Origin of the sequence: uncultured Metabacillus sp. (assembly GCF_947503125.1) — a bacterium.
Classification (GTDB): Bacteria; Bacillota; Bacilli; order Bacillales; family Bacillaceae; genus Metabacillus.
This window is the reverse complement of sequence record NZ_CANNCR010000001.1, coordinates 57,672-288,357: the sequence shown is the minus strand read 5'-3', so window position 1 is coordinate 288,357 and position 230,686 is coordinate 57,672. Positions and strand designations below refer to the sequence as shown.

227 protein-coding genes, 1 pseudogene, 1 riboswitch and 1 other annotated feature (2 of these 230 only partly in view) are annotated in these 230,686 nt (G+C 37.2%); of the genes and pseudogenes, 26 read left to right on the top strand and 202 right to left on the bottom strand.

What is annotated here, in order from left to right; translation table 11 throughout:
• The 62 genes and pseudogenes from Q1B07_RS01415 to Q1B07_RS01110 form a co-directional block, all read right to left on the bottom strand.
• A protein-coding gene (locus tag Q1B07_RS01415; protein WP_299090125.1) for a FliA/WhiG family RNA polymerase sigma factor crosses the window boundary here: on the bottom strand, positions 1–78 show its 5' end (the start). It extends 690 nt beyond the left edge of the window; the window shows 78 of its 768 coding nt (coding positions 1–78); its start codon is at positions 76–78; its stop codon lies beyond the left edge, outside the window.
• Positions 79–120: 42 nt separating this feature from the next.
• Complete coding sequence (locus tag Q1B07_RS01410; protein WP_299831085.1) at positions 121–624, bottom strand: chemotaxis protein CheD; 504 nt, start codon at positions 622–624, stop codon at positions 121–123.
• Positions 611–1,252, bottom strand: a pseudogene (locus tag Q1B07_RS01405) (chemotaxis protein CheC). The gene Q1B07_RS01410 and the pseudogene Q1B07_RS01405 overlap by 14 nt, the downstream one beginning before the upstream one ends.
• Before the next feature lie 9 nt (positions 1,253–1,261).
• Entirely contained in the window at positions 1,262–1,723 is a 462-nt protein-coding gene (locus Q1B07_RS01400; protein WP_299090120.1) for a chemotaxis protein CheW, read from the bottom strand.
• 233 nt (positions 1,724–1,956) lie between these two features.
• On the bottom strand, positions 1,957–3,999 hold the full coding sequence (locus tag Q1B07_RS01395; RefSeq protein ID WP_299090118.1) for a chemotaxis protein CheA: 2,043 nt from the start codon (positions 3,997–3,999) through the stop codon (positions 1,957–1,959).
• Positions 4,000–4,013: 14 nt separating this feature from the next.
• On the bottom strand, positions 4,014–5,108 hold the full coding sequence (locus Q1B07_RS01390) for a chemotaxis response regulator protein-glutamate methylesterase (protein ID WP_299090115.1): 1,095 nt from the start codon (positions 5,106–5,108) through the stop codon (positions 4,014–4,016).
• Between the two features lie 5 nt (positions 5,109–5,113).
• On the bottom strand, positions 5,114–5,980 hold the full coding sequence (locus Q1B07_RS01385; RefSeq protein ID WP_299090113.1) for a MinD/ParA family protein: 867 nt from the start codon (positions 5,978–5,980) through the stop codon (positions 5,114–5,116).
• Between the two features lie 6 nt (positions 5,981–5,986).
• On the bottom strand, positions 5,987–7,126 hold the full coding sequence (flhF, locus tag Q1B07_RS01380; RefSeq protein ID WP_299090112.1) for a flagellar biosynthesis protein FlhF: 1,140 nt from the start codon (positions 7,124–7,126) through the stop codon (positions 5,987–5,989).
• A complete protein-coding gene (flhA, locus tag Q1B07_RS01375) occupies positions 7,123–9,159 on the bottom strand; it encodes a flagellar biosynthesis protein FlhA (protein WP_299090110.1) in 2,037 nt (678 codons plus the stop codon). Before flhA ends, flhF begins: the two co-directional genes overlap by 4 nt.
• A 76-nt stretch (positions 9,160–9,235) precedes the next feature.
• On the bottom strand, positions 9,236–10,324 hold the full coding sequence (flhB, locus tag Q1B07_RS01370; RefSeq protein ID WP_299090108.1) for a flagellar biosynthesis protein FlhB: 1,089 nt from the start codon (positions 10,322–10,324) through the stop codon (positions 9,236–9,238).
• Positions 10,311–11,102 carry a flagellar biosynthetic protein FliR gene (gene fliR, locus Q1B07_RS01365; RefSeq protein WP_299090106.1) on the bottom strand — a complete coding sequence of 264 codons (792 nt, stop codon included), beginning with the start codon at positions 11,100–11,102 and terminating at the stop codon, positions 10,311–10,313. The genes flhB and fliR overlap by 14 nt, the downstream gene beginning before the upstream one ends.
• A 3-nt stretch (positions 11,103–11,105) precedes the next feature.
• Positions 11,106–11,375, bottom strand: a complete 270-nt coding sequence (gene fliQ / locus Q1B07_RS01360; protein ID WP_299090105.1) for a flagellar biosynthesis protein FliQ — start codon at positions 11,373–11,375, stop codon at positions 11,106–11,108.
• A gap of 15 nt (positions 11,376–11,390) precedes the next feature.
• Positions 11,391–12,056, bottom strand: a complete 666-nt coding sequence (gene fliP, locus Q1B07_RS01355; RefSeq protein ID WP_299090103.1) for a flagellar type III secretion system pore protein FliP — start codon at positions 12,054–12,056, stop codon at positions 11,391–11,393.
• The gene (locus Q1B07_RS01350) at positions 12,049–12,723 is read right to left on the bottom strand and encodes a flagellar biosynthetic protein FliO (RefSeq protein ID WP_299090102.1); all 675 of its coding nucleotides are present in this window, start codon (positions 12,721–12,723) and stop codon (positions 12,049–12,051) included. The genes fliP and Q1B07_RS01350 overlap by 8 nt, the downstream gene beginning before the upstream one ends.
• Before the next feature lie 13 nt (positions 12,724–12,736).
• A complete protein-coding gene (locus tag Q1B07_RS01345) occupies positions 12,737–13,099 on the bottom strand; it encodes a response regulator (RefSeq protein WP_299090100.1) in 363 nt (120 codons plus the stop codon).
• Positions 13,100–13,125: 26 nt separating this feature from the next.
• Positions 13,126–14,343: a flagellar motor switch phosphatase FliY gene (gene fliY / locus Q1B07_RS01340; protein ID WP_299090097.1), complete on the bottom strand. Its 1,218-nt coding sequence runs from the start codon at positions 14,341–14,343 to the stop codon at positions 13,126–13,128.
• Positions 14,333–15,334, bottom strand: coding sequence for a flagellar motor switch protein FliM (gene fliM / locus Q1B07_RS01335; protein WP_299090095.1), 1,002 nt, complete (start codon positions 15,332–15,334; stop codon positions 14,333–14,335). The genes fliY and fliM overlap by 11 nt, the downstream gene beginning before the upstream one ends.
• A gap of 31 nt (positions 15,335–15,365) precedes the next feature.
• The gene (gene fliL / locus Q1B07_RS01330; protein WP_299090092.1) at positions 15,366–15,791 is read right to left on the bottom strand and encodes a flagellar basal body-associated protein FliL; all 426 of its coding nucleotides are present in this window, start codon (positions 15,789–15,791) and stop codon (positions 15,366–15,368) included.
• On the bottom strand, positions 15,784–16,005 hold the full coding sequence (locus Q1B07_RS01325) for a flagellar FlbD family protein (RefSeq protein ID WP_299090090.1): 222 nt from the start codon (positions 16,003–16,005) through the stop codon (positions 15,784–15,786). The genes fliL and Q1B07_RS01325 overlap by 8 nt, the downstream gene beginning before the upstream one ends.
• Positions 16,006–16,061: 56 nt before the next feature.
• On the bottom strand, positions 16,062–17,006 hold the full coding sequence (flgG, locus tag Q1B07_RS01320) for a flagellar basal body rod protein FlgG (protein WP_299090088.1): 945 nt from the start codon (positions 17,004–17,006) through the stop codon (positions 16,062–16,064).
• Positions 17,007–17,055: 49 nt separating this feature from the next.
• On the bottom strand, positions 17,056–17,481 hold the full coding sequence (flgD, locus tag Q1B07_RS01315) for a flagellar hook assembly protein FlgD (protein WP_299090085.1): 426 nt from the start codon (positions 17,479–17,481) through the stop codon (positions 17,056–17,058).
• Positions 17,482–17,493: 12 nt separating this feature from the next.
• Positions 17,494–19,695 carry a flagellar hook-length control protein FliK gene (locus tag Q1B07_RS01310; RefSeq protein WP_299090214.1) on the bottom strand — a complete coding sequence of 734 codons (2,202 nt, stop codon included), beginning with the start codon at positions 19,693–19,695 and terminating at the stop codon, positions 17,494–17,496.
• 21 nt (positions 19,696–19,716) lie between these two features.
• A complete protein-coding gene (locus Q1B07_RS01305; protein ID WP_299090082.1) occupies positions 19,717–20,319 on the bottom strand; it encodes a hypothetical protein in 603 nt (200 codons plus the stop codon).
• 10 nt (positions 20,320–20,329) lie between these two features.
• A complete protein-coding gene (fliJ, locus tag Q1B07_RS01300) occupies positions 20,330–20,773 on the bottom strand; it encodes a flagellar export protein FliJ (protein WP_299090080.1) in 444 nt (147 codons plus the stop codon).
• A complete protein-coding gene (gene fliI, locus Q1B07_RS01295; protein WP_299090078.1) occupies positions 20,773–22,095 on the bottom strand; it encodes a flagellar protein export ATPase FliI in 1,323 nt (440 codons plus the stop codon). Before fliI ends, fliJ begins: the two co-directional genes overlap by 1 nt.
• A 4-nt stretch (positions 22,096–22,099) precedes the next feature.
• Positions 22,100–22,858: a flagellar assembly protein FliH gene (gene fliH, locus Q1B07_RS01290; protein ID WP_299090075.1), complete on the bottom strand. Its 759-nt coding sequence runs from the start codon at positions 22,856–22,858 to the stop codon at positions 22,100–22,102.
• Positions 22,851–23,867, bottom strand: coding sequence for a flagellar motor switch protein FliG (gene fliG, locus Q1B07_RS01285; protein ID WP_299090072.1), 1,017 nt, complete (start codon positions 23,865–23,867; stop codon positions 22,851–22,853). Before fliG ends, fliH begins: the two co-directional genes overlap by 8 nt.
• Positions 23,868–23,879: 12 nt before the next feature.
• Positions 23,880–25,484: a flagellar basal-body MS-ring/collar protein FliF gene (gene fliF, locus Q1B07_RS01280; RefSeq protein WP_299090070.1), complete on the bottom strand. Its 1,605-nt coding sequence runs from the start codon at positions 25,482–25,484 to the stop codon at positions 23,880–23,882.
• A 77-nt stretch (positions 25,485–25,561) separates the two neighbouring features.
• Positions 25,562–25,873, bottom strand: a complete 312-nt coding sequence (gene fliE, locus Q1B07_RS01275; RefSeq protein WP_299090068.1) for a flagellar hook-basal body complex protein FliE — start codon at positions 25,871–25,873, stop codon at positions 25,562–25,564.
• A 10-nt stretch (positions 25,874–25,883) separates the two neighbouring features.
• The gene (flgC, locus tag Q1B07_RS01270) at positions 25,884–26,333 is read right to left on the bottom strand and encodes a flagellar basal body rod protein FlgC (RefSeq protein WP_299090066.1); all 450 of its coding nucleotides are present in this window, start codon (positions 26,331–26,333) and stop codon (positions 25,884–25,886) included.
• Positions 26,334–26,335: 2 nt separating this feature from the next.
• Positions 26,336–26,725 carry a flagellar basal body rod protein FlgB gene (gene flgB, locus Q1B07_RS01265; protein ID WP_299090065.1) on the bottom strand — a complete coding sequence of 130 codons (390 nt, stop codon included), beginning with the start codon at positions 26,723–26,725 and terminating at the stop codon, positions 26,336–26,338.
• Positions 26,726–26,944: 219 nt separating this feature from the next.
• A complete protein-coding gene (gene codY, locus Q1B07_RS01260; protein ID WP_299090063.1) occupies positions 26,945–27,724 on the bottom strand; it encodes a GTP-sensing pleiotropic transcriptional regulator CodY in 780 nt (259 codons plus the stop codon).
• Positions 27,725–27,819: 95 nt separating this feature from the next.
• Positions 27,820–29,220 (bottom strand): HslU--HslV peptidase ATPase subunit, encoded by a 1,401-nt coding sequence (gene hslU, locus Q1B07_RS01255; RefSeq protein WP_299090060.1) that lies wholly within the window; start codon positions 29,218–29,220, stop codon positions 27,820–27,822.
• 14 nt (positions 29,221–29,234) lie between these two features.
• The gene (gene hslV, locus Q1B07_RS01250) at positions 29,235–29,780 is read right to left on the bottom strand and encodes an ATP-dependent protease subunit HslV (RefSeq protein WP_299090059.1); all 546 of its coding nucleotides are present in this window, start codon (positions 29,778–29,780) and stop codon (positions 29,235–29,237) included.
• A 27-nt stretch (positions 29,781–29,807) separates the two neighbouring features.
• Complete coding sequence (xerC, locus tag Q1B07_RS01245; protein ID WP_299090058.1) at positions 29,808–30,716, bottom strand: tyrosine recombinase XerC; 909 nt, start codon at positions 30,714–30,716, stop codon at positions 29,808–29,810.
• Between the two features lie 62 nt (positions 30,717–30,778).
• Positions 30,779–32,089: an FADH(2)-oxidizing methylenetetrahydrofolate--tRNA-(uracil(54)-C(5))-methyltransferase TrmFO gene (gene trmFO / locus Q1B07_RS01240; protein WP_299090056.1), complete on the bottom strand. Its 1,311-nt coding sequence runs from the start codon at positions 32,087–32,089 to the stop codon at positions 30,779–30,781.
• Between the two features lie 55 nt (positions 32,090–32,144).
• Positions 32,145–34,220 carry a type I DNA topoisomerase gene (topA, locus tag Q1B07_RS01235; protein WP_299090054.1) on the bottom strand — a complete coding sequence of 692 codons (2,076 nt, stop codon included), beginning with the start codon at positions 34,218–34,220 and terminating at the stop codon, positions 32,145–32,147.
• An 821-nt stretch (positions 34,221–35,041) separates the two neighbouring features.
• Entirely contained in the window at positions 35,042–35,926 is an 885-nt protein-coding gene (dprA, locus tag Q1B07_RS01230; protein ID WP_299087110.1) for a DNA-processing protein DprA, read from the bottom strand.
• A 111-nt stretch (positions 35,927–36,037) separates the two neighbouring features.
• The gene (gene sucD, locus Q1B07_RS01225; RefSeq protein ID WP_299087108.1) at positions 36,038–36,940 is read right to left on the bottom strand and encodes a succinate--CoA ligase subunit alpha; all 903 of its coding nucleotides are present in this window, start codon (positions 36,938–36,940) and stop codon (positions 36,038–36,040) included.
• 18 nt (positions 36,941–36,958) lie between these two features.
• The gene (sucC, locus tag Q1B07_RS01220; RefSeq protein WP_046514704.1) at positions 36,959–38,119 is read right to left on the bottom strand and encodes an ADP-forming succinate--CoA ligase subunit beta; all 1,161 of its coding nucleotides are present in this window, start codon (positions 38,117–38,119) and stop codon (positions 36,959–36,961) included.
• A 329-nt stretch (positions 38,120–38,448) separates the two neighbouring features.
• Positions 38,449–39,213, bottom strand: a complete 765-nt coding sequence (locus Q1B07_RS01215) for a ribonuclease HII (RefSeq protein ID WP_299087105.1) — start codon at positions 39,211–39,213, stop codon at positions 38,449–38,451.
• Positions 39,214–39,564: 351 nt separating this feature from the next.
• Complete coding sequence (ylqF, locus tag Q1B07_RS01210) at positions 39,565–40,431, bottom strand: ribosome biogenesis GTPase YlqF (RefSeq protein WP_299087103.1); 867 nt, start codon at positions 40,429–40,431, stop codon at positions 39,565–39,567.
• A gap of 19 nt (positions 40,432–40,450) precedes the next feature.
• Positions 40,451–40,999 (bottom strand): signal peptidase I, encoded by a 549-nt coding sequence (lepB, locus tag Q1B07_RS01205; RefSeq protein WP_299087101.1) that lies wholly within the window; start codon positions 40,997–40,999, stop codon positions 40,451–40,453.
• A gap of 252 nt (positions 41,000–41,251) precedes the next feature.
• Positions 41,252–41,596: a 50S ribosomal protein L19 gene (rplS, locus tag Q1B07_RS01200; protein ID WP_046514692.1), complete on the bottom strand. Its 345-nt coding sequence runs from the start codon at positions 41,594–41,596 to the stop codon at positions 41,252–41,254.
• 159 nt (positions 41,597–41,755) lie between these two features.
• Positions 41,756–42,490 carry a tRNA (guanosine(37)-N1)-methyltransferase TrmD gene (gene trmD / locus Q1B07_RS01195; RefSeq protein ID WP_299087097.1) on the bottom strand — a complete coding sequence of 245 codons (735 nt, stop codon included), beginning with the start codon at positions 42,488–42,490 and terminating at the stop codon, positions 41,756–41,758.
• Entirely contained in the window at positions 42,490–43,011 is a 522-nt protein-coding gene (gene rimM / locus Q1B07_RS01190) for a ribosome maturation factor RimM (RefSeq protein ID WP_299087095.1), read from the bottom strand. Before rimM ends, trmD begins: the two co-directional genes overlap by 1 nt.
• 5 nt (positions 43,012–43,016) lie before the next feature.
• A complete protein-coding gene (locus Q1B07_RS01185; protein ID WP_299087093.1) occupies positions 43,017–43,397 on the bottom strand; it encodes a YlqD family protein in 381 nt (126 codons plus the stop codon).
• Between the two features lie 110 nt (positions 43,398–43,507).
• Positions 43,508–43,738 carry a KH domain-containing protein gene (locus tag Q1B07_RS01180; RefSeq protein ID WP_046515044.1) on the bottom strand — a complete coding sequence of 77 codons (231 nt, stop codon included), beginning with the start codon at positions 43,736–43,738 and terminating at the stop codon, positions 43,508–43,510.
• Positions 43,739–43,752: 14 nt separating this feature from the next.
• Complete coding sequence (gene rpsP / locus Q1B07_RS01175; RefSeq protein ID WP_299087091.1) at positions 43,753–44,025, bottom strand: 30S ribosomal protein S16; 273 nt, start codon at positions 44,023–44,025, stop codon at positions 43,753–43,755.
• Between the two features lie 250 nt (positions 44,026–44,275).
• Positions 44,276–45,616 (bottom strand): signal recognition particle protein, encoded by a 1,341-nt coding sequence (ffh, locus tag Q1B07_RS01170; RefSeq protein WP_299087089.1) that lies wholly within the window; start codon positions 45,614–45,616, stop codon positions 44,276–44,278.
• 11 nt (positions 45,617–45,627) lie between these two features.
• Positions 45,628–45,960, bottom strand: coding sequence for a putative DNA-binding protein (locus Q1B07_RS01165; protein ID WP_299087087.1), 333 nt, complete (start codon positions 45,958–45,960; stop codon positions 45,628–45,630).
• 317 nt (positions 45,961–46,277) lie between these two features.
• Positions 46,278–47,276 carry a signal recognition particle-docking protein FtsY gene (gene ftsY, locus Q1B07_RS01160; RefSeq protein WP_299087085.1) on the bottom strand — a complete coding sequence of 333 codons (999 nt, stop codon included), beginning with the start codon at positions 47,274–47,276 and terminating at the stop codon, positions 46,278–46,280.
• An 18-nt stretch (positions 47,277–47,294) separates the two neighbouring features.
• Positions 47,295–50,858: a chromosome segregation protein SMC gene (smc, locus tag Q1B07_RS01155; RefSeq protein ID WP_299087083.1), complete on the bottom strand. Its 3,564-nt coding sequence runs from the start codon at positions 50,856–50,858 to the stop codon at positions 47,295–47,297.
• Between the two features lie 260 nt (positions 50,859–51,118).
• A complete protein-coding gene (gene rnc, locus Q1B07_RS01150; RefSeq protein WP_299087081.1) occupies positions 51,119–51,862 on the bottom strand; it encodes a ribonuclease III in 744 nt (247 codons plus the stop codon).
• A 270-nt stretch (positions 51,863–52,132) separates the two neighbouring features.
• Positions 52,133–52,366 carry an acyl carrier protein gene (acpP, locus tag Q1B07_RS01145; protein ID WP_299087079.1) on the bottom strand — a complete coding sequence of 78 codons (234 nt, stop codon included), beginning with the start codon at positions 52,364–52,366 and terminating at the stop codon, positions 52,133–52,135.
• 160 nt (positions 52,367–52,526) lie between these two features.
• Entirely contained in the window at positions 52,527–53,267 is a 741-nt protein-coding gene (gene fabG / locus Q1B07_RS01140) for a 3-oxoacyl-[acyl-carrier-protein] reductase (RefSeq protein WP_299087078.1), read from the bottom strand.
• A 2-nt stretch (positions 53,268–53,269) separates the two neighbouring features.
• Positions 53,270–54,211, bottom strand: a complete 942-nt coding sequence (gene fabD / locus Q1B07_RS01135) for an ACP S-malonyltransferase (RefSeq protein ID WP_299087076.1) — start codon at positions 54,209–54,211, stop codon at positions 53,270–53,272.
• A gap of 89 nt (positions 54,212–54,300) precedes the next feature.
• A complete protein-coding gene (plsX, locus tag Q1B07_RS01130) occupies positions 54,301–55,290 on the bottom strand; it encodes a phosphate acyltransferase PlsX (RefSeq protein WP_299087074.1) in 990 nt (329 codons plus the stop codon).
• A 9-nt stretch (positions 55,291–55,299) separates the two neighbouring features.
• Positions 55,300–55,872 (bottom strand): transcription factor FapR, encoded by a 573-nt coding sequence (gene fapR, locus Q1B07_RS01125; protein WP_299087072.1) that lies wholly within the window; start codon positions 55,870–55,872, stop codon positions 55,300–55,302.
• Positions 55,873–56,066: 194 nt separating this feature from the next.
• Complete coding sequence (gene recG, locus Q1B07_RS01120) at positions 56,067–58,115, bottom strand: ATP-dependent DNA helicase RecG (RefSeq protein WP_299087070.1); 2,049 nt, start codon at positions 58,113–58,115, stop codon at positions 56,067–56,069.
• 226 nt (positions 58,116–58,341) lie between these two features.
• A complete protein-coding gene (locus tag Q1B07_RS01115) occupies positions 58,342–60,009 on the bottom strand; it encodes a DAK2 domain-containing protein (protein ID WP_299087068.1) in 1,668 nt (555 codons plus the stop codon).
• Positions 60,010–60,026: 17 nt separating this feature from the next.
• Positions 60,027–60,389, bottom strand: coding sequence for an Asp23/Gls24 family envelope stress response protein (locus Q1B07_RS01110; RefSeq protein WP_299087066.1), 363 nt, complete (start codon positions 60,387–60,389; stop codon positions 60,027–60,029).
• 286 nt (positions 60,390–60,675) lie between these two features.
• On the opposite strand from Q1B07_RS01110, the gene rpmB reads away from it, so the two are divergent.
• A complete protein-coding gene (gene rpmB / locus Q1B07_RS01105; RefSeq protein WP_299087064.1) occupies positions 60,676–60,864 on the top strand; it encodes a 50S ribosomal protein L28 in 189 nt (62 codons plus the stop codon).
• Between the two features lie 297 nt (positions 60,865–61,161).
• Here the strand turns inward: rpmB and spoVM are convergent, their stop codons facing one another.
• The 17 genes from spoVM to Q1B07_RS01020 all read right to left on the bottom strand — a co-directional run bounded on the left by spoVM (position 61,162) and on the right by Q1B07_RS01020 (position 79,570).
• The gene (gene spoVM / locus Q1B07_RS01100; protein ID WP_003328987.1) at positions 61,162–61,242 is read right to left on the bottom strand and encodes a stage V sporulation protein SpoVM; all 81 of its coding nucleotides are present in this window, start codon (positions 61,240–61,242) and stop codon (positions 61,162–61,164) included.
• Positions 61,243–61,391: 149 nt separating this feature from the next.
• Positions 61,392–62,036 (bottom strand): thiamine diphosphokinase, encoded by a 645-nt coding sequence (locus Q1B07_RS01095; protein WP_299087062.1) that lies wholly within the window; start codon positions 62,034–62,036, stop codon positions 61,392–61,394.
• A gap of 455 nt (positions 62,037–62,491) precedes the next feature.
• Positions 62,492–63,148 (bottom strand): ribulose-phosphate 3-epimerase, encoded by a 657-nt coding sequence (gene rpe, locus Q1B07_RS01090; RefSeq protein ID WP_299087060.1) that lies wholly within the window; start codon positions 63,146–63,148, stop codon positions 62,492–62,494.
• A 2-nt stretch (positions 63,149–63,150) separates the two neighbouring features.
• Positions 63,151–64,035 (bottom strand): ribosome small subunit-dependent GTPase A, encoded by an 885-nt coding sequence (gene rsgA / locus Q1B07_RS01085; protein WP_299087058.1) that lies wholly within the window; start codon positions 64,033–64,035, stop codon positions 63,151–63,153.
• 133 nt (positions 64,036–64,168) lie between these two features.
• Positions 64,169–66,178, bottom strand: a complete 2,010-nt coding sequence (gene pknB / locus Q1B07_RS01080; RefSeq protein ID WP_299087057.1) for a Stk1 family PASTA domain-containing Ser/Thr kinase — start codon at positions 66,176–66,178, stop codon at positions 64,169–64,171.
• Positions 66,172–66,930 (bottom strand): Stp1/IreP family PP2C-type Ser/Thr phosphatase, encoded by a 759-nt coding sequence (locus Q1B07_RS01075; protein ID WP_299087140.1) that lies wholly within the window; start codon positions 66,928–66,930, stop codon positions 66,172–66,174. The genes pknB and Q1B07_RS01075 overlap by 7 nt, the downstream gene beginning before the upstream one ends.
• 5 nt (positions 66,931–66,935) lie before the next feature.
• Positions 66,936–68,057 carry a 23S rRNA (adenine(2503)-C(2))-methyltransferase RlmN gene (gene rlmN / locus Q1B07_RS01070; RefSeq protein WP_299087055.1) on the bottom strand — a complete coding sequence of 374 codons (1,122 nt, stop codon included), beginning with the start codon at positions 68,055–68,057 and terminating at the stop codon, positions 66,936–66,938.
• A complete protein-coding gene (gene rsmB, locus Q1B07_RS01065; RefSeq protein WP_299087053.1) occupies positions 68,036–69,391 on the bottom strand; it encodes a 16S rRNA (cytosine(967)-C(5))-methyltransferase RsmB in 1,356 nt (451 codons plus the stop codon). The genes rlmN and rsmB overlap by 22 nt, the downstream gene beginning before the upstream one ends.
• Positions 69,366–70,319: a methionyl-tRNA formyltransferase gene (gene fmt / locus Q1B07_RS01060; protein WP_299087050.1), complete on the bottom strand. Its 954-nt coding sequence runs from the start codon at positions 70,317–70,319 to the stop codon at positions 69,366–69,368. The genes rsmB and fmt overlap by 26 nt, the downstream gene beginning before the upstream one ends.
• A gap of 5 nt (positions 70,320–70,324) precedes the next feature.
• Entirely contained in the window at positions 70,325–70,807 is a 483-nt protein-coding gene (def, locus tag Q1B07_RS01055) for a peptide deformylase (protein ID WP_299087048.1), read from the bottom strand.
• Between the two features lie 153 nt (positions 70,808–70,960).
• Entirely contained in the window at positions 70,961–73,375 is a 2,415-nt protein-coding gene (gene priA / locus Q1B07_RS01050; RefSeq protein ID WP_299087047.1) for a primosomal protein N', read from the bottom strand.
• Positions 73,372–74,586, bottom strand: a complete 1,215-nt coding sequence (coaBC, locus tag Q1B07_RS01045) for a bifunctional phosphopantothenoylcysteine decarboxylase/phosphopantothenate--cysteine ligase CoaBC (protein ID WP_299087045.1) — start codon at positions 74,584–74,586, stop codon at positions 73,372–73,374. The genes priA and coaBC overlap by 4 nt, the downstream gene beginning before the upstream one ends.
• A 106-nt stretch (positions 74,587–74,692) precedes the next feature.
• Positions 74,693–74,893: a DNA-directed RNA polymerase subunit omega gene (rpoZ, locus tag Q1B07_RS01040; RefSeq protein WP_046514597.1), complete on the bottom strand. Its 201-nt coding sequence runs from the start codon at positions 74,891–74,893 to the stop codon at positions 74,693–74,695.
• A gap of 2 nt (positions 74,894–74,895) precedes the next feature.
• A complete protein-coding gene (gmk, locus tag Q1B07_RS01035) occupies positions 74,896–75,510 on the bottom strand; it encodes a guanylate kinase (RefSeq protein WP_299087138.1) in 615 nt (204 codons plus the stop codon).
• A gap of 14 nt (positions 75,511–75,524) precedes the next feature.
• Positions 75,525–75,788, bottom strand: a complete 264-nt coding sequence (gene remA, locus Q1B07_RS01030) for an extracellular matrix/biofilm regulator RemA (protein WP_072580098.1) — start codon at positions 75,786–75,788, stop codon at positions 75,525–75,527.
• Between the two features lie 75 nt (positions 75,789–75,863).
• Positions 75,864–76,739 (bottom strand): YicC/YloC family endoribonuclease, encoded by an 876-nt coding sequence (locus Q1B07_RS01025; protein WP_299087032.1) that lies wholly within the window; start codon positions 76,737–76,739, stop codon positions 75,864–75,866.
• 152 nt (positions 76,740–76,891) lie between these two features.
• Entirely contained in the window at positions 76,892–79,570 is a 2,679-nt protein-coding gene (locus Q1B07_RS01020; protein ID WP_299087030.1) for a calcium-translocating P-type ATPase, SERCA-type, read from the bottom strand.
• Positions 79,571–79,824: 254 nt separating this feature from the next.
• Between Q1B07_RS01020 and Q1B07_RS01015 the strand changes: the two genes are divergently transcribed.
• Positions 79,825–81,540 carry an NFACT RNA binding domain-containing protein gene (locus tag Q1B07_RS01015; RefSeq protein WP_299087028.1) on the top strand — a complete coding sequence of 572 codons (1,716 nt, stop codon included), beginning with the start codon at positions 79,825–79,827 and terminating at the stop codon, positions 81,538–81,540.
• Positions 81,541–81,620: 80 nt separating this feature from the next.
• Here the strand turns inward: Q1B07_RS01015 and Q1B07_RS01010 are convergent, their stop codons facing one another.
• The 53 genes from Q1B07_RS01010 to Q1B07_RS00750 form a co-directional block, all read right to left on the bottom strand.
• Entirely contained in the window at positions 81,621–84,290 is a 2,670-nt protein-coding gene (locus Q1B07_RS01010) for an SH3 domain-containing protein (RefSeq protein ID WP_299087026.1), read from the bottom strand.
• Positions 84,291–84,567: 277 nt separating this feature from the next.
• The gene (locus Q1B07_RS01005) at positions 84,568–85,068 is read right to left on the bottom strand and encodes an NAD(P)-dependent oxidoreductase (protein ID WP_299831043.1); all 501 of its coding nucleotides are present in this window, start codon (positions 85,066–85,068) and stop codon (positions 84,568–84,570) included.
• Positions 85,065–85,838 (bottom strand): sirohydrochlorin chelatase, encoded by a 774-nt coding sequence (locus tag Q1B07_RS01000; RefSeq protein ID WP_299087022.1) that lies wholly within the window; start codon positions 85,836–85,838, stop codon positions 85,065–85,067. Before Q1B07_RS01000 ends, Q1B07_RS01005 begins: the two co-directional genes overlap by 4 nt.
• The gene (locus Q1B07_RS00995) at positions 85,835–86,068 is read right to left on the bottom strand and encodes a hypothetical protein (protein ID WP_299087020.1); all 234 of its coding nucleotides are present in this window, start codon (positions 86,066–86,068) and stop codon (positions 85,835–85,837) included. Before Q1B07_RS00995 ends, Q1B07_RS01000 begins: the two co-directional genes overlap by 4 nt.
• Positions 86,069–86,150: 82 nt before the next feature.
• Complete coding sequence (gene cysC / locus Q1B07_RS00990) at positions 86,151–86,762, bottom strand: adenylyl-sulfate kinase (RefSeq protein ID WP_299087018.1); 612 nt, start codon at positions 86,760–86,762, stop codon at positions 86,151–86,153.
• Between the two features lie 13 nt (positions 86,763–86,775).
• Complete coding sequence (sat, locus tag Q1B07_RS00985) at positions 86,776–87,915, bottom strand: sulfate adenylyltransferase (RefSeq protein WP_299087016.1); 1,140 nt, start codon at positions 87,913–87,915, stop codon at positions 86,776–86,778.
• A 41-nt stretch (positions 87,916–87,956) separates the two neighbouring features.
• Positions 87,957–89,024 (bottom strand): inorganic phosphate transporter, encoded by a 1,068-nt coding sequence (locus tag Q1B07_RS00980; RefSeq protein ID WP_299087014.1) that lies wholly within the window; start codon positions 89,022–89,024, stop codon positions 87,957–87,959.
• 13 nt (positions 89,025–89,037) lie between these two features.
• Positions 89,038–89,742: a phosphoadenylyl-sulfate reductase gene (locus tag Q1B07_RS00975; RefSeq protein ID WP_299087012.1), complete on the bottom strand. Its 705-nt coding sequence runs from the start codon at positions 89,740–89,742 to the stop codon at positions 89,038–89,040.
• 238 nt (positions 89,743–89,980) lie between these two features.
• Positions 89,981–90,088, bottom strand: a riboswitch (SAM riboswitch).
• Between the two features lie 308 nt (positions 90,089–90,396).
• Complete coding sequence (locus tag Q1B07_RS00970) at positions 90,397–90,972, bottom strand: thioredoxin family protein (RefSeq protein WP_366945105.1); 576 nt, start codon at positions 90,970–90,972, stop codon at positions 90,397–90,399.
• Positions 90,973–91,140: 168 nt separating this feature from the next.
• Positions 91,141–91,773, bottom strand: coding sequence for an orotate phosphoribosyltransferase (gene pyrE, locus Q1B07_RS00965; protein WP_299087010.1), 633 nt, complete (start codon positions 91,771–91,773; stop codon positions 91,141–91,143).
• Between the two features lie 4 nt (positions 91,774–91,777).
• Complete coding sequence (gene pyrF / locus Q1B07_RS00960; RefSeq protein WP_299087008.1) at positions 91,778–92,488, bottom strand: orotidine-5'-phosphate decarboxylase; 711 nt, start codon at positions 92,486–92,488, stop codon at positions 91,778–91,780.
• Positions 92,485–93,393 (bottom strand): dihydroorotate dehydrogenase, encoded by a 909-nt coding sequence (locus tag Q1B07_RS00955; protein ID WP_299087006.1) that lies wholly within the window; start codon positions 93,391–93,393, stop codon positions 92,485–92,487. Before Q1B07_RS00955 ends, pyrF begins: the two co-directional genes overlap by 4 nt.
• Before the next feature lie 2 nt (positions 93,394–93,395).
• Positions 93,396–94,172 (bottom strand): dihydroorotate dehydrogenase electron transfer subunit, encoded by a 777-nt coding sequence (locus tag Q1B07_RS00950; RefSeq protein WP_299087135.1) that lies wholly within the window; start codon positions 94,170–94,172, stop codon positions 93,396–93,398.
• Positions 94,172–97,384, bottom strand: a complete 3,213-nt coding sequence (carB, locus tag Q1B07_RS00945; protein ID WP_299087004.1) for a carbamoyl-phosphate synthase large subunit — start codon at positions 97,382–97,384, stop codon at positions 94,172–94,174. The genes Q1B07_RS00950 and carB overlap by 1 nt, the downstream gene beginning before the upstream one ends.
• On the bottom strand, positions 97,384–98,469 hold the full coding sequence (locus Q1B07_RS00940; RefSeq protein ID WP_299087002.1) for a carbamoyl phosphate synthase small subunit: 1,086 nt from the start codon (positions 98,467–98,469) through the stop codon (positions 97,384–97,386). Before Q1B07_RS00940 ends, carB begins: the two co-directional genes overlap by 1 nt.
• Positions 98,466–99,752, bottom strand: a complete 1,287-nt coding sequence (locus Q1B07_RS00935) for a dihydroorotase (RefSeq protein WP_299087000.1) — start codon at positions 99,750–99,752, stop codon at positions 98,466–98,468. The genes Q1B07_RS00940 and Q1B07_RS00935 overlap by 4 nt, the downstream gene beginning before the upstream one ends.
• The gene (locus tag Q1B07_RS00930) at positions 99,736–100,653 is read right to left on the bottom strand and encodes an aspartate carbamoyltransferase catalytic subunit (protein ID WP_299086998.1); all 918 of its coding nucleotides are present in this window, start codon (positions 100,651–100,653) and stop codon (positions 99,736–99,738) included. Before Q1B07_RS00930 ends, Q1B07_RS00935 begins: the two co-directional genes overlap by 17 nt.
• Positions 100,654–100,804: 151 nt before the next feature.
• Positions 100,805–102,082 (bottom strand): solute carrier family 23 protein, encoded by a 1,278-nt coding sequence (locus Q1B07_RS00925; protein WP_299086996.1) that lies wholly within the window; start codon positions 102,080–102,082, stop codon positions 100,805–100,807.
• Positions 102,083–102,467: 385 nt separating this feature from the next.
• Positions 102,468–103,010: a bifunctional pyr operon transcriptional regulator/uracil phosphoribosyltransferase PyrR gene (pyrR, locus tag Q1B07_RS00920; RefSeq protein WP_299086994.1), complete on the bottom strand. Its 543-nt coding sequence runs from the start codon at positions 103,008–103,010 to the stop codon at positions 102,468–102,470.
• 216 nt (positions 103,011–103,226) lie between these two features.
• Entirely contained in the window at positions 103,227–104,141 is a 915-nt protein-coding gene (locus Q1B07_RS00915) for an RluA family pseudouridine synthase (RefSeq protein WP_299086992.1), read from the bottom strand.
• The gene (lspA, locus tag Q1B07_RS00910) at positions 104,142–104,609 is read right to left on the bottom strand and encodes a signal peptidase II (protein WP_299086991.1); all 468 of its coding nucleotides are present in this window, start codon (positions 104,607–104,609) and stop codon (positions 104,142–104,144) included. It lies immediately after the preceding gene.
• A 202-nt stretch (positions 104,610–104,811) separates the two neighbouring features.
• On the bottom strand, positions 104,812–105,135 hold the full coding sequence (locus Q1B07_RS00905) for a TraR/DksA family transcriptional regulator (protein ID WP_299087133.1): 324 nt from the start codon (positions 105,133–105,135) through the stop codon (positions 104,812–104,814).
• Positions 105,136–105,458: 323 nt separating this feature from the next.
• The gene (gene ileS, locus Q1B07_RS00900; RefSeq protein ID WP_299086989.1) at positions 105,459–108,221 is read right to left on the bottom strand and encodes an isoleucine--tRNA ligase; all 2,763 of its coding nucleotides are present in this window, start codon (positions 108,219–108,221) and stop codon (positions 105,459–105,461) included.
• Positions 108,222–108,283: 62 nt separating this feature from the next.
• Positions 108,284–108,514: a binding site (T-box leader), on the bottom strand.
• Between the two features lie 80 nt (positions 108,515–108,594).
• Positions 108,595–109,101, bottom strand: a complete 507-nt coding sequence (locus tag Q1B07_RS00895) for a DivIVA domain-containing protein (protein WP_299086987.1) — start codon at positions 109,099–109,101, stop codon at positions 108,595–108,597.
• 98 nt (positions 109,102–109,199) lie between these two features.
• Positions 109,200–109,976 (bottom strand): RNA-binding protein, encoded by a 777-nt coding sequence (locus tag Q1B07_RS00890; RefSeq protein ID WP_299086984.1) that lies wholly within the window; start codon positions 109,974–109,976, stop codon positions 109,200–109,202.
• A gap of 77 nt (positions 109,977–110,053) precedes the next feature.
• Positions 110,054–110,317 carry a YggT family protein gene (locus tag Q1B07_RS00885; RefSeq protein WP_299086983.1) on the bottom strand — a complete coding sequence of 88 codons (264 nt, stop codon included), beginning with the start codon at positions 110,315–110,317 and terminating at the stop codon, positions 110,054–110,056.
• A gap of 6 nt (positions 110,318–110,323) precedes the next feature.
• Positions 110,324–110,776, bottom strand: a complete 453-nt coding sequence (locus Q1B07_RS00880; protein WP_299086981.1) for a cell division protein SepF — start codon at positions 110,774–110,776, stop codon at positions 110,324–110,326.
• Position 110,777: 1 nt separating this feature from the next.
• Positions 110,778–111,464, bottom strand: a complete 687-nt coding sequence (locus tag Q1B07_RS00875; protein WP_299086979.1) for a YggS family pyridoxal phosphate-dependent enzyme — start codon at positions 111,462–111,464, stop codon at positions 110,778–110,780.
• An 8-nt stretch (positions 111,465–111,472) separates the two neighbouring features.
• Entirely contained in the window at positions 111,473–112,303 is an 831-nt protein-coding gene (gene pgeF, locus Q1B07_RS00870; RefSeq protein ID WP_299086977.1) for a peptidoglycan editing factor PgeF, read from the bottom strand.
• 92 nt (positions 112,304–112,395) lie between these two features.
• Positions 112,396–112,653 (bottom strand): YlmC/YmxH family sporulation protein, encoded by a 258-nt coding sequence (locus Q1B07_RS00865; protein ID WP_299086976.1) that lies wholly within the window; start codon positions 112,651–112,653, stop codon positions 112,396–112,398.
• 124 nt (positions 112,654–112,777) lie between these two features.
• Positions 112,778–113,635 carry an RNA polymerase sporulation sigma factor SigG gene (sigG, locus tag Q1B07_RS00860; RefSeq protein ID WP_299087132.1) on the bottom strand — a complete coding sequence of 286 codons (858 nt, stop codon included), beginning with the start codon at positions 113,633–113,635 and terminating at the stop codon, positions 112,778–112,780.
• 66 nt (positions 113,636–113,701) lie between these two features.
• Positions 113,702–114,421, bottom strand: coding sequence for an RNA polymerase sporulation sigma factor SigE (gene sigE / locus Q1B07_RS00855; RefSeq protein WP_046511010.1), 720 nt, complete (start codon positions 114,419–114,421; stop codon positions 113,702–113,704).
• A gap of 96 nt (positions 114,422–114,517) precedes the next feature.
• The gene (gene spoIIGA / locus Q1B07_RS00850) at positions 114,518–115,450 is read right to left on the bottom strand and encodes a sigma-E processing peptidase SpoIIGA (RefSeq protein WP_299086973.1); all 933 of its coding nucleotides are present in this window, start codon (positions 115,448–115,450) and stop codon (positions 114,518–114,520) included.
• 636 nt (positions 115,451–116,086) lie between these two features.
• Entirely contained in the window at positions 116,087–117,226 is a 1,140-nt protein-coding gene (gene ftsZ, locus Q1B07_RS00845; RefSeq protein WP_299086972.1) for a cell division protein FtsZ, read from the bottom strand.
• Positions 117,227–117,267: 41 nt separating this feature from the next.
• Positions 117,268–118,557 (bottom strand): cell division protein FtsA, encoded by a 1,290-nt coding sequence (gene ftsA / locus Q1B07_RS00840; RefSeq protein ID WP_299086970.1) that lies wholly within the window; start codon positions 118,555–118,557, stop codon positions 117,268–117,270.
• A 168-nt stretch (positions 118,558–118,725) separates the two neighbouring features.
• Positions 118,726–119,088: a small basic family protein gene (locus Q1B07_RS00835; protein WP_299086968.1), complete on the bottom strand. Its 363-nt coding sequence runs from the start codon at positions 119,086–119,088 to the stop codon at positions 118,726–118,728.
• A 1-nt stretch (position 119,089) separates the two neighbouring features.
• On the bottom strand, positions 119,090–119,770 hold the full coding sequence (locus Q1B07_RS00830; RefSeq protein ID WP_299087130.1) for a DUF881 domain-containing protein: 681 nt from the start codon (positions 119,768–119,770) through the stop codon (positions 119,090–119,092).
• Positions 119,771–119,867: 97 nt separating this feature from the next.
• The gene (locus tag Q1B07_RS00825) at positions 119,868–120,572 is read right to left on the bottom strand and encodes a DUF881 domain-containing protein (RefSeq protein WP_299087128.1); all 705 of its coding nucleotides are present in this window, start codon (positions 120,570–120,572) and stop codon (positions 119,868–119,870) included.
• Positions 120,562–121,353: a cell division protein FtsQ/DivIB gene (locus tag Q1B07_RS00820; RefSeq protein ID WP_299086966.1), complete on the bottom strand. Its 792-nt coding sequence runs from the start codon at positions 121,351–121,353 to the stop codon at positions 120,562–120,564. The genes Q1B07_RS00825 and Q1B07_RS00820 overlap by 11 nt, the downstream gene beginning before the upstream one ends.
• 389 nt (positions 121,354–121,742) lie before the next feature.
• A complete protein-coding gene (gene murB, locus Q1B07_RS00815) occupies positions 121,743–122,651 on the bottom strand; it encodes a UDP-N-acetylmuramate dehydrogenase (RefSeq protein WP_299086964.1) in 909 nt (302 codons plus the stop codon).
• Between the two features lie 22 nt (positions 122,652–122,673).
• Positions 122,674–123,768, bottom strand: coding sequence for an undecaprenyldiphospho-muramoylpentapeptide beta-N-acetylglucosaminyltransferase (gene murG / locus Q1B07_RS00810; protein WP_299086962.1), 1,095 nt, complete (start codon positions 123,766–123,768; stop codon positions 122,674–122,676).
• Between the two features lie 192 nt (positions 123,769–123,960).
• Positions 123,961–125,061, bottom strand: a complete 1,101-nt coding sequence (gene spoVE / locus Q1B07_RS00805) for a stage V sporulation protein E (protein ID WP_299086960.1) — start codon at positions 125,059–125,061, stop codon at positions 123,961–123,963.
• A 97-nt stretch (positions 125,062–125,158) separates the two neighbouring features.
• A complete protein-coding gene (gene murD, locus Q1B07_RS00800; protein ID WP_299086959.1) occupies positions 125,159–126,514 on the bottom strand; it encodes a UDP-N-acetylmuramoyl-L-alanine--D-glutamate ligase in 1,356 nt (451 codons plus the stop codon).
• The gene (mraY, locus tag Q1B07_RS00795; protein ID WP_299086957.1) at positions 126,515–127,489 is read right to left on the bottom strand and encodes a phospho-N-acetylmuramoyl-pentapeptide-transferase; all 975 of its coding nucleotides are present in this window, start codon (positions 127,487–127,489) and stop codon (positions 126,515–126,517) included.
• 294 nt (positions 127,490–127,783) lie between these two features.
• The gene (locus Q1B07_RS00790) at positions 127,784–129,250 is read right to left on the bottom strand and encodes a UDP-N-acetylmuramoyl-L-alanyl-D-glutamate--2,6-diaminopimelate ligase (RefSeq protein ID WP_299086955.1); all 1,467 of its coding nucleotides are present in this window, start codon (positions 129,248–129,250) and stop codon (positions 127,784–127,786) included.
• 267 nt (positions 129,251–129,517) lie between these two features.
• Positions 129,518–131,464 carry a stage V sporulation protein D gene (locus tag Q1B07_RS00785; RefSeq protein WP_299086953.1) on the bottom strand — a complete coding sequence of 649 codons (1,947 nt, stop codon included), beginning with the start codon at positions 131,462–131,464 and terminating at the stop codon, positions 129,518–129,520.
• A 353-nt stretch (positions 131,465–131,817) separates the two neighbouring features.
• Positions 131,818–134,040 carry a penicillin-binding protein gene (locus Q1B07_RS00780; protein WP_299087126.1) on the bottom strand — a complete coding sequence of 741 codons (2,223 nt, stop codon included), beginning with the start codon at positions 134,038–134,040 and terminating at the stop codon, positions 131,818–131,820.
• Between the two features lie 163 nt (positions 134,041–134,203).
• On the bottom strand, positions 134,204–134,566 hold the full coding sequence (ftsL, locus tag Q1B07_RS00775) for a cell division protein FtsL (protein WP_299086951.1): 363 nt from the start codon (positions 134,564–134,566) through the stop codon (positions 134,204–134,206).
• Positions 134,567–134,608: 42 nt separating this feature from the next.
• Complete coding sequence (gene rsmH, locus Q1B07_RS00770) at positions 134,609–135,541, bottom strand: 16S rRNA (cytosine(1402)-N(4))-methyltransferase RsmH (RefSeq protein ID WP_299086949.1); 933 nt, start codon at positions 135,539–135,541, stop codon at positions 134,609–134,611.
• 75 nt (positions 135,542–135,616) lie between these two features.
• The gene (gene mraZ / locus Q1B07_RS00765; RefSeq protein WP_046511050.1) at positions 135,617–136,048 is read right to left on the bottom strand and encodes a division/cell wall cluster transcriptional repressor MraZ; all 432 of its coding nucleotides are present in this window, start codon (positions 136,046–136,048) and stop codon (positions 135,617–135,619) included.
• A gap of 124 nt (positions 136,049–136,172) precedes the next feature.
• A complete protein-coding gene (bshC, locus tag Q1B07_RS00760; protein ID WP_299086946.1) occupies positions 136,173–137,801 on the bottom strand; it encodes a bacillithiol biosynthesis cysteine-adding enzyme BshC in 1,629 nt (542 codons plus the stop codon).
• 176 nt (positions 137,802–137,977) lie between these two features.
• Positions 137,978–138,376 carry a DUF3397 domain-containing protein gene (locus tag Q1B07_RS00755; protein WP_299831015.1) on the bottom strand — a complete coding sequence of 133 codons (399 nt, stop codon included), beginning with the start codon at positions 138,374–138,376 and terminating at the stop codon, positions 137,978–137,980.
• A 1-nt stretch (position 138,377) separates the two neighbouring features.
• Positions 138,378–139,265 carry a 2-dehydropantoate 2-reductase gene (locus Q1B07_RS00750; protein WP_299086943.1) on the bottom strand — a complete coding sequence of 296 codons (888 nt, stop codon included), beginning with the start codon at positions 139,263–139,265 and terminating at the stop codon, positions 138,378–138,380.
• Between the two features lie 293 nt (positions 139,266–139,558).
• On the opposite strand from Q1B07_RS00750, the gene Q1B07_RS00745 reads away from it, so the two are divergent.
• Complete coding sequence (locus Q1B07_RS00745) at positions 139,559–140,029, top strand: N-acetyltransferase (RefSeq protein WP_299086941.1); 471 nt, start codon at positions 139,559–139,561, stop codon at positions 140,027–140,029.
• Between the two features lie 55 nt (positions 140,030–140,084).
• Here the strand turns inward: Q1B07_RS00745 and Q1B07_RS00740 are convergent, their stop codons facing one another.
• From Q1B07_RS00740 to Q1B07_RS00730, 3 genes are all read right to left on the bottom strand, one after another.
• The gene (locus tag Q1B07_RS00740) at positions 140,085–140,699 is read right to left on the bottom strand and encodes an RsfA family transcriptional regulator (protein ID WP_299086939.1); all 615 of its coding nucleotides are present in this window, start codon (positions 140,697–140,699) and stop codon (positions 140,085–140,087) included.
• 346 nt (positions 140,700–141,045) lie between these two features.
• Positions 141,046–141,219, bottom strand: a complete 174-nt coding sequence (gene rpmF / locus Q1B07_RS00735; RefSeq protein WP_046511069.1) for a 50S ribosomal protein L32 — start codon at positions 141,217–141,219, stop codon at positions 141,046–141,048.
• A gap of 76 nt (positions 141,220–141,295) precedes the next feature.
• The gene (locus Q1B07_RS00730) at positions 141,296–141,814 is read right to left on the bottom strand and encodes a YceD family protein (RefSeq protein WP_299087124.1); all 519 of its coding nucleotides are present in this window, start codon (positions 141,812–141,814) and stop codon (positions 141,296–141,298) included.
• A 443-nt stretch (positions 141,815–142,257) separates the two neighbouring features.
• Between Q1B07_RS00730 and Q1B07_RS00725 the strand changes: the two genes are divergently transcribed.
• Positions 142,258–143,466 carry a nucleotidyltransferase gene (locus Q1B07_RS00725; RefSeq protein ID WP_299086935.1) on the top strand — a complete coding sequence of 403 codons (1,209 nt, stop codon included), beginning with the start codon at positions 142,258–142,260 and terminating at the stop codon, positions 143,464–143,466.
• A 30-nt stretch (positions 143,467–143,496) separates the two neighbouring features.
• On the opposite strand, the gene Q1B07_RS00720 is transcribed toward Q1B07_RS00725, so the two are convergent.
• Both Q1B07_RS00720 and Q1B07_RS00715 read right to left on the bottom strand, forming a co-directional pair.
• Positions 143,497–144,522 (bottom strand): SepM family pheromone-processing serine protease, encoded by a 1,026-nt coding sequence (locus Q1B07_RS00720; RefSeq protein ID WP_299086933.1) that lies wholly within the window; start codon positions 144,520–144,522, stop codon positions 143,497–143,499.
• The gene (locus Q1B07_RS00715; protein WP_299087123.1) at positions 144,512–145,318 is read right to left on the bottom strand and encodes a patatin-like phospholipase family protein; all 807 of its coding nucleotides are present in this window, start codon (positions 145,316–145,318) and stop codon (positions 144,512–144,514) included. The genes Q1B07_RS00720 and Q1B07_RS00715 overlap by 11 nt, the downstream gene beginning before the upstream one ends.
• Positions 145,319–145,553: 235 nt before the next feature.
• Between Q1B07_RS00715 and ylbJ the strand changes: the two genes are divergently transcribed.
• Positions 145,554–146,777 carry a sporulation integral membrane protein YlbJ gene (gene ylbJ, locus Q1B07_RS00710; protein WP_299086931.1) on the top strand — a complete coding sequence of 408 codons (1,224 nt, stop codon included), beginning with the start codon at positions 145,554–145,556 and terminating at the stop codon, positions 146,775–146,777.
• A 32-nt stretch (positions 146,778–146,809) separates the two neighbouring features.
• On the opposite strand, the gene coaD is transcribed toward ylbJ, so the two are convergent.
• The gene (gene coaD, locus Q1B07_RS00705; protein ID WP_299086930.1) at positions 146,810–147,292 is read right to left on the bottom strand and encodes a pantetheine-phosphate adenylyltransferase; all 483 of its coding nucleotides are present in this window, start codon (positions 147,290–147,292) and stop codon (positions 146,810–146,812) included.
• Positions 147,293–147,295: 3 nt separating this feature from the next.
• Complete coding sequence (gene rsmD / locus Q1B07_RS00700; protein ID WP_299086929.1) at positions 147,296–147,865, bottom strand: 16S rRNA (guanine(966)-N(2))-methyltransferase RsmD; 570 nt, start codon at positions 147,863–147,865, stop codon at positions 147,296–147,298.
• 451 nt (positions 147,866–148,316) lie between these two features.
• Between rsmD and Q1B07_RS00695 the strand changes: the two genes are divergently transcribed.
• Positions 148,317–148,706: a methylthioribose kinase gene (locus Q1B07_RS00695; RefSeq protein ID WP_299086927.1), complete on the top strand. Its 390-nt coding sequence runs from the start codon at positions 148,317–148,319 to the stop codon at positions 148,704–148,706.
• An 86-nt stretch (positions 148,707–148,792) separates the two neighbouring features.
• Here Q1B07_RS00695 and Q1B07_RS00690 read toward each other — a convergent pair whose 3' ends face one another.
• From Q1B07_RS00690 to Q1B07_RS00670, 5 genes are all read right to left on the bottom strand, one after another.
• Positions 148,793–149,065, bottom strand: coding sequence for a YlbG family protein (locus Q1B07_RS00690; protein WP_299086925.1), 273 nt, complete (start codon positions 149,063–149,065; stop codon positions 148,793–148,795).
• A gap of 296 nt (positions 149,066–149,361) precedes the next feature.
• Positions 149,362–149,811 carry a YlbF family regulator gene (locus Q1B07_RS00685; RefSeq protein WP_299086924.1) on the bottom strand — a complete coding sequence of 150 codons (450 nt, stop codon included), beginning with the start codon at positions 149,809–149,811 and terminating at the stop codon, positions 149,362–149,364.
• A 75-nt stretch (positions 149,812–149,886) separates the two neighbouring features.
• The gene (locus Q1B07_RS00680; RefSeq protein ID WP_299086923.1) at positions 149,887–150,315 is read right to left on the bottom strand and encodes a hypothetical protein; all 429 of its coding nucleotides are present in this window, start codon (positions 150,313–150,315) and stop codon (positions 149,887–149,889) included.
• 88 nt (positions 150,316–150,403) lie between these two features.
• The gene (locus Q1B07_RS00675) at positions 150,404–150,643 is read right to left on the bottom strand and encodes a YlbE-like family protein (protein ID WP_299086921.1); all 240 of its coding nucleotides are present in this window, start codon (positions 150,641–150,643) and stop codon (positions 150,404–150,406) included.
• A gap of 32 nt (positions 150,644–150,675) precedes the next feature.
• Positions 150,676–151,071 carry a YlbD family protein gene (locus tag Q1B07_RS00670; protein WP_299086919.1) on the bottom strand — a complete coding sequence of 132 codons (396 nt, stop codon included), beginning with the start codon at positions 151,069–151,071 and terminating at the stop codon, positions 150,676–150,678.
• A gap of 152 nt (positions 151,072–151,223) precedes the next feature.
• On the opposite strand from Q1B07_RS00670, the gene Q1B07_RS00665 reads away from it, so the two are divergent.
• On the top strand, positions 151,224–151,712 hold the full coding sequence (locus tag Q1B07_RS00665; RefSeq protein WP_299086917.1) for a PaaI family thioesterase: 489 nt from the start codon (positions 151,224–151,226) through the stop codon (positions 151,710–151,712).
• A gap of 143 nt (positions 151,713–151,855) precedes the next feature.
• On the opposite strand, the gene Q1B07_RS00660 is transcribed toward Q1B07_RS00665, so the two are convergent.
• Together Q1B07_RS00660 and safA are read right to left on the bottom strand one after the other, a co-directional pair.
• Positions 151,856–152,914 carry a CAP domain-containing protein gene (locus tag Q1B07_RS00660; RefSeq protein WP_299087121.1) on the bottom strand — a complete coding sequence of 353 codons (1,059 nt, stop codon included), beginning with the start codon at positions 152,912–152,914 and terminating at the stop codon, positions 151,856–151,858.
• 288 nt (positions 152,915–153,202) lie between these two features.
• Positions 153,203–153,784 (bottom strand): SafA/ExsA family spore coat assembly protein, encoded by a 582-nt coding sequence (gene safA / locus Q1B07_RS00655; protein WP_299087119.1) that lies wholly within the window; start codon positions 153,782–153,784, stop codon positions 153,203–153,205.
• Positions 153,785–154,109: 325 nt separating this feature from the next.
• Here safA and Q1B07_RS00650 point away from each other — a divergent pair, with 325 nt between their 5' ends.
• Positions 154,110–154,466 carry a YugN family protein gene (locus Q1B07_RS00650; RefSeq protein ID WP_299086915.1) on the top strand — a complete coding sequence of 119 codons (357 nt, stop codon included), beginning with the start codon at positions 154,110–154,112 and terminating at the stop codon, positions 154,464–154,466.
• Between the two features lie 123 nt (positions 154,467–154,589).
• On the opposite strand, the gene Q1B07_RS00645 is transcribed toward Q1B07_RS00650, so the two are convergent.
• The 10 genes from Q1B07_RS00645 to Q1B07_RS00600 form a co-directional block, all read right to left on the bottom strand.
• Complete coding sequence (locus tag Q1B07_RS00645; protein ID WP_299086914.1) at positions 154,590–155,765, bottom strand: GNAT family N-acetyltransferase; 1,176 nt, start codon at positions 155,763–155,765, stop codon at positions 154,590–154,592.
• A gap of 59 nt (positions 155,766–155,824) precedes the next feature.
• Positions 155,825–156,340: a GNAT family N-acetyltransferase gene (locus Q1B07_RS00640; RefSeq protein ID WP_299086912.1), complete on the bottom strand. Its 516-nt coding sequence runs from the start codon at positions 156,338–156,340 to the stop codon at positions 155,825–155,827.
• A 124-nt stretch (positions 156,341–156,464) separates the two neighbouring features.
• On the bottom strand, positions 156,465–156,932 hold the full coding sequence (locus Q1B07_RS00635) for a DUF420 domain-containing protein (protein WP_299086910.1): 468 nt from the start codon (positions 156,930–156,932) through the stop codon (positions 156,465–156,467).
• Positions 156,933–157,051: 119 nt separating this feature from the next.
• Positions 157,052–157,954, bottom strand: a complete 903-nt coding sequence (gene ctaG, locus Q1B07_RS00630) for a cytochrome c oxidase assembly factor CtaG (RefSeq protein WP_299086908.1) — start codon at positions 157,952–157,954, stop codon at positions 157,052–157,054.
• A gap of 156 nt (positions 157,955–158,110) precedes the next feature.
• Positions 158,111–158,443 carry a cytochrome c oxidase subunit IVB gene (ctaF, locus tag Q1B07_RS00625; protein WP_299086906.1) on the bottom strand — a complete coding sequence of 111 codons (333 nt, stop codon included), beginning with the start codon at positions 158,441–158,443 and terminating at the stop codon, positions 158,111–158,113.
• Positions 158,444–158,447: 4 nt separating this feature from the next.
• Positions 158,448–159,074, bottom strand: a complete 627-nt coding sequence (ctaE, locus tag Q1B07_RS00620) for a cytochrome c oxidase subunit III (RefSeq protein ID WP_299086904.1) — start codon at positions 159,072–159,074, stop codon at positions 158,448–158,450.
• Complete coding sequence (ctaD, locus tag Q1B07_RS00615; protein ID WP_299086902.1) at positions 159,074–160,930, bottom strand: cytochrome c oxidase subunit I; 1,857 nt, start codon at positions 160,928–160,930, stop codon at positions 159,074–159,076. The genes ctaE and ctaD overlap by 1 nt, the downstream gene beginning before the upstream one ends.
• A 22-nt stretch (positions 160,931–160,952) precedes the next feature.
• Complete coding sequence (coxB, locus tag Q1B07_RS00610; protein WP_299086900.1) at positions 160,953–162,032, bottom strand: cytochrome c oxidase subunit II; 1,080 nt, start codon at positions 162,030–162,032, stop codon at positions 160,953–160,955.
• A 100-nt stretch (positions 162,033–162,132) separates the two neighbouring features.
• Positions 162,133–163,062, bottom strand: coding sequence for a heme o synthase (gene cyoE, locus Q1B07_RS00605; protein ID WP_299086898.1), 930 nt, complete (start codon positions 163,060–163,062; stop codon positions 162,133–162,135).
• A gap of 268 nt (positions 163,063–163,330) precedes the next feature.
• Entirely contained in the window at positions 163,331–163,543 is a 213-nt protein-coding gene (locus Q1B07_RS00600; protein ID WP_299086897.1) for a hypothetical protein, read from the bottom strand.
• Positions 163,544–163,815: 272 nt separating this feature from the next.
• Here Q1B07_RS00600 and Q1B07_RS00595 point away from each other — a divergent pair, with 272 nt between their 5' ends.
• A complete protein-coding gene (locus Q1B07_RS00595; protein ID WP_299086895.1) occupies positions 163,816–164,727 on the top strand; it encodes a heme A synthase in 912 nt (303 codons plus the stop codon).
• Between the two features lie 224 nt (positions 164,728–164,951).
• Here the strand turns inward: Q1B07_RS00595 and pyc are convergent, their stop codons facing one another.
• The 3 genes from pyc to Q1B07_RS00580 all read right to left on the bottom strand — a co-directional run bounded on the left by pyc (position 164,952) and on the right by Q1B07_RS00580 (position 170,325).
• Positions 164,952–168,398 carry a pyruvate carboxylase gene (pyc, locus tag Q1B07_RS00590; RefSeq protein WP_299086893.1) on the bottom strand — a complete coding sequence of 1,149 codons (3,447 nt, stop codon included), beginning with the start codon at positions 168,396–168,398 and terminating at the stop codon, positions 164,952–164,954.
• Between the two features lie 94 nt (positions 168,399–168,492).
• Positions 168,493–169,710, bottom strand: coding sequence for an FtsW/RodA/SpoVE family cell cycle protein (locus tag Q1B07_RS00585; protein WP_299086891.1), 1,218 nt, complete (start codon positions 169,708–169,710; stop codon positions 168,493–168,495).
• A 333-nt stretch (positions 169,711–170,043) separates the two neighbouring features.
• A complete protein-coding gene (locus tag Q1B07_RS00580) occupies positions 170,044–170,325 on the bottom strand; it encodes a YlaN family protein (RefSeq protein ID WP_299086889.1) in 282 nt (93 codons plus the stop codon).
• A gap of 193 nt (positions 170,326–170,518) precedes the next feature.
• Here Q1B07_RS00580 and Q1B07_RS00575 point away from each other — a divergent pair, with 193 nt between their 5' ends.
• Positions 170,519–171,016, top strand: a complete 498-nt coding sequence (locus tag Q1B07_RS00575) for a peptidyl-prolyl cis-trans isomerase (protein WP_299086887.1) — start codon at positions 170,519–170,521, stop codon at positions 171,014–171,016.
• A gap of 63 nt (positions 171,017–171,079) precedes the next feature.
• Here the strand turns inward: Q1B07_RS00575 and Q1B07_RS00570 are convergent, their stop codons facing one another.
• Positions 171,080–172,408 carry a PhoH family protein gene (locus tag Q1B07_RS00570; RefSeq protein WP_299086886.1) on the bottom strand — a complete coding sequence of 443 codons (1,329 nt, stop codon included), beginning with the start codon at positions 172,406–172,408 and terminating at the stop codon, positions 171,080–171,082.
• Between the two features lie 210 nt (positions 172,409–172,618).
• Between Q1B07_RS00570 and Q1B07_RS00565 the strand changes: the two genes are divergently transcribed.
• Positions 172,619–173,224 (top strand): YhcN/YlaJ family sporulation lipoprotein, encoded by a 606-nt coding sequence (locus Q1B07_RS00565; RefSeq protein WP_299086885.1) that lies wholly within the window; start codon positions 172,619–172,621, stop codon positions 173,222–173,224.
• A 205-nt stretch (positions 173,225–173,429) separates the two neighbouring features.
• Here the strand turns inward: Q1B07_RS00565 and Q1B07_RS00560 are convergent, their stop codons facing one another.
• Positions 173,430–173,888: a pyridoxamine 5'-phosphate oxidase family protein gene (locus Q1B07_RS00560; protein ID WP_299086883.1), complete on the bottom strand. Its 459-nt coding sequence runs from the start codon at positions 173,886–173,888 to the stop codon at positions 173,430–173,432.
• Positions 173,889–174,081: 193 nt separating this feature from the next.
• Between Q1B07_RS00560 and Q1B07_RS00555 the strand changes: the two genes are divergently transcribed.
• Positions 174,082–174,282, top strand: a complete 201-nt coding sequence (locus tag Q1B07_RS00555) for a YlaI family protein (protein ID WP_299086882.1) — start codon at positions 174,082–174,084, stop codon at positions 174,280–174,282.
• Positions 174,283–174,424: 142 nt separating this feature from the next.
• Here Q1B07_RS00555 and Q1B07_RS00550 read toward each other — a convergent pair whose 3' ends face one another.
• Positions 174,425–174,742, bottom strand: a complete 318-nt coding sequence (locus tag Q1B07_RS00550) for a YlaH-like family protein (protein ID WP_299086880.1) — start codon at positions 174,740–174,742, stop codon at positions 174,425–174,427.
• A 109-nt stretch (positions 174,743–174,851) separates the two neighbouring features.
• Positions 174,852–176,693, bottom strand: a complete 1,842-nt coding sequence (typA, locus tag Q1B07_RS00545) for a translational GTPase TypA (protein WP_299086878.1) — start codon at positions 176,691–176,693, stop codon at positions 174,852–174,854.
• Positions 176,694–176,901: 208 nt separating this feature from the next.
• Here typA and Q1B07_RS00540 point away from each other — a divergent pair, with 208 nt between their 5' ends.
• Positions 176,902–177,087, top strand: a complete 186-nt coding sequence (locus Q1B07_RS00540; protein ID WP_299086876.1) for a YlaF family protein — start codon at positions 176,902–176,904, stop codon at positions 177,085–177,087.
• 109 nt (positions 177,088–177,196) lie between these two features.
• Here the strand turns inward: Q1B07_RS00540 and Q1B07_RS00535 are convergent, their stop codons facing one another.
• The 3 genes from Q1B07_RS00535 to Q1B07_RS00525 all read right to left on the bottom strand — a co-directional run bounded on the left by Q1B07_RS00535 (position 177,197) and on the right by Q1B07_RS00525 (position 178,787).
• Positions 177,197–177,664: a GNAT family N-acetyltransferase gene (locus Q1B07_RS00535; RefSeq protein WP_299086874.1), complete on the bottom strand. Its 468-nt coding sequence runs from the start codon at positions 177,662–177,664 to the stop codon at positions 177,197–177,199.
• Positions 177,661–178,452, bottom strand: a complete 792-nt coding sequence (locus Q1B07_RS00530) for an inositol monophosphatase family protein (RefSeq protein ID WP_299086872.1) — start codon at positions 178,450–178,452, stop codon at positions 177,661–177,663. The genes Q1B07_RS00535 and Q1B07_RS00530 overlap by 4 nt, the downstream gene beginning before the upstream one ends.
• 146 nt (positions 178,453–178,598) lie before the next feature.
• Positions 178,599–178,787: a hypothetical protein gene (locus Q1B07_RS00525; RefSeq protein WP_299086870.1), complete on the bottom strand. Its 189-nt coding sequence runs from the start codon at positions 178,785–178,787 to the stop codon at positions 178,599–178,601.
• Positions 178,788–179,049: 262 nt separating this feature from the next.
• On the opposite strand from Q1B07_RS00525, the gene Q1B07_RS00520 reads away from it, so the two are divergent.
• The gene (locus tag Q1B07_RS00520) at positions 179,050–179,682 is read left to right on the top strand and encodes a YktB family protein (RefSeq protein WP_299086868.1); all 633 of its coding nucleotides are present in this window, start codon (positions 179,050–179,052) and stop codon (positions 179,680–179,682) included.
• Between the two features lie 18 nt (positions 179,683–179,700).
• Here the strand turns inward: Q1B07_RS00520 and Q1B07_RS00515 are convergent, their stop codons facing one another.
• Complete coding sequence (locus Q1B07_RS00515; protein WP_299086866.1) at positions 179,701–179,970, bottom strand: UPF0223 family protein; 270 nt, start codon at positions 179,968–179,970, stop codon at positions 179,701–179,703.
• 44 nt (positions 179,971–180,014) lie between these two features.
• On the bottom strand, positions 180,015–180,971 hold the full coding sequence (locus Q1B07_RS00510) for a nitronate monooxygenase family protein (protein WP_299086864.1): 957 nt from the start codon (positions 180,969–180,971) through the stop codon (positions 180,015–180,017).
• A 409-nt stretch (positions 180,972–181,380) separates the two neighbouring features.
• Between Q1B07_RS00510 and Q1B07_RS00505 the strand changes: the two genes are divergently transcribed.
• Positions 181,381–182,856 (top strand): aminotransferase class I/II-fold pyridoxal phosphate-dependent enzyme, encoded by a 1,476-nt coding sequence (locus Q1B07_RS00505; protein ID WP_299086862.1) that lies wholly within the window; start codon positions 181,381–181,383, stop codon positions 182,854–182,856.
• Positions 182,857–182,987: 131 nt separating this feature from the next.
• Here the strand turns inward: Q1B07_RS00505 and Q1B07_RS00500 are convergent, their stop codons facing one another.
• Positions 182,988–183,119: a GapA-binding peptide SR1P gene (locus Q1B07_RS00500; RefSeq protein ID WP_299086860.1), complete on the bottom strand. Its 132-nt coding sequence runs from the start codon at positions 183,117–183,119 to the stop codon at positions 182,988–182,990.
• A gap of 298 nt (positions 183,120–183,417) precedes the next feature.
• Positions 183,418–183,666: a hypothetical protein gene (locus Q1B07_RS00495; protein ID WP_299086858.1), complete on the bottom strand. Its 249-nt coding sequence runs from the start codon at positions 183,664–183,666 to the stop codon at positions 183,418–183,420.
• Positions 183,667–183,964: 298 nt separating this feature from the next.
• On the opposite strand from Q1B07_RS00495, the gene Q1B07_RS00490 reads away from it, so the two are divergent.
• Entirely contained in the window at positions 183,965–184,345 is a 381-nt protein-coding gene (locus Q1B07_RS00490; protein WP_299086856.1) for a hypothetical protein, read from the top strand.
• Between the two features lie 176 nt (positions 184,346–184,521).
• Here the strand turns inward: Q1B07_RS00490 and lpdA are convergent, their stop codons facing one another.
• The 5 genes from lpdA to Q1B07_RS00465 all read right to left on the bottom strand — a co-directional run bounded on the left by lpdA (position 184,522) and on the right by Q1B07_RS00465 (position 190,764).
• On the bottom strand, positions 184,522–185,931 hold the full coding sequence (gene lpdA, locus Q1B07_RS00485; RefSeq protein WP_299086854.1) for a dihydrolipoyl dehydrogenase: 1,410 nt from the start codon (positions 185,929–185,931) through the stop codon (positions 184,522–184,524).
• A 3-nt stretch (positions 185,932–185,934) separates the two neighbouring features.
• Entirely contained in the window at positions 185,935–187,254 is a 1,320-nt protein-coding gene (locus tag Q1B07_RS00480; RefSeq protein WP_299086852.1) for a dihydrolipoamide acetyltransferase family protein, read from the bottom strand.
• 107 nt (positions 187,255–187,361) lie between these two features.
• On the bottom strand, positions 187,362–188,339 hold the full coding sequence (locus Q1B07_RS00475) for an alpha-ketoacid dehydrogenase subunit beta (RefSeq protein WP_299086850.1): 978 nt from the start codon (positions 188,337–188,339) through the stop codon (positions 187,362–187,364).
• Between the two features lie 3 nt (positions 188,340–188,342).
• Positions 188,343–189,458, bottom strand: coding sequence for a pyruvate dehydrogenase (acetyl-transferring) E1 component subunit alpha (pdhA, locus tag Q1B07_RS00470; RefSeq protein ID WP_299086848.1), 1,116 nt, complete (start codon positions 189,456–189,458; stop codon positions 188,343–188,345).
• Positions 189,459–190,086: 628 nt separating this feature from the next.
• Positions 190,087–190,764: a YkyA family protein gene (locus tag Q1B07_RS00465; RefSeq protein ID WP_299086846.1), complete on the bottom strand. Its 678-nt coding sequence runs from the start codon at positions 190,762–190,764 to the stop codon at positions 190,087–190,089.
• A gap of 371 nt (positions 190,765–191,135) precedes the next feature.
• On the opposite strand from Q1B07_RS00465, the gene def (Q1B07_RS00460) reads away from it, so the two are divergent.
• Positions 191,136–191,690 (top strand): peptide deformylase, encoded by a 555-nt coding sequence (def, locus tag Q1B07_RS00460; protein ID WP_299086844.1) that lies wholly within the window; start codon positions 191,136–191,138, stop codon positions 191,688–191,690.
• Positions 191,691–191,937: 247 nt separating this feature from the next.
• Here def (Q1B07_RS00460) and Q1B07_RS00455 read toward each other — a convergent pair whose 3' ends face one another.
• Positions 191,938–192,714 carry a Cof-type HAD-IIB family hydrolase gene (locus Q1B07_RS00455; protein ID WP_299086842.1) on the bottom strand — a complete coding sequence of 259 codons (777 nt, stop codon included), beginning with the start codon at positions 192,712–192,714 and terminating at the stop codon, positions 191,938–191,940.
• Positions 192,715–193,208: 494 nt separating this feature from the next.
• Between Q1B07_RS00455 and Q1B07_RS00450 the strand changes: the two genes are divergently transcribed.
• Both Q1B07_RS00450 and rnjA read left to right on the top strand, forming a co-directional pair.
• Positions 193,209–193,418: a DNA-directed RNA polymerase subunit epsilon gene (locus tag Q1B07_RS00450; protein WP_299086840.1), complete on the top strand. Its 210-nt coding sequence runs from the start codon at positions 193,209–193,211 to the stop codon at positions 193,416–193,418.
• 5 nt (positions 193,419–193,423) lie between these two features.
• The gene (gene rnjA, locus Q1B07_RS00445) at positions 193,424–195,091 is read left to right on the top strand and encodes a ribonuclease J1 (RefSeq protein WP_299086838.1); all 1,668 of its coding nucleotides are present in this window, start codon (positions 193,424–193,426) and stop codon (positions 195,089–195,091) included.
• 87 nt (positions 195,092–195,178) lie between these two features.
• Here the strand turns inward: rnjA and Q1B07_RS00440 are convergent, their stop codons facing one another.
• Entirely contained in the window at positions 195,179–195,841 is a 663-nt protein-coding gene (locus Q1B07_RS00440) for a TrkA family potassium uptake protein (protein WP_299086837.1), read from the bottom strand.
• A 216-nt stretch (positions 195,842–196,057) separates the two neighbouring features.
• Between Q1B07_RS00440 and Q1B07_RS00435 the strand changes: the two genes are divergently transcribed.
• Entirely contained in the window at positions 196,058–197,137 is a 1,080-nt protein-coding gene (locus tag Q1B07_RS00435; protein ID WP_299086835.1) for an AbrB family transcriptional regulator, read from the top strand.
• Between the two features lie 53 nt (positions 197,138–197,190).
• Here the strand turns inward: Q1B07_RS00435 and recQ are convergent, their stop codons facing one another.
• Positions 197,191–199,326 (bottom strand): DNA helicase RecQ, encoded by a 2,136-nt coding sequence (recQ, locus tag Q1B07_RS00430; RefSeq protein ID WP_299086833.1) that lies wholly within the window; start codon positions 199,324–199,326, stop codon positions 197,191–197,193.
• Positions 199,327–199,567: 241 nt separating this feature from the next.
• On the opposite strand from recQ, the gene mreBH reads away from it, so the two are divergent.
• The 3 genes from mreBH (at position 199,568) to Q1B07_RS00415 (ending at position 201,284) form a co-directional block, all read left to right on the top strand.
• Positions 199,568–200,575 carry a rod-share determining protein MreBH gene (gene mreBH / locus Q1B07_RS00425; protein WP_299086831.1) on the top strand — a complete coding sequence of 336 codons (1,008 nt, stop codon included), beginning with the start codon at positions 199,568–199,570 and terminating at the stop codon, positions 200,573–200,575.
• A 309-nt stretch (positions 200,576–200,884) separates the two neighbouring features.
• A complete protein-coding gene (locus Q1B07_RS00420) occupies positions 200,885–201,022 on the top strand; it encodes a protein YkpC (protein ID WP_299086830.1) in 138 nt (45 codons plus the stop codon).
• A 121-nt stretch (positions 201,023–201,143) separates the two neighbouring features.
• Entirely contained in the window at positions 201,144–201,284 is a 141-nt protein-coding gene (locus Q1B07_RS00415) for a hypothetical protein (RefSeq protein ID WP_299086829.1), read from the top strand.
• Positions 201,285–201,388: 104 nt separating this feature from the next.
• Here Q1B07_RS00415 and Q1B07_RS00410 read toward each other — a convergent pair whose 3' ends face one another.
• On the bottom strand, positions 201,389–202,552 hold the full coding sequence (locus Q1B07_RS00410) for an acyl-CoA dehydrogenase family protein (RefSeq protein WP_299086828.1): 1,164 nt from the start codon (positions 202,550–202,552) through the stop codon (positions 201,389–201,391).
• A 172-nt stretch (positions 202,553–202,724) separates the two neighbouring features.
• On the opposite strand from Q1B07_RS00410, the gene Q1B07_RS00405 reads away from it, so the two are divergent.
• Both Q1B07_RS00405 and Q1B07_RS00400 read left to right on the top strand, forming a co-directional pair.
• Entirely contained in the window at positions 202,725–203,957 is a 1,233-nt protein-coding gene (locus tag Q1B07_RS00405) for an aminopeptidase (protein WP_299086827.1), read from the top strand.
• Positions 203,958–204,242: 285 nt separating this feature from the next.
• Positions 204,243–205,151, top strand: a complete 909-nt coding sequence (locus tag Q1B07_RS00400; RefSeq protein ID WP_299086825.1) for a GTP-binding protein — start codon at positions 204,243–204,245, stop codon at positions 205,149–205,151.
• Here Q1B07_RS00400 and Q1B07_RS00395 read toward each other — a convergent pair.
• The 4 genes from Q1B07_RS00395 to Q1B07_RS00380 all read right to left on the bottom strand — a co-directional run bounded on the left by Q1B07_RS00395 (position 205,146) and on the right by Q1B07_RS00380 (position 209,648).
• A complete protein-coding gene (locus Q1B07_RS00395) occupies positions 205,146–205,745 on the bottom strand; it encodes an OmpA family protein (protein ID WP_299830972.1) in 600 nt (199 codons plus the stop codon). The two genes, Q1B07_RS00400 and Q1B07_RS00395, sit on opposite strands and share 6 nt — an antisense overlap.
• 240 nt (positions 205,746–205,985) lie before the next feature.
• Positions 205,986–207,605 carry an ATP-binding cassette domain-containing protein gene (locus Q1B07_RS00390; RefSeq protein WP_299086822.1) on the bottom strand — a complete coding sequence of 540 codons (1,620 nt, stop codon included), beginning with the start codon at positions 207,603–207,605 and terminating at the stop codon, positions 205,986–205,988.
• A gap of 154 nt (positions 207,606–207,759) precedes the next feature.
• A complete protein-coding gene (locus tag Q1B07_RS00385; protein ID WP_299086820.1) occupies positions 207,760–208,644 on the bottom strand; it encodes a CPBP family intramembrane glutamic endopeptidase in 885 nt (294 codons plus the stop codon).
• A gap of 86 nt (positions 208,645–208,730) precedes the next feature.
• Positions 208,731–209,648, bottom strand: coding sequence for an aminoglycoside phosphotransferase family protein (locus Q1B07_RS00380; RefSeq protein WP_299086818.1), 918 nt, complete (start codon positions 209,646–209,648; stop codon positions 208,731–208,733).
• A 215-nt stretch (positions 209,649–209,863) separates the two neighbouring features.
• Between Q1B07_RS00380 and Q1B07_RS00375 the strand changes: the two genes are divergently transcribed.
• Positions 209,864–210,124, top strand: a complete 261-nt coding sequence (locus Q1B07_RS00375) for a hypothetical protein (protein WP_299086816.1) — start codon at positions 209,864–209,866, stop codon at positions 210,122–210,124.
• On the opposite strand, the gene Q1B07_RS00370 is transcribed toward Q1B07_RS00375, so the two are convergent.
• The 19 genes from Q1B07_RS00370 to Q1B07_RS00280 all read right to left on the bottom strand — a co-directional run.
• Positions 210,121–211,083: a DUF4349 domain-containing protein gene (locus tag Q1B07_RS00370; protein WP_299086814.1), complete on the bottom strand. Its 963-nt coding sequence runs from the start codon at positions 211,081–211,083 to the stop codon at positions 210,121–210,123. The two genes, Q1B07_RS00375 and Q1B07_RS00370, sit on opposite strands and share 4 nt — an antisense overlap.
• Positions 211,084–211,279: 196 nt before the next feature.
• Entirely contained in the window at positions 211,280–211,840 is a 561-nt protein-coding gene (gene lepB, locus Q1B07_RS00365; RefSeq protein WP_299086812.1) for a signal peptidase I, read from the bottom strand.
• 256 nt (positions 211,841–212,096) lie between these two features.
• Complete coding sequence (locus tag Q1B07_RS00360) at positions 212,097–213,956, bottom strand: PTS fructose transporter subunit IIABC (RefSeq protein WP_299086810.1); 1,860 nt, start codon at positions 213,954–213,956, stop codon at positions 212,097–212,099.
• Positions 213,957–213,969: 13 nt separating this feature from the next.
• On the bottom strand, positions 213,970–214,881 hold the full coding sequence (pfkB, locus tag Q1B07_RS00355) for a 1-phosphofructokinase (RefSeq protein ID WP_299086808.1): 912 nt from the start codon (positions 214,879–214,881) through the stop codon (positions 213,970–213,972).
• Entirely contained in the window at positions 214,878–215,633 is a 756-nt protein-coding gene (locus tag Q1B07_RS00350; protein ID WP_299086807.1) for a DeoR/GlpR family DNA-binding transcription regulator, read from the bottom strand. The genes pfkB and Q1B07_RS00350 overlap by 4 nt, the downstream gene beginning before the upstream one ends.
• Before the next feature lie 271 nt (positions 215,634–215,904).
• Complete coding sequence (locus tag Q1B07_RS00345; protein WP_299086805.1) at positions 215,905–217,098, bottom strand: ABC transporter permease; 1,194 nt, start codon at positions 217,096–217,098, stop codon at positions 215,905–215,907.
• A 3-nt stretch (positions 217,099–217,101) separates the two neighbouring features.
• Positions 217,102–217,782 carry an ABC transporter ATP-binding protein gene (locus Q1B07_RS00340; protein ID WP_299086803.1) on the bottom strand — a complete coding sequence of 227 codons (681 nt, stop codon included), beginning with the start codon at positions 217,780–217,782 and terminating at the stop codon, positions 217,102–217,104.
• Entirely contained in the window at positions 217,779–218,897 is a 1,119-nt protein-coding gene (locus Q1B07_RS00335) for an efflux RND transporter periplasmic adaptor subunit (protein ID WP_299086801.1), read from the bottom strand. Before Q1B07_RS00335 ends, Q1B07_RS00340 begins: the two co-directional genes overlap by 4 nt.
• Positions 218,897–219,565, bottom strand: a complete 669-nt coding sequence (locus Q1B07_RS00330; RefSeq protein WP_299086797.1) for a Yip1 family protein — start codon at positions 219,563–219,565, stop codon at positions 218,897–218,899. Before Q1B07_RS00330 ends, Q1B07_RS00335 begins: the two co-directional genes overlap by 1 nt.
• 168 nt (positions 219,566–219,733) lie before the next feature.
• Positions 219,734–221,260: a tripartite tricarboxylate transporter permease gene (locus Q1B07_RS00325; protein WP_299086796.1), complete on the bottom strand. Its 1,527-nt coding sequence runs from the start codon at positions 221,258–221,260 to the stop codon at positions 219,734–219,736.
• Positions 221,261–221,276: 16 nt separating this feature from the next.
• Positions 221,277–221,729, bottom strand: a complete 453-nt coding sequence (locus Q1B07_RS00320; protein ID WP_299086794.1) for a tripartite tricarboxylate transporter TctB family protein — start codon at positions 221,727–221,729, stop codon at positions 221,277–221,279.
• Between the two features lie 59 nt (positions 221,730–221,788).
• Complete coding sequence (locus Q1B07_RS00315; protein ID WP_299086793.1) at positions 221,789–222,802, bottom strand: tripartite tricarboxylate transporter substrate binding protein; 1,014 nt, start codon at positions 222,800–222,802, stop codon at positions 221,789–221,791.
• Positions 222,803–222,987: 185 nt separating this feature from the next.
• Entirely contained in the window at positions 222,988–223,683 is a 696-nt protein-coding gene (locus Q1B07_RS00310; RefSeq protein WP_299086792.1) for a response regulator, read from the bottom strand.
• A complete protein-coding gene (locus Q1B07_RS00305) occupies positions 223,680–225,287 on the bottom strand; it encodes a sensor histidine kinase (RefSeq protein ID WP_299086790.1) in 1,608 nt (535 codons plus the stop codon). Before Q1B07_RS00305 ends, Q1B07_RS00310 begins: the two co-directional genes overlap by 4 nt.
• 302 nt (positions 225,288–225,589) lie before the next feature.
• Positions 225,590–225,745 carry a hypothetical protein gene (locus tag Q1B07_RS00300; protein ID WP_299086788.1) on the bottom strand — a complete coding sequence of 52 codons (156 nt, stop codon included), beginning with the start codon at positions 225,743–225,745 and terminating at the stop codon, positions 225,590–225,592.
• A 172-nt stretch (positions 225,746–225,917) separates the two neighbouring features.
• Positions 225,918–226,883, bottom strand: a complete 966-nt coding sequence (locus Q1B07_RS00295) for a tripartite tricarboxylate transporter substrate-binding protein (RefSeq protein WP_299086786.1) — start codon at positions 226,881–226,883, stop codon at positions 225,918–225,920.
• Between the two features lie 16 nt (positions 226,884–226,899).
• A complete protein-coding gene (locus tag Q1B07_RS00290) occupies positions 226,900–227,592 on the bottom strand; it encodes a response regulator (protein ID WP_299086784.1) in 693 nt (230 codons plus the stop codon).
• Between the two features lie 18 nt (positions 227,593–227,610).
• Complete coding sequence (locus tag Q1B07_RS00285; protein ID WP_299086782.1) at positions 227,611–229,212, bottom strand: sensor histidine kinase; 1,602 nt, start codon at positions 229,210–229,212, stop codon at positions 227,611–227,613.
• Positions 229,213–229,614: 402 nt separating this feature from the next.
• Positions 229,615–230,686, bottom strand: the 3' portion of a protein-coding gene (locus Q1B07_RS00280; protein ID WP_299086781.1) for a beta-L-arabinofuranosidase domain-containing protein. The gene runs 866 nt beyond the window's last position; 1,072 of the gene's 1,938 nt are visible here — the last part of the coding sequence; the start codon falls outside the window, past its right edge; the stop codon is at positions 229,615–229,617.

Below are 230,686 nucleotides of genomic sequence, written 5' to 3'. Positions count from 1 at the left end.
ATCTCCTGCATGTGAGTCACGTACACTTATCCATCTTTGCCATATTGCTTGTTCGTCTGTTATTGTTAATTGTGTCATTTAGATCCCCCTTAGCAAGAGTTTAAGGCCAAACTCTTCTAATCAAATCACTTTTGTACCTTGATTTACTGTTCGTATGGTAAGTTCACATGTTTTTGGATCAAATTCAATGGTTCTTCCACTATTACCACCAACATCCGAACTTATAAGGGTAATATGAAATAAGTTCAACACGTCGATGATGGCCTCTACATTTCTTGGCCCGATCCTCATCATGTCACTGACTGATTGAAAATGAAACATTTGAGCACCGCCCGCCATTTTGGCTTGCAGCGACCTGCTTTTCGCACCAGCTGCTACTAAACGATTAATTAGCTGCGGTATAGCAGTATCAGCATATTTCGCATGATTGAATATCCCTTTATTTGCAAGCGAAGAATCTGGCAGCATAATATGTGCCAATCCTGCAACATCATTTATTTTGTCAAATAAAACCAACCCTACACAAGATCCTAAACCAGATGTTCTGATACGATTAGGAGCCTTTACCACGTTTAGATCAGCAATACCAACTTTTATTATTTCAAAGGAATCAGTCTTCATCATTTACACCTAGTGCCTTAAAAAGCTTGTTAAACGAGCTTGGATCAGGCAAAAGAAAAAAATGACCCTTTACGGTATCAAACTTCTGCTGATCTTCTTCTTTTATAACTGTATCGATAATGATTGCATAATCACCAATATCGGATAATTCCAATAAGCCATGACTGATCACTGCACCAAACATATCGAATGATAAAGCAGGAACAGAAGGATAAAGATGTAAATCTGTGAGGTCAGCCAAGGATGAAAGGTAGGATCCGGTTAAAATATTCCCTAGTTCCTGAAATGCTGATAATCCTATTTCATTATAAAATGGCTCCTTTAATGTAAAAGTGGAATCCCCGATTAATTGACCAATAAAACGTTCAGCTTGTTAAATACTAAGAACAAAAAATAATGACCCCGGTATGTCTCCTTCAATTCGCAAATACACACTTGCAATCACAACCTCCGGACCGCCAAGCCATTCCGTTAATTCTTTGAAAGAGACTACCTTTACATGAGGAACCATCATGTCAATTTTTTTATTTAGCAACTTTGAAAGTGCAGTAGCCGAGTGACCGGCCCCGATATTACCAACCTCTTTTAATACATCTAGATGTTTATTAGAAAGAAGATTTACATATTCCATATTCTGCACCTACATAAGCATGTGGGGTTCTCGTTCCATCTCTAAAATCTCGTCTAAATCAATCATGACGATCAGACGTTTTTCAAGCTTAGCCACACCTTGAATATATTTTTCATGGACGGCACCCACTACTTCAGGTGCAGGTTCGATAAGGTCAGAATCAATATCAATTACATCGTTTGCAGCGTCAACTATAAATCCGACTTCCTTATCATCCTTTGAAACAATAATTATACGGGTGCTTTCATCAGTAGAAAGCTCTTCAAAACCAAAGCGATTACGTAAGTCAATTATTGGTGTCACTACACCTCTTAAGTTAATAACCCCTTTAATATAAGGAGCTGTTCTAGGAACTCTAGTAATTTGTTGAAACTTTTCAATTGATCGAACTTGTTGCACAGGAATACCATATTCCTCATCTTTTAACTGAAACACGATGATTTTTATGTTATCCGATATGAATTCACTCATATGATATACCCCTTCCCGAGCATTTCCTCTATTTTAGCCATCTTAACGGGCAGCAAAATTCCCTCTTCAAGATTCAAGAAAAGCTAAGAAATAAGTTGGGAATAACTGCCCGTAAAGATCCGACGAAGGACAGGATGTCCAAGTCAGGCGAAGCCACATGATGTGGCGGTTTAAGCGTAATAAGTCTCGAGAACCATCAGTGGGGATGAAGAAAACACCCACTGATGGAAGTCTCACTTAATTAAAGCATTACAATCAATAATTAGAGCAACTTGTCCATCTCCTAATATTGTTGCACCAGAGATTGCAAAAACGGAAGTTAAATAGTTTCCAAGTGATTTTAGAACGACTTCTTGTTGACCAATAAAGGAATCAACAACAAGTGCCGCCATTTTTTCCCCTTTTCGTACAATTATTATAGAAACATAGTCTTCATTCACTTTTTCTACCGGTACTTCAAAGATCTCTGTCAAAAATAATAAAGGTACAATTTTGCCACGGTAATCAATAACCATTTGATTATGGGCATGAAGGATATCTTCATTTTTTATAACCGCTGTTTCAATAATTGAGGAAAGCGGAATGGCGTATTTCTCCTTTTGTAATTCAACAAGCATTACTGAGATAATCGATAAAGTGAGTGGTAGTTGAATAGAGAATAACGAGCCTTTTCCTTGTTCTGCATCGATTGAGATTGAGCCTCCGAGTGATTCGATCGTACTTTTTACCACATCAAGTCCTACACCTCGACCGGATATATCAGAAATTTGTTCTGCAGTTGAAAAACCTGATGAGAATATAAGCTCATACACTTGTTTATCAGTTAAGGCTGCAGCTGATTGCTCTGTAACAACTCCTCGCTCAATCGCCTTTTGTAAAACTTGTTCACGATTAATACCACCACCATCATCCTCAATCTCGATGAATACATAATTTCCGCTATGGTATGCTCGTAAACTAACGTTTCCTTCCTCTGGTTTCCCATTTTCCAACCTAACTTGGGGCATTTCTATGCCATGATCAATCGCATTTCGTAATAAATGCACAAGCGGATCGCCAATTTCATCAATGACAGTTCGATCCAATTCTGTATCTGCACCGATAATTTTCAGGTTTATCTTTTTATTTAGATCCTTTGCAAGCTGACGAATCATCCGAGGGAAACGATTAAAAACTGTTTCGACCGGTACCATCCGCATATTCAAAATAATGGTTTGAAGATCTCCGGAAATCCTCGACATCCTTTCAACCGTTTCATCAAGTTCACTATTATTTAAATCCTTTGAAATCTGTTCTAATCTGCCACGGTCAATCACAAGCTCTTCAAAAAGATTCATTAAGATGTCTAAACGCTCAATATTAACGCGAATCGTTTTGCTACTTGTTGCAGCAACCTGTTTTTTCGCCTTTTGCAAATTGGTTTCCTTGTCCTGTTCATCTTTTTCTTCCCTTTTTCTCACATTCTCTCCGCTCTGGACTGTACCAGGAGTTGACTTTGTTTCTAGGGAGCTATTTGCATTGTCGGGGTCTATTATTTGTACAAACACCGCTTCAATTTCAGATACCTTCATAATTTTTTCTTTAATTACATCACTTGGTTCTTTTGAAATAATGGCCACAGTAAATTTGGAATCAAATTTTTCCTCTTCTAAAAGCTCTACAGCTGGAACGGCCTTGATCACTTCACCAATTTGTTCTAAAATTTCAAATACCATAAAAACTCTTGCACCCTTTAATAAACAATCCTCACGAAGAGAAACCGTCAATTCATAGGCGCTAAAGCCTTGTTCTTTTGACTGCTTAATAACTGTATATTCAAACTCATCATATTCATCGATTGCTTGTTTCTTATCTTCATTGCCGGTTTGATCAGGATTGGCCGGATTTTGACTAATTTCACCATGTTCGATTGCTTTTAGCATCTCAACAATAGCAGATACGTTCTTTTTACCATCACCACCTGCTGCAATAGAAAAAACCATTTCCTCAAGGGCATCTAAAGAGGCAAAAACGGGATCAAACAGGGAAGATGTCACAAAAAGCTTTTCGCTTCTAATTGCATCTAATACATTTTCCATTTGATGGGTTAAATTTGCTATATCTTCATACCCCATCGTTGCACTCATTCCTTTTAACGTATGAGCTGAACGAAAAATTTCATTGACAATAGATAGATCATTAGGATTTTTCTCTAAATCTAGTAATTTTTCATTACATGATTGTAAATGCTCTTTACTTTCTTCAATAAAAACTTCTAAGTATTGATTCATATCCATTCGGACAACACCTCTTATTTTCGAATAAACTCCATGATAGAAGCTGCGATATTATCTAAATGTTCTACTTTATCAACTAAGTTCGTTTTTTGCGCTGATTTAGGCATCCCAAAAACGATGGAAGATTGTTCTGATTCTGTAATGGCATTTACAGCACCTGATAATTTAAGCTTTTTTAGTCCTTCCGTCCCATCAGAGCCCATGCCAGTGAGAATAACGGCAATTTTCCGATAATCAGGTAGTTCACTTAATGCTTCAAATAACTCATCAACAGAAGGCCGATGACCGTTCCGTGGATCCGTTTTATCCAGAATCACCTTTAAAGAATTGCCGGATTTTTGGACCTTAAGATGAGAACCTCCTGGGGCGATATAAGCTACTCCTTTTTTTACCTCTTCACCATGCCTGGCTTCTTTTACTATAATCCTCGAAATCGAGTTAAGCCGGTTTGCAAGTGATTCCGTAAAACCAGACGGCATATGCTGGACAATAAAAATCGGCACATCAATGTCAGCTGGTAATTTTGGCAAAACTTGCTGCAAGGCTCTTGGTCCCCCTGTAGAGGTTCCTATACAAACAATTGATTTCAAGGAATTCGATTTCGGAATGTAAAGTTGTCGATTATTAAAATGCGAGTCTATTTTACTATATCTTTTTTCCTTGTTGATACTATTTTTTATATTTGGATTCCTTTGTAATTTCCCAATGTTAGCAGACTTAGCAAGCAGCACTTTTTTGATTAGCTCTTCCTTCACTTTATATAAATCTAATGAAATGGCTCCAGAAGGCTTTGCGATAAAATCAAATGCTCCATCTTGCAATGATAAAATCGCATTTTGGGCACCTTCTTTTGTGGTGCTGGACAACATAATAACAGGCTTCGGAAATTGTTTCATGATCTTCTTTAATGCCTCAAGTCCATTCATTATGGGCATTTCAACATCCATCGTAATAACATCAGGATTTAATAATTCAACTTTCTTTACTGCATCTTGACCATTTCTCGCAGTTCCTATCACTTCAATCTTTTCTTCTTCGGAAAGTAAATCAGGAATTAATTTTCTCATGAAGGCTGAATCATCTACGACAAGGACGCGAATTTTCCCCACTCCCTTTACCTCCCTCTCACGAAGAAACTTTTAAGCTTTGAAATAAAAGGTGCTTGTTCAGCTTCCGTAAAAATGAACGTTTGATTCTTTAAATATTCCTTTGACATTTTACTAATCACCTTACTAGCTTGTGAGCTTGGCTGATAGACAATAAAAGGTTTTTGAGCAATTACGGCTTTCAGGATTGCAGAATCATCTGGAATGATTCCTAATAATGAAGCCTCACGCTTAAGAAACTGTGACATTGTTTGTTGAAGTCTACTAAATGCAGCAGCCCCTGTACTGTGATTTAGAGCACGATTAACAACAATTGAAAAGGCAGTTGAATCATGATTGATACAAACATGTTTTATTGCTGCATATGCATCTGTCAGTGCGGTAGGTTCCGGGGTGGTTATCACAATTATTTCATCTACTGAAAGTAAAAAAAGTAAGCTGTCTTCAGAGATTCCAGCACCCATATCAAAAATAATAAAATCATATTCTTTCATTATTTGCTCTAATTCTCTTAAAAATCGCTGAAATTTCCTGTCATTCATTCGAAATATGGTCCCTAATCCGGTTCCCCCAGAAAGATAATCCAACCCAATTACCGATGTTGAGATGGTTTCTTTTAAAGAAAGATTCTTTTCAAAAAAATCAACGATTGTGAATGTTGAGCTTTCCCCCATAAGAATTTCGATATTCCCCATACCGATATCTAAATCACACAATAAAACTTTTTTATGTACATTTTGTAAAGCTAAGGAAAAATTCAAGGAAAAGTTAGACTTTCCGACTCCTCCTTTCCCGCTCATTACTGCTATTGATTTCGATTTTGTATGAAAAGCGTTCAGGCGCTCTCTTAATTTATCAGCTTGATCGTTTCCCATATTCCTTTACCTCAATATCTGTTCGACTATCCGTTCTCTTGTTGCTTCTTCGATATCATCGGGCACATTTTGACCATGTGTAGTATAGGCTATTCCCAAATTTGTTTTCATGATCACATCAAGCAAAGGGCCTCTTGTTGATGTTTCATCCAACTTTGTAAAGATAAGCTTATCTATTGGAATTACTGAGAATTGCTCATAAACAGCGAGCATATCTACTGGTTTTGCAGTAGCAGCTAAAACGAGAAATGTTTCAATTTCATGATTAAAATCTATGATTTTCTGGAGATCCTTAACATATTGGGACTCTAAAAAGTTTCGACCAGCAGTATCAATAAAAATAAAATCATACTGATCAAGCTTTTTTTTCGCAGCAATAAAATCATCTATGTTATAGCAAACCTCAATCGGTACTTTTAAAATATTTGCATAAGTCTTTAACTGATCTATTGCTGCAATACGGTATGTGTCTGTTGTGATAAAAGCTACACTTTTTTTCTTCTCCAATACACATTCTGCAGCTAATTTTGCTAAGGTTGTTGTTTTCCCAACACCCGTTGGACCGATTACATTTATATATTTCTTTTGAAAAGAGATGCCGCCAAACTCTATTCCCTCAAGTTCATTTTTGAAGAGTTCTGCTTCTTTTTCTCTAAGCTGTTCAAAAGTTACATCTCCATTTTCACTATGCCAATACTCTATTAGCTTTGATATCACCCTCCCTCGTAAAGAAGCGTGAACCTCTTGTTTTGTCATTTCTTTTAGTATCATTCTGAGCGGTTCAGGATAAAATTCACTTTTTTTATCAGTAGAAAAGGACTGAATTAACCCCTTTAACTGTTGGATTTCATCCAATAACTGCTGATTTTGTTCTTTCACAAGCGGTTCATTATCAGTCGCAGCCTCCCTCTTTGGCGTTTCAAAAGCAGCAGCGTTACGAACATGCTTCGTCTTTCCTACAAGTTGTTGTGATATTTCAGGGTCAATAGCCGCTATAACTTCAATGTTTTTTTTTGAAAAAAGCCCTAAAAACCCGCCTGATTGCGTTACTTTTGAATTTAAAATAACAGCGTCATTGCCCATTTCAGAACGAATCTGATTCATTGCTTCCTGCATTGATGAAGCAACATATTTCTTTACCTTCATTCAATATTCACCACCCCAACACTTTGAACTTCTACATTTGATTCCAATTCGTTATAAGATAAAATTGGCACTTGTGAAAAATAGCGGTCTGTAAGCTGTCTTACATACATCCTTACTGCAGGGGAACATAGGACAATAGGTGTTTGCTGCTGCAGTGAAAGTTTTTCAACCTCTTTGGCGATTCCTTCAATAATCGCTTGCGAGACATCAGGGCTTAATGATAAGTAATTGCCATGTTCTGTTTGTTGTACACCATCAGCAATCATTTTCTCAATTCTTCCTGATAATGTGACAACCTTTAGCATTTGATCTTGATCAACATATTGAGCTGTTATTTGTTTAGCTAATGCTTGTCTTACATATTCACCAAGCAACTCTGAATCAGAAGTCATTTTGCCAAAATCAGCCAATGTTTCAAAAATAATTGGGAGATTTCGAATCGAGACCTTTTCTTTCAAAAGCTTAGCAAGCACCTTTTGAATGTCGCCAATCCCAAGTGGTGTTGGTGTGACCTCCTCTACTAAAATAGGATAATTCTCCTTAAGATGATCCACTAATTGTTTTGTCTCCTGTCTGCCCAAAAGCTCATAAGCATGTTGTTTTATCACTTCTGTTATATGTGTTGAGACAACAGAAGGCGGGTCAACAACTGTAAATCCATACATTTCTGCTGAATCCCTTACTTCTTCTGCAATCCATTTTGCAGGCAGTCCGAATGATGGCTCGATCGTATCGATCCCTTCAATGGTTCCATCCTCAATTCCAGGTGCCATTGCTAAATAATGATCGAGAAGAATTTCTCCTCTTGCCGCTTCGTTGCCTTTGATTTTTAATCGGTATTCATTAGGCTGCAGCCGAATGTTATCACGGATACGGACAACTGGTATAACAATTCCTAATTCGATGGCTAATTGCCGTCTTATCATTACGATCCGATCTAGCAGATCCCCCCCTTGATTCGCGTCTGCAAGAGGGATTAATCCATAACCGAACTCAAATTCAATCGGATCGATTGTTAATAAATTGACAACACTTTCCGGGCTCTTCATTTCATCCAACTCATGTTCCTGTTCCAGCACTTCTTCATCTGGCACCTGTTCTATCTTCGATTTTGAAATCATATATCCTCCAAATGCGAGAAGACCTGCTATAGGCAATGTAAGAAATATCCCAATCGGTGTAAAAAGGCCCAATAATAAAATGGTACCTGCAGCAACATAAAGCATTTTTGGAAATGCAAATAATTGTGCTGTTATATCCGTTCCTAAATTCCCTTCAGATGCTGCTCGTGTCACAACAATTCCCGTTGCTGTAGAAATTAAGAGAGCAGGAATTTGGCTCACAATCCCATCGCCAACTGTCAGCATCGTATAATGGGCTGCTGCTTCACTAATTCCCATGCCATTTTGCATCATGCCAATAATAATGCCAAACAGCATATTAATTAACACCATAATAATTCCAGCAATAGCATCACCTTTTACAAACTTACTGGCACCATCCATTGCTCCATAAAAATCTGCTTCTTTTGCAACTTTTTCTCTTCGCTCTCTTGCTTGTTGCTCAGTTATCATTCCAGCATTTAAATCTGCATCGATACTCATTTGCTTTCCGGGCATAGCATCTAATGTAAACCGGGCAGCCACTTCAGAGACACGCTCTGAGCCTTTTGTAATAACAATAAACTGAATAATAATCAGAATGATAAACACGACAAAACCAACTAGTACATTTCCTCCAGTTACAAAGGTTCCAAATGTTTCAACAACCTTTCCTGCATCACCTTCCGATAATATTGCTCTAGTTGTTGAAACATTCAACCCTAGACGGAACAGTGTCAAGAGTAAAATCAGCGATGGAAAAATCGAAAATTGCAACGGTTCATTCATATTCATTGATGTAAGGATCACTAACAATGCAAGAGAAATATTAATGATAATTAAGAAGCTTAATAACCACCCCGGAAACGGAATGATCAGCATGGCAACGATTAAAATAACACTAAGTAATACAGATAAGTCCCTTGCAGACATGTATCTTCTCTCCTTAAATCAATCAATCTTTCATCTATCTTTTATGCATCGAATGTCTATCTATCATTTAATAATACTAATTTCTTTCGATTGCTTTTGCTTGATAGACATAGGCAATTATTTCTGCAACTGCCTGGAAAAACTCCTCAGGTATCGCTTGTCCAATTTCAACTTGTTCATATAAAGCTCTAGCAAGAGGTCTATTTTCAACGAGCATAATATCATTGGACTGAGCAATTTCTTTTATTTTTTGGGCAATAAGATCAACCCCCATCGCTACAACGAAAGGAGCATCCATTTTTGATTCATCATATTTTAATGCAATGGCATAGTGTGTTGGGTTGGTAATGACAACATCTGCAGTTGGGACATCCTGCATCATCCTTCTCATTGCCATTTCACGCTGCCTTTGCTTAATTTTCGATTTTATTAATGGGTCACCTTCAGATTTTTTATATTCATCCTTAATGTCCTGCTTTGACATTCGGAGATTTTTTTCATGATCATAACGTTGATAGAGATAATCTAAAAATGATAAAAACAATAGTGCTGCTGATGCAAACAATCCCATTTTGACGGTTAATGTTGAGATAAACAGAAAAGATTGTTCAATTGCCAATTGCGATAAGCGCAGAATATTATCCATATCAAACCAAATAACTGCAAAGGTGACAAAACCTACAAAAGAAATTTTTAATAATGACTTACATAGTTCAACAATTGCACGAATTGAATAGATCCTTTTAAAACCTTCGATAGGATCCAATTTATTTAACTTCATTTGAAGCACTTCGGTTGAAAACAAAAATCCAACTTGAAGATAATTTCCAAGAATACCAGCTACTAATGCAATAGCCATAATTGGAGCAAGAATTATGACAGCTTGATAGGACATCGTTAATAAAAAATCATGTACATTTTGATCCGTAAGTTCTAAAAGTAGATAGTCCTGGAAGGTCCCCTTCATCATGAGTAAAATGCGATCTCTCATAAAAGCACCGATGAATAAAAACGATAAAAATACAGCTAATAGGGATAGAGCGGTATTAAAATCCGCACTTTTGGCAACTTGCCCTTTTTTACGTGCATCCTGTTTTTTGCGCGGCGTAGCTTTTTCTGTTTTTTCTCCTGCAAAAAACTGCAAATTTAGTTTAAGACGTTTCATTGCCTACTCCTCCAAGCATTTCCATAAGACCGCGCATTGTTAATGCCATCGTCTCAAATAGCTGCTGCATGAATACAAATAATGCACCCATAACCAAAATAAGCATGATAAAGCTTACTCCAATCTTCAAAGGAAGACCTACAACAAAAATATTTAACTGGGGAACGGTTCTGGCCACGATACCCAATGCAAGATCGACTAAAAATAATGAACCGACTACTGGTATTGACATTTGGAAAGCAATCATAAACATCGAATGAAACGCTCGAGCAACGAATTCGATCACATTTTCCTGTCCCAAAGGCAATGATAATTGATCGATCGGAACGAATTGATAGCTATAAAAAACTCCGTCTAATAAAAGATGATGTGCGTTAATGCTGATCATCAATAAAAGAGCAAGCGTATATAAAAATTGACCAATTAATGGACTTTGTACACCAGTTTGCGGATCGATGACGTTTGCAATGATAAACCCCATTTGAAAATCTATAAAGCTACCGGCGATTTGGACTGCTGATAGGAGAAAGTAAGCAGTAAAACCTATCATTAAGCCGAGGAGTGCTTCCTTTATAATAAGCATAAAATACTGACCATCTATATCAATCGTTGGAAAATCCATAGCAAAAAACATGATCCATGCTAAAAAGAAAGAAAATCCAATCTTATGCACCGTAGGGATGTTTCGATAAGAAAATAATGGCAAGGTTATAAAAAAAGCAGTTATTCTCATAAAAACTAATAGAAATCCAGGATAGTTTTCAATTATTGTGATCATCCTTTACCCCACAAACCTATTTAAATTCCCAAAAATATCTTGCGCATAAGAGACCAATGTTGAGAGCATCCATGGTCCGAAAAAAATAAGTCCAACTAACACAGCAACGATTTTCGGAATAAACACAAGTGTTTGCTCCTGAATTTGAGTAGTTGCCTGAAAAATACTTACGACTAGTCCAATCACAAGCGCTAATAATAGTAACGGTCCACTAATAATTAACGTAATATATACTGCTTTTTCTGCTAATGAAATGACAAACTCTGAACTCATTCATTCTCACCCATTCTAAAAGCTTTGCAACAAGGATTTAATAATTAAATACCAACCATCAACTAACACGAATAACAGAATTTTGAAAGGCAGAGAAATCATAACCGGCGGCAGCATCATCATCCCCATCGACATGAGGACACTTGCCACGACCATATCAATGACTAGAAACGGAATAAAAATCATAAATCCAATTTGAAACGCCGTTTTAATTTCACTAATGGCAAATGCCGGAACTAGAGCTGTCAATGGTATATCTTCGATTGATTCTGGTTTTTCAACACCTGCATAATTTAAAAAAAGGGCTAGATCCTTCTGTCTCGTATGTTTGCTCATAAATTCCTTAAATGGAACCGTAGCGCGCTCATATGCTTCTTCCAATTGAATCTCTTCATTAAATAATGGTGTCAATGCTTGTTCATTCACCTCTGAAAAGGTAGGTGCCATAATAAAAAAAGTCAAAAATAAGGCAATGCCGATCAAGATTTGATTTGGAGGCATTTGCTGTGTAGCAAGTGAAGTTCTTACAAAAGAAAGAACAATAATAATCCGTGTAAAACAGGTCATCAGAATTAAAATACTCGGGGAAATCGACAAGACCGTTAATAACAATAATAGCTTTACAGACGTACTAACACTTTCCGCATCACTATTATTAAAAAACTCCATAAATTCATTCATGCTTGTTTATTCCCTTTCTTTTAACATCCTCAAGCTGTTTTGTCCGTTCTTTTTTCACTTTTTCCAGTTGGTCTTTAAACGATGACGAAAAAGCTGCTTTTTGATTGGTTGTCTTATTCAGTTTTCTATTCTGTTTTAGAATCAGCTTTTGAATAAAATCCTTTGGTTCGACCATTTGCTGCTTCTTACGTTCAAATTCTTCTACTAATTCGATCCTCTCTTCTTCATCATCAATTTCTTTGAGTAATGATATGGATTCACCGACACCAACCACTAATAAACGCTTTCCAACCTTTATCATCTGAATGGATTTATTTTGTCCTAAACTAGTTCCTCCAAGGTTCACAATTATTTGACCTTGTTGAAAAAAATTGTTTCGCTTTGTAACAAACTTTAATAAAAAATAAATTAATAAAAGAACAAAAGCTAAAGCCATAAGCATTTTTATAAAATCAAATGCTGAAACGGAAACGGCATTGTCTTGAGCAGCAGGCTCCTTACTTTGAATTTGATCAATTGGAGCAGCTTCCGCATCCTTTGACTGCTCTTGTTCTATCGTTTCATATACACTCTCATTTCCGGTTTCCTCCGCAAGGACAATTGCCGCTTGCGGAGAAAACAGAATTAGAGCGACAACAAACAACAAAAGATAATGTTTATGAAGCAATTTTACTCCACCTTTAGCCCAATGTTTTTCCGATCGCTTCTAATACTCTGTCTGCTTGAAATGGCTTTACAATAAAGTCTTTTGCTCCTGCTTGAATAGCATCAATAACCATTGCTTGCTGACCCATTGCAGAACACATGATCACCTTTGCATTTGGGTTGATTTGTTTAATCTCCTTTAATGCAGCAATACCATCCATTTCAGGCATGGTAATATCCATCGTTACGAGATCTGGCTGGTGTTCTTTATATTTTTCAACAGCTTGAACACCATCAGCTGCTTCAGCAACGATTTCATAACCATTTTTCGTTAATATGTCTTTAATCATCATTCTCATAAATGCTGCATCGTCAACAATCATAATTTTATGTGCCATAAATTCCACTCCTAATCTATTTAACTTTATTTAAGTTTATTTAAGCGTTCCGTCTGGCTAATAATATCTGTTACACGCACGCCAAAATTTTCGTCAATAACGACGACTTCCCCTTTAGCAACAATTTTACTATTCACCAAAATATCAACTGGTTCTCCTGCGAGCTTATCAAGCTCAATGATCGAACCGGACGATAGTTCTAAAATCTCTTTAACAGAACGCTTCGTTCTTCCTAATTCCACTGTTACCTGCAATGGAATATCAAGAAGCATGTCAAGATTCTTTGTATCCTGACGTTGCAATTGTACTGGCTCAAACGAAGTAAAATCAGCAGGTTTTACATTAACTGTTTGCTGCGGAGGATGCCCTGTATACATTTGTTGTTGTGTCCGTTCTATATTTTGCTGGCTTGGTTGTTGCTGTAATTGGTGTGAATACATTTTTTGCTCAAGTTGATTTATTCCGATTCCCTGATTGCTATTACCATGAAGCTTAATGTTTTCTATCAAAGATGACGGCTGCTCAATCACAGCTTCAGCCGTAGCAGCCTCTTGCTTTGGACTGATTAACTCCTCAATTAAGTTTTTCGCAAAATATAAAGGTAATAATTGCATTATATTTGAATCAATAAGGGTTCCGATCTTTAAGTGAAAGGAAACCTGAACTAATAATTCATCATTGACAACCTCGGGTGTATCATCGCTTTGGTTAACATCAAGCAGTTCAACGCTCGGTGGTGAAATATCAACTTTCTTATTAAATATGGTTGACATCGATGTTGCAGCAGAACCCATCATTTGGTTCATCGCTTCCTGAACGGCACTAATTTGGATTTCACCAAGCATCGCATCAGGATTCATTCCATCGCCACCTATCATTAAATCGGCAATGATAGCTGCATCGTTTTGCTTGATGACAAATAAGTTACTGCCAGAAAACCCTTCGGTATAATTCACTTCAATGGCAACATATGGGTGCAGAAACTGTTCACCTAATTTACTTTTACGGACAATAGAGACACTTGGTGTTGTAATTTCAACCTTTTGTTGTAATAAATTAGATAATGCTGTTGCAGAACTTCCGAATGATATATTTCCGATCTCCCCAATAGCGTCCTCTTCCATCGCATTAAAATAATCCTCTGTTTTCAAGATTTCTTCCCCGTTCACTTCTACAGTTGTATCAATGCTTGTTCCATTTAACAAAGCATCAATTTCATCCTGAGATAACATATTATGACTCACCTTCTTCGTCACCCCTTGTTACGTGATCAATAATTTGAACCGCTAATTTCTTGTTCAATTTTCCTGGTTGTCCAATAAACTTTGGCTTTTCTCCTACGTTAACTACTAATGGCTGGTCGATGGAGCAGTCCAATTGGATAACGTCCCCTATTTGAAGGTGCAGAAAATCTTGAATTGACAATTCCGAAGAGCCAAGCTCCGCTGACACTGTTAATTCAGTTAATTGAATTTGTTTCTTTAAAGCTTCAATCTCAATTGGTTTAGGCTCTTTACGATCAGATTGCATCCAATAGTGAGCGGAAAGTCTTGGAATGATTGGCTCTAAAACAACATGCGGTATACAAAGATTTATCATCCCACTTACTTCTCCAACTTGTATATTTAGTGAAATCACAACAACGGTTTCATTTGGAGAAACCATCTGTAAAAATTGTGGATTTACTTCAAATTCAGCCATTACCGGTTCAATATCAATGATCGAGTCCCAAGCTTCCTGATAGTTATCCAGAGACTTTTCAAATATGTTTGAAATGATTTTCGTTTCAATTTCTGTTAAATTATCAATCTTGTTTATGCTTGATCCAAGTCCTCCCATTACTCGATCCATCATGGCGTATGCGATATTCGGGTTTACTTCCATGAGGACTCTTCCCTCAAGCGGCTGAACTTCAAAAACATTTAGTACAGTCATTTTCGGGATCGAGCGAATAAATTCCTCATATGGCAATTGATCTACTGATCCAACAGAAATTTGAATATACGTACGAAGCTGTGCTGAAAAATAAGTGGTTAGTAACCGTGCAAAATTATCATGTATTCTTGTTAAGCTGCGGATTTGATCCTTAGAAAAGCGTAAAGCCCTCTTAAAATCATAAACTTTTACCTTTTTATTGGCCTCTTCCTTCTTTAATTCATCTGCATCCATCTCACCGGCCGAAATGGCAGAGAGCAAGGCATCAATTTCACTTTGTGATAAAATATCACCTGCCAAAGATTTCACCTCCTAATAAATTCTTTTTATCTTATTGAAGGATATAGGAAGTGGTATAAACCTTATTGATCTTGCCTTCTTGCATTAAACCATTTGTTTTTTGCTTAAGTGCTGCTTTCAGCTTGTCCATCCCTTCTTTTCCTTCGAGCTGTTCAGCGGTCATATTGGCTAATTCTGAAATGATAATATCGCGAATTTGAAATTCTCGTTGTTCCAATTCCTCTTTTGCTTTTTTAGAATCGGTTTCGATTTTGAATGATAGGCGTACGATGTTTCCACTAGCTAAATTTGTCGTGATTTCCGGGATATCCACACTTGCCTCAACTACCTCTTCTATTGATGGTTCATTATGCTCCTTATCACCTTGAAATTTCATGACAACAACTAACGCTGTCACACCTATTAAAGTAATCGAAATGATAATGACAAGCATAATGCTTAAAAGCTTTTTATTCATCCTCCAAGACCTCCGAGCCCTTTCTTAACGACAGAACATTAATATCTCTATAAAAAGAGGCAATTCTCATGCAAACCTCTTGTTCTGGCTCTTTTACAACGTATTTATGTCCATTAGTTAACGTGATGGTTGTATCAGGAAATGATTCAATGACTTCAATATATAATGCATTTAGTGAAAATGGTTTTCCATTTAGTCTAGTTAACTGAATCATAGATGCATGGGCTAATAATTATGAAACGGATTTATTATCAGCCCGCTTCCCCTTTCTTAACGTTTTAGCCCCATTAATTCCTGCAGGATTTCATCTGACGTTGTAATAATCTTTGTATTTGATTGGAATCCGCGCTGGGCAACAATCATTTCAGTGAATTCTTCAGCAAGATCTACGTTTGACATTTCTAAGGCGCCGGAGATAATTGTTGAAGTTCCATCTTCACCGGCAATTGATAGATCATTTAAGGCGATACCATTGTTATCTTGATCTACTGTTCCGGAGTTTGCTGATTCTCGATATAAATTCCCGCCTACTTTTTCCAAACCGCCTTCATTTGCGAAGTTCACGACTCTAATTCGGCCACCAACGTTTAATTCACCATTTTCATTAACGAAATTCACAGTACCATCTGGTCCAATACTAAAGCTTTGAGCTGTTAATGGGATCTGGATGAGACCAGGAATTTCAGTTGGAGTAGTTCCAAAGTTATTCGCGTCCACTTTACCTGATTCTCCGATAACATACATACCATCTGCGGTAACGAGATATCCTTTATCATCTAAATAGAAATTACCAGACCTCGTATAATTTAAATTAATAGCATCTTCAATAGGACCAGTAATTCGATTAGTCCCTGAATTATTACCCTCATCAATGTCTACTGCATCAGGATCATTAAGTGTCCCAACAATAAAAAACCCTTCACCATTTAATGCAAGGTCCAATGATCTAGATGTTATTTGCGTCGATCCAGTTGTGTGAATTGTATCGATTGAGCTAATTTGTGATCCTAAACCAACTTCCTTTGCATTTGTTCCGGATTTATTATCTGTTGCACCAGCTGCACCAGATATTTGCTGACTAAATAAATCAGAAAAAGTTGTACGCGATTTTTTAAACCCATACGTATTGACGTTAGCAATGTTGTTACCAATAACATCTAATTTTGTTTGAAAGTTTTTCATTCCGCTGATTCCTGAGTATAATGAACGTAACATGTCAGATCTCTCCCTTTAGTAATCATATTTTTCAGTAAGTATCGTTGAATTACTCGGCGTTGCTTATTTTTTTTATAAAATCACTTGATATTTCTTTCCCATCCTCCAGCACTAGCATAATCCCTGTTTCAGATTGTTTAATTGCTTTAACAATGCCGCCTCCAGTTTGTACTTCAGCATTCATCCATTCGACATGCTTTCCAATCATTTCAGAATATTTTAAGATAGATTCTCCTTGAGTTTGGGTAGTTAAAAATCTCTCCAACATATTTGCCATATTTGTTGTTTGCTCTAATGATGAAAATTGAGCCATTTGCGCGATGAATTCTTTATCCTCCATCGGGTTAAGAGGATCCTGATGTTGCAGCTGTGCCATCAGGATTTTTAAAAATTCATCTTTTCCAAGACTGGAGTTGCCTGTAGTGGTTGTACTTGGTTTACTTGTTAACAGTAAACTCGGATCAATTGAAGTCAATTTATATCCTCCCTACACAGTTGCATTTAAAACTTCTTTTAATGATTCAATAAAGCTCTTCTCATGCTCTTTGTCTTCCTCATCACGTTTTTGCTCAGCATATTCCTTCTCTTGTTTTTGTTCAGAATTATGTTCTTTAGATGGTCTAACATTTTGCTCTGTGAATAGCTCAAACCTTTCAATCTCAATTTGCACTGTCGGAAGTGCCTGCTTTAGCTGATTCAAGGTATGGTCTAGAAGGTCTCTTGCTGATTCGGTTGATGTAATAATTCGTGCTATCATCTCACCGTTTCTTTGAACTAATCTGACTGTCAATGATCCAAGATGCTCCGGATTCAATTTGATCAATAAACGATTTGCACCATTTGGCAGTTGAGCAAATTTACTCGTTTTAAACGCATTAACCAATTGTTTTGTAAACTCCTGGCGTGTTGACCTATCTGTTTCCTTTCCGCTTGGAGAGATGTCTAATTTATCAAGCACCATATCTAGTTGGATCGTAAATGTTTCTGCTTTGAGTTGGCCTGTTTGCTCAGCTTCATTCGCTTGAATTGGCAGCTTTAATGCTGGCAGCAGCTGATCTGCTCGGCCATTTATTGTTTTGCCGATGAAAGGTTCATATTCTTTAACTGCAGAACTTTCATTCTTAACGATTGATTGCTCATGGTCTTTTGTTAGCTTTGTTTTTAAGCTTTCATTAAAAATATGAATATCCTTAGGAATAAAGCCTTTTTGTTCTAACTGCTGATATTCGAACTGGAGAACCTTTATGGCACTTTCTACTTTCTTTACTAAATCATTTAAGTCTCCTTGTGTTGAGGGGATATCCATTTCTTTCATTAACATCTCTACTCGTTTCATGAATGGGTCCATTTTTTGTGTCAACTCATTCGCGTTAAATTCATAGTGAGGTTCCGTTATATTCATAAAGTATGGACTTCTATTCATATCTTTCATGTTTAATAGTGAGAGGATGGATTGTGTTTTTCCTGGAAACCTAATAAATAAATCAGATTGAATGTTTTTTATACTAGCATTGTTATCAATGCCCTGATCATGATTATTACCGATGTATTGATTTATTAAATTGACAACTTCAATTATAAAATTAGAGCTATTTTTGGACACTTCAGGAAGTTGATTAAGTTCTGATTGTAATAAATAGATGGTTTCTTCAATTTTTTTTAATGCTTCTGATTGTTCAGTTTGCTCCTTATTAATTGAATATAGGAATCTCTCTTTTTTTTCGAATTGTATTGGCTTATTAAACAGCGGATCCTGTCGATCATTAGATATGGAATTTCCCAAAAAAATTTCTCCGACAACGGACATACTTTGAGTTTTATTAACGAAACTATCTAATTGGCTGTAAAGAGTGTTTTCTGTAAATAGACTGTTAACCGTATTATGAAATATTGTTTTAATTAATGATAAATCTGCGTTACCTATAATATGTTGAAGACTATTTTTACTCTCTAGATTAGTTGTTGATGACAAAATTTCATGTAATATCTCTTTTTTCATTTCGGCATCTACTATTGGCATTCTTTTCATTTCAGCCAATTTATTATTTATTACAATTAATTTTTCACTTTTATGTAATCTGCCCGTTTCATCACTAGTTACCCAGTTTTTTAGCACTATTTGCCCTTCTATTAAAACTTTATCTTGCAAATCCATCTGTTCGATTGCCTGATTCAGGTTTGAAGATGAAAGAGGCTGTGTATTGATATAACTAGGGTACTCCCTTTCTAACATATTGTTTAGCATCGATTTGTATAGGGTGAAATCTACATTTGCTTCTGTTGCTTCTATTGTTTCAAATGCTTTAACGATCGTTAATACTCCAACAGCCTTTGGAGATATTTTTACTTGATTAAACCATTCATCAAATGAGGCAGCTTCACTAAAATGCCTGCTTGTTTCATTTTCAATAAGTGAAATAAGCGTATTAAAAGAAAGCGATGGTTTTTCTTGCTGGCACTTAGATAAGATAGCTTGTTCTATTTCAGGCAGTCCAGATAAAAGCTGATTTAGTTCATCTATTATCACATCAAAAGACAGGCCATTGATGAATGAATCTTGATTCTTTATGTGAGATTTAGGATTTTCGTTTATGGTTTCAGCTAAACATTGATGAAATGATAATCCGCTAGATTTAGAACTATTTTTAGTTTCATCAGAAGCTAGATTAAACATTTGTAATATCGGCATGATCTTCACTTAATCACCTCCTTACTCACTGTTTTCAGCTAATAGATTGGTAAACTTAACCGCATCATCAACAGTCATTTTCGCCAAGATGTCCGCTATCTGTGTGTCATCTAGTGAAGTTAAAATAAACAACGCTTCATCATTATTTAGTTTTGGGATAATTTCAGCTGCTTTTTTGCTGGACATGTTTTCGTATAGCTTTGCAAGATCGACTGTATTTTCTTTTGTTTCAGCACTATTTAGACTTTCGATTTGCGTTTGCAATGATTTTATTTCTTGATTTAACTTTTGTATTTCCTTTTCCTTTACCGATACATCTTTCTCAAGGGCATCAATCATCGCCGTTTGTTCTTCAAGCGTGTTCTGAAGCTTTTCACTTTCTTCCTTTTGCTGCTCATCCTGCTCTTTACCTGTTTTTTCGTTAACAACTAGGTCTTCTCCCTTCTTATTAAACAGGTTTTCAACAAGAGATGCTTCAGTTAAAACTTCTTTGGTTTTACCTAGGACATCAAAGCCTGCAACAGAAAAGATAATACCTAGTAATACAACTGTGAAGATGAACGGTATAAAGATGACGAAGAAAAACCATTGAAATTTCCCATATTCTTTCTTTTCACTTTCCATTTACTCACACCTAATTTCCACGATACAAATATGACTGAATTGAAAGGTCATCCATATGCTTGTTTTCAAGCTCGTTCATTGCTGCAAAATAATTCTCTTGCTGCTTTTCTTTAAGTTTTTCGTATTTTTTCACTTCAATATTGTGATGCATTAGCTTTACTTGCTTTTCATTCATTCGCTTTCGCGTCAACTGCACAAGCTTTTGATAATGTGAAATAGACTTTTCCAAATTGCTAACAAATTGCTGATAATGTCTAATTTCTTGTACGGACATCCCTTGATTAAGCTTTGAAAGTGTATTTTCTTCAAGCACTTCTTTCTGTTTAAGAGAATCATAAAGTTGATGTGCAACATGCTCAAAGTCATGTACCGATTGATTATACTCAGCAAATGATCTCTCTTTTTCACTTTCTTTAATATCCATGATTTTTTGAAATCGGAATTGGAAAGCCATTAAAAATCACCTTTTTCCATTAACTGTATGAGTGAATGAATACTTTGCTCAATTGTCATTTTGTCTTTAACATTTTGCTTGAAGTATGAAATAATCTTCGGATAAAATCTGATTGCCTCGTCAATTTCCCTTGAGGATCCTTTTTTATAAGCCCCAATATTAATTAAATCTTCAGAATTTAAATATGTAGAAAGGAGTTCTCTTAATTTTGCTGCTGCAATCCTGTGTTTTTCGTCGACAATTTGGCTCATTACACGACTTATGCTTTTTAAAACATTAATTGCAGGAAACTGCCCCTTATTTGCGAGTGCACGGTCTAGTACGATATGTCCATCAAGTATACCGCGAACTGTGTCTGAGATAGGCTCATTTAAGTCATCACCATCAACCAAAACCGTATAAAAGGCGGTGATCGTTCCACTCTCATTTGTTCCAGTTCGTTCTAGCAGCTTTGGCAGAATTGCAAATACTGAGGGCGTATACCCCTTTGTTGTTGGAGGTTCGCCAACAGCTAGGCCAATTTCACGTTGTGCCATTGCTACACGTGTTACTGAATCCATCATAAACATCACATTTAACCCTCTCTCACGAAAATATTCAGCTACTGCAGTTGCTGTATATGCTGCCTTGAGTCTCATTAACGCAGGTTGATCTGATGTCGCAACAATGACGATTGAACGCTTAAGTCCCTCAGGCCCTAAATCACGATCGATAAATTCCCGTACCTCGCGACCGCGCTCTCCTATTAAGGCAATGATATTAATATCAGCATTTGTATTACGTGCAATCATTCCCATTAACGTACTTTTACCAACCCCACTTCCTGCGAAAATCCCGACACGCTGACCTTTTCCCACAGTTAACAGGCTATCAATCACACGTACACCTACTTCGATTTTTTCATGAATCGGCGGTCGTTTCATTGGATTTGGCGGTGATTGTTCTGTCGGTACTTTTGTCAGCCCTTTTGGTAAATGAGAATCATCCAAGGGCTGACCAAATGCATCAATTACTTTCCCGATCAATCCTGTTCCTACCTCTATTTTTAATGGAGCTTCAGTCGCTTCAACTATGCTTCCAGGCGATAGGTCTGTCACATGCAGATATGGCATGAGCAGGACATTTTCGTCCTTAAAACCTACTACTTCCGCAGGAATTTTTATCTTTTTCGTCACATCCGTATAGATATAACAAAGGTCACCAATCGAGCTTTCGGGACCTCTTGATTCAATCATTATACCTACTACTCTTTTGACTTTCCCAAAACGTTTATAGGAATCTAGTAACTCAATTTTATGAATCAAATCTAACGCTCTCAACATAAGGTCACCCTTCATTAAGCAGTTGCAATAATTGCTTCTTTAATTGCTCTAATTGTGTATCAATACTAATATCAATACGGCCAAAAGCAGACTCTATAAAACAGCCATTTACTTTTAATTCTTCATTGGCATAAATACTTACGTCTTGGCTATTAGTAGCTAAAAATGCAAGTTCATCCTTATGAGAGAGTAAAAGCTCATAATTAGCAGGGTGAACATGAATTTTAATATGTTCATGCTCCTTCACTTCATTCAAGCCTTGTTTTACTAACGGCAAAAAGCGTTCAGGTGTTTCACTTAATGAAGAGGCAATAACCTTTTCTGCCAGTTTGATTGAAAGAGCTAATATCTCTTCTTCTGCAGATTGTATTTTTTCAGAGTAATCTTTTCGAGCCAAGTCCACAATTCGCTTAGACTCTTCAATAAAAGCCTGATGCTGTCTTAGAGCTTCTTGTCGCCCCAGCTCCAGTCCTTCTGCATAAGCCTCATGTCTCACCTGTTCAAAAAGCTGTTCTCGTTCTTGCTCCCAAGCCGCTCTTTCCACTTCTATTTGCTGCATAATAGCTGTTTTTTCTTCAAGTGCCGCTTGAATCAAACGTTCTCTCTCTTCTTTAGCAGATTGTATAAGATAGGAAGCTTCCAGCTTTGATTTAGGGTTATCCATTTCTTTAGATGTTTCATGAAGGAGCATCTTGAGACCTCGGACTGCTATCGTCTGTTTTTCATCCTTGTTTGTGTATTGAGATTTTATCAGCCTAGACAATAATATCATCTCCTCCACCACGGGCGATGACGATCTCACCAGCTTCTTCTAATCTCCGGATAACCCCTACAATTCTAGATTGAGCATCTTCCACATCACGAAGGCGGACTGGCCCCATAAATTCCATTTCTTCCTTAAATGTATCGACCATACGCTTTGACATGTTTTTAAAGACAATTTCTCTTACTTCCTCACTTGCAACTTTAAGTGATAGCATTAAATCATCATTCTCCACATCTCTGATTACACGTTGAATTGCACGATTATCAAGCGTAACGATGTCCTCAAAGACAAACATTCTCTTTTTAATTTCCTCCGCCAGCTCAGGATCTTGAACTTCAAGTGCGTCAAGAATTGTTTTTTCGGTTGCGCGATCCACTCCGTTCAGCACTTCAACAACTGCTTCAATCCCGCCGGTTTGTGTGTAATCTTGTGTTACAGTTGAAGATAATTTTCGTTCCAAAATTTGTTCGACTTCATTGATGATTTCTGGAGAAGTTCGATCCATGACCGCAATTCTCCTTGCAACATCCGCTTGTAACTCTTGTGGCAGCTCCGATAGGATTTGACCTGATTGTGCAGGCTCTAAGTAAGATAAAACAAGTGCAATCGTTTGTGGATGCTCATTTTGAATAAAATTCAAGATTTGTCCCGGGTCTGCTTTTCTAGCAAAGTCAAATGGCTTTACTTGTAATGACGATGTTAACCGCTGTATGATGCCTGTTGCCTTTTCTTTTCCTAATGCCTTTTCCAATATTTGCTTCGCATAGGCTATTCCCCCCTGGGAGATATAAATCTGCGCCATCGCAATTTCATGAAATTCTTCAATGATTTCTTCTTTTTTATTCGCTTCAACCGTACGCACTCCAGAGATTTCGAGTGTCAATTTTTCAATTTCATCTTCTGACAAATGCTTGTAAACAGATGCAGAAACTTCAGGTCCCAAAGAGATTAAGAGGATGGCAGCCTTTTGCTTGCCTGTCAGTAGATTTTGTTCCTTTCTAGCCATGTTCTTAACCCCCTATTCCTCTGAAATCCAAGTGCGTAAAAGTTTTGCAAAATCTTCCGGCTTTTCTCTCGCCATTTTTTCTAATTGCCTTTTACGTACTGTTCCCTCTGTTTCAACTACAGTATTAATGTCTTGTACTTTAATTGGCTCTTGTATCGGTAATTCTTCTTCCACTTCTATTTCTATATCATCAAGCTTTTTCTTTCTAATTAATAAGATGACAAGAATGATAATAGCTACCAAAAAAACACCTGCAACAATATAGATCCATATCGGTAAAGCCTGTTGTTGTTCTGTTGTAGCGAATGATTGTTTCCCATCAAATGATTGAACAGATACCACAACCTTTTCAGCTAACTGCTCATCTGTTAATGGAGTGTCTGTCGGTTCTTCATTGATTGACGTCCGAATAATAGTCGAAAGGATTTGTTGAATATCTTCCTCACGTTCAGCAGTAAATGAAAGAGGATCGTCAGGATTAGGCGGTTCAACCATTACTTGGATTCCGATGTCACGGATTTTATAAGGACTTTTAATAATTTCCTTATTAATTCGGTTAACCTCATTATTGATGCGTTCTTCAATTCGTTCATACTCCCCGTCACCAGAGGTTTCTGATGTCGCCTCATAGTTCGGAATATCCGTATTCCCTGTGCCATTGACTCCCCCAGCTGCTACTGCACCATTGCCAGTATAAGCTTCTGTAATTCTTTCAACACTTACTGCAATTCCCTCATCACTATTCTCGGTTACTGGAGAAACAAGATTTTCTTGGCGTTTTTCTTGGGTAAAATCGATATCTGTCGTGACAGAGACAACAACCTTTTCTTGCCCCATCATCGTTCCTAACAGTTTTTGAACGTCACGCTGAATATCTTGTTCAATTTGCGACTTAATTTCTTGCTGGGATGCATAGCTCGTACCTTGCGATGCATTTTGACCACTATTTAAGTCATAATAGTTAAAGTTTTGATCCATAATGACGATATTGTCAGTAGAAAGATTCGGAATGCTCTTTGAAACTAAATGAAAGAGCGCATTTACTTTTTCTTGATCTAAACTGGCACCTGGCACTAGATTTAGAACGACTGAAGCCGATGACCCTTCTGTCTCTTCACCGACAAAAACAGATTCTTGCGGGAGATTGATCATCACATTTGCATCTTTTACACCTTCAATTCCCTTCATTAAATTAGCAAGCTCTGTTTGTGTCGCTTTAAGTTTAATAACATCAAACTCTTTATCTGTCATACCAAAGCCTGAATCCTGACCAAAAAAGGAATAATCAATAACACCTGTGTCTGGTATCCCTTCGACTGCAAGTTCTACCATTAACGTATCAACTTGTTCCTTAGGTACAAGTATCGTTGCTCCATTATTTGTGATTTCTGATTGTACACCCTTTGAATCTAGCGTTTCTTTTATTTGGCCGGTCTCAGCAGGTGACAGGTTTGAATATAGTGGTACTAAATCTGGTTTAGACATAAAGTAAGTTAATAATCCGGTAACAGCAAAAAATATTACTGTTCCACTTATGATTAACGTTTTTTGCAGTTTACTTCTTTTTTGCCATATTCCATTAAGCTTATTATTTATATTTTTTAATTTTTCGTTCATTCCATAAAGTCCCCCGGTTATGATGGCATATGCTATTTGTATTTACCGTTAACCGTCCTTAATCGTAAGAACAATTACTACACTTGGATTCTCATCATTTCTTGATAGGCTTCTATCGCTTTATTTCGCAGCTCAATAGCGAGAGCCATTGAAACACTCGCTTTTTGTGCTGATATCATTACATCGTGAAGTTCAACATTTTTACCGGTAGCAAGGGCCTCCGTCATTTTATCTGACTCGATTTGTGATTGATTGACTTGATCAATTGCTTGCTTTAATGTTTCTGCAAAGCTTGTTTTATTAACTCCTTGATTACTTGAGCTAAGAGCAGGCTTATCCTGTATTTGAGCTGGTTGTGTCAGTAGAAAAGGACTTACTTTATTGATCATTTATATCTACCTACTTCCCAATTTCTAAAGCTTTCATTAACATTCCTTTTGTAGCATTCAACGCTGTCACATTCGCTTCATATGAGCGTGTGCTGCTGATGAGATCAACCATCTCTTTTAACGGATCAACATTAGGCATTGATACATACCCCTCTTCATCAGCATCAGGATGTTCAGGATCATAAATTAATTCAAATGGCGTTTCATCTTCGACAATTCCCGTTACTTTTACACCAGTCGTATTGGGTGATGAGCCAATAGCCTTGTTCAAAAAGGAAGAGAATTGATTGTTTTTTGGTTCTGTTACAACCATTTTCCTACGGTAAGGCTGCCATTCTCCTTCAATAAGCTTTCCTCGAGTTGTATCCATATTAGCCATATTTGATGAGATAACGTCCATTCTTACTCTTTGTGCTGTTAGAGCAGAGGCAGAGGTATTAATTGAATGAAAGATCGACATGCTTAATTTCCACCTTTTATTACTGTTTTTAATGACGAAAATTTACTGCTTAACCGGTCAATTAAGGCATTATACTGAATTTGATTTTTCGCCATTTCCGTCATCTCTTGGTCTATATCAACATTATTCCCATTATGTAAGTAGCTGGCATTTGCCCTTGTCACAACTTGATAATCTGATGCGACAGAACCAAATTCAAAATGCTTTTCGTCCGTTTTGTAGCTTTGCAGCTTTCGCAGCTCATTGTTTAGCGTTTGATGAAAACGAACATCTTGGGCTTTATAGTTTGGGGTGTCGACATTTGCTATATTGTTTGCAATCACTTTTTGTTTTGTCATCGAATGGCTTAATGCTTGTTCTAAATAATTTATGGTATTTGAAAATAATTTCATCTTATCCCCCTAAAAAACATACACACCCACGAATCGTATAGTGTCGAAATATGTTAATTTGTATTTTTATTGTATGAAATAATAGTCTTAAAGTCTATTAAGCCAATGTAAAAAAAGTCGGATTTTGAATTTATTTTAAAATAAGGACTATAGTCCTATGTCACATACAGCAAAAAAACACCTACCAAAATAAGCTTGGTAGGCATTTTTTACTTTTTGTTAATTTGTTTTTAATTTTTCCAATTCAATTAAAAACTTGTCATTTAAAACTTTAATGTAAGTTCCTTTCATCCCTAAAGAGCGTGACTCAATGACACCAGCGCTCTCAAGCTTACGTAGAGCGTTAACGATGACCGAACGTGTAATTCCTACACGATCTGCAATTTTACTTGCAACTAACAGTCCTTCATTTCCGCTTAATTCTTCAAAGATATGCTCGATTGCTTCTAGTTCACTGTAAGATAAAGAACTTATCGCCATTTGTACAACGGCTTTACTGCGAGCCTCTTCTTCAATCTCTTCCGCTTTTTCACGAAGAATTTCCATCCCAACAACAGTAGCACCGTATTCTGCAAGAATTAAATCCTCGTCTTCAAATTGCTCCTGCACTCTTGCTAGGATTAATGTTCCCAGGCGTTCTCCTCCGCCGATTATTGGAACAATCGTCGTTAACCCATTTTTAAATAAATCACGATTTTCTACCGGGAAAGCTGTATATTCACTTTCAACATCAATATTCGAAGATGTCTCGGTAATATTGAAGAGATTGTTTGTATAGCCTTCTGGAAATTGACGATCCTCTAACATTTTTTTCATTCGATCATTTTCGATTTGTTGATTAACTGCAAATCCAAGCAATTTACCTCTGCGGCTGACTACAAAGATATTTGCTTCAATCACTTCACTAAGTGTTTCTGCCATTTCCTTAAAATTAACTGGTTTTCCTGCTGCTCTCTGGAGCATTGCATTAATCTTACGTGTTTTTTGTAATAGAGCCATAATCGGTTCCTCCTGTAACATATTAAATTGTTCAATTTGAAAACAGGCTGCCGCTCTGTTTTCACTTTATTCTCTTAAAAATAAACTTTCTGATCCTATAAAATAAATTGACTTAGATCTTTATTTTTTGAAATTTTACCCAACTTATCTTCTACATACTGTGGTGTAATCACGATTTTTTCTAAATTGATATCTGGGGCTTCGAAGCTTAAATCTTCTAATAAACGTTCAAGAATTGTATGTAATCTTCTTGCTCCGATATTATCAGTATCCTGATTCACTTCATACGCAACTTCAGCTATTTTACGTATAGCATCGTCAGAAAATTCTAATTGTATACCTTCTGTTTCAATTAATGCTTGATATTGTTTTAATAATGCATTATCTGGTTCTACTAAAATTTTTACAAAATCATCGACGCTAAGCTTTGTTAATTCAACACGGATTGGAAAACGACCTTGAAGCTCAGGAATTAAATCAGATGGCTTTGCAATATGAAAAGCACCTGCAGCAATAAACAAGATATGATCTGTTTTAACAGATCCGTACTTGGTTACAACGGTTGATCCCTCAACAATTGGAAGAATATCACGTTGTACACCCTCTCTAGAAACATCTGCAGTTGATCCCCCTTTTGATTTTCCGGCAATTTTATCAATCTCATCAATAAAAATAATTCCTGATTGTTCTGTGCGAATGACAGCATCTTGTGTAACTTCATCCATATCGATTAATTTACTTGCTTCCTCATTCGTCAAAACTCTTCTTGCTTCTCTTACCGTAAGCTTACGTCTTTTCTTTTTCTTCGGCATTAAGCTTCCTAAAGCATCCTGCATATTCATTCCCATTTGCTCCATACCTGAGCCTTGAAGTAAATCAAACATAGATGCCTGCTGTTCTTCAACTTCAACAGTGACATAGTGATCCTCTAATTCACCTAACGCTAACTGATGAGCAATCCGGCGGCGTTTTTCTTGAAGTGATGACTCTTCTGTGTTATCATCCTGCTCATTCACTTGGCTGCCAGCTCCACCAAATAGCATTTCCAGCGGATTTTTAGCGGCGGATTGCTTCTTTTTCCCTGGTACTAACAACTCAACTAAACGCTTATTTGCGTTTTCCTCAGCCAATCCTTTGACACCTAGCATTTTTTCTTCCTTAACTAGACGTACTGCTGTTTCAACTAAATCGCGTACCATTGATTCAACATCTCTGCCTACATATCCAACTTCTGTAAATTTTGTCGCTTCAACCTTAATAAATGGCGCGCGTGCAAGCTTAGCTATTCTTCTGGCAATCTCAGTTTTCCCAACACCTGTGGGACCAATCATTAAAATATTTTTAGGGACAACCTCTTCACGCAGTTTTTCACTCAACAAACTTCTACGATAGCGATTTCTAAGAGCAACAGCAACCGCCTTCTTAGCATCCTTTTGCCCTATAATATATTGATCTAAACGTTCTACAATTTGTTTTGGTGTCAGCTCTTTATTCATCCCTTTTCCCTCCCTTATGAAAGCTCTTCAACAATAATATTTTGATTTGTATACACACAAATTTCACCAGCAATTGTTAAGGCACCCTCAGCGATTTCTCTTGCAGAAAGGTTATCTCCTGAAAAACGCTTCAACGCTCTGCCAGCAGATAAAGCATAATTTCCGCCTGAACCGATTGCTAATATACCATCATCAGGTTCAATGACTTCGCCTGTACCAGATACAAGCAAAAGATGTTCTTCATTCATAACGATCAGCATTGCTTCAAGCCTTCTTAATACTTTGTCACTGCGCCATTCTTTCGCCAGCTCTACAGCTGCTCGCTGTAAATTGCCGTTATACTCTTCAAGTCTGCCTTCAAAAAGCTCGAATAAAGTAAATGCATCAGCTACAGAACCAGCAAATCCAGCAATAACTTTTCCATTAAAGATTTTTCTGACCTTCTTTGCTGTATGCTTCATGACAACTGCATTGCCAAATGTCACTTGACCATCGCCAGCCATTGCGGCCTTACCCTTATGATGGATAGCAAAAATTGTTGTTGCATGAAATTGAGACATGGTTTCTACCTCCTAAGTATCTCTGCATTAAGCTCGGGGATGATGGGACAAATAAATTCTTTTTAGATGTTCTTTCGTAACATGGGTATATAGTTGTGTTGAAGATAAGTGCGCATGCCCTAACAGTTCTTGAACACTTCTCATATCAGCGCCTTCATTTAGCATATGTGTGGCAAAGGTATGCCGAAACATATGAGGATGGATATGAAGAGTAGAGGAAGCTTTCTTTATCATTTCATTTAATATGTGTCTTACACCGCGATCTGTTAGCTTACAGCCGCGATGATTGACAAATAAATAAGAATGCTGATCAGTATCTTTGTGCCGACTAATCAATTGCTTCCTTCCTTCGTTCATAAAACGTTCAATCGCATCCTGGGCATAGCTTCCAAATGGTACATACCTTTGTTTTCCGCCTTTTCCATGTATAAGAACCGTTCCAATAAACAAATCAAGATCTGATAAGCGGATATTGCAACACTCACCAACACGTATCCCCGTTCCATACAGAACCTCAATGAGTGCCTGATTTCTTTGCCCTAATGGGGTGGTACAATCCGAAACAGTAAATAATTTTTCTATTTCTTCTCCAAAAAGAAATTCGGGAATTTTTTGCTCTTTTTTTGGTAAAGAAACCAATGTAAAAGGATTTTCAGTTAATTTTTCCTCACGAACAAGGAACTTAAAGAAACTTCTTAATGAAGATACTTTTCTTGAAATTGTTTTTCTAGAATACTTTCTCTTATGTAACTGGGTTAAATATAATCGTGTGTCATTATATGTAATTTCTTCCAGATGTAGGATCACTTGTTCTTTCATAAAGGAAAAAAAATCCTCAATATCATTGGAATAATTCACAATTGTATATTGTGAATAGTTTTTCTCAATTTGTAAATATTCAATGAAGAAATTTAAATAATTCTTAACATTTTCCATGATAACACCTCACAAGGGCTACTAAATGTTATCATAACTTTAGCAGCCCTTGCAAATGATTTCTATAGATTTTTCGAAATTTTTTGAATTGTTTCCAGAGCCCTATTTGCATGCATTTCATTTCGTTCTTTTTTACTTTTAATCCGCTCAGGTAATTCTGCGAAAATACCGAAGTTTGCATTCATTGGCTGAAAATTATCCGGATTAGCTGTTGTAATATATTTTGCCATGCTGCCGATTGCCGTTTCATTCGGAAATTCAACTAAGTCTTTTCCTAATACAAGATGTGCAGCATTTATTCCAGCAACCAAGCCTGATGCAGCTGATTCTACATATCCTTCAACACCAGTCATTTGACCTGCAAAGAATAAATCCTCACGATCTTTGTATTGGTAAGTTGCCTTTAGCAATCTAGGTGAGTTAATAAAGGTATTACGATGCATAACACCATATCGAACAATTTCGGCATTTTCAAGGCCAGGGATTAATGAAAGAACTTCTTTTTGTGGTCCCCATTTAAGATGTGTTTGGAAGCCTACTATATTATATAAAGTACCTGCTGCATCATCCTGTCGCAATTGCACGACTGCATAAGGTCTTTTCCCTGTTTTTGGATCTTCTAAACCAACAGGCTTTAATGGACCAAACAACATTGTTTTTCTGCCTCGTTGTGCCAATACCTCAATCGGCATACAGCCTTCGAAGAAGATCTCCTTTTCAAACTCCTTTAATGGAACGGTTTCTGCTGAAATTAAAGCTTCATAAAAACGATCAAATTCTTCCTCTGTCATTGGGCAGTTAAGATATGCCGCTTCCCCTTTGTCATAGCGGGATTTTAAATAAACCTTTTCCATATTAATACTATCTTTTTCAATAATTGGTGCTGCAGCATCATAGAAATATAAATATTCTTCACCTGTTAATGTTTTTAATTGCTCTGAAAGACTTTTTGATGTAAGGGGGCCTGTCGCAATGATGGTTGGACCGCTTGGGATTTCTCCAACTTCTTCATTTATAACAGTAACATTCGGATGTCCTTTTACAAGTTCTGTTACCTTTCCGGCAAATTCATGACGGTCGACTGCCAAAGCCCCGCCAGCGGGAACTGCACACTCATCAGCTGCTTTAATAATAACAGAATCAAGGATTCTCATTTCTTCCTTTAAGACTCCTACTGCATTTGTTAATGTATTGGCTCTTAACGAGTTACTGCAAACTAATTCTGCAAATTTCTCCGTATGATGTGCAGGTGTTTGTTTTACTGGTCTCATTTCAAACAGACGAACTTGAATACCTCTTTTTGCCAGCTGCCATGCTGCTTCACTTCCAGCTAAGCCTGCACCTATTACATTTACTACCTGATCTTGATTCATGATTGCAATACCCTCCATCTAATCACATAAAAGAGGTGAGCCTTAAGACGCTCACCTACTTTTGTTGTTCTTCTTTATAATCACATTCCATACATTGTACTTGTACGCCTTTTTTCAGTTTTTTCTCTACAAGCATATTGTTACATTTTGGACAACTTCTTGCAATTGGTTTGTCCCATGAGAGGAATTCACATCCCGGATAATTGCTGCAGCCATAAAAAATTCTGCGTTTTTTTGATTTTCGCTCAACAATCATACCATCTTCGCAACTCGGGCATTTAACCCCAATTTCTTTTACAATAGGTTTCGTATTACGGCAATCAGGAAAATTTGAACAAGCCATAAATTTACCGTATCTGCCCATTTTATAAACCATAGGATGTCCGCATTCTTCACAGTCTACTCCGGCAGGCTCATCCTTGATTTCGATTTTTTCCATTTCATTTTCCGCTTTCTCAAGTCTTATGGAAAAATCTTTGTAAAAATCATCAATGATGTTAATCCATTCAATAGATCCTTCTTCCACTTTATCAAGACTGTTTTCCATATTGGCAGTAAATTCCACGTTAATGATTTCAGGGAAAAATTCCTTAATAAGCTCTAATACAATTTCACCTAGCTCTGTTGGTATAAATCGTTTATTGTCTAATGCCACATAACCTCGTTTTTGTATCGTATCTAGTGTTGGTGCATAGGTAGAAGGGCGGCCAATTCCCAGCTCTTCTAATGTTTTTACTAAGCGTGCCTCTGTATAACGCGGAGGCGGTTGTGTAAAATGCTGAGCCGGTTCAATATCTTTTGAAAAAACTTCATCGCCTTCTTTTAAATCAGGCAGCAATCTATCTTTTTCTTCTGTTTGATCGTCACTGCCTTCAACATACACTTTCATGAAACCTGGAAATTTTATTTTTGAGCCATTTGCTCTAAACAGTACTCCATTATTCGTTAAATCAACACTCATTGTATCCAAAATAGCAGGAGCCATCTGGCTGGCAACAAACCGTTCCCAAATCAGCTTATAAAGTCTAAGTTGGTCCCTGCTCAAGAATTCTTTCATTGATGCTGGCTCTCGTAATGTAGAAGTTGGGCGAATAGCCTCATGTGCATCTTGCGCATTGGTATTTTTCTTAGCAGATTTTGATTGAGTGCCACGGAACTCTTTACCATATTTATCATTAATATATTGAGCAGCTTCTGTTTGGGCAGTTTCGGATATTCTTGTCGAATCTGTTCTCATATATGTGATTAAACCAACAGTTCCTTCCTTACCCAAATCAATCCCTTCGTAAAGCTGCTGAGCAATCATCATTGTTTTCTTAGCGCGAAAGTTTAATTTACGTGCAGCCTCCTGTTGTAAAGTCGAGGTTGTAAATGGGACAGCAGGATTACGTTTTCGTTCTTTTTTTGTTACTTTTTCAACATTAAATTTATTTCCGCTTATTTCTTTTAATATCTCTTTCACATCAGCTTCTGATTTTAACTCTTTTTTCTTTCCATTTACCCCAAAAAACGCTGCTTCAAATTCTTTTTGCCCTTTTAAGAACTGCCCTTCAATAGACCAATATTCCTCTGGAACAAAATCTTTGATTTCATTTTCACGATCAATGATTAAGCGAACGGCTACAGATTGTACCCTCCCGGCACTAAGACCTTTTTTTACTTTTTTCCAGAGAATCGGACTTATTTTATAGCCGACAAGTCTGTCAAGAACACGTCTGGCCTGTTGCGCATCTACGAGATCCATGTTAATGGAACGAGGATGCTTGAATGACTCCTGGATTGCATCCTTGGTAATTTCATTAAATACAACGCGGCAGTCGGAATGTATATCGACATCAAGGCTGTGTGCCAGATGCCATGCAATCGCTTCCCCTTCACGATCAGGGTCGGCTGCAAGGAAAACTTTTTTAGCCTTCTTGGCAGCTGTTTTCAATTCCTTCAAAACAGAACCCTTGCCTCTTATCGTAATGTACTTTGGTTCAAAGTTATGATCAATATCAACTCCAATTTGGCTTTTAGGTAAATCACGAACATGCCCCATTGAGGCTTTCACTTTATACTTTTTCCCTAAATAACGTTCAATTGTTTTCGCCTTTGCAGGTGATTCAACAATGACTAAATAGTCTGACATGCATATTGTCCTCCTTAAGAGGTATTCTCTCTTTAATACTTCTTATTTATTTGATCTTTCATTTTTTGAAAGATTGCATGAATGTAAATGTCTCTTCATTTACCTACGTAAAGTTTGGATGTTTTTTCCATTTTAAAATGATGTGTTTGATTTTAGCTTCATGTATTTCGCTCAGTATAGCAACAAAATCAACAAAAAGCTTAAAATATAGATTTAAATAAGATTTATAGGAACAAATTTAAAATCCTTATTTGATGATTGTTTCACAATATAAATCTCCACTATTATTAAATATTCCCATGCGATTTGTCAAACACAAATAAAGAAATTACCCTTATCATATACTAATTTAATATGAATGAACATGAATATTTTCACTAAAATGACAAATTCTTACGCAATTTTCCCTATCTTTACGGGTAGCAAATCCTCGCTTTTAAAAATTTTAGAACTTAGAGATAACTACCCGTAATGATCCGATAAGTCTCGCTAACCAACAATGAAATTACCCCATTGTTGGAAGTCTCGCTTTATCCCATCTTAACGGGTAGTAAGTCCTTTGCTTTTAAAAATTTTAGAACGTAGAGATAACTACCCGTAATGATCCGATAAGTCTCGTTAACCAACAATGAAATTACCCCATTGTTGGAAGTCTCGCTTTATCCCATCTTAACGGGTAGTAAGTCCTTTGCTTTTAAAAATTTTAGAACGTAGAGATAACTACCCGTAATGATCCGATAAGTCTCGCTAACCAACAATGAAATTACCCCATTGTTGGAAGTCTCGCTTTATTATCTTAATTTTGTACTTTTTTCAAAAATTTAATCAAGCGAAAGTGGAAATTCTTCCATTATATTTGAAGCATTATGAACTAATTTTGCTCCGCTTTGTATTAGTTCATTTGTTCCAGCGCTATTTTCATCAAATATGGATCCAGGGACCGCAAATACTTCGCGATTTTGTTCCAATGCCTGGTAAGCTGTAATTAATGACCCGCTTCGCTTCTTAGCTTGAATGATGATCGTTCCTAAAGACAACCCGCTAATAATTCTGTTTCTCATTGGAAAGTGCCACTTTTGAGGCGGGGTAGCAGGAGGATGTTCAGAGAGGATCAGATGTGATTCCATGAGCTTTTTTGCTAATGGGATGTTTTGTTTAGGGTAGAGATAAAATAAGCCACCTGCAATAACTGCGATCGTTTTTCCACCGTTTTTTATAGCTGTTTCATGCCCTATTGTATCAATTCCTTTTGCCATTCCGCTTACTATTATCCAATTTTCCATAATAAGCGGTTTTAATAGGTACTCTAGCGCTGTTTCACCATAATTTGTTGGATACCTAGTTCCGACTACACTTATCAAATGCGGTTGCTGTGTAAGACGAATATCTCCCTTGTAATATAGGATTGGCGGAGGGTCAGAAATTTCCTTAAGAAGCGGCGGGTAGTTTTTATCATAAAGGGAAACAAAACAAATTTGCTGTTGTTTATATGTTTCCAAAAGGGTGTCAACTTGTAATGAAGCAAACTCTTTTTTGATTGCGAGAGCTTTTTCTTTCGGAATATTAAAATAGCTCGCCCATTCGTTTTCCTTATGGAAGTGAAAATTAGTTAATGTTGGATCAATCGTTAAAAGCTTGTGAAGAAGATGATGACTGATTCCTTTACAATGTGATAATGTAAAGAGTGTTTTTGTAACAGTATCCATATGGCCTCCTATTTTACCTTTATTTACCTACTATTAATATAGCAATTCATTTAAAAGCATGAGGAAAAGGAACAGGTGAACACCTGTCCCTTCCCTTTCAGAAGAATCTGATTAATGTGTTTTGCATTTTTCATATAACCCTTGCTCTTTAAGCACGGAAATAAGTGTTTCTCCCATTACAGAAGGTGTTTCAGCAACCTTAATGCCGCAAGCGTTCATTGTTTTAATTTTTTCTTCAGCCGTACCTTTACCACCTGAAATAATCGCTCCAGCATGTCCCATACGTTTTCCAGGAGGTGCTGTTTGACCGCCGATAAAGCCAACTACCGGTTTCGTCATATTTGCTTTTACCCATTCAGCTGCTTCTTCTTCAGCAGTTCCGCCGATTTCACCGATCATGATCACTGCATACGTATCTTCATCTTCATTGAAGGCTTTAAGCACATCGATAAAGTTTGTTCCATTTACCGGGTCACCGCCAATCCCAACCGCAGTTGATTGACCAATGCCAGCTTGTGATAATTGATGAACAGCTTCATATGTAAGTGTTCCTGAACGGGAAACAACACCTACATGGCCTTTTTTATGAATGTAACCAGGCATAATACCGATCTTACATTCCTCAGGTGTGATAACACCCGGGCAGTTAGGGCCAACTAGACGAGTTTTCTTGCCTTCCATATAACGCTTAACATTAACCATATCCATTACCGGAATATGCTCAGTGATACAAATTACCAAGTCTAATTCAGCGTCTACGCCTTCCATAATTGCATCTGCAGCGAAAGGAGCAGGTACATAAATAACTGAAGCGTTTGCACCTGTAGCTTTAACTGCTTCTTGAACTGTATTGAAAACTGGTACACCCTCTACTTCAGTTCCGCCTTTTCCCGGAGTGACACCACCAACAATCTTTGTACCATATTCAAGCATTTGTTTCGTATGGAAAAGGGCTGTTGACCCAGTGATTCCTTGAACGATTACTTTAGTATCTTTATTAATAAATACACTCATGTTTGTCCCCTGCCTTTCTTACCCTACTAATGAAACGATTTTTTGTGCGCCGTCAGCCATAGACTCTGCAGAAGTAATATTTAAGCCAGACTCATTTAAAATTTTCTTTCCTAAATCAACATTTGTTCCTTCAAGACGCACGACAAGCGGGATCTCTAAACCTACTTGTTTTGTTGCCTCTACAACACCTTCTGCAATAACGTCACATTTCATGATTCCACCGAAGATGTTAACGAAAATTCCTTTAACATTTTGATCGGAAAGAATAATTTTGAACGCTTCTGTTACTTTCTCTGCAGTTGCACCGCCCCCAACATCAAGGAAGTTTGCAGGTTCACCGCCGTAGTATTTAATAATGTCCATTGTAGACATCGCTAGACCAGCACCATTTACCATACAGCCAATGTTACCGTCTAAAGAAATATAACTTAAATCGTACTTAGAAGCCTCAATTTCTTTTGGATCTTCTTCTTCAAGATCGCGATATTCGACAATATCTTTATGGCGATATAATGCATTTGAATCAAAATTCAATTTTGCATCAAGTGCCATAACTTTTCCATCACCTGTTACAACTAATGGATTAATCTCTGCAATTGAACAATCCTTTTCTACAAAAACTTTATACAAGCCCATCATAAATTTAACAGCTTGTCCAACAAGTTCTTTTGGAATATTAATGTTAAATGCAATTCTTCTAGCTTGATAGCCTTGTAATCCTACTGCGGGATCAATGACTTCTTTAAAGATTTTTTCAGGAGTTTTCTCTGCTACTTCTTCAATTTCTGTTCCGCCTTCTTCAGATGCCATTAGAACAACGCGTGATGTAGCACGGTCTAAAACAAGGCCGATGTAATATTCCTTCTTAATATCGCACCCTTCTTCAATAAGCAGGCGCTTAACTTCCTTGCCTTCAGGGCCAGTTTGGTGTGTTACTAATGTCTTACCAAGAATTTCTTCAGCATATGTACGAGCCTCTTCCAGGTTTTTAGCAACTTTTACTCCGCCGGCTTTACCGCGTCCACCTGCATGGATTTGAGCTTTTACCACTACTACATCTGTTCCAAGTTCTTTTGCAGCTTCAACTGCTTCATCTACAGAAAAAGCCACTCGTCCGTTCGGTACAGAAACTCCGTATTTACGTAGGAGTTCTTTCCCTTGGTACTCATGGATATTCATTTGCCATCCTCCTAACCAATTTACAATAATAAAAAATATACTGCGCTTTCATTTTATATAATAGTTTTCAGCTTGTCTACCATTCGACACAAAATAGTATGCTCTCCAAGAAAATTAATTTTTATTTTATTAAAATAGATTGATTTAAGATATTAAAACTTATCTAGTACAGCATAAACTAGTACAGTACAGCTAAAAGCCTCTGTAACAGCTTACAGAGGCTTTTATGAAGCGTTTAGAATAATTGGACTACTATTTTACCTTTAACATAATTTCACTAATGATAAGCATTTTAAAGCTTCTAACAACAACTCTTCTTTTTTAAAAGATTATAATCGATCCTTTACAGGTGCATAGCTTTTACGATGATATTCTGTCACTCCATGTCTTTGCAATGCATCCAAATGGTATCTAGTACCATATCCCATATGCTGGTCAAAACCATATTCGGGGAAACGCTTGGCTAAATCCTGCATGAACCGGTCCCTCGTCACCTTTGCAATAACAGAGCTTGCAGCAATTGATACGCTTTTGGCGTCACCCTTGATGATTGACTCTTGAGAAATCGGTAATTCGAGCTTCATCGCATCAAGTAATAAATAATCAGGCTCTATCTCCAATTTTTTTATCGCTTGCTTCATGGCAAGTTTTGTCGCTTCATAAATATTTATTTCGTCGATGACTTCTGCTTGAACGATGCCAATCCCAATAGCTTTTGCATTTGTTTTAATTAAATCGAAATACTTCTCTCTCATTGCCGCTGTTAATTTCTTTGAATCTGTTAACCCTGGTATGTAACACTCTTCTTTTAAAATGACTGCCGCTGCCACAACAGGTCCTGCCAACGGTCCTCTTCCAACCTCATCAACACCTGCAATTAGGTGAAAACCTTGGGCATGCGCTTTTCTTTCATAGCTAAGCATGCCATAAAACTGCTCTTGCAAAGCTTTTTCCTGTTCATAATGTTTCCACCATTTTTGAACAAGCTGTTGAACACCTTTTCTTGAATCAGCTTTACATTGCTCTAAAAAAGGATCGTCTTCATTAGTAATCCTCGTTATTCTATCTTGTATTTCCTTAATGGTTAAGTTCATTTCTATTAATCTCCTCACACTTACTCCTTTACTATTATATCTCTTTTTTTCGCTACAAAGAAGGAATTATCTACCGCAGTCAGTAGGTTTACGAAAAAGCCAAATAATAAGAAAAGCACAAGCGCCTTGATCAGCCTAGGGCAAATAAGCCACTCATGAATAGAAGGCGTTCTTTGCCTTCTATTCATGAGTGGCTAGACCCTAGAGGCAGTCAAAAACGCGAAGTCCTTATCTCTTGACTGCACTTGCACGTCCTGTGCTTCGGGGCTAGGCGCTGGAGCTAGACACTAAAACTATGTACAAAATTTTCTCCCTTTTAAATAAAGACTCGCAATGCTGCGAGCCGTTGGTCTAGCTATTGATTTCGGTAAATTGTTTCGGCGTTTCGAAGGAGAGTCTTCCTAATTTATCAGCTCGTATTTCTCTTAAAACAAGCTCAGAGGTTTTATCGTAATCAATATAACCACCTGGCATGATGCAACCTCTTTTTTTACCAATGACATCAAAAAGCGGAACAACCTCATCAGGCAGCTCTTCAAGATCAAAACGCTCCTTAAGTCTGTGCGGGTAATGTTCCTTTAAAAAATTTAATGCAAATACCGTAACCTCTTGCAAATTTAGAATGGCATCTTTAATAGCACCAGTTGTTGCTAGTTTTAAACCGACTAGCTGATCTTCAAACTTTGGCCAAAGTATACCTGGCGTGTCCAATAGCTCAAGCTCATTTCCGACCTTAACCCATTGCTGAGCAGTCGTTACACCTGGTCTGTCACCAGTTTTAGTAATATTTTTCTTTGCAAGCCGATTGATTAAGGTTGATTTTCCCACATTTGGAATCCCGATGATCAGCGCACGTATTGCACGAGGCTTGATTCCCTTTGCAGCCATTTTATCAAATTTCTCTTTTAATAATTCTTTTGATAATTGAGTTATTTGTTTTAATCCTGTCCCTGTTTGTGCATCAATGGCAAGAGCAGAAATTCCCTTTTCTTTAAAATATTCAAGCCATTGCCTCGTTACAGATTCATCAGCTTTATCAGCTTTGTTTAATAAAACAATACGGGGCTTTGATGATACAATTTCATCGATCATTGGATTCCGCGAAGACATGGGAATTCTTGCATCAACAAGCTCGAAGACAATATCAATTAATTTAAGCTTTTCTGTTACCTGTCTTCTTGCTTTCGCCATATGTCCAGGAAACCATTGAATTGTCATAAAAAACACCTTCTTTTCATTACTCAAATCTAAAGCTTGAGATTGGCCAATAAACCAAGCTTGCTTTACCCATTACTTCTTCTATTGGAATGGTTCCAATATGCCGGCTATCTTTACTTTGCCTTCTATTGTCACCCATAACAAAAATATGACCCTCCGGCACCGTTTCTTGTCCAATGATGCTTTCAAGATCAAAGGGCTCAGTTAATGGTCCGTCTACTAGTTGATTTTTATATTCTTCAAGATAAGGTTCTTCATACTTTTTGCCATTAATATAAAGTGTATCATTTTTATACTCAACATGATCTCCTGGTAAGCCGATTACTCTCTTAATATAATCTTTATCAACAGTAGCATGAAAAACAACAATATCAAAGCGATCAGGTTCACCAATTTTATATGAGAATTTATTCACAATCATTCTGTCTTGTGTATGTAAGGTAGGCATCATTGAGTGCCCATCAACTATAATTGGAGCAAAAAAGAAATACCTTATGACAGCCGCTAAGATGACGGCAATTGCTAACGCTTTAATCCATTCGAGCAGTTCATTTTTCTTTTTTGTCATACTTTCACCTACTCTAGTAATCATTATGACCACAGTCTACTTATTACTATACCCTATAAAAAGGCATGACAACCTTAGGATTTCTTATAAGAACAATATATAAAGCATTTTTGGACATCTAGTTTCTTTTTAACAGCTGTCCGGATTTAGATGAAAAAGGAGCTTGTTCATGAACAAGCTCCTTATCAACTATACGGACAGCATAAGCAAGCTGCGACCCATATATTGAGACCTAGCAAAAGCTAAGCAATCTTATCGAATTTCTTTGATACGTGCAGCTTTACCACGTAATTGACGTAGGTAGTAAAGTTTAGCACGGCGAACTTTACCGCGACGGATAACTTCTAATTTCGCGATCTTTGGTGTGTGTACAGGGAAAGTACGCTCAACACCTACACCGTAAGAGATCTTACGAACTGTAAATGTTTCACTAATTCCACCACCACGACGCTTAATCACAACACCTTCAAACACCTGGATACGCTCACGAGTACCCTCAACAACTTTAACGTGTACGCGTACTGTATCACCAGGACGGAATGCAGGCAGATCAGTCTTTAATTGTTCTTTTGTGATTTCTTCAATTAGTTTTTGCATCGTATTCAACTCCTTCCAACAGATGCTCTTACCAATCTTCTAATTGCAGCGGAACATCGTTTTAAAAGACTTCTGCAGCGAAAAATTTATATAATAAATTTTTATTTGACAGGAAGCCACGAGATTTATCATACCATATAGACGCATTGCCTGCAATAGCTAGTTCTCGTTTTTCCATTGTTTTATGAACGATTTTTGTTCTTCTGTTAAAGGATATGATTCTAATAGGTCCGGTCTTCGTTCAAAGGTTCTGCGCAGCGACTCCTTCTCACGCCATTCCTTGATAAGCTTATGATTTCCTGATAAGAGGACATCGGGAACCTTCATGCCGCGAAAATCGGCGGGTCTTGTATAGTGTGGATGCTCCAGTAGGCCAGAGCTATATGAATCCAATACAGGAGAGTCCTCATTTCCAAGTACACCTGGCAGCAGGCGAACAACGCTATCTGCAATGACCATTGAGGCTAGCTCTCCGCCTGTTAAGACAAAGTCTCCAATCGAGATCTCATCTGTGACAAGATGCTCTCTTATTCGTTCATCATAGCCTTCATAATGACCACAAATAAACAACAGATGCTCCTCTGTAGCTAATTGTTCAGCTTTTGCCTGTGTAAAACGTTCACCTTGCGGGCACACAAGGATCACTTTAGGTGTAGAGTCTGTCTCCTTTCTGATCGCTTCTACAGCGTCGAAAATAGGCTGAGGCTTCAATACCATTCCTGCTCCACCGCCATATGGATAATCATCCACAGTATGATGTTTATTTGAGGAGTAATCGCGAAAGTTAATGACGCGAAATTGCACAGCGTTTTTTTCTTGTGCTTTTTTTAAAATCGATTCATTTAATACACCATGAAACATCTCTGGAAATAGTGTCATAAAATCAATTTTCATTAGTCTAGTAATCCTTCCATTGGTGTAATGATCACTTTTTTGACTTCTACATCAACGTCCTTAACAATCTCTTCGATGTAGGGAATAAGAAGATCCTTACCTGCCTTTCTTTTTATCACCCAGACATCATTTGCCCCAGTTGCTAAGATCTCACGAATCGTGCCGATTTCTTCTCCTTCATCGGAGTAAACTTTACACCCTATAATTTCATGAAAATAAAATTCACCTTCATCCAGGTCTGTTAATTGCTCTTCATTTATCTTCAATAATGAACCTTTAAAATGTTCAACATCCTGAATAGAATTCATTCCTTCAAAGGTAAGCAAGTCGAAATTTTTATGTACACGATGGCTTTCGACAACTACCTCAATTGGGTCATTAGAGCCTTCCTTGAATATGTATAATTTGTTGCCAGGCTCATATCTTTCCTCAGCAAAATCTGTTTTCGAAATCACGCGAACTTCCCCTCTAATTCCATGCGTGTTAACGATTTTTCCAACATTAAACCATTTTTCGGACATCATTATCACCTCAGGCGTATTTGATCTACAATCCCATCTTTGATGACAATCGTTTTTTCCTTCATTAATTCATTCCAATTATCACCAATATTTACTTCAATGATCGCTTCAACTTCCTTTTCTTTTAGCTCGCTGCCGATTGGCAACGTATTTGCTTGTTGAAGCTGAAATTCAACCAGTTTAATTTTCTCCCGCCTTTTATCAATCTCTTTTAAAAATTGACTTGCAAGCTGCTTACTCGTTCTCTCAACCTTTTTATATTCAAAGTATAATTGATCACATTCTTGTTCTAGTAGTTGTTTCTTGTTGTTAAACTGCTCGATCAATGATTTTTTGCTAGTTTCGGTTAATATTTGTTTCACGATTACGCGGTGGAGTATATTCATTATTCTTCCTCCCCTATTAAAGCTTCTATACAAAAAAAGCGGAAGCGATTATTTCAGAGAAGCCATTCTATTGGTACAAAAAAAGGGGAGGATCCTTCCTCACCCTTTTTTTAGTCATTGATTTCAAGTTGAATTCTTTTAGATGAATTAGATCCCGCTGCATATACAACAGTTCGAATTGCTTTTGCTATACGGCCTTGTTTTCCGATTACCTTGCCAATGTCCTCTTTATGAACAGAAAGGCGATACGTAATTTGGTTCTCTGTTTCCAGTTCTGTTATTTCAACATGTTCTGGTGAGTCAACAAGTGGCTTAACAATTGCTTCGATTAACTCTTTCATCTCATTCACAGACATTACTTGCTGTATTTTGCGTTATGGAATTTTTCCATAATGCCTTGTTTAGAGAACAAGTTACGTACTGTATCAGAAGGTTTCGCACCATTTTGCATCCATTTCAACGCTAATTCTTCGTTGATTTTAACCTCTGCTGGTTGTGCAACTGGATTGTATGTTCCAACTACCTCGATATAACGTCCATCACGTGGTGAACGAGAATCTGCTACTACAATACGATAAAAAGGAGATTTTTTTGCTCCCATACGTTTTAAACGAATTTTTACTGCCATTTTATAAAGCACCTCCGAAAATGTTTCAACAAGATAGTATATTATCAAATAAGTGATGTGATGTAAAGGTTTTTTTCTTGTCAGAAGAAAATTCCTTTAGAAAAAGTGGCTTTTTACTAAGTTTTGGTTGCTAGCTTCAGCGCCTAGCACCTCGAGTCATAAGCCAATTAGGAATTGAAGGTAAAGTACACCTTCTATTCCTAATCGTCTTATGCTTGTCGGTGCTGAGCGAGGCGCTTCCGCTTTAAATTTACATAAACGGGAATTTAAAGCCTTTTTTCTTGCTTTTTGACATGCTGGTCATTTGCTTCATCATTTTTTTCATATCATCAAATTGCTTTAAAAGACGGTTTACTTCCTGAACAGATGTACCACTGCCCTTTGCAATTCGCTTTTTACGTGAAGCATTCATAATTTCAGGATTAATTTTTTCCTGTGCAGTCATTGACTTGATGATCGCTTCAACATGGCTGATTTGCTTTTCATCAACTTGAAGATTTTTAAGTCCCTTCATTTTATTGGCTCCTGGAAGCATGCCAATAAGATCTTCTAGAGGACCCATGTTTCGTACTTGGCCAAGCTGCTCTAAAAAATCATCAAATGTAAAGGACATTGTCCGCATTTTCTGCTCTAGCTCTTTCGCCTTTTCAGCATCAACATTTGTTTGAGCTTTTTCAATTAATGTTAATACATCACCCATACCAAGAATTCTTGATGCCATTCGTTCTGGATGGAATGCTTCTAATGCGTCTAGCTTTTCGCCGAGACCGACAAACTTTATCGGTGTATCTGTAACAGAACGTATCGATAAGGCTGCACCACCGCGAGTGTCACCATCAAGCTTGGTCAGAACAACACCAGTTAATCCGAGTTGTTCATTAAAGCTCTTTGCAACATTTACTGCATCCTGACCTGTCATCGCATCGACTACAAGGAATATTTCATCAGGCTTGGCAATGGTTTTCACCTGCTCTAGCTCTTCCATTAAATTTTCATCAATATGAAGCCGTCCTGCTGTATCAATAATGACATAATCATGATGCTCCTCTTTCGCATGTTCAAGTGCCTTTGTTGCAATTTCAACTGGACTAACTTGATCCCCTAATGAAAAAACAGGCATATCAAGCTGCTTGCCTAATGTCTGCAATTGTTTGATTGCAGCAGGACGATAAATGTCAGCTGCAACAAGCAATGGCTTACGATTGAATTTCTTTCGTAATAGGTTGGCAAGCTTTCCCGTTGTCGTAGTTTTACCAGCACCTTGTAAACCAACCATCATAATGACTGTTGGCGGGCGATTGGAAACAGCAATTTTACTTTGCTCTCCACCCATTAACTCAGTTAGTTCCTCTTTAACAACTTTAATGACCTGTTGGCCTGGGGTTAAACTTTTCATAACCTCTTGACCAACAGCACGTTCACTTACACGCTTAATAAATTCTTTTACGACTTTGAAGTTAACATCGGCTTCCAAAAGTGCAAGGCGAACCTCCCGCATCATTTCTTTTACATCAGCCTCTGATACCTTCCCTTTACCGCGAATTTTTGCCATCGTATTTTGCAGTCGGTCGGCTAATCCTTCAAATGCCATAATGCCGCCTCCTAATCTAATTTCTCAAGTTCACTTAGCAATGACTCGATTTCAGGGTTTTGATTTGTAAAAACCATATACTCTCGAAGCTTGGTCAATAGCTCTTGCCGCTTTTGAAATTTTTGAAATAATAATAGCTTTTCTTCGTATTGCTCCAGCATTGCTTCAGTACGTTTAATGTTATCGTATACTGCTTGTCTGCTAACATTATATTCTTCCGCAATTTCACCAAGGGAGAAATCATCTAAATAGTACAACGACATATAGCTCTTTTGTTTAGGCGTTAGCAATGTTTGATAGAAATCAAACAGGTAATTTAGCCTTGTCGTTTTTTCAAGCATCATGCCGTTTCACCCCTTTGTTAAGTGAATTACCTTTACATGTTATTAGTCTACAGATGTCAGATTTGCTTGTCAAGTTATATTCGTTGCTTAAGGGAAATATTTCATATGTATAATGGATATAGATGAGAGATTTTAAATAACCCTGGGGGACAAAGGAATGAGAAAATGTTCAATTTATCATGCTTGTTCTCATTGCAGTGATTCTTTGGAAACAACTGACAAAAAATAAACAACAAAGAAATCGTCCATTATAAGATAAAATAGATAGAGCAAAAGAGCTAACTTTCCATATCTAATGAAAAGTTAGCTCTTTTTGATTAATTCTCTTCCTCTTGTGCTTCAATAATGCCAGAGAAAAGACCATATACATATTGTTCTGTATTAAATTCCTGAAGGTCGTCCATCTTTTCACCAAGACCAACTAGTTTAACAGGAATGTCCAGTTCGCCTTTAATTGCTAAAACAATTCCGCCTTTTGCAGTGCCATCTAATTTTGTTAATACAATTCCCGATACATCTGTTGCTTGGGAAAATTGCTTCGCTTGTGTCATAGCATTTTGACCAGTTGTAGCATCTAGTACAAGCAAAACCTCATGTGGCGCGCCGGGTATTTCTTTTTCAATGACACGCTTTACTTTTTCAAGCTCCTTCATGAGATTAACCTTGTTTTGAAGTCTTCCTGCTGTATCACATAAAAGTACATCTACTTTTCGTGCCTTTGCAGCCTGTACAGCATCATACATAACAGCTGCCGGATCTGAGCCTTCAGATTGCTTGATTACATCAACACCAACACGTTCTCCCCATACTTCCAGCTGCTCAATCGCTCCTGCTCTAAATGTATCTCCAGCAGCTAACAATACTGAGTTTCCTTCACTTTTAAGCTTGTGTGCTAATTTTCCAATTGTTGTCGTCTTTCCTACTCCGTTGACTCCAACAAATAGCACGACATTTAATCGACCTGGCTCAAGATTAAGTTTGTTGTTTTCTTCAACTTGATCCCCTTGATAAATCTCAACGAGTTTTTCCGAAATAACTGCTTGAACTTCTTTCGTATCATGGATATTGCGTCGTTTTACTTCCATCTTCAACTCATCAATGAGATCCATAACCGTCATTACACCAACATCTGCACTAATTAAAAGCTCTTCAAGCTCCTCAAAAAATTCTTCATCAACTTTACGATACTTTGCAACAAGATCATTCATCTTTCCAGCAAATGAATCTCTTGTTTTCGTTAAGCCTTCTTTAAATTTTTCAGTTACAGAATCTGTTTGCTTTGTAATCTTTTCTTTAAGTTTTTTAAAAAAACTCATGTTTGTTCGTCCTTTCAGCTAGGATTGTACTAATTCTTTGGTTTCTTCAAGTCTTACAGATACAAGCTTAGAAACACCTGATTCCTGCATCGTAACTCCATACAGGACATCAGCTTCCTCCATTGTTCCTTTACGATGTGTGATCACAATAAATTGTGTTTCTTGGCTAAATTTTTTCAAATACTGGGCAAAGCGATGAACATTTGCTTCATCAAGTGCTGCTTCAACTTCATCAAGAACACAAAAAGGCACTGGTCTCACCTTCAGAATTGAAAATAATAGCGCAATCGCTGTGAGTGCTCGTTCCCCTCCTGAAAGGAGACCGAGGTTTTGAAGCTTTTTACCTGGAGGCTGTGCAACAATCTCAACACCAGTGTTTAACAAATCATTAGGGTCTGTTAGTTTTAATTCAGCTCGTCCGCCGCCAAAGAGCGCCTGAAAGACTGATTCAAAATGGGAACGAATGGCATTAAAGGTTTGCTCAAACCTTCTCTTCATTTCTTCATCCATTTCATCGATAACCTGGTAGAGAGTGTCTTTTGCTTCTGTCAAATCATTTCGTTGCTCAGATAGGAAGGTGAAGCGTTCATTTACCCGTTCAAATTCTTCAATCGCCCCTAAGTTTACCGTTCCCAGCTCATCGATTGCAAGCTTGATTAGTTTTACTCGTTTTCTTGCTTCCTCAATTTCGACCTCTAACGTATATTTCTCTTTAGCAGCTTCAAAGGTTAATAAATATTCCTCACGCAGATGGTTGAGACGATTATCTAATTCAACATCTAAACGATTCAACTTGACCTCTTCATCCTTTAAACTGTCCTGAAGTTGCTTATCCTGACGTTTTAGCTCTTTTAATTCCCGCTCCTCATCCTCAAGCTTTTCTTGTAACTGGACACGTTCATCACGTCTTGAAGAAATTAGCTCAATTGTTTTATTTTTATCCTGCAGCTTTTTCTTAGCAGCTTCTTCTAGCTTTTCCTCACCAGATGAGCTTGAATTCATCTCATTTGAAAGGAAGGAATAATCCTCTTTTGCTTCTTCATATTTTTGCAGTGATTCCTCAAGGTCTTGGTTTATGCGTGCAACCTTTTCCTTTTGGTTTTCGTATATCTGCTTCTTACTAGCAAAGATGACCTTTAATTCTGTTAATTCACTTTGGAGCTCATCCTTTGATGTTTGCTGTGATACTTTTTTGGCTGATAGCTCCTCAATTTCTTTCTCCAGCTTTTCCAGCGCTGATCCCATTTTTTCTAAGCTTTGACCAAGCTCTTTTTTCCTTGCTGTAAATCGTTCCTTTTCAGATTCAAACGATTCTCGCTCAGCATCATATAATTTCAAATGATCGTTAACATTCTTTTCATTGATTTCAATCTCTCTTATTTCGCTCCTAATCATTTGCTCTTCAAGACGGAGCTTTTCACCTTTTGCCCGCAACTCTTCAAGAAGAGCTTCATTATTTTGAATGGTTTGCTTTGTCCCCTTAACATCTTGTTCAAGCTGGGCTGTTCTTTCTTCCATTTCCACTAATTTCTCTTGAATCGTTTCTAATTCTCTCCCGCGGCTTAATAAAGAATTATTTTTTTGCTTAACTGCTCCACCTGTCATTGATCCCCCTGGATTCACAACATCTCCTTGAAGGGTAACGAGTCGATAGCGATAATTCATTAGCTTTGCAATTTCATTTGCACCCTTGAGATCAGTGGTTACAATTACTGTTCCAAGCAGATTTCCAATAATTGCTTTAAACTGCGGTTGATAGTTTACTAGATCAGTTGCAATGCCAACGAATGCTTGATGGGTTTCAATCATTCTAAGATCATGCGGTACGATTGAACGTGGTTTTATAACAGATAACGGCAGAAATGTTGCACGACCAAAAGAATGCTCCTTTAAATATTGGATCGCTTTCCTGGCTGCGGCTTCATCCTTAACAACGACATGCTGCATTGAACTGCTTAACGCAATTTCAATCGCCGTTTCGTAGTTTTTATCTGTGGAAATTAACTCAGCAACCGCCCCATAAATGCCTCCAAGCTGTTCCTTTGCTTTTAATATCTCCTTAACACCTTGAAAAAATCCTGCATAGTCCTCCTGCATTGATTCGAGGACTTCCTTTCTTGAACGGGTTTGCTGAAGAATCTGATAAGCTTGATATAAAGCAGATTCTTTCTTTTGATAAGCATTTTTTAAATTTTCTAATTTCGCTTGTGCATCGCGATAACTTTTTATTTGATCAGATAACTGACTCTCAATAAGTGAGTATTTTGCTTCAATTTTTGTCTTTCTTTCAAAAATTTCCTGTCTCTCCGTAATATACCTTTTATTAGAATCTTGCAGTCTCGTATTTTTCCGTTCTTGCTGGCTAAGCTGTTCATCAATATAATGAATTTCATTTCGAGCCGCAGCCTGTTCATTTAGCAGTTCAAAATATTCACTTTTTAAGCTCTCAATTAGCTCCTCGATATTTTGATCATAGGTTGTCATTTGCTGCTGCTTCTCAGTCAATTGATCTTGAATTGCTTGCAGCTCATTTTTATAGGTTAATAAAAACGCTTCTTGCTCTTGTTTTTCTCTATTTAACTGTGATAATCGATCATTTAGCTCTTCGATCAATTTCTCTAACTGCGCCTTATTTTGATGGGCATTTTTCTTCCGTTCTTTAAGAACTTCTTTTCTTCCCTCGAGCTTTTCCAATTCCTCACTCGCTAATAGAAGTACCTGCTGCAAATCATTTATGGACTCATCTAATGCGACAAGATAATCCCTCATCTTCTCCACTTCTGCTTCTTTCTTTTGGATTGTAGCAGAAAGTTTCAATTCGCGATCTTTTCCTTCGGCAACTGATTTTGCCAATGCTTCGTATTTATGATGAAGCTCCTCAATTTCATATACTGTCACGGCTACTTCAATTTGTTCGAGCTCTTCTTTTTTCTGCAAATAATCCTTTGCAATCGATGCTTGAATTTTTAAAGGTTCAACCTGACCTTCGAGCTCGTATAAAATGTCCTGGACACGATTTAGATTTTCTTGCGTTTCCGCTAATTTATATTCAGCCTTCTTTTTTCGCGACTTATATTTTAGCACTCCGGCCGCTTCTTCAAATATACTTCTACGTTCTTCAGCTTTGCTGCTGAGGATTTCTTCAACCTTCCCCTGGCTTATAATGGAAAATGCTTCTTTACCAAGTCCAGAGTCCATAAACAAATCTACAATATCTTTCAAGCGGCAGCTTTGCTTATTAATAAAAAATTCACTTTCTCCCGAGCGAAAAACACGTCTTGTCACACTGACTTCATGATAATCAATTGGGAGAAAATGATCTTCATTATCCAAGGTTAATGTAACTTCAGCAACATTTAACCCTTTTCTAGAATCACTTCCCGCAAAAATGATATCCTCCATTTTTGCTCCACGAAGAGATTTAGCTGACTGTTCTCCTAATACCCATCTAATCCCATCAGTTATATTACTTTTCCCACTACCATTTGGTCCAACTACTGCGGTAACTCCTTTTACAAAATCAACTGTTACCCGTTCAGCAAAGGACTTGAATCCTACAATATCCAACCGTTTGAGGAACATTGTGATTTCCTCCTTACTCTTTTCAATTTGTGATGTGATTCTCTTGTTCAATCACGCTTATGGTGTATCTTTAAGTTTTATAAAGTGAAATAACATCTAAATCATGAAAAATCCTCTCATATTTTATCACATTCTATAAGAAATAAGTCATAGGAAAGGGGCAACTTTAGCCATGTCATGTTCATCACTATAAATCATTTTTCATAATGGAAATGATAGAATAGGAAGTACATGCTTTTCTAAATCTGCCCCTAGGTATGCTAGTTATTAAGCTGTTGAAGCTTTGATAATGCTTCTTGTGCGGCATGCTGCTCTGCTTCTTTCTTCGATCTGCCGCTGCCGGTTCCAAAAACTTCACCATTCAAAGATACTGTCGATACAAATTCCCGATTATGAGCTGGCCCTTTTTCTTGTAAGATTTTGTATTCCAAGACGCCTTTTGTATCCCTTTGAACAAATTCTTGCAATTGACTTTTAAAATCCATCACATGCGAAAAAGCACCTTCATCAATTTTCGGAATCACAAACTTTTCTAAAAATTGCACGACAGCATCTAAGCCCTGATCTAAGTATAAAGCACCGATAAATGCTTCAAATACATCTGCTAATAATGCAGGACGTGCACGCCCTCCAGTCATTTCTTCCCCTTTACCAAGCAATACTAATGTGCCGAAAGAAAGATTGTTAGCAAATGAAACTAGGGAAGGTTCACAAACAATTGCCGCACGCAGCTTTGTCAGTTCTCCTTCACTCATCATCGGATACTTTTTATAAAGAAATTGTGAGACTGTAAGCTCTAGTACTGCATCTCCCAAGAACTCTAGCCTTTCATTATCTTCATAAGGCTTCTTGCGATGCTCATTCACATATGATGAATGAGTGAAAGCTTGATATAAAAGCTTTTCATTCTTAAATGTATGGCCAATACGCTCCTGAAATTTTTTAAATTCCTCTGCCTTCCTTGCAAAGGTTCTTTTCTCTTTATAATTAATATGTCTAGGCATATAATCCTCCAATAAAAGCGGAAGCGCTCTTTTTAGCCTCATTCATATAAGTCGCTTCATAATAAAAGGGGGTTCATACCTTTAATTATGGAGAGGCTTATGAACTAAAAGGCAGTAACAAGTACAATAAATCCAATTGCCTTTATATGCTATCCGGCCAAAAGGCGCTAAAGCAAACTAATTGTTCATCAAATACTATCTTTTCCTATATTAAAAAAACATAATAAAAGGGGTAAAGCCCCGCAATCATACGGGACTTTAACAACAACATTATTGTTGGCTATTTATGTAGTTAACAGCGTCACCCACTGTACTGATTTTTTCTGCATCTTCATCAGAAATTTCCATATCGAACTCATCTTCAAGTTCCATAACAAGCTCAACTACATCTAGGGAATCTGCACCAAGATCATCTTTGAATGAAGACTCTAATTTTACTTCAGACTCATCAACACCTAAACGGTCTACGATAATCTTTGTTACACGATCTAATACTTCTGCCATTTTCCTTCACCTCCCCTCAAGTATTATAAGTTATTTTCCCTTGAAAAACTAGGTTTCCTATTAGCATTTTTTAAATCTTTTCTAAGAGGTGGTATTAAAATAATATCAAGGGTTAGTGCTTTAATAGAATAGCAATATAATGGTTGAGAAACAACCTATTTTACATGACCATTCCGCCATTAACATGCATCGTTTGGCCAGTAATATATTTACTCTTATCAGAAGCAAGAAAACTAACAATATTAGCGATATCGCTAGGCTCTCCTAGTTTTGCTAATGGAATTTGCTTAAGCATTTCTGTCTTCATTTCTTCTGAGAGCTCATCTGTCATATCTGTTGTAATGAAGCCAGGTGCTACAGCGTTAACTGTAATATTTCTGGATGCAAGCTCCTTTGCAGTCGTTTTCGTTAAACCAATGACACCAGCCTTTGCTGCTACGTAATTGGATTGGCCGGGATTCCCGCTGACACCTACTACAGAAGTGATATTAATGATTCGTCCACTACGCTGCTTCATCATTTGGCGAGTAACAGCTTTTGTACATAGGAAAACACCTTTTAAGTTTGTGTTTATGACATCATCCCATTCATTGTCCTTCATTCTCATTAATAAGTTATCACGAGTGATTCCAGCATTATTAACAAGAATATCTAATTGTCCAAACTGGTTAATAACCTCTTTCACCATTTGTGTAACATCTTCACTATTTGACACATCTGCTTTTATCGCAAAGGCATTTCCGCCACCTGCTTTAATTTCATCAACAACCTCATTAGCTTTTGCTTCATTTCCTGCATAATTGACAGCAACACTTGCGCCATTTTTTGCTAAATCCAGCGCAATCGCTCTTCCAATCCCGCGTGATGCCCCTGTAACTAGCGCTACTTTGTTCTCTAGCATATTTACTCCCCCTTTAGCTTTTCAACAGTTGATTTTATTGTTTCCAGGTCTGAAATCGCATGAACGGTTGCAGAACGATCAATTTTCTTCACTAGACCTGACAATACTTTTCCAGGACCAATTTCAATAAACGTGGTTACACCATTTTCAATCATCGTTTTTACAGATTCTTCCCATCTTACTGGAGAGTATAACTGTTTAACAAGTAATTCCTTGATTTCTTCTTGTTTTGTCACTTGATCGGCTGTTACATTCGCAATTACTGGAATGACGGCGTCCTGAAAGCTTAATTCACTTAATACGTTTTGCAGCTGATCAGCTGCAGGCTTCATTAATTCTGAATGAAACGGTCCGCTTACAACTAGAGGAATGGCACGTTTCGCTCCCTTTTCTTTTGCAAATGCGGACGCCCGTTCCACCCCTTCAGCTGTTCCTGAAATGACAATTTGCCCAGGACAATTCAAATTGGCCAATTGAACAGAATGACCTGTATTCGTTACCTCGGAAGTAATAGCCTCAAGATCCTCAGCAGCCATACCTAAAATTGCAGCCATTGCACCTTGTCCAGCTGGTACAGCCTCATCCATAAACTCCCCGCGTTTTTTTACAGCATAAACTGCATCCTCAAAGCTTAAAACACCTGCTGCTACAAGTGCTGTATACTCACCAAGACTATGTCCTGCAACAAAGTCAGCCGTAATTCCATTCTTTTTAAAATGTTCTAAAATCGCAATGCTCGTGGTGAGCAAAGCTGGCTGTGCATTATAGGTTAATGTTAATGTATCCTGCGGACCTTCAAAAATAAGTTCTGAAAGCTTCTCACCTAATCGATTATCAGCTTGTTCAAAAATTTGTTTTGATTCTTCTACTTGATCAAATAGCTCTTTCCCCATTCCTACTGATTGCGACCCTTGTCCAGGAAATATAAATGCTATTTTCGTCATAAAGCTTCCCTCCGTTTTTTTAAAAGACCAGAAAGTATAATTTTTACTTAATTTTGGTGTGTAGCTCCAGGGCCATCGGCTCTAGGGTCTTACTCTGCAATTCCTATTAGTGAGGCATGAATGGTTTTTGTTACATTGTACGACACCATTTCACGAGTTTGACGGATTGCGTTATAAATGGCATTGGCATCTGATGAGCCATGAGCTTTTATTACAGGAGCCTTTAAGCCAAAAAGTGCGGCACCGCCATATTCTGAATAATCCATTTTTTGTTTTATCTGTTTAAATTCAGGCTTTAAAACTCCAGCAGCTAATTTTGACTTAAGATTGCTTGTTAACGCAGATTTCATCATTGAAAAGACGGATAAAGCCGTTCCTTCAATTGATTTTAAGGCAATATTACCTGTAAAACCGTCTGTTACAACAACATCTGCAACAGATTCCATTAAATCTCTAGATTCTACATTGCCAACAAAATTTAACTGTGAATTTTTTAAAAGCTCAAATGTCTGTTTTGTTAATTCATTTCCTTTTTTATCTTCTGTTCCAACATTCAATAACCCTATTCGCGGATTATTAATTCCCCGAACCTTTTCAACATAGATCGAACCCATCAGTGCATACTGAAATAAATGCTCTGGTTTTGCATCTACATTTGCACCGACATCCAAAAATAAAAAACCCTTCCCATCCAAGGTTGGCAAAGTTGGTGACAATGCTGGACGTTCAATCCCTTCGATTCGGCCAACGATAAATAATCCAGCAGTCATTAATGCTCCAGTGTTACCTGCAGATATACACCCGTCAGCCCGGCCTTCCTTTACTTCGTTAGCCATAAGCACCATTGATGCGTTCTTTTTTCTTCTTACTGCCCGTACTGGTTCATCTGTCGCTTCAATAACTTCATCTGTATGTATAACGTTAATTCTCGTTTGATCTGTTAAGTACTGCTTCATTTTATCCTCTTGGCCAATGAGTGTTACCTCTAAATCAGGAAAAGCAGAAATAGCCTTCATAACGCCTTCCACTACTGATTTAGGGGCATGATCCCCACCCATTGCATCAATCGCTAGCTTCATTTATGTAACCTACCTTTGTGCTGGATTTGAGCGATACATGTCAAATTCACCGGAAAATACCAATTCATTCCCAACATAACTGTTAACTTCTACAATTGTACGTCCTTTTTCAGAATCGCCCTTTACAACCTTTGCTTTAGCAATCACACGCTCATTTTCTTTCACTTGCCTTGTAAACCGAATATTTGCTTTAGCAGTTAAGGCTAATTCATCATTGATTACAGCAACAGCTAATGAATTTGCTTGTGCAAACAAGTGATGACCGCGGGCAATTTGATTTCGATTAAAAACATGCTCTTTTTTTATTTCTAAAATCGAAATCGCCGATTCATCTAGCTGAAGGTCGATAATTTCCCCAATAACTTCCTCTATTTGTAACGATTTCACTTCATTATCGAGCTTTTTTTCCGCAACATGTTTAATTCGTTCCCTTAATTCTGGAATGGATAGTTCCAATCGGTCTAATCGAATTGTTTGAATGCTTACTTGAAATTTATCTGCCAATTCCTCATCTGTTATAAATGGTGTTTCACTTATTGTTTCTTGTAATAAACGCTGCCTCTCTTTTTTACTCTTCCTCATATTTTCTAAGACACCATCCGAACTATTAAGACTAGATACTAATAGTAGTATATAGAGAATGAAAACAGATTGCAAGAAAGAAATGAAGGTGTAAATGCTATAATTAAATGCTTAAGACGCCCAATTGATTAGAGCTTTACCTTGCCTCAATGAACGTCTCATAAAGTAATGACTAATAGTTTTCCCTAAACCTATTAATCTAATTTTTCTCCTTGTAAAATACCTGTTTGGTGCAAATACATTCTTAACCTTTCATATTTATCCTCGATCCAAAAGGCATTTGAACGGATTAGTTCAACAGCATCCTGCCTTGCAACCTCCAGCGCCCTATAATCATGAACCATATCAGCCACTTTAAAAATCGGCATACCGCTTTGCTTCTTCCCAAAGAAATCGCCTGGGCCCCTTAACTCTAAATCTCTTTCAGATAAAACGAACCCATCATTCGTCTCCGTCATAATGGTCATTCTTTCTTTTCCAGTTTCCGATTTTGGATCAGCTAATAAAATACAATAGGACTGTTCGCTTCCTCTCCCGACACGTCCGCGCAGCTGATGAAGCTGGGACAAGCCAAAACGCTCCGCATCATAGATCACCATTGTTGTGGCATTCGGAACATTTACCCCAACCTCAACTACCGTTGTTGAGACTAATATATTCACCTCATTTTTGCTAAAACTCCTCATAACCATATCTTTTTCATCTGTGGTAAGTCTGCCATGCATAAGACCTACCTTGAAGCGTCCATGGTAATAATGGGTAAGCATACTATGAACATCAAGGGCATTTTGTACATCCAGCTTATCTGATTCCTCAATTAGCGGGCAAATGACATATGCTTGCCGCCCTTTTGAAACTTCTTTTTCAATAAATGCTAAAATCCGCTCAAGCATAGATGGCTTTACCCAATAGGTTTCAATTGATTTTCTCCCTGCTGGCAGTTCATCAATGACCGAAACATCCATCTCACCAAATGCCGTTATGGCTAACGTGCGGGGAATCGGAGTTGCGGTCATAAATAAAACATCTGTATTCTCACCCTTCTCTCGCAGCATTCTCCTTTGCTCAACACCAAATCTGTGCTGCTCATCAGTAATGACTAAGCCAAGTCTATGAAATTCAATATCGTCCTGGATCAAGGCATGGGTTCCTATTAGTAATTGAATGTTATTATTTTTAACTTTTTCCAGCAGTTCACGGCGTTTTTTGCCTTTCACTGAGCTTGTTAACAATGCGACATTCACATCAAATGGTTCAAATAGGGAGAGCAAGGATTCTGCATGCTGTTCTGCTAAAATCTCGGTTGGAACCATAAGCGCAGCTTGATAGCCTGATAAAATAGCCGCAAAGATGGCTATTGCTGCAACAACAGTTTTCCCAGATCCCACATCCCCCTGAAGCAAACGATTCATTCTATATGGTGACTTCATATCTGTGATGATTTCATTGACCACACGTGTTTGAGCATTTGTAAGCGGGAATGGTAAAGCTTGAATAAATTGTTCATGCTTATTTTCAGAAAAATCATGAGGGATGCCACTTACTTGCTCTCTTTGCACCTTTCGCAATGCTTGCATTTTCAATTGAAAAAGAAGAAATTCTTCATACACAAAGCGCCTTCTTGCTTGCTTTAATTGCTCAGGGCCTTCTGGTAAATGAATTGCTTTTAAAGCTTCCTTTCTTGTTAGCAGCTTATATTTTTGCAATAGCTCAACAGGTATCACTTCGTCTACATCATTCAAATATTCCTTTAAAGCAAGGGAAACAAATTTTCTCATCCCTTTAACTGTCAGCTTTCCTTTAATCGAATACACAGGTTCTATCCCAGTTACTGCTTGCTTTGGTCCAAATGCCAATTCCTGAACAGTAATCGTTTGCCTATGCTTATCCCATTTTCCGGTAACCGTAACAGTGGAATCAATCGCTAATTTATTTTTAAAATAAGGGCGATTAAAACAAACGGCAGAAACTAAGTAACGGCCGACTAATAAACGAAACGTTAGACGGGACCGTTTTTTTCCAAAATACGTAAGCAAAGGCTCGCTATGGACTTTTCCTTCAACTGTTACCCGCTCATCATGCTTTACATCTGCAAGATCTTTTAAACTATTATCATCGTATCTATATGGAAAATATTCTAACAGGTCATGAATTGTATAAATTCCCATATCATTTAAGAGGTCATTTGTTTCATCTCCAACCCCTCTTATTGCTGATACAGGGTCTTTTAATCTATTTTTCACGGTCACATTGCCTCCCATTACATGCAGCTTATGGACTTCTCTCTATGGAAGACAGCTTACCTCCTTGTACGATTTCTTTGTATGATTGCCCATACACAATACTATTAGTTTAACAGATTTTCGTTTAAGCAGTATTAGATTCGTTTTCCTGTAATTTATTAAAATGAAAAAATGGAGAACGATTCAGTATTAAAAAAACTCGGCAAATCGCCGAGTTTTTTAATCATTATTCTACTGAAAAGATAAATGAGTATAAAGGCTGATCACCTTTATGAGTTTCAACCTCAATGTCTTCAAATTGTTCTTCAATAAATTGTACGAGCTGCTCAAGATCTTCTTCGCTCGCATCTTCACCTTGAATGATCGTTAAAATCTCATCCTCATCAGAGACCATCTCTGTTAGAAGCTTTTTCGAAGCTGATAGCTGGGTTTTGTCTGTAATGACGATCTTACCCTCCAATATCCCCATGAAATCACCTTTTGAAATATCAAGACCTTCAATATTTGTATCTCGGACTGCATAGGTGATTTGACCGCTTTTTACACTATTTAATGCCTCATTCATAGCAGCTGATACATCATTTGGTTCTGCTGTTGGATTAAAAGCTAGTAATGCAGCGATGCCTTGTGGCACTGTTTTAGAAGGGATCACAATAACATTTTCCTCAGCAACAGTTGCAGCCTGTTGTGCAGCCATCACGATATTTGAATTATTTGGAAGAATGATGATATTTTCAGCATGAACGTCTTTAATTGCTTGTACGATATCCTCTGTACTAGGATTCATCGTTTGCCCGCCTTCAATGACTTCATTTGCGCCAATACTTCTAAATAAATCGGCAATACCCTTGCCCATTGAAACAGCGACGATGCCATATTTCATTTTTTCCTGCTTCGATTCTGCTTTTGGAGCTGCTTTTGTTTTTTCTCCAACAATATTACTATGCTGTTGCCGCATATTTTCGATCTTCATATTTATAAGGTTTCCATATTTTTGACCATATGAAAGAACTTCACCTGGATATTCTGCATGTATATGTACTTTTGCAAGCTCATCATCGGCGATGACAAGCAGGGAATCACCAAATTGACTTAAGTCAGATCTAAATTTTTCTTCGTCGAATGGTGTTTTACCTTCTTCAAAACGGACCATAAATTCAGTACAATAGCCGAACTCTATGTCTTCAGTATTAATATGGCTTTGGACGCTTTTATGATGTTCAGCATTTACGAGTTCGTCCATTGATGGTGTTGACACTTTTGTAGTGGAAAGCTTATCTCCTTTTAAAGCAGCTAAAAACCCTTCATAAACAAAAACTAAGCCTTGACCTCCACTATCTACTACACCAACTTCTTTTAGAACAGGAAGCAGGTCAGGAGTACGTTTTAATGATGCATCCGCTTCTTTTAACGTTACTTCCATTAGCTTGTCGATGGAAGACTCGGTTTCTGCCGCAAGTACCGCTGCTTTTGCAGCATCCTTTGCAACTGTTAAAATTGTACCCTCTACAGGTTTCATTACGGCTTTATATGCTGTATCTACACCTGCCTGAAGTGCATATGCAAATTCCATACTATTGATTTCTGCTTTCGACTCAATTGATTTTGAGAAACCTCTAAATAATTGTGATAGAATGACACCAGAATTTCCTCGTGCTCCCATCAGCAACCCTTTAGAAAGTGCATGGCCTACCTTCCCGATATGATCTGATTGATTGTTTTCAACTTCTTTTGCCCCTGATGTCATTGATAAATTCATATTTGTTCCAGTGTCACCATCAGGAACTGGGAAAACGTTTAATGCATCGACCAATTTTGCATTCATAGACAGGCGGTTTGCACCTTGCAAGATCATCTCAGCAAAACGCTTACCATCTATAGTTGTAATTGACACAGGTCATTTCCTCCTAACTACGGGTTCGCTACACGAACACCTTGAACAAAAATATTAACGGAATCAACTGCAAGTCCAACCGTCTGATCTAACGTATACTTAACTTTCGTTTGAACGTTATGTGCGACTTCAGAAATTTTTGTACCATAGCTGACGATAATATACATATCAATGTGAATGGAGTCATCCTCTTGGCGGACAATCACGCCTCTGCTAAAGTTTTCTTTTCTAAGAATTTCTGTAAGACCATCTTTTATTTGATTCTTTGATGCCATTCCAACAATACCATAGCAGTCAATTGCTGCACCACCTGCAACTATTGCAATGACTTCGTTTGATATATCAATTTGTCCGTACTTCGTTTTTAATTCAATGGACACGATCGGTTCCCCCTTTGGAATTGTTCGCACTGGCTATCCTCATTTTACTATAAGCATGTTCAAATGAAAAGAAGCAGTGACTTTTACAACTAGCAGTTGTAGTCACTTATTCATTATTATATTCAACCAAGCCTGCATTTACGATGTCAAGGGAAAATTCTTGAAAGCTTTATGCAGAGGTATTGCATTCTTGAAACAGGTGTGATAAATTATTAAAGTATCTCATGACTATGTACATGATTCATGTAAAATTCGTTAGGTTTTTTTGTAGTAAGGAGGGAATAACATGGCACGTAAATGCGTTGTTACTGGTAAAAAGACTCGCTCAGGTAATTCACGTTCACACGCGATGAACGCTAACAAACGTACTTGGGGCGCAAACCTTCAAAAAGTTCGCATCTTAGTTAACGGTAAACCTAAAAAAGTATATGTATCTGCTCGCGCTTTAAGATCAGGTAAAGTTGAGCGAGTTTAATTTTGCTATTAAGCTCTCTCAAAAAGTTACAAAACATGAAATGATAGCTTATCTTAGCTTGCTTTTGTAAGCAGCTATGTTTCATATTCATAAAGCGAGACTTCCAACATTGGGGGTTTTTTTCATCCCCCAATGTTCGTAAGCGAGACTTATCGGATCTTTACGGGCAGTTATTCTCCACTTATCTTCATTGCTTCTTTTGAATCTTGAAGTGTCGGTTTTACTGCCCGTTAAGATGGGATTAAATATAAAACGAATAAGCTAAGAAAAAAGCACCGAAATGACGGTGCTTTTTTCTTAATCTTTTTTAAACGAACCGAGCATCGCTCGAACAATTCCTCCTAAAAACTTCGGCAGCTTAATCGTATAAAATTTCATTGTTTCCCTCCTCAACCAAATCATTAAACATACTTGTATAAGGTGCTACCTGCGCCAAGGTTCAATAAAGAAAATCAGTTCTGTAGCATTATATTCAGTCTGTGGAAAAAAAATGACGCGGAACCAATTTCACTAAGAATCCACAAGGCTTAATCTCGGCTTCTTATCATTAATAATATGCCGTCTTGAAATGAAAAAGTACCTAGATCATGAATGAGTTCATTACTTATACATAATGTTGACCCTATGGTGATATGGCAATTTTTCAATGGATATTTAAATCCTTCAAGTGTTATACCTTTTACTTCATGACTGATCGGAATAAAAGATACATACCTTAAATCCTTGTGCTTCTTTATTGTATATGTTCCAGATGTGAAGAGGGTGATATGATTTTGGCGATCAATTATTTCAATATTTCTCTTATCGTTTATTGCTTTTAAAAGGAGATGGATATTTCCTAGCAAATGGTCAATCCTCCCGCCAGTTGCTCCAAATAGAAGAATTTTTTCATGATGTTGCTGTAACGCCCAATCTAAAGCTAGCTCGGTATCGGTTTTATCCTTTTCAGCAGAATACATAGATAGATTTGATAAATTATTTGTTAATTCCTCTTTTTCACGACTAGATATCGAATCAAAATCTCCAAAAGCATATGATATTGGTAAACCTGATTCCTGTATGTAAAAAACACCTTTGTCCACCCCTACCCAAGTAACTTGGTGGTGATGATGGTCAGTCAATTTTGGGAGGTATTCTTTTGGTCCCCCGGCAACAAGTGCAATTGTTTTCATTGTTTCTCCTTTAATAGATCGTTTTATAAATATGAAAAAAGTAAGGCTGTCTCAATTTTACACATTGAGACAGCCCCATTTTTGTTTTAGGTTAAGTTTACTGCACAGTGAGTTTCGAAAGAATCAGCAAATTACCGATTGCCTTCTGTTCCTTCTGCAAAACATAGCTTTTAAGAATTAATAGAATGAGCTATCGTTATAATCATAGCGGAAGCCATCCTGTTGTGCTCCAGGTGGATTACTTTTAAGTTTTTTTAGGACTGATTCAAATTGATCGATTTCTTCATAATCAGTGCTATTAAGGATGGCTGCTTGTAACGCACGTTCAATAATTGCAACATCATCAATGTAAACGTAAATAATAAACCCCTCCATTCAATAAAGTAAAGTAAACTAGACTTTATTAGGATGGGTAGGTTGTTAGATTTTTATCCCACTTGATAGAAGTATCAATTTTAAGAATGAATGGCTTCTTTTAGACTTTGAATAGCATGATGGCGGTCAGTTTGGTTGTATATGGCTGATCCTGCTACAAGTACGGTAGCACCTGCGTCCACACAGCGTTTTGCTGTCTCTTCATTTATACCGCCGTCAACCTCGATTTCAACCGAAAGTTGTCTATCCTTAATGATAGTTGAAAGCTGTTTAATTTTAGGCAAAACCTGTGGAATAAAAGCTTGCCCTCCAAAACCCGGATTTACCGTCATAAGTAAAACCATATCAATATCCTCCAGCACATGCTGAATAGACTCAATCGGTGTATGCGGGTTTAAAACAACCCCAGCTTTTATCCCCTGTGATTTTATTAATTGAATAGTCCGGTGAAGATGTTTGCATGCTTCCACATGTACTGTTATGATATCAGCGCCTGCACGAACAAAGTCTTCGATATATCTGTCAGGATCCTCAATCATCAGATGAACATCTAACGGCAGCTGGGTAACAGGGCGGATCGCTTCGACAATTAAAGGTCCGATTGTAATATTTGGGACGAAATGTCCATCCATTACATCGACATGAATATAATCAGCTCCACCTTTTTCTACATCTATAATCTCTTCTCCCAATTTAGCGAAATTTGCCGAAAGAATAGATGGTGCAATTTTTATCATAATTAGTACCTCGGCTTTCTATCTTTAATTTCTTCAACAAAAGTTAAATAATGCTCATAACGGTATTTAGGTATTTCACCGCTATCTACAGCATCTTTGACCGCACACTTCGGTTCCTTAACATGTGTACAGCCACGAAACTTACAGTCGCTGCTTCTTTCCTTCATTTCAGGGAAACAATAGCTCAGATCCTCCACCTCAATACCTGTAAAATCTAAGGAACTAAAGCCAGGTGTATCAGCAACAAAACCGGAGCCTACTGCGATTAACTCAACATGTCTTGTCGTATGACGTCCCCGTCCTAAATGTGTTGAAATATCATTTGTCCTCAGATCAAGATCAGGTCTTAAAACATTTAATAAAGAGGACTTACCTACACCTGATTGTCCTGCAAAAACGGATATTTTTTCATTCAATATTGGTTCCAGTTCTTGATTAACATTTGATTCACTCGTTGAGGTGAGCAATACGATATAGCCTGCTTTTCGATAATCATTTGCATATGACAATACTTTCTCTTTTACATCTTTGGTTTGAATTAAATCTGTTTTACTGATGACAATAATCGGTTCAATGTCATTTGCTTCTATTAAAACAAGAAAACGATCTAGCAATGATGGGCTAAAATCCGGTTCAACCGCTGAGAAAACGAGGATCGCTTGATCCACATTACAAATCGGGGGTCTTACAAGTTCATTTTTACGGTCAAAAACTTCAAGAATATATCCCTCTTGGTCATTTTCAGCTTGATATTTCACCACATCTCCAACTAAAGGAGTGATTTTATTTTTGCGAAAAACACCTCTTCCTCTGCATTGGATCAATCGATCTCTGTCCTGCACATAGTAAAAACCACTAAGAGCCTTCACAATTTTCCCTTGTGGCATGAAAAACCTCCTTGGCACATAGTTTAATCTTTTACATTTAATAAAAAATTCAATAGTAAAAGTTTGTGATTTAAATGATCCTGATATACCAAAAATAATCGCCTTACCTCGAAATTAAAGCAATAAAACGGCATTAGTCTGTTGGATACGGGATAATTTTTGAGGTCACCACTTTACTGTCGATTAATACTTGGTAATATCCTTCATCTCCATGAGCGATTTTTAATACTAATCTTTTCGTTTGCGGACTTGTGATTTTAAAAGTTTCATATAAATCCGAAATGGAATGATCCACGTCATCAATATAAATAGAAACTTCGAGCTGTTGCCCCTCATGCTCTGGCTCATATGGAATTTCAACTATTTCTTCCACTGTTTTTGGTGGATCTGGTTCCGGCCCTAATGAATAGACTAGCTGCAGTGTTGTCTCTTTTGGAACAACCTCATCTCCAGCTTTAGGAGTTTGTGAAATAAGATGACCCTTTGGAATATCAGGTGAATAGCTTTCAGTTACAGTTGAGTAAAACCCATTTGTACTTATATATTCGTCGACCTGTTCTTTACTTTTCCCAACAAGGTTTTCGATTTTCACAAGCTTGGGTCCTGAGCTTACCGTTAATTCAATCGAGTCTTCAGATGGAATAACTTCATCCCCTACTTCTGGAAATTGGGCTAAAATTGTTCCTGCTGGCTGAATTTCATTTGACTCCTCTTTTACTTCAATATTTGAAAAACCTTTCATTTCAAGAATCGCTTTTACTCGGTCAATGTTTCTTCCTACATAATCCTCAAGCACAAATTTTTCTTTACCAGTGCTTTCATAAATGGTAATCATCGAACCTTCCTTCGTTATTTCAGAAGCTTCAGGATTTGTTTTAATAACATGTCCCTCTTCAATTTCCTCATCCGAAATTTGTACTGGCTCCCCTACTTCAAATCCTTCTTCTTGAAGGATTCTTACAGCTTCATCATAGGTTTCTCCAGATACATCGGGCACTTCAATATCCTTTGGCAGCAGCAAAGGGGGAATGATTGTAAAAGCAGCAACACCTGCTATTATTAAAACAATAAAAGTGGTAATAATAAAAGTGGCAAGCTTGCTTTTTCTTTTTTTCGGTTTCTTTTCTTTTTTCTGCTTTTGCTTCTTTTGCTGATTGTCCTGCTTCACTTCTGGCTTTTGTTCGTCAGATAGATTATTTGTTGGAGTGTGAACAATCGTATCATCAGCCTTATGCTGTTCCATCGTTTCATTTGTAATAATTGGTATTGCCTTTGTTGCTTCTTCATCATCAGGTATCGTGAATTTAGGCTCTGATAACCTGCTTACATCAAACGCAGTTTCAAGATCCTTTTCCATTTCTTCAGCTGAATCATAGCGATGAAAGGGATCTTTTGCTGTGGCTTTTAAAATAATATTCTCGATGCTTTGCGGGATATCAGGATTCCATCTTTTTGGAGATGGTGTTTCCGATTGCAAATGCTTTAAGGCGATGGAAATAGCCGTTTCACCATCAAATGGCAGCCTTCCAGTTAACAGCTCAAATAAAACGATTCCAATCGAATAAATATCCGATTTTTTATTTGCTAAACCACCTCTTGCTTGTTCTGGTGATAAATAGTGAATTGAGCCAAGCACAGAATTTGTTTGCGTGATTGTTGTTGAACTAAGTGCCATGGCTATTCCAAAGTCGGTTACTTTTACGTTGCCATCGTGATCAATTAAAATATTATGCGGTTTGATATCTCGATGAACAATATGATTATCATGTGCATGTTGAATGGCCGAAACAATTTGTACCATAATATTTACTGCTTTTCTCGGATGAATAGGAGCAAATTGTTGTATGTATTGTTTTAACGTTTGACCATTTACATACTCCATCACAATGTAATAAATCCCATCTTCTTCACCGACATCATATATGCTAACCACATTAGGATGGGCTAAGCTTGTTGCAGACTGCGCTTCTCTTCGAAATCTTTTAATAAATTCGTCATCGTTAGAAAAATCAAATCGCAACACTTTCATTGCAACTTCTCTTTCTAGAATCATGTCTTTGGCCAGATAAACATTTGCCATCCCGCCTCCGCCAATGACTTCCAGAATTTTATAACGACCACTAATTCTTTTACCTATTAGCACGGCTTTTCACCTAATTCATGATTTGCCGTCTTTCTTACAATCACAAGAGATATATTATCCTCTCCGCCATTTTCGTTTGCTAATTCCACTAACGTTTTTGCTTTTTCTGCAAGCGGCAGGCTATTTGAAAGCTGAAGCTGCATTTCCTGCTCAGATACCTTGTTCGATAACCCGTCAGAGCATAGTAGAAGCACATCATCTTGTTCAAATTCAATCGTGGATACATCTAATTCAACTGTTTGCTCGGTACCTAAAGCCCGCAACAGGACATTTTTTCGCGGGTGGTGTTCCGCATCTTCTTTAGTTATTTGACCAGACCTTACTAATTCATTTACGAGTGAATGGTCTTGTGTTACCTGTTTATAGCCACTATTATTTAATAAATAACAGCGGCTATCACCAATATGGCCGACCGTAGCGAAGCTTGTTGTAACAATCGCTCCAACGATCGTTGTGCCCATACCCTGACATTCCGGATTTGATAGTGAATGTTCATAAACGGCTTTGTTCACTTCCATTACTTTTTCAGTAAACCATGCCTCAGCATCTTGTGGACTCGCAATAGATTCCACTTTTTCCCATAAGACTTTAAAGGTTGAGATGGTCATTTGGCTTGCTATATCACCAGCCAGGTGACCTCCCATACCATCAGCCACTATGGCTAACACCCCTGCCTCGTTTTCAAAAACCCCAACACAATCTTCATTGTGCTGTCTAACCTTTCCCCTGTCAGTTAAATAAAAAGTTTCCACCATGATCACCTCGTCTCCTCTTTACGCTCCTTAGCTCGAAGTTGTCCGCATGCCGCATCGATGTCATGGCCTTGTTCTCTTCTTGTTGTTACGTTTACGCCATGCTTTTTAAGCGTATCTTCAAATAATTTGATTTGTTCTTTTGGTGTACGAACATAATTTCGTTCAGGTACATAGTTAACAGGAATAAGATTGATGTGACACTTCAAGCCTTTTACTAAACGTGCTAATTCTTCTGCATGTTCAACCTGATCGTTTTCACCGCCGAACAAACCATATTCAAAGCTGACCCTTCTTCCGGTTTTATTAATATAGTATTTTACAGCTTCCATTAAATCAGGAAGTTTGTATGCCTTATTAATCGGCATTAACTTTGTACGCAATTCAGTATTTGGTGCATGTAACGAAATGGCAAAATTGATTTGCAGCTTTTCATCTGCAAATTTATAAATTTTCGGAATAATACCACTTGTTGAAACAGTAATATGGCGAGCGCCAATATTTAACCCTTTATTATGATTGATAATTTTCAAGAAGGACATCATTTCATCATAATTATCAAATGGTTCACCGATCCCCATAATGACAACATGGCTGACACGTTCGTCAAATTCATCAAGTGCTTGTTGTACTTTTACGACCTGAGCAACGATTTCTCCTGCTTCTAGATTTCTTTTAAGCCCGCCAAGAGTTGATGCACAAAATGTACAGCCGATTCGACAGCCTACTTGGGTGGTAACGCAAACCGAGTTTCCATACTCATGTCTCATTAATACCGTTTCAATTGAATAGCCGTCATGCAATTCAAATAAAAATTTTATCGTACCATCCTTTGACGTTTGTTGAATAAGGGTTTTTAATATTGTTAATGTAAAATGTTCACTTAATAACGCCCTTAAGTTCTTAGAAAGGTTCGACATTTCTTCAAAGCTTGCTGCTCGTTTGATGTAAAGCCAATCAAAGATTTGGTTCGCGCGAAAAGATTTTTCCCCCTTCTCTTTTAACCATTCCTCTAATTCATGCAATTCAAGTGAGTAAATCGAGGGATTATTGCTTATTTCTTTGCTGTCTTTTTTCGTTCTTGTTGCTTTTATCTGATCCAATTTTAACCCTTCTTTCGTAAACATGCTATATAAAAACCGTCTGATCCAAAATAATGCGGCAGCAGCTGTATCTCACCATTTTCAATATATGGGTGAAGCTTTTTCGGCAGGTTAACTGTTATGCTTTGATCACGTTCAAATTCTGGATGACTATCTAAAAACTTTTTAACAACATCACTATTTTCTTCATGATCAATTGTACATGTACTATAAACTAACACACCATTCCTCTTTAATAAAGGGGCAACAGCTTGTAATATACTGTACTGCAGGGAAGCAAGCCTATTAACATCTTCACCAGTTTTCGTATATTTAATATCAGGTTTTCTTCGGATTACGCCGAATCCTGAGCATGGGGCATCGACTAAGATACGATCAAAACTCTCTTTTTCAAACCGTTCTCCCGCTTTTCTGCTGTCTAAAGCTTCTGCTTTAATATTTTGCAATTGTAATCGGTCTGCTTGCTGTTTAATCAGCTTAACTTTATGTTCATGTAAATCCAGAGAATGAACGATTCCTGTTCCCTTCATTCGTTCAGCAATATGTGTGGATTTCCCCCCAGGTGCCGCACAAGCATCTAAAACTTTTTCTCCGGGTTGAGGGTTCAGTACTCTTGCTACTAACATGGAGCTCTCATCTTGAATAGTAAGCTTTCCTTCTTTAAATGCATCTGTTAAAGCAAGATTACCTTTCAGTCCTTTAATTGCATCTTCAGATAAGTCGCCGTATTCGATCATGATCCCTTTATTTTGCAACTCTTCCAACAGCCCTTCGACCGTTGTTTTTGTTTGATTCACACGAGCTGTTTGCGATGGAGGCAGTAAATTTTCTTCACACATTTTTTCTGTTTCTTCATAGCCAAATTGCTTTACCCATTTTTTCACGAGCCATAATGGATGGCTTGTTTTAATCGAAAGCTTTTCAATTGGATCCTTCATTTCTTCAAGATTTGGGATGCCTTCTCGTTGAACAGATCGAAGCACACCATTAACAAATGAAGCGATCCCTTTATGGCCGCGTTTCTTCGCTATTTCAACTGCTTCAAATAATACAGCTCTTTCAGGAATACGATCTAGATAGATCATTTGATATATAGAAATACGTAGTAAAATCTGTACCCATGCTTCTATTTTTTTTGCTTTTTTTAAAAACCCCGCTAAAAAATAGTCTAATGTTTCACGTCTTTGAAGGGTCCCATAAACAAGTTCCGTTAATAAAGCGATATCCTTCTCATTAACTTTATACTTATTGATCATCGTATTTAAAAGCAAGTTGCTATAGGCTTGGTTTCTTTCAATTTGTAGTAATGTTTCGACTGCTACATCACGGACATTAGTTTGTTGTTTTTTCATTGTCATCGCCTAACTTTTCCCCAACGGAAATGGTCGCACCTCTCAAATAATCTTCTCCGCTCATTTTCTTTTTACCTGCAGGTTGCAGTTCAGTGATTTTTATCGCAGTTTGATTGCCTGTTGCTACAACAAAACCATCATGGTCCATGCCAATAATTGTTCCAGGCTCAGAATCATTTTTATTTGGCATTTTTTCACCCCACCACAATTTCATCGTTTGCTTGTTATGTGTCGTAAACGCAACAGGCCAAGGGTTTAATCCACGGATTTGGTTATAAATCTCCTCACCAGACTTTGTCCAATCAACCTTTTCCTGTGCCCGTTTAATATTTGAAGCAAATGTGGCTTTAGAATCATTTTGCTTTTGCGGAGTAAGCTTGCCAGCGAGTAATAGCGGAATTGTTTCTGATAAGAGGTTTTCTCCAGCTTTACTTAGTTTGTCATGGAGAGTACCTACTGTATCCCGTTCCTCAATTTCTACTTCAACCTGTGTTAAAATATCACCGGCATCAAGCTTTTCAGCCATATACATGATCGTGATCCCTGTTTTAGTCTTCCCTTGCAGAATAGAATAATGAATCGGTGCACCACCTCGTAATTCTGGCAATAATGACGCATGGACATTTATACAGCCGTATTTTGGAGCTTCTAGTAGTTCATTTGGTAATAACTGTCCAAAAGCTGCAGTTACGATGAGATCAGGTTCTAATGAAAGGATATCATCTAATTCCTCCCGAATTTTTTCGGGCTGCAGCACTTTTATTTGATGTTTCTCCGCTTCAACTTTAACAGGCGGGGGAGTTAATGTCTTTTTACGCCCTTTTGGTCTATCTGGCTGGGTTACGACTCCAACAATGTCATAGCCTTCTTTCACGAGTCTGCGTAAAATCGGCACTGAAAAGTCTGGTGTTCCCATAAATACAATTCTTGTCATCCTATTCATCCTTCCGCACTTTCCAAATCATTTTCATCTAAATATTTTTCTACTTTGGATGTGAATAACACACCATGAAGATGGTCGATTTCATGTTGAATGGCCCTAGCAAGAAAGCCTTCAGCTTCAACAATTTTAACCTTCCCTTTACGGGTAAACGTTTTTACCTTTACATAATTCGCTCTTGTAACTTCACCAAATAATCCAGGAAAGCTTAAACATCCTTCAGGGCCTGTTTGTTCTCCGCGCTCTTCAAGAATTTCCGGGTTAATTAACTCAATTGTTCCATGGTGATCATCAATATCCACGATGGCAATTTGTTTTGAAATCCCTACTTGCGGTGCAGCCAATCCAACACCGTCATTTTCAATCATCGTATCATACATATCTGCTAAAAGCTTTGTCAGCTTTCGGTCAAAAATAACTACCTTTTCACAAGGCTTTTCTAACACCTCTGCCGGATACATAACAATTGGTTTCACTGCCAAAAACATTCCTCCAAACTATTTAAAAGCGTAAGCACATTGTTTGCTAGGAAAACATTGTACTTTTTGAATCAGTAAAAATTTCATAACTGTACATGTATATAGTGCACACAAAACTAGGCGGTAAGAGCTTTAAATCGTTTTTTAGCCCCCTCGTTACATCATTGTATTAGGGCTTAAATCAATTGAAATCATTAATTGATCTGAACTCATATCTTGTTGATAGTGTTCAATGATTTTTTTTAATGTTCCATATAAGTTTTTTTCCCGCTTGTATTTTACCATGCATTGGTATCGATATCTATCTTTGATCCGCGGGATAGGTGAAGCAACCGGTCCTAGTATTTTTGTTTCGTCTTCAACGTTTCTTCTTAAAAATTTGACAATTTGTTCTGTAACAGCTACAACTTTCGTTATTTCCGGATGTGAAATGGTGAGAAGAGCAAGATAATAATAAGGCGGATAGGCATGATTTTTTCTGGCTAGCATTTCTTGTTGATAAAACAAATCATAATCATACTGGCTTGCTAATTGAATGCTATAATGCTCAGGTGCATATGTTTGAATAATAACCTCTCCCGGCAGTTCATGTCTTCCTGCTCTGCCGCTAACTTGAGTTAATAGCTGAAAAGTCTTTTCGGCTGCACGGAAATCAGGAAGATTAAGCATTGTATCAGCAGTCAACACGCCAACAAGTGTTACATCCGGGAAATCAAGACCTTTTGCAATCATTTGTGTTCCCAATAAAATATCTGCCTCTTTATTTCCAAACTGAGTTAATAGCTCTTCATGGGCGCCTTTTCTTCCAGTTGTATCCACATCCATTCGAATAATGCGTGATTGTGGCAAAACCTTGACTAGTTCCTCCTCGACACGTTGTGTTCCCGTTCCAAAGAAACGAATATGCTCGCTTTGGCACTCTGGACAAACTGATGGCATATGTTCTTCATAGCCACAATAATGACATTTTAGCTGTTGTCCATGCCGATGATAGGTAAGGGAAATATCACAGTGCGGGCATTGAATGACATAGCCGCAATCACGGCACATGACGAAGGAAGAATAACCTCTTCGATTAAGAAATAACACCGATTGTTCTCCTTTTTTCAGCCTATCAGTTAATTTTTCAATTAACGATGTTGAAAACATGCTTCGGTTGCCATTTCTTAATTCTTCCCGCATATCAACAATTTCAACATTTGGCATTGATCGTTTATTTACTCTCTCTTTTAAGGTGAGGAGTTTGTAAACACCCTTTTTTGCTCGTGCAAAGGATTCGAGAGTTGGAGTTGCACTGCCTAACACAACTGGACAGTTGTGAAGCTGTCCACGATAAATGGCAACATCACGGGCATGGTAGCGAGGATTTTCTTCTTGTTTATAACTTGATTCATGCTCTTCATCGATAATAATCATACCAAGATTTTCAAATGGAGCAAAAATGGCAGATCTTGCTCCAACAACTAGTTGAACTTCTTTCCGCTGAATTTTACGCCATTCATCATATTTTTCACCTGTAGAAAGGCCGCTGTGTAGGACTGCCACTTTTGAGCCAAAGCGGCCTTTAAATCGATCCACCATCTGCGGGGTTAGGGCAATCTCCGGAACAAGAACAATTGCTTCTTTACCGTTTTTAAGCACCTCTTCGATTGACTGCAAATAGACCTCTGTTTTCCCGCTTCCTGTTACCCCGTACATTAAAAAGACATCATGGCGATTCTCTTTAATTGTTTTGAGGATTGGTTTTATCGCCCGCTGTTGTTCAAGATTTAATGATAAACTGCTTGTCTTTTTAAATTCTTTATTTTGAAAAGGATCACGGTATACTTCTTTATGTTTTTCAATAAGGATTCCCTTTTTGATTAGTGCTTTTACAGAGCTGTCTGACGTATTTAATATAGTCAATAAGTCTTGTAATGGTATTTCATTTATTTGATGTTCAAGAAAATAGGTGATAATTTCACTTTGTTTTTTCGCATTTGCAGGAATTTCATTCACAATTTGAGATAATCTGGAGAAAGATTCCTTTCGTTTAATATACTTAATAGTTTTTTTATTCCCTTTTTGCTTAACCTTATAAAAAACCTCAACATGCCCTGCTGCAATTTCCTTTTTAATGATGTTAAGCGGAACAGCCTGTTCGATTTCTTTTAAATCAACCTGCATACTTTTTTGAAAAAACGGTTGCATGTCTTCCGATAAATTGGATGAATCCTCTGTCACCATTCTTAGTACCTTACCATATTTCGCCTTCATGGCAGCAGGAAGCATGGCTTGGAATGCAGAAATTTTAAAACACAATGTTTTCTCGGTTAACCATTGGCCAAGTTGAAGGAGCTCAGTTGTTAAGCAAGGTGTTAAATCCAACAGTTCGGAAATAGCTTTTACTCGTTTGAATTCTGAGTGGTCCTTAGTCTCAATGACAAATCCTTGAACCTTTCGCGGACCAAAAGGAACGATGACTCTAATACCTGCTGTTACTAGCTCTTGCCACTCTTCAGGTATTTTATAATCAAATGCCCGATCCGTTTGCATGGCTGGAACATCAACAATGACACTTGCATATTTCATTTACCTTGCTCCCTTAAAAGCATGTGGACTTTTTCTAAAAGTTTTTTGGCTACATCATGCTTTGACATTAATGGAAGCTCAAGCTTTTCAAGGTTTCTCTCATAAATGGTCACAATATTTGTATCTGTTCCAAATCCTGCTCCCTCAGCGGTGACATTATTTGCGACAATCAGGTCTAAATTTTTTGTCTCTAGCTTTTTCTTTGCATATTCATCAATATTGCTGGTCTCTGCAGCAAAGCCTACTAAAAGCTGATGTTGTTTTAACTTCCCTAATTCTTTTAAAATATCAGTAGTTCTCTCCATTTCAACCTTAAGGTCATCCTGTTGTTTTTTCAGCTTTTGATCATAGGTGTCGCGTGGACGATAATCTGCAACAGCAGCCGATTTGATCACAACATCTGTATGAGGATAGTTGGCCATCACTCTTTCATACATTTCCTTTGCAGATTCAATTTGAATCGTTGTAACATTCTCCGGGGGTGTAAGATTCGTCGGACCAGTAATTAATGTAACATTTGCTCCGAGCATTTCAGCTACTTCTGCAATTGCATACCCCATTTTTCCAGAAGAATGATTAGTAAAATACCGTACAGGATCGATTTTTTCCCTTGTAGGTCCTGCAGTTATTAATATCTTTACATTCTTTAACGGCATGCCCAAGTCGAGTTTTGCAAAATGTTTATTTAGCAGGGCAATAATTTTCTCCGGTTCTTCAAGTCTTCCTTTACCAACATAACCACAAGCTAGGAAGCCTTCACTAGGCTCAATAAACTGATAACCATAATCAAATAGAGTTTTAATATTCTTCTTTACTGCTGGATGATCATACATATGTACATTCATAGCTGGAGCGATCCATACTTTTGCAGTTGTTGCCAGCAATGTCGTTGTCAGCATATCATCAGCAATGCCGTTTGCAAGCTTGCCAATTGTATTCGCCGTTGCAGGAGCAATTAAGACGATATCTGCCCAGTCGGCTAAATCAATATGTGCGATAACCTTAGAATTTTTCTCATCGAATGTATCAAAAAAAACATCATTCCGTGAAAGCGCCTGGAAGGTTAACGGTGAAACAAATTCCATCGCAGAATTGGTCATAATAACCTTGACTTCAGCACCAGCTTGTACTAATTTGCTTGTTAGGATGCAGGCTTTATATACTGCAATCCCCCCGCTGACACATAATAAGATTTTCTTACCAGCTACCATTCTCTCCACCTACTTTAATAACGAATTCCCTTCTTATATTACCAATAACTTTTCACTTACTGAAAAAAATAACAACCTCTGAAAAGGTTGTTATTTTTTTAAAGTTTTATTTCTCTGGTCTTTGATAATTTAAAAGTCCTGCATTAATTTCTTCTAAAGCCTTCCCAACATATTTATATGATACAGGCTTTGCTATTTGCTGGTCACTTAGCTCCTGCATTTCCCGTGCACGTTTTGCCGCAACAGTTACAAGCGTATATTTAGAATCTAATTTATTCATTAAAACATCAATAGATGGATATAACATAATTATTCAACCTCCAGAATTTTTTTATAGCGCGGAGCAACACGTTCGCGACGACAATGCTCTGCTGTTACGATCGCTTTTATACGTTCGCAAGCTAATAAGACATTATCATTTTCTACAACATAATCATATGCATCCATCATGACAATTTCCTCTTTAGCTACTTTCATACGATTGTTGATTAACTCCTCAGATTCAGTTCCTCTTGTCACAATCCGATTTTTTAATTCATTTAAGCTGGGAGGGCTAAGGAAGATAAATAACCCTTCAGGAAATGCCTTTCGAACCTGCAGGGCACCTTGTACTTCTATTTCAAGAAACACATCTTTCCCTTCGCTCAATGTTTTCTCTACATAATCAACCGGTGTTCCGTAATAATTTCCAACGTATTCAGCCCATTCCAATAGTTTATTTTGGGCAATTAACTTCTCAAATTCTTCTCTCGTTTTAAAGAAATAATCAACCCCATCAACTTCTCCTTCACGGGGCTTTCTAGTTGTCATTGAGATGGAATATTCAAATTTAGTATCCTCTTGTGAAAATAATTCTTTTCTAACTGTTCCTTTTCCTACACCAGAAGGTCCTGACAGGACAATTAACAAGCCTCTTTCTTTTATCAAATTTCTACTCCCTACCCTTCATCTGATAGCTCATCTTTTGTAGATAGCCTTTGTGCAACTGTTTCCGGCTGTACCGCTGAAAGGATAATATGATCACTATCCATAATGACAACGGCTCTAGTACGGCGTCCATATGTTGCATCTATTAACATCCCTCTGTCCCTGGCATCTTGAATAATTCGTTTAATTGGAGCTGATTCAGGACTAACAATCGAAATGATACGGTTTGCCGAAACGATGTTTCCAAACCCGATATTGATTAGTTTAATGCTCATATGTATGCTCCCCCTAGTTTCAGGACAAAACTATTTTTGCCTTATTAGCCCATTTATAATCAAAGGTCTAATAACCTATTCTATATTTTGGACTTGTTCTTTTATTTTTTCAATAATACTTTTTAATTCGACAACATCTTTTGCAATTTTTCCATCATTTGCTTTGGAACCGATTGTGTTTGCTTCTCTATTCAGCTCCTGAACAAGAAAATCAAGCTTTCTGCCAATCGGACCGTCTGCTTGTAATGATTCTTGAAACTGATGGATATGGCTATGTATTCTAGTTAATTCCTCACTTATATCCGCTTTATCAGCAAAAAGAGCTACCTCTGTTAAAATTCGATTCTCATCAATCTTTCCAGAGACAAACTCTGTTACGCGTTTTTCAATTCGTTCCCGGTATTGATCAACAACTTTTGGAGCCAATTTTTCAAGATTCACCACGATTTCTGACATTGCCGCAAGCCGATTTTTTACATCAATCGCAAGCTGCTGCCCCTCAATTTGTCTCATATCTGTTAACTGTTTAACAGCAGCCTCAACAGTTTGTAAAAGCACGGTTTCAATTTTTTCACTTATCGTTGCTTCGTCTCGAATGTCTATTCCCTCACCAAGTGAGAGAATCTGACTTAAGGTAATTTCATCATGAAAAGAAAATCGTTCCTTCAATTGCTGCAATGACTGAACATATTGCGTTAGTAAGTTCCAGTCAATTTGAATAGACCGCTGTGCAAGAGATTCGCCTTCAAAGTTGATGTAAACTTCAACTCTTCCTCTATTCACAGATTTGGAGATAAGCTTTTTTATCCTATCCTCCATACTCATGAACTGTTTCGGCATTTTTAGATTAATATCTAAAAAACGATGGTTAACTGACTTGATTTCAACCGTAATAAGACTTGAATCGATTTCTTTGCTTGAATGGCCAAAACCAGTCATACTTACTACCATTATGTACCACATCACTTTCTATAAGAAAAGCGCCAGTGACTTTGATTATCCAAAACCACTAATAATCACCTATTAATAAAATATCATGTTTTTTAGTAAACAAGCAAAGGGGATGACTTTTCGGGTCACCCCCTTTAGGATTATATCATACTCTATGCCGATTTTCTTGTTAAAAGTGATCCAGCAAGCAAAAAAGTTGGGATAGCAGATAATCCTAAAACTAATAACCAATCTCTTGTCATAATCGGTAATGTATGGAAGATTGGTTGCAACGGTGGATAATAGATTACAACAAGCATTAGGAGAATCGAAGAAATAACCGCTCCGATTAAATACATATTTTCAAAGGGATTTCGTTCAAAGATTGATTTTTCACTTCGACAGTCGAATACATGGATCAGCTGGGCCATAACAAGAGTTGCGAAGGCAATGGTTTGAGCATAGGCAAGCTCATTTGGATTACGGTAATACACGATCATAAAAGCAGCTAATGTTGCGATACCAATTAAAAATCCGCGCGATACTACTTTCCAGCCAAGACCTCTTGCAAATACCCCTTCTTTTGGATGACGCGGTTTTCGTTTCATTAAGTCGCCCTCTGGTTGATCTAAACCAAGAGCCATTGCTGGAAGGCCGTCTGTCACTAAATTCACCCAAAGAATTTGAATAGGAACAAGAGGTAAGGGTAAAGCAAGGATCATAGCAAATAACATGACAAGAATTTCTCCAACATTGGAAGCTAACAAGTAACGAATAAATTTCCTAATATTTTCGTAAATATTTCTGCCTTCTTTAATTGCTGATTTAATGGTTGCAAAATTATCATCAACTAAGACAAGCGAGGATGCTTCTTTTGCAACATCCGTCCCTGTTATCCCCATTGAAATCCCGATGTCGGCTGCTTTAATCGCAGGTGCATCATTGACACCATCACCTGTCATTGCGACAATATGACCTCTATTTTGCAGCGCTTTGACGATTTTCAGCTTATGCTCAGGTGAAACCCGTGCAAATACATAGACATCATCAACAACTTCCTCAAGCTCTTCAACAGATAGCGCTGATAAATCCTTTCCTTCCATTACCCTGCCGTTTGTAGGAAGAATATTTAATTGTTTTGCAATGGCTTTTGCAGTAATAACATGATCGCCAGTAATCATAACCGTCTTAATTCCTGCATCCCGACATTCCTTTACTGCTTGTTTTACTTCGGGACGCGGCGGATCAATCATTCCTTGTAAACCAATGAAGACCAAATCTTTTTCTGCTTCAAAACTTGTATTTATTTTGTCAGCTGCTTGTAATGGTTTGAAAGCAATGGCAATGGTACGTAAAGCTTGAGAAGCAAGAGCCTCAATGGCTGTTTTTACCTTTGCCTCGTAATCCCGATTTAGTCTCTCTTGTTTTTCATTCCATAAGATGTCCTTCGATAGCCCAAGAAGAACATCAGGTGCTCCCTTTGTTACGACAAATCGCTTTCCTGCTTTATCTTTAATAATTACACTCATCATTTTTCGAGCTGAATCAAATGGAAATTCCTCAATTACTTCAAAATTTCGCATCAATATTTCCTTATAAAGTCCGGCCTTCATTGCAGCTACTAATAGAGCCCCTTCTGTAGGATCACCATCTAAACGATAATCTCCTTCTTTCTCAATGATGGACGCACTATTACACAGAGCACCAAATGTCAAGATTTGCTGCAAGGTTTTTGTTTTAGCTACATCCACTGCTCGGTCATGATAGAGGAACTCTCCATGCGGATGATAGCCAGTACCACTTACATTCCATTGTCTTTCTCCAGACCAAACATGTGTAACCGTCATTTTATTTTGTGTCATCGTTCCTGTTTTATCAGAACAAATAACAGACGCACAGCCCAATGTTTCTACAGCTGGCAATTTTCGTACTATTGATTTTTGCTTAATCATTCGCTGAACACCAAGTGAAAGGGCGACTGTTACAATCGCTGGCAAACCTTCAGGAATCGCTGCGACAGCTAAAGATACCCCAGCTAAAAACATATTGTAAAGATCATGCCCCTGAAGTACACCAATGCCTACAACAAGGACAGTTAAGAAAAGAGCAACAACAATTAAGATTTTTCCTAATTGTTCTAAGCGGCGCTGCAAAGGTGTTTCCATTGTTTCAGCATTTTGCAGAAGATCGGCTATTTGGCCCATAGCCGTATTCATCCCTGTACCTACAACAATTCCTACTCCGGATCCTCTTGTGACAAGAGTCCCCATAAAGACCATGTTTGTTAAGTCACCAATCCCGACTTCCTTGCCGGCAATGGGCTGAGTTGATTTTTGGACAGGAAGGGACTCACCTGTCAGAGCGGATTCCTCTACCTCCAAGCTTTTCGCTTCGATTAAGCGCATATCCGCACCGATTCTGTCACCGCTTGTAAATTTTACAACATCACCAGGAACAAGTTCCTTAGAGAGAATTCTCATCCACTCTCCGTCTCTTAAGGCCATTACCTGGGGTGCGGAAAGCTCTTTTAAGGCTTCAAGCGACCTTTCCGCCTTTCTTTCTTGAAAAAAACCTAGTACGCCATTGACAATGACAATAGCAATGATTGCAATTGCATCAATGTATTCTCCTAATAACCCGGAGATTAGTGTTGCTGCTAATAATACTAAAACCATAAAATCCTTAAATTGACTTAAAAATACGATAATAGCCGAAGGGCGGTCAGCCTCTTTTAATTCATTGTAACCAAATTTCTGTTCTCTTTTTTGAACCTCCTTACTAGTGAGTCCTAAATCACTATCCGTATCAATTGAATTCATTACCTCTTCTGATCTCATTTCATGCCACTTCATGAATCCTCTACACACCCCTTAAACAAAAAAATTTTGCCTTTGATATACCGCATTATTACGCTATAAGTCTTGCTCTAATGGTTTTAGCATTTTGAGATGCCATGGCAGCTTTAGAGTTCAGTCGCTCTTTTACCGCTATAACACAACTTATTCAGACTCGTCCAAAAACATGCTATAATTAAAAACATAAAATTTTGTTAGATACACGCTCATTCGTATTCGAACGATGCACGTTGTCAGAAGGAGTTTATACTATGTCATTCGATGGGTTATTTACATATGCCGTAACGAAAGAATTAAAGGAAGCACTTATTAATGGAAAAGTGACAAAAATTCATCAGCCCTATAAATATGACCTCATCTTTCAAGTTAGGGCAGGAGGAAAAAATCATCGTTTGTTTCTTTCCGCCCATCCCAGCTATGCAAGAATTCATTTAACAAATGAGAGCTATGAAAATCCTAGTGAGCCCCCGATGTTCTGTATGCTTTTGCGAAAGCATCTAGAAGGCGGGGTGATCGAAAATATAGAGCAGCTTGAAATGGAAAGAATCATTATGATCGATATAAAAAGTCGCAATGAGCTTGGAGATTTGACAGAAAAGCGGATAATGGTTGAAATAATGGGGAGACATAGCAATATTGTTCTCATTGATAAAGAACGGAATATGATCTTAGATAGTGTGAAGCATATCTCTCCTGCTGTTAATCGACATCGAACGGTGTTACCAGGTAATGAGTACGTATTACCGCCGAGTCAGGGAAAATTAAATCCATTTAACGCAGATGAAGAAATCGTATTGAAAAAGCTAGACTTTAATTCCGGTAAAATTGATAGTCAGATTGTACAGCAGTTTGCTGGTATCTCTCCTTTATTTGCAAAGGAAGTGATTTATCGGGCGGGGTTGGTCAATCGTACAACCATCCCGAAAGTATTCTTATCGATGGTAGAAGAACTTAGAAAACATCAAATTCAACCTCAGATTTTTTACCAACTAAATCGCGAACTATTCTATATCATAGATCTTTCACATTTGGAATCCAATGAGAGCAAATTGTTCCCGACAATTTCAGAATTACTGGATCGCTATTATTATGGGAAGGCGGAACGGGATCGTGTAAAGCAGCAAGGAAACGATTTAGAACGATTTATTGTGAATGAAAAGAAAAAAAATGAAAATAAAATCAAGAAATTACAAACTACTCTTGACCAAGCGGAAAAAGCAAATCAATTTCGAGTTTATGGTGAACTATTAACAGCAAATTTATATGCCCTGAAAAAGGGAGATAAAACGGCTGAAGTAATCAATTATTATGATGAAAACAGCCCAACAATTACGATTCCGTTAGACGTTCAAAAAACACCATCAGAAAATGCTCAAAAGTATTTCTCAAAATACCAAAAAGCAAAAAATTCTGTTGAAGTTGTTCAAGAGCAAATAAAAATTGCCCGCAACGAAATCGAATATTTCGAAAGGTTAATTCAGCAAATTGAGTCCGCTTCACCAAAGGATTTAGAAGAAATTCGTGAAGAATTAATGGAAGGAGGTTATGTAAAACAAAGGCAATCGCGAAATCCTAAAAAGAAAAAATCGCTAAAGCCGAGTTTGGAGCTTTATCTTTCAAGTGATGGAACTGAAATTTTAGTTGGTAAAAACAATAAGCAAAATGAATACTTAACAAACAAATTAGCTGCACGGGATGATATTTGGTTCCATACAAAAGACATTCCGGGCTCACATGTTGTCATTCGAAGTAAATATCCAACAGATGAAACGATTTTGGAAGCTGCGAACCTAGCTGCCTATTTTAGTAAAGCGAAAAATTCAAGCTCAGTCCCAGTTGATTATACAGCCATCAGATACGTCAAAAAGCCTAGTGGTGCAAAGCCGGGATATGTGATATATGAAAATCAGCAAACAGTATATGTGACACCTGATGAGGATTTAGTATTCCGATTACGAAAAGGATAACTCTTATTTCCAAAGTCATTCCAAAGGTCAGACGTAAAGAAAAAAGCAACTGCTACTCATCCAGTTGCTTTTTTCTTTATCTATTCATATTTATATGCAGGAATATCAAATACGAGTTTATACGAATCTATCAACTTATATAAATTGTAAATTTGATTAACTTGCTTTGCTGCCCAGCTAATGTCTGTGGCATATTGGTTGGAGGCATACCCATATATTATACTGGAGCTTGGATTCCAGCGCATTTTATAAAGAGTATCCTGTCCTTTATTTATATAGCCATTTGCGATAAACTTTGCGCCTCCAATGATTGCTGCCTCTTTTGTAAACCAGCCGGCTTGATAGGCATATTGTGCCCCGCTGCTAATGGCTGAACCATCATATGCGCCGATTCCATACATGTTATAAACAGTTTTACCATTAACTTTTACACCTTTTGAAAGCTGGGAAGTTCCATTCCCTGTTTCTAATAAGGCATGTGAAATCAAATAGATTTCATTTACATGATAGGTTTCGCCTGCAGTAATAAAAGCAGAAGCTAATCCTTCCAAACTTCCTTTGCCGGCAAGTATTCGTTCATTCACTTCAGAAGCAACTAGATTAGCAGGTACTGATAGTTTAAGAAATTGCAAAGAGTCAACAGTAGAACTTAAAAAATTATTAGGGTTTAAATAATAGTGAACATCTTCTGGGCTTGCATTCACCCATGTTTTGTTATAGTCAACTTGGTACCAGTCATAGCCATCCGTGCCCTTAACCTTTGAAATGATGTTCAATCGATCCCCGCCATTTACTTTTCCAACTACCCAAAATGATGTTCCAGCTCCGCCTCTTACATTCCAAGAAGATCCCTTTACTTTAGCGGTTGTAGAATTGATCAGTGTTAATGCATCTTCTCTTATATATGTATTGTATTTTTTATCTGTTTGGGGATTAGCAGCCATTTGAGCTAAGGTCAAATCACTTAACGTTATATCATACTGTTCAGATATTTTTTCTACCTCTTCATTGGATGTATTTGGCTGATATGGTTTAGTTGTCGACAAATATTGTAAGCTTACATAACCAGTCTTCCCGTTTGCAGAAACCCTTGCCCAATTATTTTCTTCCGAATACACGGTTACTACTGTACCTCTAGCAAGTTTTGTGATAATGGAAGAGTTGGTAGATGCTGCTGATCGCATATTCAATGAGGAGCCGAACATAACATTGACATATTTTTCACTCACTTTGTCTTGCGTGTTTTCATGCAGATCAGAACTGCTTTCTTCTTGTTTTTCACCTTCTTTATTTGATGAAAGGTATTGCGAACTTACATACCCGATCTTTCCGTATGCTTTAATCTTTGACCAACCATTTGCTTCAGAAAATACAGTGACTTCTAACCCTCGTGGAAGCTTCACCATAATAGATGAATTAGTAGATGCACGATTGCGCATATTTAAACTTGAACCAAGTTCTACTTTGACATATTTTGTTTCTGTTGTTTGTTCCTGATCAATAGCCTTATTCTCACTAGATTTTTTTGGTGTAAGATATTGTGAACTTACATATCCTTCTATATTTCCGGCTTTTATTTTAGACCAGCCTGCTTGTTTTGCAGAAACAAGCACCTCAGTCCCCTTTTTTAATTTACTAATCACTGTCGCACTAGTTGCTGGTGATTTCCTTACATTTAAATTTGAATTTACACTTACATCGACATACATCGTTTCATAGTTTGTTTGTTGTTGAGCATTTTCGGGTTCGTTTGGATTTAAGGAAGATAGGTACTGACTGCTCACATAGCCTGTTTGACCAAATGCTTCCACCTTTGACCAGCCCTTATTTTCCTCCAGCACCTTAACTTCCTTTCCTTTAGCAAGCTTAATAATAATGGAAGCATTTAAAGAAGGGGCTTTTCGCATATTTAGCGCCCCGCTTTTTACATTAACATATTTTGAAATAGTCTTTGATGTTTCTGTCTTAACCGGGTTTGCTTCTGAATTTTTCGATGTCAAATAACGGGAGCTTACATACCCTTCCTTTCCTGCTGCCTTGACCTTTGACCAGCCGTTTGCTTCTGAGTAGACTGTTACGTCCATTCCCTTTTTTAATGATGTAATCACTTGGGAGCTTGTTGATGGATTACTGCGTAAATTTAGTGAGCCGCTTTTTACGTTAACATATTTTGAAATGGTTTTTGATGTTTCTGTCTTAACCGGGTTTGCTTCTGAATTTTTCGATGTCAAGTAACGGGAGCTTACATACCCTTCCTTTCCTGCTGCCTTGACCTTTGACCAGCCGTTTGCTTCTGAGTAGACTGTTACTTCCATTCCCTTTTTCAATGATGTAATCACTTGAGAGCTTGTAGACGGATTACTGCGTAAATTTAGCGAGCTGCTTTTTACATTGACATATTTTTTTGTGATCTTGGCTGATTCAGTTTTAGCTGGGCTCACACTTTGATTTCCCAATGATAAATAACTTGATCTTACATACCCTTCTTTTCCTGCTGCCTTGACTTTTGACCAGCCATTTGCTTCTGAATAGACCGTTACTTCTGTTCCCTTGATTAAAGTTGCCAGAACAGTTGCATTTGTTGATGGTGTTTCTCTTAAGTTGAGAAAGCCACTTTTAATATTTACATATTTAGTTTCAGAATGAAGCGCATTTTCGCCGGAATTTTTCTGATCAGCAAATACCGTTTCTTCAAAGGCGACTGTAGACAAAACCGCAACACAAACAGTAGGTAATAGTACCTTATTCATACTTCCTCCTTACTACTTATCATTTACTAATATATGTATCTTGAACACTAGTAATCTTTCATAAAAGTGCCCAAAATTAGTTTAGCACAATTTGCCAATGATTATAGCGAACTATGTCTAAAATAGGTAAAAATACCTATAAATTTTCTTGAAACTTTTAAAAACTAGTTTACTAATTTTCAATTATGTCTAGCTGTTTCAAAACGCCTAAAAATCAACAGTCATTATTTACAAGGGCAAAAAAATGGATGAACTTCTAAAAGTTCATCCATTGTTCCTACCTATTTTGTTTATGATTTTTACGTAATTCATACATTTTATCTAATTCATTTATGAAGCGATCATCAAATTGCTCTGATAGCTGTTCACAAATTTGTTTTGCCAGCTTTGGGCTTGCCCCATTCGTAGATACAGACAGAGTTAATCTGCCTTTTTTTACCGATTCCGGAACAATTACATTTCCTTTTTCAGCTTTGCTAACGACATTTACAAGTTGATTTACCCCAGCTTGTTCAGCGATCCATTCATTAATTGACGGATCATTGGTTGCGGCAATAATCAAAAATACCTGCTCTAAATCTGCTTGTTCGATCTCTTTTTTGATCCAGTGCAGTTTGTTCTGTCTGGCGTACTCCTCTATTTCAGGGATTACTTCAGGACTAATCAAGGTAATGTTAGCACCTTCATGTAAAAAAAGTAAAAGTCTTCGAAAAGCAATTTTGCCTCCGCCAACGATAAGAATCTGCTTTCCCTTGACATCAATGTGAAGTGGAATCATAGCATTATTCCTTCATCAAAATTGAATTCGCCATTTTTATTAACAATCGCTTCATTTATACGTTCTAAAAAAAGTTCCAGCAGTACTGGGTGCGGTCCAAGATATGAACAAATCTCGATGCTGCGTTCTTTCCAATCATACTTTTTAATCTTTTGGTCAATTTCCCTTTTTAATAATCCTGTAAAAATCAAATAAGGAATAACAAAAATTGACTGTTCATTTGTATGATAAATATCTTCTATCATTTGGTCAAAGCTCGGTTCAGCAGCCGTTAGAAAGCAAGTAAAAACATCTTTTACAGTTGTTTGATGATTAAGCAGCATTGAAATTTGATTTAAATCCCGAACAACATCCATATCACTGCTTCCTCTTCCTACGAGTACCGCAACCGAAGATGCTTTAATATCAGCCTTTTCCGTCATTTTGTCGACTAACATATTTGCCAGTCTTCCATCGACACCGATTGGCCTTCCATACGTTACAGAAACATCAGGATACTTAGTCTTCACATGTTTTATCTCTTCTGGAATGTCCAATTTAGCATGAGCAGCTGTTAATAAAAGCAATGGAATAACCGCAATATGAGTTGCTCCTTTTTCAACACATGTTGTAAATCCAACCTCAATTGAAGGTTCAGCTAATTCCAAAAAACATACTTCCTGAATATCCGCCTCTACCTGCGGTTTTACCTTTTCAATAAATTGCATCGCCTCTTCACGAGCTTTTGGTACACGACTACCATGACAAACATATAATACAGCTTGTTTCATAACAATAGTGCCTCGATTCGAGTAATTTTTATTAACATATCCTCATACCATCTAAGTTTATCCCATAAACCGACAACTTTACCAACGATTATAATACTTGGATCAGTAAAATAATGCTTTGCAGGGTAATTGATTGATTCAAAGGGGATCTTATGAATGGCTAAGGCTTCAGCTTTTCCTATACCGCGACCAAATACAAATTGATCTCCAACTACATTAACCTTAGCCATCCTGTCTCCCCCTTTCTTTTTTCATCTAGTATATCATGTTCCAATTAAAGCTTGGCAGGCTTGTTTAATTAAACGGCCCATATTAGGAAAGGTTTTGGTTAATTAATCTCTTTTCAAAAAGAAAATCTACAATTTGTTTAACAGATTCCTCAACAGTCTGTTTTTCTGTATCTACAATAATAGCAGGATTTTCAGGTTCCTCATATGGTGAATCAATACCTGTGAAGTGTTTAATTTCATTGTTTCTAGCTTTTTTATATAAACCTTTCGGATCACGAATTTCACATTCATCTAATGAGCATTTCACATACACTTCAAAAAATTCATTTTCATCAAGAATGTCTCTAACTTGTTGTCTATCCTCGCGGAACGGAGAAATAAAGGCAGTTAATACGATCTGACCGCTATCAACAAATAACTTTGACACTTCACCAATACGGCGAATGTTTTCTTTACGATCCTCATCTGTAAAGCCCAAATCTTTATTTAACCCATGTCTGATATTATCCCCATCAAGAACATAGGTTTGAATGTTTTCATTAAATAAATGTCTTGCAAGTGCGTTAGCTAATGTTGATTTCCCTGATCCTGAAAGACCTGTAAACCATAGTACATAGCTTTGATAATTATTTTTCTTTCTTCTTTCTTCTTTTGTGACAGATGCATCATGCCACACGACGTTTTTCGATGCCATCCTAGGTGACCTCCTATGAATTTACAGTTTCTTTCATACCTTTAATTAACACTTCAACAACTTCTTTACGGCTAAATGTGCTTGGAGGAAGTTCCCCGTTGCGAAGCATCTCACGAACTTTTGTACCTGATAAAATCACGCGATCTTCTTTACCATGCGGACATGTTTTTGAAGATGCCATTGCCTCACATTTCGTGCAATAGAAGCTGTGCTCAAAGAATAAAGGTGTAATCCCTAATTCATCAGCTGTAAAATTAGAGAATATTTTTTGTGCATCGTACGTACCATAATAATCACCAACACCAGCATGGTCTCTTCCAACAATGAAATGTGTGCAGCCATAGTTTTTGCGAACCATTGCGTGGAAAATGGCTTCACGAGGTCCAGCATAGCGCATTGCAGCAGGGAAAACTGCTAAGCGAACACGGTCTTGCGGATAATAGTTTTTCAATAATACTTGATAGCTTTCCATACGGATATGTGCTGGAATATCATCCGATTTTGTTTCCCCAACTAATGGATTTAGGAATAGTCCATCAACTGTTTCTAAAGCCGTTTTTTGGATGTATTCATGTGCACGGTGTACCGGATTACGAGTTTGGAAACCAACGATTGTTTTCCAGTTTAATTCCGCAAACATTGCTCTTGTTTCATTCGGATCAAAATAAAATTCCGCAAATTTCTTTTCTGGACGCTTAACAAGCGTAATTTCGCCACCAACATATACATTGCCGCGTTCAAACATTTTTCTCACACCTGGGTGAGCCAGTTCATCTGTACGATAAACATTGATAGCCTCTTTTTGTTTATCAGGAGTATAAATGTCTGCAATTTTAATTGTGCCATATGTTACATTACCTGCTACAAGTCGTACTTCTTCACCGATTTCAAGCGACTCAGCTTTTTCTTCAGAAACTGGTAACGTAATTGGAATACTCCATACATACCCATTTTTTAGTTTCATGTTTTCAACAACAGATTCATAATCCTCTTGCGTTAAAAAGCCTTCAATTGGGCTGTATGCACCTATCGCGATTAACTCTAAGTCACTTAAAGAAGTCGCATCAAGTTCAATTTCCTTCTTGATGTGCGATACATCTGCTCCTAAAGATTGTTTTTGAATTAATGTTCCTCCGTGTGGAAGTAAGCTCATTTTCATGTCCTCCAATTCTATAATTGAAACTTTTATAGGGATTAAATCCCTCCACCTTCTTCATGCACTGTACGCCGTTCTTGTTTGCTTGCTTTCATTAAGCTTAATGCACCAATTGTTGCAAGCAAGAGACTGCCTAACACAAAGATTGTATATAAATCACTTTCAATAAATAACTTCACTAGGAAATAAGACATTGTTAGTGATATAAGTGGCGAAATCAACCATACCATTAACATGTTTTTCACAATTTTTTGCTGAAACACATTTGTACCCGATTTTGCGATGCCTATTCCCAAAATCGAGGAGGTTGTAATCTGAGTTAGCGGGACAGGCATGCCAAAAATTGAAGCAATAATTACCAATGTGGCGCCAGTTCCAGAAATTAATATCCCCTCAATTTTTGTAAAGCTCGTAATTTTCTTTCCATTTGTTTCAAGCACTCTTTTTCCTAAAATAAGTGCACCTAGCGCAACGAATATACCGCCAATCAATGTCCCCTTTGAAACAGAAAGAATTTGTGCACTGACTAATGGTCCAACTGCATTCGCTACATTATTCATACCAGCTGAAAAAGCTTCAAAGAAACCTGCCATGATTAGAAGATACGTAATAATCTTCCCTTGAAACGAAAATTTAGCCTCTAAATGAAAATAATGTAACACCTTAATAAAGATATATGCAATTAAAAACGCAATGATTGGAATAATGACCCAAAATAAGACAATCCATAGCAGATTGTTTACAAATAATACTCGATAAGCAATACCTACACCAACAACTGCCCCAACTGTGACCTCACTAGTAGAAAGTGGGATTCCTAATATATTAGCTAAAAACAGTGAAAAGGTAGCGGAAAAAAGAATGATGACAACAATTTTTATTGTGATAAGTGATGTTGGTATAATTCCTGAACTTATCGTTTTAACAACCTCTCCCCCGCCAATAACAGCACCCAAGATAACACCTATCCCACATAGGATCAGCGCGTTCCTTGGACGTAAAATCGCACCAGAACCATATGCAATTCCCATTGATGCAGCAGCACCGCTTGCACCAATGTTCATTGCAAAAAAGAGGCTGATAACGATAGCAATGATCTCTAACATCGTTTATAACCCCCTACTGATGGAGGCCGCATTCTGTTTTCATTTGCCCAGTCCATCTGCCAGATCTTAAATCATTTTCATCAAAAGCAGGCTTTGTGCAATGAAAACAACCGATGCTTGGATATCCCCTGTCATGTAATGGATTATAGATTAAATCGTTTTTATGAACGTATCTCCATACATCCTTCCACGTCCAATGAATAAGCGGGCAAACCTTTACTGAATGGAAGCGTTCATCCTTGTTAATAAAATTAACATGTTTTCTTGTTTCTGATTGTTCACGTCTAAGACCAGAAATCCATGCTGTTGCTCCTTGTAATGTCCCATTTAAAGGGATAATTTTACGGATATTGCAGCATTTATTCGGATCTGTTTCCCAAAGCTTATCACCAAATTCTTGAGCTTGTTCTTCTAATGTAAGCTTTGGCTTTTTTAATTCAATATTAAGGAGGGGATACTTTTCCTTTACCTTATCAATTAGCTCATATGTTTCCTTAAAATGAACATCTGTATCTAAAAAAACAATTTTCGCATCCGGTTTTACTTTAGAAATTAAATCGATTAAAACAATTCCTTCAATACCAAAACTGCAAGCATAAATAATTTCTTCTCCATAGTGGTCATATGCCCAATTTAAAACATTTAGTGCACCTTTATAGGTGTCGTCAACTTCAAAATTCTCGTTGCTTACTTCAACCCAATTCTCATAAGTTAGCATATTATTCACCTCTTTCTTTGTAACTAAATACTTCAGTTTCAAAACCCTTTATTCACACATTAATAGTCGGAATTAAATTCGAAGACCAACCAATATAGTATGAATTATACACGAAATTTTTATTATGACAATCATTAAGTATTGCCAATCATCGGCTATTTTTCCTTTGAACTCTCCTTACTATATAAATCTAGTTTTTAAAAAGCCTCCCGAGCAGAAGACTTTTAAGGACGATCTACACTTATCCTCCCAAATTCGTATAGATTTGGCTGGAATTAGCACCTTGCTCTTACAGCAGGTTGCCGGGCTTCAAAGGGCCAGATCCCTTCACCACTCTTGATAAGAACTATGCTATTGATTCAAAATTTTAACACAATTCTTGCAAAAGTCAACCCGACTTTTTCCATCGGATTAATTAATTCATATTTTTTTATCATTCCCTCAAATTCCTTAACAATTTAGACAAATTTAACTTCTCTTGTTTACTCATGAAAGTATAGGTTATATATATACAAAAAACAAAAAAGCGTACTTTGTTCATTACTATTTTTTGCCTGAATCTTAACCAATCTGAGAATATTTAATGTTCTTCAAAAAAGTTATCTCCAACCAAAAGAAGCAGGGTTTGATAAACTACCCTGCTTCTTTAAAATATTAATGATGGAGATCCTTTCCTTTAAGTTGGGTTATGATGCTATATGAGATTGTCTCCCATATTGACTCATCATTTAAATAAGCGTTTCTGAATTTGCTATACATCTCCATTTGTTTTTCTTTAAAATCCGGTGCATCATTTTCTGGCAATGCTCCTCTTTCTTGATCTACCAACTTTTGAATTTTTTGAGCTCTTGGTCCCCAAACTGCTTTTTCCTCACCGTTTTGATCAATAAATATATAGATAGGGATCGCTCTGGATGTTCCATTTGTTAAATATTGGTCCATCAACTCTAGATTTTGATCCCTTAGTAAAAAACGTACTTCCATATTTGAAGCTTCTGCTATTTTCATAAGGATTGGATTATTAACAAGTGCATCTCCGCACCAATCCTCAGTCAAGGCAATCACTTTAAGTTGTTTTCCTTGTAGCTTTTCTAAAAAAGCAAGATCGTCTTCATTTAACGTAAAGCGATCATAGATAGAAAGCATTTCTTCTTTATTGATTGTCATCTGATTCGAATATCGTTCAAAAGTAATCCCCTTTGAAAACCAGTCATGTAAATTTATGCTCACTTTTTCCACCCCATTAGTTATTATTTATTTCTTAAAAATAAAGCTATCAAATTTCGATTATAGAAGCCAGCAATAAGCTTGTTATTAGTTTGCAAAAAAAGAGACTAGTCAACTAAAGGGTATTCTAGCCTTTAGAGACAGTCTCTTACCAATAACACAGCTTAACAATTAATTTTGTAACCAAGCTTCTGAAGCAGGATTTTCTCTCCACATTTTTAGCTTGTTAAGGTCTTGTTCACCAACATAGCCTTCTTTAACAGCCACTTCAATTAGTGTTTCATAGTCACATAATGACTTTGCTTCGACATTTGCTTCAGCTAGGCGTTCTGAACCAACAGAGAGACCATAAGTAAAGATGGATACAATGCCAAGTACTTCACAGCCGGCAGCACGAAGCGCTTCAACTGCAGTAATTGCACTTCCCCCAGTTGAAATTAGATCCTCTACAACCACAACTTTTTGATTTTCCTTTACTTGTCCTTCTATTTGGTTACCTTTACCATGTCCCTTTGCCTTGCTACGCACATAACACATAGGCAGATTTAATAGATCGCTCACCCATGCTGCATGTGGAATGCCTGCAGTAGCCGTTCCTGCAATCACTTCTACCTCGGAAAAATGCTCGTTAATTAATCCTGTAAGTCCTTCAGCTATTTGTTTACGAATTTCAGGAAAGGATAGTGTGAGACGGTTATCACAGTAAATAGGCGATTTCATTCCGCTTGACCATGTAAATGGATCGTTTGGTTGGAGAAAGACCGCCTTGATTTCTAATAATTGTTTTGCAATTGTTTGTTTCATTATCCTATTCCTCCCATAATTTTTTAACGTTCAAATAAGCTTCATATGGATTTGGCTGCTTTGTTATACTTCTTCCAACAACGATGGCAGTAGAACCTAATCGACGCGCAAGATCTGGAGTTGCGATTCTTGTTTGATCATCTGCAGAATCCTCTTTCATACGAATTCCAGGTGTTACTGTCATGAAGGATCTGCCAAGTTTTTCATTAAGTATTTCGACCTCATGTGTTGAGCAAACAACACCATCTAGTCCGCTTTCTTTTGCCATTTTTGCATAATGAAGTACAATATTCTCTATGTTTTCATTTATTAACAATTCTTTATCGACCATCTCTTGTGATGTACTTGTTAGTTGTGTGACGGCAATACATGCAGGACGCTGTTTCCCTGCTGGTGTTCCAGCATCCAACCCTGCAATTGCCGCTTCCATCATCTTTTTTCCGCCTGCGGCATGGACATTAACTAGGTCAACATCAAGTTTTGCCAAGCCTTGCATCGCCTGTTTTACTGTATTTGGTATATCATGCAGCTTTAAATCCAAGAAAATATCATGTCCGCGTTGCTTTAAATATGAGATGATCTGGGGACCTTCCTGATAGAATAGCTCCATGCCTACTTTTACAAATAGCTTTTCATCATGAAAATGATTCAAAAACTCCTCGACCTCTGAACGGTCCTTGAAATCAAGTGCAATTATTAGCGGTCTTAAGCTCATGATTTCCAGCTCCTTCCGATACATTCTGTCACATGCTCAAAGCCTAGCTCTTTTAATCTATTAGGGAGCTGATTGATGATTTCCGGGCATACAAACGGGTTAACAAAGTTAGCCGTTCCAACAGCAACCGCGCTTGCACCAGCATATAAAAATTCAATGACATCATCTACAGTTTGAACACCGCCCATTCCGATAATTGGAATGTTGACAGCTTGACTTACTTCATAAACCATTCTAATCGCAACCGGCTTAATCGCTGGCCCTGACAAGCCCCCTGTTTTATTAGCAATAACAGGTCTACCTGTTTTTATATCTATTCTCATTCCGATCAGCGTATTGATCATTGTTAAACCGTCAGCACCGGCCTGTTCAATGGCTTTTGCCATATCAACGATGTTTGCCACATTAGGTGAAAGCTTAACATAGACAGGAACAGCTGAAACAGCTTTTACGGCTCTCGTTAACTCAGCAGCAACCTCCGGAATTGTACCGAACGCTATCCCCCCTGTTTTAACATTCGGGCAGGAAATATTTAATTCAAGAGCATGAACATTTTTTGACTGGCTGATTTTTTCAGCAACGTATACATAGTCATCAATTTGTGACCCAGCAACATTTGCAATAATCGGCAAATCAAATTGCTCAAGCCATACAAGCTCTTCCGAAACCACTTTTTCTACCCCGGGATTTTGAAGTCCGATGGCGTTTAACATACCTGCTTCTGTTTCCGCAACACGAGGTGTCGGATTCCCAAAGCGCGGTTCCTGAGTGCTTGCTTTAATCATAATAGACCCCAGTTGGCTTAAATCATAAAGCTTGCTATATTCTCTTCCAAAGCCGAAGCAGCCGGATGCTGGCATGATTGGATTCTTAAGGTTTAAACCAGGTAAGTTAACTTGCAACATGATTATAAAACCACCTCTCCGGCCTTAAACACAGGACCATCACTACATACTTTTTTATAGCTTGTACCAGTTGGATCATCACCAGTGTGACATACGCATGCGAAACAAGCACCAATGCCGCACCCCATTCTTTCTTCCAGTGATAAAAATAATGGTTTATGTCCATAAAATCTTTCAAGTGCTTTAAGCATTGGCGTTGGTCCGCAAGTAAACATCGTATCAAATTGTAAGTCATAGTCTTTAATTGCATCTGTTACAAATCCTTGATAGCCATATGAGCCATCATCAGTTGAGATGATTGTTTGTCCAAGTTCTGAAAATTCTTTTTCAAGAAAAACTGCAGCTTTTGTTTGAAAGCCTAATACATGCTTAACGGAAACCCCTTTTGCAACAAATTGCCTTGATAATTCAAGTAAAGGAGGAACACCAATGCCTCCGCCAACTAATAGCGCTGCTTGTCCACTGTCTATGACATCTATTGGAAAACCATTGCCTAATGGACCTAATACATCAACAATGTCATCAGGTTTCTTTTTTGAAAGGAGCTGTGTACCAGCTCCTTCTGCTCTGTAAATCATTGTAAATGTTTGTTGTTCTTTATTGATTTCAGAAATGCTGATCGGTCTTCTTAAAAGTGGTGTAGATCCTTCCGTTACTTTGAGGTGAACGAATTGACCAGGATTACCCATTTCTGCTACAAGCTCACCTTGAAGGGTCAGCTGAAAAATTTGTTCGGCAATTTTCTCATGCTTTGTCACGACCATCAGCTCTTGTTTAATCACGTTAAGCTCACCTCAAGCTGTTTTTTAATCTTTGGCATTGTATCAGTAGAGAATGTCATAGATTCAAGTACACGTAAAATCGCAACAGCCGTATCTAGTGATGTTAAGCATGGGATGCCATTTTCAACTGATTCACGGCGGATTTTAAAGCCGTCTCTAGCTGGTTGTTTGCCTTTTGTCAGTGTATTAATCACAAATTGCGCTTCACCTTTGCGGATTACATCAAGTAGATTTGGTTCATCTGTTCCAATTTTGTTTACAACTTTAGCTGGAATATTAAATGATGTTAAATAGTCTGCTGTTCCGCTTGTTGCAAGAATTTGATAGCCAATTTGATGGAATCTCTTTGCGATTTCTAACCCTTCCTCTTTATCTTTATCAGCGATTGTCAGAAGGACTGAACCATGATTTTTAATTTGAATTCCTGATGCGACTAGTGCTTTGTAAAGTGCTTTTTCTAAGGTAATATCTTTCCCCATTACTTCACCGGTTGATTTCATTTCTGGTCCTAACGTAATGTCGACATTGCGAAGCTTTGCGAATGAAAAGACAGGAGCCTTTACATATACACCTTCACTTTCAGGATGTAGACCTGTTTCATATCCTAAGCTGTTCAGCTTTGCACCAAGGATTACTTTTGTTGCAAGGTTCGCCATTGGCACACCAGTAATTTTGCTAAGGAATGGAACGGTACGGCTTGAACGAGGGTTTACCTCAAGTACATACACTTCACCTTTAGATAAAACGAATTGAATGTTTAAAAGCCCTACAATGTTTAAACCTTTAGCAAGTTTTATTGTATAGTCGATAATCTTATTCTTAATTTCCTCAGTTAACGATTGTGGCGGATAAACTGCAATTGAGTCACCAGAGTGTACGCCAGCTCGCTCAATATGCTCCATGATTCCAGGGATTAGAACCGTTTCACCATCGGAAATGGCATCAACCTCAATTTCCTTACCTGTTAAATATTTATCGATTAATACTGGATGCTGAGGGTTGATTTTTACCGCATTATGCATGTAATGCAGCAATTCTGCCTCTTGATAAACAATCTCCATTGCACGGCCGCCCAGTACGTATGATGGGCGAACTAAGACTGGGTAGCCAATTTTCCCAGCAATTTTTACAGCCTGTTCCACAGATGTAGCTGTTTTCCCAAGCGGCTGCGGAATCTCCAATGATTCAAGTGTTTGTTCAAATTTATCGCGATCTTCTGCACGGTCCAGATCTTCTAAAGTTGTTCCAAGAATTTTAACCCCTCTAGCCTCTAAGTCACTTGCAAGGTTAATCGCCGTTTGACCGCCAAATTGTACGACAACACCTTTTGGCTTTTCTAAATCAATGATGTGCATAACATCTTCGATTGTTAAAGGTTCGAAATAAAGCTTGTCTGAAATACTAAAATCTGTTGAAACTGTTTCAGGATTGTTGTTCACGATAATCGCTTCATAACCTGCTTCTTTTATTGCCCATACTGAATGAACAGTTGCATAATCAAATTCAACCCCTTGTCCAATTCGGATTGGACCTGACCCTAATACAACAACACTTTCTCTATCCGATACAATGGATTCATTTTCGTCTTCAAACGTTCCATAGAAGTAAGGTGTTGCAGATTCAAATTCTGCAGCACAAGTATCAACCATTTTGTACACTGGGATGATATTTGCTTGTTTGCGAAGCTCATACACTTCACGATCATTCGTGTTCCATAAGTTAGCAATAACGGAATCGGCAAATCCCATTTCTTTTGCTTTTTGTAATGTTGTTAACTCGTAAGGATTTTCCTTGATATTCTTTTCAAAAGAAATGATTTTTTCAATTTTCATCAAGAAGAACAAGTCAATTTTGCTCCACTCATGAATTTGTTCTTTTGTTACTCCTCTTCTAAACGCTTCAGCTATATAGAATAAACGCTCATCGCCAGCTTTGCGAATTCTCTTTTCAATTAATTCATCCGTTATGCTCTCTGCATCATTTAAATTCAGATAGTCCACATCTGACTCAAGTGAACGAACCGCTTTTAGTAATGATTCTTCAAGAGTGCGGCCGATCGCCATGACTTCACCAGTTGCTTTCATTTGCGTACCTAGGTGACGATTAGCTGATTCGAATTTATCAAACGGCCAGCGCGGGATTTTTGACACAATGTAATCTAGTGCAGGCTCAAAGCAAGCATATGTTTTGCCTGTTACAGGGTTTTCCATTTCATCAAGTGTTAACCCAACTGCAATTTTTGCCGCAAGTTTAGCAATTGGATAACCTGTTGCCTTCGAAGCCAACGCAGATGAACGGCTTACACGTGGATTTACTTCAATAATATAGTAGTTAAAGCTATCCGGATCTAGGGCAAGCTGAACATTACATCCGCCTTCAATTTTCAATGCACGAATAATCTTTAGGGAAACATTTCGCAGCATTTGGTATTCACGATCACTTAACGTTTGGCTTGGGGCGAAAACAATGGAATCACCAGTGTGGACGCCAACAGGGTCAAAGTTTTCCATATTACATACAACAATCGCATGATCGTTAGAATCACGCATGACTTCATATTCAATTTCTTTAAATCCAGCAATACTTTTCTCAAGTAAACATTGTGTCACTGGGCTGTTTTTTAAGCCGCTTGTAACGATTTCAACTAACTCTTCCTCGTTATGACAAATCCCGCCGCCGGTTCCGCCTAATGTGTAAGCAGGTCTTACGATCACTGGATAGCCGATTTGTTCAACAAAAGCATAGGCTTCTTCAAGATTATGAATGATTTCACTTTCCGGAACCGGCTCGTTTAACTCATTCATTAATGTTCTGAAGAGATCGCGGTCCTCTGCCTGTTTAATAGCAGATAATTTTGTTCCAAGAATTTCAACACCGCATTCTTCTAACACACCAGATTCAGCAAGCTCAACTGCAAGGTTAAGTCCTGTTTGACCACCTAATGTTGGAACTAATGCATCTGGTCGTTCTTTTCGAATGATATTGCTTAAAAATTCCAATGTAAGGGGTTCGATATAAACTTTGTCTGCAATTTCTGTATCTGTCATAATTGTTGCCGGATTTGAGTTAACAAGAACAACCTCGTAGCCCTCTTCTTTTAGTGCGATACATGCTTGTGTTCCCGCATAATCAAATTCTGCTGCTTGACCAATCACAATTGGACCTGAACCGATAACAAGAATTTTATTGATGTCTGTACGTTTTGGCATTATAAAACCCCTTCTTTCTTATTAACTTCTATCATGTCTAAAAATTGATCAAATAACCCGTTTGCATCTTCTGGACCAGGTGAAGCCTCAGGATGATATTGTACTGAAAATGCTGATGCATGTTTATGTTTTAAGCCCTCTATTGTTCCATCATTTAGAGCTACATGTGTAATTTCTAATTCAGTATTTTTGATTGACTCTACTGTAACTGTATAACTATGGTTTTGTGATGTAATATCAACCTTGCCAGTGCTAAGTTCCTTAACTGGATGGTTTGAACCCCGATGTCCGAACTTCATTTTTTCAGTATCAGCACCGCAAGCTAAAGCAAATAACTGATGACCTAGGCAAATACCAAAGAAAGGAATCTTCCCAATAATACCTTTAATCATTTCGATTGCTTCTGGAACATCCTTTGGATCTCCAGGGCCGTTTGAAAGCATAATTCCGTCAGGTTTTAGTTGTAAAACTTCCTTAGCTGTTACCGAATGTGGAACCACAGTGATATCGCAATTTCGTTTATTAAATTCTCTAAGAATGCCATGTTTCATCCCATAATCAACTAAAACTATACGAGGACCTCTACCTGGACTAGGATAAGGTGTTTTAGTTGATACAACTTGCACTTGGTTCCTTGGGAATTCAGTGTCTTTTAGTTTTTTAATAACTTCCTCGGGATTTGCATCAGCCGAACAAATAGCACCTTTCAAAGTCCCATGCATTCTAATAATTCTTGTTAACTTTCGAGTATCTATTCCTGCAATTCCAGGTATATTTTTCATTTTAAAATATTCATCGATTGTATACTCACTTCTCCAGTTAGAAGGATAATCGCAATATTCTTTTACAACAAAACCATTGATAAAAGGAGTGATTGTTTCAAAATCGTCTCGATTAATTCCGTAGTTGCCGATTAATGGATAAGTTAATGTTACAATTTGCCAACAGTATGATGGATCTGATAAAATTTCTTGATAACCTGTCATACCTGTGTTAAATACGACTTCTCCGAATTTTTCTTCATCACTGCCAAATGCTTCACCTAAAAATACTGTTCCATCTTCTAAGATAAGTTGTCTTTTCATATTGTGATGCCTCCTAGTTTCCAAACAATATTTCCATCTACAATTGTTAATGTTGGCCAACCTTTACATGCCCAGCCTGTAAATGGTGTGTTCTTTCCTTTTGATAAGAAGTTTTCTGGATCAATTTTCTCTTCCATTTCTAAATCGATAACCGTTATGTCAGCTGCTTCTCCGACTTTTAGCTGACCACCAGGTAATCCAAAAGCCTGTGCTGGTTTAATCGTCAAGAAATCAACGAGTTGTTTTAATGTTAGTTTATTTGTTAGGACAAAATTTGTATATAGTAATGGGAAGGCCGTTTCTAATCCGACGATTCCAAATGGTGCTAACTGCATGCCCTCCGCTTTTTCTTCACTTGTATGTGGTGCATGATCAGTTGCGATAAAATCAATTGTTCCATCAAGCAGCCCTTCGATTAATGCTTCCTGATCAGCCTTCCCTCTTAATGGCGGATTCATTTTGAAATTAGGATCCAGACCTGGAATATCTTCTTCACATAATAAGAGATGATGTGGTGATACTTCAGCAGTTACTTGAATTCCAGCACGTTTTGCGTCTCTCACCACACGGACAGATTCCTTCGTACTAATATGACATACATGGTAGTGACAGCCTGCAGCTTCTGCAAGCAAAATATCTCTTGCGATATGAACAGATTCACATACAGAAGGAATCCCATTAATCCCGTGCTCTTTTGAAAACTTGCCTTCATGAACAGCTCCTTTATTAATCAAGGTGTTTTCTTCACAGTGCGCGACAATAGATGCTCCGATTGAAGCCGCCTGTTTCATTGCTTCCAACATCTTACCTGCTGATTGCACCCCAACACCATCATCAGTAAAGGCAAAAGCCCCTGCTTCTTTTAAAGCTTTAAAGTTCGTCAACTCTTCTCCAAGCTGTCTTGTAGTGATTGATGCATATGGAAGAACCTTTACAACTGCCGTCTCCTTAATTCGATTTTGCAGCCACTCCATTTGCTCCTTTGTATCAGGAACTGGGCGTGTATTTGGCATTGGTGCTATGGTTGTAAAACCACCCTTTGCCGCACTCTTTGTACCAGTTTCAATTGTCTCCTTATGCTCACCGCCCGGCTCTCTTAAATGAACATGTAAATCGATAAAGCCTGTTGATACAAACTGTCCATCTACATTCAAGACTTCATAGCTATCTGTCGTAAGATCATTTCCAATTTCTTTTACAATCCCGTTTTCTATTTTCACATCTGCTTTTTGCAACTCACCAAGCTCATCTAAAATAAATCCATTCTTAAGAATAAATAACATTTCCGTTTACCTCCTGATTATGCTCAATTTGTTGTAAAGCTCTTTTCAATACAGCCATTCTAACGAAAACTCCATTTTCCATCTGTTTAAAGATTCTGGATCGATCACATTCAATTAACGCATCGTCTATCTCTACTCCGCGATTTACAGGGGCTGGATGCATAATGATTGCGTCCTTTTTCATTTGTTTTTCTCTTCCCTTTGTCAAACCATATTGCTGTAAGTAATCATCCGCACTTGCCTTTTGATGATGTCTTTCATGCTGAATTCGAAGCAGCATCACCACATCTGATTTTGTGATTGCTTCATCGATCTCTACATAAGTGCCGTGCGGATTTAAAGGATCCTGCCACTCTGTTGGACCTGAGAACAATACCTTTGCTCCTAGTCTTGTTAATACTTCTGCGTTTGATCTAGCAACACGGCTATGGCGAATATCACCTAGAATGGATACGGTCAAGTCTTGAAACTGTCCAAATTCTTGTTTAATCGTTAATAAATCAAGGAGTGATTGTGTCGGATGATGACCACAGCCATCACCGGCATTTATAATTGGAATCGATACATTACCGATCAAATCCTCAAAAAAATGATCCTCTTGATGTCTAATGACCACTGCATTTGCACCAATAGATTGTAACGTTTTGACGGTATCATATAACGTTTCACCTTTTTGAACACTTGAATGCTCTGCGGTAAAGTTTAAAACCTGAAGGCCAAGTTTCTTTTCGGCTACTTCAAAGCTAAATCTAGTTCTTGTACTTGGTTCAAAGAAGAGATTTGAGACAAATAACATGCTTGTCGGGTTCCAGCCTTTCCCTAATCGGTAGTTTTGAGCATCCTCAAGTATCGAGTAAATTTCCTCATTTGTTAGCTGATTCATTGTCAGCAGGTTTTTCATACCTTAACCACTCCTTTTTTCTTAAAAAAATACCCTGATACTTATCATCAGGGTGTAGAAAGGTAGCGCAAAATTCAGGTATTCATATACCCTGTCTTTGCCTTACACCCTTTTAAGCCTCTCTGGACTTGGATTAAAAGATCTAAGCAAATTATGCTGTTTTATGATTAGTATGTTCTTTATCATAAGGAAGAGCTAGATTTAAAATGATTCCGATGATAGCTGCTAAAGCCATTCCATGTAAATCAAAGTTTTCAAACTTAAGAGTTGCTTCACCAATCCCAATGACTAGTATGACAGAAGAAATAATGAGATTTCGTTTGCTTCCTAAGTTAAGCTTGCTATCAATCATCATTCTAAGTCCTGATGAAGCGATGATCCCGAAGAGAAGGATCGATACACCACCCATTACCGGTGTTGGGATCGTGCTGATAAAGGCAGATATTTTTCCGATGAATCCAAACAATATCGCAAATACCGCTGCACCGGCGATTACATATACGCTGTAAACTCTTGTAATCGCAAGGACCCCGATATTTTCTCCATAAGTCGTATTGGGCGGCCCGCCTATCAGCGCTGCAAGCATTGTTGCCAGCCCATCACCAAATATTGAGCGATGCAGACCAGGCTTTTCAACATAATCTCGGCCAACGACATTTCCTAGTACCAATTGATGTCCGATATGCTCTGAGATCGTAACGACAACTACAGGAACCATTAATAATATGATTTCCAGAGATACAGAAGGTGTGTAATCAATAAATGGTATTACGAAGTCTGGCGCTTGTACCCATTTTGCTTCAGTAACCTTCGAAAAATCGATGATACCGATTGCTAAGGAATAAAGGTAACCTCCAGCAATTCCAATAAGTACCGGGATGAGATTAAAAAATCCTTTTAAAAAGATCGAGCATAAGATTGTGATTAATAATGTTACTAATGCTACTGAAAAGTATTGTAAGCTATATTCACCTGCAGGATCATTTGTTGCCATGTCTACTGCTGTACCAGCTAACCCTAAGCCGATTACGATAATAACGGGTCCCACAACAACCGGAGGAAGGATTTTCATAATCCATTTATGACCTGTAGCTTTTATGATTAATGCAACAATACCATAAACTAAACCTGCTAGGAAGCTCCCTACCATTGCCGCTCCAACACCGCCTGCAGCCTTTGCTACTATAATTGGAGTAATGAATGCAAAGGATGAACCTAGATATGCAGGAACTTGACCTTTTGTTATTAGCAGAAAAGCAATTGTTCCCAATCCGCTGGAGATCAACGCAACAGCCGGATCTAATTCGACAAGATATGGTACTAGGATCGTTGCTCCAAACATCGCAAATAAATGTTGAAAACTTAATGCGAGCCAAGTCATTGGTTTCGGTGTATCTTTAACATCAAGGATAATTTGTTCCTCTTTCATCTAAATACCTCCAGTATGATGAATGTTCGTGTTAGTTATAATGTGTGAAGGAATGATCGTTTTGAACAAAAGCGCAAGCGCCTTGGTCATCGCCGTACAAACTGGAGGAGCATCGACTGAGATAAAGGAAACACGGTAAGCGAAGCGAACCGATGTTGACTTATCGTAGGGAGATGATCTGAAGTTTGATAGGCGATAGGCGCTGGAGCTGGATTCAGAAACGCAAGCTATGTTAAGAAAATATATAAATTCTGATAGTATAACAAAAAACCTCTTTGCTTTTGGGCAAAGAGGTGCATAGAGATCCTATTCTCGCTTAAAAAGCATCCTAGGTCTTTAAGTACCCCTTGAAGCCTCTCTGGACCATCTTTAAAAGGGTGTTTATTTAATTTTCGTGGATTGTCACTTGATCTTGGTTATCTGCTTCACGGAGCTCAACCATAATTTTTTCAGAGCTTGAGGTCGGAATGTTTTTTCCAACATAATCAGCTCTTATTGGCAGTTCACGATGACCTCTGTCAACCAGCACAGCTAGCTGAATATTAGCTGGTCTGCCGATATCAACGAGAGCGTCCATTGCTGCTCTTACTGTTCTTCCTGTATATAATACGTCATCAACTAGTATAACTTTTTGATTTGTTACATCAACAGGAATATCGGAACCCTTTACAAGGGGCTCTAGATCATCTGTCTTTTTTGATAAGTCATCACGATAAAGAGTGATATCAAGCTCACCGATATGGATTTTCTTTCCCTCAATTTGTTCAATGCGGTCCGCGAGCCTTTTCGCTAAATAAATGCCTCGTGTTTTAATCCCTACTAAAACGCTATTTTCAATTCCTTTATTTCGTTCAATGATTTCATGTGCAATTCTTGTTAACGCTCTGCGAATTGCTTGTTCATCTAAAACAACAGCTTTTTGCGGCATTTTACAATCTCCTTTCGTTACGTAAGTCTTTAGAAACAAACCTTATAGAAACGAAAAAACCCTCTCACCGTTTTGTGAGAGGGTATACGAAGAGATAGTTGCGCTATGTTTAAGCCTAAGCATAGTCAACTTTTCCGTTTTCCTTCTCAGCCTCACGGGACTGTGTTAAAGGTTCTGATTAAGTTAAATTTATTATGACAAACATGTAGAAATGTGTCAACGATTATTTCTTAATTGATTTAATACATCTTCAAATTGCTCTGGAAGCGGTGCTTCAAATTCAAGATACTCCTTCGTACGCGGATGCTCGAAACCTAAAATGCCAGCATGTAATGCCTGTCCATTAATAGAAAGAGTCTTTTTCGGACCATATTTTGGATCCCCGACTAATGGATACCCAATATATTTCATGTGTACGCGAATTTGATGGGTTCTCCCAGTTTCAAGCTGACATTCTACAAATGTATAGTTTTCAAATCGTTCTAATACGTGAAAATGAGTAACCGCTTCTTTACTGCTTTCATTTGTGACGGTCATACTTTGTCGGTCCATTTTATCACGGCCAATCGGAGCGTTGATTGTTCCGTGATCATGGGGGATGCTGCCGTGAACGATTGCTTTATATCTTCTTGTTACCGTTTTATTGACAAGCTGTTCGACTAATGATTCATGTGCCATATCATTTTTTGCCACCATTAATAGCCCTGACGTGTCCTTGTCAATTCGGTGAACAATTCCTGGTCTTAACACACCATTAATACCGGAAAGATCTTGACAATGAGCCATTAAACCATTCACAAGCGTACCGCTCATATGTCCCGGAGCAGGATGAACAACCATCCCTTTCGGTTTATTCACGACTAGAACATCCTGGTCTTCATAATAAATATCAAGATCCATTTCTTCAGCAACAACGTCTAAAGGCTCTGGCTCTGGTATTTCAATGACAATTTTATCATGAAGCTGACATTTATAATTGGTTTTAACTGTTTGCTCATTTACTTTCACAGCACCTTCTTTTATCCAGAGCTGCACTTGAGTACGAGACCATTCTTCATTATAGGATGATAAGTACTTATCAATTCGTTCATTTTGATGCTCTTCACTTACTAGTAATTCAACGATGTCCATTTATGCCTGCTCCTTCTCTTGTTTCCCTTCAAAAAACAACATATGAATAAATAACAAGACAACTCCAATACATAATGATGAATCAGCCACATTAAAAATTGGGAAGTCATAGGTAAAGATATATGTATTAATAAAATCGACAACTTCTTTACGGAATAAACGGTCAATGAAATTACCAATTGCACCGCCCAGCATTAATCCAAGCGCAACGCCCATTACCTTATTTTTCTTCATATATTTTTGAATATAATAAACAATCCCAATAATGACGATCGTTGTTATAATATAAAAGAACCACATTTGTCCTTGCAAGATTCCCCAGGCAGCTCCCCGGTTACGATGTGATGTAATATATAAAAAGTTCTCAATAACCGTAATGCTTTCGCCAAGCTCCATCTTTTTAACAATTAGCCATTTTGTTATTTGGTCAATTACAATTATAATTGCTGCAATAAGATAATAAAACACAACTGTCCCCCCAACTTCTTGCTTTTTCTCTTCATTTTGCGTTTTTGTCCTTTTGAATTGTACCATATAATAATGTTTAAAGCACTAGTAAAGACTGCACCAGCACCTGAAACAACATTTCGTTAAACGCAAAAAGAAAGACTTAAACTCCTCCTTTTAATTGAAGAAAATTTAAGTCATTTATATCCGGGAGTAAAATTTGTTAATATTCACTGCCGCTCATATATGTTTCATATGGCGTATAATCAAATTGTGGGAGAGATTTACGCTCATACAATTCCTGGAAAAAGAAATCATATTTTGTTCTAGCTGTTGGGAGTATCCTTAATTTTTCAAATGGAATTTCTTCACCCGTTTCTTCGCAGTACCCATAAATTCCTTTATCGATCTTCATTAAGGCACGTTCTACATCTTGAAGTTCCTCTTTTATATGATGCATCAAAGTCTGATCTTTCCCTTGATGATCATCACAAGCAGCATCAAACAAACTGTGCTCAAATAATCGTGCTCGCAGTTCTTCTCTCATCACTTGCAATTCATAACGGATTCCAAAAAATTTATTCAAGATGGACAACTCCTTATCCTTCTCATGTTGTACAAATAGTTTAACCTGATAAATACAACCTCACCCTGTTAAGAATTTTCCTCTAGTTGAAATGGATGTTAAGGTATAATAACAGCTTTATTATCAATGCTAATTTTTACCCCACACTTTTTGTCCGTTAAACCATATTTTTAAAAAATAGGCACATATTAAGTAAAAAGCAAAAAACTGCCCCCTAAAAAGGGTAGACTAAAATAATTAGCACTACACTCTTCTGGGGTCAGTCCCTCACAAATACAAATTAATTAATAATGATCCTTCACAATACCAGCACAACGCTGACAAAGTGTCGGATGTTCAGCTACTGAACCTACTTCAGGAGTAACAATCCAGCAGCGTTCACACGTTTCACCTTCGGCTTGTGTAATCACGATTTTAACTGTTTCAAATACCTGTGCTTTTTCAGGAGCAGCATCGTAATCGCCAGCAATTTCAAAGCCTGAAACGATAAATAACTGCTTTAAATCTTCATCAACTGAATCAAGTAATGCTTTCGCTTTAGCATTTGGATAAAGCGAAATACTTGCAGTTAGCGATTTACCAATCACTTTTTCATTACGAGAAACCTCTAATGCCTTTAAAACATCATCACGTAATGACAGAAATGCATCCCATTTCGCTTCCAGCTCCTCTTCTTGAGGATATTGCTTAACCTCTGGCATATCAACTAATTGAACACTTTCTTCTGTTACAGAATCAATATGCTCCCAAACTTCATCAGCCGTATGCGGAAGAATTGGGGCAACTAATTTTACTAATGAAAGCAATGTTTCATATAAAACGGTTTGAATAGCACGACGCTCTTGATTATCTTTAGACTCGATATAGAGAACATCTTTTGCGAAATCTAAATAAAATGAACTTAATTCAATGGTACAGAAGTTATGAACAGCATGGTAAATTGCCGCAAATTCATATTGGTCATAAGCATCTTTTACACGTTTTGTCAGCTTATTAAGCTTAACAAGCATGTAGCGGTCAACATCTCGAAGCCCTTCAAGGCTTACGGTATCTTGAGCTGGATCAAAATCAGCAAGATTACCGATCAAGAAACGGAATGTGTTACGGATTTTACGATACACTTCAGCTACTTGTTTTAAAATTGCATCTGATACCCTAACATCTGCTTGATAGTCAACAGATGCAACCCATAAACGCAGAATATCTCCGCCAAGTTGTTTCATGACTTTTGCAGGCACAACAACATTTCCTAGTGATTTACTCATTTTACGTCCTTCGCCATCAAGAGCAAAGCCGTGACTTAATACACCTTTATATGGTGCTTTACCTGTTACAGCAACAGCGGTTGATAAGGAAGAGTTAAACCAGCCGCGATATTGGTCAGAACCCTCTAGATATAAATCAGCAGGTCTTTGCAGATCCTCTCTTTCAAATAAAACAGCTTGGTGTGAAGAGCCTGAATCAAACCAAACATCCATGATATCATTTTCTTTTGTAAATATACCGTTTGGACTTCCTTCATGGGTAAAGCCATCTGGAAGTAGATCTTTAGCTTCCCGTTCAAACCAAACATTTGAACCAAATTCACGGAATAAATTCGAAACATGTTCAATCGTTTCATCCGTAATAATTGGATCTCCATTTTCAGCATAAAAGACCGGAATTGGCACACCCCATGCGCGCTGACGTGAAATACACCAGTCTCCGCGATCCCGTACCATATTATATAGTCTTGTTTCTCCCCATGCCGGCACCCATTTTGTTTCCTTCACAGCTGTTAATAAATCCTCACGGAAATCTTTAATCGATGCAAACCATTGTGCAGTTGCACGGAAGATTGTCGGCTTTTTCGTTCTCCAATCATGCGGATAGGAGTGTGTAATAAATTGAAGCTTTAATAATGCTCCAACCTCTTGCAATTTTTCGGTAATTGGCTTGTTGGCTTCATCATAGAATAATCCTTCAAAACCAACTGCTTCTTTCGTCATATACCCTTTTTCATCAACAGGACATAATACATCTAAGCCATATTGCTGCCCGATGATAAAGTCATCTTCACCATGACCTGGAGCTGTATGAACACAACCTGTACCGCCATCACTTGTAACATGTTCACCAAGCATAACAAGAGAATCCCGATCATAGATTGGATGCTTAGCAACGATACGGTCAAGCTCAGCGCCTTTTAAAGTTCGATCTACCTGATAATTCTCCCAACCAATTGTATTTACTACAGATTCTACTAATGCAGAAGCAACAACGTATTTCTCGCCGTCTACAGCAATAACACTATATTCTAATTCAGGATGAACGGAAATTCCTAGGTTTGCTGGAATAGTCCAAGGAGTTGTCGTCCAGATGACGATTTTTTCATCATTTGTTAATACACCTTTACCATCCTTGACAGGGAATGCGACATAAATAGATGGTGAGCGCTTATCAGCGTATTCAATTTCGGCCTCGGCAAGAGCAGATTCACTTGAAGGTGACCAGTATACTGGTTTTAGCCCTTTATAGATATAGCCTTTTTTGGCCATCTCTCCGAATACTTTGATTTGCTGGGCTTCATATTCGGGCTTTAATGTAACATAAGGATTATCCCAATCACCGCGCACACCTAAACGTTTGAATTGCTCGCGCTGTCCATTGATCTGCTCCCAAGCATATTCTTCACAAAGCTTACGGAACTCAGCAACAGTCATTTCTTTTCGATTTACTTTTTTGTTTTTCGTAAGAGCTGTTTCAATTGGAAGACCATGTGTATCCCATCCAGGAACATATGGAGCACAAAAACCGCTCATTGATTTATAGCGAACGATAAAATCCTTTAAAATTTTGTTTAAAGCATGCCCCATATGAATATCGCCATTTGCGTAAGGGGGGCCATCATGTAAAACAAATAAAGGCCGATCTTTCGTACGTTCCTGTACTTTTTCGTAAATATTCATTTTCTCCCATTTTTCTTGCATGATTGGTTCTCTGTTCGGGAGATTTCCTCGCATTGGAAATTCAGTTTTTGGCATAAGCAAGGTATCTTTATAATCCATGTTCATTCCTCCTGCATTCATGATTAAAAGTTATCACAAAACACAAAAAACCTTCTCATCCCACAAGGGACGAGAAGGTTTATCTCGCGGTACCACCCTATTAGATTAATGGCCTATGCTATTAATCCACTCTACATTCGTAACGTGAATGATTCGCCATTGCTTATTGATCTAAAGATGTTCAGCATGGAACTCAAGGGTGATCTTCATCCTTTGCCTTATATCGAGCTTCCACCATCCTCGATTCGCTAAATAAGGTTATAAAGGAATACTATCCCTTTCACCGTTTGATATAACGTTTTGTAAAGATTATTGATTTTTAAAATAGTCTACGTTTCCGTATTATATGCGAATAAAATTCAAAAAGTCAAGTCTAGCTTTTCATTTCTTCTGCTTCACCGAAAATTGGCTCAACTTCATATTCCAATAAATGATCCCAATCATCATTTTTTAGAAGATCAAGCTGTGCTTCAATTAGCATTTGAAAACGAGTTCGAAAAACTTTTGATTGTTTTTTAAGTTCTTCAATTTCCATGGCGATTTTTCGAGATTTAGCTAATGCTTCATTAATAATTCGGTCAGCGTTTTTTTCTGCCTCTTTAATGATGAGCTTGGATTCTTTTTGGGCATTCCGCTTTACGTCTTCACCTGCTTCTTGAGCAATAATGATCGATTTATTCAATGTCTCTTCAATATTTGTAAAGTGACCTAATTTTTCAGTTAGCTCTGATACGCGAGATTCAAGTTCTTTCTTTTCGCGGATAATCATTTCATAATCTTTTATCACTTGATCCAAGAATTCATTTACTTCGTCTTCATCATATCCACGAAATCCTTTACTAAACTCCTTATTATGGATATCTAATGGTGTTAAAGGCATGGATGCCACCTCCAATATGTAGTTAAATAGTTAATCATTGACAACATTATAAATCATATTTCGACAGCTTTGTTGAAAATCCTGCTAAAACCTTAAAATTATTTTTGTTTATGTACAACGATCCTCCACTTATCCTTCTTTGTTTTCCCTTCAATAGCCAGCAATTTGCTGCGCCCATATCCGCGAACAGACAGTGTATCACCTAAACGGCATTCAAAAGATACGGAATCAACAGTTTTCCAATTCACTTTCACCAATCCATTTGCAATCAACGGTTGTATTTTTTGACGTGAGAGATTGTAGATTGCTGAGCATACAACATCGAGACGTAATGATGAAACCGTCGTGACTAGCTCGTGAACGTCTTCAACATGAGGAATGAATTCGTTCATTGAGATTACTTTCAAGCTGATTTTTGCACGGCCTACCTCTTGAAAATTCGCTTTTATATAATCTGCCACTTCACTTGCACTAACAAATTGGACAATTGATTCAGAAAAACGGATATCGCCAAATTTTGAACGCTTTAAGCCAAGACTCATTAGTGAACCAAGAACTTGCCTATGTTGCAGGGTAATAAATTTACTAGGATACTGCACCTCAAATACGGTTAACTTAAAGTCCTCAAGTTCCGGCTGGAAATAATCCGGATACAATAACGCTCGTTTCCGTTCTGTATCATCACTGCCCCCTGAAAATGAAACTTTCACATCTGAATTTTCACCAATTACAGAAGCAACAATTTCTTGCTCTCTTGGATCTAAAAAGTCGGTTAGCTTCGGGTGATAATGATCAAGAACGCTTTCCCTCCATTCCAAAACTTGATCGATAAAATGGCGTTCTTCACCCCGAAAATGCTGATAAATATGGTCCATCATCACAACTCCAGTAAGCTCATTCGTATAAGACATAAAGATGATCTAAAACAAAAAGAGGGACGAAAACGTTGTCCCTAGCCAATCATTGTAAAGAGTGATGCAACTCCGTATTCAGCAAAACGCAATGCTAAAATGGCCACTATTGGAGAAATATCAATCATTCCTAATGGAGGTATTATTTTGCGAAATGGTTCTAAATATGGTTCACATATTTTAGCTAAAAATTGCCCAAAACCAGATTCTCTAGCACCCGGGAACCAAGAAAGTAATATGTATACAATAATTGCATACGAGTAAAACGTTAGTAATGTTCTGATTACACTATATAAAATGTCCATTCGTGATTACCACCTTTGATGTTCTTCGTCTGATACCAGCTCAGAAATCGATCCTGAGACATCTACATTATCAGGTGTACATAAAAAGATATTCATCCCGATCCGCTGAATATCACCGCCGATTGCATAAACAGTACCACTTAAAAAGTCAACGATTCGCTTCGCTTGATCCCGCTGAATACTTTGAAGGTTAACAACAACGGCCCGACGATTTTTTAGCTGATCGGCTATTTCTTGTGCCTCCGCATAGACCCTTGGTTCACATAGAATAACTTTAGAGGATTTTTGCACACTTTGCAAACTTACAACATTTTGTTTTGGCGCATGCGACTGAGATTTATGAGGAATTTGCGGCTGCTCCTCGTATTCAGGCTGCTGCTGTTGTTCCTCACTCTCAACATATTCATACTCTTCATCTTCCAATGCAAAAAAACTTTTAAATCTATTTTTAAGTGACATCTTAAACACCTCCGTTTTCATTACCAACAAGTGATGTACCAATACGAATAAAAGTTGCCCCTTCTTCAATTGCAATTTCATAATCATTGGACATTCCCATAGACAGTTCATGGCAAGGTGCAGTAGAAATCTTTAATGCTTGTACCTCTTGCTGGATCATTTTTAGCCTTTTAAAGCATGTACGAATTAGTTGTTGATCATCTGTAAAGGGTGCCATCGTCATTAAGCCAACAACCTTAATGTTTTGATAAGCTTCCAATCCCTTTACAAAATCGATGACCTCTTCAGGTGAACAGCCATGCTTTGATTCTTCTCCAGAAACATTTACTTGAATAAAGCACTTGATCGGCTTTGTTGCACGTTTATCAATTTCTTTTGCAAGGGAAAGACGATCCAATGAATGGATGTATTCTACCTTATCAATAATGCTTTTCACCTTTCTCGTTTGCAGGGTACCAATAAAATGCCAAATTGCTGTATCTTTAATTTCCTGAAATTTTGCCTGAAGTCCTTCATCGCGGTTTTCACCCAAATGATGGACACCTGCAGCAATTGCTTCTTTTGCCCGTTCAATGCTTACATACTTCGTCACTGCGATGACTTTAATGTCTTCCGGGTTTCGTCCAATACAATTACATATCCTTTTGATGTTTTCCCTGATTGTTAGATAATTTTCCTGAACGTTCATGACTTAAGTTAAGCCTCCTTATTAATGCCGATAAAGCTTAACATTCGTCCTGTTTTTCCGGCATCACGCCGGTGTGAGAAAAACAGGTCATTTTCACAGCTTGTACATTGCTGTGAAATCGTAATGTTTTCTTCCTTTACTCCAGATTCAAGAAGCAAGTATTTGTTAAGCTGTTTTAAATCTAATGTATATTGTCCATCGGAAACTGAGCGATATGGAACAGAATACTTCTTGATAACAATTTTGTTAAATGCAGAAATCACCTTATCATCCACTATGTAGCAGCAATGACCAATTGCAGGTCCAATCGCCACTTTAATGTTCTTGGGATCGGCATCTTCTTCATTGATCCATTTTCTAACCATTTCTCCGCCAATATCATTTACGGTTCCCTTCCAGCCGGCATGGGCAAGACCAATTAAATGTTTTTCGGGGGCTATAAAATAAAGCGGGACACAATCGGCAAAACATAATGACAGCATTACCCCATCATCTTTAGTATATAATCCATCAGAGCCTGAAAGACCATCTTTATATGCTGTTAAGCCTCTTCCACGATCCTGTATGGATACTTTTTCAATATGAGTGGAGTGAATTTGTTCAGCAAATACCCAATTCTTTGTTGGAAAGGAGAGTTTTGATGCTAAAATCTCTCTGTTTTGGACAACCTTTTCCGGCTGGTCCTGCACATGCAATCCAAGATTTAAAGTTGAGTATGCATCACTGCTGACGCCGCCAGATTTTATGGTAAATCCAACGGTGAGACCTTTTATAAGATTATCCCACTGGGGCAGTGATAAAAATGCTGTATCTTTTTGTTGAAAAGGTTCTGCTGCCATTATCATTCAATCCTTTATTTACGATATTTAAAAACATTGTTTCGCACTTATTTTACCACATCTTATCGATTAGGGTTAGTTTGAATGACAAATTATTCATCTACTCCCTCAATTTGTCGATTTATTCTTACTAGAATAACATCTTCCCCTATCTTCACTATATTTCGCCATGGAATGACGAATTCCTCGTCTTTTCCAAAAAAACCTAACATTTTCCCATGACCATTAATAATAATCGCTTGAATTTTCCCATTTGTCACATTGATATCAAAATCATCGATATTTCCAAGCTTTTTCCCATCGGACACATTTACAACATCTTTTGACTGAAATTCTGAAATATACATCATAACGCCTCCTGTCCCTTATAACGACACTCTATTACATATCTATGTAGTGTGGAGGATAAACTATTCAATCGAATAGAAATATTTTTTCATTTATAATGAAAAAGACTACTCATATTGAGCAGCCTTAGTTTTGAATATTTTTATTCATTTGTTTAATTGCGGCTTTTTCTAATCGAGATACTTGTGCTTGGGAAATACCGATTTCTTCAGCGACCTCCATTTGCGTTTTCCCTTGAAAAAATCGTTTCCTGAGAATTAGTTTTTCTCGACTATTAAGACGTCTCATTCCTTCTTTTAAGGCCAATTCTTCAATCCATTGGATATCGCGATTTTTCTCATCGCTTAATTGGTCCATAACAAAAATTGGGTCTCCTCCATCATTATAAATGGGTTCAAATAATGAAACAGGATCCTGAATGGCATCAAGAGCAAAAACAATCTCTTCATGCGGAACTTCCAGTACTCTTGAGATTTCTTCAGCAGTCGGTTCCCTTGATGTTTCACTCATAAGACGTTCTCTAACCTGGAGAGCCTTATAAGCAATATCTCGAAGTGACCGGGAGACACGAATAGGATTATTATCCCTTAAATATCTACGAATTTCTCCGATAATCATTGGTACAGCATATGTTGAAAATTTGACATTCTGGCCTAAGTCAAAATTATCGATTGATTTCATTAATCCAATACAGCCAACTTGAAACAAATCGTCAACAAATTCTCCTCTGTTGTTAAAACGCTGGATTACACTGAGTACCAATCTTAAGTTGCCGTTCACCAGCTCTTCTCTTGCTGATAAGTCTCCATTTTGCATTTGTTTAAATAGCTCTCTCATTTTCTCGTTTTTAAGAACTGGAAGTTTTGAGGTGTCTACTCCACAAATTTCGACTTTATTTCTTGTCACATCTTTCCCTCCTAACAGGAGCTGCTGTACAGTGTTAAGTATCTCCTTGAGTGGAAAAAATATGCACAAGCTAATCATGTCAGGAAGGAATGATATGCTCATTTTATTTGATAAAATAAGGGATTTTTAAATGAAAAAAATTTTTTAAACCATTTTATTAAATTCTTTTTGTAATCTTTTAATAATTCTCTTTTCAAGCCTAGAAATATAGGATTGGGAAATGCCAAGCATATCAGCAACATCTTTTTGCGTCTTTTCTTCTCCGCCCTGTAGACCAAAGCGAAGCTCCATAATTTGTTTTTCGCGGTCATTTAACTGCTGCAGAGCTTTCATTAATAATTTACGATCCACATTTGCTTCAAGATCCTTTGTTATAATGTCGTCTTCGGTGCCTAACACATCGGATAAAAGCAATTCGTTTCCATCCCAATCAATATTTAACGGTTCATCAAAGGATACCTCTGAGCGCAATTTATTGTTTCTTCGCAAATACATGAGAATTTCATTTTCGATACATCTTGAAGCATATGTAGCAAGCTTGATCTTCTTTTCTGGATTAAAGGTATTAACCGCTTTTATTAAACCGATGGTTCCAATGCTTATCAAATCTTCAATATTAATACCAGTATTTTCAAATTTGCGGGCAATATAGACCACAAGACGTAAGTTTCGTTCAATTAGGATTGATCTGGCTGCCTGATCTCCAGAAGGCAGCTTTTGTAGCAAAAGTTCTTCTTCTTCCTTTGAGAGGGGTGGGGGCAATGCTTCACTGCCTCCGATGTAATATACCTCATCAGTTTTGATTCCTAGCTTGATTAATAGTTTATACCATAAGTAAGTAAGGTGTAATTTAAGTTTTTTCATGTTCCTCCCCCTTCTAAAATAAAAGAAACAGAGTAAAATAGAAGTAACCAAATTTTTGCTGAATATCAACTTTAGTCTATAAAACAAGGATATGCATTAAGATACATGCTCAATTGGTTGACCCTGTAGCATTTTCGGATGGACTATACATTCATATTCATTTTCGGAAGACAAGGTTGTACGGTTTAAGCCAACAATTGTTTTATGTACCTTAATTTTTTCATTTTTTGTCTCGATCCACACTTCATCAGGTTTAAAGCCTAATAAAAACTGATTTTCACTACCTACAACGCGATAAGGAATAATTCGGACACGATGTTCCCAAGGATGACCTTCATTACCGCTCTCACTTAATGATTTCATGACATCCTGCTGAAGGGCTTGATTTACAAGCTGATCTGGTAGATAGTCCTTAGCCTTTAACGTATCAATAATCATAACCGGGCTTCTTGTGATTGGATCATAAAGCTGGTTCCCGCTATCAACCAGACCGTTTAACGTAAACTGGGTTGAATCTACACTTATCGTAACAGTTACCATTTGGTCGAAATGAATCTTTTTGGCTTCAAGACCCTCAAGGCGATTCCTTGAAAACAACCACATAATCGGGAAACCGATTAGTACGAACAGCCAGCTTATTGGATGTCCAAAACCTGAAGAATTTGTCATGAATAGCCCATCTAAATATTCCATTTCTGCTTGTAAAAAATAATGGGCGCCAATCATACCACCACCAACCAAAAATGTTACAAAATAAAAGGTTAGCAAGCTTTGAAAAAAAAAGCGAAACCGTTTAAAACCAAAGGCTATGACCACCATCATCATGGAAATGACCATTTTTCCTAGCGGATGTGTCGCCATAAACGCAAATGGTGAAAACATCATCAGGACTATGCTTGAACCTAAAAGGGCTGCAAGAATAATTCGCAGCTTAAAAATTTTCCTTTTCAATGCAATAGCTGTTAAAAGAAGCAGAAACAAATCAAAGGAAAAGTTTAAAAACCAAATAACGTCTAAGTAAATAGACATTCTCTACTCCTTCCCCTCTGGTATAAAGCGAGGCTTCTCAAAAGTGCGGAATATTCTTCATCCCCCATTTATCTTCTTAGCTTACCTCAATCTTAAAGTGGAAGTTTACTGCCCGTTAAGATTGGGATAAAGTGAAATCTATCCTCTTCATCCTATTACTTAGCCCATTATTAACTGAAATAGATGATGACCTATAGCCACTAGTATAAATCTTCATTGATAGGAAGTCTGTCACTTACTGCCGAGAAAATGTAAGAATTTTTGATAGATTATTAGAATTTTTGTCGAGTTTTTAGAAGAAAAAAACGAATTGTAAGAGGCCTTACAAGTAGAATAGTAACGTTCACTATTAAAGAAAGGGTTAAAGTGAGACTTCCATTATTGGGGGCTTTATCCCATTGATGGTTAGCGAGACTTATCGGATCTTTACGGGCAGTTATCCACTACTTATTATTCTTAGATTTACTTGTTTACTGCCCGTTAAGATGGGATAAAGTGAGTCTTCCATTATTGGGGGCTTTATCCCATTGATGGTTAGTGAGACTTCTATCAATGAGGTTTTAAACCAGTAAAGATAAATAAAAAAGAGTGCATAAATCGTATGATCTGCACTCTTTTTTCTTACATGATAATTTTTTATCGACGTTTGTTTCGATTTCTTAAGAATGTCGGGATATCTAATGCATCATCGACTTGTTGAACATTATTGCGAGATGAGGTTTCTTGAACTGGTTCTTCCCGCTTCATTTCACGTTTTGGCATAGCCTTTGCCGTATTGCCAGTGTTAAATTGGCGAGGCTGTTGGCTTAGCGGATTAACCTCTTGTTCAGTAAATCCAGTCGCAATGACAGTAACAACAATTTCATCTTTAAGATTTTCGTTAATAACAGAACCGAAAATCATGTTTACATCTTGATCTGATGCTGTGGCCACAATATCAGCAGCTTCTTGAACTTCATATAAACTCAAGTTTGTACCACCAGTAATGTTCATTAAAACACCTTGAGCACCATCGATTGATTTTTCAAGCAACGGACTTGAAATAGCTTTCTTTGCTGCCTCAGCTGCACGATTTTCGCCAGTTGCAACACCAATCCCCATCAAAGCTGAACCTTTATTTGACATGATCGTCTTCACATCAGCGAAATCAAGGTTAATTAAACCAGGTGTAGCGATCAAGTCAGAGATCCCTTGAACCCCTTGACGTAATACATTATCTGCTTCTCTGAATGCTTCAAGCATCGGTGTGTTTTTGTCGACGATTTCAAGTAGGCGATCATTTGGGATGACAATAAGCGTATCGACAGATTCCTTCATTGAAGAAATCCCGCCAGCAGCTTGCATAGCACGTTTACGGCCTTCGAAAGTAAATGGTCTTGTAACCACCCCAACCGTTAATGCACCGAGATCCTTTGAAATTTGTGCGATAACCGGAGCAGCCCCAGTACCCGTTCCGCCTCCCATACCTGCAGTAACGAATACCATATCCGCGCCTCGCAATGCTTCTTCAATCTGCTCTCTGCTTTCTTCAGCAGCCTTTTTTCCAACCTCAGGGTTTGCACCTGCTCCCAATCCACGGGTAAGCTTTGATCCAATTTGCATTTTAACTTCTGCTTTAGATAAATTTAATGCTTGGGCATCGGTATTAACAGCAATAAATTCAACACCTTGAACTCCATGCTCTATCATTCGATTGACAGCGTTATTACCACCGCCACCTACCCCGATTACTTTTATGGTAGCTAAGCCGTCAATATTTGTATCAAACTCCAACATGCGAAATCCTCCTAATCCATCAAATGACTAATTGATGTGAACTATTCAAAGAAGTAGCCAAAGAACTTCTTTACTTTATTAACCTTTTTCTCCTCTGGTTGTTGCTTATGATTTGAACGTTGTTGCTGTGGCTGTGGTTCCTTAGCAGCGGCTACCTCCACAGTATTTACTGAAACATTTGAACCTATCTTTCTGCCTTGAATTTTGGCATTTTTATGCGCAAATTGAATTAAGCCTACTCCCGTCATATATTGAGGTTCTCTTACTCCAATGTAATCCGGGCTTGCGATTCTTACACTGTTTTGAAGGACTGCTTGTCCTAATTCAAGAACTCCCGGCATCCTAACAGTTCCACCAGTTAGAACAAACCCGCCTGGCAGTTCACGGACACCAAGCCGTTTTAATTCATAAAGAATCATATCGTAAATTTCTTCAAGTCTTGCTTCAATAATATCAGCTATTTCTAATTGATTAAAAGATCTCTTTTGATCTGAACCAATGATGGCAACTTCAAATACTTCGTCTTCTGATGCATGATCATAATAAGCATGTCCATATTTGACTTTAATGCGCTCAGCTTCATCTGTAGTTGTACGCAGGCCGATTGAAATGTCCTTTGTAATATTTTCTCCTCCTACTGGAAGAACACTGGTTGCCACTAAATGATTCTGTTCAAATACCGCGATTGTTGTAGATCCCCCGCCGATGTCAACTAAAGCTACACCCAGGTTTTTCTCATCCTTAGACAGTGCTACAGACCCTGCAGCCTGCGGTTGCAAACAAATATCCGTTATTTCTAAGCCTGCACGCTCTACACAACGCAGCAAATTATGTAATATCGTCTTCGATCCAGTAATGATGGAACCTTCCATTTCCAGACGAACTCCAAGCATTCCTCTAGGGTCGTTGATTTCATCTAATCCATCAACAATAAATTGTCTTGGGATGACATCAATAATTTCCCGTTCTGGTGGAATTGATACAACCTGAGCTGCCTCAATAACTCTTCTAACATCCTCATTGGAAATCTCCCTATTTTCGCTTGAAACTGCTACTACACCATGGCAATCTTGTAAGTGTACATGGTTACCAGTAACACCGACAACAACTCTTTTTAAGGAGATCCCTACCATTCTTTCGGCTTGTTCAACAGCTTTTTTTATAGAATGAACGGTTTCATCTATATCAACTATAGATCCTTTTCTTAATCCTTCTGATTTTACATTACCTACACCAATAATGTTTAAAGTATCATTCGTCATTTCACCAATAATTACTTTAACACTGGATGTACCGATGTCAAGACTTACGAATAATTCATTGCTGTTCATTCTAAGGCACCTCCCCATCTATCAATACTTTCTATTTTATTCGTTTAAGAACAACATGACAATGAATCTAGTTTTACATATTTGTAACAAAATGATTTTTTAACTATTTACTTGTTTTTCACCATATTAGGTTTATTCGTCAAATACTTAATATTCCCTTTTAAATATTCAATTTTTTTTCAGTTTTTCTCTGGAAATAGACCATTTTGATATTAGGATTCTTCTAATGACAGCAATATTTTGAAATAATCTAACCCCAAAGGCAAATACCGCTACTAAATATAAGTCTACACCAAGATGTACACCGAGAAAAGCTAAACTTGCAGCTAAAATGATGTTAAAGAAAAAGCCTGAAACAAAGACAACTTCATCATATATATCCTGCAGATGTGCTCGAATACCTCCTAACAGAGTATCAAAGGCAGCTAATATCGCTATTGATAAGTAATTTGAATATTCAGGGGGAATCCGAAGCTCAGATACCAAACCTAAAAACACACCTAGTATTAGACCTAGAATTGGAAGCCACATGTTATTTTCCCCCTTCTTTTGTTTCTAATGGCTTCATATTTTTCACTCGAATTGTATCTTCATAAGCAGGAATAGTGATGTTTTCTAAAGGCTTTGAAACAGTTAGACTTAGGTTATCAATGGCAAAATCTTCGTCAGTTGTTGACGCACTCATTCTATTATATAGTTTATCGGCATCTTCTGAGATTACTTTAATTTCGATTGGATACGTATTTAAACTGTAATTATCCATTTTTGTCTGGCCGTTAATATCTCTAATGACACTGGAATTAATTAAACGTCTGCCTTGAATCGAAATTTCTTCGGCATCATATGAATTTAATTCATTTATAAGCCGTTTTAACAAATCAGGAGAAATGCTTTGCAGTGGTTGTCCAAGCAATTCCTCAGAAAATAAACTGTCGATAGTAATGATGATACCTGGTCCTGTAACTTCAGTAAGGCCTGCCTCTTTTTCGAGAACATTTAATGTTTCCTTTAAAGCTGCTTCAGGATTCTGATTCTTTTCAGCCTCATAAGTTTCAATGATCTCATTGTATTTCCTAATTTCAGATAGCAGTTCAACCTGAAGCTGCTGTTCCTTTTTCAAGTCTTCTCTCAGCTGCCACATATCCCTTGTATCTCTCACAACAGGCTCTTGTATTGTTCGAAATTGGATCGCAAGCATTAGACCAAATATCATTGTTAAAAGAGAAAAACTAAATCCATTTTTCCAGCTCGTTTGCTTCAATTCAACCACCTGACTGTTCCAAAATTCTTAACTAGGCTTTTAGCGCATTTTATGAAGAGGTCTTGTCCTCTTGTAACAAAGGCTTCATTTTGATTTCGTCTTTTTTCTCAACAGTAACAACAATATTATCATATACAAGTTGATCAAGAATACCTCCAGCAATATTGAGCGCAGGGATTAAAACATCGGGATCACCGATAGCCGAGATAACGAATGGTGCCGGGAATTGATTTCCATCCACGGTTATAACAGGTCCGTTACAATAAATATAGGAATCACTTGATAACCTTTGACCATTAATTGATATCGCATCAGCCCCCGAAATATACAGTTCGTTTATAACATTAAATATATGGCTTTCATGAACAATATAATTATTAACATTTTCGCCATCCGGAATATAGGATGCATCCTCCAATGTCACTTCCACGCCCTCGCCAACAACCGGGAGGTCACCAACATACATACGAAACTTCTCTACATCTTCAACAAGATTATAATAAACTTGTTTTTGATCCTTTAGAGATTCCTCTATTTTTTTTACTTGATCTTGCTTTTCATATAATTCTTTCTGTAATTCACGATTAATTTCTTCGTTATTGATGAGCTGGGATCTTATTTCGTACTCTTTTTGCCATTGTTCAGCTGATATTACATGCTCTTGATTTTTTTCTTTTGTAAGCTGATATGAATAGGAAATTAAAAAACCTACTACAAGGAGGACAAGGGATAAAATAACATATCTACCCCTCAGTTTCATTCTCGACTTCATTCTCCTCCTCCTCTTCATTTAAAGGTTCATATGATTCAAAATAGGAGCCTACTTCCAGATGAATAATCCCCCGGCTATTTTCATCAAGCTGACTGACAATTTCAGGATAAGAGTCCATTTTTTTAGAAAAAGTACGAACAGAAGCGAGGACTTCATAACCATCATTCATATATAGATGGATCAACCACGGATCAGTCTTTTTCGGTGTATGATGGATTTCAGAGATCGAGTTTAAGATACCTGGCGGCAGCTTTTTTAGTTCATCTATCATAACCTCAATTGCATTGTCATTTTCCCAATTGATTAAAACAGGAGCATCTGCGGGTGCTTTAACCTGTTTATCCTTTAATACCTTGCCATTTTCAAGAATTGGAAAATGGGAACCGTCACGCTCAATATAGGCAATACTCTCATGCTCTTCTACTTGTAAAACAATATGGTTCGGCAATTTCTTTTCAACTTGTACATCTTTAATTTGCAAAAGACTTTTTACAGATGTTTTTACTTGTTTCGAGTTGACGCTCCAAAATTCTGATGAAGTCGTAATTCCACTTAGTTCAATGATTTTTTTTGACTCAACCGTTTTATTTCCTTCAACTGAAATACTTGCTACTTTACTTAAAGGAGATTGAAAGTAAATTACCAGCAAAATAAGCAGGAAGAAAACGGATAAAAAAGAAATTAGTCTCCGGTTCGTTTTCTGTTTTCTCTGTTGCTGTAATTTTGGTATACGATCCTCTAACGAAACAACTTTTTTCTCCAATCCTGTTCACCCCACACTATCAGTCACTAGGCAAACTCTCATTTCATTTAAAGAATTCATTTTTTCCCTAAAATTAATTCGAACACACAAAAAGCACTCATATGATTACGAAAAAAAACAACTTTTATAAGAGCAGGTTATTTTTTTTCGAAAACAAACGAAGAGTGTTCATTGTTAATTTCTGATGACTTGTCCTAGTTTAACGATTTAATGATAAAATAGGACTGCCTCAAAAACCAAAGGGTCAGACCCTTTCTGAGACAGCCCATTTGTTAACCGAAAACCATTATTTATAAAAGAGCAGAAAAATTGAGCCATTTCCATCATTTCATGAACAATTTTTATATTGTCATTATAACACAGGAAAAGGAAATAATGGTGATGTTTGTTTAATTTAGGCCGATTATTTCGACTTCTGTTTCCAATGTAATCCCGTACTTATCCAAAACCGTCTTTTTTGTGAATGAAATAAGATCTAATACATCTTGTGCCGTTGCCCCTCCAGCATTCACAATAAAGTTCCCATGCATTTCAGATATTTTAGCACCGCCAATTTGATACCCTTTTAATCCAGCTTCTTCAACTAACTGTCCCGCATATTTTGGAAGAGGATTACGAAAAATACTTCCAGCACATGGGTAATTCCAAGGCTGAGTTTCTCTACGATAATCCTTATTTTTTTGCATAACCGCTACAATATCTTCTTTTTTACCTTTTTGCAAGTTTAATACCGCTTCTATACAAATACCTGGTCTTTTTTCTTGCAAGATAGAGGTTCTGTAGGAGAATTCCATCTCCTCATTCGTTAACCATTCCATCGTACCGTCTTCAAACAAGATATGTGCTTTCTTTAATATTTTTGACATATCGGATCCATGTGCACCAGCATTCATATATACTGCTCCTCCGATAGAACCCGGAATCCCGCTTGAAAACTCTAAACCTGAAAAGCCTTTTTTACTTATGAGCGTTGCGAGCTTAATAACGGAACAACCTCCGCCCACAGTAAGGGTCTCCCCAGCTAACTCAAAATCATCCATTCCCGAACCGAGCTTTATGACAACGCCTTTAATTCCCTTATCCGCAACAAGGAGATTTGAGCCTCTTCCAATTGCTCTCCACTTAACTCCATGTTTTTTTATAATTTGGAAAGCTCTTGCCAGATCGTCTATGCTATTCGGTTCAATAAATAGTTCAGCTGGACCCCCAATTTTCATCGTTGTATGCTTTGCTAACGGTTCATTTTCAATAACCTTGCCTATATTCGCATCCGCCAATTCTTTATATAATGTGTTCATAATAACCTCCTTAAGCTTGCCTTTATTTCCTTGAAAGATTCTTCATCACTTGATATAACCTTGAAGCTGCATCTGGGATACCAAGCTTTTTTGAGGCATTCTTCATCTGATCTAATTTCGCCTCGTTTAATAAGATATCATCAATATGTGATAACAATAACCTTCCGTTAAGTTCTTGTTCACGAAGCATAATTGCCGCATCATGATCACTTAAAGATCTAGCATTTTTTTCTTGGTGATTTGCTGTAACATAGGGACTTGGAATTAATATGCTTGGGATCCCTAATGCAGTTATCTCCGCAAGTGATGTTGCTCCCGCTCTGGAAACAATTAAATCAACACACGCCAATACCTCTGGCATATTATGAATAAATGGTTTAATAACAACATGGGAAGAGTCACCCAATGCATCCATTTCCTTCATGACTTTATCATAATGGACCTCTCCTGTTACATAAACAACCTGGTATGGTTTATCATGTAAAGTCGGAATCATTTCCAAGACAGCTTCATTAATTGCCTTTGCACCACGACTGCCTCCAAAAATTAAGACTGTTTTCTTAAATGCTTTAAGCCCTAAAGAACGTCTCCCCTTTTCAGCATCTTGACCTAAAACCTCAGATGCCCGGGGGTTTCCAGTTAAAACTACTTTATGCTCAGGAAAATACTTTCTTGCATCTTCAAAACAAATGGCGACTTTGTCAACATAACGGGATAAAAATTTATTAGTAATGCCAGGCAAACTATTTTGTTCATGAATGATGGTAGGAATGTTCAGCTTTGAAGCTGCATAGACGACTGGTCCGCAAACATAACCGCCCGTTCCGATTACAACATCAGGTTTAAAATCTCTCAAGTATTTTTTACTTACTTTAACACCTTTTAAAAATCGAGTGACTGTTTTAACATTTTCGAATGATAGTTTTCGTTTAAAGCCTGTAATTTCAATGGCTTTAAAATCGATCCCTTCCCGCTTTACAATGTTATTTTCTAATCCATTATTCGTGCCAATATATAAAAATTCAACATGTGAATGATGTTTTTTAATTTCTTTTATTAACGCAAGGGCAGGGTAAATATGCCCTCCCGTTCCTCCGCCGCTAACGACGATCCTCATTCTAATTCCCCCATTTTATCAATTGTTAAGCATATCGACTAAGTACAATTGTCGCTTCTTCATATGTAAACGTGACGAAGGCTGACTAGTAAGGTACTCACTTAAGGCAAAGATTAAAGCCTAAAGTCTATCGCTTCCCTATCGTCAGCCTCATTATATCATTATCAGGATAAATAACCTTTTGATAAAACTTTAATATTTTGAATACCTGCTAACATTTAATAGGACACCGATCGCCATTAACATTAAGGTCAGCGATGAGCCCCCATAGCTTAAAAATGGCAAGGTAATTCCTGTAACTGGCATGAGACCTGTGACAACTCCAACATTAATCATGACCTGAATCGCAACCATTGTAATGATTCCGATTGCTAAAAAACTGCCATATAAATCAGGAGCACCTAGCGCAATCCTCACTCCTCGCCACAGCAGTAAACCGAAAAGCAAAAGGACAAATGATCCGCCGATAAAACCTAACTCTTCAGCCAGGATGGCGAAAATAAAGTCTGTTTGCGGCTCTGGCAGGTAAAAAAACTTTTGTCTGCTCTGTCCGAGCCCTAATCCAAATAATCCTCCAGGGCCTATAGCATAAAGAGACTGAATAATTTGGAACCCGCTCCCTAACGGGTCTTCCCAGGGATCTAAAAACGAAGTAATCCGCTTAATGCGGTATGGAGCAGATAAAACTAATGCTACAAATCCCGCTACACCTAAGAGACCAAGCCATACAAAATGAGTGATTCTAGCACCCGATACAAAAATCATCACAATACAAGTCCCAACCATTACTGTCCCTGTACCTAAATCAGGCTGCATCATAATAATGCCAAATGCCGAAAAAACAATACCTAAAGAAGGTACCAGACCCTTTTTAAACGAAGTAATCTTCTTCTGGTTTTCAGATAGAAACTTTGCTAAAAAAGCGATCATGGCCAACTTCATAAATTCTGAAGGCTGAATTGAAAAAGCTCCGACCCCAATCCAGCTTCTTGAGCCGTTTCTTTCCATGCCTATTCCAGGAATTAATACGGCGATTAAAAGGAAAAAGCAAATGATGATTAACATTTTTGCCCATGATCTCCATGTCCAATAATCAACATTCATTAAAAAGAACATAGCGATAACACCTACGCCAGCAAATAGGAGCTGCCGCTTAGCAAAAAAGAAAGAATCATCGAATTTATACGTCGCCCACACCGCACTAGCACTGTATACCATAATGAGACCAACTGTTAAAAGGAGCAACGTAAGGATCACTAAAATAAAGTCTGGTGTAGACCTTTTTGCTGTCAACGCCGAACACCCCAGTACCAATTTATTTAAGGGCTTTGGCAAGACAAAAAGCGCAGAGTGCGCCTTTAAAAAAATCTAGAAAAAATCGTACAAGCCCTTACTTAAGCTTATGCACGGCATGTATAAAAATGTCTCCTCTTTGTTCAAAAGTTTTATATTGATCCCAGCTTGCACAGGCCGGTGATAAAAGAATAACATCATTTTCTTCGGAGATTTCAAACGCCGTTTTTACCGCTTGTTCCACATTATCGACACGTTTGACAACTTCTATTCCACTTTCGATTGCAATCCTCTCTAATTTTGGAGCTGTTTGACCGAATAAAATCATTGCTTTTACATTTTCCAAATATGGCTTTAATTCATCAAATTCATTTCCGCGATCAAGTCCTCCAGCCAGCAAAATAGTTGGTCCGGAAAATGCTTGAAGAGCTTTACTCGTTGCTAAAATATTGGTTGCTTTTGAATCATTATAAAAACGACGGCTGTTTATCGTTTCAACATATTGAAGTCGATGTTTAACACCTGTAAAGGATGTCAGAACTTTATGGATGGATTCGTTTGCTACACCCCTTGTTTTAACTGCAGAAACAGCAGCAAGGATATTTTCAAGGTTGTGAATACCAGGTAATACGATATCAGCCAAAGAAATGATTTTTTCACCCTTAAACCAAATGCAGTTTTCTTTTATATAGGTGCCGCCATCTAGTTCAGTTGTTGTAGAGAAATAGAGTTTTTTCCCATTCGATTTTTCTGAACGCTCACAAACTTCCCGATCATCAAAATTAATAATCGAAACATCAGATTCCGCTTGGTTCTCATAAATTTTTCCCTTTGCGTAGACATACTCTTTCTTCGTTCCATGATAATCTAAATGTGCATCAAAAATATTTAATATGATTGCAACTGCAGGCTTAAACTCGATCGTTCCTAATAGTTGGAAAGATGATAATTCCATCACAATGACATTATCTTTTGTAGCCTTCTGTGCAACCTCACAAGCAACCGTTCCGATGTTTCCTGCAATTAATGGTTGCTGTTGATCTTCCTTAAGCATTTCATATATTAATGTTGTTGTCGTAGTTTTCCCGTTTGAACCAGTAATTGCGATAATGTCAGCTTCAGATACTTTATAGGCTAATTCAACCTCTGTAATAATTGGGAGATTGAGCTCTTCAGCCAGAGAAATCAATGGATTTGAATATGGGATGCCAGGATTTTTCACAACTAAATCTACTGTGTTTTCTTCAAGTAATGAAAGTGGATGTCCCCCGCAAACAACCTTTATCCCGAGTTCTTTTAATTCTTGAACAGCTTCATCCGTTTCCGTTGCTTTTAAATCATTAACTGTTACCTTAGCTCCAAGCTGATGCAACAATTTAGTGGCTGCTAAGCCGCTTTTTGCCAATCCTATAACTAAAATCTCTTTATGTATATAATCACTAATCTTTTTCACTTACATCCACACCTCAATATAGATTCCAAGCACTGCAAAAACAAACCCTATTGTCCAGAATGTAACAACAACCCGCCACTCAGACCAGCCAACTAATTCATAATGATGATGAAGCGGGCTCATTTTAAATACTCTTTTTCCAGTTGTTTTAAATGAAAGTACTTGAATGATCACTGATAGCGTCTCAATAACAAATACTCCTCCGATTAAAACAAGTAGAATTTCCAGTTTTGTTAAAATCGCAATTGTAACAATTGCTCCACCTAGGGCTAGTGAACCAGTATCACCCATAAATACTTTTGCCGGATGCGCATTAAATACTAAAAATCCTAATACTGCCCCTACAACAGCTACTGAAAAAATTGCAACGTCATATTGAGATTGATTCCAGGCAAGAACAGCAAAAGCACCAAAGGCAACAGCAGCAGTACCTGATAATAATCCATCTAAACCATCTGTCAGGTTTACTGCATTTGATCCCCCGACAAGCATGAAAATGACAAGTACAACATAACCCCATCCTAAATCGAAGGATAAAGCAGTACCTGGAATAGCAATTTCTGTTGAAAACCCATATTGGGTAAAGACTAGGTAAAAGATAACGGCAATGATAACTTGGCCGAGTAATTTTTGTCTTGATGTTAATCCAAGGTTTCTTTTCATAACGACCTTTATAAAGTCATCTAGAAACCCTAGTAATCCATAGCCAACTGTTACAAACAATAGCAAATACATTTCAACACTTAATTGAGAAAATTTTCCTGTCATCACAATGGTTGTTATGATGATCGAAAAGATGATCATAACTCCTCCCATCGTTGGCGTTCCCGATTTTTTTTGATGTGATTTAGGACCTTCCTCCCTTATGCTCTGACCAAATTTTAATCTCCTTAGGAAAGGAATAATGATTGGAGAAAGCAGTACACTTATTAAAAATCCCATGACGAGCGTTATTAAAATTACCTGCTCTAGCATGTATATTCCCTCCCTTCTTTCTTCGTTCCGGTCAAAATCTCGCCCATTTGAACATTGAAACGATCATATAAGCAGTATGCATTAATATGTGTATTTAACTGTATGTCATTCATTTTATCAACTTCTCTTTCTATCCTTTGTACCTATCCTATGATGGAAATGGGGACGAAACGACACCTATTTATCTTACATTCCGGTCCCCATTTCAAGCATAGACTAGTTTTGTTTCATTGCTTTTGTATTTTCCCTACAATATTACAGATCAATATAATGTTTCTTTTCTTATTTGAATATTTACTTGCTTTTATTAATGGCTTGTAAAGCAACTTCCTTGTCATCAAAATCAAATGTTTGATTACCGATAATCTGGTATGTTTCATGGCCTTTCCCGGCGATTAAGATGACATCACCTTTTTTCGCTTTATCAATTGCGAAGAAAATCGCTTCTTCCCGATTTGAAATCAATTGATAATGCTCTCCAGTCACCCCTGCTTCCATGTCTTTAAGAATCATCATTGGGTCTTCACTTCTTGGGTTATCTGATGTAAAAATTGGTTCGTCACTATATTTTACTGCAATTTTTGCCATTAGCGGTCTTTTCGTTTTATCTCGATCACCGCCGCAGCCTACTATACAATACACCTTGCCTTCAGCAAATTGCTTTATTGTTTGAAGAACATTTTCTAAACTATCAGGAGTATGGGCATAGTCGACAATTACAGTATAATCCTGACCGCCTGTTACAAGTTCAAAGCGTCCTCTGACTCCCTCAATTTTCTCTATTGCTTTAATAATCGTAGTTAATTCAACACCTGATGCTAAACTAGCAGATACAGCGGCCAAAACATTATAAACACTAAATTTTCCGAGCATCTTAATGATTACTTTTTTCGTGCCGACAGGTGTTATTAATTCAAATTCAGTTCCTTTTGAGGTCATTTTTATTTCTTTAGCCATTATATCAGCATTATTATCAATGCCATACGTGATGATTTTAGCTGCTGTCATTTTCTTGAATTCTTCTGAAGCTTCTTCATCTGCATTTAAAACGGCAATTTTAATATGATCATGATCATAACGATTTCCTAATTGAGCAAATAAAAGCCCTTTTGCATATTTATATGCTTCCATCGTTTTATGATAATCTAAATGATCCTGTGAAAGGTTTGTAAAAACAGCAACATTGAAATCACAACCATGTATTCTCCCTAAATGAAGGGCATGGGAGGAAACCTCCATAACAGCATGGGAAACTTCTTTATCCTTCATCTCCTGGAATGTCTTTTGTAGTGTCAAACTTTCAGGAGTAGTATTTCTTACACTTTTCAATTCCTCTGCTATTTTTATGTACATCGTACCAATCAAACCGGTTGTTTTATTAGCCTCATTTAAGATCTTTTCAATGATATGTGTTGTTGTTGTTTTCCCATTCGTCCCGGTTACTCCAATTAAGTGTAAATCATGAGTCGGCTGACCATAAAAGATATCTGCCAGCACCGCCATTGCCCGTTTTGTATCCTTTACTACAATTACAGGAATTGCTAACCCTTCCAGCTGCCTTTCGGCCAAAATTGCCGCAGCCCCACTTTCCTGTGCCTTCTTTGCATAGTCATGGCCATCAACTGTATAACCTTTTATACAAATAAATAAACTGCCATCCTTAACTTCTCTTGAATCCATCTCAATCGATGTAATAATGGGATTGTCTTTTACTTCAATAGAAGTCTCATGCAAATATGTAAGTAACTCTTTTAATTTCACGTTTCTTTCCTACTTTCATAAAGGTTCAGGTTGAAATTTAAAAACAGCAGTTGTTGTTTTTAAAAGCCTATACCCTGCTTCATCATGCTCCGTTATTATTTTATCTTACTTAAATAAAAAGAGCTATCCTTCGTTTCATTTTCTTTTGAAAAAGGTAGTTAAAATTTAAATGTTTTATTTTTTTGAATTTTTTGTCCCGCCTATTAAACAGAAAGAAAGCCTGACAATCTTGCTTTCTAAAACGCAATTGCCATGCTTTCTAAAGGATTACTCGTTTACTTCGCTCTCCTTTTTATCGCTTTCGCCTAAATAGACCCGTATTGTCGAGCCCTCTTTTACTTTTACACCTGCTTCTGGGGATTGCTGCACAACAACATCTCCTTCACCAGCAACATCTAGCTTCAAGTTTACAAACTGCTCTGTTAACTCTTGTTTAGTCAGCCCTAAAATATTCGGGATTTCGACTAATTTTGTGTCCAGCCATTTATATTCCTTTTCAATTTGGTTTTTTCTAGGCTTTACACCTAGTTCTGGCAAGACATCACGCATGATATTGCCTACAATTGGAGCAGCGACGGTTCCACCAAATTGGACGGTTCCTTTAGGATTATCAACCGCAACATAAACTACCACTTGGGGATCATCCGCTGGAGCAAATCCGATAAATGAAACGATATGATTGTTTTCCATGTAACGACCATCTTTAACCTTTTGGGCTGTACCGGTTTTTCCGCCTACGCGATAGCCGTCAACATATGCATTACGTCCTGTTCCAAGTGCAACGACACTTTCAAGTGCATAACGGATTTCCTTCGATGTTTCTTCAGAGATGACCCGTTTTTTTGCTACAGGTGTCTGTCTACTGATCACCTCGTTTGTTACAGGGTCTACCCATTCCTTTGCAATATAAGGAGTATATAATATTCCTCCATTAACTGCAGCAGAAACAGCAGCCACCTGTTGGATCGGTGTGACAGAGACACCCTGACCAAACGCTGTTGTGGCGAGCTCAACAGGTCCAACTCTCTCAGGGTTAAACAAAATCCCTCTTCCTTCACCTTGGAGGTCGATCCCTGTTTTTTGACCAAAGCCAAAATCCTTAATATATTTAAAAAGAGTTTCTTCACCAAGTCGTTCACCAAGTTCCACAAAACCAGGGTTACATGAGTTTTGTACAACTTCTAAAAAAGTTTGATGACCATGTCCTCCTCTTTTCCAGCATCGAAGCCTAGCTCCGTCTACCTCTACCGAACCGCTATCATTAAATGTATCTTTCGTTAAATTCACCTTATTTTCTTCTAACGCTGCTGCTAATGTAATGATCTTAAAGGTCGATCCTGGCTCGTACGTACTCCAAACAGGTAAATTGCGGTTGTACACGGTCGGGTCAACCTCTCTAAAATTAGCAGGATCGAAATCAGGTCTGCTGGACATTGCTAAAATTTCACCATTATTAGGATTCATCGCAATCGCAATAATACCGTCTGGATTATAGGTTGCTTGTACATTATCCAATTCACGTTCAATAATTGTTTGAACTCGAGAATCAATCGTTAATTTTAAATTATTCCCATCTTCAGGAGGTGTGTAATCATCTGCTTCATCAGGCATTCTTTGTCCTTTCGCATCAGAAAAAAACTTTACATATCCTTTTTCACCCTTTAGCTGCTCATCATAGTAAGCCTCTAGACCTAATAATCCTTGGTTATCAATTCCGGCAAAACCGAGAACATGTGATAAATAGCTTCCGAATGGATAGTAACGTTTTGAATCCTCAGCAATATAAATTCCTTTTAAATTCAAATCCCTTACTTCATTTGCTTTAGCATGTGAAATTTTTCGGCCTTCTGGATTGATCCTGACGATTGATTCATTTTCAGTAACATGTTTATACGCTTTTTCCTCTGACATATTTAATACAGCTGCCAATTGTTTTGCGGTTTCTGCAGGATTTTCAATTTGTCTTGGTACTACATATATAGTAGGAGCACTCATGTTAGTTGCCAATTTTACACCGTTGCGATCTAAAATTTCCCCACGCTCAGGTTCAAAAGGAATATTTCTGCTCCATAAATCCTTAGCACCAGATGTTAAAGTATCCCCAAGAAAAAATTGAACGTACCCTAGACGTATATCAATCACTAAGAAAATGAAAAAACCGAATAGCAACGTTAAAGCAAGCCGCTTTCTAACCGTTACATTTGATACCCGCATATCCTTTACTCCCCCTTGTCTAGGCTCGTTCAAATATATGCTTGTACATGGTTAGATAGAACTTTTTACAGGAGTGTTTTTAGTTCTGGAATCGGATAAAGCGAGACTTCCAACAGTGGGAGTTTTCTCGAAGTACAGGATGTACAAGTGCCGCCTTTGCCACAGGACGTGGCGAATTCGGCCATCTCCCATTGTTGGTTAGCTGGACTTATCGGATCTTTACGGGCAGTTATCCCCTACTTATCTTATTAGCTTATATCGAATCTTTATTTTGGGGTTTTACTGCCCGTTTAGATTGGGATAAAAAGAGGCTGACCAAAGGGACAACCCCTTTTGAGACAGCCTCTGATTCTTTATTCCGTTTCACTTTCTTCAGTTGTTTCGTTCTCTTCCGTTGTTTCGTTCTCTTCCGTTGTTTCTTTCTTTTCCGTTGCTCCTAAGGTGACTGATAATACATCTCCTTTTTTCAGCGAACTATCCTTTTTAATACTTTGCTCGACAACATAACCGGAGCCTTCCGTCTCAACGGATAAACCTAATAGATTAGCTATCTTCATGACATCCCGTTTTGACCAGCCTGCAATATTTGGCATTTTCACATTTTCAGAGACTTGAAGAAACACTTTTTCATTCACAATAACTGATGTTTCAGCTTCAGGGTATTGTGCTGTTATGTTCTCTCCGCTTCCAAGAAGGATTGGCTCCAATCCTAGTTCTTTCAATTTATTTGCAGCCTCTGTAGTCTTCATTCCGACTAGTGAAGGTAGTGTCATTCCATTATCTGCTTCGTCCTCACTATTTGTCGTATCCGTTTCTTCGGTTGGTTCTATTTGCAAATACTGAAGACTATTTTTCATCACCGTATTAAAAATCATTGACGTTGGCACAGATCCTGCTTTTCCTTCCAATTTAGGCTTTTGAACAGCGACATAAACAATCAACTCTGGATCATCCTTTGGCGCCATCCCAAGAAAGGAAAAGACATGATTATCATTACCAGATAAATAGCGCCCTTTTTCAGGTGAATAAATTTGGGCTGTTCCTGTTTTACCAGCAACTTCATAACCTTCAATTCGGAATGGTTTACCTGTACCGTTTTCAGAGCTAACAACCGTTTTTAAAATATTTAACACTTCCGTTGCTGTTTTTTCGGATATCGGCTGACCAACAACCTTTGGTTTTGTCTGTTTTACGATTTCATTGTTATCGGTATCGACAATTTTATCGATCACATATGGTTTCATCATTTTCCCATTATTTGCAATAGCTGTTGCTGCTTGGATTTGTTGAATCGGTGTAACAGCTGATGCTTGTCCGAATGCAGTTGTCACTCGGTCACGATGTGTTTTAAAGTTAATGTTGCTATTGGCCTCATTTGGAAGATCGATTCCTGTTTTTGCAAGGAAACCAAACTTATTTAAATATTGATATAATCGATCAGTGCCTAATAGCTTATCTGCAATTAATGAAAAACCAACATTTGAGGAGCGTTGTACCCCTTCATTGTATGTAATCGGTCCCCATCCCGACCCATTATGGTCAGAAATATCCGGCCCTTCAATCGCATATTTCCCTGACTGAAAATAGGCATTACCATTGTATACTCCTTCTTCGATTGCAGCTGCAAGTGTAAAGATTTTCATCGTTGATCCTGGTTCAAATGGATAAGAAATCACGTCATTTGTATATGACGAAATATCTCTGATATTAGGATCAAAGCTTGGACGCTGTCCCATAGCCAATATTTTACCTGTTTTCGGGTCTGCAACAACAGCGATTATCTTCTCAGGTGAAAACTCATCAACAACTTGATTCATTGCATCCTCAAGAAAGGTTTGGATTTTCTGGTCAATTGTTAAATAAACATCATTGCCATTTTGTGGTGCAACAATTTCATCATCACTATTTGGGAGCTTCCAATTATAATTGTCTTTCTCAAATTTCACATAGCCATCTTCTTCATGCAAATATTTCTCAAGCGTTTTTTCCAGACCCATCATGCCAACAGTTTCTTTCGTCTCCTCTTGAGTTTGAGCATAGCCAATTAAATGGGAAGCAAACACACCATTTGGATAGAAACGTTGTTTATCAGGGATAAACGTAATACCAGGAAGCTCTAATTCTTCAATTTTTTCTTTAAGTGTTTGACTAAGATCCCGGCCGGCTGAACCAAATTCAACTTGGAACAAATCTTCTTTAGAAAGGATCGATTTTACTTCACTAACTTTCATATCAAGTAGTGGGGCAAGCTTTTGAGCAGTTTCATCAACATCAACAACATGCTGTGGTTTTTTAGGATTTGTTGTTACTTTTTCATCTAATATCGCAATAAGTTTATAGGAGGTTTTATCCTCTGCTATAACCTCTCCGCTATGATCCAGGATTTTTCCCCGAGTGGCTTCAATCGGTCGTTGTTCTTCATAAAGTTCCTCCGCTCTTGCAGCCAAGGCTTCACCATGAACTGTTCCTGTTGCTTGAATGTAAAAAAAACGGATAAATATGACTAAAAAAAGAAGAGCAAATAGTAAAGACAAAATCGCTGCTCCTCTATTCATATTTAAGTTTTTATTTGTTATCTTCATGCCTACCTCCTCATTCATTTTTTATTTTATCATAGACTTCCATCAGTGGGGTTTTTCCCCGTTAAGAATGGAGTATGTGTTTTAAGGGGGATATAAAAAAGCTGGCTACACCACCTAAACATGTGTAGCTCAGCTCTCTATATCATCTGTTAGTTAATTAGTTCTGAACACTCTTTACATTGTTTTGATCTAAAGTTAAACCTAGTTCTTTTGCCTTTTCCCAGATGCGTTCGTATGTGCTTAATTCCTCAACTTGTACATGGAGGTCACTATTCAGCTTCGTCTGCTTTTCAATTTTAGCTTCTGTTTTTTGAATTTCAATATTGGTTTGATAGACAGTGTAGCTTTTTGTAATAATCGTTACTGCGCCAAATACGAGAAGGCCGATAAATAAGGCGATAAGGAATTTTTCTCCAGGTGTTACCGAAGCTCTTCTCTTAATAATAATTGGTTCTTGTACGCGTTGCTGCTGTTGTTGCTCCTGCCTTTGTTGTTCTAATTTCATCGCTAAATTGCTCATGTTTGTAACCTCCTTTTATTTTCTAATGGCAATCTATACTTGTTACATTTTCTCCGCAATTCTTAATTTAGCTGACCTTGCCCGGTTGTTTTCCTCAAGCTCTTTTTCTGATGGAATTATAGGCTTTCTAGTTATTATTTTTACTTTTGGTTCATAGCCTTCCGGTATAAATGGCAAATTACGAGGGAGTTCAGGCGGTGTTGCTGCCTCTTTAAAAGCAGATTTACAAATGCGATCTTCTAACGAATGAAAGGTAATGACACTTACTCTGCCATTTGGTTTTAATAAGTCAATTGACTGCTCAATTGCTTCCTCAAAAACCTTCAATTCATCATTAACTGCAATTCGAATCGCCTGAAAAATCCGCTTAGCTGGATGTCCACCTTTTCTCCTAGCTGGAGCAGGTATTGCTTCCTTAATAATTTCTACTAACTCTCCTGTGGTACAAATTGGTTGATTATCTCTATATGCTTCAATTTTTCGTGCAATCTGCTTTGAAAATTTTTCTTCACCATATTTGAAAAAGATCTTTACTAGCTCCTCATATGACCACTTATTTACAACATCATAGGCTGATCGATCAGATTGTTGATCCATCCTCATATCTAATGGCGCATCGTGATGGTAGCTAAATCCTCTTTCAGGTGTATCCAGTTGTGGTGAAGATACACCGAGGTCAAAAATAATTCCATCTACTTTTTCAACGCCATGTTCTGCGAGTTTTTCAGTGAGGTAACGGAAATTGCTTTTTATTAAGGTTACCTGACTCTTATACTGTTCCAACTTTTTTTCTGCATTCGCTAATGCCACATCATCCTGGTCAAACGCAAACAACCGACCAGCTTTCGATAATTTTGATAACAAATAGCTGCTATGTCCAGCACCGCCTAATGTACAATCCACATATGTACCATCTGGCTTAACTTGTAAGCCATCGACCGTTTCCTTTAACAAGACCGTTGTATGTTCAAACATAAGTTGTACCACCTTTTCAAATCTTTTTTTGATCTGCTTGTCCACTTTACTATTCATTTTTTGCTTAAGAGAGAATTATATATCAAAATCAATCATATTTTCAGCAATTTCTTCAAATGAATCCTCTTGTTCAGCAACATAATTTTCCCAAATGGACTTGCTCCATAACTCAATTCGATTTGAAACGCCGATAACAACACACTCTTTCTCAAGTTTTGCATACTGCAAGAGAGGTGTAGCAATATTAACACGACCTTGCTTGTCCAATTCACATTCGGTCGCACCTGAAAAGAAGAAACGGGTAAATGCACGAGCATCTTTTTTTGTTAGCGGGAGGGCTTTTAATTTTTCTTCAATCTGCTTCCATTCACTCATCGGATATCCAAACAAGCATTGATCTAAGCCTCTTGTTAGGACAAATGTCTCTCCAAGTCCTTCTCTGAACTTAGAAGGGACAATCATTCTGCCTTTTAAATCGATGGTGTGATGGTATTCTCCCATAAACATGCTCGTTGCCCCCACTTTCTCTCCTCATCTCACCACTTTCCCCCACTTATCTCCACTTCCTATTTTACAGATGTTTTCATAAAAAAAAAACCCTGTATAAACAGGATTTTCAAAAAACTTTTATTTAAATTTTGACAATTTTATGTTTACCATTAAAAGAATATGACAAGTTTAGCAATTCTCCTACAAATTCCGGCCCGAATTTATTTAAATAGTAATATATATTCCAAATTCTCTCTTGGGGCTGCAAATTTGGGAGCAACGATAACTCCATTGCTTTAAATTTAGAAATCTGTACCTCATGCTGTTGTTGTTTACGTTTCTCAACAGTACGATGTAAAAAGTCGAGTTGTTCCTGAATAAATAGTCCATTCTTTTTCAATAACGGTTCTAGGCTTTTATCAATTTTTAATGCAGCCTCAATTAAACCTTCATGAATACCTGAAATTTTTTGTTTTGCCTCTTCAACTAGTGGAGTCATATCCACTGGTGATACTGATTGTAGAAAATCATCAATTAATTTTCCCACACCATTTTGCAGTACATCTTCTAGCGAGATATTGGCTTCTGTCATATTTCTTTCAATCGATCGTTCTAAAAGAGTGATCGTTAATCTCGGTAAAACAGGAGGCATTTTGATTTCCATGATTGAAAAGACTCGCTTTAGCTCAGCCCAATAGGTTACTTCACCAGGGCCCGCGATAAAGGCAAGTGTAGGAAATAAATGTTCCTGCATGATAGGTCTTGTAACGACATTATTACTTAGTTTTTGTGGATAAGTATTTATTAAATCGATCAATTCTGCCTTTGATAAAGATAAGCCAATTTCAGAAACAAAAAATTCTTCATCATTTTTTCGTTCAATTAAAAAACGCTCTCCCTCATGATGATAAAAAAGATTTGCGCTGTTCTCAGGCATTTCAATAATTGAGCGATAATGATGTGCATGCATTTCCTCCTGTTGTATTTTTACAGCATCATACAAACTGCGATTTTGATCAACAATCGACAGAAAACAGGCTTTTTCAAGTTGACGAAGACCCGGGTCGCCTGAATTAACAAGAACTAAACCTTCATGTTTAAATAACTCCATAATGGCATGCTCAAAGAATTCAACATATGTCGCTGAGTTCTGAATCATACTAATTAGTTGCTCTAATAAATGATTTGAATGGTCCGTTTCTCCAAATGCTTCAAATACTTGTTCGATCCACTCCACTGTTTTTTGCTTGTTTAATGGCAAGTCAGAGACCGGTTGCTTTTTAAGTGGAGAATCTTTAATAGCCATTTTTTTGGGAAGATGGTTCTTTGCAGCAAAAACATGGTTAATTTCCGCAAAATCATGATCTTCTCCAGCAATCCAGAACACTGGAATAACAGGAATACCCAGCTTCTTTTCTTCATTTTTAGCTAATACAAGTATCGAAATAATCTTATGTATCGTATACAATGGGCCTGTTAAGAGACCAGCTTGTTGACCGCCAATAACCACTACACTTTCAGGGTGCTTTAATCGCTCGATATTTTCTAACGTTTTCTCAAGATTTCCTGAAAATCGCTTTGCGTACCGCTTTAAATAAGCTGATAACTCTTCACGCTGAAAGGAACGATTTTTTAAGTCCGCAGCTCTATGTTGAAAAACCTCATTAGTATGGATGTTATAATCGAAGAATTTGTCTTGCTTTAACTTCTGCTCATTGAAGTCGTTCATAAATTGATTTGAAGAGCGCAGGGAGAGTTCAAAAATCTCCATATATGTAACTTCCTTTCTAGATTTATGATATACCAAGGTTGAGTATAGCATTTATAGTGCTGAAACAAAAAAACTTTGCTTAAAAACATCTTGTATCCACTTCTATATTACAAAAAGACATTACTTAAGTAATCCACTTAGAAAAAAGACTATCAACAGCCGGGACTTGGTGTCTGTTAAGATGGGATAAAAGCATTCTGAATGATTCCAGCCGCTATACCATATATGGTTAAAACGATGTAACTGACAAAGAAAAACAAAAATGACATTCGCCAAACCTTTTTTGACGTTCTTGCAATTGATGATTGTGTCCGTTTATTCTCCATATAATAAACAAGTAAAGATAGGCTGAAAATCCCTACTATTATATACAGTAGAAAAGAACGTCCAAATAGGGTTAACAACAGAAAATGAACAGACATAATAAAGAAAATCGTTGATATATCGAAAGTCAAAAGGATCGATTTCTTTTTATTTTTTACGATTAGTCGCAAGGTGAAGAGTAAAAAAATAAAGCAAACGATAGGAAGTGCAAAAGCAATTGAAATGATCCATATAAAGAAATCCATCATCATGTCACCTAACGCTCTCCATTCCTTTTATGGCATGATAAAGAAAAGTAATGTGTGGGTATGATTTGTTGGTATTGACCGCTTGATTTATTAAATAGCCTAAAATAGAATCAATTTCTGTCTGTCGTCCACTTTGAACATCTTTCAACATCGAGGAGCTATTTTCAGAGGTGTTTTTACAAATCGATTGTACATGATCCCATAGATATTTTTCTTTCTCCAACCCCAATATATGGACAACTTCAAGAAAAAGTTCATGCAGTATTTTTTTATAATGGCGGTTCTCTATTAATAAACCATTTTTCACATGTAAAACAGCAGTTAGTGGATTTATTGTTGCGTTAACAACCAACTTCTCTGAAAGCATTTTTTTCCAATCAACTTTTATTTCGATTGGAAAGGAAGGATCTTGTTCCCTTAATAATTGATCAAAAATGAAATGACATTTATTTTTCTGACTATAAGGAGAGATTTTCGTGACTCCCACTCCAGTATGATGCACTGTGTTATCATCTGCACGTAATGCCCCGTGTTCAGCAATCCCTAACAGAATTTGATGCTCAGTTAATGATGACAAATATGTTATATGCCCCATCCCATTTTGAAGAAATAAGACAGTTCGTGGTGATTGGTTTTTCAAGAGTGAAATAACCTGCTCAATATCATATTGTTTAACTGTTACAATTAACAACTGTTCTTTATAGTTGCTTGAAAAATCGGCTTTTATAGACGTTTTAACATGTGTACCATCTTTTAGCATTGATAAGCCATTTTGATTAATTAGATCTGCTTGTTCTTTTCGCTTTGTATAAAGGGTAATTACATGGTTCTTACTTAGATAAAAGCTATAAAGCAGACCGATTGAACCACCGCCAATAATTCCAATTTCCACCTTAACCACCTACATTTATCTTACTAGTATCTATGTGTATTTCCCATTTTCAGTAAATTGCCATTTTTTACGTATCATTAGCATAATCATATCAAAATAACCGTTGAATTTACTAGAACTTTGCCTAATGATTGAAAATGTAATTCCCATTCGTAAAGCTCTCAAATAGTTGAAAGCGATTAACTTATTAAGCTGCATTAATGATAAGTATCATGCTATAATATATAGTAGCTTATTTTCATGTTAAATTAAAATATTCTTAATATTTGATTTGCATCAAGGGGGAATAAATCATGTTTAAAGTTGAAAGATTGTTAGTTAATTATAAAACCTTGGAGGAATTTAAGAAATTTAGAGAGTATGGCATTCAAGAGCTTTCCATGCTTGAGGATCTTCAATCAAATATGATTGAAAACGACAGCGACTCACCTTTTTATGGGATTTATTTTGGCGATAAGCTTGTTGCACGAATGAGTCTTTACCGTGTGGACAAAAAATTTGATCAATATTTTAGTCCGAAGCAGGATTATTTAGAGCTTTGGAAGCTTGAGGTTTTACCTGGTTATCAAGGGAATGGCTATGGCAGAGCACTTGTTGAATATGCAAAATCATTTAATTTGCCTATTAAAACGAACCCGCGGGTAAAATCTGGGGATTTTTGGTCAAAAATGGGGTTTGAGCCAGTTAAATATGATATGGAACGTGATAAGGGTGAAAATCCATTAGTATGGTATCCTGCTGGGGTAACGGAACAACAACAATAATAAAAGTGATCCTACCGAATAGACAGAGGGCTGACATGCATCAGCCCCCTCTCAATTATTTCTCTACTCTCTCTAAATTTCCGTTTTTATCCATTTGGAATTTTACTTTTCTATTTCTCTCGTCCTCTTGAAGAATGACCATTTTTCTCGCACGATCCATAATTTCAATCAATGCATGATAATCCTCTTCAATAACGGCTAAATGATTTGTCAGTGTTTCCTTTTCTTGTTGAAGAGTTGCTACTTTTTCTTCTAATTCACGTATTTTCCCTTTTAAATGTTGATTTTCTTGTTGAATTTCTTGGACAGATGGAGCTTCCTCGTATTGCTGAAGAAATGAAATAAGTTCTTTAATGGTATTTTTTGATTGTCCAGTTTGCGTATTGTTTACTTCTTTTACATTCTGCTTCTCCACTGGCTCTTCCTTTTGCTGAGGAAGGGTTCTCAGTTCTTTTCTCTGTTTTTTCGCAACCTCAATCCCCGTCTTATACTGTTTACGGACATGAGAATTCCAGCGAAACCCGCAGGCAGCAGCTGTTCTCGATAACTTTCTGCCTACTTCCTCAAATGCCGCAAGCTGTGTTGCACCTTCGCGGATATGTCTTAGCACAACCTCCGCTAATAATAAATCCTCATCATGTGTCCAAGCATCTTGACGCGTAGTAGTCATCTATAATCCCTCCAATAGTCACTTTTTTTCTATACATATGCAACTACTAGAATAGATAGACTAAATACAATCTATTACTTGTAAAAGAAAAAGCAAAAATGCTCAGATTGCCTTGATAAAGCAAAAAAATACTATGGTGTCAGTCTTTTTCAAATAAACATAATGATGTAACACATATAAAGGTAAACTTATGATATGAAACTTTTTTTCAACAAGGTTTTCGGCACACTAAGGATTGATTTATTCTTGAATTACTCCGTATTAAGCCTGTTTTAGAGTAATTTTTCTAAAAAATAAAAGCGTGAAGATCATTGATCCTCACGCTTTTATTAGCTGTAACAAATAATTATTTGTTCACAACGTCTTTTCCTTTGTATGTTCCACATGCTTTACATACACGGTGAGCAAGTTTGCTTTCACCGCAATTTGGGCATTCTACCATACCAGGTACTTGTAATTTAAAATGCGTACGACGTAGTCTTTTTCTTGTTTTAGAAGTTCTTCTAAAAGGTACAGCCATTATTCCCACCTCCTTAAAGAGCGTTGCATTCAAACCGATGAAAGTCGGTTTCGATTTTGTTATAAGCTAATTTAATTTAGCTATCCTCATTTTCGAAGAATTTTGCCAAACCGGCCAAACGCGGGTCAACCTTGTCTTTCTGTTCTTCTTCAGAAATAACTTGCCAGTCTTTCCCTGATTGCGGAGCAACGCCTTCTTCATTTGTACCATCATCACAGAATACCTGTATCGGAATTTCTAATAGGATTAATTCTTTAATAACAGGTGTTAAATCAACCATTTCACCTTCAGCAAGATAAAAATCCTCATCCGTATCATAATCTGCTGGTTTTAATAAAATTGTTTCAGTTGTATCAATTGAAAATGGATACTGAACATCCACTAATGTTCGAGAACAAGGCAGAACCATTGAACCTGAAATTGACAAATGAAACGTTACCTTGGTCGAGCTAATATCCGCTCTTCCGTTTACGTTTACTAGAGAAAGATCACGAATATCTTTATGACTTGTGATCAGTTCACTTAAATCAATTTCTTCATCAATCCTCAATCCCTTGCTTTGCAATTGATGTAGTTGACTAATTGTCCATTTCAACATGTTATCACCTCAAGGCAACAAAGGTAATTATAGCCTTCGTAATAATATTTGTCAATATTTTTTCTTTACAGTGTTAGTATTGATGAAAAATGCTTTTTTAACAATGTAAGTAAGCATAACTTTTTGTACTTAGTTTTAGCGTCTAGTTCCAGGCGCCATCGGCGAAGCACAGGACGTGCAAGTGCAGTTAATGCGACAGGATGTTGCGTAGTTAACTGCCTCTAGGGTCTAGTCAAATAGGAATTGAAGGTAAAGAACACCTTCTATTCCTATTCGCCTTATGATTGTCGCCGAATGCTAAGCGCCTTACGATTTCTTATTAACATGTCTTATTTTAAACATCCTGTAAAGTCATTTCAAGCTATTATGATATTAAGTTTAAGTTCAATCATTCTTTGCTGTATAATGAAAATCGATACTATAAAAAAAGTGGTGATCTTGTGCACGCTTTAGGTCTAGTTGTTGAATATAATCCTTTTCATAATGGTCATTATTATCACTTAATACAATCCATAAAAAAAACAAATGCGGATATTGTAATTGCAGTGATGAGCGGAAACTTTTTGCAAAGAGGAGAACCTGCTATTGTTTCGAAGTGGGAAAGGGCGAAAATGGCATTGCATAGTGGCATTGATATAGTGGTTGAGCTTCCTTATGCTTTTGCAACACAAAAGGCAGAGACATTTGCGAGTGGTGCGGTTTCGATATTAGAAGCATTACATTGTCGATCACTTTGTTTTGGAAGTGAGTCTGGGGAAATCTACCCTTTTTTAGAAGCGAATGAATTTCTTTTGCATCACAAAGAACAATATAATCACTTTATCAAAAAATATATGAAAACTGGTGTGAGTTATCCTTCAGCCTTAACACTTGCCTTCCAGGAGATATCCAATGGACAAGACATACTTGACTTGTCGTTGCCAAATAATATCCTTGGTTATTATTATGTGAAAGCCATTAACCGACAGCAAGCCAAAATAAAACCATACACAATTAAACGGACTGCTGCAGGTTATCATGAACAAAACTTTGTTTCTCCTTCAATTGCAAGTGCAACTAGTATTAGAAAAGCTATATTTTCAAAAGAAGGGTCTATTACGAATTATGTCCCAAATGAGACGCTTCAAATAATGAATCAATATAAAAGTCATTTTGGATTGTTACATAATTGGGAACATTATTTTGACTTCTTAAAATACACCTTGATAACAATGAGTTCGGAGGAGCTGCTTACCATTTACGAAGCAGAAGAAGGGCTGGAAAACAGAATCAAAAAAATCATTCAATCCTCAGAAAGCTTTCAGCATTTCATGGAACAACTCAAAACAAAACGATATACATGGACAAGGCTTCAAAGACTATGTACCCATATTTTAACGAGAACGACTAAACAGCAGATTAGCTCTATCAACGAAGGTGAGACAGCCCCATATATTAGGCTATTAGGTATGTCAATAAAGGGACAGGAATATTTGAATGCTGTAAAAAAACAAATCGAACTACCGATCGTTTCGAAACTTTCAACATTTCAGCATCCATTGTTAGAGATTGATATTAGGGCATCAGCTGCATATAACATGATATTTTCTGAACCACTTCGCTCCAAGCTTTTAAAGGAAGAATATGCAACCCCGCCCATTAGACTTTAAATGATATTAAAAGAGAAGGGATAATAAAGACTATCCTTTCTCTTTAAGATTTATTAGATATTCGACCGCTTCATCAAACGTATCGATCGGAATGATCTTCATATCTGTATTGATTTTTTCTCCTGCTTTTACCGCCTCTTTGTAATTCGATGCAGGGCTATCCTTTTCATTAGGTGCAAAGAAAATATCAATTCCAGCATGATCAGCAGCAACAATCTTTTGAGAAATCCCTCCGATTGGTCCTACTTCCCCTTCCGTATTAATTGTTCCAGTCCCTGCAATTTCATAGCCTTTTGTTAAATCACCTTTTGTTAACTGATTATATATTTCCAGTGACATCATTAATCCGGCAGAAGGGCCGCCTATTTCCTCTGTATCGAGTTTTATATTAGGCTCTACCTCTAGTTTGCGATCTGTTACTAAAGAAATTCCAATCCCAACTTTAGTAGGCTCATCTTTAAAAGCTGCAAGCTTTATCTTCTCTTGTTTTTGTTCTTCATCTCGTTCAAAGGTAATCGATATTTCCTCCCCAGCTTTCTTTTGCGCTACATATTCAATAAATTGTTCAGCTGTTTGAAACTCCTGCTGATCTACTTTAAATATACGATCCCCAACCTTAAGAACCTCTGCTGCCGGCATATCATCGATAATTCCGTCAACATAGATCCCATTGAATGAATAATGCACCGGCTTATTTGCTTTTTTGTAAGCAACAGAAATCGCTGCTTCCTGTGAAGCCTCCATCATATGTAATTGCCTTTTAAAATATTCTTCATCTGACTCTTCTTCTCTTTTAATCTCCTCTAGCGGGTGAATATAATAAAAATCATTCAGCTTGGCCCATATATAAGTAATCGGATTTGCCCTACCAAAGCGGACAGTTGTTAAAGAAAAACTCCCCTCTTCATCCTTATATCCGTTTTCAACCTCGATAATCGGTTCCAGCTCTGAAGCCATTCCTGGCTGTGTCACATAATAAGGAAGCTTTATAAAGGTCATGATAAGTACAATCATTGCTAGCAAAATAATGGAACGTATAAAAGTCTTACTCTTCACAAAAATTAGTCTCCTTCCACTTTGCAATAAGTGTATGTATTTTTTCAACATGCTGCAAGGCTTCCTTCTCACCTATTTCAATTATTTCTTTAATATTCGTAAAAGCGCGGGAGCTATATTGTTCTACATACGGCCGAATCATTATATCTGAAGCTATTTCCCGATGGTGTACTAGCTCATCTTGCATTATATCAAGACTTTGCATGATGACATCAAATATTGACGTAATCTCTTCATTTCGTTTTACATGTGATACATCAACTGCAATGATGATGTCTGCGCCCATTTCTTTTACGACTGAAACAGGAACCCGATCGACAACACCTCCATCAACTAATAGTTTACCATTTATTTTTTCAGGCACAAAAATACCAGGGATTGCAATACTTGCTCTGACAGCATCTGCCACAGGACCATCCTTAAAAATAACCTTACTACCATCATATAAGTCTGTTGCGACTACCGCAACCGGAATGTCTAATTCTGAGAACGTCTTACGATGTGTAAATAAACGGATCAATTCCTTTACCCGGTTACCTGCAATAAAGCCCATTTTCGGAACCGTAAAATCTAAATAATACTTTCGTTTGAAAGCTAAGGCAAATTGATACATTCTTTCTATACTTAATCCAGAAGCATAAAAACATCCAACAAGTGCCCCCATGCTGCTTCCAGCGATTAAATCAACCTGAATCCCTGAATCTCGTAAAACCTTCAATACCCCCAAATGCGCAAACCCTCTTGCTCCACCTGACCCAAGCGCTAGACCGATTTTTGGCTCCTTCGTCAAGGGGATGCCCTCCTTTTGGTTGAAGGAAAGTTCCTTCAAGAAAAAATTTTTTTATATTAAGTTATGATTAAATGAGCGGATTCATCCAAAATTCTTTTCTAAATAAGATATACGACATTCTTATGGTCTAAAATGCACACCTATTCTCGTATATTGAAATAAAGAGGTTGTACGACAAACATAGAATTCTTTCACATATTTACTACCGTACAAATGCATTCAGATTTTAGGGGGCATCATTTTGAGTCTTTCAAACCTGAAAACCATTTTTATCGCTATTTTTATCGGCGGGCTAACGGTTGCCATTATCCTCAATCCAGAACAATCACTTGTTGCATCAACTAGAGGATTAAAGATTTGGTGGGAGGTTGTATTCCCATCTTTATTGCCTTTTTTTATTGTATCAGAATTACTAATAGGATTTGGAGTTGTGAAGTTTATCGGTGTTTTGCTTGAACCGTTAATGCGGCCGATATTTCGGGTACCTGGTGTGGGAGGCTTTGTTTGGGCAATGGGAATGGCCTCAGGGAATCCGGCTGGAGCAAAGCTGACAGCTAGAATACGACAAGAAAAGCAAATTACTTCCATACAAGCAGAACGTTTAGTTTCATTTACCAGCTCTTCAAATCCCTTATTTATTTTCGGTGCAGTTGCTGTTGGCTTTTTCGGTGAACCGTCACTTGGATTTTTATTAGCTTCCGCCCATTACTTAGGTAATTTATGTGTAGGATTAACGATGAGATTTTATGGAGGATCAGAAAAACAATTTGAGAGAGGAAAAAAATACAAATTATTGCCTTCACTAAAACTTGCCTTTAAAGAATTGCATGTAACAAGGATCAACGAAACACGTCCTTTAGGAAAAATGCTGGGTGATGCAGTAATATCGTCGATCCAAACATTGCTTATGATCGGAGGCTTTATCATTCTTTTTTCTGTTTTTAATCAGATTTTAGCGCTGGTTCATGTCACCGCATGGTTAGCAGCTGTTTTTTCAGGACTACTATCGCTATTACATCTTGCTACAAGTTTAAGTGTGCCTCTTATTACCGGAATCTTTGAAATTACGCTTGGGAATCAGCTCGTCAGTAAAGCAGCCGCGGATTTATTAGATAAGGTGATGATTGCAAGCTTTATTTTAGCCTTTGGCGGCTTATCAATCCAGGCACAGGTAGCAAGTATTTTAGCAGAGACAGATATTCGTTTTCAGCCCTTTTTTATTGCACGAATTTTACAGGGAATCTACTCATCTATTATCGCATTCTTTTTATTTAAGCCCCTGTATTTAGATTTAAAAGCCGAACACTCAAATTCACTGCCTGTCTTCTTAATGGAACATAGTCCTGATTGGGCAAAAGATTATTGGGAAGTTACGATTCATATTGGCCCGCTTATCACCATTATTTCATTGTTTGTTTATATTTATTTATACGGTAAGCGGAATGTGTTTACGAAGACAACATGATAACAAATAAAGGTGAGGATTCCCCTCACCCCTTATTCGTTAAATTTACTTTTCAATGCCTTTTCAACTGCTTCAGGCACTAGCTCCGCAATATTCCCTTTAAATTTAGCAACCTCTTTTACAATGCTGGAACTTAAAAATGAATATTGATTATTTGTCATCATGAAAAAAGTTTCAATTTGATCGTCAAGCACTCTGTTCATAGAGGTAATTTGCATCTCATATTCAAAATCGGATACTGCACGAAGACCTCTTAAAATGGATTTCGCTTGCTTTTCACGAGCATAATCGATAAGCAGTCCTTTATATGACTCAACAATCACATTTGGGAGTTCCTTTGTTACTTCCCTAATTAATTCACAACGCTCTTCCACTGAAAATAAGGGCTGTTTTGAGGAATTGTTTAATACACAAACATATACTTGATCAAATACCTTTGCACCTCTTTTAATAATATCCAAATGTCCGTATGTAATTGGATCGAAGCTTCCTGGACATACTGCTATGCTTCCCATCATTTATTCCTCCTCTAAACGACTCTTATATCCGTAAATGGATATTTTGGTCATGCCGTAAGTTTCATTTTTCATTAAAGAAAATTGAGAAATCCCCTCAGGTAATTGTACATCTGCGGCATGTTCCGTAATAATAAATCCATTTTTCTGCAACAAAAAATTTTCTCCAATCGAGCTGATAAGCGCTTTCAATTTTTGTTGCTTATACGGCGGATCTAAAAAGATTAAATCAAATCGAAGCTCACGTTTTATAATCGCTTTTAATGCCCGCTCTGCATCATTTCGATATACTTCAGCGGCATCTTCAGCATGACATGCCTCAAGATTTTTATGTATCGTTTGAATCGCCTTATGTTCACGATCTACGAAAATGCAGCGCTCGATACCGCGGCTAATGGCCTCAATGCCCAAGCCTCCGCTTCCAGCAAACAAATCAAGGGCAATTCCTCCTTCAAAATATGGGCCAACCATATTGAAAATGGCTTCCTTCACTTTATCTGTTGTAGGTCTCGTCGTAACACCGGGAACTGCTTTTAATGGCCTGCCTTTATATTGACCTGATACTACTCTCATTTCTTTCACCACTACTTTTTAAATTAACATCATAAAATAGAAAAACTTTATTAGGTTAAAATATATCCAAGCTTTATCCTACCATACGCATTTAATAGGATACAATATGTAACCTCTTTGAATCGAAAAAGAAAAATTTTAACATTTATGTATATGGAAAAACCAATTGGTGATAATGAATAGTAACAACATCGATTCGTTGATGTTGTTGCCAACCGCGGAGAAGACTTACGTTTCCCCATAAGTTCTTCCTCCGGTTTCTCCTCTCCCTTTGCCTTCAACCTTTTATCGTTAAAAGGTATTGAAGGACCCTGCAGAGAATATTTGCAGGGTTTTTTTATTTATTCCTTAAAAATTTTCTCTATTCTTCTCATTTATTTCTCTTCATGATATAGTAATGTGTCGGACATTTAAATAAACAAAAAAATTTTACTTGTTAGGGGGAAGGACAATGATTCAACGATTTATAGAAATGGGTGAAGGCTACTCAGATATTTATGAACTTATTGAAAATGCCAAAGCAAATAAACACCGTGTATCGAAACTGATTGCCTTACATACAAAAGTAAATGAACGTGAAGTTACTTCTTTAGTTGTAGTTATGCGGCCTACTGATCCAGGGAATTTTCAAGCGCTTTATATATGCCGAGAAGGAATTCCAAACCCTAACTTCACGCAAAATAAACGATATGAGTTGTTTGAAGAGATAGCTTCCTTTTTAAATAAGGAGATTATTCAAATTACTGTTAAGCCATCTACAATGTTTAATGAACTGGACCTATATTATCAGTATCTAATTGGGATCCTGAGACTGAATCATTATATCCCGCCATTACAATAGCTCATTGATTGGCATTCTGTTAATTTTAATAAAAGCAGACCTTTAGTTATCCAATGGTCTGCTTTTTACCATATAATAGTCACAGATTATAAACCAATCTTATAATCATATTCCTTCGCCTTATCCACCTTGGATTCATATTCTAATTTTAAGTAAGGCTTATAAGAAGGCTCTGCATGTTTAACGAACGAATAGGATGTAAGCTTTTGTACAGTTTGTTCCGCCATTTCCATATTGCAATATAGAACAACATATTTCAGCCTTTTTGAAACATAGTGGACGTTTCCGAATTTTCTAAGCATCTTTATATGTTTTAATGAGTGAAGCCAAACAACGATACCTTGTCGCTTTTCAAACATAATGATTCTCCCTTATAAATAAGAAAAACGCTTGCGCTTTTCAATGATGTCGGAAGTCTGTAACCAGACTCAGTGAAAAAGACGAAATAAATTTCTAACTAATCAATCATACAAAGTCTAGCAAAAATTTTCACTTCTCACAATATTTCATCAAAAAAATTTTTAGTAAAACAAATTTAACCATAAAATGAGAGGCTGTCTCAAAAGAGCTGATCCCCTTCAACAAATATCAATATAAGGAAACTTTCGTCCTATATTGTGTTTTTGGGTCTAACTCTTTAGTTTGAGACAACCTCTTAAGAAACCTTGCAACCGCAGCTTCCGCCTGAACCACAACCTCCGCCGCAACTTGAACCTGTATCAAAAAATGGATTTCCGGTCGGAACTTTAATATGTTCAGAAACGGCTTGACCAACTTGAACACTGATTTCATCAAGTAAAGCTTGCAATTCATTTTCAGCTTTTTTAAAAGTAGCTACACTCTCATTTAAATCGAGCTCTCTTTTTATATCTCTCATTTCCTTTGATATCTTTCGATAATCAGGATGATATTTACCAAAACGCTGGACATCTTCATATAAATCCTTTGTTTTTGTAAATTGAGAAATAAGCTGTTGCGCGTTTTTATCATTTTTTAATCTATAATAACTGCGGCGATATGCTTCAGCCGGTTCAGATTGAAGCACTAATTCCGCAAGATGATCTGCTTGATCAAGCAGTAACATGCTTTCCATAGTAGCAAACATAGAGTATTTGCACCTCCGTCATTCATTTTACCACGTTTGCTAAAAAATGAAAAACATCTGCCCTTTGAGTTTGGTTTATTGGATGGTGACTTCCCACGTTTTTTTCAGATTATAACTAGAGGAATCATTATGAACAACCTCAACTGTTATAATATGATTTCCCTGTTCAAGCCCTCTTACTACAAAAGCTGCCGTATTCATATCATCAACTTTTTTACCATCTACATAGACGGTAAGATGACCTTCACCTGCTACTTTTTTTCCGCCTGCTTCTTTAAATATAAAATTCGGAATATAACATTCCACATAAACAGCCCTATTCCTCACATGATGTTTTATGGTGAAAGGTGATTGACTTTTTTGGCTTACAACTTCAATAGCATCCTTTGATACATCTGCAATTTGAATCGGGATTACATTTACGGAACCTTCTGGCCTTGGCTTGTCCTCTGTACAACCTGACAAACAAAGTATGATCACAAAAAGAGCTAATAATCTCTTCATTGTTTCGCCTCCTTTTTAGTATTGTTTACCATAAAGATTAAAATCATGAGTCGTTAAAAATTGACAAAAACGACTTATAAAAAGTCGTTTAGTCTTGTTGCCTCATCGAGTGAAACATTGCAATCATCATCGAGGCCATTTGTACTGAATTTGAAAATTGCTGAACTTTGTGGGGGATTGTTTTTTGATAGTAATTCATCATATTTAGTTCTAATGACTCTAAATCAGTGGGATTTCTTGAAAGTTTTCGGAACCAGATTGGCTGCTCTCTTAAAAATTTTTGCCGTTCTTTATTTGCGCGAATATGTTCTTGTACTTCTTTTCTCATTTAACCACTCCTACAGAAGTCACAATTAGTGATCAATCCTTTCTAAATGAAAAAGGATGTTGATTACCATTAGATGAACTCTGTCTTGAACCCTTTGATAATCCAAATTGATCAAACAATCCTTGTATTGTTGATATTGTATTGCTCATATTTGAAATATGATGGTTAACTGTATTAATATCCATATTTTTTACTGCCGCAAGCACTTGAGACATAATGTCGGTTTTTTTTTTCGCTGTTTGTTCCTCTTCTATATGATCTTCCCGGTATTGCTTCCAAACTTCATCATTTTCACCAAGTAAGTACCAATCCTCAAACACTTCCTGCCATTCTTTGTTTCCTTTTCTTACTTCTTGTACGAGCTTAGGATGCTGTTTGACAAATTCCTTAAATTGTTGAACAGATTGATGTGTTTTTTTCGATGCCATTATCTTCACCTCAATGCTTTTACCTATCATATCTTATCGAAAAAGAAACATGAATGTTCGCCCATTTTTTATTTAATTTGATACTAAATTAATCATTGCTCCTACATTGAATATTTTGGTAAAATATCACTAGCAAAAGGAGAGGGTTAGCCATGACAAAAGAAGAGCTATTGCAATTGACGAAAGAGATTTTACAAGAGGCAGATGATGAGGATCAATATGTCCTTCAGCTTTTACTCAGCGGGTTAAAAAGGAAACAATTTCATGAAAAGGGCTCTTATATCGGTGCACTCCTTCATGCGGAAGGTGAATTTAAAGATAATCATTTCACCATAAAAATCCCAAATACTCCGATTATCCAAAATTCATTACAAATTGTCCATGGCGGTATTACTGCCACTCTGTTAGATTCAGCTATGGGGGGGCTTGTTCATCACGTATTGCCTCCAAACAAGACTGCTGTAACCACAGAAATAAAAATTAATTATGTAGCCCCTGGTGTTGGAAAAGAATTAACATGCAAAACCAACATTATTCATAAGGGAAATAAAACAGTTGTAACAGAAGGAAAAGTTTTCCGAGACGATGGAACACTAATAGCACATAGTACTGCAAGCTTTTTTATTATAAACCGGAGTTAAATTGCCAAAAAAGGTACAACTATACATATAGAAGTTTACCCAAAATAAAAGGGTCGCATCTCCCAAGTACAATATATGGATGCCTATAATTCATATATTGGTTAATTGGAGACATCAGACCCTTTTTAATTTTCAAGCTGTTTTCATTTTTTAATAAAATTTTGCGTGTAATACAAACCATCAACACCTACACCTAAATGAGTAAATTCTTCATTTAATAATGTTTCACGGTGTCCCTTGCTATTCAACCAGCCCTCTGAAGCTGCTATCCCATCTACATATTGTGCGGCAATATTTTCACCAGCCATTTCATATATCACATCTAGATCGGCAAGCCGGTCAACTAATGTTCCTTCAGTTGGGGATTCATGTGAGAAATAATCATTAACCTTCATATCCTGACTGTGTAAAAAGGCAACCTCTGATGTCGAATCGTCCCACTTAACAGCGGGCACATTATGACGGGCACGAATGACATTTGTTATCGACAAAATTTGTTGTTCTGCCCCATTCTCTATTTTTTCCCATTTTGCTTCACTAATTTCGTCAGCTTCAATGAGTTCTCCGCGATATGTTACTTCATATGAACGCTGCTTTATGAATGTTTCGGCATCCAACACACGTATACTTGATAATATTCCATCAAACTTATCAATATATAATTGCACATAAACATCTTCTAGCTTAACAGTAGGTCTTGTATTCATATCTTCCTCAGAAAATTCAAATCGGTATGAATTTCCTTCATATTCTAATGAAATACTTGGGGAAACAGGTGCAATTTTGAATACTTCCTGGACAGGTTGTCCAATTTTAAATGGCTCTGCGTTGACATCACTACCGATGGCATATACAGTTACAACCCGCTGACCTAATATTCCGATTTGCAAGTATTGCTTATCAGACACTTGATAAATCCACCAATCATAATCATACGCAGAAGGGTCAATCCGGTCTGGTTCTCCAAAAAGAGCTGTGATTTCTTCTGAGGATTTATTCATTAAGGACAATATCCCCTCATCAGGCAGCTTAGCTGTTTGAACTTTTTTCTCAGACTCTTCCTTTAATAATTCTTCATTCGAAATCTGAACATTTTCTTCCTCATGTTGCTCAGATGGAGTATATTGGCCAAAATAGATAAATAGGGTGTAACTTAAAAAGATGATTAAAAAAATGACGACCGTTCGGATCAAAATACGCAGTTTAATCCCCTCCTTTACAGCTCTGCTTTCTATCATTATATGAAATGTGACGATTGATATACTAGTTATTTGTAGTGTATATATTAATACTATTGTTCCCGACCAAATAGTCTGTTAAACGTAGTATAGTATATGTTTATCGATTTTTCTAATATAAAGAATTCGTAAGTTCTCCATCTTAATATGGGTTTCTTATTATATTATACTAAATATTTATGATCTGGTGGATAAAAAATAGACACCTGCAAAAAAGGTGTCTACCGAATAACATTGTGACATAAAACTATATTACCTTCCGATAAACATCTGTGTCCAATAGTGACCATATGAACCGCCTTTTGCATACCCAACACCAATTTCTGTAACATCACGCTTCAATATATTGGCACGATGCCCCGGGCTCTGCATCCACGCTTTTACGACTGCCTCAGGAGTTCGCTGCCCAGCAGCAATATTTTCTGCTGCTGTTCTGTAAGAGATCCCAAAGTTTTTCATCATCGTAAATGGCGACCCATATGTAGGTGAAGTATGACTGAAGTAATTTCGGTCTCTCATATCAACAGATTTATAGCGAGCTACTCGTGATAATTCCCAATTTCCTCTTAATGGAGGTAATCCCGCCTTCTGTCTTTCAGCATTTGTTAGTGAGATCACCTGCTGTTCAATTGATTTTGTTCCACTTATTTGTGGAATGTTCACCTTTTGACCCGGATAAATTAAATTAGGATTTTTAAACTGTGGATTGGCATTTATAATTTCTGATAAGCCAACCTGATAACGCTGTGAAATAAGCCATAGAGTATCCCCGCTTCTAACAGTATGAGTAGTCGTTTGGCCAAAAACGTTTTGCGGGAATGAAAATAGCCCAATTAATAAAAAAGCATCACTAAACGTTGTATTGTTTTAGTCATTGTACACCCTCCTTCATCGAATAGTTTTACCCATAAAGGAAGTTTTAACTCTATAAAAATAAGCCCTGCCATTAAAGTTGATAACTTTGCATTGCATGTTGCATTCATTCGTACTATTATTAAAAAAGATGCTTGATTCTTTAAGGTGCATTTTTTGTTATGCGTTTACACAATGTAAGGTATGGTACATGATTAAGCTAAGCAAACAATATTTTCACTTTAACTTTTTAAGATAATTAAGCTATAATATATTATGGTGAAAAGGCTTTAGGAGGGACATACATATGAGAATGGAAGGTACAGGTATTGAAGGTGTAACACTTGATTTATCTCGTCTAACTGAAATCATGGAAGATCATGGCCTTGTTTTAGCGGGTCAATGGGATTATGAGCGTGTTACATATGATCGCAAAATCGAAACAAAAGGGGAGATTTATTATCTGCGTATCCAAGGGTACGCTGTAGAAGGTGATGTCGGCGGACGTCATGCAGTCATCAAATTAATTACACCACTTTTAGGTAGATATTACTACCCACACGGTGTTGAGTATGGTGAAGGAGAAAACTTCCCAGCAAGTGTTGTTAACACTAGCAAAACTGTATTAAAGCAAGTTTCTGAGGCATTACAAAAAGCTCTATAATTGCAAGTTAAAAAGGGTCAGGCCCCTAAACACGAATAGATGGAGTTTCTAATATTAGATCCACTATATTGTGTTCGAAGGGTTCCGACCTTTTGTTTTGAATTGACTCTTTTGCAGTCTTTTTTAAAAAAAGTCAAATAATACTGATGTCCCTTGAGATGGCAGCATTTCTTTAAGTAAGATCACTTGCTGTTCTTCACCTTGAATCATACCTATTTCAAAGAGTTTTTGTGGATCAGAATGTCCAAGTAAAATGGATGTTAATGTTCCAATATTTATGATTAATCCCTTTTTAGGCGGATTTGTGCATGAACCCTTTTCTTTTTGAAATGTTTTAATCGAATTCCCTTGTAAAAAGAACGTACCATTATTCCATGTACATATCGGATCAGATAGATGCAAAATTAGCGGATCCTCACCTTGAATATAAAACGGATATTTTTCAAAAAACCTTATGATATTAACAATTCTCCCCATAAAATAAGGGTGAATTTCTGTTTTAACCCTAGGGTTTGGGATAAACAATGTCATCCGATCTTCTTCATGTGTTTTCCATTTTACTGACGATACCATTGAGTCATGCTGACAAATAAAGTTCCAAAAATCCTTTTTCGTCGATTCATTTAATACAACAACTTCATGAACAATTAATTCGCGATCCTTCACTGTATAAAGCATATAACCGTCTTCTTGTCTTTGATCATTCACATGTATAATAGCATGCTCAGCTTTCTTTAGTACAACATCTTGCCACCAGCTTTGATCTCGGATTAACAGACCATTATATTTTTCAGAAAAGAACTCGTATATATTCATTAAAGAAGAAAGTGCCTCTTCCTTTGTCTTTCGGATAAAGGATCCGTTGGAACTATGTATAAAAATTAAATCTTCTTTCGATATGGTATAAGATTTTTCCGAGCAAATCATTTCCCAGCCAAATTTTCGGTAAAATGGAACAGAAAAAGGATGCAAATATGAAATATCATACCCTTCATTATTCATCCAATGTAAACTTTCATTTAGTAAGCTTGCAACTTTCCGGTTCCTTCTTGCCTCTGGCCATGTTGCTACCGAGGCAACCCCTCCCATTTTAAACACTTGGTTTTTTAGTTTCACTTGTAAAGGGTATACATGAAGCTTTGCAATAAGCTTATTTTCCTCGAAATCTCCTAGAATATACTGCATATCTAACTTTCTTTTTACCTCAGTCATTTCATGATCAGCAACCTTATATTGAAAAGCATATTCTGATAATGCGATGACATCCTGATAATCCTCATTTGTAATTTCCCGAATCACGTTTATTCACTCCCTTTCGGTGGAAAGGGGAACAAGCCCTCATTCCACCGCTTAATGTTTCATTCTAAATCTTTCTTTTGAATCTCCCATTTTAAAAAGCGGCCATCTTTTTTCGTACAGATCATCCCTAATTTTTCGAAAAGTCTTATTGATTGATCTTGCCTAACATCACACTCCATAACAATCCTTTTAACAAATTTTTGATAGGTTAACCAATCAATAAAGGCATCGACTGCTTCAAATGCGAGCGATTCATCTACATCCTTATCCTCTACATGATAACATAGTTCAACATCACCTTCCTTTGAAGGCTTTCCTAACAATAAAATATCACCAATTATTTTCTTTTCTTCATAAAGAATAATTAACCATAATCCACACTCTTTTTCTGGCTGCTTGTTTTCTAAGCATTCAATGTAAAAAGGAAGGAAGCCCTTTACAAAAGATGATGGCCAACTATAAGGGAATTCAATTGGCGACCGTTTATCCAGCTCCTTTCGATGAAACACTAATGATTTAGCAATGTCGAGAGAACATGGTATTATCATTAGCCGATTCGTTAAAATTTCGATCAAACCATTCTCCCCCCTTTGAATTTTTAATAAATACAACGGACTTTCCAAGCATAGATCAAACATATACAAATAAATAAAAAAGGTGGTTTAGAACAGTTTATTCTAAACCACCTTGTAAATATGTTTAAAACCCTAATATTGCTTTAATAACTGATGTTGTTTCACCACCGCTATAAAACACATACAACAATAAATATACCGCAACACCCGTAATTCCTGAAAAAAACCAGATAATACTCGTTATCGGTCCTAATTTACGATGTCGTTCGTAATTTTTTTTATAACCTGTAACCAAAGTAACAATTCCTAATATAGCTCCTACTGTTGCTAATGTAATATGAAAAATCAAAAAGACTGTATAATAAATTTCAATATTTTCCGGTCCGCCAAAAGCAGTATTTCCAATAAATATCGTTCTAGAAGCATAGATTAGGAAAAACAGAACGGCAAAAATCGCTGCAACCGTCATCGCTTTCCTATGGGCATCAATTTTTCGTTGTTTAATTAAGTACCAGCCAATAGCTACAGTCATTGCACTTAATACTATAAAAGTCGTACTAATAGTAGGCAAAATAGGTAATGAAGTATTCATTTTTATTCCTTCCTTTATGTTATCGAAACAGAAACAATACCGATTTTATGTATGTGGTGACGCAATTTCAAATCCCTTTCCCTTACTGCCTTGCCAGAAAGAGCTGCGTCACCATGACCTTATTTTACTGGTTCAGGAGAAAAATCCTTTTTCATATCAATTTCATCTTTTTGACGTTCTTTACGAGCCCATTGGAAAAAGATATAGGCGAGAATAGTACCGTAAACAATTTCTTGGATGATTTTCATTAGAACGCCGCCTAGTTGTTGATCCTCAAGAAGCGGTAACGTATTAAACATTTCAGGGCCAGTTAAATTCAAGCCTGACAACATATCAGCAGGTACACATAATGCCAGAGCATTTATCCATGCTTGAGGCTCTGAGTAGGTCGCATACATTGGGTCTGTTGCAAAAATAATCAATGCACAGGCAGGAGTAAGCAAAACACCATCGGCAAAGATGTAGCCAACCTTTTTAATACCTGTAAGCGATTTCCACTCAGGCAATGTATTAAGTAATGGAAACCACATAAACAAGGCTGCAAAAAAGATAATCGTTGTTATTGCTGCATGGTAAACAGGGTCTGTTTTCACAAAATCAAATACTAATGGAACATGATAAAGTGAAAATACACCGTTAAAAAGAATTAGAGCAATAATTGGATTTGTAAACACCTTCATTAATGGCTTAATAACCGGACGATAAATGATTGCTTTCCACAACCAAACCGGAATACCAAGAATTAATAATGGTGGAACAACTAAATACAAAATAGCCATTTGCGTCATGTGGGCACTAAACATAATATGTCCAAGTAAATCAACTGGACTGCCTTTGCTAATATATAATGCCACGATACTACTAATAAATAATAATTTCTGTTTTGTGGAGACAGGAGTACTTTCTGAAAATTTCGAACGCCATGGTCCAATAATTAAAAAATACAAAAGAGTTATTAATATCATAACGACTAAAAAATAAGGACTCCATAACGCACGAAATCCAAATATTCCAAAGCTCATTTCCAAATCAGCTCCTTAAGCTAGTCCTTCAAACCAATTATACACATCTGTTTATCCCGTATCAATGAACGTTCTATGACAAACAATGGTCACCACGTAAAAGAAAAGATAAAAGGACAATCAGCATCAAAAGCCAATTGCCCTTTTTCATAATATCTACCACCAGATAATCGTAACAAAGGTTAAGATTGTTAAAGCAGCTACTCCGACACCAGAGTATAAAAATAATGCTGCTGTTTCATGACCTTTGTGACTCATATGCATGAAGTAATATAATTGGAATATTACTTGAATAACCGCTAATGTAATAATAAATGGAACTTTAAACCATTCGCCTATCCCATCATATCCAATCGCAATAAACGCAACAACTGTTAAAAAAATCATCATTGCGAATGTAATAACCTGGTGTTTCATATCCTCTGCATTTTTCTTACGACGATATTCCAAGTCTACTTTTGGGTTTGCTGAATTATGATTATTTGCCATCAGTTTATCCCACCATTCCCATTAAGTATACAACCGTAAAGATGAACACCCAAACAACATCAATGAAATGCCAGTAAAGACTTGCTACGTAATATTTAGGCGCATTGTATAAGCTTAATCCACGTTTTGCATTACGAACGATTAAAGTAGTGATCCACAAAAGACCGAAAGCAACGTGCAAACCATGAGTTCCTACTAGTGTGTAAAATGCAGAACCAAGTGCACTGCTTGTAATGGTAAATTCATAATGATGAACATAGTGATTAAACTCATAAATTTCTAAAATAAGGAAACCTAGACCTAAAAGAACAGTGATGATTAACCACAATTGCATTTTACCAAAGTTAAAGTTCTTCATATGATACATCGCGTAAACACTTGTTAAACTTGATGTTAAAAGCAGCATAGTTGCCACAAATGTAAGAGGTATCTCAAATAGTTCTTGAGTTGTCGCTCCACCTGCTGTTGACTCTCTTAGTGCTAAGAAAGTGGCAAAGAGACTAGCAAATAAAACAGTCTCTCCACCTAAAAACAACCAAAAGCCAGTAAATTTATTTTTACCTTCGAGGGTAGCTTTTTCAGGCGATGCGGGAAAATTTTCTGCTGTTAATTTTTCTTCAACATTTGCCATTATGCTCTCCCTCCTTTATCCTCTTTTAGTAAATCTTCTTTATGAATATGATAACCGTGATCATCAATAACAGAGCGTAAGAACATTGCTGCAAATGTAATAATGAACCCGATTATAATCGCTGGTAATGCCCAACCATGATCTTCGCGGTAAAGTAAACCGAAAGATACGATGAATAATCCAAACGACATAATAAAAGGTAAAATTGAACTATTTGGCATATGAATGTCACCAAGTGGTTCAGCTGGCGTCATTTCTTTATTGCCTTCCATTTTCTCAATCCAGAGTGCATCAAGTCCACGAACAAGTGGAGTTTGCTTAAAGTTATACTCTGGCGGAGGCGATGAAATGGCCCACTCAAGTGTGCGTCCATCTCCCCATGGATCCCTGCCAACTCTTTCCCCTTTCACAGCTGTATACACAATGTTAATAAGGAAAAGAATGGTTGCAGCAGCCATAAAGAATGCACCTACGGTACTTACAAAGTTACCTGTATCTAAACCTTGCCCAGGTAAGAAGGTAAATATACGGCGCGGCATACCCATTAAACCTAAGAAATGTTGAATAAAGAATGTTAAATGGAATCCAATAAAGAAAAGCACGAACGTAATTTTATTCATTGCTTCATTTAACAATTTTCCAAACATTGTTGGCCACCAATAAATAGCCCCTGCAAATAATGCGAATACAACCCCACCAACGATAACATAGTGGAAGTGAGCTACGACGAAATAGCTATCATGGTATTGATAGTCAGCTGCTGCTGCTGCCAACATAACACCTGTAACCCCACCAATTACGAAGGAAGGAATAAACGCTACAGACCAAATCATAGGTGATGTGAATTTTACTGAACCGCCCCAAATGGTAAATAGCCAGTTGAAAATCTTAATACCAGTAGGGACAGCAATTGCCATTGTTGCAACGGCAAAGATTGCGTTTGCAATTGGACCCAATCCAGTTGTAAACATGTGGTGAGCCCATACCATGAATCCTAAGAAACCGATTAAAACGGTTGCGAATACCATTGAAGAGTATCCAAACAGACGTTTTCTTGAGAATACAGGAAGAATATCTGAGAAAATACCAAATGCAGGTAAGATCAAGATATAAACCTCAGGATGTCCGAAGATCCAGAAAAGATGCTCCCAAATAATCGTATTACCACCTAATGCAGGATCAAAAAATGCTGTTCCGAATAAGCGGTCAAACATAAGCAGCGCTAAACCTACAGTTAATGCAGGGAAAGCAAATAAAATAAGTGCAGATGCTACAAATGTTGTCCATGTGAATAATGGCATACGCATGTAAGTCATACCCGGTGCACGCATATTGATGATCGTAGCTAGGAAGTTAATTCCCGCAATCAGTGTACCTAAACCTGAAACCTGTAATCCAAGTAAATAAAAATCTACACCATGGCCTGGGGAGTTTAATGCTAATGAAGCATAAGAAGTCCACCCTGCGTCAGGTGCCCCGCCTAAAAACCAACTTAAGTTTAGGAATAATCCTCCGAAGAAGAATAACCAAAAACCTAAAGAGTTTAAAAATGGGAACGCTACGTCGCGTGCACCAATTTGTAATGGTACAACCGCATTCATTAGTGCGAATAATAAAGGCATTGCAGCTAGGAATATCATTGTCGTTCCGTGCATTGTAAGTACCTCATTGTAAAGGCCTGCACTAACAAAATCATTGTTTGGAACAGCTAGCTGAATGCGGATCAGCAATGCTTCTAATCCACCAACAAGGAAGAAGAAGCCACCGGCTATCAGGTAAAGGATGGCGATTTTCTTATGGTCAACTGTCGTTAAGTAGTCCCATAAGACCCCTTTTTTCTGAGTTAACGTGCTCACAGTGTTACCTCCCTTTAAGAAATTAATTGCTTGAGACTTTAAGTCCCATTAAGTATTCAGTTAGAGCATCTAGCTCTTGATCAGATAATTCTGGGTATGTTCCAGTCATTTTGTTACCAGGCTTATAGCTTTCTGGATCCTTTAACCAATTACGAACGTTTTCTTCGTTATGCGGCAGGATACCAGCAACTCTCGCACGTTCACCGAATGAACCTAAGTTAGGTGCAGTTCTTGCTGCAGCCGGACGCTCATCAGCTGGAGATACTGCGTGACATGCAATACAACCTTTTTCTTCAAATAATTGCTCACCTTGTTTAGCTAAATCAGTTGCAGCTACTGCTTTGGCACCTTTCATGTCAGAGATCCATTGGTCAAAATCGTCTCTGGACAATGCTTTCACTTTAAAGTCCATTAAACCATGTGATGGTCCGCAAAGCTCTGCACATTTTCCATAGAAATATTCTCCTGCTTGATCTGCTCTGTCTGAATCAAACGTTAACCACATTTTGTTTACGTTTTCTGTGTTTGTATCCATCTTACCACCAATTGATGGAATCCAGAATGAATGCTTAACATCAGAAGAAATCAAGTTAAAGTAAACCTTCTCATCAGTTGGAACAACTAAGTCTTGACTTGTAACAACTCCATAGTCTGGATATTCAAATTCCCACCAGTATAGATTAGCTCGTACGTTTACGACGATCGCATCCTCTGGTTTACGATTCTCATCATCAATCGCATCAACTTCTGCAAGTTTAAAAGTTGCAGTAACAACAGGAATTGATAAGACAAGAAGTAAAAGAATAGGAATAACAGTCCAAATGATTTCTAGCTTATGATTCCCTTCAACTTGAACAGGAATTTTATTCTCTTCACCTTTTTTTCTGCGAAATTTCACAACAACAAAAATGAAGATTACTGTTACGACTGCAATGACCACTACCATGATAAGCGTGCTCAGCACCATCAGGTCGTACTGCATATCCGCTACCTCACCAGCAGGCTCTAGCGTGGAAAGAAACGGTTCACCACAGCCGGCTAAAACTAGCGTCATAATAGCAAATAATGAAAACAGACGCCATTTTGTCAGCCATTTTTTCATAGCTAAATCAAACCCCTCTTTCAAAATTTTTAAAGTCCTATCAGTATTTCATTCAGGAACTCTTTTTATAAATAAATTCTTTAAAGAAAGAATTTCGCAATTAAACAATGGTAAAGAGCACCATTGATACAAACATAATTGTTAAGTAATTGATGGAATAAACAAACATCTTGGTTGCCCATTTCATCTCAGTTTCCTTATTTCCAAAGCCTTTCATTCCTATAGCAATCCACCCAATATTTAACACTGTTGCCAAGATTAAAAACCCGATACCCAATTCGTAAAGATAAAATGGCAGCGGAAGTAAGCAAGCAATCCATACCATGATTTGACGTTTTGTTACATCAAAGCCATGGACAACTGGGAGCATTGGAATATTGGCAGCTCGGTATTCCTCTGTTCTGCGCATAGCCAGTGCTAAAAAGTGCGGCGGCTGCCAGATAAACATGATTAAAAACAGCACCCATGCCATTACGCTTAGATTAGCATCAACTGCTGCCCACCCAATTAACGGCGGAACGGCACCGGAAATACTTCCTATTACAGTGTTTATTGTATACAGCCTTTTAGACCACATCGTATAAAGGAAAATATATGTAACAACTCCAATTAATGAGATGATTGTTGCAGTGAATGTTGTCATTAACATAAAGACAAACCCGATTGTTAATAGAAAAATTCCAATCCACAATGCTTGAAGCGGATTTACTTTTCCGGTAACAGTCGGCCTCTCCTTTGTTCGTTCCATCAAATGGTCAATATCACGATCATAATAGTTATTAATGGCACAAGATCCTGCTATGACTAATGATGAACCAATTAATGTAAACAAGACAATATCTATATTAGCTAGAAACCCTTTTCCACTAAAATAGAGTGCTAGCCATATACCGGTAAATGTTGTGATTGCGTTAGAATTGACAATACCTACTTTTATTAAAGAAAGGAAATCCTGCCAAAGCGTTGTTTCATGCACATCGTTTGAATGATGCTTGACAGCAGCATCGTCCAAAACTTTCGTATTTGCCAACTCTGTACCTCCTAACTTTCTTATCATTATGCTAATTCTCTTCATTCATGTATGCCCATTCAATTTCACTCATGATGAAGGCGGTTCCAACCTAGTAATTTTCTATATCCTATGATACTAAAAAATCGACAAATTAAAAACGGTCTACTTGTTATTAAATCATAATTCCACAAGAAATTGTGAACAATTCATGAAGTAATTTTGTCGAAATTGTGAAAGGACATTTTTTGAAAAAAACCTATAGATTTCCACTTAAAAACAAGCCCTCTTATTTTATCATAGATCGACAAGCATTTCTTGATAAATAACGAATTCCGCTTTTCTTTTGCCATTTCACATTAAAGCTTAATTCATTAAGTTGATTGTAGTTGAGGAACCGAAACAGCTGAGACGTTAAATCAACAGGCAAATTAAACAGTGCTATTTCAAAAAATGACAATACTTCAAATTTATCCCCTTTTATTTCTAGCAAACTCCGCATGAATATTCAACCTTTTTTGTATAAAACACTATAAATGTTGTTATAAATTTTATAGTAGAAAAGTTTTACGGAATTGAAGACAAAAAGCGTCCTTTATTCCGGATCGTTTTAAGCTTGTAAAGGCTTGACAATGAGCTCCCGCTTTTGCTTATATCTTATAGTTTTGTGAACTTTTCAGCTAATTTATTGTCTTTTTCTATTACATTGTGTACTATCGATGAGTATTTACCAAAATATTTTTTATCATTTAACTATATAAGTAGGTGAACATTTTGCAACGTGCTCTTAAATGGTTTGCCGTATTGACGACAGTTATTATGCTGTTTGTTCTAATTGGTGGAGCCTTAGTGACGAAAACCGAGTCAGGTGCAGGATGTGGAACTTCTTGGCCATTATGTCATGGCGAGTTGGTACCAAGTGAAATTACCTTTGAGCTAGTCGTAGAATTAAGTCATCGGTTAGTTAGTGGACTTGCAGGAATCACAGTTTTAATCCTTTCTATATGGTCATGGAAAAAAATTGGTCATATTAGAGAGACAAAATTCTTAAGTTTACTATCGATTTTTTTCTTAGTTTTACAAGCATTAATTGGTGCTGCTGCTGTTAAGTGGGGTCAATCAGATGCAGTTCTTGCTCTTCATTTCGGTATATCACTTATATCCTTTGCGTCTGTACTACTTTTAACATTGTTAATCTTTGAGGTAGATAAAAAGTTTGATGCAAAGAAACTGATTATTGATAAGCAAATGAAGTTTCATATGATCGGTATTATTGTCTACTCTTATTTGGTTGTTTATACAGGGGCTTATGTTCGGCATAAAGAAGCAAGTCTTGCTTGTCCAAAATGGCCCTTATGCAGCAACCGGACTGGCGGGTTGCCGGCAACATTACATGAATGGATTCAAATGGGGCATCGTTTCGCTGCAGGATTAATTTTTGTTTGGATCGCATATGCGACTTGGCAGGCTATTAAACACCATAAACATCAAAAAATTATTTATTGGGGTTGGGTCATTGCTTTTATTCTTATATCTCTGCAGGTTACTACAGGTGCTCTTATAGTTGTAACGGGCTTAAACCTTTACATTTCATTAGCCCACGCCTTAATCATTTCATGTTTATTCGGGCTTTTGAGTTACTTCCTTCTGCTAGTAAGCAGAAGCAAAATAAATGCTGGAGAGTAAGCGGTTCTGATTCATTCATGGCATATTAAGAAAAACGCAAAAAACTAAGCATTCACCAGGAGCTAGACACAAAAATTAAGTAGAAAAAGTTATACTTACAATTTCAAAAAGGGTTGTCTCAAAACTAAAGGGTCATCTCTCTAACACTTATATAGGAACTGGAATTTCAAATAGTTCCACATATTTAGTGTTTGGTGGGAGATGACCCTTTTGAGACAGCCTTTTTATCCTTTTATAATTTCAATTAATAAATCACCCGTTTGTATACCTTCACCATTTGAGACATGAATCGCATTTACAGTCCCTGCGAACGGTGCTTGGACAGTAGTTTCCATTTTCATAGCTTCCGTAATAATTAGATGGTCACCTTTATTAACCTTTTCTCCTTTTTCAACAAGGACTTTTATAACAGTTCCAGGCATTGTGGCACCAATCTGCTCCTCATTTCCTACTTCCGCTTTTACCTTTGATACAACAGTCGATTTAATACTTTCATCCTTAATAACGACTTCACGCGGCTGTCCATTTAATTCAAAATAAATAATTCTTGTTCCGTCAGCTTGCGGTTCACCAATTGAAACAAGCTTAACAATAAGGGTTTTCCCTTGCTCAATCTCAACCTCTATTTCTTCTCCTAATCTCATACCATATAAAAAGGTTGGTGTATCCAATACGGAAATATCTCCATACGCTTCAAAAGTTTTGATATATTCAGAGAACACTTTCGGATAAAGAGCATTCGCAATTGCTTCAAAGCTTGTTACCGGTCTTCCTAGACTATGGAAGAGCTCCTCCTTCATAGCTTGGAAATTCACTGGCTCCAACCGTTCTCCAGGACGCTCAGTTAATGGCTTACGACCTTTTAAAATAATCCGCTGTAACTCTTTCGGGAATCCGCCATGCGGCTGTCCTAAATAACCTTCAAATAATTCAATAACAGAGTCTGGAAAATCGATACTTTCCCCTTTTTCAAAGATATCATCTTCTGTGAGGTTATTTTGCACCATAAATAAAGCCATATCTCCTACTACTTTTGAAGACGGCGTTACCTTCACAATGTCCCCAAAAAGATCATTTACCCGTCTGTACATTTCTTTTACTTCATTCCATTTTTCCCCTAGCCCTACAGCTTTTGCCTGTTGTTGAAGGTTACTATATTGTCCTCCCGGCATTTCATGCATATAGATTTCAGTATGTGGCGAGTTCATACCGCTTTCAAAAGCAGCATAATATTTTCTAACACCTTCCCAATATTGGGAAAGCTTCTCAAGTGAATTGATATCAACTTTTGGCTGGCGTCCTACTCCTTCTAATGCATAATAAAGCGAATTCGCACTAGGCTGAGAAGTTAGTCCGGCCATTGAGCTAACCGCGACATCCACGATGTCAACACCAGCTTCAATTGCTCTTGCATAAGTAATTATCCCATTTCCGCTTGTATCATGTGTATGAAGATGAATAGGTATATTAACAGACTCTTTAAGTGTTGAAATTAAGTTATAGGCAGCTTGCGGTTTCAGCAGTCCCGCCATATCTTTAATCGCTAGGATGTGGGCTCCTGATTTTTCAAGCTCCATTGCTAAATCCTTGTAATAATTAAGATCATATTTTTGTCTGGCTGGATCAAGAATATCTCCGGTGTAACAGATTGCCGCTTCAGCAATTTTCCCAGTTTCACGAACTGCATCAATGGCTAATGTCATACCTTTTACCCAGTTTAGGCTGTCAAAAATCCGGAATACATCAATACCTGCATATGCAGATTTTTCAACAAACTCTTTTATCACATTATCAGGGTAATTTTTATATCCTACCGCATTTGATGCACGCAATAGCATTTGTAATAATACATTCGGCACCTTTTCACGAATGGTTAAAAGACGTTCCCATGGATCTTCTTTTAGGAAGCGATAGGCAACATCAAAGGTTGCACCACCCCACATTTCTAAAGAAAAAAGATCAGGCATTAATCGTGCAGTCGGCTCGGCAATATGCTTTAAATCTGCCGTACGCACTCTTGTAGCTAATAACGATTGATGACCATCCCTAAATGTTGTGTCGGTTAAAAGGACTTGTTTTTGATCCTTAATCCAATTAACAAGACCATCAGCACCATGCTCAGTTAAAATTTGCTTTGTCCCATTTGGAAACGTCTCGGAGTATTTTACCTTCGGAATGATAGGCTTATCAAATACCGGTTTCTTCTTCTCACCGATTCCGGGAAATCCATTCACTGTAACATTTCCTATATACGTAAGCATTTTCGTTCCACGGTCCTTACGTTTCGGAAACACAAATAACTCCGGTGTGGAATCAATAAACGATGTATTATATTGACCAGATAAAAAATCTTCATGCTTTACGACATTTTCTAAAAACGGGATATTCGTTTTAATTCCACGAATTCGAAATTCCCTTAAATTTCTGACCATTTTGGCTGCAGCTTGTTCAAATGTTAGCGCATGTGTAGAAAGCTTTACTAGTAATGAATCATAGTGCGGTGTGATAACGGCCCCTTGGAATCCGTTTCCTGCGTCTAATCGAACACCAAAGCCTCCGCCTGAACGATAGGCCATAATCTTTCCGGTATCAGGCATAAAATTATTTAGTGGATCCTCAGTTGTTACACGTGATTGAATCGCATAGCCATTGATTTTTATTTGTTCTTGGGAAGTAATTCCTACCTCTTTGCTGGAAAGAGAAAAACCTTGTGCCACCATTATTTGTGTTTGGACAATGTCAATGCCAGTAATCATTTCTGTAATAGTATGCTCAACTTGAACACGCGGATTTACTTCAATGAAATAAAACTCATTCCCAGATACTAAAAATTCTACGGTTCCGGCATTTAAGTACTGAACATTTCTCATTAATTTTACTGCTGCTTCACAAATTTCCATTCTTAAGTCTTCTCCAAGCGATACGCTTGGGGCAACCTCTACTACCTTCTGATGTCGTCTTTGAACAGAGCAATCTCTTTCATAGAGGTGAACAATCGTTCCTTCATTATCCCCAAAAATTTGAACTTCAATATGCTTTGGATTTTCAATAAATTTCTCGACATAAACTTCGTCATTTCCAAAAGCAGCCTTCGCTTCGGATTTTGCACGTTCATAGGATTCCTTTAAACCTGCTTCACTGCGGACGATTCTCATGCCTCTTCCGCCCCCGCCAAGAGCGGCTTTAATAATAAAAGGATACCCATAAGTTTCTCCAAATTGAATGACTTCCTCCAGGCTCGAAACAGGACCGTCACTGCCAGGAATAACTGGAATACCAGCTAATTCAGCCTGTGTACGTGCCTTTACTTTATCACCAAACATATCCAAATGCTTGGATTCAGGACCGACAAAAATAATTCCTTCCTCTTCACACCGTCTTGAAAAATGGATATTTTCTGATAGGAAGCCATACCCTGGATGAATCGCATCTACGTGATTCTTTTTTGCAATTTCAATGATGCCCTCAATATCTAAATAAGCATCAATCGGCTTTTTTCCTTCTCCTACCAGATAAGCTTCATCAGCCTTATAGCGATGGTAGGAGCCTGAATCTTCTTTGGAATAAATTGCAACTGTACGAATATTTAATTCCGTACAGGCACGAAAAACGCGAATGGCAATTTCTCCTCTGTTTGCTACTAATAGTTTTTGAATCTTTCTAAGTGCCATTTTAATCCCCCTAAAGACAATGCAAAAACATCATCATTTTTTAAAAAAATAGTATAACACATTAACCAAAAATGCAACATAATATTTTTTTGCTTTAACGTATAGAAGAATTGCGTTTTTGTTGGATTGGCTTGACCACGGCAGCAGGTTGGGTTGTTTGCGGAACTGGTTTTTGATAAGTCTCACGATAATTAGTAAACATTGAAACATTGACTAACAATCCCATTGAAATAAGTAATAGAAGGATCGAAGAACCGCCATAACTGATAAACGGCAGTGGAACACCGGTAATAGGAATTAACCCTGTAAGCCCCCCTAAATTAATCAGCGCTTGAATCGCGATCATACTAGAAATACCAACTGCAAGCAATGTACCGAAAGGATCTTGACATTTCCTAGCAATTGAAAAACCTTTCAATACAATAAAAGAAAGAAGAATCAATACGAATAATACACCAAATATTCCTAGCTCCTCAGCAATGACTGCCATAATAAAATCTGTATGTGATTCTGGCAAATATCCGTACTTTTGTACACTTTGCCCCAATCCTAATCCTGTAAGTCCACCTGAACCAATAGCATAGAAGGAATTAACCAATTGATACCCTGCTCCACCTTCATGGGCAAATGGATCAGCTACTCCAACAAAACGACTTAGTTGCTCCTTACTAAAAATACCTTTCCAAATGATGTAAGGAGACATTAGCACACCGAATAATAAAACAAGAGAAATAAGTTTACCTATACTCTTAACGGCCATCCCAGAAGAAATGATCATGCATACAGCAATCATTGCTATAATAAACGTTGTACCAAAATCAGGCTGTATTAAAACAAAAAAGCAAATGACCCCTGTAAATATAAGCGGAGGCAAAACCCCTCTGCCAAACTCATCTATGTATGATTGTTTTTTATCATAAACTGCTGCTAAATAAATAATGACACTAAGCTTGACAAATTCACCTGGTTGAAGATTCATTCCCCCAAGTCTTATCCAGCTTTGTGCACCACCTGCAACATGACCGATAAAAAATAAAGATCCCAATAAGCCAATTGATCCAAAGACAATAAGCTTTAAAATATTGCTGTTTAAGAATGCTCTATATGGAAAAATCATCATGGCAATAAATGCCAATCCACCAGCAAGCAGAGCCAGTTTTTGTCGTTGATAAAAATGATCCGGCTCAAATCCGTAACGAGCAACAGCTGTTATCATGCTTGAACTATAGACCATAACAAGTCCAAAAGCACACAATAATATAATTGCTAATATTAATGAATAATCATAGGATTTTAGAATTTTTTTAATCATCATTATCTCTTCCTTATCTAATCATGGGGTTTATTCTATGTTGTTTTTATTTTACTATATCTTCGCTTTGTAAAAATGAAATTCCTTTAAAAACATAACATTTATCAGGAATAATTAACATTACAAATATATTTCATCCATATTTCTTTTCTACTCGCTTTATTTAAAAGGCGTTGTGAAACTCGCTTGTTAAATTCAACAATTAGTGCTTTTAATCTGATGGCACTGTAACCTACTTAATCTTTCACCGTTTAAAAGTACTTTTTTAAACAATGATTTCACGTAAAATAAAAAAACTCAAACTTACTTGATGTTAGTTTGAGTTTTGAATCTTTATTTGGCTGTAAATGCATCATGTAATGCAGACAACTCTCGCTCCAGTGAATCGAGCAGCTCTTTTCCTTCACGTTCCTCAATTAATCCCAGCCTTACAGCGAAGTCTATTTCCCTAGATAAGCCAAACATTTGAGTATCTAAAACCTCTTCATAAAGAGGACATTGAGGCATCGTTAAATTATCCATTTGGACCTTAATCAATTTCATGATCTTATCAGCATCTGCCTTTAAAACCGCAAGTGCCTTTTCTCGATGATCAACAGCAATCTCAGACGCCAATTTAATCCCTCCGTTTCCGAGCGATTACCCTATTCTATGTATTAATATTAAATCCAAATCGTTTAAAAAGCAAGGACAAACCATTTAATCTTCTAAAATTGCATCAATCTAGATGAACTTTGAAATTTCATTGTCATAACAAGTGACAAATTAATTATTAAAGCTTATACTTGCGTGGTAAGGGGTGTATATAATGGAAACAATCGTTATGATTAAAGGCAAGGTGGACTATCAGATCACACTGGATCCAGGAGTATGGATTTTCGATGACAGAAAGGTTGATTTAACCACCTATTTTATTCAAGAGCAAGAAATAAAAGATGAACTTGAAGAGTATACAAAGTCTGTATCAAAGCATTGGGAAAGAGAAATACGTGAAGGGGCCATCTACCCTCCTACCTTAAAATCCGAACAAAAATATGAAAAACAAAAAGTGTTAAATGGAACTTTCGGGATTCCTTTAAAGCCATTTCTAGAAAATGCAGGAATCCAGGCTGGAGCATCAAGCGTACAATTTATGACAGATAGCGGACCTTTATCGGTACCGATTGAGGAAGCATTTGACATTATATTAGGATTTAGTATAAAAGGTAAGCCATTAAAAGAAGATGGACCAATTCATGTTTATTTCGGCGATGGATCAAATGCTTCCGAGCCAATCAAGCATGTAAAGGAAATTAATGTTATTTGATGATTACATTCATAAGGGCGGATAAACCGCCCTTTTGCCATTACATGAACAATCCTTACAGGATTATAGAAGATCGGCTGCTAGTTGCGCCAAACCGGAGCGCTCTCCTTTAACAAGTCTGACATGACCTGCGATTGGCTGATCCTTAAATTTTTCAACGACATACGTAAGACCATTATTATATTCATCTAAATATGGATGGTCAATTTGTTCCGGGTCTCCCATTAACACAATTTTACTTCTTTCTCCTACACGAGTTAAAATTGTTTTAACCTCGTGTTTCGTTAAATTTTGTGCTTCATCAATCAGAATAATTTGCTCGGGAATGCTTCTGCCTCTAATATAGGTTAGTGCTTCCACTTCAATCGAACCCATTCCAGCTAAAATCGCATCAAGTTCTCCCGGTTTTTTCGTATTAAATAAGTATTCTAAATTATCATAGATCGGCTGCATCCATGGCCTTAACTTCTCCTCTTTTTCACCTGGTAAAAACCCTAAATCTTTTCCAACAGGTACAATTGGCCTGGCAACTAATAATTTTTTATAAATACCTAAATCTTCCGTTTGCATCAGTCCCGCTGCAAGGGCAAGCAATGTTTTCCCCGTACCTGCCTTACCGATTAACGTAACCAATGGAATATCGGTTCGAAGGAGAAGCTCCAATGCCATCGTTTGCTGCACATTTCTAGGACGGATTCCCCAAATGTGATCATGGTCAAAAACAAGACGCTGGATTTTTTTTCCAGATTGATCGACTTTGCCAATTGCTGATGAGGAACCGCCTAAAGCGTCCTTCATTACAACAAATTGATTTGGATAAAAAGGATGATTCGTTAATTCAGAAAGAACAAGTTCATTTTTTTCGTAAAAACGATTAAGATTTTCACCACTTATATACAAATCAAGGAACCCCGTATATATATGATCAATTTCAACTACTCGATCACTAAGAAAATCTTCTGCGATTAACCCGATTGCATCTGCTTTAACACGAACTAATGTATCCTTGCTAACTAAAATAACAGCTCGGCCATTTTCCTTTGTTTGCTCCTCTAATGATAAATTTTTTGCAACAGCTAAAATGCGATTATCATTTGTTTTTTCAACAAAGATTTCTTGAAGCTGATGGAATGATCGATGATTCAATTCAATTCTTAATGACCCTCCATTTGGCAAAGGAATTTTTTCATGCAATTTCCCAGATTCTCTTAATTGATCAATAAGTTTTGATACTTGTCTTGCATTACGGCCTATTTCGTCCATATAGCGTTTTTTTGAATCCACTTCCTCTAAAACAACTGCCGGAATGACTACTTCATTTTCTTCAAAAGAAAAAATGGAATTCGGATCTTGCAACAATACATTTGTGTCTAGTACATAAATCTTCCTCAAACCTCCGCCTCCTACTCCGTTGCAATTTTTTAATGGAGTGAAACAAATAGGTAGTGAAAAAAGTCAAGCTGTGAATGAAGCGTTGCTAAAATATATGAAAGAATGAATAAAGATAGAAGGTTTATTAGACAATAAAATTAAAAAGCAAAGAAAAAACCTACATTTCATGGACCTTCATATATGTGATCCTAACTTTTAAGGAGTGATTTTATGCGATATTTATTTGCTGTTTTCTTGATAACAGGTTTTGTACTTACTGGATGTGCAGTTAATCAAGGTGCACCTGAAACCGATAATGAAAGCAATAAAGGTACACCGATTCATGTGAAAAACAGTGTTGACGAAACGGTAGACCGAAAAACCGGGCAACAAATTTCAAATCATTTGGTTGAACTTGCCAGCAAAGTACCACAGGTAAATGATGCAACCGCTGTTGTTTTAGGCAATTTTGCTGTCGTTGGGATTGACGTAAATTCAAATCTTGATCGCAATAAAGTTGAATCAATTAAATACACTGTTGCAGAAAGCTTAATGCATGACCCATATGGTGCCAATGCAATTGTTATTGCAGATGCTGACACTAATGCAAGACTTCGAGAAATGGGACGTGAAATTCAGGAAGGACGCCCAATCGCTGGTATCCTGGATGAATTAGCAGCAATTGTTGGACGTGTCGTTCCTGAGGTTCCAACTGAAATCCTTGATAATCAACAAAAACAACCAACAAATCAAAATAATGATCAATTAAATCAAAATGAAGAAGAAATGTTAGAAAAGAACCAAGAAAAACAGTCTAATAATCATTTGAAAAAATAACATTAATCATTAATATTTTTTGTTTCTTTTCACAGCATACTTTCGGTTTCAGGGTGTCTGGGATCTGCAGCAAATCTTAAATTAGCCAAATGAATGAAAGTGGACTGACCAATATGATGTGAATAGCTAAGAAAAGAATCAAATATCGGTGTTAACTGTGCTTATTCTTAGGGTGTTCATCAGTATTCTGGGCAGTCCATCTTTTTTATGCTTTGCTTTTCATTGCATCTAATACTTGTTTATCTAGCTTAGCGGCAGCTTTTTCATCATATGTTTTTTCATATTGCGGTTCTGTTGCTATTTTAGATCCATAAAACATAGCATCTCGAACCTCAGAAATCGTTAGTTCAATTAATGCTAGCTTGAGTGGTACATGGTCAAGTCTCTCCTCTTTTAAATGTGCATTTCCGTTTATGGAATAGATCGATTCATTTGCAATTAGACTCAAAACAATGGCAGGATGTTTTTTAATATTTTCAACAATTCTTGAACGTTGATCGATAGCGAAAAACACTCGATCTCTATCCGGAGCAAAAACCCAGGAGATCGCGCTGACATTTGGAGAACCTGTTTCATGATCAATCGTTGCTATTGTTACAAATCGTTCTTTCTGTAAACAATCATACAAAGGATCAATTAGTGCTGTTTCAACCTTATTTGCCATCTCAAGCCTCCCTTTCTTCGTTTATACTCATATCATACCTTTTTTTCAAAATTGATCCAACTATTAACAGGCTTTTTCGCTATAATCATTTTTCAACATATGCATGAAGTAGAAATAAGGTTTTTTGATGAATACGTGATATACTAATAATTAGCGGATTTTATCCTGCTATATTTTTTGTTAGAGGTGCATGATGAGAGTAAAATGTGTTATTTGTGATAAAGTTGAAATGATTGATGATGAAACGTTAATGGCAAAGCGTCTAAGAAACCGCCCTATTCATACATACATGTGCAAACCATGCAATGAGCGAATCGGAGAAAAAACAAATGCCCGTATAGCAACTGGGAAGTTTCGCTTATATCAGGACAAAAAGTCTGAAGATTCCTGGTAAACCATTCTGAAAAATTCACCTTCTGTTAAGATTATGATAAATGAAAAGGCTGTCTAAAAAGCGTCTGTTCCCTTAAACACAATATATCGAAATTTTGAAATTCTATATATTGAGTGAAGAGGTCAGCCTTTTTAAGACAGCCTTATTTCATGTTTTCAGCTTCTTGTTTCTTGGATTGATGGAGCCTAATTTTATAAATGATTAATATAAGAGCAGCAACTACTAACCCTTCCGCAACCGGCAAAAATATTCCTAAGAACGTTAATACGGTACATCCAAATGCTAAAAAGAGATATATAATCGCTGATTTTATGATAGGTAGTTTTTTCGCAAATCCGAGCTTATAAACAACGATAGATAATGCGAGTATGGTGAGATACAGCATCCACATTCCTAATTTTGGATGCTCAATAACGTTATATAAGCTTGGAAAAAACGACAACCTTTCGGTGATATCCATTTTTTCCTCCTCCTTATACAAATAATGATAGAAAGAGGCTGAATCATATTGAATCAGCCTGCTTTATTTTCTTTCTAATGCATTAAAACGATAATGGTGTTTCTATTTTTTAGATCCCAGCTAATTTTTTCTTTTTCGCTGCTTTTTCCCGTTCATTTTTGTCCAAAATTTTCTTTCTAAGTCTGATTGATTCCGGAGTTAATTCACAATACTCATCATCATTCAAATATTCAAGAGCTTCTTCTAATGACATAATGCGCGGTTTTTTCATGGTGCTTGTTTGATCCTTTGTTGCAGAGCGGATATTGGTTTGTTGTTTCATTTTGCAAATATTGACAACCAGATCATTTTCTCGAGTGTGTTCACCAACAATCATACCTTCATATACATCTACACCTGCTTCAACGAAAATGACTCCACGATCTTCAACACCTTGTATACCGTAGGTTGTAGATTTTCCATTTTCCATTGAGACAAGGACACCTTGACGGCGGCCTCCAACCTTACCAGGCTGCATTGGTTGATAACTATCAAATGTATGATTGATTATACCGAAACCGCGAGTTAATGACATAAACTCTGTTGAGTATCCAATTAAGCCACGAGCAGGTACATTAAAGATCAATCGTACTTGACCATTACCATTATTGATCATATCCAGCATTTCACCTTTACGTGCGCCAATTGATTCCATAACAGATCCAGTATGTTCCTCTGGGACATCGATCTGTACTCGTTCAACCGGCTCACATCTTACACCATCTATTTCTTTTACAATAACCTCTGGTTTTGAAACCTGTAATTCATAGCCTTCACGTCGCATGTTTTCGATTAAGATGGAAAGATGCAGTTCTCCGCGGCCTGACACAACCCATGCATCCGGAGAATCAGTAGGATCCACTCGCAAGCTTACATCTGTTTGTAATTGAGCTAATAAGCGCTCCTCAATTTTACGAGCAGTAACAAATTTTCCTTCTCTTCCGGCAAATGGGCTATTATTTACAGCAAATGTCATTTGTAAAGTTGGCTCATCAATCCGAAGAATTGGCAGAGCTTCCTGATGTTCCACAGGACATACTGTTTCACCAACGTTAATATCTTCCATTCCAGAAACAGCTACAAGATCACCTGCAACAGCCTCTTGAATTTCTACCCGCTTTAAGCCTTGAAAACCAAAGATTTTTGATACACGGAAGTTTTTAACGGATCCGTCCACCTTCATTAGCGCAACTTGTTGTCCAACCTTCATTGTTCCACGAAATACTCGGCCAATTCCAATACGGCCAACATAATCATTATAATCAAGCAGGGCTACCTGGAATTGCAGCGGCTCTTCCCGGTTATCAACCGGAGCCGGAATATGTTCAACAATGGCATCAAATAGAGCTGCCATATTTTCTTCTTGATCAGCCGGGTCAGGACTCGTGCTTGCAGTTCCATTAATTGCACTTGCAAACACAACTGGGAATTCAAGCTGATCTTCATTTGCATCAAGCTCAATAAATAAATCTAATACCTCATCAACGACTTCAGAAGGACGTGCAAAGTCTCGGTCAATTTTGTTAACAACTACGATTGGTGTTAAATTTTGCTCCAATGCCTTCTTTAACACAAATCGAGTTTGCGGCATACAGCCTTCATATGCATCCACGACAAGTAAAACGCCGTCAACCATTTTCATAATACGTTCTACTTCTCCGCCGAAGTCTGCGTGACCAGGCGTATCCATAATATTAATTCGAGTGTCTTTATAATTGATTGCTGTATTTTTAGCTAAGATTGTAATCCCGCGTTCACGCTCTAAATCATTGGAATCCATTGCACGTTCAGCCACTTGTTCGTTAGTACGGAACGTTCCTGATTGATGTAAGAGCTGGTCAACCAGGGTTGTTTTACCATGGTCTACGTGAGCAATTATAGCTATGTTACGGATATCGTTACGAAGTTTCACAATTTCATCTCCTAAAATGTATATTCAAATAGGCTATACTAAAGGATTTGCCATAAATTCTTGTAGTATTCTGATTGAACATCCTAATTAATTTGAAAATCACCTTCGATATTATACCATAAACAATCTAGAAAAGCGGAATGATTTTAAGTAAACTAAAGGAAGTAGGAAAATAATTTTTTTTGCATGTTGGGAGATGTCAGAATAAATGAGACTTGGAAAGTGGATTTTTCTAGTATTTGCTTTTTTAGCGGCGGCTTGTATGATAAGCATCGGAATTGCTATTGGGGAACGTAGTATTCTTGGAATCCTGCTTGCAATAGTTGGTTTAAATGCTGTAATGGCAACTGGCTTTATTTTGAAAAAAAGAATGAGGGAAAAAGGTATTTTATAACGATAACCAAAAACCACCTTTTACGGCATTAGACAAATATTCCAGAAGGGAAAGTGCTTTTTCACCTTTCCCTTCTGGAATAACTGGACATATTCTATTTTTTTGCAGCTTATGATAAAGGCTTTAAAGTGATCATATACTCTTTAGACGTGGTTTCATCTTTTTCTACTTTAAACTGCTCAAATTCACATTTTCCAAGAAATTGAAGCCATGAATCTTGCTTAATTGGACATGCAGCAAATAAAACTTTATGACCTTTATGCTTTAGTTCAAGCCCTATCTCCGTTAAAATCCTTCTACCCAATCCTTGTGAGCGTGAAGCTTGATGTATTAAAATCGTGCCGATCCAAGGTTTTTCGTTAGCAGGAGACCATTCCAAGACATAGGAAACTCCTACCTGCATTTCACCTAAATTCCATATTTTCCAATCACCATTATACATCTTATAGGAATTTAAATAAAAATCCAATTCTTCAGCTTTACATTCTTCCTGCTGCCATTCTGGACTGGCAGTTATGATTTCTTTAAGAAACTCAACATCTTCTACTTCCAATGTTCGCGATGAAAGTTCCTTCAATTATGGAGATACTCCTTTAAAATATGCTGATGAAGGTTTTTTTCACCAACGAAGAAAGAATTTTTCGATAACAAATCAAGTTTTTCCCCGTTCATCGTTGACGTAGTGCCGCCAACTTCTTCAATCAGGATGATGCCTGCTGCAAAATCCCAAGGAGCAAGCCTCATTGTCATATATGCATCCAAACGGCCTGAAGCTACATATGCACATTCTAAAGCGGCAGAACCATATGAACGGGTACCGCGAGCTTTTTTTACGATCGGGGTTAAGCGGTTATAATCAATTCGTGGATTCTCAATCAACCATGTTGAATTTACACTTATTACGGATTCTTCTAGCTTGACCTCATCCAATTTAGGCAAAGGCAGGTCATTCATATAAGCTCCTTCACCTTTAAAAGCATGATAAAGTTCATTATGTACCACATCATAAATTAAGCCGATATATCCTACACCGTCACCGTATATACCAACAGATATAGCAAAATTCCGCTGCTGATGAACAAAATTCATCGTACCGTCTATTGGGTCAATAATCCATACAACCCCATCAAGAGAAGTTACCTCATCACCATACCCTTCCTCGCCTAATATTCGGTGATCCGGGTATGTGTCTTGAATTTTCCCAATTAAATATTGTTCAATTTCCTTGTCCATATTTGTTACTAAATCATTGGGGTTTGATTTGTATTGGATGGAAAGTGTGGACTCAAAGGATTGACGTATTTTTTCTCCCGCTTCTTGAACCCATTTTTTTGCCTTTTGATCAATGTCCTTCCAATTCGTCATAAAGCAACCTCATTTCTATGTATTAAATCATTCACTATGATAAGGATACTGTATTGATTTAAAGGAAAGCAAGTTTGATCAATTATCGCCCGAGCAGATAAAAACGAACCCTAACGAGGTTCGTTTGCAGATCTTAGAATCTCCTGCTATGCTTGGAGCTTCATCCACTCTTTTCGCAACTTTTCAAGCCTTTGTTTACATTCTATTTTCTTCTTTGTATCTTCATTTTGCATGGCTTCATAAAGGGTGGCTAACTCATAATCTAATTCAAGCCTTAACACCCCAATACGATTGTTAATGATTTTCTGACCACTGGTTTTCACAATTTGTTTCATCTTTCTACCGCCCCTTTCGTTTTATCTCTTTTCATTTTATTTAGGTATCATGAAATGATTTCAAAGATTCAATCAATGTGTTTAATGATTTTTTTATATAATATGTGAAGCCAAAAAAAGTTGGAACTGCCAGAAGAAAATTGTGTATTTACCTATTTCTTACCACTAAATGTTTAAAATAAAACATCTTAGTTTATAGAAAGCACTCCATTGTGATACGATATGCATATCCATTTAAGACAGCTAAGGAGGAATTATTTCAATGAATTTTAATGGTTTTACTGCCGAGGACTTCCAAACGTTTACAATAGATGGTCTTGAGGAGAGAATGGAAGCAATACGCACCAGGATTCAACCTAAATTCCTTGAGATTGGACAAGTATTAACCGAAGAATTATCGGTATCATTACAAACTGAAATGTATCTTCATATTGCGAAACATGCAAGAAGAACAAAAAATCCGCCTAAGGATACATGGTTAGCAATCGCAGCAAATAAACGCGGATATAAGCAGCATCCGCATTTTCAAGTCGGTTTATTTGACGACCACCTCTTTATCTGGCTCGCATTCATTTATGAATTACCGAATAAAGAGAACATCGCGGAAGTTTTCTTAAATAATATCAACACCATTTCTTCCATTCGTAATGATTTCTATGTATCTTTAGACCATACAAAGAAAGATGCGAAACCACTAGGAGAAATTGACTTAAAAAGCTCCCTCGAACGCTTTAGGGATGTAAAAAAAGCCGAATTCCTTATCGGACGTCATATCAATGCAGATCGGCCTATTTTACAAGATGGAGATCAATTAGTAAAAGTGATAAGAGAAACGTTTCAAACACTTATTCCTTTATATAAGCTTTCTTTTGAACATAAAAATGTCCATATCTAAACATGGACATTTTTCGTATTACATTTTTACAATCGTAACATCATCCGAAGCCATTGCTTTTTTCATGACTCGATATGAGGAATACCTGCTAACCTCTTCAAACTCATTACATAGCGTCTTTTCCTCCGCTTTACTTGGGACAATTTCCTTGAACCTACGGTATGCTGCCATTAATTGTTCGCGTTCAATTCCTTTTTCATAAGCATGTTCAATGCATTCAAAAAATTTAATTACATCAACTATTTCTTGTGTACTCCAGTCCAAGGAGATCGGATATTGATAATCCATGATGTATTTTTCCTCACTCTCTTTAAAGAAGCGAAATAATAGCCCTATGCCCATTCTTTCCTAATAGCTTCCGCTTCTGAAATCATTCTTGCGATTAGGTCATATGCAGATGGTATGTCCGAGATCAGCCCCATAACTTGTCCAGCCCATGCAAAGCCTTCATCTATCTTACCATCATATATATATCTTTTGTTAGCAACACCGCTAATATAATCCTTTAATTCTTCATAACCCCCTGAATTTTTTTCGATTTCAAGTATTTGTTCTGTCCACTTATTCGCAATCGCTCTTGCAGGTGCTCCAAGTGATCTCTTAATCACGACGGTGTCATTCTCATCACTTTCTAGCAGTGCTTGTTTATATACTTGATGGGCATGAACACATTCTTTTGTTGCAATAAACCGTGTCCCCATCTCTATCCCTTCAGCACCAAGGCTTAACGCTGCCATTAACCCTCTGCCATCACCAATGCCTCCCGAAGCAATAACAGGGATAGAGACTACATCTACCACCTGGGGAATTAAAACCATTGTCCCCACGTCACTTCTTCCTAAGTGGCCGCCTCCTTCCTGTCCCACAACCATTACGGCATCAGCACCAAGTTCTTCCGCTTTCAATGCTTGACGTTTCGCCGCTACCAATACGAGCTTTTTAACATCAACATCTTTTAGCATATGAAATATGGGCGCCGGGTTTCCCCCTGTCATTGAGATGACAGGGACACTTTCATCAATCGCAACCTCTACTAATTCCTCATATCCGTGTCCATGCTGTCCTATTGCAAAATTCACACCAAATGGCTTTGACGTTTTATCTTTAAGTTTTCTAATTTCATTTCTTAAAGCATCTGCTGTTCCTAAGGACATAGCTGTAATTTGTCCTAATCCACCAGCATTGGATACAGCAGCAGCCAGATCAGAATAGGCCAAATAAGCCAGTCCTCCTTGTATGATGGGATATTGTATTCCTAAAAGCTTTGTTATCCTTGTATTCCAGTTCATCTTTATACCTCCTACTTAGGTTTTATTCTAGATAATCTAAGTAAATCCTTCACGAATGAATGGGATTGTTCATGAGAACATTAAAAAGTAATGGCCATTTAACGAAGGGAAAACACTTTTCCGCCATTCTTCTGAATGATATAGAGATTGTATATGGGACGGTTTAAATTGTTGAAAAAATAACATGTTATTTTTATTGACTGTCACTATTGATAAAGGTATAATTCATTTGTTTTTATAAAGATACAATTTTCGACATAATCTATCTGAGTCTTTTAACCAATATATATACAGTAAAAGGTCAGCAGCTAGCTTTCTATATGTAGAAAGTTAACTGTGACCTTTATCTATAAAGACGGTATTTAGACAAACATGAAACGATTGATAAATAAAGAAGGTGGGAATAACTTTGTTGCAAAATGAAACTCCATTGTTTACAGGTTTAATCGAACATGCTAAAAAAAATCCGATTCAATTCCATATTCCTGGTCATAAAAAAGGGATGGGAATTGCTCCTGAATTTCGAAATTTCATCGGTGAAAATGCCCTTTCAATAGACTTAATTAATATTGGTCCACTTGATGACCTTCATGCACCAAAAGGAATGATTAAAAGAGCTCAAGAATTGGCAGCAGAAGCGTTTGGGGCAGATTATACATTCTTTTCTGTTCAAGGTACAAGCGGTGCCATCATGACGATGGTGATGGCTGTTTGTGGACCTGGAGATAAAATAATTGTCCCGCGTAATGTTCATAAATCTGTTATGTCTGCTATTGTATTTTCAGGTGCCACACCCATTTTTATCCATCCTGAAATTGACAAGAATCTCGGAATCTCCCATGGAATCACTACAGATGCAGTAGAAAAAGCGCTTGAACAACACCCTGATGCAAAAGGGGTACTTGTTATAAACCCTACTTACTTCGGTATTTCAGCTGATCTAAAACGAATCGTAGAAATTGCTCATTCCTACCATGTTCCTGTATTAGTTGATGAGGCACATGGTGTTCATATTCATTTTCATGAGGATTTACCTTTAAGTGCCATGCAGGCTGGAGCTGATATGGCTGCAACAAGTGTTCATAAACTGGGCGGTTCCATGACGCAAAGCTCTGTACTGAACGTAAGAGAGGGATTAGTTTCGCCCCAGCGCGTCCAATCTATTTTAAGCATGATGACAACTACATCAACATCTTATTTGTTGTTAGCATCCTTAGATGTAGCCCGAAAGCAGCTTGCTACAAGAGGACGTGAGTTAATTGAAAAAACGATCGAATTAGCTAATTATACAAGAAAAAAAATTAATGCAATCGATCATATTTCTTGTATTGGGAAAGAAATTCTTGGAACAAAAGCAACTTTTGATTATGATCCGACAAAATTAATTATCCCTGTTTATGAATTAGGCTTAACAGGATATGATGTAGAAAAATGGCTTCGTGAAAAATACAATATTGAAGTCGAATTATCTGATTTATATAATATTTTGTGCATCATAACTCCAGGAGATACAAAGGAAGATGTTGATACACTCATCACTGCCCTTGAGGATCTTTCAGCTCAATTTAAATTACAACATAAAGAGCAAGGAGCAAAAGCCCGTATTTTATTACCTGATATCCCCGTATTGGCATTAACACCGCGCGATGCATTCTATGCGGAAACTGAAGTTGTTCCATTACAAGAATCGGCAGGAAGAATAATAGCTGAATTTATTATGGTGTATCCTCCAGGAATCCCGATTTTTATTCCAGGCGAAATCATCACAGAAGATAATTTAACTTATATTACGAAAAACCTTGAAGTTGGATTACCTGTACAAGGACCTGAAGATCCTTCTTTACAAACGGTCAGAGTCATAAAAGAACATAGGGCAATACGATAAACAGAAAAGCGCAATCGCCTTGCGCTTTTCTTACTTTCATATGGCATTCATTCACACACAAAAAATAAAGCATGCAACTTGAAAATCGCATGCTTTTTACCCCCTTATTTTATCCTATATAATAAACCCCTTTATTTGACTTTTAATTTACTCTCTTCTTTTTTGCAATCATGATGACTGCATTTTCCATACAATGTTGTCACTTTTTCTACTTCAATATGACCGATTGTAGAGTTGCAGTGTTGACAAACGATTGTTCCCATCTCCATACCCCTTTTCAATCATGAAATTTATTACTCTCAAAGTCTCTTATTCTTTGAAAGCGGTTAACGATTTGTTATTTATATAATAATATGTCACAATTGATTCGTCAAGTGCTAAATTGTATAACACATTTATTTTTTTCGTTAATAATATTCATCATTTAATTGATAATCAAGTAATTGAAAAAATTCTTCAACAGACTGCTCTTCAGTTCAATCTGTAGAAGAATTTTTTCATATAACAATCCATATATTTTGCTTGTTAACTTGCTACTTTGAAATTGTTGAGAACATTCGATTAAACAAATAATAATAAATATACTTGCTTTCCCAGCATAAAAATGATGAGGCTGGCTAAAGAGATGAGGAATGCTGCTTTCTTAGTTTTCAAACATGTATAGGCAATCAAATATGCTAAGTAGAAAAATACAAGGAGCAAAAAGGCCTTTGCTATCACACTATCCTTCTTAGATAGCCAGCCTACTAAACTATAACCACTCCATAAAAGAAGCTGGCAACAATAAACCATCCCAAATGTTAACTTCATACCCCTTCTCCCCTTACCTAAACCTATAAAAAGTTTATGCAAACAAAAATGAAACTTACATCTTTCACAAAAGAAAGAGCGATTTGACCTAAAGAAAAAGTGGGTATATTACATGTAAAACTAGGATAAACGGTTTATTTTTCAATTATGTAACAAATAGATGACAAGAGGAAGAAACTTCAATATTTATGATAAAATAGGTTTAATTTAACAGAATTGAAAGAGGAATAGTCTTAAAGTTTCTGTGAGTACATACTAAATTAGACCTATTTTATCCATAATAAAGAGGTGGGCAGGGATGACAAGATCAATACTCATTGCCTTCATCATTCCAGTTTTTATCCTTTCTTCATGTGAAGGTGTCTTATATTCACAAACTAAACCCGATGAAGAAATGACTAGAGAAAAGCAGCTATTATTTTTCTCGGATGACGAAAATATTGATCGTGAAGCAGTCTACTATGATGCATTATTAGATATTAAGAAAGAGTTTCCTGAGGATTTTAAAAATATGAAGGTCATCTCAGAAAATAGTAATTATGATGACTTTGAGGTAGACATCTATCCTTCTCTCCTTGTCATTGAAGAGGATAAAGTGATCGTTCATATAGAAGGAGCCCTTCTAACAAAGGAAGAAATAATGAAGCCTATTTCCAAGGCACTATCAACAAACAAGTAATCACACTTATTCTACTCTAAGAAGCTGTCACAAATAACCCTGTCCTTTTAAGACAGCTTTTTTTAAAAAGGTAAGAAAAGTTGCGCTTTAATTGGAGACAACTGCTTAAAAACGAACATATGAAAGAAAAATCCAAAAAGAGGCGTCCTCATAAAATTGAGTCGCCTCTTTTTCATTTATTTTACGATATGAATTGGAGAACCAATCGCTACTTCTGCAGCTTCCATTGTGATTTCACCTAATGTAGGGTGAGCATGAATTGTCATCGCAATATCTTCAGCAGTCATACCAGCTTCGATTGCTAAGCTTAATTCAGAGATCATGTCAGAAGCACTTGGACCAGCGATTTGTCCGCCAATTACTAATCCATCTTCTTTGCGTGTGATAAGTTTTAGGAATCCGTCCGTGTCATTTAATGATAATGCACGTCCATTTGCAGCAAACGGGAATTTAGCAGCAACCACTTCGATTCCATCCTCTTTTGCTTCTGCTTCTGTATAACCAACAGATGCAAGCTCTGGCTCAGAGAATACAACAGCTGGAATACCTAAATAATCAATTTCAGCTTTTTCTCCAGCAATGGCTTCTGCAGCAATTTTCCCTTCGTAAGAAGCTTTATGTGCTAATTGTGGACCCTCAACAATATCTCCAATCGCATAGATGTTTGGAATATTTGTGCGGCATTGCTTATCAATTTTGATAATGCCTCTTTCCGTCATTTCTACACCAACTTGCTCTAATCCAAGCTCATCAGTATTTGGACGGCGGCCAACTGATACTAGTAGGTAATCAGCTTCAATTGTTTTTTCTTCACCTTTTACTTCAAATGTTACTTTTACGCCAGTTTCGCTTTCTTCAACACTTTTAGCTGAAGCATTAGTGTGAATTTCAGCCCCTTTTTTCTTAAGACCGCGTTTAACAAGAGCGCTCATTTGTTTTTCAAAACCAACTAAGATATCATCTGCTGCTTCAATGAAAGTAACTTCGGTACCAAAGTTTGCATAGGCACTTCCAAGCTCGATTCCGATAACCCCGCCGCCGATTACAGCAAGTTTCTTAGGAATTTCAGGAAGGTTTAAAGCCCCTGTTGAGTCAATAACACGTTTTGAATATTTAAACGCAGGGATTTCAACTGGACGTGAACCTGTTGCGATAATAACATTTTTAAATTTGTAAGTTTGCGAAGATGTTTCATCCATTACTTTAACTGTTTCATTATCAACAAAGTAAGCTTCACCGTAAACGACGTCAACTTTATTACCTTTAAGTAAACCAGCAACACCGCCTGTCAGCTTTTTCACAACACCTTGCTTAAATTCTTGAACCTTAGAAAAATCTACTGTTACGTTATCAGCTTTGATTCCCATATCCTCGGAATGTTTAGCAGTTTCATAACGATGACCAGCAGCAATTAATGCTTTAGAAGGAATACAACCAACGTTTAAGCAAACTCCTCCTAATGTCGCTTTTTCAACAACTGTTACCTTTTGTCCTAATTGAGCAGCGCGGATCGCTGCAACGTATCCGCCTGGGCCTGCTCCGATGACAAGAGTATCTGTTTCAATTGGGAAATCTCCAACTACCATCGATTACGCCTCCATTAAAATTAATTGTGGATCATTAAGTAAACGCTTGATGTGGTTAAGAGCATTTTGTGCAGTAGCACCATCGATCATTCTGTGGTCGAAGCTTAATGATAAAGCAAGTACCGGAGCTACTACAATCTCTCCATCACGCACTACAGGTTTTTCTGCAATACGTCCAATACCTAAAATAGCAACCTCTGGGTGGTTAATAACTGGTGTAAACCATTGTCCACCTGCAGATCCAATGTTTGTGATTGTGCAAGAAGCACCTTTCATTTCATTAGGAGCTAATTTACCTTCACGCGCTTTTGTAGCAAGTCCATTAATTTCATCTGAGATTTCAAATACAGATTTGCGTTCAGCATGTTTTACTACCGGTACAAGCAGACCTTTTTCAGTATCAGCAGCAATACCAATATTGTAATAATGCTTTTGAACAACTTCTTCTGTTTTATCATCAAGTGAAGTATTAAGCACTGGATACTTTTTCAACGCAGAGGTAAGAGCTTTCACTACGTACGGTAAATATGTTAACTTAATACCCTGCTCGGCTGCAACATTTTTGAATTGTTTTCTATGAGCAACTAAGTTTGTTACATCTACTTCATCCATTAATGTTACGTGTGGAGCTGTATGTTTAGAGTTAACCATCGCTTTTGCGATTGCTTTACGGATTGGGCTCATTTTTTCACGAGTTTCTGGGAAATCACCTTCAGGAACTGCAACTGGCTTCGCTTGTTTTTCTTCTTTAACAGCTGGAGCCTCTTCTGCTTTTGCTGGTGCTGCCTCAGACACACCGCCGCCTTGAAGGAATGAGTCTACATCTTCTTTTAAAACCCGGCCGTTTTTGCCGCTGCCAGAAACTTGACGAATATCCACATCTTTTTCACGAGCATATTTGCGTACAGAAGGCATAGCAATAACTCGTTTATTTGGATCAACGTCAACTTCTTGCTGTACTGGTGCTTCTTCTTTCTTTACTTCTTGTCCAGCTTCAGCTGTTGCCTGAACCTGTGCTTCTGTTTTTTCTTCTGCTTTAGGTGCATCATCACCATGGTCGCCTTTAAACTTCAAGTTTTCATATCCAGGAGCATCAAATGTTATGATAGTTTGTCCAACAGTTGCTACCGTTCCTTCCTCAACGTTCACCTCTGTAACAGTACCCTTAACAGGTGATGGGATTTCAACAACTGCTTTATCATTTTGTACTTCTGCTAAGACATCATCTTCTTCAACCTTGTCACCTGGTTTAACGAACCATTTAACAATTTCACCTTCATGGATACCTTCACCAATATCAGGCAGTTTAAATTCGAATGCCAAATCATTCTACCTCCTTATGATTTTAAAAATATGCAAGAAAAATCGGGCTTAACGTCAATGTCTATAACGTAAGCCAATGATATAAATTAAAAACGTACAGTTTAGTATTAGAAATTCACTGCTTTTTTAGCAGTTTCAATAATATCTTTATAAATAGGCAGCCATACATTTTCAGCTTCAGTAAATGCATATACTGTATCTGGTGCAGTAACACGAAGAACTGGAGCTTCTAGGCTAAGGATTGCGCGCTCAGTAATTTCAGCAACAACATTTGCAGCTATACCCGCTTGTTTTTGTGCTTCTTGGACTACAATTGCACGGCCTGTTTTTTCAACAGAAGCAATGATCGTCTCGATATCTAGCGGGCTGATTGTACGCAGGTCAACAACCTCAACAGATACGCCGTCTTTCTCTAGTTCTTCAGCAGCTTTTAATGACTCATGAACCATTGCACCGTAAGTGATAATAGAAAGGTCAGTACCTTCGCGCTTCACGTCAGCCTTACCAATTTCAATCGTATATTCTTCTTCAGGAACTTCCTGACGGAATGAACGGTATAATTTCATATGCTCTAAAAATACAACAGGATCGTTATCACGAATAGCTGAAATTAACAGTCCTTTTGCATCATAAGGTGTTGATGGAATTACAACTTTTAGTCCTGGTTGTTGAGCTACTAAACCTTCCAAGCTATCAGCATGAAGCTCAGGAGTATGTACGAATCCGCCAAATGGAGAACGAATTGTAACAGGAGCTGTCCAACGTCCGCCAGAACGATAGCGCATACGAGCTAATTGACCATTTAAAGAATCCATTACCTCATAAACGAAACCAAAGAATTGAATTTCCATAACAGGACGGAAACCAGTTAAACCAAAACCAACTGCAAGACCACCGATTCCTGATTCCGCAAGCGGAGTGTCAAAAACACGATCTTCACCGAATTCTTTTTGAAGTCCTTCTGTAGCACGGAATACGCCACCGTTTACGCCAACGTCTTCTCCGAATACAAGGACGTTTTCGTCATTTTTTAGCTCTGTGCGCATCGCATCAGTGATGGCTTGAATCATTGTCATTTGTGCCATGGCTTATTTCGACTCCTTTGCTTTGTAAATTTCATATTGCTCTTTTAAGTTATAAGGCATTTCTTCGTACATGATTTCCATCAAGTCCGTTACCTTTTGTTTTGGATATTTATCAGCTTTTTGAATCGCTTCTTTAATATCTTCTTTTGCTTGTTCAATTGTATTATTTTCTTCCTCTTCATTCCAGATGCCTTTATCTTCTAGGAATTTACGGAAACGTACTAATGGATCCTTCGCTTCCCACTCGTTTTCAGTTTCTTTTGTACGATAACGAGTTGGGTCATCCCCTGCCATAGTGTGTGGACCATAACGGAATGTTAATGTTTCAATTAATGTAGGACCCTCACCATTTAGGGCACGCTCACGAGCATCACGAACAGCTGCATAAACCGCTAATGGATCCATACCGTCTACTTGAACACCTACGATACCTGCAGCAACTGCTTTTTGTGCAATTGTTTGTGCAGCAGATTGTTTTTCAACAGGTGTTGAGATTGCATAACGGTTATTTTGAACAACGAAAATTGCAGGAGCCTTGTATGCACCAGCAAAGTTAATTCCTTCATAGAAATCACCTTGAGATGCTCCGCCATCACCTGTGTATGTAATCGCAACAGCTTGTTTCCCTTTCTTTTTCAATCCTAGAGCAACACCTGCTGTTTGAATGTATTGCGCACCAATAATAATCTGCGGTGAAAGAGCATTAACATCTTCAGGCATTTGGTTGCCATGGAAATGTCCGCGGGAGAATAAGAATGCTTGATATAATGGCAGTCCGTGCCATATAATTTGAGGAACATCGCGATATCCAGGAAGAATCCAGTCTTCTTTTTCTAATGCAAATTGAGATGCTAGTTGAGAAGCTTCTTGACCTGCTGTTGGAGCATAAAAGCCTAAGCGTCCTTGGCGATTCAATGAAATTGAACGTTGGTCTAAAATACGTGTATAAACCATACGGCGCATAAGTTCTTTTAACTGCTCATCAGAAAGATCAGGCATAGCCGCTTCATTTACGACTTTACCCTCTTCATTTAAAATTTGGAGTGTTTCAAACTGCTTAGCAATCGCTTCAAACTGTTTTTTACTGTCTACAACAGCGCTTTTTGTTTTTGCAGCCATTTATAACCTCTTCCTTTCCTTTTTAAGAGTGATTGTTCAGGTAATATAAGCTTGCAGCTTCATTGGACATTCATTGACTGTCTGTCCTAATGCTTTCAGTCTGCATGCTTGTCAAACCTCAACTAAATTAGTATTTAGTAAGAGAATTCCATAATGCACAGCATTAGGTTACCCTAAATCGAGAGAGATGACACATTTTTTTGAATTCAAACCTACTTAACTATTTACCACTAGAGATCGCCTATAACTTTCTCTATTATCATGTGGTTTAAAAAGCTTCTTTGGTTTATTCTGTATCAGTTTTTATTAATAGTCAACTAATACAACCCTTTTAATTCATAACAAGTTTACACCAATGGATTTAGGTCCGTCAATCAGTTTGTATAAGGTTTTTAAAAAGAATATTAAAAAACTTCCGTTTGAATTCCCCTCCTTCACCTCAACTGTATTATTACAAAAGAAAAAACTGTACCAATAATTATTGATACAGTTTTTCTTTAAGTAAAAACAAAACAATTAAGATTTAATTTTATGTTTAATTTTATTTTTCTATTCGTTGTATGATTGTTCCAAATTAAAATAAGCCTGACTCAAACCATATGGACATGAGACAGACTCTTTAGGAAAATTATTCTTTGTTTTCTTCAACATTTAACTCAGCATTTTTATAAAATTCAAGTTTTATTTTATTATATTGCTCAGTTAATTGATTAAATTTTTCATTTTGCTCCATAACTTTTTTATAGGAATCATTAATTTTTTTTACATGCGCTTCCAGCTCTTCTAGTGTTAAGTTCTCTTGTTGAAGCATCGTATAAAGCTCTTTATCAAGAGAAATTGAGGCCTTATACGTTTCATATAAGCTTTCGTATGTGCTGTAGCGTTCTTCCATTATTGCTTTTAATTCATTTGCCTGTTCTTGCAAATTTTCATCATCTATTTTTTCAATTTCCTTGGCTATAGCCTGAAATTCTTTTTTGGAGGATGTTATACTCTTTTGTTCAGCCTCTATTTTCGTTTCTCGTTGTTCTACAAGAGTGTAAGCTTCTTTGGATAAAGCTACAATTTTTTCAAACTCTTTCATTCCGAGGTTCATGATTTGATTATATAAATCGGATTCTTTCTTCTCAAGCTCTAGAAGCGGTTGCTGCTGCTTTTGAAACGGCTCTTCTAATTCGACCACCTTTTCTAATGTTGTGTAAATATTTTTTTCAGGTGTAGGACCAAAACAACCTGAAAGTAAGATTAATAGAATCGATGTTACTAAACCTAAACGTATAAAAGTATTTTTAATAAAGTAAAACAATGATATTCCCCCTAACGTTCAACCAATTTCTACTATAATGCGAATTGCAAATTTTTACAATCTTATTCATATGAGCAATACTATATCTTATGAATGTATCTAGCATTTATACCAGTATCAAATTGGACTACTTCTAGGTAAGAATGATTTTTTGAGAGTCGACATATATTTTTTGTTAATCACTGATTTTATAATACAATTTAATAAAGCTAATGTTCTTTTCGTTTTTCAGATCTTTTTATATAATCTTATATATCCGAAATAATTTAGTACATATAGGTTACATCCACTAGTACGGCCATTTTAAGATTTTAATGTACTGGTTTTGTTAAAATAAAATATTAGTTGGTTTGTTAAAAGGAGTGTACAACATGATTACAATGGAAGATATAATTAGAGAAGGTCATCCAACACTAAGAAAAGTTGCAGAGGAAGTACCTATCCCTGCCTCAGAAAAAGATAAAGAAACATTAGTAAAGATGCTTGATTATGTAAAAAACAGTCAAGATCCGGAAAAATCCGAAAAATATGGGCTGCGACCTGGAATTGGCCTTGCTGCACCACAAATAAATATTTCGAAACGGATGATCGCAATCCATGTCGTTGATGAAAAAGGAGAACAGCACAGCTATGCGCTGTTCAATCCGAAAATTGTAAGCCACTCTTTAGAAAAAAGTTATTTAACAAGTGGTGAAGGTTGTCTATCGGTTGATCGTGCTGTCCCTGGAATAGTTCCCCGCTATGCTCGAATCCGGGTTAAAGCAACTAACCTGGAAGGTGAACAAGTTGATATTCGTTTAAAAGGACTATTAGCCATTGTCTTTCAGCACGAAATAGATCATTTAAATGGTATTATGTTCTACGATCACATCAACAAAGCAAATCCTTTCCAAGAACCAGAAAATGCAATTGCAATTGATCGTTAATAAGAAAAGTGCAAGCGCCTTGATCAGCCTAGGGCAAATAAGCCACTCATGAATAGAAGGCGTTCTTTGCCTTCAATTCATGAGTGGCTAGACCCTAGAGGGGCTAGGCGCTGGAGCTAGACACTAAAACCAAGTACAAAGTTTTATACTTTCTTAAAGTGGAACAAAAGCACAAGCGCCTAAACCCAACTAAGTTGAGCCTAGGCGCTTTTTATTATTAATAAAAAATAAGAAGGGCTATCCTCTTTTATTTTAATAATCCCAGTTGTTCACAGCCAAATTGAATGCCGTCTTCATCAACCGGCTTCGTGATAAAATCAGCAATTTCCTTTAAGGATGGCACCGCATTCCCCATTGCTACTCCTGTCCCTACAAATTCGATCATTTCCAGATCATTTAACCCATCGCCAAAAGCATAAATATTTTCTCTCGGGATATTCAATCTTTTCGCTAATTGTTTAATCCCCTCAGCTTTTGAACCATTTGCAGGCAAAATATCTGTTGAAACGTCATGCCAGCGAATAAGCTTTAGCTCTGAATATTGTTTCGTGTAGCGTTCCTCTTCTCCGATTTCACAAAACAATAGCGTTTGATAAATATTTCGTTCAAGATAATAATTACGATTTTTTTCAGGCTGTGTAAATTTCAAACTACCCATACTTTCTTCTATTAGAGGATGTTCGCCTGTTGTGGACATCATATTTTCAGCACTCATAAATACAAGCGGATGATTTTCTTTGTCAGCAAATTGTAAAAGATTTTCTAACGTTTCCTTTTTTATTGGGTTTTCGTATATGACTTCACCTTCAAACACAACATATTGTCCATTAAAACTAACAAATGAATGAATATTTAATTCTTTGCGCAAATCTTCAAACATAAAAGGCGCACGTCCTGTAGCAATCGCAACATGATGGCCCTCACTTTTAAGTTTTTGTATTGTTTCTCTAGTCGTTTTGGGAATTTCCTTATTATGATCTAGAATCGTCCCATCAATATCAAAAAAAATAACTTTTTCGCTCATCATCAAGCTCCTTACTCTAATAACTATAAAAATTAACTAACAACTTAAACTTTACCATATTAGCCGAGTTAAGGACACCTAGCAAGATTTATTAATTTCCACGAATACCCATGTAAGTGATTTATTCATTCTACATATACTACCTTTGAAAAAGTATATATTGGTCGGATCTCATCGAATTATTTCAAGTATAAAGGGCGTTATTTGCCAGTTATTCAAAAAAGAAGGAGGAAAGCTTACATGTTAAAAAGAATTAAACGATCATTAAAAAGACAATGGAAACATCTCTTAAAACGCAAAATGATTGCCTAGTCTTATCATTTTTCCATGTATCTGAGTACAAATATTAAAAATAAAAGGGTATATTGGAAGAATTGTGTCGCAAATGAAAAGAAGATTCGACACATTCCCCTCTAGGCTTGGCTTGTAAGTAAATATCGCATATAATAGAAAAAGTTAGTCTAACATACGGAAGTTAAGGAGAGATTTGGTAAATGATTTTCAAAGTGTACTATCAAGATGAAATTTCAGAGGTTCCTGTTCGAGAAAGAACAAACACTCTTTATATTGAAGCAACATCTGAAGGGGAAGTACGCTCTAAGCTAAAAGACCGTTCTTATAATATAGAATATATTACGCCTATAGATGGAGCATATTTAGAATATGAAAAACAAAGTGAAAATTACAAAGTATTGGAGATTTGATCGTTATGAAATTTGTAAAAAATGACCAAGTTGCCGTGTTTGCCTTAGGCGGACTCGGTGAAATTGGCAAAAACACGTACGGTGTTCAATTCCAGGATGAAATCGTCCTAATTGACGCAGGAATAAAGTTCCCGGAGGACGAGCTGCTTGGAATTGATTACGTCATTCCCGATTACACATATTTACAAAAAAACGAAGAAAAAATTAAAGGACTATTTATTACGCACGGACACGAAGACCATATTGGAGGCATTCCTTATTTACTTCGCCAAGTAAATATTCCGATTTATGGCGGGAAACTTGCATTAGGGTTATTGAGAAACAAACTAGAAGAGCACGGTTTATTACGTCAAACAAAATTAATTGAGATTAAAGAAGATGACATTATTAAATTTAGAAAGACATCAGTTACGTTCTTTAGAACAACACATAGCATCCCTGATTCATATGGAATTGTCGTCAAAACACCTCCAGGGAATATTGTACATACCGGTGACTTTAAATTTGACTTCACACCAGTCGGAGAGCCAGCAAACTTAACGAAAATGGCTGAGATTGGACGTGATGGCGTCCTTTGTTTACTTTCCGATAGTACGAATAGTGAGATTCCTAATTTTACTATGTCAGAAAGACGTGTCGGCGAGAGCATTCATGAAATTTTCCGCAAGGTGGATGGCCGAATTATTTTTGCAACATTTGCATCAAATATTCACCGCCTGCAGCAAGTTGTTGAGGCGGCAGTTACAAATAATCGCAAAATTGCGGTGTTTGGTAGAAGTATGGAAGCGGCCATTCAAATTGGACAAGATTTAGGATACATTAGCTGTCCTAAAGATACATTTGTTGATGCACATGAAATCAATCGCATGCCAGCACACCGAGTCACAATTCTATGTACCGGAAGTCAAGGAGAACCAATGGCAGCACTTTCACGGATTGCTAACGGTACACACCGTCAAATACAAATTATCCCTGGTGATAATGTAGTCTTCTCGTCTTCACCGATCCCAGGGAACACATTAAGTGTTAGTAAAACAATTAATCAGCTCTTCCGTGCTGGTGCAGAAGTCATCCATGGTCCATTTAATGATATTCATACATCAGGACATGGCGGTCAAGAAGAGCAAAAACTTATGCTTCGCTTAATGAAACCAAAATACTTTATGCCAATCCATGGGGAATATCGCATGCAAAAAATGCACGCAAAGCATGCTGTAGACTGTGGAGTCGAACCAGAAAACTGTTTTATTATGGATAATGGTGAGGTATTGGCAATTGGCGACAATGAAGTAGGGATTGCAGGTAAAATTCCATCAGGCTCCGTTTATATTGATGGCAGCGGTATTGGTGATATTGGAAATATTGTTCTTCGTGATCGAAGAATTCTTTCTGAAGAAGGACTTGTCATTGTCGTTGTCAGCATTAACATGAAAGACTTCAAAATTGCAGCTGGTCCAGATATCATTTCTCGTGGATTTGTTTATATGCGCGAATCCGGTGACTTAATTAATGATGCTCAATCACTAATTACGAAGCATTTATCAAAAATTATGGAACGTCGAACGAGTCAATGGTCAGAAATTAAAAACGAAATTACCGATACACTTGCTCCGTTTCTTTATGAAAAAACGAAACGTCGTCCAATGATCCTGCCGATCATCATGGAGGTATAATTAACTATTCGTAATATTTAAAAGGGCTGTCTCAGTTTGAGACAGCCCTTTTCTATAACAATAAACAGTCAGTACAAGGTCTTTCTGTTAATCACCCATTAACCGTTTCTCAAAACGGTTGATGTCTGTATCTGCGCCAATAACAATCATAATATCATTTTTCCGAATGACCTCATTAGCTTGGGGTGATACAATAATGTCTTTATTCCGTTTTACCGCAACAATATTGATCCCGTATTTTGCACGTATATCCAAATCCATTATTGAATTACCATGAATCCGTTCATTTGCAACGATCTCTACGATACTATGCTCTTCAGAAAGCTCCAAATAGTCCAATACATTGTTGGAAACAATTTTATGGGCAATTCTTCTCCCCATATCACGTTCAGGGTGAACAATGCGATCTGCCCCTATTTTAGAAAGAACCTTTTCATGATAGTCATTCGTTGCTTTTACCGTAATATCCCGAACACCTAATTCCTTGAGTATTAATGTGGTTAGAATACTTGCTTGAATATTATCTCCAATCGCCACTATTACATGGTCAAAATTGCGGATGCCTAAACTTTTTAATACCGTTTCATCAGTCGTATCACCAACTACTGCATGTGAAGCAACATTTGCAAACTCATTAACCTTATCCTCATCAATATCGATTGCCATTACTTCTAAGCCCTCTTCACTAAGAGCCCTACAAATACTACCGCCGAATCGCCCAAGTCCGATTACTGCATATTCCTTTTTCATTCGTCTACCTCCGCAAACTATAAACGTGCTGTTGTTAAACATTTAGATAACGTTTACTCACTCAAAAGATCTTAACGAGAAAATCGTACCACAATTTCATTATTTTTTATAGAGCATAAGAGTAAATGCCTACCGCTAAACGTCAGCCATACTTTTTCCAAATATTCTTGAATTAATGGTAAAATAAAATCAACAGCAAATAAAAGGGGGAGTGAAATGCATAACAAGATATACAATATCCTCTTTCCATACGTGTTAGGTATATGCGGCGGTTTTCTTTTCCATATATGTCATGTGCCTCTTGCATGGATTTTAGGACCAATGTCCTTTTTGATCATCTGGAGATCGATCTTCGTTAATCAAAAAAATTTAATTCAACCCATTGTATTAAAAAATGGTTCCTTTATCATTTTAGGTATTTCATTTGGCCTTTCTTTCACAAAGGAAACCTTTCTCACAGTTGGACCATATGTGCTTCCATTCTTAGCTACAACAATCATATTGATCATCATTAGTATCATAAATGCCCTGCTGATAAGCAAGATTGTAAATATTGATAAAAATACAAGTATATTTGCTTCAATACCTGGCGGGTTATCAGAAATGGTTGCAGCGAGTGAATCACTTCAAGCTAATTCATCTTTAGTAACAATTTTTCAAACTGTCAGGCTTTTAACAGTGGTCTTTTTTGTTCCTTTTGCCATACTTCATATGTTTGAGCCACAGTCAGGAATGCAGCCAATACAAACGATTACCAATGAAGGCGGGTTTTTATCTTATGGATGGTTTTTATTGGCAGGTTTTGTCGGCTGGTTAATAAGATCAAAAGTACCTGCTGCCTTTGTTATTGGTCCCCTGCTAACGACTGCATTACTCAATATAAGCGGCATTTCTTTCCCTAACTTCAATGATTTATTTTTAGTCTTTGCACAATTAACGATTGGAATTGGGTTTGGATTGATGATCACCTTTACCGATTTGAAAAAGGGTGGTAAGTATTGCGGATTATATTTTGCGGGTACGATTTTGTTAATTGGAACAAGTTTTTGTTTAGGCTATTTGTTCACCTTGTTAACTGATTTGGACCTAGCAACAGCGATGCTCTCACTGGCACCAGGCGGTCTTGTCGAGATGGTGTTAACGGCATCAACAATTGGGGCAGATCCCGCTGTTGTCAGCTCCCTGCAATTTATTCGCTTGCTTTTTATTATTAGCTTTGTCCCAAGCATATTAAAGTATGGATTAAAGAGAGTTAGAGTCAATAAACAATTAGGTGAAAATAGTCATTCTGCGTAATAGGACAGAAAAAACCGTTCAATTTTTGAAAAGTGAACGGTTTTTTCATAAAATTATTTAAGGCTTTTTAGCTTCAATTTACAAACTGCAGCTTTTATTTGAAAATAATCAATATCTTCTGGAAGAGCCTCTTTTAATGGTTTAAGCATATCTGTGCCCAGCTCGATTATTTTTTCAGCGATTAATGCTTCTTGTGCTTCTGTCATTATTTCAGACCACTCTATCGGATTCCCTTCTTCAACTGCCCGAATTAAATGGTTTTGCACAGTAATGACCGATAAACCACGTGATTCACTAATCTCCTTTATCGATTTACCGTCTTGAAATAATTGATAGCTAATGAGATGGCTAGCGGTTTTATCACTTACAATGTAGTCAGCAGCTACCCGTCCTTGCAACTGATCCGAACTGGTTCTCTCAACGTTCATGAACTCACATATAGCGGATATGAATTTTTCACCATAATGCTCTAATTTTGTTTTGGCTACACCTTTTACTTGCAAAAACTCATTCTCAGTTGTTGGGCACTTAGAGCTCATATCTCGTAAACTACTATCTGAGAAAATAATATAAGGGGGTACTCCCAGCTGTACAGACAATTCACGTCTAACCAGCTTAAGTCTTTCAAATAAATCATCGTTTACCTCAATCGATTTGATTTTCACTAGTTCTTTCTTAAATATCTGCTGCTTATCGACGATAACTTCTCTTGCTTTGTTGCTTAACATTAAAACTGGATACTTATCATTTGTGAGTGATAGGTATCCTTCTGCTATTAAAAAATCGATTAAATCGACAATTTGTTTTTCTGTTTTTTCCTTCATCAAACTGTAGGTTGATAGTTTGTGAAAACCAAACTGGTTAATTCGCTTATTATTTGACCCTTTTAAAACTTGTGCTACAAGGGTTTTCCCAAATCTCTCACCCATTCGCTTGACACATGAAAAAATCATTAATGCTTCTCTCGTCACATCGATTTTAGAACGGGTATCTGTACAATTCATGCATCGCCCACAAGGAGCATGTGGAGTCGTTTCTCCGAAGTATTCAATGATATAAGTTTGCAGACATTTTTCAGTATGACAAAGATCCACCATCTGTTGAAGCTTTTGATATTCATGTACTTTTTTATCAGGACTTAATGTTGACTGCTCGATTAAAAATTTCTGCAATTGAATATCTTGAGCGGCAAACAAAATCGCACATTCACTTTTTTCTCCATCCCGTCCTGCACGACCCGCTTCCTGATAATACGCTTCAATATTTTTTGGCAAATTGTGATGAATGACAAATCGGACATTGGATTTATTGATTCCCATTCCAAATGCATTTGTTGCCACCATAACATCAAGCTGATCAAAAAGAAATTGATCCTGCTGCTCTGCACGTTCATGTTCTGCTAATCCGGCATGGTATTTTCCCGCTTTTATACCATTCTTTTTTAAGAATTGCGATAAATCGTCTACTTCTTTTCTTGTAGCAGCATAAATAATACCTGCCTGATCACGATTTGCCTTCACATATCGCATAATATAATCACGTTTATTTTCACCCTTAATCACATTAAAGGTTAAATTATCCCGTGCAAAACCTGTTACATACGTAGATGAAGCGGGGATATTTAAAAGCTCACATATATCTTCGGTTACTTCCTTTGTTGCTGTCGCTGTCAGCGCCAATATAAGCGGTTTTTTCACAAAAGCAGTAATCATCCTTTTTATGCTGCGATAGCTTGGTCGAAAATCATGGCCCCATTGAGAAATACAATGAGCCTCATCAACTGCAACCATTGAGACATTCATCGTTAAAAGAAACGTACGAAAAGATTCTACTTCAAGACGCTCAGGGGCAATATAGAGGATTTTATACGCTCCCTCTTCTATCTCCGCTATTCTTTCTTTTACTTCTTTTGCTGTTAAACTGCTATTGATAAATGTTGATGAAATACCAATGCTTGTTAACGCATCAACTTGATCCTTCATTAACGAGATTAATGGCGATATCACAATGGTCATACCATCCATAAGTAATGCCGGCACTTGATAACAAATTGATTTTCCTCCACCTGTCGGCATGATCGCTAATGTATCCTTTCCCTTTAAGACACTCTCTATTATCTCTTTTTGTCCCTTTCGGAAAGAAGTATATCCAAAGTATTCCTTTAATCGTTTTTCAGCTTGCTGTAACATTTAATCACCCTAGCTCTAATACATTCTCTTTCCTTTACTATTTTAAGTATATCATGTTTAAATCGTTCCATTTCGAATTCTGTTAAAATCGAATTTTATCTCTTTTGCAAAATCAATTTTATTTCGGTAATATAACAAATTCATGACGATATATTTTCAAAATGATGATAACCCCCAAAAAACAACAAACTTCTACAAATATTATAATAAAAGTATGGAAGGAAAGAGGTTTTTTTAAATTATGTTATCAAATACTGAAATTGGGATAGATTTAGGTACCGCAAATATATTGGTTTATAGCAAAAATAAAGGAATCGTTCTTAATGAACCATCTGTTGTTGCCATTGATACAACGACAAAGAAGGTTTTAGCCGTTGGTTCAGAGGCGAAAAGTATGATCGGAAAAACACCTGGTAAGATTGTTGCAGTAAGACCTCTTAAAGATGGGGTTATTGCTGATTATGATATTACCACAGATATGTTGAGACATATTATGAAAATTGCCTCACGTAAACTGGGAATTTCTATGAGAAAACCTACTGTAGTTGTTTGTACACCTTCTGGAGCAACATCTGTTGAAAGAAGAGCGATTCAAGATGCGATCAAAAGCTCTGGCGCAAAGCAAGTTCATTTAATTGAAGAGCCTGTAGCAGCAGCGATTGGGGCCGACCTGCCTGTAGATGAACCGATCGCAAATGTTGTTGTCGATATTGGCGGCGGGACAACTGAAGTTGCGATTATCTCCTTTGGCGGGGTTGTATCAGTTCATTCCATTCGTATTGCCGGTGACCAATTAGACGAAGATATTATTCAATACATTCGTAAAAATTATAATCTATTAATAGGTGAACGTACGGCTGAACAAATGAAGATGGAAATTGGCTACGCATTAGTTGAGCACGAAAAGGAAACAATGGACATTCGCGGCCGAGATTTAGTTACGGGATTGCCAAAGACCATTTCAGTTTCTTCTTATGAAATGCAAGAAGCAATGAAGGAATCCTTACTGCATATTTTAGAAGCGATCCGAGCTACTCTTGAGGACTGCCCTCCTGAACTCAGTGGTGACATCGTTGATCGCGGTGTCATCTTATCAGGTGGCGGAGCTTTAATGAAAGGGATTCAGGAATGGTTAAGTCAAGAAATCGTTGTTCCTGTTCATATAGCTCCAAATCCTTTGGAATGTGTTGCAATTGGTACAGGCAGATCGTTAACAGTCATTAGCAAATTATTGAAAACTGCTAAATAGTATAACAACAAACCTACTATTAATAAAGCTCATGAGAGAATTCGATACATTCTCTCATGAGCTTTTTTCGTTGGTTTTCTGTCTTAATCTAGTACACCCTCTTAAATAAAACATTATATTTTTTACAAAAATTTTACAAAATTTATTTGCATCATTTCTATAATTATTGAATACATTATGTGTGGCTTACTTGTTAAACGAAATTTCACTTTCTAGATCTCTTTTTCTTTTTTTAAGAGATTCTATAAGTAATGAAACTTTTCCATTTTCGATTTCGTCTTATATTTGAAAACTTAGGGAGGTAAATTTGTGAAAGATTTAAGCAGAAGAATTATCATTAGCTTAACATTAGCAGGCATTATCATGGGAGGGATGAGTGTTTCACTTGCGAATATGCCATCAAGGCCCACAGATAATAATGAAATGGTCCAAGTCCAAGGAGATTAATTTGAAAGGCGTGTCTTTATCATGGAACATTATAGTAAACAATCACTTTATTGAATTTAATTCCGTTTAGTTTCCTGCTTGCGGCAATCTTATTGCTTTTCAAATCTTTATTGGAATTCTTTTGATTGGGTTTATCTACTCACTGATCGTCACACTTACAAAAAAAGGAATAATTGGTGCAATTATCAATATCTATGAAATTGGCACCTTAATGTTTGGGAGCGGTGTAATGTATTTACTTACGATCGCAACAGGTGTATAAGCATATCAGGACTCACGACATAAATACATAATAAGGCTGTCTCAGGTCTTCCTACTTTTTTAGAGACAGCCTCTTTAATTATTTTTAGTTAACCCACCAACACCTTAGCTTCGAAACGCTCGATCAGCAAATATTTTTGATGTTATATCATCTGAAGGCGGGTTATGTAACCCGGCACGTACATCACGATAATGTCTTTGTAACGAATTTGACATAAATAAGCTTTGCCCGCCAACAACTCTCATTGCCAAATCAACAACCTCAACAGCAGTATTTGTTACAACTGTTTTTACTGCTGCTAAGTCATAAGCTAAATTTGCACGATTTGTTGGGTCAGTATCCCACTTATCTGCAACAGCATACATAAAAGTTCTAGCAGTTGTCAGTTTTAAATCAATTTCCGCAACCTTCCTTCTAACCTCGGGAACCTCTTTAATAGGGTGTGTGAGGCTTGTCGGCTGATATGTTTTTGCGAACTCTACAGCTTCATTTCTAGCAGCAATCGCGATCCCGATATAGCATGCAGGAATATGAAGCAGCCAGCCCTGAGCAGAAGGTCTAACCTTTTTCCGCTTTCGCTCAACTAATGCTTCAAATGGAACTTCAACAGTATTTAAAATCAAATCATCACTTCTTGTTCCACGCATACCTACTGTGTCCCACGTATCCTCAATTGATACTCCACATTCTGTTCTTGGAATGAGGAAATCGCCAATTTCTCCAGTTTCTTCTATTGTTGCAGGAACAATAAAATAGTCTAGTGCAGGTGCCAAAGATGTAAATATCTTTTTCCCATTAATCACCCATTTATTGCCTTTTTTCAAAGCGGTTGTCTCCGGCTTCCCACCTCTTGCAGGGCTGCCGGAATTTGGTTCTGTTGCCGCACTGTTTATGAGCTTATGATCTGAAATAATTTCTTTACAAATTCTTTCATAAGTTGTTTTTTCCCATTTTTTCGTTATATGCACATCCATCAATAAACTTAAATGCCACCCTAGGGATAAAGCAGTTGCTGCATCACCTTGAGCAATTTTTTCCTGTACCATTAAGAATTCATATAAAGATGCACCATCTCCGCCATACTGTTTTGGGATTGTTAGCTTTAAATAGCCTTCTTCTTTTAAGCGTCTAAAATGCCGAAAAGGAAAAGCACCCTCCCGATCATATTTGTCAGCAGTTAAAGCAAATTCTTTTGCTAGCTTATCTGTTTTCTCAAGTAATTCCTTTTGCGCAGATGTTTTAATAAATTGTTCATCTAGAAAGTACACATCATCACCTCAATAGTTTCATTGTAATAATTTTCTATCAACACATAAAGCAATTTGGCTTAGAAATGGCTTTAGCTTTTCATTCCCTTAATGGGTTGTTAAAATAAAAAGGTAAAACTTCCTAATTTGGAGGCTTTTATAAATTGATCATAATAACAAGGAGGTTAGAGCAATGTCTAATTTTCAACAAAAGTTAGAAAAATATGCGGAACTAGCAGTTCGTGTGGGGGTTAATATTCAACATAATCAAAATTTAGTCATAAACGCTTCAACAGAGGTTGCTGATTTTGTCCGTCTCGTCGTTAAAAAGGCTTATGAAGCCGGCGCACGAAATGTATATGTTGAATGGCATGATGATGTGGTGACAAGAACTCGCTTTGAACTAGCATCAGAGGATGCATTAAGCGACTATCCAGAATGGAAAGCGCGCGGGTTAGAAACATTAGCTGAAAATGACGGTGCCTTTATGTCGATCATTTCATCTAATCCTGACCTATTAAGTGGAATTGACCCAAAAAGAATTGCAGCTTCCACAAAGGCAGCCGGGATGGCTTTAACTAAATATCGCAACTATTTACAAGCTGACAAAGCTAGCTGGACAGTTATTGGTGCTGCTTCAAAGGAGTGGGCAGCAAAAGTCTTTCCTGATGAAAGAGAAGATAAACAAGTGGAACTGCTTTGGGAAGCCATCTTCCGAACAACTCGAATTGACCAGCCAGACCCAGTAAAAGCTTGGGAGGAACATAATCTTAATTTACATAACAAGGTAGACTATTTAAATAGTAAAAAATATAAAATGCTTCATTATAAAGCCGCAGGAACTGATCTAACCATTGAACTTCATGACACACATACATGGGTTGGCGCAGGCAGCGAAAATGAGCGGGGGAATTTCTTTATGGCAAATATGCCTACAGAGGAAGTGTTCACTGTCCCTTTGCGAAACGGAGTAAATGGTGTTGTTAAAAGCACGAAGCCGCTTAGCTACAGCGGAAATCTTATTGATGATTTTTCACTCACCTTTGAAAATGGCCGTATCGTTGATGTGAAAGCTGAAAAAGGTGAAGACGTATTAAAGCAATTAGTTGAAACAGATGAAGGCTCACACTATTTAGGCGAGATCGCATTAGTTGCACATGATTCACCTATTTCTCAATCTGGCGTATTGTTTTACAATACATTATTTGATGAAAATGCCTCAAACCATTTAGCAATTGGTAATGGTTATGCTTTCTGTGTTGAAGGCGGAAAAAAAATGTCTCGTGAAGAGCTTGAGAAGGTTGGCGTTAACTCCAGTATTACCCATGTCGACTTTATGATCGGCTCTGCAGATATGGATATTGATGGAATATTAGAAGATGGAACGACAGAAGCTATCTTCCGAAACGGAACATGGGCATTTTAAACAAATAATAACAAAATAAGAAAAGCGCAAGGTGCTTAGCATTCGGCGACAAGCATAAGGCGAATAGGAATAGAAGGTGTTCTTTCCCTTCAATTCCTATTTGACTAGACCCTAGAGGCAGTCAAAAACGCGACATCCTGTCGCATTGACTGCACTTGCACGTCCTGTGCTTCGCCGATGGCGCCTGGAGCTGGACACTTTCTTAGAACATTTAAAAAAAGGGTCAGACATAATTTACTTACGTCAGGCCCTCTTTCTTATTGATATTGAAATGAGGGAAACATCATGAAGCCTGTAGAGGTCTATATATTATCCGGTTTTCTTGGAGCTGGAAAAACAACGTTATTACAAAATATTCTTGTTCAAGAAAAGCAGCTTGAACGAAAAATCGCCGTTATCATGAATGAGCTTGGTGAGGTTTCGATCGATTCTAACGTCGTCCAAGAGGAAATACCATTAAAGGAGCTTTTAAACGGCTGTGTATGCTGTACCATTCAGGGACAGCTTGAAGTTCAGCTTGAAAACATGCTAAGAGAATATGAGCTAGACGCCATCTATATAGAAACAACAGGTGTCGCCCATCCAATTGAGGTTTTAGATGCTTGCATGTCCCCTCTATTTGCTGAAAAGCTAGCAATAAAGGCTATTATTACATTAATTGACGCAAAAAGATGGAAGGACCGCTCAAAACTTAGCATACAAATTCGCAAGCTTTTAGCGGAACAAGTTCAGCATGCAGATATTGTTCTATTAAACAAAATTGATCAGCTGTCAGAGGATGAAAAGGCAACGCTTATTTCTGAAATTCAAGCGTTAAATAAAACGGCGAAGCTGTTGATGACAGAATATGCCGATGTCCCTCTAACACAGCTAAAGCCTATTCAAAAATCCAGTAAAAAAGAACATGAAAAAACACATGTTCTCGAAACATTGCATATGCGCACATATGTCCATACCTTTTCACGGCCAATAGATATGAAAAAATTTGAACAGTTTTTAAAGAACATGCCTGATACAATCTATCGGATAAAAGGCTATCTATCTTTTACACATTCAAAGGAAAGCTATCTTTTTCAATACTCCTACGGGATGCCGCTATACCTTAAAGAAAAAATAAAAATGAAAAACACACTTGTTTTTATTGGAGAACACCTTGATCACCAATGGATAAAAACAGCGCTTGAATCTTTATAATGAGAATTTTATGACAAAGTCGATACGCCGATTCAACTGATGATTTTCAGCATTGCCATCATTGGGGACAATCGGCTTATCTTCTCCGGCTCCAACAGCTGAAAAGCTTAGATGAGATAATTTCTCGTTTTCATTAAAACGATGTAATAAACGATTAGCTCGTTTTTTTGTAAGCTGAAGGTTAAATTCATTATCTGCACGATCATCCAAATGAGCTTCGATGATTATTGTGGTATTACTAGGCAATGCAGCAAAAACATGATCTAATTCTCTTAAACTAGCTTCTGCTTTTTCGTAAAATTCTGCTTGATCATAATTAAATAGCACCTCATCTAACATTCGAATAATCATCGCATTTTCTTGCTTCAAAACCTTTGTCCCAGACAAATCTAAAGTTATATCATGCTTCATGGTTAACTTAATACTGGATCCAGGATCGACCACTTGCCCTTTCATAACCGGTTCACCCTGCTCCAGTTTTTTCAATGTTTCATTTTCAGATTCTATAACTGATGTTGCTGTGTCATCTTTTTTTCCACAGCCTGAACTAACAAGCACAACAGCTAACAAACCAATTGCATACCACTTCATCATTATCAACCCCTCTAACACGCACTGCTTTATTCTATATCCGTGATGGTAAGTCTATTGCCTAACTTTATGTACCAGTATTTCTATTTTATCATCAATATGGAATTATTTGTTTAATTTTACAAATTACTAATAATCCAATAATCCCATTCCGCAAAGCTTGATGTTGTACAATCAGCACAAAAAGAGATGGCCCACCAGACTAATGTCTATGTAAGCCATCTCTTTTTTAAATCTACTCTTTTACGCGTACAATTCCTTTACTTGCTTCTGTACATTATCATCTTCTAAAAACTCATCATAGGTCATTTGCTTATCAACGATACCGTTCGAAGTAATTTCGATAATCCGATTCGCAATTGTTTGCACAAATTGATGGTCATGTGAAGTGAAAATCATCGCACCTTTATATGCAATTAAGCCATTGTTAAGCGCCGTAATCGATTCAAGGTCTAAGTGGTTTGTTGGTTCATCTAATAAAAGAACGTTCGCACCGCTTAACATCATTTTCGAAAGCATGCAGCGAACCTTTTCTCCTCCTGACAATACACTCGGCTTCTTCATAACTTCCTCTCCTGAGAAAAGCATCCGTCCTAAGAAACCGCGTAAAAAGCTTTCACTTTGGTCGTTCGGAGAAAATTGGCGGAGCCAGTCAACGAGATTTTGCTCATCGCCAGTGAAATACTCACTGTTATCTTTAGGAAAATAAGCTTGTGTTGTTGTAACACCCCATTTAAATGTACCACTGTCAGGCTCAATCTCTCCTGCTAAAATTTTAAATAAAGTCGTAATCGCAATTTCATCACGGCCAACTAAGGCAATTTTATCTTCTCTATTCATAATAAAGCTGATGTTATCTAATACCTTTACACCATCAATTGTTTTCGATAAGCCTTCTACACGGAGAACATCATTACCGATTTCACGTTCTGGTGTAAAGTTCACATATGGATAACGGCGAGAAGATGGTTGAATATCATCTAACGTAATTTTATCCAATAATTTTTTACGTGAAGTCGCTTGCTTTGATTTTGAAGCATTTGCACTAAATCTGGCAATGAAGTTTTGAAGCTCTTTTATTTTCTCTTCTTTTTTCTTATTTGCTTCCTGCGCTAATTTAAGAGCTAATTGACTTGATTCATACCAGAAATCATAGTTTCCGACATAAATTTTAATTTTTGAAAAGTCTAAATCAGCAATATGTGTACAAACCTTATTTAAAAAGTGGCGGTCATGTGAAACAACAATAACCGTATTTTCAAAGTTTATTAAAAATTCCTCAAGCCATGCGATCGCATGAATATCAAGGTGGTTCGTAGGCTCGTCCAGAAGGAGAACATCAGGCTGTCCAAAAAGGGCTTGTGCCAACAGAACCTTTACCTTTTCCCCGCCGGTTAGATCAGCCATTTTCTTCGTATGAAGCTCCTCAGAAATTCCAAGTCCTTTTAACAATATAGCTGCTTCACTTTCCGCTTCCCAACCATTTAATTCAGCGAATTCACCTTCTAATTCTGCCGCCTTCATGCCATCTTCATCGGTAAAATCAGCTTTCATATAAATGGCATCTTTTTCCTGCATAACTTCATAAAGGCGTTTATGTCCCATAATAACAACCTTAAGAACTTCATGCTCTTCATATTCAAAGTGATTTTGCTTTAACACCGCCAAACGCTCGCCAGGCGCCATACTGACATCACCTGTTTGCGGTTCGATTTCACCGGAAAGTATTTTTAAAAAAGTAGATTTTCCAGCACCATTCGCACCAATTAATCCGTAGCAATTTCCCGGAGTGAATTTAATATTAACATCTTCAAAAAGCTTGCGATCACCATACCGTAAGCTGACATTTGTAACTTGAATCATGAAATATCCTCCAATACTTTAACATCTAAACAATTATAACACCGAAAGGGTTTTTTTTATACGTTCTGTATCAACAACTTTTCATATATTCAACGTTTTTTACTAGTTTATAAAACAAAATAGCTGCCTATTATTGTTTGTAATTCCTCACTATCTAGTTTCCCATCCGATGCTTCCGCATCACAATGTATAAGAAAATCAAACCGGTTGTAACAGTTGTAAGCGCCGACAGCATTGCATTAACATTTGTTACGACAAATAAAGAAGGAATATTTCCAACTACCGTATCCTCCATCGTTAGAAAAATACATAAAAACATGTTATTTGCGGCATGGGCACCAATGGAAAACTCTGAACTATTTGTTTTTATGGAAATATAAGTCCAAATGAAGCCCATTGCTAAATAATCAATCGCAACCCAAAATGCCCCGTGCTCCATTTCAGGATTTGAAAAGTGCAAGCTTCCAAAGATGCCTCCAATGATGAGCATTAAAATAATCGGGTTCTTTGTTAATTTACCTGCCCATTGCAACAAAAACCCTCTAAAAAATAATTCCTCTGAGGTTGTTTGAATAGGAACTAACAGGATTGAAGCAACTACCAGCCATGCAAATCTAGAACCTTCAAAATCATTTAACATATAATCATTTGGAAAAATGGCGTAGTCTAATAGAGCAAACAGCGCGAATAATGAAAAAGCAATCAAAAATCCATATAAAATCTTCGTCCAATTTACCTTATCATATGGTGTGATAAAGGAAATCAGTTTTCTTTTTAAAATAGTGCGTGCTGCAAGCCACATTCCAAAAACAGCCGAAATATTGACGATATGATATAGATAAAAATCCACCAATGGATCGGTAATCATCATCTCTTCTACATCAACAATGCTCGGGTTTATAAACGCTGTTATTAAAACAGCAATTAAGTATGCAATCGTTCCGATAACAAACATAAAGGCTAAAATAACCAAGAGTGACCAAAAATAACGCCAATGGCTGTTTTTCCCCTCTGACATTCTAATAAAATGTTGGCCCATCAAACCACTCCTCTAAGTTTCTATCATAATTAAAGATACCCTGATACTTCAGATTAAAAGGGCTGAAACTAATCATCAGCCCTTTCTTAAACTCCATATATTTTACTATACAAATTTTTAAAGCTTGTGATGACTTCAAAGGTCTTTTCATTTGGCACACCAAAGTCTTCAATATCCCAATATAAGCTTAAAATTGAATGACAATAACCCCATAATAAAATTCTCTCTTTATTTAGATGTAAATGCTCTACTAAAATATTTATCCTTTTTTCAATCAGTTGTTCTACTTGGTCATCCGGTAATTTATTTAACAGAAATTGAATGACATCATATTCTCGTTCACCTATTAATCCCTTTGGATCAATGACAATCCAGTCTTTTTGATTTACCGATAAAACATTGTAGTGATGGAAATCACCGTGAAGAAGGTATAAATCTTTCATTGTACTGGTCAGCCTTGAAAAAATCTCTTCCGCTTCCATCAGCATTGTTTTCGTAATAGGCCCCACACCATCCTTATGATTAAGACGTATGTTCTGAAAGTCCTTTTCCCGTTGGAAAAGTGTCTGAATGCTTGTGTTATTCGGCGGGGATTTCCATAATTTTTTCATAACCTGTGCCATGATCAATGTTGCCTCATCATCATTTTCAATAGAAGCCAGCTTATCACCTGGCGATACATGCTCTAAGATCATAATGCCTTTTTCAGCTTCCTCATAAAGAAGGCGGATAATTCCTTGACCGTTGAAATGTTTAAGGGCCTCCACTTCATTTTGAAATCCCTCATCACCAGGTACCACTAATTTAACGACAACTTTGCTTCCATCTACTCTAACTGCAGGTGCTACAAAATTATAAGATAACTCATAGGGTGGCTGGATCTTAAGCTCCCATTTTTCTTCACAATGTTTGATTAGCTGTTCAAAATGATTCAACCACGTTTGTCCATTCTCTTTATGGACCGATTTTATCGTTTTGACAAATTCATCTGGCAAATACGTCATCTTTTCACCCTTACCTAAAAATAGCTGTATTTTTTACAAAGTAATATAAGTTCGCTAGCATTTAAAAGTGGACTCCTTTACTATTTCGATACGCATTAAATAAGTCCTTTCCAGTTTTATACTAAGTTTATAAATACACTTAGGTGACATTTCTAAACTTTTAGCAGATTTTATGATAAAATTGTCTTTCAATAGGAAAAAGGAGTTCTAAATTCATGAAGTTATATACATTAATTGAATATTGTTTATTACTTGTTTTGGCAGGACTATATTTCGCCTTCCTTGGTTTTCAATCAAAAGGTGCAACCTTTATAATTGGTGTTATTTTTCTATATATCATAATTAACATCTTTTCAAAAAAACTCCTGCCCCGCTATCTTCCAGAAAATAAACAGATGTCGATATTAGTAAGTGTACTTTTGATTATTGGTACCGTATTTCTAATCATGCTTCTCCTAACACTGCTGGCCATTTAATCATTTGATTGGCCAGGTGGTTTTCCCTCATTTTGCTTACGTCTTTTCCGGATCATTAAAATCAAGATAAACAGGATGCCGCCTAAGACAACTAATATCGGCAAACTGCCAACAAGGAAGATGATAAATGCAGAGCAAGCTTGCAATAAAAAATTGACACTGTTCATAAATTGTTCCTGCGTTTTTTCCCAAGTGTTTAACTCTTTATTTTCTAAACCAGGAACGTTCACCCTATCCTCAACCAAATGAATCGTAACCGTAGCAAGGTCCACCTTATTGTTTAAGTAGTTCATTCTCCCTTTAATTTGTTCAATTTCTTCCTGCACTGCGGCCAAATCACTTGATATCTTTAGCAAATCATCAGTTTTTTCAGCCCTTTTCATAAAATCAAGCAAACGGACTTCAACGACTTGTTTTGATTTTAAACGGGCTTCGAGGTCCACAAATTCTTCGGTAACATCCTGACCTGAAATAGAACGATCAATCACCTCCGTACTCCCCTTCTCAACAGCTTGTAAAAAGGACTGAAATTGCTCCTGAGGGATTCGCACTGTAATTGTACCTTCTATCCTTTCATGTTCTCCTGTTGTATACGAATTAGATTCAACAATGTAACCATTAGCTGACGCAAGCTTCTGTTGGATCAACTCCAATGTCTTTTGATAGCTGTTTACTTCAATCGAAAGGTTTGCTGTATAGATAACCATTCGGTCACTCTGATTAAGTGTTTCTGAATTTTGTTGTTCCTTTCCTTCTACCTCTGTTTTGTCATTTGAGTTCTGGATAGCATCCTCATTAGCGATTTCCGTCTTTCCCCCTAATGCTTGAGGAGTGCTGTCTTTATCTGCCAGTTCTCCTGCAGCTTTGTCAGCCTGTTTACTTTCTTCACTGGAACTACTGCATCCGTATATTAGCCCTATTATAAGAATCGTTACGACCATCAACCATAGCTTCTTCATCCTGCCACACCCTTTGTATAATTTTCCGTTATGATTATGTAGACGTTTTACATACAAAAGGGTTACAAATTTAGGAAAAAAGCAAAGAGAAGATTTCAAAATTAAAAGGCCAGACACGACAAGCACAATCAATGACTTTGATATAACAGAAAGTCAAATTATTTGTGATTTTGGTAGGTTCTGACCTTTTTTCATTTTATTCTGTTTTACTTATATGACCAAATGGAAAGAAGATAAACTCTGATTTACCCAATATTCGATCCGACTCTATCAAGCCAAGTCCATTGCGGCTATCCATGCTATTTAAACGGTTATCACCCATAACAAAATAGCTGCCTTCTGGAACCTCTATCTCTTCAAAATCATTTGTTAGGAGCATCCCCATTTGCTGTGCTTCTTCTTTGTTACTCTCTAAATAGGGCTCGGCTATTACTTTCCCATTGACATAAACCTTTCCATTTTCTGCACTGATTTTATCTCCTGGTAAACCGATAATTCGTTTAACATAGCGTATATCTTCTTCTTTACCTTCAATGATAACTATATCCCCTTTTTCTATTTCGCCAATAAATTGCAAGGTTTTATTGACGAAAAGACGATCTCCATCCTTTAAGGTTGGGTCCATTGAAGAGCCTTCTACAAGATATGGCTCAAATAAAAAGAAACGTATAATCATTGCCAGCCCTATAGCTAAAACAATTGCTTTTATCCATTCCCAGATCTTTGATTTTGACGCCTCTGTTTCTGTTTGCGACATGATGAACCTCCTAATTTCAATGCTCTATTTCCATTATACCTATATACAATTTTATTTGCTAAAAAATTAAAAAATCCTTTATTCTTTTTTCTATTATTCTCCAAGGGAAACTAAATGGTAAGAAATAAGATTAAAATTTCAGTTTATTGTAAAAGTGGATTATTTTTAGAAAAGAATGCAACTAAATGCTTTACAAAAAGAAAAAACTGACTAAAATGAAGAGATACCTTCATTTTAATCAGTTTGTAATAAGACTTTATTCACTTACTCGTTTTTTTAATAATCCGAGCATAATAGCTGTGACAATAGCCCCAATGACAATTGCCAGCAAATAAAGCAGAGGATTGCCTTCTACTAACGGAATAACGAATGCACCGCCGTGTGGAGCTCGTAAACCATTTCCAAAGAACATTGCTAATGCACCAGCAACTGCAGAGCCTGTAACAATTGAAGGAATAACACGGCCAGGATCTGCAGCCGCAAATGGGATTGCACCTTCAGTAATAAAGGAAGCACCCATAATATAGCAAGTAATACCTGCTTCACGTTCACGTTGTGTAAATTTGCTGCGGAAGAATGTTGTTGCAAGGGCAATACCTAATGGAGGTACCATTCCACCAGCCATGACAGCTGCATGTGGTGCAAAATTACCAGAATCGATCATAGCAATCCCGAATGTAAAGGCAGCTTTATTAATTGGGCCACCCATATCAATGGCCATCATTCCACCGAGAATCAACCCAAGAAGGACTAAGTTACCTGTACCTAACCCGCCTAAAAATTCACTAATTTGTACGTTTAAGGCACTAACTGGTTTATTTACAACAAAAAACATAATCATTCCAACACCGAAAATACTAAGCACTGGATATAAGAGCACCGGTTTAATACCTTCCAATGATGAAGGTAGACCTGATAATAATTTTTTAAGCAGAACAACAATATATCCCGCTAAGAATCCTGCAATTAAACCACCTAAAAACCCTGCTCCACCTTGTGCAGCCATAAACCCGCCAACCATACCTGGAGCCAATCCGGGACGATCCGCAATACTTAACGCAATAAATCCTGCTAATACCGGAACCATTAGCCCAAATGCATTTCCGCCGCCAATCGTACTTAATGCTTCCGCAAAAGCGTTATACGATTCATGAGTTGGATCTGATGCATGGATACCAAACATAAAGGAAATCGCAATTAAAATACCACCACCGACAACAAACGGCAGCATGTTTGAAACACCGTTCATTAAATGCTTATAAATACCTGTTCTTTCTCCGCCGCGATCTTCTTTTCTTGACTCACCGCTGCCTTGATAGATCGCCGCATCTTGTTTTAACGCACGCTCAATTAATTCTTTAGGCTTACGAATCCCGTCTGCTACTGGTACGATGATGACATGCTTCCCTTTAAAACGATCCATTTCTACCTGCTTATCGGCTGCAACAATAATCGCGGTTGCTTCTTGAATTTCAGCATCTGTTAATACATTCTTCGCACCGCCAGAACCGTTTGTTTCAACCTTGATTGAGACATTCATTTCTTTTGCTTTTTCCTTTAACGCATCAGCAGCCATATACGTATGTGCAATACCAGTCGGACAAGCTGTAACTGCTAAAATTTTCCCAGAACTTGATGTGTTTTCTTCTACTTCTTCATCTTTTTCATCAAATTGATCAATAATGTTCAATACTTCGTCAGCTGTATTTGCTGCTAATAATCGGTCTCTCACTTCTTGCTTCATAAGAATGGAAGAAAGCTTGGATAACGCTTCTAAATGGGTATTGTTTGCACCTTCTGATGCAGCAATCATAAAAAATAAATAGCTTGGCTGCCCATCAAGTGCTTCATAATCAACTCCTGCCTTTGAACGTCCAAACACAATGGCTGGGTGCAAAACGGCATTTGTCTTTGCATGCGGGATGGCAATGCCATCGCCAATCCCTGTTGTGCTCTGTTGTTCACGAGCCAACACTGCACCTTCGTAGCCTGCTTTATCGGAAAGCTTGCCTGCCTTATCTAAAACATCAACTAGTTCACCGATTACATTTGCTTTTGATGTTGATTGGAGGTCAAGCTTAATCGTTTCTTTTGTCAAAAGTTCTGTAATTCTCATTGTTCTTCCCCCTCTATCCCTTCATGACTTCAACCTTTGGTAATAACTCTTCTATTTTTTCTTTTGTACAAAGCTCCATTGAGAATGCTGTAGCACTTCCTGCAGCTACACCAATTTTAAATGCTTCTTCCATTGAGTAATTTTTTTGCAGGGCACTTAAGAAACCGCCAACAACTGAATCTCCTGCACCTACGGAATTAAGAACCTTTCCTTTTGGTACATTCGCTATAAGACTTGTCCTTTCGGTAATAAGCAAGGCTCCTTTTTCTGCAAGTGAAACAATAACATGCTTTACACCTTGCTCAACCAATTTCTTTCCATATTTGAGAGCTTCTTCTACCGTTTGGATGTCTGTCTGAAACAATTCGCCAAGCTCATGATGATTTGGTTTTATAAGATACGGATTTTCAGAGATGACTTCTTTTAAAGCTTCACCAGATACATCAGCAACAACTTTGATCTGTTTATCTTTACATAAAGAGATGATCTCTTTATAAATCGATGCTGGTAATGTCCCTGGAATACTGCCTGCCAATACAACAGTATCTTCTTCAGTCATTTTTTCAAATACTGCAAAGAATTCTGCCAGCTGCTCATCCGTAATACTTGGACCGAGCCCATTTATTTCTGTCTCTACTTCTGTTTTTAATTTAATGTTAATCCTTGAATCACCGGAAACCTTTACGAAATTTGTTTGGATGTTTTCAGCACGTAAAAAATCTTCTACAAATTTGCCTGTAAAACCGCCGATAAATCCCAAAGCTTCTGTTTCCACCCCTAATCGTTGCATGACCCTGGATACATTGATCCCTTTTCCTCCAGGAAATTTTGTATCCGCAACTGTGCGGTTTAATGATCCTATTTCAAATTGGTCAACTTCTACGATGTAATCAACAGATGGATTTAATGTCACAGTATAAATCATTCATTCACGACCTTTATTGCTGTATTTTTCCCATAGGAGTTCAGGATGTCTTCGTCAATATCATCAGTAATTATTTTCGCGTCAACCAGCTCTGCTATTTTTGAAAAAGCAATCTCGCCAAACTTCGTATGATCAGCGAGAACATATTTTTCTCTTGATAACTGGAGCGCAGTCATTTTTATGGCAGCCTCCTCTGGGTCTGGTGTTGTGTACCCAAGTTCTATATGAATGCCATTAACACCTAAAAAGCATTTATCAAATCGGTAATGTTCAAGTGCTGTCATAGCTCCCCGACCAATCATGGCGCCTGTTAGAGGTTTTATAAATCCGCCAATCAAGTAAGTTTTTACCCCTTTATTCATAAGCGGTTCTATAAGGGTAAGTCCATTCGTTACAACCACAATTTCCTTGCCATTTGGAAGATATTCAACCATTTGTAGAGTCGTAGTCCCCGCATCTAAATATAAACAATCACCTTCTTCAACTAAAGAAGCAGCTTCTTGTGCAATCCTTTTCTTTTCATGAAGGTTTTTGGCTGATTTTTCAATAATATTCTGTTCCCTCAGTTTACCTTGGAGTAGTGCTGCACCCCCATGGATTCTTTTTAAATATTTTTCCTCTTCTAATTGTGTTAAATCACGTCTTATTGTTGATTCAGAAGAGTTTGTTAGCTCAACTAGCTCTTGAATCTTGACTGATTTTTTTTCTTTCAGAACATCTAAAATGATTCGATGTCGTTCAGGAGTTAACACGAATCACACCTCCATTTTTTGTAAGCGAATACAACCTCCCTTACACATTCATTATACTGTTGTGTTCAGTCAAAATCAATCATATTTTATCAAAAACTATCATCTTCCAATCACAAATAGCAAATTTCTTATATTTCTAATTGACTAGATAAGTAGAGTACACGTCCTTTGCTAAATACAATAACTCATACCTTCTGTAAAATTAAAAAATCTCCTTTCAAAACCAGCTGCTTTTAGGAATAGCAGTTGATCCAAAAGGAGATGTACGATCTTATTCATATCTAAGTGACTCAATTGGACTTAAGCGCGCTGCTTTATTTGCTGGGAGCATGCCAAACACTACACCAATTAACATCGAGAATATTAATCCGCCAACAACTACCTGCCATGAGATAAGCGGCGGCCATCCAGCAAACACCGAAACGATATTTGCAGCAACAGCACCTAGAATAATTCCAATGATTCCGCCAATTAATGTTAAGGTGACAGATTCAATTAGAAACTGGGTTAATATCTGCCGTTTTGTTGCACCTAAAGCTTTTCTAATACCGATTTCCCTTGTTCGCTCTGTAACGGAAACAAGCATGATATTCATTACACCAATCCCGCCAACAATGAGGGATATTCCTGCGATTGAGCCAATAATTAACGTCATAATAGTCGTTATCTGCCCAATTCCAGCCGCCATTTCTTCCATATTAAATACCTTGTAAGACTCTTCTGTGTTATGAGCGGTATTTAATATACGTGTCGCTTTTTCCCCAGCTTCCTTGATCACGTCAGAATCAGTCGCTTGAAGCGTCATTTGATTATATTCATTTATTCCGAAGGATGAACGAAATGTATTCCATGGCATGTAAATTTCCATCGCTCCAAAAGCGAAAAGACCTGTTGGTTTTTCCAATACTCCAACAATTTCAATAGGCTGGCCTTTTATCCAGATCACTTCACCTATTGGATCGTCATTAGCAAATAATTCTTTCCTTAGCTCATCACTTATGACACCAACACGTGTCCCTCCAATAAAGTCTGCTTCAACAAGATGTCTGCCTGACTGGATGTTTAATTGATTTACTTCGATATACGCATGATTTACCCCGTATACACTTGTATCCATTGTTTCTTCGCGATACCTGGTAGAAAATAATTCAGTAGATGATGCAACTACCTTCTTTACCTCTGGTATATTGCTTAAAGCATCGACATCATCCTGTGTGAAGGCTGCATTCATATAAGCATTTGGATTTGACATTAGCTCTTCTTCACTAGGTTCATAATATACTTCAATCGTATTTCCTGGACCTGTAATCGATGTTTTAAGTAATTGTTCCCCACCCTGACCAATAGCAACGACCAAAATAACCGAGGCGACTCCAATAATGATTCCCAGCATTGTAAGAACCGACCTCAATTTATGAGCAAGGACAGAGCTTAAGGCCATTTTTATATTCTCTACTAAACTCATGCTTTAAAATCTCCTCTCATCATCTGAGAGAATCGTTCCATCCCTAACCGTAATGATTCTCTTAGCATAATCAGCAACTTCCTGTTCATGTGTAACTAGAATTACTGTTGTGCCTTCTTTATTTAATGCTGTAAATTGCTCCATAATCGAAATGCTTGTTTTACTATCAAGTGCACCTGTTGGTTCATCGGCCAAAATAATGTTCGGCTCATTAACAATGGCTCTCGCTATCGCTACACGTTGTTTTTGACCACCTGAAAGCTCATTCGGTAAATGATTCATCCTATCAGCTAATCCTACTTTTTCCAGTGCTCGGCTTGCTCGTTCTTCTCTATCCTTTTTCTTTACCCCTGCATAAATCATAGGAAGCTCAACATTCTTTAATGCTGTCAAACGCGGCAATAATTGAAACTGCTGAAAAACGAATCCGATGGAAAGGTTTCGAACCTTTGCAAGCTCCTCATCCTTATATGAAGAAATATCTTCGTTCTTTAATAAATATGTACCTGAAGTAGGATTATCTAAACATCCTATTACATTCATTAACGTAGATTTTCCAGACCCTGAAGGGCCCATAATAGCGACAAATTCTCCATCACCAATGGAAAGATTGATATCTTTTAAAACTTCTAATGTTTCATTTCCAACTTTATAGCTTTTGGTGATAGCTGAAAGCTCGATCATTTCGTCGTCACTTCCATCCCATTCTGAAGATGATCTGGCGGATTAATGATTACGGCATCTCCATTTTTCAAACCAGATGTAATCTCCATAAATTCATCACTAGTAGCTCCGGTTATTACCTTCTTGCGAATAGCTTTTCCATCTTCGACGACATATACATAATAGTCCTCTCCGTCCTGTTTAACCGCTTCAAGAGGAACAGCTTCAACGATCCGTTTGTTCATTTCAATTTCCATTATCAGCTTAAATCCAGGTTTTGCTGCAAAATCCTTTGCATTAATGGAAACTTCTATTGGATATTGGACAGCTGAGTCTTCATTGCCAATTCCATTTTCAGTTTGTTCAGGTAATAGACTCACTTTTGTTACAATTCCCTTCCATTCTTTATCAGGAATAACGTCTGATCTTAGAACAACTGCTTGGTTTTCTGATATTTTTAATGCATCGTATTCTGAAATAACCCCTTTAACAACATATTCATCCGTATTTCCAATATGGATCATTGGTGTTTGTGAGATCCCTGCAACCGCCTCTTCATCGATAGATAGCACGGTTCCTGCGATTTCACTTTTGACGTCCAGCTGACTTAACTTCTTATTAAGGGTTTCTTTTTGAAGAAGGAGCTGTCTAGCTTCAATATCAGCTACCTTTAAATCTGTTTCTAATTGATCCTTCTCTGCTTCAACCTGTTCTTCTGCTTCCTGTTCACCAACTTGTTTCGCTAAGTCTTCTTCCTTTTCTTCCAAATTATCAATTTGGTCTTTGATTTGGTTAATTCTTAAATAAGCTGATTCAATTGAAAGTGTGTTTTGCTCTTTTTCTAATTGGAGCTGTTCATTTTCATATATTAATAAGGGGGTTCCTTTTTCAAGTCTATCTCCTGACTTAACTAGAATCTCGGACACTTCACCCTTTTCTGGATCCAAGTAGATAAAGTCCTCTTGACTTAATGAAAGTGTTCCCGGAACCATAACCTTTTCGGTGATTTCCCGTTTTTCCAGATTTATAGTGTCTACAACAGGATTTTCTTTCCTTAAAGCAGCGAATACATTTAATCCTATTAAAATAAGGATAATGAGGCCAACACCAATTGAAATCCAGATTTTTTTCTTCATTAGAACTGTGTCATCCCTTCAAATGCTCCCCCTATAGCTGCAATGATAATTCCTAATACGAAGAACACAATTGTGATAATCACCGCTGCCGGCTTAGAAAGCTTTGCTACTTTCACTAAACCCATACCTAAAACGATATAATACCAAATACTGAATACTTCAAATGTGCTAAGTACAGCTCCTAATACACCATCTGCACCTACAAGACTGTTTAAACTTGTCAGCATAATCAGCGGATCTCCATCAATAGCAAAAATAATAAGCTGATTCAATATTTGTCCAATTGTAGTAATAATACTGGTAAATATCATTAAAGAGAACATCTGCTTAAATGTAGCATCTGATTTTGCAACCTTAGCTATCGCCCAAAAAATGAGTCCAAAAAAAAGGTAACCAATTGGCGTCCCAAAAAATCCAACTAATCCTGCTCCCACAACACCAAAAATTTTAGCCATTTGCTCCTCTTCAGCAGACATTTCCATTCCAGGCATAGCGGAATAATCAATATTTAATGCTGAAAATACTGCTATAATGGTCATAACTAATGTCAATAAAATTAGTGGCAGCCAGATAACCGGCCTTTCGCGAATTCTCTCTAACTGTTCTCCAGGACTAAAAATCATTCCAAATATTGATGGTTTTTTCCTTTGAATTGTTTCTTGTTCCACTGTAACTAACCTCCAATTTATGTAGTCATTTATTAATACGCAGAGATAGGGAAATAGTTTCATAATTTATTATTTTTTCCCACACAAAAAAGACATTACCTAAAGTGATAATGTCTTTTTTTATCATGCGCTCTTTAGCTAGGATGCTTTTCATTCTTTTATTACCTATTAAGCTCCTTCATTAATGATTACATTTCTACCTTTTATTTTTAACACAATTGGAATGGTCATCCATAAAAGAGCGGCTAGGATAAAAAATAATGAGAGAGGCTGTTCAAGGAAAATCATGAAATCGCCATTAGAAGTGGTTAATGCCCTTCTCATATTGTTTTCAATCATTGGCCCTAGAACCAATCCTAAAACAAGTGGTGCGACGGGATAGTCATTCTTTGTTAGATAATAACCTGAAACACCGCAGCCGATTAATAACAATAGGTCAAATACAGTAAATTGGACAGCATATACACCAAAAATAGAAATTGCGATGATGATCGGCAATAAATATTTCGTTGGTGTCTCAATAATTTTTGCGAAAACCCTGACAAGAGGCAGGTTTAAAATAAGCAGCATCACATTGCCTATAAACATACTGGCAATCAATCCCCATGCAATCTGAGGATGATCTGTAAAAAATAGAGGACCTGGTTGAATATTATACATAATCAATGCACCCATTAAAATGGCAGTTGTACCAGACCCTGGAATCCCCAAGGTAAGCAATGGAATCATCGCTCCTCCAGAGGCTCCGTTGTTTGCGGCCTCTGGTGCAGCAACACCTTCAATCGCTCCCTGACCAAATTTACTTGGATGTTTACTGATTTTCTTTTCCATAATATAAGAAAAAAATGAAGCAAGAGTTGCCCCAGCACCTGGTAAGATTCCAATAAAAAATCCTAATAATGAACCCCTTACGATAGGGCCTGAGCTATTATTTAAGTCTTTTTTCGTCGGCAGGATCCTTTCGACCTTTGCAATCGAACCATCGTTTTTTTCTTTTTCAAGAATGGTTTTAAACACTTCGCCAAGTGCAAAAAGTCCAACCGCTACTGTTAAAAATTCAATTCCGGAATATAAGACGGGATGATCGTAAGTAAACCGCGCGACTCCGGATACATTATCCATCCCGATTGTGGCAATTAATAGCCCGACCACCGTCATGATCATCGCTTTTGTTCTGGACTTGCCGGCAAGTCCGCTCACAGCACACAACCCTAAAATCATTAACGAAAAGTACTCTGCTGGGCCAAAGGATAGAGCAACACTTGATAAAGGCTCAGCTAATAAAGTTAAGCCAATAAGAGCAATGATTCCGGCAACAAATGATCCAATAGCAGCAATCGATAAAGCAGCACCTGCTCTCCCCTGCTTTGCCATTTGATACCCATCCAATGCTGTTACAACAGAAGATGATTCTCCAGGTGTATTCAATAAGATCGATGTTGTCGAACCACCGTACATTGCACCATAATATACACCAGCTAATAAGATGATTGAACTGGCTGCTGCAGATTCCGGATCCAAACCTGAAGTTAAGGTTGCAGTTACCGGTATTAATAACGCAACCCCGCTCATAGGGCCTATCCCGGGCAACACGCCAACAGCTGTTCCGATCAACACACCAACAAAAGCAAATAATAAATTATGCCATTGTAACGCTTCTGAAAATCCATTTAAAAGAAATTGAACTGTATCCAACGTAATCACCCCGCTTTTATAACCAAATTGGCCATCCTGGTAAAGAGCCTTCCAAAACTTCTACAAATAAATAGTAAACACCGCCAGAAAAGCATGCTGCAATGACGGCAGATTTGATGAGTTGTTTCCGATCCATTACTTGGAAACAAATCAATAAAAAGAGAAAGGTCGTAAGGATAAACCCTACACTCTCAAGCAACAAAGCATAAAATAATGCTGAAATCAAGATGCTGAAAAATGGTTTATAATCCAATACCTCTTTTTCTGTAGCAGGATCTAAATAATGGAAAGTTTCATAAAATAACCTGATGCTAAGCAATATCAAGATTGCTCCCAATATAGTTGGAAATATATCAGGACCAACATTGCTCCCATAAGCTGTATCAGAAATATTTCTGCTTTCAGAAATAAAAAAGATGCCGATCATCAAATAGACAATACTTGAATAACGATCAAATGTTTTACTCATGTAGTCTGTTCACCTCCATGAAGAGGAAGGAAGAAAGCCCCCTCCGCTTCAACTAAATGTTATTTTTCCATTTCTAAAGCTGTTAATAACTCTTGAACAACGACATTTTGATCGTCTAAAAAGGTTTTAAAATCAGCAGCATTTTTGTAGGCACTTTCCCAGCCGTTTGTCTCTAATTCCTTCACCCAAGCTTCATTTTCAGAAAGCTCCTTTAACGTTTTTTCCCAATAAGCCAGTTCAACTTCCTTCATATCTTTAGCTGCAAAAACACCGCGCCATATTGTAAATTCTGCATCGATTCCCGCTTCTTTAAAGGTAGGTACCTCTGCCAATTCTTCACCTAATCTTTCTGTAGAACTTACTGCTAAGACTCTAACTTTTCCTGATTTCACATATTCACCAATCGTTGAAGCATCTGTAGCTATGATATCTGCATTTCCCCCAAGTAAAGCGGCAACTGCCTCTCCACCGCCGTCATATGAAACATACTTAACAGCTTTTGGATCAATCCCATATTTAAAAGCCGGTAATACAGCTATTAAATGATCCATTGAACCTGGGGCAGATCCACCTGCTACGGTTACTTTGGCAGGATCCGCTTTTATTGCCTCTAATGCTGAGGTTAAATCAGTAAAAGGAGAATCCTTTCTTACAACAATGGCACCATAGTCTCTCGTCAGCTGTGCAAGTGGAGTCGTATCCTTATAGCCATATGGACTATTTCCTTCTTTCTTCTCGTGATTAATTAAGATTGGTGGTGAACTAATCATTAATTTATACGGATTATTTTTTTCTTGTGTTGCAAATTCAGCCATATAAACAGCTCCACCACCACCTGGTTTGTTTTCAACTGTTATGGTTTCATTCACTAATTTCGTCTCCGTTAAAATCTTTGCTAAGGAACGGGCAGTTAAATCCCAGCCTCCTCCAGCACCAGAAGGAGCAACAATGGTAATTGGTTTTTTAGGATACGAGGAAGCGCTCTCATTTTTACTCCCTGCTTCCTGATTCCCACATGCTGCTAGCACTATAAAAAATATACCTATGATAACAAAAAAGAAGCTTTTTCTCATTCTATCCCCCCTATATTTATCTTCTCTAATTGAAAAGACAGCACTTGTAAGCGCCGTCTTAAAGGTATCAGAATGATCGATTTTTTAGAATCTTATCGTCATAAGTCCAATAAAACCTATATAAATCTTTTTGTTCATAAATTTCATAAAAAATTAATTTGAACTAGAAGCTAAACAACAGCAGCTTATTTCTGTTTCGGACGAAAATATCTTCTTTCTGGTCTACCTACATGACCATAAGCTAAATCAGCAACAATTTCTTTCTGTGATATTAAATATTCTAAATAACGTCTTGCCGTAGACCGGCTTACTCCTGACTCTTTGCTTAGGATTTCCGCCGTTATTCCTTCTTCATTTATCAAAGGAAGATAGTGGAGAATTTTATTTAATGTAAGAGGATCTATCCCTTTTGGCACTTCTTTAGTTAACGGTTCATGATCCTCCGTTCGAGCGTAAAACAACAGTTCAGTAATTTCCTCTTGTGATAAATTCTTGTTTGTGTTTAGTTTTATAAGCTTTTTTTGATAGTTTTCAAGACTATTTTTAAATCTCTCAAATATCACTGGCTTGACAATATAATCAAATACTCCGCTTCTAAGTGAGCGGCCGACAATCTCTACTTCTGATGCTGCAGTTATCATGATGATATCAATATCAGGATGGGTTTTACGAATCATCTTTGCTAATTCGGTTCCCTTTATGTCAGGTAAATAGACATCGAGTAGCACCAGCTGTGGCTCAATAATCTCTAATAATTCAAGAGCCTGCTTACCAGATGAAGCAATCGCAATCACGTCAAATCCTTCTACCTTTTTTGTAAAGCGGCTATTAATTTCTGCAATTCTTGTATCATCCTCGACAATCATTACCTCTATCTTCATAAAGTTTTCTCCTCCTTAGGTATGGTTACGATGAATAATGCTCCGCCATAATCCCCTTTTTCAATCGAAATGCTGCCATTCATCTCCTTTACAAGCTCTTTAACCCTTGATAATCCTAAACCCCGATTTCCTCCATTCTTTGTAGAAAACCCCTTCTCAAAGATAAAAGGAATTAGCTTGTCATCAATCCCTGGACCTGAATCTTCCACTTCAAATAATAGGTCCTCACCTAAATCTGTTATTAATAATCGCGCCTTACGATTGCGATATGGAGTTTCATCCATTGCTTCAAAAGCATTTGTTATGATGTTTCCTAAAATGGATACGAGATAACTATTGTCGATATGCTTAGGAAATTTTTCTAAGCTGCTTTCTCTATCAAATTGAAATGATATTTTTAATTCCTTTGCACGATTATAGAAACCTAAAATAATTCCTCCGAGCCAAGGATCTTTGATTTTTTTCATTAAAAATTGAACAAAGTCTTTGTGATTCTCCTTTTCATGATGAATAAGTTCAAGTGCTTCATCAGATGACCCAAGTTGAATTAAACCTGAAATAGTATAAAGAAGATTATTAAACTCATGTGTTTGTGCCCGCAATGCTTCCGTATAACGTTTTACCTGTGATAGCTCTTCCGTTAATTGATCAATTTCAGATTTCAAGCGAAAGCTGGAAACAACTCCGATTACGTCATTACCGAGCATAACTGGCAAACGATTTGCAATAATTTCCTTATCCTTATATTCTATTTGTCTATCTAATTGCTTTTTACCTGTTTTTAATACTTCTAAAAGTGAAGTATTTGGCATAATCGTATCAATTGATTCTCCAATTACCTGTTTTTGCTTATCTAAGGACAAAATCTCATATGCAGCTTGATTCATGATTAAGATATGCCCTTCATTATTAATGACCATAATTCCTTCTCTAACAGATTCCAATACGGCATTACGCTGCATAAGCAACGCTGCAATTTCTTCTGGTTCAAGCCCAAACATGAGTCTTTTAATTCTTTTCGCAAGCAGAAGTGATCCGACTGTTCCAATGACTAAAGCAATGAGGGCAATCCTAATGACTGGCTTAGCGTACCCAAAGACTAAATCATGTATATCTTCAATGAGAAAACCAACAGAAACGACACCAATTATCTCTCCATTCTTTCCAATGACAGGTACCTTGCCTCGTAACGAAGGGCCAAGAGAACCAGTTGCCTTTGAAACATATGACTTTCCATCCTTTAGCGCTTTTTCATTATCTCCACCCACCATCTTCTTCCCAATTCTTTCAGGAAGTGGATGGGAATAGCGAATCCCTTCCTTATTTCCAACAACAATGTACTCTGCATCAATTTGAACGCGAATCTTTTCTACAATTGGCTGAATAACCCCTGAAGGATCTTCCGTATAAAAAGCATTTTGAATTTCAGGCATTAAGGCGATCGTTGTCGCTACATGTAAAGCCCTCTTGCTTAGTTGCTTTTCAACCGTCGTTGATAAAATCTGAAAATACAACAAGCTGCATAAAAGGACAATGAGCAAAATAAGGCCAATTGCAAAAATGTTGATACGATCATGAAGTTTAACCTTCCAAAATTTTTTCATTGCATCACCTCCATTTTAGTAATCGCTTACAATTTTACCCCCTAACTTATGTATAATAAATATCATAAAGAAAACTTGCCGACTGGCGAGCCTGAAAGGCGAAGCATGATGAGTAGTTGCGCTGATACTTTATACTTAAAATTGGCCACTACGTCGAATTCCCTACTTCGCTGCCAATTTATGCTTTCTTAAAGTATAAATAAAGGCTGACCTATTCATTATCAAAATTCTCAATCTTGCCCTTTAGCGGATGGTGAGAGATTTTGATCATCATAACAAGTCAGCCTTGTAAAAAATAGTTTTTAACGAATCGCTTCTATAAATTGATCGTTAAAATAGACAACATGTGAGAGAATTTTACGACCTTTTATCTTTTGTATCGATTCCTTAGCCTCGATTTCATCCTCAAATTCATACATTTTGATGCTTTCCTCAGCATAAACCGTAATTACCCACATGATTCCTGTCCCCCATTATTGTTTTAAAAAGCCACTACAGCAACGATTTATATTACAAGCTGTCGTTAACTTTTGGCACTATCTTAAAGCTATATAATGACAAAGTAAATAATTTAACAATTTATTTTTTTATAGTCAAATATGTTATTTTGTTTATTTTGTTCATGAATCATTAGTCTTTTATATTTACTCCCATTAAATCCTCGTACATTTTACTTTGTTTTTCAAGATACCCTGCTGTCGTACTACTATCTTTATAAAAATCCTTCCACATATACTTTTGAAGCGTTTGCTTCCACTTTTCAGTTCTTACCATTTTTTTTAATGCTTCGTCCCAGAAACTTATTTCATCCTTTGTCATATTTGGAGGTCCCATAATTCCACGCCAATGTTCAAAGACTAAATCGATTCCTTCCTCTTTCCATGTTGGAATTTCAGGTAGCTCTTTTAATCGTTTATCGGCTGAAATGACAAGCGGTCTCACCTGTTTCAAATCATAATATTTTTTTGCCTCTGATAATGTCATCGTAGCAACATCGATTTGTTTTTTTAACAATGCTTCGACAACTTTATTGCTATTCTCATACACATAAAAATCAAGCTCTTCAGGCTGCACGCCAGCATGCTTACTTGCTAAAACAAATGAAAGTTGATCATCATTCCCTAGCCTAGGAGAGACACCAATTTTGTATGCATGGGGGGTTTTTTTCAAATCGTTCATAAGACTCCCAGCATTAGCTATACTAGAATCTTTTGCTACAATGACAACTTCCCATTCTGTTGCTAAAGTCGCAATTGGCGTAAAATCTTTATACGTGAGCTTGCTTTGACCTAATAAATGATTTGTTATGAGGAGACTCGAATTCATAGCTAATACAGGATGATTTTGCTTCTGTATATATTTCCAGCCTAATTCTCCGCCAGCACCTATTATATTTTCAACCTGAATATTCTCGATTATGTTTTCACTCATTAAGATTTCCTGTATTGCTCTTGCCGTTATATCCCAGCCTCCTCCTCTTGAACTAGGTGCAATCAACGTTACTTCTTTTGTGATGTTTTTGTCGTTACCATCCAATGAACAACCGGCTGATAACATGAGAAGAAGTGCGAAAATAAACCATCTTTTTTTTCCCATTTTCATCCTCTTAAGGTTAAATAACCCGATAATCTTCAATAAGGTAATATTTTCTCTCGGGTCTTCCTACGATACCATAATCATGTTTTGCGATACAGACATTTATTGAAACAAGGTACTCTAGATATCTCCTCGCAGTTGTCCTTGAAGCTCCCATTTTTTCACCCATTTCCTCGATTGAAATTCCCCCTTTAAGTTCTGCCATAATTTCTTTGACCTTTTGTAAGGTTAAACGGTCCACACCTGAAGGAAGATCCTTTTGACTAACGGCAGACTGATTAGATATGCCAAAATACCGGTCAATCAAAGACTGATCAACCTCTTCACGACAGCTAATCAGTTTTTTCTTCTTTTTATAATCTTCTATCGTTTCCAAAAATTTCTCCATGGTTACTGGCTTTAAAAGATAATTGAAGACGCCATATCTTATCGCTGTCTCTAGCATTGTTCGCTCTGTTGCAGCAGTTACCATAATAATATCCACCTCTGGATGATGCTCTCTTATTTTTGGCAATAACTCTGTACCAAGCTCATCAGGCATATAGATATCAAGCAATAGTAAATCAACCTTGTGCTTATCTAAAATATCCATTGTTTCTTTCGCATTTAGTGCCTTTCCAACTAAAGTAGCATCTGGTACCTTTTGTAAAAATTGCTCCTGTACTTGGGCAATTCGAAAGTCATCCTCAGCAATAACAACTTTAATCATGTCGTTCCTCTCCTTACTTTATTCCATAAACTTTTTTGGAAGGTAAACTGTAAAAATAGCCCCGCCATTTTTCTCATTGCTAACTTCAATCGTTCCATCTAAAGCTTCTACGATTCGTTTCACATTAAAGAGCCCGTAGCCTCTATTTTCCCCCTTTGAGGAGTACCCTAATGTAAACAATGAATCAATTAAGTCTTTGGATACGCCTTTCCCACTATCTGCCACTTCTATAATAATATCGTTGCCAATACTTGAGATTGAAAAAGTAACTTTTTTTTCGTTTTGATGAATTACTGCTTCGAATGCATTATCAATCAGGTTTCCAATTATGGTGATAATGTCCGTTACCTCAATATGATTTGGCAAAGGTTCGACATAACTATCTGGATCAATTTCAAACAGTACTTTCTTTTCAGAAGCTTTTCCTAGTTTACCTAGCAAAATAGCTTGAACATTAGCATCATGTATTTGATTAAATAAGATCTGATTTTGATGTTGATGGATGTTGGATTCTTTTTGGATAAAATCAAATGCATCCTGGTAACGTTTTAATTGAAGCAATCCCGATAATAAATATAATTTATTTGCGTATTCATGTGTTTGAGCCCGAAGTCCCTCAGAATAATCGCGAACCTCCGAAATCGTTTCGATTAGCTTTTTTAATTCCGTTTTATCGCGAAAACTGGATACGACTCCAACTACATGTTCTTCTTCAAAAATTGGGATTAAATTAAAGATATACATTTTATCATTTATCTTGACCTCAACATTATGGATCGTTTTTCCCATTTGTAATACTTCATCTATCTCTAAATTTGGGATGACTTTGTGAATATGCTTGCCTTTAATACCATCCTCAAGAAGATGTAGCATCGACTCTGCAGAATGATTAACTAACGTAATAAAACCTTCCTGGTTAAGGGCAATAATCCCTTCCTTGATCGATAAAAGGATGGCACTTCTTTCCCGAAATAAAGAAGAAATTTCATGGGGCTCTAACCCCAATGTGTCTTTTCGAATGCTTTTTGTTAGAAAAATGCCACCAATAATTCCCAGCATAAAAACAATCGTTGAAGCGACCACTATTGTTTTGATCCTATTAATTAAGTTTTGGTAAATGTCTTTTTCTAAAAATTCAACCGATACTGTTCCAATCACCCTAGTGTAATCACCATAGTCTGCGATAATTGGAACCTTCCCAATGATAACTGAACCTTCTGTACGTTCGACCTCAAAAATGTTTGATCCTCCAAATAGCAGTGCGTGATAATTGGTGTGATCAGAACTCATTGTACCGACTTTATTCGGAGAAACATGCGAATAAATAATTTCATTACGGTTTTCAATCATGATATTTGCCGCGTGCACTTGATCTTTAACCTGTTCGGCAATTGGCCTGAAATTCGTTTCTAAATTATTTTTCTCGATCGCTTCCCTAAGCTCAGGCATTAGGGATATCGTTTTAGCTGTTTGTAAGGCTAATTGCTCGACCTGATTCCTGGTATCAACTGATTGCAAGTAAGCAAAGATGCTTGCAAGTAGAAAAATGATGATCAAAATCAACGTGCTTATTAGACCCAAAATCTTTGTTTGAAGAGTAATTTTTTTAAATTTGTACATGCTCATAACCCTTTTAAATTAATGGTTTACTAATGATCCTACTATTTTTACATACTAAGATAGAGGGTGCAACATGTCAGATAACTCAAAAAAGAGCTAGAGAGGATCCCCTAGCTAAACAAATCAACCTGATAACACACATAATGAAAGCTCCCCTTTAATTGAACGCGCTTCCATTCTAAAATAATTGGAACATTTAAAATATTCTACTCTACTATAAGAGAAGTTCCATAGTGGGTAAACATTATGGTTTTTTTATACTTAAAAGATGATAAGAGTATATTATTCTTTTTATACTTAAAAGTTATTTCGTTCATTTTATACAACAATAAGTAGCCAATATAATAAGCGCCAATTTGGCGCTCTTTTACAATTCATTTTATTTTTGCGATTGTTAAAATCTTATCTCTTTTCATTTATCCAAACGATCATTTCACCTGGTTCACGGTTGCACCAGGCAAAGTAAGGTACTGCTTTTATTTTAATTGTATTTACATGGTCCTGTACTGTACGATATAGTTGATTTTCCCAGCCATCCTCTAGTATTTGTTCAGCTTGACCTGAAATGACAACAACCCCGTCTAATAAATCCCCCTCAAATGTAGCTGTTAATTCAGCGTTTCTCGGCAGGAATATGGATGGTAAATTCCTGCCATTGTCAACTTCCTCAAGACAATAAACAACAGGACCACGCTGGAGTGCAACTTTGCCGTTATTATTTCGAACTCTTGGATTTGCTTGAATACGTTCGATGTCCATTTGTAAGGATAATTCCACTAAATCATTTTCTTTCCATACACGATTAAGGTAGACATAACCATTTTTCATGAGGTTCTGATGATCCACAATATCTCCATTGACTTTTACACAAGCACCTTTTGACCAGCCAGGTATGCGAAGTGCCAAGGTAAATTCTTGCTCAGAATGAGGAGATACTACTATTGAAATATGACCATCCCATGGATAGTTTGTTTTCTGTGAAAGTCCAACAGACATTCCTTCAATTTCTACAGTTGTTTCATGTCCCAAATACAAATGAACAAATAATTCCTTCTCTTTTTGAGAGTATATATAATGGCCAATGGATGCTATTAATCTAGCAATATTTGGCGGGCAGCAGGCACATCCGAACCATTTTTGTCGGACTGGCTTAATATGCTTTTTATCGTTTCGTTTATTACTAGCTTCCGGCTGTACCTCTAATGGATTTACATAGAAGAACTTCTTCCCGTCTAAATCCATTCCGCTAATGGTCCCATTATATAATGCCCTTTCCATTACATCGGCATATTTTCGGTTCACTTCAAGATCGAGCATTCGTTTTGCCCAAAATACCAGCCCGATAGAAGCACATGTTTCTGTATAAGATAGGTCATTAGGCAGATCATAATCAAATGAGAATGCCTCACCAAAAACCATTGAACCCATACCTGCAGTAATGTACATTTGCTTTTGTGTTACATTTTCCCATAAA

Bases quoted from the DNA above. Each gene is read 5' to 3' on its own strand.
- Q1B07_RS01410 (WP_299831085.1), bottom strand. From the start codon at position 624: ATGATGAAGACTGATTCCTTTGAAATAATAAAAGTTGGTATTGCTGAT.
- Q1B07_RS01400 (WP_299090120.1), bottom strand. From the start codon at position 1,723: ATGAGTGAATTCATATCGGATAACATAAAAATCATCGTGTTTCAGTTA.
- Q1B07_RS01395 (WP_299090118.1), bottom strand. From the start codon at position 3,999: ATGGATATGAATCAATACTTAGAAGTTTTTATTGAAGAAAGTAAAGAG.
- Q1B07_RS01385 (WP_299090113.1), bottom strand. From the start codon at position 5,980: ATGGGAAACGATCAAGCTGATAAATTAAGAGAGCGCCTGAACGCTTTT.
- flhF (WP_299090112.1), bottom strand. From the start codon at position 7,126: ATGAAGGTAAAGAAATATGTTGCTTCATCAATGCAGGAAGCAATGAAT.
- flhA (WP_299090110.1), bottom strand. From the start codon at position 9,159: ATGTCTGCAAGGGACTTATCTGTATTACTTAGTGTTATTTTAATCGTT.
- flhB (WP_299090108.1), bottom strand. From the start codon at position 10,324: ATGAAACGTCTTAAACTAAATTTGCAGTTTTTTGCAGGAGAAAAAACA.
- fliR (WP_299090106.1), bottom strand. From the start codon at position 11,102: ATGATCACAATAATTGAAAACTATCCTGGATTTCTATTAGTTTTTATG.
- fliQ (WP_299090105.1), bottom strand. From the start codon at position 11,375: ATGAGTTCAGAGTTTGTCATTTCATTAGCAGAAAAAGCAGTATATATT.
- fliP (WP_299090103.1), bottom strand. From the start codon at position 12,056: ATGAATGAATTTATGGAGTTTTTTAATAATAGTGATGCGGAAAGTGTT.
- Q1B07_RS01345 (WP_299090100.1), bottom strand. From the start codon at position 13,099: ATGGCACATAAAATTATGATTGTTGACGATGCAGCATTTATGAGAATG.
- fliL (WP_299090092.1), bottom strand. From the start codon at position 15,791: ATGAATAAAAAGCTTTTAAGCATTATGCTTGTCATTATCATTTCGATT.
- Q1B07_RS01325 (WP_299090090.1), bottom strand. From the start codon at position 16,005: ATGATTCAGTTAACTAGACTAAATGGAAAACCATTTTCACTAAATGCA.
- flgG (WP_299090088.1), bottom strand. From the start codon at position 17,006: ATGTTACGTTCATTATACTCAGGAATCAGCGGAATGAAAAACTTTCAA.
- Q1B07_RS01310 (WP_299090214.1), bottom strand. From the start codon at position 19,695: ATGCCGATATTACAAATGTTTAATCTAGCTTCTGATGAAACTAAAAAT.
- Q1B07_RS01305 (WP_299090082.1), bottom strand. From the start codon at position 20,319: ATGGAAAGTGAAAAGAAAGAATATGGGAAATTTCAATGGTTTTTCTTC.
- fliJ (WP_299090080.1), bottom strand. From the start codon at position 20,773: ATGGCTTTCCAATTCCGATTTCAAAAAATCATGGATATTAAAGAAAGT.
- fliI (WP_299090078.1), bottom strand. From the start codon at position 22,095: ATGTTGAGAGCGTTAGATTTGATTCATAAAATTGAGTTACTAGATTCC.
- fliG (WP_299090072.1), bottom strand. From the start codon at position 23,867: ATGGCTAGAAAGGAACAAAATCTACTGACAGGCAAGCAAAAGGCTGCC.
- fliF (WP_299090070.1), bottom strand. From the start codon at position 25,484: ATGAACGAAAAATTAAAAAATATAAATAATAAGCTTAATGGAATATGG.
- fliE (WP_299090068.1), bottom strand. From the start codon at position 25,873: ATGATCAATAAAGTAAGTCCTTTTCTACTGACACAACCAGCTCAAATA.
- flgC (WP_299090066.1), bottom strand. From the start codon at position 26,333: ATGTCGATCTTTCATTCAATTAATACCTCTGCCTCTGCTCTAACAGCA.
- flgB (WP_299090065.1), bottom strand. From the start codon at position 26,725: ATGAAATTATTTTCAAATACCATAAATTATTTAGAACAAGCATTAAGC.
- codY (WP_299090063.1), bottom strand. From the start codon at position 27,724: ATGGCTCTATTACAAAAAACACGTAAGATTAATGCAATGCTCCAGAGA.
- hslU (WP_299090060.1), bottom strand. From the start codon at position 29,220: ATGAATAAAGAGCTGACACCAAAACAAATTGTAGAACGTTTAGATCAA.
- hslV (WP_299090059.1), bottom strand. From the start codon at position 29,780: ATGTCTCAATTTCATGCAACAACAATTTTTGCTATCCATCATAAGGGT.
- xerC (WP_299090058.1), bottom strand. From the start codon at position 30,716: ATGGAAAATGTTAAGAATTATTTAAATTTCTTCATTGAATATTTACAA.
- trmFO (WP_299090056.1), bottom strand. From the start codon at position 32,089: ATGAATCAAGATCAGGTAGTAAATGTAATAGGTGCAGGCTTAGCTGGA.
- topA (WP_299090054.1), bottom strand. From the start codon at position 34,220: ATGTCAGACTATTTAGTCATTGTTGAATCACCTGCAAAGGCGAAAACA.
- dprA (WP_299087110.1), bottom strand. From the start codon at position 35,926: ATGGATACTGTTACAAAAACACTCTTTACATTATCACATTGTAAAGGA.
- sucD (WP_299087108.1), bottom strand. From the start codon at position 36,940: ATGAGTGTATTTATTAATAAAGATACTAAAGTAATCGTTCAAGGAATC.
- sucC (WP_046514704.1), bottom strand. From the start codon at position 38,119: ATGAATATCCATGAGTACCAAGGGAAAGAACTCCTACGTAAATACGGA.
- Q1B07_RS01215 (WP_299087105.1), bottom strand. From the start codon at position 39,213: ATGAACTTAACCATTAAGGAAATACAAGATAGAATAACGAGGATTACT.
- ylqF (WP_299087103.1), bottom strand. From the start codon at position 40,431: ATGACAATTCAATGGTTTCCTGGACATATGGCGAAAGCAAGAAGACAG.
- lepB (WP_299087101.1), bottom strand. From the start codon at position 40,999: ATGACAAAAAAGAAAAATGAACTGCTCGAATGGATTAAAGCGTTAGCA.
- rplS (WP_046514692.1), bottom strand. From the start codon at position 41,596: ATGCAAAAACTAATTGAAGAAATCACAAAAGAACAATTAAAGACTGAT.
- trmD (WP_299087097.1), bottom strand. From the start codon at position 42,490: ATGAAAATTGATTTTATGACACTATTTCCAGAGATGTTTCATGGTGTA.
- rimM (WP_299087095.1), bottom strand. From the start codon at position 43,011: ATGTCCGAAAAATGGTTTAATGTTGGAAAAATCGTTAACACGCATGGA.
- Q1B07_RS01185 (WP_299087093.1), bottom strand. From the start codon at position 43,397: ATGAATATACTCCACCGCGTAATCGTGAAACAAATATTAACCGAAACT.
- Q1B07_RS01180 (WP_046515044.1), bottom strand. From the start codon at position 43,738: ATGAAAGAGTTAATCGAAGCAATTGTTAAGCCACTTGTTGACTCACCA.
- rpsP (WP_299087091.1), bottom strand. From the start codon at position 44,025: ATGGCAGTAAAAATTCGTTTAAAACGTATGGGAGCAAAAAAATCTCCT.
- ffh (WP_299087089.1), bottom strand. From the start codon at position 45,616: ATGGCATTTGAAGGATTAGCCGACCGACTGCAAAATACGATGGCAAAA.
- Q1B07_RS01165 (WP_299087087.1), bottom strand. From the start codon at position 45,960: ATGATGCTTGAAAAAACGACAAGGCTAAATTACCTGTTTGATTTCTAT.
- ftsY (WP_299087085.1), bottom strand. From the start codon at position 47,276: ATGAGTTTTTTTAAAAAACTTAAAGAAAAGATTACAAAGCAAACAGAT.
- smc (WP_299087083.1), bottom strand. From the start codon at position 50,858: ATGTTCCTCAAACGGTTGGATATTGTAGGATTCAAGTCCTTTGCTGAA.
- rnc (WP_299087081.1), bottom strand. From the start codon at position 51,862: ATGCCTAGACATATTAATTATAAAGAGAAAAGAACCTTTGCAAGGAAG.
- acpP (WP_299087079.1), bottom strand. From the start codon at position 52,366: ATGGCAGAAGTATTAGATCGTGTAACAAAGATTATCGTAGACCGTTTA.
- fabG (WP_299087078.1), bottom strand. From the start codon at position 53,267: ATGCTAGAGAACAAAGTAGCGCTAGTTACAGGGGCATCACGCGGGATT.
- fabD (WP_299087076.1), bottom strand. From the start codon at position 54,211: ATGACGAAAATAGCATTTATATTTCCTGGACAAGGGTCGCAATCAGTA.
- plsX (WP_299087074.1), bottom strand. From the start codon at position 55,290: ATGAAGCTAGCGATTGATGCAATGGGTGGGGATCATGCCCCTAAATCA.
- fapR (WP_299087072.1), bottom strand. From the start codon at position 55,872: ATGAGGAAGAGTAAAAAAGAGAGGCAGCGTTTATTACAAGAAACAATA.
- rpmB (WP_299087064.1), top strand. From the start codon at position 60,676: ATGGCACGTAAATGCGTTGTTACTGGTAAAAAGACTCGCTCAGGTAAT.
- spoVM (WP_003328987.1), bottom strand. From the start codon at position 61,242: ATGAAATTTTATACGATTAAGCTGCCGAAGTTTTTAGGAGGAATTGTT.
- Q1B07_RS01095 (WP_299087062.1), bottom strand. From the start codon at position 62,036: ATGAAAACAATTGCACTTGTTGCCGGGGGACCAAAAGAATACCTCCCA.
- rpe (WP_299087060.1), bottom strand. From the start codon at position 63,148: ATGATAAAAATTGCACCATCTATTCTTTCGGCAAATTTCGCTAAATTG.
- rsgA (WP_299087058.1), bottom strand. From the start codon at position 64,035: ATGCCACAAGGGAAAATTGTGAAGGCTCTTAGTGGTTTTTACTATGTG.
- rlmN (WP_299087055.1), bottom strand. From the start codon at position 68,057: ATGTTTACGAAAGAAGGGTTAAAATTGGATCAGATAAAAGCAACAAGA.
- rsmB (WP_299087053.1), bottom strand. From the start codon at position 69,391: ATGACAATGAAAAAACAACAAACTAATGTCCGTGATGTAGCAGTCGAA.
- fmt (WP_299087050.1), bottom strand. From the start codon at position 70,319: ATGACAAGAATTGTATTTATGGGAACACCAGACTTTTCAGTGCCGATT.
- priA (WP_299087047.1), bottom strand. From the start codon at position 73,375: ATGAAATATGCAAGTGTCATTGTTGATGTTCCAGCCATGCAAACGGAT.
- coaBC (WP_299087045.1), bottom strand. From the start codon at position 74,586: ATGGTAGCTGGTAAGAAAATCTTATTATGTGTCAGCGGGGGGATTGCA.
- rpoZ (WP_046514597.1), bottom strand. From the start codon at position 74,893: ATGTTATATCCATCTATTGATGTTTTAATGAATAAATTAGATTCTAAA.
- remA (WP_072580098.1), bottom strand. From the start codon at position 75,788: ATGAGCATTAAACTAATCAATATCGGGTTTGGAAACATCGTTTCGGCA.
- Q1B07_RS01025 (WP_299087032.1), bottom strand. From the start codon at position 76,739: ATGGTAGTAAGTATGACTGGTTTTGGCCATTCAAGCAAAGAAATCGAT.
- Q1B07_RS01020 (WP_299087030.1), bottom strand. From the start codon at position 79,570: ATGAAGTGGCATGAAATGAGATCAGAAGAGGTAATGAATTCAATTGAT.
- Q1B07_RS01015 (WP_299087028.1), top strand. From the start codon at position 79,825: ATGTCATTCGATGGGTTATTTACATATGCCGTAACGAAAGAATTAAAG.
- Q1B07_RS01010 (WP_299087026.1), bottom strand. From the start codon at position 84,290: ATGAATAAGGTACTATTACCTACTGTTTGTGTTGCGGTTTTGTCTACA.
- Q1B07_RS01005 (WP_299831043.1), bottom strand. From the start codon at position 85,068: ATGATTCCACTTCACATTGATGTCAAGGGAAAGCAGATTCTTATCGTT.
- Q1B07_RS01000 (WP_299087022.1), bottom strand. From the start codon at position 85,838: ATGAAACAAGCTGTATTATATGTTTGTCATGGTAGTCGTGTACCAAAA.
- Q1B07_RS00995 (WP_299087020.1), bottom strand. From the start codon at position 86,068: ATGGCTAAGGTTAATGTAGTTGGAGATCAATTTGTATTTGGTCGCGGT.
- cysC (WP_299087018.1), bottom strand. From the start codon at position 86,762: ATGGCATCGAAAAACGTCGTGTGGCATGATGCATCTGTCACAAAAGAA.
- sat (WP_299087016.1), bottom strand. From the start codon at position 87,915: ATGAGCTTACTTCCACACGGAGGAACATTAATTCAAAAACAATCTTTA.
- Q1B07_RS00980 (WP_299087014.1), bottom strand. From the start codon at position 89,024: ATGTTAGAGATCATTGCTATCGTTATCAGCCTCTTTTTTGCAATGAAC.
- Q1B07_RS00975 (WP_299087012.1), bottom strand. From the start codon at position 89,742: ATGCTAACTTATGAGAATTGGGTTGAAGTAAGCAACGAGAATTTTGAA.
- pyrE (WP_299087010.1), bottom strand. From the start codon at position 91,773: ATGAAACAAACAATTGCAAAACAATTATTAGAAATCAAGGCGGTCTTT.
- pyrF (WP_299087008.1), bottom strand. From the start codon at position 92,488: ATGAGCTTAAGACCGCTAATAATTGCACTTGATTTCAAGGACCGTTCA.
- Q1B07_RS00955 (WP_299087006.1), bottom strand. From the start codon at position 93,393: ATGTTGCAAGTTAACTTACCTGGTTTAAACCTTAAGAATCCAATCATG.
- carB (WP_299087004.1), bottom strand. From the start codon at position 97,384: ATGCCAAAACGTACAGACATCAATAAAATTCTTGTTATCGGTTCAGGT.
- Q1B07_RS00940 (WP_299087002.1), bottom strand. From the start codon at position 98,469: ATGAAAAGACAACTTATCTTAGAAGATGGAACAGTATTTTTAGGTGAA.
- Q1B07_RS00935 (WP_299087000.1), bottom strand. From the start codon at position 99,752: ATGTTATTTATTCTTAAGAATGGATTTATTTTAGATGAGCTTGGTGAG.
- Q1B07_RS00930 (WP_299086998.1), bottom strand. From the start codon at position 100,653: ATGAAAAACCTGCTGACAATGAATCAGCTAACAAATGAGGAAATTTAC.
- Q1B07_RS00925 (WP_299086996.1), bottom strand. From the start codon at position 102,082: ATGAAAGAGGAACAAATTATCCTTGATGTTAAAGATACACCGAAACCA.
- pyrR (WP_299086994.1), bottom strand. From the start codon at position 103,010: ATGCCGCAAAAAGCTGTTGTTTTAGATGAACAAGCAATTCGCAGAGCG.
- Q1B07_RS00915 (WP_299086992.1), bottom strand. From the start codon at position 104,141: ATGGACATCGTTGAATTACTAGTAAGTGAAGAGCATCAAAATGAACGA.
- Q1B07_RS00905 (WP_299087133.1), bottom strand. From the start codon at position 105,135: ATGAGAGAAGAACTGCGAGCACGATTATTTGAGCACAGTTTGTTTGAT.
- ileS (WP_299086989.1), bottom strand. From the start codon at position 108,221: ATGGATTATAAAGATACCTTGCTTATGCCAAAAACTGAATTTCCAATG.
- Q1B07_RS00895 (WP_299086987.1), bottom strand. From the start codon at position 109,101: ATGCCTTTAACACCATTAGATATCCATAATAAGGAGTTTAGTAAAGGA.
- Q1B07_RS00890 (WP_299086984.1), bottom strand. From the start codon at position 109,976: ATGGACCATATTTATCAGCATTTTCGGGGTGAAGAACGCCATTTTATC.
- Q1B07_RS00885 (WP_299086983.1), bottom strand. From the start codon at position 110,317: ATGGACATTTTATATAGTGTAATCAGAACATTACTAACGTTTTACTCG.
- Q1B07_RS00880 (WP_299086981.1), bottom strand. From the start codon at position 110,776: ATGTCACTTAAAAATAGATTTAAAAGTTTTTTTGCATTGGAAGATGAA.
- Q1B07_RS00875 (WP_299086979.1), bottom strand. From the start codon at position 111,464: ATGAACGTTCAGGAAAATTATCTAACAATCAGGGAAAACATCAAAAGG.
- pgeF (WP_299086977.1), bottom strand. From the start codon at position 112,303: ATGGCAGCAGAACCTTTTCAACAAAAAGATACAGCATTTTTATCACTG.
- Q1B07_RS00865 (WP_299086976.1), bottom strand. From the start codon at position 112,653: ATGATGTATATTTCAGAATTTCAGTCAAAAGATGTTGTAAATGTGTCC.
- sigG (WP_299087132.1), bottom strand. From the start codon at position 113,635: ATGATTAGCTTGTGCATATTTTTTCCACTCAAGGAGATACTTAACACT.
- sigE (WP_046511010.1), bottom strand. From the start codon at position 114,421: ATGAAAAAACTTAAATTACACCTTACTTACTTATGGTATAAACTATTA.
- spoIIGA (WP_299086973.1), bottom strand. From the start codon at position 115,450: ATGTCTATTTACTTAGACGTTATTTGGTTTTTAAACTTTTCCTTTGAT.
- ftsZ (WP_299086972.1), bottom strand. From the start codon at position 117,226: ATGTTGGAGTTTGATACAAATATTGACGGCTTAGCTACCATAAAAGTA.
- ftsA (WP_299086970.1), bottom strand. From the start codon at position 118,557: ATGAACAGCAATGAATTATTCGTAAGTCTTGACATCGGTACATCCAGT.
- Q1B07_RS00835 (WP_299086968.1), bottom strand. From the start codon at position 119,088: ATGTGGCTTCCAATTCTAGGTCTAATACTAGGTGTGTTTTTAGGTTTG.
- Q1B07_RS00830 (WP_299087130.1), bottom strand. From the start codon at position 119,770: ATGATATTTGGTCTAATGCTTGCGATCCAATTTCGAACAATACAAGAG.
- murB (WP_299086964.1), bottom strand. From the start codon at position 122,651: ATGAACACATTATATAAAGAATTGGCGGATGCGAATATAGGCAAGGTT.
- murG (WP_299086962.1), bottom strand. From the start codon at position 123,768: ATGAGGATCGTCGTTAGCGGCGGAGGAACGGGAGGGCATATTTACCCT.
- mraY (WP_299086957.1), bottom strand. From the start codon at position 127,489: ATGCTAGAGCAGGTAATTTTAATAACGCTCGTCATGGGATTTTTAATA.
- Q1B07_RS00785 (WP_299086953.1), bottom strand. From the start codon at position 131,464: ATGCGGGTATCAAATGTAACGGTTAGAAAGCGGCTTGCTTTAACGTTG.
- ftsL (WP_299086951.1), bottom strand. From the start codon at position 134,566: ATGAGCAATTTAGCGATGAAATTAGAACAACAAAGGCAGGAGCAACAA.
- rsmH (WP_299086949.1), bottom strand. From the start codon at position 135,541: ATGTTTGAACATACAACGGTCTTGTTAAAGGAAACGGTCGATGGCTTA.
- mraZ (WP_046511050.1), bottom strand. From the start codon at position 136,048: ATGTTTATGGGAGAATACCATCACACCATCGATTTAAAAGGCAGAATG.
- bshC (WP_299086946.1), bottom strand. From the start codon at position 137,801: ATGGAGATTTTTGAACTCTCCCTGCGCTCTTCAAATCAATTTATGAAC.
- Q1B07_RS00755 (WP_299831015.1), bottom strand. From the start codon at position 138,376: ATGATGATGGATTTCTTTATATGGATCATTTCAATTGCTTTTGCACTT.
- Q1B07_RS00745 (WP_299086941.1), top strand. From the start codon at position 139,559: ATGTTTAAAGTTGAAAGATTGTTAGTTAATTATAAAACCTTGGAGGAA.
- Q1B07_RS00740 (WP_299086939.1), bottom strand. From the start codon at position 140,699: ATGACTACTACGCGTCAAGATGCTTGGACACATGATGAGGATTTATTA.
- rpmF (WP_046511069.1), bottom strand. From the start codon at position 141,219: ATGGCTGTACCTTTTAGAAGAACTTCTAAAACAAGAAAAAGACTACGT.
- coaD (WP_299086930.1), bottom strand. From the start codon at position 147,292: ATGGGAAGCATAGCAGTATGTCCAGGAAGCTTCGATCCAATTACATAC.
- rsmD (WP_299086929.1), bottom strand. From the start codon at position 147,865: ATGAGAGTAGTATCAGGTCAATATAAAGGCAGGCCATTAAAAGCAGTT.
- Q1B07_RS00695 (WP_299086927.1), top strand. From the start codon at position 148,317: ATGATTCAACGATTTATAGAAATGGGTGAAGGCTACTCAGATATTTAT.
- Q1B07_RS00690 (WP_299086925.1), bottom strand. From the start codon at position 149,065: ATGTTTGAAAAGCGACAAGGTATCGTTGTTTGGCTTCACTCATTAAAA.
- Q1B07_RS00685 (WP_299086924.1), bottom strand. From the start codon at position 149,811: ATGTTTGCTACTATGGAAAGCATGTTACTGCTTGATCAAGCAGATCAT.
- Q1B07_RS00680 (WP_299086923.1), bottom strand. From the start codon at position 150,315: ATGAAGAGATTATTAGCTCTTTTTGTGATCATACTTTGTTTGTCAGGT.
- Q1B07_RS00675 (WP_299086921.1), bottom strand. From the start codon at position 150,643: ATGAGAAAAGAAGTACAAGAACATATTCGCGCAAATAAAGAACGGCAA.
- Q1B07_RS00670 (WP_299086919.1), bottom strand. From the start codon at position 151,071: ATGGCATCGAAAAAAACACATCAATCTGTTCAACAATTTAAGGAATTT.
- Q1B07_RS00665 (WP_299086917.1), top strand. From the start codon at position 151,224: ATGACAAAAGAAGAGCTATTGCAATTGACGAAAGAGATTTTACAAGAG.
- Q1B07_RS00650 (WP_299086915.1), top strand. From the start codon at position 154,110: ATGAGAATGGAAGGTACAGGTATTGAAGGTGTAACACTTGATTTATCT.
- Q1B07_RS00635 (WP_299086910.1), bottom strand. From the start codon at position 156,932: ATGAATACTTCATTACCTATTTTGCCTACTATTAGTACGACTTTTATA.
- ctaG (WP_299086908.1), bottom strand. From the start codon at position 157,954: ATGAGCTTTGGAATATTTGGATTTCGTGCGTTATGGAGTCCTTATTTT.
- ctaF (WP_299086906.1), bottom strand. From the start codon at position 158,443: ATGGCAAATAATCATAATTCAGCAAACCCAAAAGTAGACTTGGAATAT.
- ctaE (WP_299086904.1), bottom strand. From the start codon at position 159,074: ATGGCAAATGTTGAAGAAAAATTAACAGCAGAAAATTTTCCCGCATCG.
- coxB (WP_299086900.1), bottom strand. From the start codon at position 162,032: ATGAAAAAATGGCTGACAAAATGGCGTCTGTTTTCATTATTTGCTATT.
- Q1B07_RS00600 (WP_299086897.1), bottom strand. From the start codon at position 163,543: ATGCGGAGTTTGCTAGAAATAAAAGGGGATAAATTTGAAGTATTGTCA.
- pyc (WP_299086893.1), bottom strand. From the start codon at position 168,398: ATGGCACTTAGAAAGATTCAAAAACTATTAGTAGCAAACAGAGGAGAA.
- Q1B07_RS00585 (WP_299086891.1), bottom strand. From the start codon at position 169,710: ATGATTAAAAAAATTCTAAAATCCTATGATTATTCATTAATATTAGCA.
- Q1B07_RS00575 (WP_299086887.1), top strand. From the start codon at position 170,519: ATGGAAACAATCGTTATGATTAAAGGCAAGGTGGACTATCAGATCACA.
- Q1B07_RS00565 (WP_299086885.1), top strand. From the start codon at position 172,619: ATGCGATATTTATTTGCTGTTTTCTTGATAACAGGTTTTGTACTTACT.
- Q1B07_RS00560 (WP_299086883.1), bottom strand. From the start codon at position 173,888: ATGGCAAATAAGGTTGAAACAGCACTAATTGATCCTTTGTATGATTGT.
- Q1B07_RS00555 (WP_299086882.1), top strand. From the start codon at position 174,082: ATGAGAGTAAAATGTGTTATTTGTGATAAAGTTGAAATGATTGATGAT.
- Q1B07_RS00550 (WP_299086880.1), bottom strand. From the start codon at position 174,742: ATGGATATCACCGAAAGGTTGTCGTTTTTTCCAAGCTTATATAACGTT.
- Q1B07_RS00540 (WP_299086876.1), top strand. From the start codon at position 176,902: ATGAGACTTGGAAAGTGGATTTTTCTAGTATTTGCTTTTTTAGCGGCG.
- Q1B07_RS00530 (WP_299086872.1), bottom strand. From the start codon at position 178,452: ATGACGAATTGGAAGGACATTGATCAAAAGGCAAAAAAATGGGTTCAA.
- Q1B07_RS00525 (WP_299086870.1), bottom strand. From the start codon at position 178,787: ATGAAACAAATTGTGAAAACCAGTGGTCAGAAAATCATTAACAATCGT.
- Q1B07_RS00520 (WP_299086868.1), top strand. From the start codon at position 179,050: ATGAATTTTAATGGTTTTACTGCCGAGGACTTCCAAACGTTTACAATA.
- Q1B07_RS00515 (WP_299086866.1), bottom strand. From the start codon at position 179,970: ATGGATTATCAATATCCGATCTCCTTGGACTGGAGTACACAAGAAATA.
- Q1B07_RS00510 (WP_299086864.1), bottom strand. From the start codon at position 180,971: ATGAACTGGAATACAAGGATAACAAAGCTTTTAGGAATACAATATCCC.
- Q1B07_RS00500 (WP_299086860.1), bottom strand. From the start codon at position 183,119: ATGGGAACAATCGTTTGTCAACACTGCAACTCTACAATCGGTCATATT.
- Q1B07_RS00495 (WP_299086858.1), bottom strand. From the start codon at position 183,666: ATGAAGTTAACATTTGGGATGGTTTATTGTTGCCAGCTTCTTTTATGG.
- Q1B07_RS00490 (WP_299086856.1), top strand. From the start codon at position 183,965: ATGACAAGATCAATACTCATTGCCTTCATCATTCCAGTTTTTATCCTT.
- lpdA (WP_299086854.1), bottom strand. From the start codon at position 185,931: ATGGTAGTTGGAGATTTCCCAATTGAAACAGATACTCTTGTCATCGGA.
- Q1B07_RS00475 (WP_299086850.1), bottom strand. From the start codon at position 188,339: ATGGCACAAATGACAATGATTCAAGCCATCACTGATGCGATGCGCACA.
- pdhA (WP_299086848.1), bottom strand. From the start codon at position 189,458: ATGGCTGCAAAAACAAAAAGCGCTGTTGTAGACAGTAAAAAACAGTTT.
- def (WP_299086844.1), top strand. From the start codon at position 191,136: ATGATTACAATGGAAGATATAATTAGAGAAGGTCATCCAACACTAAGA.
- Q1B07_RS00455 (WP_299086842.1), bottom strand. From the start codon at position 192,714: ATGAGCGAAAAAGTTATTTTTTTTGATATTGATGGGACGATTCTAGAT.
- Q1B07_RS00450 (WP_299086840.1), top strand. From the start codon at position 193,209: ATGATTTTCAAAGTGTACTATCAAGATGAAATTTCAGAGGTTCCTGTT.
- rnjA (WP_299086838.1), top strand. From the start codon at position 193,424: ATGAAATTTGTAAAAAATGACCAAGTTGCCGTGTTTGCCTTAGGCGGA.
- Q1B07_RS00440 (WP_299086837.1), bottom strand. From the start codon at position 195,841: ATGAAAAAGGAATATGCAGTAATCGGACTTGGGCGATTCGGCGGTAGT.
- Q1B07_RS00435 (WP_299086835.1), top strand. From the start codon at position 196,058: ATGCATAACAAGATATACAATATCCTCTTTCCATACGTGTTAGGTATA.
- recQ (WP_299086833.1), bottom strand. From the start codon at position 199,326: ATGTTACAGCAAGCTGAAAAACGATTAAAGGAATACTTTGGATATACT.
- mreBH (WP_299086831.1), top strand. From the start codon at position 199,568: ATGTTATCAAATACTGAAATTGGGATAGATTTAGGTACCGCAAATATA.
- Q1B07_RS00405 (WP_299086827.1), top strand. From the start codon at position 202,725: ATGTCTAATTTTCAACAAAAGTTAGAAAAATATGCGGAACTAGCAGTT.
- Q1B07_RS00400 (WP_299086825.1), top strand. From the start codon at position 204,243: ATGAAGCCTGTAGAGGTCTATATATTATCCGGTTTTCTTGGAGCTGGA.
- Q1B07_RS00395 (WP_299830972.1), bottom strand. From the start codon at position 205,745: ATGATGAAGTGGTATGCAATTGGTTTGTTAGCTGTTGTGCTTGTTAGT.
- Q1B07_RS00390 (WP_299086822.1), bottom strand. From the start codon at position 207,605: ATGATTCAAGTTACAAATGTCAGCTTACGGTATGGTGATCGCAAGCTT.
- Q1B07_RS00385 (WP_299086820.1), bottom strand. From the start codon at position 208,644: ATGGGCCAACATTTTATTAGAATGTCAGAGGGGAAAAACAGCCATTGG.
- Q1B07_RS00380 (WP_299086818.1), bottom strand. From the start codon at position 209,648: ATGACGTATTTGCCAGATGAATTTGTCAAAACGATAAAATCGGTCCAT.
- Q1B07_RS00375 (WP_299086816.1), top strand. From the start codon at position 209,864: ATGAAGTTATATACATTAATTGAATATTGTTTATTACTTGTTTTGGCA.
- Q1B07_RS00370 (WP_299086814.1), bottom strand. From the start codon at position 211,083: ATGAAGAAGCTATGGTTGATGGTCGTAACGATTCTTATAATAGGGCTA.
- lepB (WP_299086812.1), bottom strand. From the start codon at position 211,840: ATGTCGCAAACAGAAACAGAGGCGTCAAAATCAAAGATCTGGGAATGG.
- Q1B07_RS00360 (WP_299086810.1), bottom strand. From the start codon at position 213,956: ATGAGAATTACAGAACTTTTGACAAAAGAAACGATTAAGCTTGACCTC.
- pfkB (WP_299086808.1), bottom strand. From the start codon at position 214,881: ATGATTTATACTGTGACATTAAATCCATCTGTTGATTACATCGTAGAA.
- Q1B07_RS00345 (WP_299086805.1), bottom strand. From the start codon at position 217,098: ATGAGTTTAGTAGAGAATATAAAAATGGCCTTAAGCTCTGTCCTTGCT.
- Q1B07_RS00340 (WP_299086803.1), bottom strand. From the start codon at position 217,782: ATGATCGAGCTTTCAGCTATCACCAAAAGCTATAAAGTTGGAAATGAA.
- Q1B07_RS00335 (WP_299086801.1), bottom strand. From the start codon at position 218,897: ATGAAGAAAAAAATCTGGATTTCAATTGGTGTTGGCCTCATTATCCTT.
- Q1B07_RS00320 (WP_299086794.1), bottom strand. From the start codon at position 221,729: ATGAGTAAAACATTTGATCGTTATTCAAGTATTGTCTATTTGATGATC.
- Q1B07_RS00315 (WP_299086793.1), bottom strand. From the start codon at position 222,802: ATGAGAAAAAGCTTCTTTTTTGTTATCATAGGTATATTTTTTATAGTG.
- Q1B07_RS00310 (WP_299086792.1), bottom strand. From the start codon at position 223,683: ATGAAGATAGAGGTAATGATTGTCGAGGATGATACAAGAATTGCAGAA.
- Q1B07_RS00305 (WP_299086790.1), bottom strand. From the start codon at position 225,287: ATGAAAAAATTTTGGAAGGTTAAACTTCATGATCGTATCAACATTTTT.
- Q1B07_RS00300 (WP_299086788.1), bottom strand. From the start codon at position 225,745: ATGTGGGTAATTACGGTTTATGCTGAGGAAAGCATCAAAATGTATGAA.
- Q1B07_RS00295 (WP_299086786.1), bottom strand. From the start codon at position 226,883: ATGGGAAAAAAAAGATGGTTTATTTTCGCACTTCTTCTCATGTTATCA.
- Q1B07_RS00290 (WP_299086784.1), bottom strand. From the start codon at position 227,592: ATGATTAAAGTTGTTATTGCTGAGGATGACTTTCGAATTGCCCAAGTA.
- Q1B07_RS00285 (WP_299086782.1), bottom strand. From the start codon at position 229,212: ATGTACAAATTTAAAAAAATTACTCTTCAAACAAAGATTTTGGGTCTA.